We start from the raw sequence: 224189 nt of genomic DNA, 5'->3' as shown, positions 1-224189 counted from the left end.
ATGCGCGAAGGAGATGGCTGCGATGCCATTAAATAATCCTATAGGTGCTACTAAGAATCAATATTTTACTTGATAGCCTGCGCTGCGCAGAATCGGACCACCAGCCCTTGAGGAGCAAGACCATGACGCATTCCAACCTGCCTGATGTGCCCGATCTCCCGCTAGCCGGCCTGCGCGTGATCGATTTCTCGCGCGTGCTCGCCGGCCCGTATTGCACCGCGTTGCTCGGCGACCTCGGCGCCGAAGTCATCAAGGTAGAGCCGCCCGGCGGCGACGACTATCGCGCGGTCGGTCCCTTCTCCGACGGCAAGAGCGGCCTGTTCTCGGCGATGAACCGCAACAAGCAGAGCATCGTGATCGACCTGAAGACGGACGACGGCCTGGCTGTCGCCCGCGCGCTGTGCCGCGGTGCCGACGTGGTGGTGGAAAACTTCCGCCCCGGCGTGGCGGACAAGCTCGGCATCGGTTACGCCGCGCTGCGCGAACTGAACCCGCCGCTGGTCTATGCCAGCGTGTCGGGCTTTGGCCAGACCGGCCCGGAATCGCACCGCCCGGCCTACGACATCATCCTGCAGGCGATGTGCGGGCTGATGGACGCCACCGGTGCGCCCGACGGCGCGCCGACCATGCTCGGCGAGGCCGTGTCCGACGCCGTCAGCGGCCTGTTCGCCTCGTGGGGCGTGCTGGCCGCGCTGCTGGCGCGCGAGAAGACGGGGCGCGGCACGCATGTCGATGTGTCGATGTTCGATGCCACGCTCAGCCTCAGCGCCACGCTGGTCGCGCGCTACGCCGCCACCGGGCTGGCGCCGCGGCGCGTGGGCAACCGCCATCCGTCGTCGGCGCCGTTCGGTGCGTATCGCGCCGCGGATGGCTTCTACGTGGTGGCGGTGCTGAACAACAAGCTGTTCCAGGCGTTGGCCGACGCCATCGGCCAGCCCGCGATGGCGCACGACCCGCGCTTTGCCGATGACGAGACGCGGTGCCGCTTCGAGTCCGACCTGCGCGCCATGCTGGAGAGCTGGTCGGCGACGCGCACGGTGGCGGAGGTGAACGCCGTGCTCGGCGCCGCCGGCATCCCGGTCGCGCCGATCCGCAATGTCAAGCAAGCGCTGGAAAGCGAGCACGCGGCGCATCGCCGCCTGCTGACCGAGGTGCCCGGCACGGACGGCGGCACGGTGCGCCTGCCGTCGCAGCCGGTCAAGTTCTCTGCCTACGGCGCCAACCGCGTGACGCCCGCGCCGGCGCTGGGCCAGCACACTGGGGCCATCCTTGCCGCGCACGATTTCAGTAATTTCAATAAGGAGAAGCAACATGCATAAGCGAATGGGCGTCGAAGCGGAAGACCTGGAGATCGCCGACGCGATCGGCCGCTTCGCGCAGAGCGAGCTGGCCCCGAACGCCGCCGCGGTGGATCGCGACGAAACCTCCACCACGCGCTACGTGCCGCAGCTTGCCGAGCTCGGCCTGATGGGCATGAACCTGCCCGAACGCTGGGGCGGCACCGAGACCTCGCCGGTCGCGCTGATCCTGTCGCTGGCCGAAGTCGCGAAGGCCTGCGCGTCGACCTCGTCGATGATCGGCGCGCACTACCTGGCCACCGACTCCATCCTGATCGGCGGCGACGACAGCCTGCGCGCACGCTACCTGCCCGACGCCGCCGCCGGCCGCAAGCTTGGCGCGTTCGCGCTGACCGAGCCGCGCGCCGGTTCCAACCCCGCCGACATGGCCACGCGCGCCACCCCCGAAAGCGACGGCTACCGCCTGCGCGGCGTCAAGCACTTCATCTCCAACGCCGACGCCGCGGACTTTATCGTCGTCTACGCCAAGACCGATCCCGCGGCCGGCACGCGCGGCATCAGCGCCTTCGTGGTGGACCGGCACAGCGCCGGCGTGGAGGTCGCGCCCGCCGAGAAGCTGATGGGCATCCGCGGCGCGCCGGCGCACGAGGTGGCGCTGGACTGCTTCGTTCCCGCGGCAAACCGGCTGGGAGCGGAAGGCAGCGGCTTCCGCACGGCGATGAAAGTGCTCGACAACAGCCGCCTCGACGTGGCCGCCACCAGCCTCGGCATCAGCGAAGCGGCGCTGGCGTGCGCGGTCGACTGGGCCAGGCAGCGCCAGGTCGGCGGCGAGCCGCTGGCGCGCAAGCAGGGCCTGCAGTGGATGTTCGCGGACATGCGCACGCGGCTCGAAGCCGCCTGGCTGCTGACGCTGCAGGCCGCGGTGCGGCGCCGTGACGGCGAGCCCTTCACCGAGCATGCATCGATGGCCAAGCTCTATGCCTCGGAGACGGTCGCCTTCGTCACCGATACCGCCTTGCAGATCCACGGCGGCTACGGCTTCACGCGCGAGATGCCGCTGGAGCGGCTGGTGCGCGATGCGCGCATCCTGCGCATCTACGAAGGCTCGTCGGAGATCCAGCGCGCGGTGATTGCGCGCGCGGTGCTGGCGTAGGGCGTGCGCCGCAAGACGCCCCGACTGCATCCGTTGCTCTCGCCCATTCAGGAAAACGACAAGGGCGCAGCCGCCCGCCGCTGGCTATAGTCTGCGAGGGCCGGGGCTTGCCAGCGCGCCGATTGCGCAATTTATGCGCAATTGGCATGAATGCATGCGCGTCCCGAATCAATCCGAAGGACCGGAGTGGCAGGGCGGAGGGCTGCCTTGCAAAGGGGGAGGCATGGATGTCGAACTGCAGCGCGCCATATTGAACAACATCCCGGACCAGGCCTGGCTGAAGGATGCCGGCTCGCGCTACGTGCTGGTCAATGACGCGTTCATGGCCGCATGCGGACGGACCGAGGCCGAGATCGTGGGCAGCACGCCGGACCAGGTCTGGTCGGCGGAATGGGGCCAGGTCTACCTCGATACCGACAAGGCGGTGGTCGACAGCGGCGTGCGCCGCCGCTACGAAGAAAGCCGGCATGGCAAGGACGGCAGCGTGCGCTGGTTCGACACCATCAAGATGCCGATCCACAACCCGGGCGGCGAGGTCATCGGCACGGTGGGGATCTCGCGCGATATCACCGACCGCAAGCGCTCCGAGCAGGAACTGCTGGCCTCGCGCGCGCAGCTGCGCGAGCTGTCCGCGCACCTGCAATCCGTGCGCGAGGCGGAACGCACCCGCATCTCGCGCGAGCTGCACGATGAGCTGGGGCAGTCGCTGACGGCGCTGCGCCTGGGGCTTAGTTACATCGAGGCGCAGCAGGGCCCGGCTGCCGACGACGCGTACCGCAAGCATGTGCAGATGCTCAAGGAGATCGCCGATTCGACCGTGGAAGCCGTGCAGCGCATTGCGGCCGACCTGCGCCCGCCGGTGCTGGACGAACTGGGGCTGGCCTCGGCGATCGAGTGGCTGGTCGAGTCATTGTCGGAGCGCACTGGCATTGCCTGCGAGAAGGCGCTCCAGCCGGTGGCGGACCTCGGTGCGGAAGTCAGCACCGCGGTCTTCCGGATCGCGCAGGAAGCGCTGACCAATGCCTGCCGCCATGGCCAGGCCGATCGCGTGCGCGTCGAGCTGGCCGAGGCGGGCGGCATGCTGCGGCTGGTGGTCGCCGACAATGGCTGCGGCATCGATACTTCCGTCACCGGCCGCCGCCGCAGCCTGGGTTTGCTCGGCATGCGCGAGCGCGCGCTGATGCTGGGCGGCAAGCTAGTGGTGAGCAGCGAGAAAGGCCACGGCACACGCATCGAGGCTTTGGTTCCGCGCGATGCCGGTATTGCGAGCGGAGACAGCAGATGATCCGCATCCTGCTGGCCGATGACCACACCATCATCCGCGACGGGCTGAAGAAGATCCTGTCCACCGTGCCGGACATGCAGGTGGTGGCCGAGGCCGCCGACGGCAACGAACTGCTCGCGCTGCTGCGCGCCGGCCTGCCGGACGTGCTGCTGCTGGATATGTCGATGCCGGGCCGCAGCGGCATCGTGCTGATCCAGCAGTTGCAGGCCAGCTATCCGGCGCTGCCCGTGCTGGTACTGAGCATGTACCGCGAGTCGCAGTACGCGGTGCAGGCGATCCGCGCCGGCGCTGCCGGGTATCTCACCAAGAATGTCGAATCGGACCAGCTGATCAGTGCGATCCGCAAGGTGGCGCGCGGCGGCACCGCGGTCTCGGCCGCGATCGCCGACAAGCTGATCGGGCAGGCGCGCCAGCCGCTGGCGGCCTTGCCGCATGCCCGGCTGACCGCGCGCGAACTGCAGGTGTTCCAGATGCTGGCCGAAGGGCAGGGCATCAACGAGATCGCGCTGACGCTGTCGCTCAGCGGCAAGACGGTCAGTACGCACAAGGCCAACATCCTGGCCAAGCTGGAGCTTTCGTCGACCGCCGGGCTGGTGCACTACGCCATCCGGCACGGTCTGCTGGCGGAAGCGGGCGAGCCCGGGGAGGCGAGCGTTATCCCATAGCATTGCTGCGGCGCAGCTAGGCCGATCCTTAGGTCGAATTCAGCCGATCCTGATGCAGCCGGCGCGCGCCGGCACCTACGCTTCAGGTCACGGGGCAGCGGCTCCGGCAGAACGACAAGACCTGAGGAGACACGCCATGCAGCTGGACCTGCTGATCCGGGATGCGTGCGTCCGCGACGACGCGCCCCTGACCGACATCGCCATCCGCGACGGGCGCATTGCCGCCATCGAACCCGGCATCGACGCGCCGGCGCACGAAGTGATCGAAGCCGGCGGGCGCGCCGCCATCCCTGGCCTGGTGGAACCGCACCTGCACCTGGACAAGGCGCTGCTGCATCGCCGGCTGCCCGCCCGGCTGGGCACGCTGGACGAGGCCATCCGCGTCACCGGCATCCTGAAAAGCAAGCAGCAGCGGCACGACGTGCTCGACCGCTCGCGCCAGGTGCTGGACATGGCGGTCCGGCATGGCACCGTCGCGATCCGCGCCCACCCCGACGTCGACCTGATCCAGGGGCTGATCGGGGTGGAGACGCTGCTGGAGCTCAAGGCGGAGTACCACGACCTGCTCGACCTGCAGATCGTGGCCTTTCCGCAGGAGGGCATCCTGAAGTCGCAGGGCACGCGCGAGCTGATGATCGCGGCCATGGACATGGGCGCCGACGTGGTCGGCGGCTGCCCTTACAACGAGCTGAGCTGGGCCGATACCGTGCGCCATATCGACATGGTGTTCGAGCTGGCGCAACGCTATGACGCGCCGGTCGACATGCATGCCGACTTTGCCGACGATACCGCCGACCAGCGCTTTGCCGCGGTCGACTACATCGCGCGCAAGACCATCGAATGCGGCTACCAGGGCCGCGTCTCGCTTGGCCATGTGACCAGCCTGGGCGCGCTCGACACGGCGCAGCTGGAGCCGCTGGTGGCGCAATTGCGCGACGCCGGCATCAGCATCGTGACCCTGCCCGCGACCGACCTGTACCTGGGCGGGCGCAAGGACGCGCAGAACCAGCGCCGCGGGCTGACGCCGGTGAAGGCGCTGCATCACGGCGGGGTCAACGTCGCGTATTCGTCCAACAATATCCGCAATGCCTTCACGCCGTTCGGCAAGGCCGACATGCTGCAGATCGGCAATATGCTCGCGCACGTGGCGCAGTTCGGCGTGCCGGAGCACCAGCTCGCTGTGCTCGGCATGGGCACGCACAACGCCGCGCGCGCGATCGGGCTGCAGGACAGCTATGGCCTGGAAGTGGGCCGGCAGGCCGATATCGTGATCCTCGACACCTTCAAGGTGGCGGACGCGCTGATCGACATTCCGCCGCGCCTGTGGGTGGTCAAGCGCGGGCGGATCACGGTGGTGACGCAGCACCGCTGCGACATCCGCCGGCACCATTGCTGCGCGCACTGAACCGCCCCAACCCTTTCAAGGCTTTCCAGGAGACGATCATGAAGAAGCTGCCTGCCGAAGTCGTGGCCTCGCTGCTGGCCATCACCACCGTTCCCATTGCCGCGCATGCGTCGCACCTGCCGCCGTGGGCCATCTTTATCAGCTGGGCCGCCACCTTTGCCATGGGCGGGCCCACGCCGGAGAACCTGAAGAAGATCTGGCCGACCTTGCCGGTGGGGTCGCTGTTCGCGTTCGTGATCGTGCTGTGCTTCCGGCAGGCCGCCGAGCAGTACTCGGGGCCGGCGCTGATCGCGGCGGAGATGGTGATCCTGTTCATGCTCAACGCCGGCATGATGTTCCTGGCGCGCGTGTTCTACACGCTGCGTTTCATTCCCGGCATGTTCTTCGGCTTTGCCTCCTACTTCGCCACGCTGTTCGGGGGCTTCGGGCCCACGCCGGGCGATCCCGTCGCCGCGCTGGGTGCCGTCATTGCCATGAATGCAATGGGCCCGGCCTATGCCTGGATCAAGGCGCGCTACTCGGCGCCGGAAAGCCTGGTCGAGCGGTCGTGGCAGGCGCACAAGCGCGAAGCCTGAGCCGCCATCGCATCGTCATCATCGCGGCTGCCCGCGCGGCGACAGCACGGGGCAGCCGGTCTTTCCGGGGGAACGGGCATGGAACACAAGGGCATGGAACACAGCGGCATGGAAAACAGCGGCATGGAAAACAGCGGCATGGAAAACAGCGGCATGAAACATACGATTGAAGTCGACCCCTGCGGCGGCACCTCGCGCAGGGCTTTCCTGGCAAGTTCAGCAGCGCTGGCGGGCAGCACGATCCTGGCGCCCGCAAGCGCCGAGGCGGCGCAGGACGCCGCGCCCGCGGCGCGCGGCGTCCTGGCGCATTCGGATGCGGGCATGGTCACCAGCCCGCATGGGCTCGCCAGCCAGGCGGGACTGGAAGTGCTGAAGGCAGGCGGCAATGCGATCGAGGCAGCGATTGCGATCGGCGCGGTGCTGAGCGTGACCTATCCACATTTCACCGGTCTGGGCGGCGATGCCTTCCTGGTGACCAGCGACCGCGACGGCAACGTGCGCTCGTTCTCCGGGATCGGGCAGGCCGCCGCCGAAACGCCGGGCTACAGCGGCGCCATCCCGTTGCGCGGGCCGGGCGCCGCGCTGACCGCGGCCGCGACGGTCGCGATCTGGGACCGCGCCTATGCCTTCGGCAAGAGCCAGTGGGGCGGTACCCAGTCATGGTCGACGCTGCTGGGGCGCGCCACCGAGTACGCCGCCAACGGCTTCCCGGTCACGCCGTCGCAATGCTTCTGGCAGGAGTTCCGCGCCGCGGACCTGCCGGCCTGGGGCGGCTTCGGCCGCGTGTTCGCCCCCGACGGGCGCATGCCGAAGCCGGGCGAAATGTTCCGCCAGCCCGAACTGGCGCGCACGCTGGAGCGGCTGGCGACGCAGGGCGGGCGGGAGTTCTATGAGGGCGACATCGCCGGCCGGCTTGCGGCAGGGCTGGCGCAGGCCGGCTCGCCGTTGCGCGCCAATGACCTGGCGCGCTGCCAGGCACGCGAGGAAGTGCCGCTGCGCGTGGCCTACCGTGGCGGCGAACTGCTGGGCCTGCGTCCGCCCACGCAGGGCGTGACGACGCTGGAGATCATGGGGATCCTCGACCGCTTCGACCTGTCGGCCGTGCCCGAGGGCAGCGCCGACTACTACCACCTGCTGGTCGAAGCCGTGAAGCTGGCGTTCCTGGATCGCAATCGCTACGTCGCCGATCCCGATTTCGTCGACGTGCCGGTGGACCGGCTGCTGTCGCGCCGGCACCTCGATGCGCAGGCGCAACGCATCCGCATGGCACGGGCCATGCCGTGGCCGCATGTGTACCAGCCCGGCGATACGGTGTACATCGGCGCGGCCGACCGCGAGGGCCGCTGCGTCAGCATGCTGCAGACGGTGTATTTCGACTGGGGCAGCGGCGTGGTGGTGGGCGACACGGGCGTACTCTGGCACAACCGCGGCGCATCGTTCAGCCTCGATCCCGCCAGCCCCAACGTGTTGCAGGGCGGCAAGCGGCCCTTCCACACGCTGAACCCGGGCATCTACCTCAAGGACGGCCGCCCCCGGCTGCTATATGGCACGCAGGGCGCCGACGGACAGCCGCAGACGCTGGCGGCGGTGCTGACGCGGATGATCGACTACGGCATGGACCCGCTGACCGCGCTCGGCCGGCCGCGCTTCCTGCTGGGCAAGACCTTCTCCGACAGCCGCGACAGCCTCAAGCTGGAGCAGGACGCCGGCAGGCAGGTGTTCAGTGAGCTGGCGGCGCGCGGCCACCAGCTGAGCCCGATCCCGGCGCAGAGCCAGCTGGCCGGGCATCCGGGCGCGATCCGGATCGGACCGAAAGGGCAGCTTGCCGGCGCGCACGACCCGCGCAGCGACGGACGCGCGCTGGGGCTGTAGCCGGCGCGGTGCTAGCCGCGCCCGCGCAACGGCTTGAGCAGGTGCGACAGGCCGTTGTGGTCGAGCTCGTGCATCAGCGCCAGCAGCCCGCCAATCTCCCCTGGCGGGAAGCCTTCGCGGGCGAACCAGTTCAGGTAGTTGCCCGGCAGGTCGGCAATCACCGTGCCCTTGTGCTTGCCATAGGGCATGGCGACGCTGACCAGCCGCTTCAGTGCGTCGGAATCGAACGGAGTCATGGTGGCGTCAAATCGGCAGGGCGCTACGCTACCACAGCTTGCGCCCGCCGGTCCGCCACCGGTCCGCGCGTTAGCGCGCGGGGACTGGCGTCAGGCGCCGTCGAGGAAGCCGCTGCGCTGGCCCAGGCGGGTGCCGAGCGCATCGGGGGCCAGGCTCATGCTGGCGGGATCGACGGCGCCGGCAGGTGCGGCTGCCTGCATCGGGTCGACCGGGGCCGGCGCCATGCCCGGTTGCGCGGGCTGGCCTGCGGGTGCGTACGGGCTGGCTGCGCCCGGGGCCTGTGCGACCTGGGCGGATGGTGCGGACGGTGCGGGGGCCGGCATGGCTTGCATCGGTTGCGCGGACGGCGCCGGCTGGGTGGCTTGCATCGGTTGCGTGGCTTGCATCGGCTGGGCCGGTTGAAGGGGCTGGGCCTGCTGTGCGAACAGCGGGTAGGACGCGACCATCGCGCCAGCCATCAACAGGGATTTCGCCAGATGTTGCTTCATGCGTGTACCTCCAAATTAGCCTTCAGGCATGGGAAAGACCACTTTAGCGCCGAGGCACCTGACATTCTGTTTGTTTTTGCAACGGTGATTTACCAGCCTTGCCAGGCACGCGTGAGCGGGTTAATTACGCGCGCGATGCCAGCGCCACCGCTTGCCCCTCCACCCTGAGCCCGAAGTGCGCGTGCTGGCCGACGGGGAGTGCGACAGCGCGCCGGGGCGCCACCAGCGCCGCAAAAGCGCCGGTGCGGTTACACGTTGCTACGTGCCTAACCTTCTGCGAACACCTGCCGCCGCGGCGCACCGTTACATTGCCGGCCAGGAGGACATCACCATGCGAAGCATCCTGGCCGCCTGCGCTCTGGCAGGCATCGCAGTCATGGGCCCGGGCACCGCCCAGGCCCGCGTCAACGTCGATATCGGCATCGGCATTCCCGGCTATGCCGTGGCGCCGCCCCCGGTCTACTACGAGCCGGCGCCGGTCTACGTGGCGCCGCCGCCGCCGGTGGTCGTGGCGCCGGCCTATTACGACGACTGGCGCGAACAACGATGGCGGGAGCGCAAGTGGCGCGAGCGCGAATGGCGCGAACAAAGGCGGCGCGAGCGTGAATGGCGCCGCTGGCACGAAGACCACGACGACTGAGTGATGCTGGTGGCAGATGGCGCCTGCCGTCCGTTTCTTGTCGCTTTCCGTGCCGGCCGGATTAAGCGCGGGTTCCGGCCGCCTTGACTCGGGTCAAGGCCCAATCGGTCTTGCGGCCTAGACTGGATGCAAGCAAGACCGAAGCGAGGGCATCATGGCCTACGACAGCATCCTGGTCCACCTGGACGGCAATCCACAGTCCTCCCGCCGCCTGCACCTTGCCGGCCGCCTCGCCAGCGCCGCCGGCTGCCCGCTGATCGGCTTGCTGGCCGGGCGCGTGCCCGACCCCGGCTGGTCCTACCGCATGGACAATGCCCAGCGCTGTCTGGCCGAAGACCAGGAACGCCGCCGGCTGCAGCGCGAAGACATGCACTGCGCCTTCGAGGCCGCCACCCGCGAACTGGGGGTCGTGGCCGATTGGCGCGCGGTCGATCGCGACCCCGTCACGCTGGCGCTGCGCGAAGCGCGCGAGGCCGGGCTGATCGTGTCCGGCCAGTACGATGGCGACAACGTCGAAGGCCCGGTGGCCCGGCAGCTGCTGGAAGCGCTGCTGCTGGAATCCGGCCGGCCCACGCTGGTGGTCCCGTGCGCCGGCGAGTTCAGCACCATCGGCACGCGCGTGCTGCTGGCCTGGAACGGCGGCCGCGAGGCCGCGCGCGCCCTGCACGACGCGCTACCACTGCTGGCTGGCGCGCAAGTCCGCATGCTCGGCGCCCATACCCCCGCCAAGGAGCTGCGTGCCGATGCCACGCCGGTCAGCCACGCGCAGCGGGTGCTGGAGCGGCAGGGCGCCTCGGTCGAAATCGAGCACGGCCCCGGCGGCGCTGACCTGACCATTGGCGAGCTGATCCTGTCGCGCGCCGCGGACTTTGGCGCCGACCTGATCGTGATGGGCGCCTACGGCCATGGCCGGCTGCGTGAACTGGTCCTCGGCGGCGTGACCCGCGTGCTGCTGCAGTCGATGACCGTGCCGGTGCTGTTCTCGCACTGAAGCGCGCGCCGCCGCGCGCCTGCGGCAACCTCCTTGCCGGCTCACTTCAGCTGCGCAGCAAATTCTTCCAGCTGCGTGATGCAGGTATTCCAGCCCTCGTGGAAGCCCAGCTCTTCATGCTGCTTGCGCGTGGCTTCGTCCGGATGCATCACGCGCGCGGTGTAGCGCGTGCCATCGTCTTCGTGGCGACGGCGCGTCTGGCAAGGAGAAAAATGCAAACGCCCCGGCAATGGCCGGGGCGCGAGTTGGCAGGTGGAAATTTATTGCTGGCGCACGTATGCCGCCAGCGCGCGCACTTCTTCCGGCTTCAGGCTGGCAAACGGCGGCATCGGCACCGCACCCCACTTGCCGCTGCTGCCGCCGCGGATGCTGGTTTCGAGCTTCGCCTGGGCCTGCGCATCGTTCTTGTAGCGCACGGCGACCTCATGGTAGGCCGGTCCGACCACCTTCTGCGTCACGCTGTGGCAGCTCAGGCAGGCATTCTTTGCCAGCAGCCCCTGCACGTCGACGCTCGCGGCAGCGGCGCCGGGAGCAGGCGCCGCTGCAGCCGGCTTGCCGGCCTTCTGCGCGATCGCCACGATCTCGGGATCCTTCGCCTTGGCCGAGCCATAGGCCACGGCCAGGTAGGCGCCGAGCTGCTCGACTTCGGCATCGTCGATCGGCGCGCCGTAGGCCTGCTGCATCTTCTTCATCTCGGCGGTCCACTGCGCCAGGCTTAGCCCGGGCGGCTGGTAGGAGACGTAGTCGGCCGAATGGCAGATCGCGCATTTCTGCATGGCGATGCCGTAGCCCGGCAGCCTGGCGGGCTTGAGCTTGACGTTTTCCGCCGGCAGCTTGATGTCCTGCGGCGCGGCGCCGGCATGGCCGGCACCGAGCAAGGCGAGCGCCAGCAGCGCGGGGGCGATGGTTGCTTTCATGGCGCGTTCCTCAGGCGATGGTGACCGGCGTGGCTTCGATGACATTGCGGCGGTAGCCGGCGGGGTTCCAGTTGGCCTTGGCCGGCTGGGTCTCGCCCTTGTTGCTGGTGGCGCGCACCATCAGCACCGCGGGGCCCTTGCGGGCGAACTTCACCGGCAAGTGCCACGCGCGGAACGAGAAGCGGCCCAGGTCCTCGCCGAGCTTCGCCGCCTGCCAGTTCTGCCCGCCATCGACGGAAACCTCGACCGTGCGGATGCCCGAGCCGCCGTCGAAGGCAATGCCCTTCAGCTCGACGGTACGGCCGGCCGGCAGCCTGCCGCCGTTTTCGACGCTGGTGATAAAGCTGCGCACGGCCAGCGTCGAGATCGGCCGCGTCTTGGCGGCCGGCGTACCGGGGGCCACGCACTGGCAATCGTTGTCCGGCACGCGGTAGCCCTTGGTCATGAAGAACGCGTCATGGCCCTCGAACGGGTGGTCAAGGACTTCGATCTCGGACAGGTGCTTGATCCAGTAGGTGCCGAAATACCCCGGCACCACCAGCTTGAGCGGATAGCCGTTGAGCAGCGGCAGGTCTTCGCCGTTCATGCCCCAGGCCAGCAGCGGCTCGCCGTTCATCGCATGCGCGATATCGAGCGACTTGCGGAAGTCCGGCGTGCTCGGCAGCACCGGCGTATCCATGCCGTTGAAGGTCACCACCTTGGCGCCAGCCTTGATGCCCGCATGCTCCAGCACCTTGCGCAGCGGCACGCCGGTCCAGCGCGCATTGCCCATCGCGCCGTTGGCCAGCTGCGCGCCGAACACGCGCGGCTCGCCGAAGCCGCGGCTGTTGCCCGAGCACTGGTTCACCGCCACCACCTCGACGGGATCGGCCAGCTTCTTGAGCTCGTCCAGCGACAGCCGCAACGGCTTGCCGACATGGCCGCCCACGCTCAGCCGGTAAGTGTTCAGGTCTACCGACAGCGGGATGTTGGCCAGGTGATAGCGCACAAAGAAGGCGTCGTTGGCCGTGATCGGCCCCTCGTTGAACGTGGAGAAGGGCGTTTCCAGGTGCGGCGGGCGGGTGCTGACGCGCACCAGCGGGCGCTTGCCCGGATAGCGCACCAGCGGACGCGGGCCGTCGGCGAGCGTGACGCCGTCGGTCGCCTTTGCGGCAAGGGCGCCGAGCGGCGAGGCGAGCAGCGCGAGCCCGCCAGCATGGCGGACGAAGCGGCGGCGGGTGGGGCCAGGCTGGGGGGCGCCGGCAAGGCCGGCGGGCGTGTTCTTGTCTCGCATGGGGGCGTCTCCTTGGCGCTCGCGGGGGCGTGCGCGATGCGTTGTGGCGCTCACTTTGCGCCTGCGACGTTAGCTTGTGAAACGGGTTTTCCTGCTAGCTGTTATCGATTCAGTCGATATAGGGGCCGCCCGGCAATGGCCGGAGAAACCGCTTGCGTCGCAGTTTCCATTTCCCTACACTTACCAAAACGTTTTTGTTAGCGGAAATTCATAACATCTGAGGCGAACTGCGCACAGACGCAGCGGCTGGCCGCCGGCCACCGCACAACGCCCGTACACCAAACGAGGAGCCTATTCATGTCCCACGCCGCCCCCGCGCCGGTGGACGAACTGCTGCCATGGCGGCGCCTGTTCGTCTTCGGCCTCCAGCATGTCCTTGTCATGGCCGCGTCGCCGATCGCGTCCGTGTTCCTGATGAGCAAGGCGCTCAACTTCCCGCCGGCGCTGGCGGTGCAACTGCTCAGCGCCACCTTCGTGATCTGCGGCCTGGGCACGCTGCTGCAGTCGCTCGGCAAGCGCGGCATCGGCGCCAGGCTGCCGTTCGTGATGCTGCCCGGCGGCGCGCCGATCGTGCTGTTCATCCTGATCGCACAGCAGACCGACGTCCAGACCGCGGCCGGCGCGGTGATCCTGACCGGCGTCTTCTACTTCTGCGTGCTGCCGGTGTTCCGGCGCTGCCTGCGCTATTTCCCGCCGGTGGTGGTGGGAACGATGCTGCTGCTGGTGGCGATCAACCTGGCGCAGGTATCGGGACGGCTGATCGCGGGCCATCCGGCAGCGGGCACCACGGTCGATCCGCTCAACCTGCTGCTGGCGTTTGCCACCATCGCCTGCACGGTCGCCGCGTCGCGGCTGCTGACGGGCATGCTCGCGCAGCTGGCGATCCTGCTCGGATTGCTGGGCGGCGCGCTGGTGGCGGTGCTGACGGGTGCCTTCCAAGTCGGCCATGTGTCGATGACGCCGGTGATCGCGCTGCCCACGCCGTTCCCCTTCGGCATGCCGACCTTCGACGTGGTGGCTGCGATCCCGCTGATGGTGTTCGCGGTGATCTCGATGGTGGAGGCCACCGGCCAGACGCTGGCGATCAGCGACGCGGTCGGCAAGCCGGTGGACCAGCAGCGCGACGTGCCGCGCACCATCCGTGCGGATGCGCTGACCTCGCTGGTGGGCGGGATGTTCGGCACCTCGCTGATCATCACCAGCGGCGAGAACATCGGCATCGTGCGCGCCACCGGCGTGCGCTCGCGCTTCGTCACCGCGGTGTCGGGCGCGATCCTGGTGGTGTTCGGGCTGCTGGTGCCGGTGTCGTCGCTGATCAGCGCGATCCCCGAGGCGGTGGTGGGCGGCACCGGGCTGGTGGTGTTCTGCATCGTCGGCACCATGGGCATCGACATGCTGCGCAAGGTCGACCTGCGCCATCACGCCAACATGTATGTCGTCGCGGTGGCGCTGGCCGGGGGCCTGCTGCCGATCCTGGTGCCCGGCATCTACGGCGGGCTGCCGGCCAACCTGCGCATCCTGGTCGGCAACGGCGTGGCCATGGGCGCCATCACCGCAGCGCTGCTCAATTTCCTGTTTTTCCACACGGGCCTGCGTGCCACGGCCCCGGCCCCCGCGGTCGGCGACGATGCCGCCGCCACGCACTGATCCCGCTTCCTCGATTGCAATGACTCGATACGATGCAACCCTGCCGGCCTGGCCCGGCGAAAATGCGCCGGCCCTGCAGCCGGACCTGTTCAGGCAACCCCGCATCCTGCTGCCGGAATGGACGCTGCTGCGCGAGGGCGCAGTGCGCGGGCAAGCGGTGGTGGTGGAGGAGGGCCGCTTCACGGCCGTGGGCAGCGCCGATGAGGTCAAGGCGCGCTTCCCGGAACTGGAAACCCTGCCGCTGCCGCGCATGCTGCTGATGCCGGGCATGATCGACACGCACCATCACCTGACCCAGTCCTTTGGCAAGTCGCTGGTGTTCGGCGAGCCGTCGGAGATTTTCCGCCGGGTGTGGGTACCGCTGGAGGGCAGCCTGACGACGGAGCACCTGTACCTGTCGTCCAAGCTGGCCGCACTGGAATCGCTGCGCGGCGGCTTTACCACCGTGGTCGATGCCGGCACGCGCAGCGACGCGGGGCTGGATGCGATCGCGCGCGCGGTCACCGATGCCGGCGTGCGCTGCGTGCTGGGCCTGATCTGCAACGACAAGCCGGGCGCCGAAACGCTCGACGCCGCGCCGATCCTGCGCCGCGCCGCCGCGCACCTCGACAAGTACGCCGGCGACCCGCTGGTGGCGCCGTCGCTGGCAATCTCGATCCCCGAGGTGGCCTCCGACGCGATGCTGCACCACGTCTACCAGCTCTGCGCCGAGTCCGGCCGGATCTTCCAGACCCACGCCAACGAGCACCTGGTGGCGGTGGAGCGCTCGCTCAACGCCTGCGGCCGCCGGCCCATCGAACACCTGGCCGCGGTCGGCGCGCTGGGCCCGGCGGGGCTGCTGGCGCATGCCACGCTGGTGACGCCGCACGAGATCCGCCTGCTCGCCGATACCGGCGCGGCGGTGGCCTACAACCCCGTGGCCAGCGCCTGGAAGGGCAACGCGGTAGCGCCCGCCGAAACCATGGCGACCTTCGGCGTGCGCCTGGGCCTCGGCACCGACGGCACCCGCAGCGACGCTTTCCGCCTGCTCGACTACGCCGAAGCGGCGCAGCGCTTTGCCTTCGGCATCGGCGTGGGAGATTCGTCGTGCGGCGCCGGCTGGCGCTGGGTCGACATGGCCACGCACGATGCTGCCGAGGTCGCGGGACTGGGCGCGCTGACCGGCGAGATCGCCGCGGGCAAGCGCGCCGACTTCCTGCTGGTCGACCTGGACGTGCCCGAGCTGGCGCCGTCGTGGGACCTGACCTGGGAACTGGTGCGGCTGGCCAACCGCGACCAGATCCGCGCGGTCTTTGTCGATGGCAGCCTGCGCCTGTGGCAAGGCTGGCCCACCGACTGGGATGCGCGCGCGCTGATGCAGGCCATCCACGCAATCGCCGCGGATACCGTCGCCAACGCGCCGATCCGCAAGCTGCACGAAGCGGCCGACGTGCACCGCGCGCGCCATGCCGCCGGCGTCGCAACCGGCGAGGCAGCGTGACGATGGACATGACGTGGTTCAGCGTCGGCGTGGCGGTCTTCACCGGCGCGCTGATCCAGGGCGCGACCGGCATGGGTTTCGCGCTGATCGTGGTGCCGGTGCTGGCGCTGGCCGCGCCGGCGATGCTGCCCGGGGCATTGCTGCTGGCGATGCTGCCGCTCAACGCCTACGTGGCCTGGCGCGAGCGCCATGCCATCGACCTGCGCGGCGCGGGCTGGATCAGCGCCGGGCGGCTGGCGGGCACCTTCGGCGGCTTGTGGGTGCTGGTGGCGATGCCGATGGCGTGGCTCAACGCGCTGGTCGGCGGCAGCACCATCGCCGCCGCGCTGGCATCGCTGCTGGCGCCGGCCTTTACGCCTGGGCGGCTGACCTTTGCCTCGACCGGGCTGATCACCGGCGTGACCGAGACCGCAACCGGCGTGGGCGGGCCGCCGCTGGCGCTGGCCTACCAGCACGCGCCCGTGGCAACGCTGCGCGCGACCGTGGCGCTGTGCTTCCTGGTGGGGGAGGTGATTTCGCTGGTGGTGCTGGCGCTGAGCGGCAAGCTCGGCATGGAGCAGGTGTTCTACGCCGCTGGCCTGCTGCCGGTACTGGGCGTGGGCATGGTGGCCAGCCACCTGGTGCACCGGCGCATCAACCAGCGCATGCTGCGCATCGGCGTGCTGGTGTTCGCGCTGGTCTCGGGCGCGGTGGTGCTGCTGCGCGGCTAAGCGGCTAGGCGGCTGGCGTCGACGAGGCCCGCACCACCAGTTCCGGAGCGGGCCCGGCAATCACCGTGCGGCTGCGGTCGCCGGACAGGTGGGCAAACAACAGCTCCACCGCCAGCGACGCCACCCTTTCCAGGTGCAGGTTGACCGCGGTGAGCGGCGGCTGCGCGCCGCGGGCGCGGATGCCGTCGTAGCGCGTGACCACCAGCACGTCGTCGGGCACGCGCTTGCCCAGGCTTTGCAGGTGGGCCATCGCGCCCACCGCGAACGCATCCACCGGCGCGCACAGCGCATCGAGCTGCGGCATCTGCGCCAGCAGCTGCGCGCAGGCATCGGCACCGCCGGCTTCGCCGCGTTCCTCGGGCGCCTTGACGATATGGCAGGGCAGGCCGGCCGCCTGCGTGAACTCGCGATAGGCGCGCTCGGTTTCCACATATGACTGCCGCGGCGCGGCGCCGATCATCAGGCCGATATGGCGGCGGCCGCGGCCGTGCAGGTGTTCCAGCAGCAGGCGCGCGGTTTCGGCCGATTGCAGGTCGACGCAGGGCACCGGCGTCTCGGTCAGCGGCTCGCGCCCGATCGACACGATACTGACGCCGCGCTCGCGCAGCCGCGCGATATGCGGATCGGCGGCAATCGGCTCGATCACGATGGCGCCGTCGATATCGAGCGTGTCGAGCAATCCGCTGGCGCCTTCCAGCGGCGGCACCAGCACCACGCCAAGCCCGCGGCCCATCGCCGCTTCCGCCGCGATCGCCGCCACTTCCATCATGAAGCCCAGCCGCGACGTCCCGCCCGCCACCGCGAACGGCATCGACGACAGCAGCGCGATGCAGTTGGCGCGGCCCGACTGCAGCCGCTGCGCACGCACGCTGGGCCGGTAGCCCAGCTCCGCCGCGATGCGCTTGACGCGCGCGCGCGTGGCGGGATCCAGCACGCCGCGGTCGTTCAGCGCGTGCGAGACCGTGGTCAGCGACACGCCGGCGGCACGGGCGACGTCGTGAATGGTGAGGCGGCGGGGGCGGTCTGGCGTGGAATCGGTCATGCCGGGTTTGAGCTGGGAATCAGCGGGAGCATACATCAGCGGTGATGGGCAGGTCAGCGGCGCGCGCCCTGCCTGGCCGGCGCCGACGACAATTCCTTCCAGTGCTCGCGCGTGAAGGCGTAAAGCGTCTCCAGCGCCGGCGACAGCGAGCGCGCGGCCATGCGCGCGATGCCGTAGCGGCCGCAGCGGCGCGGGTCGGGGGGCATCGGCACTTCCGCCATCAGGCCCGCGGCGCGTTCCTGCCGCGTGATCGACAGCACGCCGAACAGCAGCGTATCGGTGGCCAGTGTCACGCTGCGCAGCATGTCGAGGTTGTCGCAGTGCAGGGTGAAGAGCTTGTCGGGCGCGGCCTCGGGCCCCCATAGCTCGGCCAGCTGGCGGCTGACGATGGTGCTGAGCGTGGTGGTCGCCACCGGGTAGGCCCGGATCGCCTCGATATCGATGCGGCGCTTGCGCAGGATCGGATGGCCGGCGCGGCACACGAGGCCGGCTGGCAACTCGCCCAGAGGTTCAATGTCGACATCGTCGGCGGCGCGCAGTACATAAGCGTCGCCGACGATGGCGTCGATGGTCTCGCGCCGCAGCGCGTCGAGCAGCGCGCTGGTGGCGCCGGTTTCGGTGCGCACCTTGATGCGCGGGTGCGCCTGCGCCATGTGTATCAGGAACGGCGTTAGCAGCAACGCGGCAGGCGCGGGCGCCACGCCGATCGTCAGCGAGCCTTCCTCGCCCCCGCGCAGCAACTCCAGGTCGCGGCGCAGCTGGCGTTCTTCCAGCCGCATCCGGCGCGCGCGGTCGGCCACCAGTTCGCCGAACACGGTCAGGCGCGCGCGCCGAGCGCCGCGGTCGAACAGCGGCGCCTTCAGCTCGTGCTCCAGCGCGCGGATGCTGCGGCTCAGCGCCGGCTGGGTCAGGTGGACCGCGCGCGCGGCCTCGGAGAAGGTGCCGTGCTCGACGATGGCGAGCAGGTGCAGAAGTTTCTGGGTGTCCATGCGGAATCCCATGCGTGTCAGTTATGGGAGCGGTTCGATATTTGCATTTGAATCATACATCGGCGCTCCCTATGATGACCGGAACACAAGAGCGGGCCGGTGACAGCACACACGGCGCCCGCCATCCACCGTCCATCGGAAACCGGAGACATCATGCTCAAGCTGTTTATCGGCCTCGGCCTGCCATTCATCGGCGTCATCGGGCTGCTGCCCTGGGTGGCGACCGTCGAGCGCTTCGTGCTCGGCGTGCCCTTTATCTATGCCTGGATCTTCGCCTGGTTCGTGCTGACGTCGGGCTGCATGCTAGCGTGCTGGCTGCTGTACGACCGCCATGCCGCCGACGCGGCCCATGAAGCGTGAGGGAGAGCAGCGATGACCACAGCGGTATTCCTCGGCTTTATAGTCTTCTCGCTCTATCTCGCCATCCGCTCGAAGCAGGGCCACGGCGCACAGAGCGTGCATGACTTCTTCGTCGCCTCGCGGCAGTTCGGCGCCTACCTGGTGTTCTTCCTGGCGGCCGGCGAGATCTACAGCATCGGCACCATGGTGGGCTTTCCCGGCGGCATCTATGCCAAGGGCCCGACGTATGGCGTCTGGTTCCTCGGGTACATCCTGCTGGCTTACCCGCTCGGCTATTTCCTCGGGCCGAAGATCTGGCAAGCCGGCGCGCGCTACAACGCGATCACGCTGCCTGACCTGTTCAAGGGCCACTACGGCAGCCGCGCGCTCGAGCTGATCGTCGCCGGATCTTCCATCCTGTTCCTGCTGCCGTGGGGCCAGCTGCAGTTCACCGGTCTGGTGGCGGCGCTCAAGGGGCTGGGCTGGGAGTTCGATCCCGTATACCTGGTGCTGATCTCGGCGGCGCTGGCCTTCACCTATATCGCCATCTCCGGCGTGCGTGCGTCGGCCTACATCGCCATCCTGAAAGACATCCTGATGGTGGTGGCGATCGTCGCCACCGGCGTTGCGGTCGGCTGGAAGGCCGGCGTGGGCGATGTCTTCCATGCCGCCAGCCTGCAGGTCAGCAACCAGATGAACGACACGCAGCTGCGTTTCTCGATGAGCACCATGCTGTTCCAGGCGCTGGGCTTCTACGTGATGCCGTTCGCGGTGCAGAACTTCTTCACCGCCAAGAGCGCCAACACCATCCGCCGCACGCAGGTGGCGATGCCGCTGTACATGCTGATGTACCCGTTCCTGGTGCTCGCGTCGTACTACGCGATCAGCCAGAACCTGCAGCTGGCCTCGCCCAATGAAGCCTTCTTCGCGGCGGCGGTGCGACTGCTGCCGGACTGGCTGCTCGGGCTGGTGACGGCCGGCGCCGCGCTGTCGGGGCTGCTGGTGCTGGCCGGCATCTGCCTGGCGATTGGCCCGATCGTTACGCGCAACCTGCTGCCGGGCATGCCCGAGCAGCGCCAGAAACAGGGCGCCAAAGTAGTGATCGTGGTGTACCTGGTGCTGTCGATCGCGATGACGCTGGCCACGCCCAACCTGATGCTGACGCTGATTAACACCACCTACTACGGCGTGACGCAGTTCTTCCCCGGCGTCATCGTGATCCTGTTCTCGCTGAAGGTGCGGCCGATGGCGATTGCGCTCGGGATCCTTAGCGGGCAGGGGCTGGCGATCGCGCTGTACGCGCAGCAGGCCGATTTCGGCGGCATCAACCTCGGCCTGGTCAGCCTTGCGGTCAACCTGCTGGTGACCGTGGTGGCGAACTATACGCCGCGCCTGGCGCGCGTGCAGCCGGCCTGATCCTTACGACTCATGCAACCAGTGATGACCCACAACGACACGGCGCGCACGCAGGTATTCGTCGCGCGCAAGATCCTCACGATGGAAGTGGCTCAGCCGGAAGCGACCCATGTCGCGGTACGCGACGGGCAGATCCTTGCGGTCGGCGGCGCGGCGGAGATGACGCCATGGCCTGACGCGGTGGTGCTCGACACTTTCCGCGACAAGGTACTGATGCCCGGCATGATCGAAGGCCACTGCCACCTGATGGAAGGCGCGATGTGGGACGCGGTCTATGTCGGCTACTTCGACCGCCGCGATCCCGATGGCAGGCTTTGGCGTGGGCTGCGCACGCTGGACGAAGTCATCGAACGCCTCGCCGATGCCGCCGGCAGGCTGCAAGACCCCGACACGCCGCTGCTGGCGTGGGGTTTCGATCCCATCTACTTCGGCACCGCGCGGCTGTCGGTGCGCGAGCTGGATCGCATATCGGCGACGCGGCCAGTCGTGGTGATGCATGCCAGCGTGCACCTGATGAATGTCAATTCGGCGATGCTGGCATTGGCCGGCATCGATGAAGACACCGACATCGACGGCGTGCACAAGGACGCGGGCGGCAAGCCCACCGGCGAGCTGCAGGAGTTCGCGGCGATGTTCCCGGTGCAGCGCGTGATCGGGCGCGGCCTGTCGCTGGCTGCGGCGGAGGACGCGGAGGCGGTGCGCCGCTTCGGGCGTGTGGCGCAACTGGCCGGCGTGACCACGGCGACAGACCTGGTCAACGAGCTCTCGGCCAGGGGCCTGGAAACGCTGCATGCGGTGACGTCGGATGACGGCTTTCCGCTGCGCATCGTGCCCGCGTTCGCGCCGCAGCGCGACGCGCGGGGCGGGCCGGCACGCGTTCAGCAGGCCGCCGCCGCCGGCTCCGACAAGCTCCACTTCGGCCCGGTCAAGTTCATCGTCGATGGCTCGATCCAGGGCTTTACCGCGCGGCTGCGCGCACCCGGCTACGCCGGCGGCCAGCCCAACGGCCTGTGGCTGATCCCGCCCGAGCAGCTGCTGGACGCGTTCGCGCCGTTCCACCTGGCCGGGCTGCCGCTGCACATCCATACCAACGGCGACGAAGCCACCGAGGTCGTGCTCGACACCTTGGAAGCGCTGCTGTCGCGCCATCCGCGCGCCGACCATCGCCATACGCTGCAGCACTGCCAGCTTGCCGATGCGGCGCAGCTGGCGCGGGCGAAGCGCCTGGGGCTGTGCATCAACTTCTTCGCCAACCACCTGTACTACTGGGGCGATGCCCATGCCACGCAGACCGTGGGCCCGGAGCGCGCTGCGCGCATGAACCCTGCGGGCACCGCGCGGCGCCTCGGCATTCCGTTCGCGATCCATTCCGATGCGCCGATCACGCCTTTGAACCCGCTCTTCACCGCCTGGTGCGCGGTGCAGCGCCATAGCGCCTCGGGCCGCGACATGGGCGAGGCCGAGCGGCTGACGGTGGCGGACGCACTCCATGCGGTCACAATGGGCGCGGCCTACACGCTCGGGCTCGACCATCGCATCGGCAGCATCGCGCCTGGCAAGCTGGCCGACTTTGCCGTGCTGGAGGACGATCCCGCCACTGTGGATCCTGCGCAACTCAAGGATGTGCGCGTGTGGGGCACGGTGCTGGGCGGCCGCGTGTTCCAGGCGCCTGCGCGATGAACGCCCGGCCTCCGATCCCGCTGGTCGTCGTCGGCGGCTACCTGGGCGCGGGCAAGACCACGCTGCTGAACCGGTTGCTGGCCAATGCGCAAGGGCTGCGCATTGCCGTGCTGGTGAACGACTTCGGCGAGATCAATATCGACGCCGCGCTGATCCGAACGCGCAGCGACGATGTGATCCAACTGGAGAATGGTTGCGTGTGCTGTTCCATCGGTGGCCGGCTGGCTGAGGCCTTGCTGGCAATCGCCGACCGCGACGTGCGGCCCGACCTGCTGGTGATCGAGGCCAGCGGTGTGTCGGACCCGCAGCGCATCGCACAGATCGGCCTGCTCGATCCGGCGTTCCGGCTCAACGCGGTGCTGGTGGCGGTGGATGCCGCCGCCGTGCATGACAGCCTGCGCGACCCGCTGGTCGGCGAGATGGTGCGGCAGCAGATCGCGGGCGCATCGGTGGTGGCGCTGACCAAGACCGACCTGTGCGCTGCCGGCAGTGCAGCGGCAACGGTCGGGACCATCAGTACGCTTGCGCCGCGCGCCACGGTGCTGGAAGCCAGCGATGGCGAGCTGCCTTTGTCAGTCTTTGTCGACGCAGCCATGACGACGCCGGCTAGCACCGGCGTGCTGCAGGCGCACGCCGGCTGGCCCCGGCCCGCGCCACATGCCGGCATCCGCAGCTTCGCCTACCAGACCGGCCGCAGCTTCGACAAGGCGCGGCTACGCCAGGCGCTGTTGAGTCTGCCCGTGCGCCTGCTGCGCGCGAAGGGCCTGGTCAGGCTGGCGGCCGATCCGCGGTTGCACGAGGTTCACGTGGTCGGGGGCAGGATGCGGATGCGGTCCATGCCGCACGGCGATGCTGGCGAATTCGGTGAATTCGCGCTGGTCTTCATCGGCGCCTTCGATGCCGCGGGAGCGGATGCCATTTCCGCCAGCATGGAGTCTGCACTGGCCTGAGACAGAAGGCGTCAGGCATGGAACTCACACTATCCAAACGTCTCCGCATAAAGAGCCACCAGCCAGTCGACGAACACACGCACGCGCGGAGACAGTTGCCTGTGATGCGGATACAGTGCCGACACCGGCAGGTCCGGGCTGGGCCAGTCGCTCAGGACCTCCACGAGCCGCCCTTCGCGCAAGGCGTCGTCGACGTGGAAACGCGGCACCTGGATCAGCCCGCAGCCGCGCAAGGCGGCTATGACATAGTTCTCGGCATCGTTGACGGACATCCATCCGGCCAGCGAATACGACTGGAGTTGCCCGTTGACGTGCAGCTCCACCGGATAGCCGGGCGCGCCGCTACGCGAGAAGAATTTCACGACTTCGTGCCGGGAGAGCTGGTCGGGATGTTGCGGGGTGCCAAACGCCTTCAGGTACGCCGGACTGGCGCACACGACCTGCGGCATGAGCGCCAGGCGCCGCGCAATCAGTGAAGAGTCTCGTGGCGTGCCCGCGCGGATGACGCAATCGACGCCTTCCCGTACAAGATCCACCAGACGGTCGCCGCCGGATACCACCAGATCGATGCGCGGATAGCGTGCGCGGAATTCGTCGATGCGCGCCAGCACGATCTGCGTGGCGTGGGTACCGTGCATGTCGACACGCAAGACGCCACGCGGATTCGCCGCCACATGCTGCAGAGCCGACTCGGCGTCGTCGAGTTCAGCCAGCAGGTGGACGCAGCGCTCGTAGAACGCCTGGCCGTCGAGCGTCGGCCTGACCTGCCGCGTCGTGCGTTCGAGCAACCGGACCCCGAGCCGCGTCTCGAGCGCCTTGATGGCATGGGTGGCGGTGGCGCGCGGCATATCGAGAGCCGCCGCAGCGTGGCTGAAACTGCCCAATTCGACAATGCGGGTGAACAGTTGCAGGGAATCGAAGCGGTCCACGGGAAGGCAATTGTTGAGGCTGGTTGAATTGATATGGCGATTCTGCACCATTTATCTAGCAGAGGCGAACAACCACAATTGGCTTCAACGGCATGTCGCCTTGTCCCTCCTGGAGCCCTTCCCATGAACACCCTGACTACGAACACCAACAAAGCGGCCATTGTCACCGGCGGATCGCGCGGCATAGGCCGGGCCGTGGCCCTGCGTCTCGCGGCCGACGGCTTTGCCGTTGCGGTCGGCTATGCCGGCAACGTGGCGCACGCCCGGGACACCGTCGCGGCGATCGAAGCGGCCGGTGGCCGGGCCATCGCGATCCGGGGCGATGTCGGAAGCCCCGATGATGTAGCCCGGCTTTTTGCGGAAACAAAGGCGGCATTCGGCGGCATCGACGTGGTCGCCAACTGCGCCGGCGTGATGCCGCTGGCACCGATCGCGCCCGGCAGCCTGGCCGACTTTGACAAGGTCATTGCGACCAACCTGCGCGGCACGTTCCTGGTACTGGCTCAGGCGGCCGAAAACGTCGGCGCGGGAGGACGGATCATTGCGGTGTCGACCAGCGTCATCGCGAAGTCATTCCCGAGCTATGGGCCGTACATTGCGTCCAAGGCCGGCGTGGAGGGGCTGGTCCGCGTACTGGCCAACGAGCTGCGCGGGCGCGGTATCACCGTCAATGCCGTGGCGCCGGGGCCGGTGGCCACCGAGCTGTTTCTCGATGGCAAGAGTGCGCAGCAGATCGACCAGATCGCGCGGCTCGCTCCGCTCGAACGGCTCGGTACGCCCGAGGATATCGGTCGCGTCGTATCGTTCCTTGCTGGCGAGGATGGTGGCTGGATCAACGGGCAGGTGCTGCGCGCAAATGGGGGATTCGCATAAGCCGCCGCGCCGCACCCCTGCAATCCTCGTGGCGCACGTCAGGTATGGAACTCGCCGGTGGGAGCGTTCGAAGCAGGCGGCCGCTCCCAGCCGCTGCGTTCGAATTCCGCGATCACCTGCGCGCCGAGCAACAGCAGCGTCGCCGCGATCTCCAGGCTCAGCAGCACCACGATTGCCGTGGTCAGCGAGCCGTAGACCCGCCCCACCTGCGACAGCGTGGTGAAGTACCACACCAGCGCATGGCGCGAGATCTCCCACAGCACCGCGGCAAGCACCGCGCCGCACAGCGCATGCCGCAAGGACAGCCGGCCGACCGGCATCACCATGTAGATCGAGGTCAGCATCAGGATCTCGCCCAGGAAACCGAGCAGGTAAAGGAGCGTGGTGGAAAGCCGGTCGAGCGACCATTCATGGCCCAGTACTTCCACATGCCGTTCGCCGATCGCAATCAGCCCGCCCGAGACCACTGTCACCAGCAGCAGCCCCAGGCTCAGCACCGCGATATAGCAGTAAGGCAGCACCGCCGAGATCAGGAAATGCCGGCGCCGGATCGCGACGCGATGGACGAAGATCACCGACATGGCGTTTTCCAGCACGGTGAACGCCAGCGAACTGAAGAACAGCATCGTGCCGAGCAAGACCCAGCCGACCGTGGCGCGGGTGCGCAGGAACGACGCCAGTTCGGGCACCAGCGCGCGGGACTGTCCGGGCACGACCCACTCGAGGTAGCGTGCCAGCGTCGACAGCAACAGCTGCGGGTCGATCACATGCGACAGCGCGATCACCATCAGGATCAGCACGATCGACAGCAGCGCGTAGTAGGCCACCGCCCCGGCCAGCAACAGGCCCTGGTTCGCGCGGAACTGGACCAGCGTGCGCCACATGAAGCGCCCCGGATGACGGAGCAGGTCGCGGACGCGGGCGTCGAGAAGCTGCATGGCGGGCACCGGAGAGTGCAGGTGCCGACATTATGCGTCGGCGAGCGCCCAAGTGCCCGGCCCGCGGTGCCGCGACGCCCGCGCCGCGTCGGCTTGCGCCGCGCGAAGTCAGACCTTGACGTCGATGGTCTGGCCCAGGTGCGGCGGGTTGCTGGCCGCGACCGGCTGGGGCATGGCCTGCAGCAGTGCAGCCACGCCTTGTGCCTGCATGTCCAGCGACTTGCGCAGCATCAGCAGGCTGACCGGATCGGCGCCCGGATCGCCAGCCAGGCCGGCGGTAACGTTGGAGATTTCCATGAAGAGGGTTTCCTTGGCGAAGGTGGGGAGAGACGGCGGGATGACCGCCAACACCCAATGACGGCCGCGGCCGCCCAACCTTGAGCGCCGCGGGCACGGGCGACATTCCTATGGGTTATCCATGGGTTATCGCCCCTACGCCAGCGGCGCCTCCGCCGGCACCTGCTGTGCCCCCGCCGCCCGCCGCAGGCAGTCCAGCATCGCCGCCACCGCCGCGCGCGACTCGCCATCCGCGCGCCAGTACATCGACACCGAGCCGAACCCCGCCAGCCGTAGCGGCACGATGCGCAGCGCGCCCAGTTCTTCCAGCCGGCGCGCGGTGCGGTGCGAAGCCAGCCCGACCATGTCGCTGTTGTTGAACAGGGTCAGGTTCAGCACGGTGGAATTGCTCTCGACGCAGTCCGCCGGCAGCGCGCGCCCGGCGCTGGCGAGCGCGCCTTCCAGCGCATTGCGGATCGGCGTGCCGCGCGGCCAGACCACCCAGCGGTGGCGGTACAGGTCTTCCCACGCCACCTTGCCGCCCTGCAGCAGGGGGTGCCGTGGCCGGGCGACGAAGTGGATGGGCTCCATGTAGAGCGATTCGGTCCGCATCTGCGCATCCTGCAACTCCGGCGCCGAACGGCCCACGACGATATCCAGCTCGCTGCGCGCGAGTTGCCCCATCAGCCGGTCCATGGTGGTTTCCAGCAGCCGCACGCTGGCGCGCGGCATCTGCTGCAGCAATTGCAGCGCGGCCAGCGGCACCGTGTCTGCCGCCGAGGCCCCGGACGTGCCCACCACCACCAGCCCGCTGCCGCCGTCGCGCATGGCCTGCAGGTCGTCGCGGGCGGTGTCGAGCTGGGCCTCGATCCGGCGCGCGTGCTCGATCAGCGACTCGCCGTAGGGCGTGGGCCGCAGGCCGCGCGCCTGGCGCTCGAACAGCGGCAGGCCGATATCGTCCTCGAGATCCTTCAGCCACTTGGAAAGCCCGGGCTGGGTGGTGTTCAGCATGGCGGCGGACTGGCTCATATTTCCGGTCTCGGCCAGGCTCAGCAGCATCTGCAGGTTGCGCAGGCGCAGTCTCTGGGTCCAATCCATGGGTGTGACCTATACGGTAAATCGTATCGATAAGATGAGAACTTCATTTCAAATCTTATAGGGCGCGGCGTATAACGACAACACACAGACGGTGCGCAGTGATACAGGCACCCACCTAAAGCGCTCTCAAAACGCCCTGTACGAAGTTACGGAGACAGCATGTCCGAGCACACCCCAGACCCGGCCCGCGTGGCCTACTACGAAGAAATCGGCCGCAGCCACATGACCCCGCTGTGGGAGTCGCTGCACGCCCTGGTGCCGCCGCAGCCGCGCCCGCAGATCGTCCCCGCCATCTGGAAGTACGCGCAGATCCGCCCGCTGGTAATGCAGGCCGGTGGCGTCATCAGCGCCGAGGAAGCGGTGCGCCGCGTGCTGGTGCTGGAGAACCCTGGCATCCCCGGCAAGTCCAGCATCACCTCCACGCTCTACGCGGGCCTGCAGCTGATCCTGCCGGGCGAGATTGCCCCCAGCCACCGCCATACGCAGTCGGCGCTTCGCTTTATCGTCGAAGGCAAGGGCGCCTGGACCGCCGTCAACGGCGAGCGCACCACCATGCATCCCGGCGATTTCATCATCACGCCGTCGTGGACCTGGCATGACCATGGCAACCCCAGCGTGGAAGACGGCGGCGAGCCGGTAGTGTGGCTCGATGGCCTGGACATTCCGCTGGTGCAGCAGTTCGACGCCGGCTTTGCCGAGAACTACCCCGAGTCGCAGCAGCCCGTGACCCGCGCCGAAGGCGACAGCTTTGCCCGCTTCGGCCACAACATGGTGCCGGTGCGGCACCGCGTGACCGATCCCACTTCGCCTGTCTTCAGCTACCCGTATGCCCGTTCGCGCGAAGCGCTGGACCAGCTCTACCGCAACGGCGAACTCGATCCCTGGGACGGCGTCAAGCTGCGCTATGTCAACCCGGCCACCGGCGGCTGGCCGATGCCGACCATCGCCACCTTCATGCAATACCTGCCCGCGGGCTTCCAGGGCAAGACCTACCGCAGCACCGACGCCACCGTGTACAGCGTGGTGGAAGGGCGCGGCACGGTGCGCATCGGCGATGCGCAGTTCCAGTTCGAGCCGCGCGACGTGTTCGTGGCGCCGTCGTGGGCGCCGGTGCAGCTCGGCGCGCTGGAAGACGCCGTGCTGTTCAGCTATTCCGACCGCCCGGTGCTGTCCGCGCTGAACCTGCTGCGCGAATCGCGCACCTGAACCCGACCACCCCGACTACCCTGACCAATGCCGCCGCGCGCGGTGCCGGCCGGCACCGCCGTGCCGGCGCTCACCCGACAGATCCCTGGAAGCCTTGAACATGTCCTACGTCTTCACGCCCCCCGCCACCGTTGCCATCCCCGTTGCCGGCAGCGATGACCAGTTCGCCGTGCGCCGCGTCTACTGCGTGGGCCGCAACTATGCCGCCCACGCCCGCGAAATGGGCTTCGATCCCGACCGCGAGCCGCCGTTCTTCTTCTGCAAGCCGGCCGACGCCATTGTCCCGGTGCAGGCCGGCACCACGCTCGACCTGCCGTACCCCGCGCAGACGCAGAACTATCACTACGAGGCCGAGCTGGTGGCCGTGATCGGCAAGGGCGGCTCGGATATCCCGGTCGAGCAGGCGCTCGATCACGTGTGGGGCTACGCCGTCGGCCTCGACATGACCCGCCGCGACCTGCAGATGAAGATGCGCGAGATGGGCCGCCCGTGGGAAATCGGCAAGGCCTTCGACGCCTCGGCGCCGGTCGGCCCGATCCACCGCGCCAGCGACATCGGCCACCCGCAGCAGGCCGGCCTGTGGCTGACGGTCAACGGCGAGACCAAACAGCGCAGCACCGTCGCCCACCTGATCTGGTCGGTGGCCGAGACCGTGGCCTACCTGTCGCAATTCTTCCGCCTGGAACCGGGCGACGTCATCTTCACCGGCACGCCCGAAGGCGTGGGCGCGGTTAAGGCCGGCGACACCATGGTCACCGGCGTCGACGGGCTGGGCGAATTGACCGTGCGCGTGGTCTGACTTCACGCCACGCACAGCACACAGGCAATCCGATCATGCAGCTCTACAGTTTCTTCAACAGCTCGACGTCCTATCGCGTACGCATCGCGCTGGCCCTCAAGGGCCTGCCGTACGACTACCTCGGCGTCAATATCCGCGCCGGCCAGCACTGTGAGGCGGAGTATGTCGATGGTATCAACCCGTCCGCTTCCGTGCCCGCGTTGGTCGATGGCGAATTCACGTTGGGCCAGTCGTTCGCGATCATCGACTACCTGGACGCGCGCCATCCCGAGCCGCGCCTGCTGCCTCAGGATCCTGGGCAACGCGCACGCGTGCTGGAGCTGTCGATGCTGATCGGCTGCGATATCCACCCGGTCAACAACCTGCGCGTGCTGCGCTACCTGCAGGACACGCTGAAGGTCACGCCCGGGCAGAAGGACGCCTGGTACCGCCACTGGATCGACGAAGGCATGGCCGGCGTCGAGCGGCTGCTTGCGCGCCACGGCCATGGCAAGTGGTGCTTCGGCAATGCGCCCACGCTGGCCGACGTCACGCTGGTGCCGCAGGTGGCCAACGCGCTGCGCATGGGCTGCGACCTTGGCCGCTACGAGCGCGCGATGGCCGTCTACGCACACGCCAGCGCCAATCCCGCTTTCGCCCAGGCCGCTCCCGCGCGCCAGCCCGACTACACCGCCTAAGCACCGCCTGACGCCAGCGGCGCAGGCCAGGAGACAGACATGAGCAGCACCCTCAACGCGACCAATAACGCGACCGGCAAGGTCCTCATCATCGGCGGCGGCATCGGCGGCCTGGCCGCGGCGCTGGCGCTGGCACGCCAGGGCATCCGCATCGAACTGCTGGAGCAGGCCGAGCAGATCGGCGAGATCGGCGCCGGCATCCAGCTGGCCGCCAACGCCTTCGCCGCGCTCGACGCGCTGGGCGTGGGCGAGGCCGCGCGCGGCCGCGCCGTCTTTACCGACTACCTCAGCCTGCGCGACGCCATCGACACCAGCGTCATCGCGCAGGTCGATGTCGGACAGGCGTACCGCGAGCGCTTCGGCAACCCGTATGCGGTCATCCATCGCGCCGACATCCACCTGTCGATCCTGGAAGCGGTGCAGGACCACCCGCTGATCACCTTCCGCACCAGCACGCGGGTCGAGCAACTGCTGCAGGACGATCACGGCGTCACCGTGATCGACCAGCATGGCGAGCACCACCGCGGCGACGCGGTGATCGGCTGCGACGGCGTCAAGTCCGCGATCCGCCAGGCACTGATCGGCGACGAGGCGCGCGTGACCGGGCACGTGGTCTACCGCGCGGTGGTCGACGTGGCCAACATGCCGCAGGACCTGCAGGTCAACGCCCCGGTGGTGTGGGCCGGCCCGCACTGCCACCTGGTGCACTACCCGCTGCGCGGCGGCCAGCAATACAACCTGGTGGTGACCTTCCACAGCCGCGAACAGGAAAGCTGGGGCGTGCGCGACGGCAGCAAGGAAGAAGTGCTGTCGTACTTCGAGGGCATCCACCCGCTGCCGCACCAGATGCTGGACCGCCCGACTTCATGGAAGCGCTGGGCCACCGCCGACCGCGACCCGGTCGAGCGCTGGAGCTTCGGCCGCGCCACCATCCTTGGCGATGCCGCGCATCCGATGACGCAGTACGTGGCGCAGGGCGCCTGCCAGGCGCTGGAAGATGCCGTGACGCTGGGCGCCGCGGTGAAAGCCGCGGATGGCGATTACGCCGGGGCCTTCAAGTTATACGAGCAGGCCCGCATCCCGCGCACCGCGCGCGTGCTCTATGCCGCGCGCGACATGGGCCGCGTCTACCACGCCAAGGGCGTCGACCGCCTGGTGCGCAACAGCCTGTGGACGGGCCGTACGCAGGCGCAGTTCTACGACGCGCTGCAATGGCTGCACGGCTGGCGCGCCGACAAATGCCTGAGCCCCACACCCTGGCTGTAAAGCACTGAACGCGGCCTTCTTTCCGCGCTGAAAACCCTGATAGCGAGCTGGCCGCCGACGAAGCCGCCGGCCCTCTCTCGCCCTGAATCTGGCAACAAGGAGGAGACACCATGCCTGCCAGCCAACCGCTCAACGTCACCGCGTTCATCGACCGCCAGCCGCTGTCGGCGTTCCAGGTGACCATCGTCGTACTGTGCTTCCTAATCGTTGCCGTCGACGGCTTCGATACCGCCGCGATCGGCTTTATCGCGCCCGCCATCCGCGCGGAATGGCAGCTGACGCCGGCACAGCTCGCGCCGCTGTTCGGCGCCGGGCTGGGCGGCCTGATGGCCGGCGCTTTCCTGTTCGGTCCGCTCGCCGATCGGTTCGGCCGCAAGGGCGTGCTGGTGCTGTCGGTGCTGTTCTTCGGCGCGGCCAGCCTGGCTTCGGCGTGGTCGCAAGACCTGTGGACGCTGGTGCTGCTGCGTTTCCTGACCGGGCTTGGCCTCGGTGGCGCCATGCCCAACGCGATCACGCTGACCTCCGAGTTCTGCCCGGACAAACGCCGCTCCTTCCTGGTCACCACCATGTTCTGCGGCTTCACGCTGGGCTCCGCCTTGGGCGGCCTGGCCTCGGCCGGGCTGATCGACGCCTTCGGCTGGCGCTCGGTGCTGGTCGCCGGCGGCGTGCTGCCGCTGCTGCTGGCGGTGGCGCTGGTCTGGATGCTGCCGGAATCGGTGCGCTACCTGGTGATGACCGGCAAGTCGCGCGAGCGCATCGTCGCCACGCTGCAGAAGATCGCCCCGCTTGAAGACCTGCGCAGCGCCACCTTCGCAATCAGCGAGCAGCGCGCCACCACCTCGCCGGTGCGGCACCTGTTCCGCCCCGAGCTGCTGCGCGGCACGCTGCTGTTCTGGCTGACGTTCTTCATGAGCCTGCTGGTGATCTACCTGCTGTCGAGCTGGCTGCCGACGCTGCTGCGCGGCACCGGGCATTCGCTGCGCACCGCGGCACTGGTCACTACCATGTTCCAGGTCGGCGGCACCGTGGGCGCGATCGCGCTGGGCTGGCTGATGGACCGGATCAATCCGCACTATGTGCTCGCTTCCAGCTATTCGCTGGCAGCGGTGTGCATCGCGGCGGTGGGCAGCTTTGCGTCCGAGCCGGTTGCCGCGGGCATTGCGGTGTTCCTGGCGGGGTTCTGCATCTCCGGGTCGCAGGTGGGTGCCAATGCGCTGTCGGCCAGTTTCTATCCGACGGATTGCCGCGCGACCGGTGTGAGCTGGGCCAACGGGGTCGGGCGCATTGGCTCCGTGGTGGGTTCCGTGGGCGGCGCGACGATGTTGTCTATGGGGCTGGGGATGCCGGCGCTGTTCGTGCTGGTCGGGGTGCCGGCGCTGGTGGCAGGGATGTCGATGTTCTCGCTGGGGGTGGTCAGGCGGGAAAGGGCGGCGGAGAGGAAGCTGGCGGTCTGACCTGGCTGCTGTCCTTAAATATAGTGCCGGGGCATGTCTGGCGGGACGGACTGTGGCATTGCAGACCTCGTCGCCGGCGAAAGGAAGCGTGCTTGTGCATGGTTAGTTCGTGCCGATGCCAATGACGGCAGGGGTTCCAGCCGCGCCAGCAGATGCTGGCAGACGCGCATTCAATTCCCGGACTTGCTGCTGGACTCCCGGCGCTCCTCCACATACTCCTGGCAGCCCTCAACAAAGGTTTGGGAGTCGCCGGTGCAGTCGTTGGGATCTGAGATATCGTTGTCCGCCGCCCAGTAGTAGCCGGCTTCATGCCCAGAGCAGTCCTGCGCGCAGCGGGAACCTGAGAAACTTTCACCGCCGGCTTCGGCCTGCGTCGGGCGGGGCACGTGAGTGTCGAACCGGCGTTTCATTTCAGCGACGGCCACGCCTTGGTCGGCCGCAATGGCTGGCAAGAACTGGTCTCGGTAAGTTTCCCAGATAAGAACTTGCTCTTCGGGAGTGGCCTTTTCAAATCCAGCCTTGGCTTTGAACTTATTCCAGTCAAGCACAGCAGGGGAACGTGCCTCGGCTGACGCTGCCGCCGCTGATGCTGCGGAGCCTGTTGCGCTGGATCGCGCTGGATCAGCGGGCCGGTGGTCACATGCAGCGAGGCAAATCAGACTCACGGCCAACAGCCAAGCGTTCATTTTTCCCCTCGTCCTCAATCTTCGATCCTGGCCGGGATCGCAGCGACCCAGCCGAAATAGCGATCCGCAGCAACAGTAGCGGAACTCAACGCCAAGACCGCAGACAACTTTTCGCATGCCGGCGGCAATGTTCCAGATAGGCGATCTGATGAATTGCCAGCAGCTCAATCACACTCTTCCACAGCCAGTTCGGAATATTCGTGGATCGCGACCGGGCGGAATGCATCGCTTTTCGCCACGCACGCCTGTCGTCTGCCCCTAGCTGGCGTGCGTGGGCCTTTCCAACGACCGCGCCCAGATAACGCGAGATTTCCATGGCCTCCCGGCGTGCGAGCTGCTCCATGTCGAGCTTCAGGTCCTGAGGCAATAGCTCCCGTACAACGACCGAACGTTCCAGGAGCCGTGCCGGGCACATGCGTGTACCAAGGAATGGCGAAAGATGAACGGCGCCGGCAACAACACGTTCAGCGTTGTCGCGAGGCATCTCTGCATTTCTGACCCGAGGCGCGGCGGCTGAAACGCCTTCCTTTATATCTATAAGGCACAGATCGTCCCCATCAAGCATCTCACCGTCGACGTCCAGCAATACGGCATATCGCAGCCGTCCAAGGGAACTGCAGCCTTTCACCCAGTAGGCGGCGTCCAGGACAGACACGTCGCATCCATTGAGACGACTTTTCAGGCACGTGGCCAGCGCGGCCAGCTTGCTTTGCTCAAACAACGCCTTCAGTGCCTTGCGCTCCGCACTGCCAAGGGGCCAGAATCGCCTGCCTAGCGGTATTGCCGGAGTGGTATCCCGGATTCGCTCCCGGGCAAGTTGCTGCGATGTCCGGTGCAAGGCTTTTCTTACCGTAACCTTGAGCGAAGGGGGCATTTCGCTAATGTCCTGGCGCTGCGCACCAGGGCCGAAGGCACTCTCATAGCCCTCGGCCAGCGCCTCCATCATCTGCAGTATGGTGATGCCCGGCAGATCGGAGCCGCGCGCCGCCGTGGCGAGAGACAAAGCCAGTCTCAGCACGTCATGGATGGGATTGCCAATGACAGTCTGGTCGAGATCGCGGATCTGGATCTCCACTTTGCCGTCAGCAGCGGCCACTGGGCCGAGATTTCCGGTGTGGCAATCTCCGCAAATCCAGACAGAAGGGCCCTCGGGCAGGTTGGAGGCAGCGGTTTCATTCACCCATTCATAGAAGCGTGCGGTGCTGCCACGGACATAGGCGTGCGCTGAGGCGGCCATCTTACGGTGACGCCTCGAAGTGAGAAGGGCTGTCCTTCTCCGAGCCGTCTTGGGCGGGACGAAAGTTGGCAATTTAGCCCCCATGAATATATGAGCGGTCTGTCGCGGCCCCAATTTGCCTTCGTTGCTTTCGTCCTCTGAGACCATCGTCGCCAACTGGCAGACCACCGGACAACGCTGGCTATGAATGGTGGCATCTCCTGATGCCTAAATGTGTTCTAGGCGAGCGTGGGTGATCTGTCTGTCGGACAACCTCTCACCTTCGCGTCGGCGCCTCGCTCAGCGAAAAGGCGCCACGCGTCTCGCCTGCCCAGCTCCCCGGAACTCTTAGCCATGGCGGCAGGAAACGCTGGTGCGTGGCAAGCCTGATTCGGTGTCAGCCCACGTCAATCACCCGCCCCGGGCACAGGATCAGGTTCGGATCCAGCGACCGCTTGAGCAGCCGCATCAACCCGAGCGCCTCAGGTGTGCGCGAATGCCCGAGGAATGGCTTCTTGTGCGTGCCGATGCCATGCTCGGCGGAAATGCTGCCGTCGAACTCGCGCACCGTGGGGTAGAGCACCTCGCTGATCTCATGCTCGGGAAAGTCCTCGGCCGTCGCGCCGGGAAGATAAACGCTGACATGCAGGTTGCTGTCGCCCACATGGCCGAAGTTGACCAGTTCGGCGTGCGGCCAGCGCGCCAGCACAGCCCCGCGCAGGCTCTCGGCGAAGCGGCCGATCTGGCCGATCGGCAGGCTCACGTCGTAGGCGGCATTGGGCGCCCACATCACCGGGAACTCGGCGACCGCGTCGCGCAGCTTCCAGAAGCTCTCGGCCTCCTTCTCGCTGGAGGCCACCGCGGCGTCGCTGATCAGGCCGGCTTCCATCGCCGTTTCCAGCATGGATTCGAAGGCCGCGCCATCCTGTTCGGCATCGTTGCCCTGCAGGTCCACGAGCACATAGAACGGCGAGCCTGCCGGCAGCGGCGCGCGCACGCCGGGCACGCGTGTCGTCACCAGTTCATAGAAATCGGCCCACATCGCCTCGAATGCCGAGACGCGGCCGGACAGGCGGCGTTGCGCATGGCGCAGCAGCGCCACCACGTCTTCGTAGCTGCGCAGCGCGCACACGGCGGTCTGCGTGCAGTTCGGTAGTGGTGCCAGGCGCAGCACGGCGCGCGTAATCACGCCAAGCGTGCCTTCGCTGCCGACAAATAGCTGGCGCAGGTCGTAGCCGGCGTTGTTCTTCTGCATCTTGTTGAGCGAGCTGACCACGGTGCCGTCGGCCAGCACCGCCTCCAGCCCGAGCACCTGCTCGCGCATCATGCCGTAGCGGATCACGCGGTTGCCGCCCGCATTGGTGGCGATATTGCCGCCGATCTGGCAGCTGCCGCGCGCGCCCAGGTCCACCGGAAAGAGCCAGTCCGCCGCGCGCGCGGCATCCTGCGCGGCCTGCAGCGTGGTGCCGGCCAGCACGGTCATGGTGCCGGCCTGCGCATCGATCTCTTCCACGCCGCGCATGCGCTCGAGCGACAGCACCAGTTCGCCGCCGGCAGGCGTGGCGGCGCCCGCCAGGCCGGTCAGCCCACCTTGCGGCACCACCGGCTGCCGGTGGCGGTTGCAGATGGCCAGCACCGCCGACACCTCGGCCGTGCTGCGCGGCCGCGCCACCGCGAGCGGCGGCTGCGGGTCCAGCGGCGCGTACCAGTCCTTGCGGAAGCGGGTTTCGATGGCATCGCCAATTTGGAGGCCGGCGGGATCGAGGACGCCGGCCAGTTCGGCCAGCAGGGCGGAGGGGTCTTGCACGGGTGCCATCGGGGTCTTTCCGGTTAAGGGAGTCGGTAGAGTTGCGAGAGCGGGGAAGAGGGCTCAGGGGCAGCGGAGAATGCTAGGGCAAGGCCGCGCACGATGATAAGAGCCAATCGGCGCCGGCACGGTGGCACCACGCCTCGCGCCCCGGCTTCACGTGCTTATCTTATGCACCGCTCCATGCTTCGTTGTTGATGCGCGCGCTGAACTCGCGCGGCGGCTGGCGCGTGCGGGCCAGGTGCTCCAGGGCAGGCTCGATGACTTCGGCAAGCTTGTGGAAGGCGGGGCCGATGTCACCCTCCGGCACGCAGGCGTAGCCCAGCAGCAGCCCCTGCCGTGCCCGCTGCTCGTCGCTGTAGTAGCGCGACAGCGGACGTGCCGACAGGCCCTGCGTGCGCGCCGCCATGCTGATGCCGAGATCGTCGGCGCCCGGCGGCAGGTGCATCACCAGGTGCAGCCCGGCCTCGTGCGTGGAAGTAGGCCAGTCCTGGCCGAAGCGCTTGGCGATGGCCTCGCGCAGCAGGCCCTGGCGCTGCGCATAGCGCTGGCGCATGCGGCGCAGGTGCGTGGCGTAATGGCCTTCCTCGATAAAGTCGGCGAGCACCGCCTGCTGCATCAGCTGCCCCTCGCGGAACAGTTCCGACAGGCCGGTGGCGAAGTGCGGCGCCAGCGGCTTGGGCAGCACCATGAAGCCCATGCGCAGCCCGGGAAAGAGTGTCTTGGAGAAGGTGCCCATGTAGATCACCCGGTCGTGCTCGTCCAGGCCCTGCAGCGAAGCCAGCGGCCGCCCCTCGAAGCGGAACTCGCTGTCATAGTCGTCTTCGACGATCCACGCGCCGCGCTGCCGCGCGTATTCCAGCAGCATGCGCCGCCGGGTCAGGCTCATCACGGTGCCGAGCGGGTACTGGTGCGAGGGCGTCGCAAAGATAAAGCGCGGCGGATCCTGCAGCGTGGCGGCGTCGGGCGCGATGCCCTCGTCATCCACCGGCACGGGAATCACGTCGACGCCCGCGTTGGTCAGCAGGCTGCGCGTGCCCCAGTAGCCCGGGTCCTCCATCCACGCCTTGTCGCCCGGATCCGCCAGCAGGCGCGCGATCAGGTCGATGGCCTGGTGGATGCCGGTGGTCAGGATGATCTGCTCGGGCTCGCAGCGCACCGCGCGCGCCAGCCGCAGGTGCTCGGCCAGCACGCGCCGCAGCGGCATATAGCCGCCGTGGTGGGCGTAAGTCAGCAATTCCGGACGCGGATTGCGCCAGTGCTTGTTCAGCAGCCGGGCCCAGGTCGCATGCGGAAACAGCGAAACATCGGGCACGCCCGCCATGAATGCGCCCCATTGCCGGTCCGACGCACCGGCATTGGACACGAGATGCATCCCGCGCCGCGACAGATCGAAGCGGTTCGAGTTTTGCTGCACTGCAGGCACAGTCGTGGTGCCAATCCCGGCACCGGCCTTGTGCAATGCACTATGGTCGGGAAAAGTCTGCGAGACAAAGGTGCCACGTCCGGTCGATGCGGTGACATAGCCTTCCGCCAGCAACTGCTCATACGCGTACAAAACGGTATTGCGGGAAACCCCAATCTCAGCCGCCAGCAGCCGCGACGCGGGCAGCTTGCTGCCCGCGGAGATAGAGCCAGCAAGGATTTCCTGACGAATCAGCTCATACAGCTGGCGGTTCATATGCGTCCCGTTGCGCTCCGCCTGCGTCCCCGCCGGACGTTCCAGCCGCTGCAGCAACAACTCGGACAGAATCGTTTCCTTCAAAGTGGCTCCAGCAAATATCGTGAATATGGACCTACCTATGGTACCAACGATCGTTTAATTTTCCATCCGTGGTCGGCGTCATCGCGAAGTTTTTGTCAGTGGCGCCCGATGCGTTGGCATTGCGTCCCCTTCATGCGTCCCCATCGCCAGGAGAGTTTTCATGTCAGGTCCCGATTCCCTCACGGTCAGTCCGGCCTCCGTACCGGCCGCGGTACCCACCACCGCTGAACTCTCGCAGGCCGTGCGCGAACTCCTGCCCTATATGGTCGAGACGCTGTCCGGCTTCGTGGCGGCCAAAAGCCCGTCTGGCGAAGAGCAGCCCGCGGCGGACTTCATCGAAGGCGCGCTGGCCGAACTGGGCCTGGCTTCCGAGCGCATCGCGCTGCGCACCGAGGACATCCGCCACCTGCCGATGTATTCGCCCGCTTGCTGCCCGGATGGCGGCCGCTACAACCTGCTGGCGACGCACCGGCCCAGCCGCAGGGGTGGGCGCTCGGTGCTGTTCAACGGCCATCTCGACGTGGTGCCGACCGGTCCGGAATCGATGTGGAGCCAGTCGCCGTTCGCGCCGGTGGTGAAGGACGGCTGGCTCTACGGCCGCGGCGCCGGCGACATGAAGGGCGGCATCGTGTGCGCGCTGGCCGCGTTCAAGGCGCTTGCCAGGCTGGGCCTGCAGCCGGCCGGCGCGGTCGGCTTCAATGCCGTGCTGGAAGAAGAGAACACCGGCAACGGCGCGCTGGCCACGGTAGCGGCGCTGCGCAGCGCGGTCGGTGCCGGCAAGCTGGCGTCCTTCGACACCGTGATCATTCCCGAGCCGCTGGGCGAAAGCCTGATGAGCGCGCAGGTCGGCGTGTTCTGGATGTTCATCGAGCTGACCGGCAAGCCGGCGCACGCGGCCTATATGACCAGTGGCGTGAACCCGGTCGAGGCCGGCATCGCGGTGATGGAAGACCTGCGCCAGCTGGAGGCGGAATGGAACCGCCCGGAACACCGGCCGGCCGCATATCGCGACCACGCCCACCCGATCAACTTCAATCTCGGCCAGATCCAGGGCGGCGAGTGGAACTCTTCGGTGCCGTGCACCTGCACGCTGGGCGTGCGCATCGGCTTCTTCCCGAATATGAATATCGACGAGGCCAAGGCCACGGTGGCAGCGCGCATCCGCGCCACGGTGGAACGCCTGGCCAGCAATCTCGAGCTGCGCATCCGCTATGAAGGCTTCCACGCCCCCGGCTGCGAATTCGATCTCGACGTGCCCAGCATGCAGGCGCTGGGCGAAGCGCACCGCAAGGTCAACGGCACGCCGATCCGCCGCGAGGCGACCACGGCGACCACCGATGCCCGGCATTTCCGCATCGGCCTGGAAACGCCGGTGACCTGCTACGGGCCCGAGGCCCGCAATATCCACGGCATCGACGAATCGGTGTCGCTGGAAAGCATGGTGCGAGTGACCACGACGCTGGCCCAGTTCCTGGTGGACTGGTGCGGCGTGGAACCGGCCGGCGACGCGGCCTGAAGAAGCCGCGCGCAAGCACAACCGGCGCTGCCATCCCGAAGCCATCACCAAAAACGAGCCAAACTGAGGAACTGCCCGATGAACCGATTCACGATGCGACTGACCAAGAGCGTGCTGTCGATGGCCTTTGCCGCCGCCGGCCTCTCGCTGCTGCCGCTGGCATTGCCTGCGGGCCATGCCATCGCCCAGACCAAGGGCGGCACGCTGTCCGGTATCGTCCAGCCCGAGCCGCCGATCCTGGTGAGCGCGATGAACTCGCAGGCGCCGACCCAGTACGTCGCCGGCAAGATCTACCAGGGCCTGCTGACCTACAGCCCCGACCTGAAGCCGCAGCCGGAACTGGCGAAGTCGTGGACCATCTCGCCGGACGGCCTGACCTACACCTTCGAGCTGCAGAAGGGCGTGAAGTGGCATGACGGCAAGCCCTTCACCTCGGCCGACGTGGTGTTCTCGATCGACAAGATGCTGCGCGACGTGCACGTGCGCACGCGCGCGGTCATCAACAAGTACATGGCCTCGATCCGCGCGGTGAACGACAGCACCGTCGAGATCAAGCTCAAGGAGCCGTTCCCGCCGTTTATCTCGATGTTCGAGACCGGCACCATGCCGATGATGCCCAGGCACATCTACGACGGCACCGACTACCGCAACAACCCGGCCAACCAGAAGCCGGTCGGCACCGGCCCCTTCATGTTCAAGGAGTGGAAGAAAGGCGCCTATATCAAGCTGGCGAAGAACCCCAACTACTGGAAGCCGGGCAAGCCTTACCTGGATGAGCTGGTGTTCTACGTGATCCCGGATTCCGCCTCGCGCGCCGTGGCCTTCGAGAAGGGCGACGTGCAGGTGCTGCGCGGCGGCGATATCGACAACGTCGACGTCAAGCGCCTGCGCGCACTGCCCAACGTGGAGTACACCACCAAGGGCTGGGAAATGTTCTCGCCGATGGCCAGCATGCTGCTCAACGAGCGCAAGCCGCCGTTCGACAACGTGAAGGTGCGCCAGGCGGTGATGCACGTGCTCAACCGCAAGATGATCGTCAACAACATCTTCTTCGGCATGGGCAAGCCGGCGGTCAGCCCGTTCTCGTCGACCACGCTGTTCTTCGACAAGAACATGCCCGAGTACGACTTCAACCTGAAGAAGGCGCGCGAGCTGGTCAAGGCATCGGGCGTGGACGTGGGCAAGTACCCGGTCAAGATCCTGTCGACCTCGTATGGCGCCAACTGGGACCGCCTGGACGAGTACGTCAAGCAGATGCTCGAGCAGCTCGGCTTCAAGGTCAGCATCGAGTCGGCCGATGCCGGCACCTGGTCGGCGCGCGTCAGCAACTGGGAGTTCGACCTGACCACCACCTACACCTACCAGTACGGCGACCCCGCGCTGGGCGTGGAGCGGCTCTACGTGACGCGCAATATTGTCAAGGGCACGCCGTTCGCCAACGTGCAGGGCTACAGCAATCCGAAGGCTGACGAATTGTGGGCCAAGGCCGGCTCGACCATGGACATCGCGGAGCGCCAGAAGCTGTACAGCGAGCTGCAGAAGATCCTGGTGACCGACGTGGCCAACGCCAACCTGTTCGAGGTGGAGTTCCCCACGCTGTACCGCAAGCACGTCAAGAACCTCGTGACCACCGCCATCGGCCTGAACGAGTCCTTCGACAACGTCTCGATCGAGAAGAACTGAGCGAGACCGGAGCCACTGCCCGCGCCTGAGGCGGCGCGGGCAGCCAGACCTGAAGCCTGAAATCCGTTGCCATCGCCGCGCCCCGCATGGGAACGGCGAGGGCCAGCTGCATCCCAGTGCCGCGGTGGTCAGCCCGGCCGCCAGCGTGGAGCAAGCCGTGAACTTTCTATCCTTTCTTGGCGCCCGTCTCGGAAAGGCCGTCGTGGTCGTCCTTGGCGTGGTCGTCATCAACTTCTTCCTGATCCGGATGGCGCCGGGCGACCCGGCCACCGTGATGGCGGGCGAAGCCGGCGCCGGCGACGCCGCCTTCGTCAACCAGCTGCGCGAGCAGTTCGGGCTGGACAAGCCCGTGCTGACCCAGCTCGGCATCTATCTGAAGGGCGTGGCGCAGCTCGACCTGGGCTACTCCTACCGCAACCACCTGCCGGTGCTGGACCTGATCCTCGACCGACTGCCCGCGACCTTCCTGCTGATGAGCGGGGCGTTTCTCTTTTCCATCGTGCTGGGCGTGCTGCTCGGCGTGATCGCGGCGCGCACCCGCTACGAAAACCGCCGCCGCTGGATCGACAGCGCGGTGATGTCAGGCGCGCTGCTGCTGTACGCGACGCCGCTGTTCTGGCTGTCGCTGATGGCCATCATCCTGTTCTCGGTGGTGCTGGGCTGGCTGCCGGCTTTCGGCATGGAGACCATCGGCGCCGGCTACACCGGCCTGGCCCGCGTCAAGGACGTGGCGCTGCACATGATCCTGCCGACGGTGTCGCTGGGCTGCTTTTTCATGGCCGTGTACGTGCGCCTGACGCGCGCTTCCATGCTGGAGGTGATGGGCATGGACTATGTGAAGACCGCGCGCGCCAAGGGCGTCCCGGCCGGCCGCGTGATCCGCGTGCATGTGCTGCGCAACGCGCTGCTGCCGGTGATCACGTTTGCAGGCATCCAGCTGGGCCAGATGGCCGGCGGCGCGGTGCTGACCGAAACCGTGTTCTCGTGGCCGGGCATCGGCCGGCTGATGTTCGATGCGCTGCTGCAGCGCGACTACCAGCTGCTGCTCGGCATTTTCTTCGTGACCTCGGCGATGGTGGTGTTCTTCAACCTGGTGACCGACGTGATCTACCGCTTTATCGACCCGCGCATCGCCGCGGGCGGCAAGGGAGCCACCGCATGAAAGCCTTCCTGCAACGTTATTGCCGCAACTATGGCGCGGTGATCGGCCTGCTGGTGCTGCTGTCAGTGCTGGCGCTGGCACTGCTCGCGCCCGTGTTCTACGAAGAGTCGCCGTGGCTGATGGTGGCCGAGCCGCTGGTGCAGCCGTTCACCGACCCGGCGCTTCCGTTCGGCACCGACATGCTGGGCCGCGACATCACCGCCGGCATGCTGTACGGCGCGCGGGTCTCGCTGCTGGTCGGCGTGATCTCCACCGCGGTGGCGCTCGCCGTCGGCATCGCCGTGGGCGCGGTCGCGGGCTATTGCGGCGGCCGTGTCGACGATGCGCTGATGCGCATCACCGAGTTCTTCCAGACCATTCCGCAGCTGGCGATGGCTGTCGTGATCGTCGCCATCTTCAATCCGTCGATCTATTCCATCGTTGCCGCCATCTCGGTGGTGTCGTGGCCGCCGGTGGCGCGCCTGGTGCGCGGCGAGTTCCTGTCGCTCAAGCAGCGCGAGTTCGTGCAGGCCGCGGTGGTGATCGGGCAGAAGCCGGTGCGCATCATCGCCACGCAGATCCTGCCCAATGCCATGTCGCCGATCATCGTGTCGGCCTCGTTCATGGTTGCCACCGCGATCCTGACCGAATCGGCGCTGGCCTTCCTGGGCCTGGGCGACCGCAACATGATGAGCTGGGGCTTCATGATCGGCGCGGCCCGCACCATGATCCGCGAAGCGTGGTGGATGAGCGTGTGGCCCGGCGTGGCGATCCTGCTGACGGTGCTGTCGATCAACCTGATCGGCGAGGGCCTGAACGACGCCATGAACCCGCAGCTGCGCCGCCGCGGCGAGTGAGCGCCCGCCTGGACTAGCAAAGGACAAAGTGATGAAGACCAGCGACCAAGCGCCCCTGCTGTCGATCCGCGATCTTTCGATCGCGCTGCCCGCGGGCGGCGACCGGCCCTACGCGGTGCGCGATATCTCCTATGACCTGCATGCCGGCGAGATCCTCTGCATCGTCGGCGAATCGGGCTCCGGCAAGTCGATGAGCGCCAACGCCATCATGGGCCTGCTACCTGCTTACCTGAAGCCGGAGCAGGGCCGGATCCTGTTCAAGGGCCGCGACCTGCTGACTCAGGACGAAGCCACGCTGCTCGGCATGCGTGGCAAGGACATGGCCATGGTGTTCCAGGAGCCGCTGTCTGCGCTGAACCCCGTGATGACCGTGGGCGACCAGATCGGCGAGGTCATGCGCGTGCACAACGCCTACCCGGGCGAGGCGCGTGCGCGCCGCGTGCTCGAACTGCTGGAGTTCGTCGGCCTGCCCGATCCGGCCACGCTGATGCATGCCTATCCGTTCCGCCTGTCTGGCGGCCAGCGCCAGCGTGTGGTGATCGCCATGGCGCTCGCGCTCGAACCGGCACTGCTGATCGCCGACGAGCCGACCACCGCGCTCGATGTCACAACGCAGGCGCAGATCCTGGACCTGATCCGCCGCATCCAGGCGGAGAAGGGCATGGGCGTGATGTTCGTCACCCATGACTTCGGCGTGGTCGCCGAGATCGCGGATCGCGTGGCGGTGATGGAGAAGGGCGTGCTGGTGGAGATGGGCAGCGCGGACCAGGTGTTGAACCGCCCGCAACATGCCTATACCAAGCGCCTGATCGGCGCGGTGCCGCATGGCCGTGCCGGCGAGCGCGGGCGCAATGAGAGCGAGACCGTGCTGGAAGTGCGTGACCTGCGCAAGACCTACGTGACCGGCGGCGGACTCTTCACCAGGAAGCGCGTGGTGCATGCGGTGGATGGCGTCAGCTTCACGGTACGCCGCGGCGAGACGCTGGGAATCGTCGGCGAGTCGGGCTCGGGCAAGTCGACCATCGGCAAATGCCTGCTGCGCCTGACGGATATCGATGGCGGCGCGCTGATGTTCGATGGGCAGGACATCGCCCGCCTTTCCGAGCGCCAGTTCCGTCCGCTGCGCCGCGACGTGCAGATGATTTTCCAGGATCCGTTTGCCTCGCTCAATCCGCGTCATACCGTCGGTCGCATCATCACCGATGGTCCGGTCGCCAACGGCGTGCCGCTGGCCGCCGCGCAGGCGCGCGCGCGCGAACTGCTGCAGTTGGTGGGGCTGGAGGCCTCCGCGTTCGACCGCTATCCCAACCAGTTCTCCGGCGGCCAGCGCCAGCGCATCGGCATCGCGCGGGCACTGGCGCTGGAACCCAAGCTGCTGGTGGCCGACGAATCGGTCTCCGCGCTCGATGTCTCGGTGCAGGCGCAGGTGCTGGAGCTGCTGGCCGACCTGCAGAAGCGCCTGAACATCGGCCTGATCTTCATTACCCATGACCTGCGCGTGGCCGCGCAGATCTGCCACCACGTGATCGTGATGCACAAGGGCCGCGTGGTCGAGTCCGGCCCGCCGGGGCAGATCTTCGACGCCCCGCAGCACGCCTATACCCAGCGCCTGATCGGCGCGATTCCCGGCAAGGCATGGGACCCGACACTAATCCGCGCCGCCGCCTGAGCGGCGCGGGCACCAACCACGTCGCAACCGCAAGAATAACTGGAGAGAAGTGATGAAGAACGCCGAACTGGTTCGCCGCAAGGACGCCGCCACCCCGCGCGGCGTGGGCGTGATGTGCAATTTCTACGCCGAGCGCGCGCTGAATTCGGAGATCTGGGATGTCGAGGGCAAGCGCTATATCGACTTCGCCGCAGGTATCGCCGTGCTCAACACGGGCCACCGCCATCCGCGCCTGGTCGAAGCCGTCGAGCAGCAGCTGGGGCGCTTCACTCATACCGCCTACCAGATCGTGCCCTACGCCAGCTATATCGAGCTGGCCGAGAAGATCAATCGCCGTGCGCCGGGCCGCTCGGCCAAGAAGACCGCCTTCTTCACCACCGGCGCCGAGGCGGTGGAGAACGCCATCAAGATCGCCCGCGCCGCCACCGGCCGGCCCGGCGTGATCGCGTTCTCCGGCGGCTTCCACGGCCGCACCATGATGGGCATGGCGCTGACCGGCAAGGTCGCGCCGTACAAGATCGGCTTCGGGCCGTTCCCGGGCGAGGTCTACCACGCGCCGTATCCGTGCGCGCTGCACGGCGTCACCACCGACGACTCGCTCAAGGCGCTGCAGCACCTGTTCAAGGCGGACATCGATCCCAAGCGCGTGGCGGCCATCATCTTCGAACCCGTGCAGGGCGAGGGCGGCTTCAACGTCGCGCCGACCGACTTCGTGCAGGCGCTGCGCGCGGTCTGCGACGAGCACGGCATCCTGCTCGTCGCCGATGAAGTGCAGACCGGCTTCGGCCGCACCGGCAAGCTGTTCGCGATGGAGCACTACGACGTGGCGCCGGACCTGACCACCATGGCCAAGAGCCTGGCCGGCGGCATGCCGCTGTCGGCGGTGTGCGGCCGCGCCGAGGTGATGGACGCGCCTGCGCCCGGCGGGCTGGGCGGCACGTATGCCGGCAACCCGCTGGCGGTGGCTTCTGCGCTGGCAGTACTGGACGTTCTCGAAAGCGAAAAGCTGATCGAACGCGGCGCCGAACTGGGCCAGCGCTTGATGGCGCGCCTGGAAAGCCTGCGTCCGCGTGTGCCGCAGATCGCCGAAGTGCGCGGTGTGGGCGCAATGGTGGCGGTGGAATTCCGCCAGGCCGACGGTAGCCCCGATCCCGACTTTACGCGCACGGTGCAGAACCGCGCGCTGGAGAAGGGCCTGCTGCTGCTGTCGTGCGGCGTGTACGGCAACGTCATCCGCTTCCTGTTCCCGCTGACGATCCAGGACGCGGTGATGAACGAAGGCCTGGACATCCTGGCCGAGGCACTGACCCGCTGACCTGTCCGCATCCATCGATACCGAAGAGACTAGCCATGCAACTCAAGGACTCCGGCCTGCTGCGCGCGCAGGCCTATATTGCCGGAAACTGGCAGGACGCCGACAGCGGCGCTACGTTTGCCGTTACCGATCCCGCCAGCGGCGCCCTGATCGGCACCGTGCCCAGCATGGGCGCGGCCGAAACGCGCCGCGCCATCGACGCCGCGCAGGCCGCGCAGGCCGGCTGGCGCCGCAAGACCGCGCGCGAGCGCGCCGCGGTGCTGCGCGCCTGGTACGAACTGATGCTGGCCAATGCCGACGACCTCGCGTTGCTGATGACCACCGAGCAAGGCAAGCCGCTGGCCGAAGCGAAGGGCGAAGTTATTTATGCCGCTTCCTTCCTCGAATGGTTCGCCGAGGAAGCCAAGCGCGTCAGCGGCGACGTGCTGGCCACGCCCGCCAACGACAAGCGACTGGTCGTGGTCAAGGAGCCTGTCGGCGTGTGCGCGGCGATTACGCCGTGGAATTTCCCGCTCGCGATGATCACCCGCAAGGCCGGCCCGGCGCTGGCGGCGGGCTGCGCCATGGTGCTCAAGCCGGCTGAAGACACGCCGCTGTCGGCGCTGGCGCTGGCTGTGCTGGCCGAGCGTGCCGGGGTGCCGGCGGGCCTGTTCAGCGTGATCACCGGCGACGCCATTGCCATCGGCGGCGAACTTACCGCCAACCCCGTGGTGCGAAAGCTCAGCTTCACCGGCTCGACCGAGGTCGGCCGCATCCTGATGCGGCAATCCGCCGACACCATCAAGAAGCTCTCGCTGGAACTCGGCGGCAACGCACCGTTCATCGTGTTCGACGATGCCGATCTCGATGCGGCGGTGGAGGGGGCCATCGCCTCCAAGTACCGAAACGCCGGCCAGACCTGCGTCTGCGCCAACCGACTCTATGTCCACGACAAGGTCTATGACGCCTTTGCCGAAAAGCTGGTGGCCGCGGTGGCAAAGCTGAAGGTCGGCTATGGCGTCGAGCCAGGCGTGCTGCAAGGCCCGCTGATCAACGAGGACGCGGTGGCCAAGGTCGAGTCGCATATCGCCGACGCGCTCGGCAAGGGCGCGCGGCTGCTCACCGGCGGCAAGCGCCATGCGCTGGGTGGCACCTTCTTCGAGCCGACGGTACTGGCTGACGTGACCCCCGCCATGCGCGTGGCCAAGGAGGAAACTTTTGGCCCGCTGGCGCCGCTGTTCCGCTTCTCCACCGACGAGGAAGCGATCGCGATGGCCAACGATACCGAATTCGGCCTGGCCTCCTATTTCTTCAGCCGCGATATCGGCCGCGTCTGGCGCGTGGCCGAGGCGCTGGAGTACGGCATGGTCGGCATCAACACCGGCCTGATCTCCAACGAGGTGGCGCCGTTCGGCGGCGTCAAGCAGTCGGGCCTGGGCCGCGAGGGCTCGAAGTACGGCCTCGACGAATACCTGGAGACTAAGTACCTGTGCATGGGCGGGGTGGACCGGTGAGCGCGCCGCAAGACCGGCCCAAGGCCGTCGGCACCGTGCAGGTCGACAACGAACGCGTGATCGTGACGGAGTGGCGCTTCGCGCCCGGCGCCGAGACCGGGCAGCATCGCCATGGCTACGACTACGTGGTGGTGCCGATGACCACCGGGGCGCTGCGCCTGCAGACGCCGGCTGGCGAGGCCACCAGCCAGCTCGTTGCCGGCCAGGCCTATTACCGCCCAGCCGGGGTCGAGCACAACGTCATCAATGCCCACGAAGGCGAATGCGTGTTCGTGGAAATCGAGATCAAGCCGGCGGCCGGCGCCGCGGGCGGAGGAGGTTGCCAATGAGCCAAGCCAACCCCACCCTGCGCGAGCGCAATGGCGGGCAGATCCTTGTCGAGCAGTTGCGCATCCAGGGCGTGCGGCGCGTGTTCCTGGTGCCGGGCGAAAGCTACCTGCCGTGCATCGATGCGCTGTACGACCACCAGGACGCGATCACGCCGATCGTCTGCCGCCAGGAAAGCGGTGCCGGTTACATGGCCGAAGCCCACGGCAAGCTGACGGGAGAGCCCGGCGTTTGCTTCGTCACGCGCGGCCCCGGCGCCACCAATGCGAGCATCGCCGTGCATACCGCGTTCCAGGACTCCACGCCGATGATCCTGTTCGTGGGGCAGGTGGGCAACGACTTCTACGAGCGCGAAGCCTTCCAGGAAATCGACTACCGCCGCATGTTCGGCCAGATGTCCAAGTGGGTCGCGCAGATCGACCGCACCGACCGCATTCCCGAGTTCATCGCACGTGCCTTCGCGGTAGCGACCAGCGGCCGGCCCGGCCCGGTGGTGCTGGCGCTGCCGGAGGACACGCTGTGGGGCAAGGCCACCGTGGCCGACATGCCGCGCTACGTGCGCAGCCACTCGGCTCCGGCGCCGCACGCGCTGGCGTCGCTGGCCGCGATGCTGGAACAGGCCGAGCGCCCCTTCCTGATGATCGGCGGCTCCGGCTGGACCCCCGAGGCGATGCGGCAGATGGAAGGCTTTGCCGAACGCTTCGGCCTGCCGGTGGGGCTGGCGTGGCGCCGGCTGGAGTGCTTCGACAACCACCATCCCAACTATGCCGGCCATGTCGGCTGGGGCATGGGCGAGGCACTGCGCGCGCGCATCCGCGGGTCGGACCTGCTGATCGCCGTCGGCACCCGCATGGGCGAGGCCACCACCGAGGGCTATACCGTGGTGGAAAGCCCGCTGCCGCGCCAGCGGCTGGTGCATGTGTATCCCGATCCGGAGGAGCTGGGCCGCGTGTTCCGCGCGGAGGTGCCTGTCGTTGCTGACGTCGTCTCGTTCGCGGCCGCGGTGGACGGCCTGCGCCCGGCGCGCGAACACAACCGCGCGGCATTGGTGGAGCGCGCGCGGCGCGACTACCTCGACAGCCAGAAGGCGCTGCCCGCGCCAGGTCCGCTGAATCTGAACCAGGCCGCCTGTCTTGTGCGCGAGCGCCTGCCCGAGGATGCCTGCATTACCGTCGGCGCCGGCAACTACGCGGTCTTTCCGCACACCTATTACCGCTACAAGGGCGTCGGCACCAGCCTGGCGCCGACTGTCGGCTCGATGGGCTATGGCCTGCCGGCGGCGATCTCGGCCAAGCTGGAGCATCCGGAACGCACCGTGGTCTGCTATGCGGGCGACGGCTGCTTCCAGATGAACCTGCAGGAGCTGGGCGTGGCCATGCAGTACCGCCTCGGCATCGTGGTGCTGGTGTTCAACAACGGCATCTGGGGCACGATCCGCGCCCACCAGGAACGCGAATTCCCCGGCCGGACCATCGCGCTGGGCTTCGAGAACCCGGAGTTCGCCGAACTGGCGCGCGCCTACCGCGGCTACGGTGAGGTGGTGTCGAGCGACGCCGAATTCGGCCCCGCGCTGGATCGCGCGCTCGACTTTGCCAGTACGCACAGCATGCCGGCGCTGCTGGAGCTGCGTTACGACCCCGACGGCATCGCCCCCGGCATGACCCTGTCCGGCATCCGCGCGGCGGCACTGGCGCGCCAGGCGGCAGGCTGAGCCGGCGCTTCCTTTTACAACCTACCTACACCATGCGTGCCTTCTTCTCGGATGATCAGTTGCTGCACGAACCCCGCCAGTTCATGCGCGCGGGGCGGTTGTGCGCGCCGACCGACGTGCCGGCCCGCGCGGCGGCACTGCAGCGCGCGCTCGCCGCGCGCGGCATCGAACTGGCGGCGCCACCCGATTGCGGGCGCGCGCCGCTGGAAGCGGTGCACAGTCCGGCCTATCTCGACTTCCTCGCCAGCGCCTGGGCGCGCTGGCAGGAACTGGCGCGACCCGGCTTCGAGCCCGGCATCGAAGTCCTGCCCAATCTATCGCCGTATCACAACGGCAAGGTCGGCGAGCCGCGCCGTCCCGTGTGTCCCAACGATTCGGTGATCGCCCAGGCCGGCTACTACCTGGGCGACCTCAGCAGCCCGCTCGGGCCGGACAGCTGGCGCGCGATCCTGCGCGGCGCGCACAGCGCGGTCGCGGCGGCCCGCCATGTGTGCGAGCGGCAGGACGGCGCCGGCATGGCCTATGCGCTGTGCCGCCCCTCCGGCCACCACGCCCACAGCGACCGCGCGGCCGGCTTCTGCTATGTCAACAACTCGGCCATCGCGGCGCAAACGCTGCTGGCCCGCTTCGGCAAGGTGGCGGTGCTCGACGTCGATGCGCATCACGGTGACGGCACCCAGCAGATTTTCTATCACCGCTCAGATGTGATGACGATTTCGCTGCATGCCGATCCGGCCGATTACTACCCGTTCTACACCGGCTATGCGAACGAGCGCGGCTATGGCGCGGGCTATGGCTACAACCTCAACTTCCCGCTGCCGCACGGCAGCGGCGACGCCGAGTTCCTGTCGGCACTGGACGGCGCACTGGACGCGCTGCGCGACTATCGCCCGCAGGCGGTGGTGCTGGCGCTGGGCTTCGATACCTACGAGAACGATCCCATCAGCGTCCTGAAGGTCAGCATGGATGGCTACCGCGGCATCGGCGAGCGCATCCATGCGCTGGGCCTGCCGACGGTGGTGGTGCAGGAGGGCGGCTACGAGGTCGAGGCGATCGGCCGCGGGCTGGATGCATTCCTGGCGGGTTTCGCACCTGCGACCGCATAAGGCTGAATGGTGCAATCACCAATACCAGGAGAACTGCAATGACTAGCAAGATCGCCATCAACGGCCAGCGCCTGTGGCAATCGCTGATGGACCTGTCGCAGATCGGCGCCACGCCGAAGGGCGGCAACGCGCGCCTGGCGCTGACCGCGCTCGACGGCCAGGGCCGCGACCTGGTGTGCGGCTGGATGCGCGACGCGGGCCTGACCGTGACGGTGGACCGCGTCGGCAATATCTTTGGCCGCCGCGCCGGGCGCAACGATGCGCTGCCGCCGGTGATGACCGGCAGCCATATCGATACGCAGCCGACCGGCGGCAAGTTCGACGGCTGCTTCGGCGTGCTGGCCGGGCTGGAAGTCATGCGCACGCTCAATGACTATGGCGTGACCACCGAAGCGCCGCTCGAACTGGCCATCTGGACCAATGAGGAAGGCACGCGCTTCGTGCCGGTGATGATGGGCTCGGGCGTGTTCGCCGGGATTTTCCCGCTGCAGACCGCGCTGGACGCCACCGATACCGAAGGCAAGCGCGTGGCCGACGAACTGCAGGCGATCGGCTACGCCGGTCCTGACGAGGTGGGCGGGCGGCCGGTGGGGGCGTATTTCGAGGCGCATATCGAACAGGGCCCGGTGCTGGAAGCGGCGGACAACGTAATCGGCGTGGTCACGGGATCGCTGGGGCTGCGCTGGTACGACGTGACCGTAACCGGCATGGAAGCGCACGCCGGCCCCACGCCGATGCCGCTGCGCCGCGACGCGCTCTATGGCGCCACCCACGTGATGCAGGAAGTGGTTCGCATCGCGCATGACTTCGCGCCGCACGGCCGCGGTACGGTGGGCGTGGTCGATCTCCACCCCGGCTCGCGCAACGTGATCCCCGGCGCGGTCAAATTCACGGTCGACCTGCGCCATGAAGACGCCGGCAAGCTGGCCGAGATGGACGCCCGCTTCCGCGCCGCATGCGAGGCGCTGGCGCAGGGCCAGACCACTGGTGCCACGTTCGACGTGAAGGTCGAAGACGTGCAGTACTTCCCGCCGACGCCGTTCGCGCCGGAACTGGTCGACCATGTGCGCCGCGAGGCCGTGGCGCGCGGCTACAGCCAGCAGAACATCGTCACCGGTGCTGGTCATGACGCGGTGTACATGGCCAGCGTCACCCCGACCGCGATGATCTTCGTGCCCTGCAAGGACGGCATCAGCCACAACGAAGTGGAAGATGCCCGGCCCGAGCACCTGGAAGCCGGCGCCAACGTGCTGCTCGGCGCGATGGTCGCGCAGGCGGGCGCATGACCGCCGCGGCGCACGGCGCGCCCGACTGGTGGCGTGGCGGGCTGCTGTTCCTGTGCGTGGTGACGCTGTTCGCTACCGTGGACGCAACCGCCAAGCACCTGGTCGGCCGCTATCCCGCGCCGTTCCTCAACGCGGTGCGCTACGGCGCCACGCTGGCGGTAGCAGTGGCCATGCTCGCTATGTCCGGCCAACTGCGCGGACAGATCCGCTTCTGGCGCACCCCGCACCGCGGCCTGCTGTTGCTGCGCGGGTTGATGCTCGCGGTGGTCGGCACCTGCTTCATGACCGCGCTGCTGTGGATGCCGCTGGCCGAAGCCACCGCCATCTATTTCATGGCGCCGCTGATGGTGGTGGGCCTGTCGTCGTGGATGCTGGGCGAGAAGGTCGGCCCGCGCCAGTGGCTGGCGGTAGGCGCAGGCTTCTGCGGGATGCTGCTGATCGTACGCCCCGGCGGCGCGGTGTCGTGGCTTGGTACCGTGCTGATGCTGGCCGCCACGCTGGCCTACGCCATGCTGCAACTGCTGACCCGGCGCATGGCGGGGCAGGTCGATGCGCGCGTGCAATACGGTTTTGCCGCGCTGATCTGCATGGTCGCCACCGGCGTGCCGGCACCGTTCTTCCCGCCCCCGGTTTGGCCCGACCTGGCCGATTGGCTGGCGATCCTGGCCATGGGCCTGATGAGCGCGGCGGCGCAGGTGCTGCTGATCCTGGCGCTGCAGCGCGCCCCGGCATCGCGGCTGGCGCCGCTGAACTATTTCCACCTGCTGCTGGCGCTGGTCTACAGCGCGCTGTGGTTCGGCCGTTGGCCCGACGCGCTGGCGCTGGCCGGCATCGCCCTGATCGTGGTCGCTGGCCTGACGCAGACGCTGCCGTCGCCCGCGGCCCTGTCAACCAAACGAGGAACCCCATGAGCGAAACACGCGACCTGTCTTACTGGCAGGCCCGGGCAGCCGCACTGCGCCCGCAAAGCCGTGCCTGCATCGGCGGCGCATGGACCGATGCCGCCGACGGTGCCACCTTCGACACCATCAACCCCGCCACCGGCGCGGTGCTGGCCAAGGTGGCGGCATGCGGCGCGGCCGACGTCGACCGTGCCGTCGCGGCGGCGCGCCAGGCCTTCGAACAAGGCGTCTGGTCCGGACTGTCACCGCGCGAGCGCAAGGCCGTGCTGCTGCGGCTGGCCGCGCTGATCGAAACCCACCACGAGGAACTGGCCCTGCTGGAAACGCTGGACATGGGCAAGCCCATCGGCGATACGCTGGCCTACGACATTCCGGAAGCGGCGCGCACCTTCGCGTGGTACGCCGAAGCCATCGACAAGATTTACGATGAGATCGCCCCCACCGGCGGCAACGTGCTCGCCACCATCACGCGCGAGCCGCTCGGCGTGGTGGCGGCCGTGGTGCCGTGGAACTATCCGTTGCTGATGGGGAGCTGGAAGGTCGCGCCTGCGCTGGCTGCGGGTAACAGCGTCATCCTCAAGCCTGCCGAACAGTCGCCACTTACCGCGCTGCGGCTCGCCGAGCTGGCCGCGGAAGCTGGCATTCCCCCCGGTGTCTTCAACGTCGTGCCCGGACTGGGCGCACAGGCCGGGCAGGCGCTCGGCCTGCATCCGGACGTGGATTGCATCGCCTTCACCGGCTCCACGGCCACCGGCAAGCGCTTCATGGAATATTCCGGCCAGTCCAACCTGAAGCGTGTCTGGCTCGAATGCGGCGGCAAGTCGCCGCACATTGTGTTTGACGACTGCCCCGACCTCGACCGTGCCGCGCAGGCGGCCGCCATCGGCATCTTCAACAACCAGGGTGAAATCTGCATTGCCGGCTCGCGGCTCTATGTCCAGCGCGCCATCTATGAGCCGTTCATGGAGAAGCTGGAGGCGTATGCCCGAGCAATGCAGCCAGGCGATCCACTCGACCCGGCATCCTCCATGGGTGCCATCGTCGATGCGCGCCAACTCGACCGCGTGATGTCCTACGTGGACGGCGGCCAACGCGAAGGCGCGCGGCTGCGCCTGGGCGGCGAACGCGTCCGCACGGACACCGGCGGCTACTTCCTGCAGCCCACCATCTTCGAATGCCCGAGCCAGTCGCTCAGCATCGTGCGCGAAGAAATCTTCGGTCCGGTGCTGGCCGTGACTGTGTTCGACACGGAGGACGAAGTCGTGCGCATGGCCAACGATTCGCCTTATGGGCTGGGCTCTGGGTTGTGGACCGCCAACCTGTCGCGTGCGCACCGGGTCTCGCGGCGGCTGCGGGCTGGACTGGTGTGGGTCAACTGCTATATGGATGGGGATATCACTGTGCCGTTCGGCGGGGTCAAGCAATCCGGGTCGGGGCGGGACAAGTCGCTGCATGCGCTGGACAAGTACACCGATTTGAAGACTACGTGGATAAGCCTGGAGTAGCTACGGACGGAGGGGCCCCATGGTCAGGAGGCTGCGGTCTTCTCTATCCTGCTGACGCTATGCTGGGCTTCCAGCTCGCGTCTCGTCTGATGCAGCTTCTCGGCAAGTAATCGTTCATCGGGTAGTACAGTCCGATACTCGGCGGCCAACACTGTGTTGGACAGACCTTCGAGTGAGTAGCGCGCTTCCGAGGCACCCAGTTCCGTGCACAGAATCAGACCAACCGGGGGATTCTCCCCCGGCTTCATCCAATTCTCGCGCGCATAGTTCAGGTAAAGGTGCATTTGGCCTGCGTCGGCATAGCTGAACTTACCAACCTTGAGATCCACAAGCCACAGCAGACGGAAGGCCTGCGCAGGACGGTAAGGTGAAGTGGCTTTTCGTGCACACATTTGCCAGACAGTGTCTGGCAAATCTTCTCTGCCGGCCAAAATTGGTAGAAGGTGCGCATCTGCTGCAGGTTTTGCCTACTGAAGCCTCGGCCGAACCGGGAGGAAAGGTCGGATGCCAGACGTCCGAGCAATGCGTCGCCATACCCGGCGCGTTCTTGTCCTGCCTGTTCGAACTCGGTGATGCGTCGGCCGATTTCCCAGTATGTAGCGGTCATGAGGGCGTTCACGCTTCTTGCGGCTGCACCTCGCGCGGATTCCAGCAATGCCACGACTTCTCGCTGGATGAGCGCGTATGCCTGGCTGTCGGGGAGTGCGCTGGTCGTGGTCATGTTGTTGTCGTCAAGCGTGAGGTTATGCGCTGGCGGATGCCGAAGCGCCGCCAACGCATGCGCCGCTACGCTGTGAGCGGGTCCGCGTCCATCAACTCGGCCAGCTTAGCCTGCACCATCCCCAGCAGGCATAGCGCGCTGAAGCACTCTTCGGAACGTACGCTCAGCTGTTCCAAAAGCGCGAGCACGCCTTCAATGCCGGCGCGGATTTGATGCAGGGAAACACTGGTTTCGACTGGTTCGATCGTCATGGATGACACCTCACTAAGTGGTTGCGCCACCCAAGTCAGTGAGGGCGGCGGGTCAAAAGCGAGGGTGGAAATACCGGAAGAACGCGAAAAACCGGCCCAGCCTTGCGGCTGCCCCGCTCGACCCGCCATGGAACCAATCGGTCCGTGCGAGTACACAGACGTTGCCCATTGGTGCGGCAACGTCTGTTCGCGTCAATTGCTCGGGTTTCCACGCCCGGTCACCGGCAATCCGATGACGCAACCAGTATTTCGTGGATGCGCCACGAAGGCGATAAGAGATGTCGCATTCCCATTGGGAAAGCGAAGCTTGCAGGAACGCGGCTCGCTAGGAAATCGCTGAGTCCTGAAACCGGTGCAGGCGATGGAGAAGGGCAGAAAGGCGATACTTGGCGCAGCAGGCGTGCTGGGATCACGCCGGCCAGCACCTCAGAAATCGCTCAAGATAGGGCAGGGCCGCTTAGCCGAGCGCCAGCGTCACCGCAGCCTGCGCATGCAGCGCCGTGGTATCAAACACCGGCAACGCCACGTCATCCTGCCTGAGCAGCAGCGTGATTTCCGTGCAGCCGAGGATCACGCCTTCGGCGCCCTGCGCCGCGAGCGCGGCGACGATGCGTTGGTATTCGGCCCTTGACTCATCTCGCACGATGCCGTGGCATAACTCTTCATAGATGACATCGTGCACGCGTTCGCGATCGGCCTGCTCCGGCACCAAGACGTCGATGCCATGCAGCTCGCGCATCCGCCCGCGGTAGAAATCCTGCTCCATCGTGAAGCGGGTTCCGAGCAAGCCGACGCGCCGGATGCCGGCCTGACGCAACGCGTGCGCCGTCGGGTCGACGATATGGATGAAGGGCACGTTTAGCACTGACTCGATTGCCGGCGCCACGCGATGCATGGTGTTGGTACACAACAGCACGAAGTCCGCGCCACCGGCCTCGACCTGCCGCGCGGCCTGCTGCATGAGCCGGCCAAGCTCATCCCATTGCTCCGCGTGCTGCAGTGCCTTGATTTCTTCGAAGCAGACGGTGGCCATGAGGCTGCGGGCATTGTTGTGCCCGCCCAGCCGCGTTTTCATGTCCTGGTTGATCAGCCGGTAGTACTCGGCGGACGACTCCCAGCTCATGCCGCCGATCAGTCCGATGGTCTTCATGCTCTGACTCCCCTTGGCACAATCGGCCCCTTTGACTTTGAGAAAAGTAGCAAGGAAGGGCAGTAGCGGACAGGGACAATTCTGCTGGTTTCCACCCGGCCAGTGCCGGCACGAATTGCGATGAAGGCGAGCTGTGAAAGGCGACGGCTATCTTGCTTCCCGCTACAGCTTGCCTTCAAGCGACTTGCGCTCCAGCCAGATCTCCTGCACGAACGGGTCAGTCACGCCATAGATCCCGTGCCCTTTGCGCATGATCAGGTTCGTCGCCATCATCTCGTTGACCACAGGCTGTGCTTCCTCGATTCGGACTTCACGTCCCAGGGCAGCGGAGTATGCCGCGGCGGACTCGGCCGAGAACAAGCCGCGGGCGTCACCATCTGCGCAGGCGATGCGATCGAAAATCGCGGTAGCCAGTCCACCCAGCTGTTCGAGCTTCATCAGTTCAAGGTCGGCAGCGGTCGAGCGGAGCGTGTTGGCGATGACCGGCAGGTGCTCGTCCGGATTGCTGCCTGGGGGCAAGTGGAAATGCAGTTGCCGCAAGGCTTTGATCATCTCTTCCGGCCGGTTGCCCAGTGCGCGGAACGCCTGGACGGCAACGTCCAGCGATGGACGCGCGCTGAATCCCTCTGCCGACAAGCGTTCCAGCAGATGTGCGATGTAGTCTTCACCAAGCACGGGGTAGGAGACCGAGGTAGCCCCTGCAAAGGCCTGGTTGCGGCGCGCTGTCAGTTCGCCAACCAGCGCCCGGTGCGAGCCAGTGCCTACAAAGATGAAGTAGCCAGGCGTATTGGGGCGTGGATTGACGGCATCGCGGGCTGCCTTGAGTGCCAGTAGCATACGATTGCCCTCGTCGGAGGTGATGGCGTGCTGGACCTCGTCCACGATCAGGACCAAGTTGGTCTTGGCCTTGTCGACGACTTCGGCAAGGGCGTGGGCCAGCGTGGCACCGCCGGGCTCGCCAACGCTTTCAAGCTTGAACGCGAATTTGAGGCCAAAGGCGCCAAGGTCGGCCCCCGACACGCGCTTGAGCTGCCTGAGGGCGGCGGAGCCCGGCTGCTCCAGTTCGGCAAGCGTCTTCTTTACCGCGGCAAGGATGAGGGACGCAGGGCTGCGTTGAGTGTCGCTCCAGAGGTCAACGTAGATAACGATCGCACCGTCGGCCTCGAGGGCTGGAACGAGGTCGTTGATAAGAAACGTCGTTTTTCCGGTGCGCCGTAAGCCCGACAGGAATAAGCCTGACCGCAGCCCTTCGTCCAGCACGCCGGGGTGGAGCAACTGCTTCGACATCTGGCTTGCAAGGGCCGGGCGACGATAGATGTTTGTCATGGCGCACTTATTGGAAATTATTGGATTCCAATAATTATAGCTGACCAATAATTCTCGCTAATCCGTTAGGGCTCAGCGCTTCGTATCGGTGTAAAGTGACGAAAAGAATTCTTTTGAGCCGTTTAGCGCGCCGTTCCCTTTCCGAGACCGGCCACAAAGTCGTCCCCCTCTGGCAACCCTAAGGAGAACCCGACCGGGAAGTTCACCGCAATCCCGTCTTCTCCTGCTGGGCGCCGCACCACCCCTCGCGCCCGTATGTGCGCATCCTCAAACAATTCCCCCGCCCCCAGCACCGGCGAGAACGGTATATCCAGCGGTCCGAAGAAAGCCTCCCAATCGTCAAGGTCGCGCGTCCGGAACACCGCCACAAGCAGGTCATTGACCGCCAGCTTGTGCCCATAGCGCCCGGCCCGCGTGGCATATCGCGGATCGCGCAGCGCAGGAAATTCCTCCCCAAGCGCCTCGCCCAGGTTGACCCAGAACTTGTTCTCCAGAATCCCCATCGCCAGATGCCTGCCGTCGCGCGTCTCGAACAGGTCGTTCTCCGGCATCACAGTCGGCGATTCCTGCGGCGCCGCCTCATGGCCGCGCGCTGCCCAGGCGCCGTGGGCGGTCCATGACAGGATGGCGTCGTGGATCGATACGTCCAGATGCTGCCCGCGTCCGTGCTGCCGCGCGCTCATGATGGCCACGGCCAGCGACAGCGCGGCATAGCCTGACGCGGCATAGTCCGACACGCGCACGCGCGGGCGCGAGACCTTGTCGTGCACCTGCACCGGCGTCGCCCAGTAGCCGGCCAGCGCCAGGTAGTTGAGGTCATGCCCCGCGTGGCTGGCGTACGGTCCGGTCTGGCCGAAGCCCGACACCGAGCACAGCACGATGGCCGGATTGACGGCGGCCAATGCCGCATAGTCGAGTCCCAGCCGCTTCATGACGCCGGGGCGGAAGCCTTCCACCACGGCGTCGGCATTGCGCGCCAGTTCAAGGAAGGCCTCGCGGCCGGCGTCGGTCTTCAGGTCCAGCGCGATGGACTTCTTGCCGCGGTTGAACTGCGCATACGCCGCCGGACCGAGCTGGCGGATGGAGTCGCCGCTGCCGGGCTGTTCCACCTTGATCACATCGGCGCCGAGTTGCCGCAGCAGGTTGCACGCATGCGGGCCGGGCAGCAGCTGGCTGGCGTCGATGATGGTGACGTCCTTCAGGCAGGACCATTCTGGTTTCATTTGCAATCCCGGTTTGAAAGCAGGGCGCTCAGCCCAGGTCGCCGACCATGCCGATCGACTTCATCAGCTCGCCATAGCGCGAGTTGTCCGCGGCCACGACCGTGCCGAACTGGGCCGGGGTTGCGCTGCGGCGCAGTTCGCCCGCGTTGGCCTTGAGCTGCGCGTCGAACACGCCGGCATTCTGCAGCGCGGCGACGGCGGCATGGAGCTTCTGGGTTAGCTCGGCCGGGAAGTTGGCTGGTGCAAACAGCCCGCTCCAGTTGTCGATGACAAAGCCGGGCGGCAGCGCTTCGGCCATGGTCGGCACGTCCGGGAAGAACGGCGAGCGCGCGGCGGCGGTGACGGCCAGCACGCGCACCTGCTGGTTGCGCACATACTGGGTCGCCGTGCCAAGCACCGGCATGCCGAACTGGGTCTGCCCGGTCAGCATGGCGGTGATGATTTCCGGCGCGCCCTTGTACGGGATGTGCACTGCGTCGCAGCCGGCTTGGTGGAGCATGGTTTCCACCGCCAGATGCGCGATGCTGCCCTTGCCGCCGGAGCCGTAGTTGAACTTGCCCGGCGCTTTCTTCATGGCGGCGACCAGCTCGGCCGCGGTCTTGTACGGCGACGATGTGGGCACGACGAGCGCGGTCGGCCCGCCGGAAAGCGCGGTGATCGGCGTGAAATCGCGCGCCGGGTCGTACGGCATCTTGCGGTACATATGCACGTTGATCACGTGCGTGTTGGCGAGGATGCCCAGCGTGTAGCCGTCGGGCACGGCACGCCGCAGCGCGGTGGCGCCGATGATGCCGCCGGCGCCGGGCATGTTCTCGACCACCAGCGGCTGGCCGAGCTTCTGGCCAAGCTCCGCCGACAGCGTGCGGGCAGTATTGTCCGGCGTGCTGCCGGCGATGAACGGGACGATCAGCCGGATCGGCCGGTTGGGATAGTTGGCAGGGGCCGCGGCGCGGGCGGGCAGAAAGACGCTTCCCAGTGCGGCGGCGCCAGCGGTGGCGAGCCATTCTCGGCGGTTCATGCTAGGTCTCCGTGGTCTTGTTGTAGTGTCCTGATGCCGGCGGCGACCGTGCCGCCGGCACGGTCATGCCTGTTGCTGTTTCGGCGGCTGCGCCTGCTGCTGCAGCGGCTCCAGTATCGCGCGCGCGATGGTGTTGCGCTGGATCTCGCTCGTGCCGGTGAAGATGCGGAACATGCGCAGCTTGCGGAAGGTCTGCTCGACCGGATGCCCGCGCGTGACGCCCACGTTGCCGTGGATCTGTACCGCCTTGTCGGCCACTTCGAAACAGCGTTCCGAGACAAAGAGCTTGCACGCCGCGGCTTTCATGCGCAGATCGGCGCCGGCGTCTGCCAGTGCCGCGGTGTGCGCGATCATGCTTTCGCAGGCCCACAGCGCCGCGGCCATATCGGCGAGCATGTGCTGGATTGCCTGGAAGCGCGCGATCGGGCCGCCGAACTGGCGCCGCTTGCCGGCGTATTCCACCGACGACTCATAGGCTCGCATGGCCAGCCCCAGCATCGACGGGCAGTGCAGCAAGCGGTTCACGTTGATGCGCGACATGCCGAGCTTGAAGCCGTTGCCCTCGCCGCCAAAGATATTGGCGCGCGGCACGCGCACGTTGTCGAAGCGGATATCGCCGTCGATATGCTGGCCCGACATCGGCACGTACTCGTTGGTCACGGTCACGCCCGGCAGGTTCAGGTCGACCAGGACCGCGCTGATCGCCGGCGGCGTCGTGGTGGCATCCGTCACGCACATGACGATGGCGAAGTCCGCGAACGGCGCGCCGCTGATGTAGTGCTTGCCGCCGTTGATCACCAGCTCGTCGCCGTCGGCGGCCGCGGTGGTCTTGATGCTTTGCGCGTCGGATCCGGAATGCGTTTCCGTCAGCGCGAAGCAGGTCGACTTCTCTCCGCGGATGACCGGCTCGAAGTACTGCTTCAGCTGCGCCGGCGTGGCGTACTTGAGCATGTTGCCCACGCGCGGCGGGCCGCCCAGGTCGCCCAGCACATGCGCGGCCAGCGTCGAGCCGCTGGCGGCAAGATCGGCCTTGAGCGCGCATTGCTCCTGGATATTCAGCCCTTTGCCGCCGAGCGATTCCGGCAGGCAGGCGGCATAGAAACCCAGTTCGTACGAGCGGCGCCAGACCTTGCGCAGCACTTCGCGCGGCCACGGGTCTTCGGAGCCGAGCCCCAGCTCCTGCTCCAGCGGGCGCAGTTCCTCGTCGATAAAGCGGCGGATGCCGGCGCGGGTTTCCACCAGCACGGGGTTGGTCAGGTGATCGAACATGACAGGCGGGCTCCTTAGTTGACGCGGCGCGCCACGCCTTGCCAGTAGCGTTCGCGCACGATCTTGCGGGCCAGCTTGCCGCTGGCGTTCTTGGGCAGTTCGGCGACAAAGTCGACCGAACGCGGCGATTTGTAGTCGGCGATGCGCTCGCGGCAGTGCGCGATCAGCTGCTGCGCGCTGGCCTCGCGGCCCGGGCGCAGCGTGACCACGGCCTTGACGCTCTCGCCCCAGGTGTCGTCGGGCACGCTGATGACGCAGGCTTCAAGCACGTCGGGGTGCTGGTACAGCGTGGCTTCGACCTCGGTCGGGTACACATTGAAGCCGCCGGAGATGATCATGTCCTTCTTGCGGTCGACCAGGTACAGGTAGCCGGCGTCGTCCACGCGTGCCATGTCGCCGGTGTGCAGCCAGCCGTCGACGATGGTCTCGGCGGTCAGCGCGGGCTCGCCCCAGTAGCCCTGGAACACGTCTTCGCCGCGGATCACCAGTTCGCCGATCTCGCCGGCCGCGACCTCGCGGCCATGTTCGTCGACCACGCGTACTTCGGTCTCGCCCAGCGCGCGGCCACACGAGGCCAGGCGCTCGGGGTGGTTCGCGATCGCGTCGGCGTGGTCGGCGGTCGACAGGCGCGTGACGCCGGAGGTCGATTCGCTGGCGCCATAGCCTTGCGACAGGACCGGGCCAATGCGCTCCCACGCCTCGCGGATACGCGCCGGCGCCATGGGCGCGGCGCCGTAGGCCAGCGTCTTCAGGCTGGACAGGTCGGCCTGCGCCAGCGAGGGCTCGGCCATCAGCATGTTGATCATCGCCGGCACCATGAACACGTGCGTGATGCGCAGCCGCGCCACTTCTGCCAGGAAGTGCGCGGGCTCGAACTTGTCGAACAGCACCAGCGTCGCGCCCAGGTACAGGTAGGGCTGCATCAGCATGCCGGAGGCGTGCGTGACCGGGCCGATCAGCGCCAGCCGGTCGCCGGGGCGAGCGGGGCGGTCCATGCCGGCCACCATCTTGCGTAGCGCCGCCATGCGGTTGCCGTAGGTCTGCATCGCCGCCTTGATTTTGCCGGTGGAGCCGGACGAGAAGTGCAGCACCGCGAGATCGCTGGCAGCGGGCGCGATGTCCGGCGGCGTGGTGCCGGCGTTGGCCAGCAGTGATTCGTAGCCGACATAGCCTGCTGGTGCTTCACCGATGGCGATAAACGTCTCCACGCTGCCAAAACCCGGCGTGGCGCGCGAGTAGCCGGTGTAGCCGGGGCCGGCGATCAGCACGCGCGGCGTGCAGTTTTCGACCACATCACTGGCTTCCGTGGCGGTAAAGCGCGGATTCAGCGCCGCCTTGACCAGGCCGGCTTTGTACAGCGCGCACTCCAGTTCCACCAGCTCGGGCCGGTTGCGCGCCTGCACCGCGACGCGGTCGCCGCGCTGCAGCCCGAGCGCCAGCAGCGCGTTGGCCAGGCGGCTGGAGCGCTCTTCCAGCTGGCGGTAGGTCACCACCTGGTCCTGGTAGAGGATGGCGGGCTGGTCGCCCCAATAGCGCGCGGCGCGGCGCAGGAAGTACGCGAAACTCATGCTGTCTCCGTGATGCGAATGGTGTTGTGCTACGGCTCTGCGCCTAAGTCTGTAAGATGACGCCCATCACCACAATGCGGCGCTGGATATAAAGCCATAACCATCAGGAATGTGAGGCAATGGAGACGCGGGACCTGGAATACATCCTCGCGGTGGCCACGCACGGCGGCATCGGCAGGGCGGCGGAGGCCCTCGGGATCAGCCAGCCGGCCCTGACCAAGGCGGTGCAGCGGGTGGAGGCGCAGGCCGGGCTGCCACTGTTCGAGCGGACCGCCAACGGCATGACCGCCACTTACGCCGGCGCGCGTTTCCTGGAGCGGGCGCAGCGCATCCGGCTGGAATACGAGGACGGCATCAAGGAAATGCTCGGCATCCGCACCGGCGAGCAGGGCGTGCTGCGGGTGGGCTATTCGCCGTCGATTCCGGGCGGCGTGATCCTGGGCGCGTGCCAGCAGCTGATGCGCGAGCGCCCGGTGGCGCGGCTGCGCCTGCGGCGCCGGCTGGCGCGGGACGTGCTGGACCTGCTGGCTGCGGGCGAACTCGATCTCGCGGTAGCGCCGGTGCAGGCTTCAACGGACTTTGCGGTGGAACCGCTGTTCGACGACCGGCTGGTGGTGGTAGCGGACCAGGGCCACGCGTTGTTGCGCCGGCGCAAGCTGCGGCTGGCGGACCTGGCCGACCAGGAATGGCTGCTGCCGGAGGGGCATATCACGCTGCGGCAGCAGGTCGACGCCGCCTTCCGCCAGCGCGGCCTGCCGGCGCCGCAGCCGCGCGTCGAGATCGATTTCGGCAGCCCCTCGCTGTTCGCGCTGATGCAGGGCACGCAGATGCTGAGCATCGCCAACGAGGGCGGCGACGCCATGCAGCACGGCCTGCGCCCGCTGCCGCTGGAAGTCGAAGAGCTGGACCTGCGCCGGCAAATCGGCGTGCTGACGCGAGGCGGCGCCTACCTGTCGCCGCTGGCGCAGCGCCTGACGACGCTGCTGCGCGAGCACAGCCGCTGAGCGCCCTGAAGTCATTGCAGCGGAATCTTGGCCACCGCCGCCAGCCGCTTCCAGCGCACGATCTCGTCCTTCTGGTACTGCAGCATTTCCGCCGGCGAAGACAGGATCAGCCTGGTCGACTGGCGCGTGTAGTACTCGCGCACGTCGGGCGCGTTGCCGGCCTGCGTGAACAGGTCCTGCAGGCGCTTCACCACCGCCGGCGGGGTTTTGGCGGAAATCGCGGCGGCCACCCAGTTGTAGGCCAGGAAATCGGGCAGGCCGGCCTCGACGATCGACGGCACGTCCGGCAACAGCGGCGAGCGCTGCGGCGCGGTATAGGCCAGCGCCCGGATCTTGCCGCCGCGCACCAGTTCGATCGCGCCGGTGGCATCGACCACGGCAAAGTCCACGTTGGCCGCCATCACGCCGTTGATCGCATCGCCAGCGCCCTTGTACGGCACCGGCGTGGTCTTGATCCTGGCCAGCTCGTTGAGCCATTCGCTGTACAGCGTGTACGAGATCGAGCCCGTGCCATAGTTGAGCGCGCCGGGCCGCTTGCGCGCGTCTTCCAGCAGTTCCGCCAGCGTGCGGTAGGGGGAACCGGCCGGCACGATGACCACGCACGGCCCGCGCGACAGCAGCGTGATCGGCGCGAAATCCGTCAGCGGGTCATACGGCAGCTTGCGGAACGTGGCGGCATTGGTCGACAGCGTGGAATTGCTGCCGATGAACACCGTGTAGCCGTCCGCCGGCGCGTTCAGCGCGGTCTGCACGCCGATAAAGCCGTTGCCGCCGGGCTTGTTCTCGACCACCACGCCCTGTCCGGTCAGCTCGCCGATCTTCCTGGCGAACAGGCGCGCGGTGGTGTCGGTGCCGCTGCCCGCCGGGAACGGCACGATAAAGCGCATCGCGCGCGAGGGAAAGGCATCGTCGGCAGCAAACGCCGGGAGCGGTGCGATGCCTGCCAGCGCTGCGGCGACGAGGCCCAGGAAGCGGCGGCGCGAACGGTAAGGCTGTTGCATGGTGTCTCCTTTCGGTCGAAAAAGCCCGGCGTGTTCCCGCCGGTGCAAAGTGGTCAGTAGATCAGCGGCGCAGGCCGAGCAGGTCGCGCGCGATCACCCAGCGGTGCACTTCGCTGGGCCCTTCGTAGATCCGCATCAGCCGGGTCTCGTTGGCCATCTGCTGCAGCGGCAGCTCCTTGGTCATGCCCATCGCGCCAAAGGTCTGCATCGCCTGGTCGATCACTTCCCACGCCATTTCGGTGGCGAAGACCTTGATCATCGAGACCTGCGTGCGCGCCTCTTCGCCGGCGTCGATGCGGCTGGCGGCTTCGTAGGTCATCAGGCGGCAGGCGTGGATGCGCGTGGCGGCGTCCGCCACCCACCACTGGATCGCCTGGCGCAGTGCCAGCGGCGCGCCGAACGTCTGCCGCTGCGGCGCGTATTCGCAGATCATGTCGAGGGCGCGCTGCGCCCGGCCGATGCACCATGCGGCCATCTGCACGCGGCGCGTGGACAGGCGTGCCTGCATCGGCGCAAAGCCCTGGCCTTCGGTGCCAAGCAGCTGCGTGGCGGGGACGCGGCAGTCTTCCAGAACGACTTCATAGGTGGAATGGCCGCCGATCATCGGGATGCGGCGCTCCACGCGCAGGCCGGGCGTGCCGCGCTCGACGATGAAGGCCGAAATGCCGCCGCGCGCGCCCGAGGCCTTGTCGGTCACGGCCATCACGATGGTCCAGTCGGCGCGCGCCGCGCGGCTGATCCAGATCTTGCGGCCGTTCAGCACCCAGTGGTCGCCGTCGCGTTCGGCGCGTGTGGTCATCATGGCCGGGTCGCCGCCGGCGCCGGGCTCGGAAATGGCGATGGCCGATACCGTTTCGCCGCGCGCATACGGGTCCAGGTAGCGCTCGCGCTGGGCGTCGTTCGCGGTCAGCATCAGCATGCGCAGGTTGGGCGAATCCGGCGGCAGGTCATAGGGCGTGATGGTCTTGCCGAGTTCCTCGTTGACGCCGACCATCGCTACCACGGGCAGGTCGGCGCCGCCCATCTCGGCGGGCGCGTCCAGTCCCCACAGGCCCAGCTCGCGCGACAGGCCATCGAGCCGCGCCTGTTCTTCCGGCAGCAGAGCGTGCTGCCCGCCCCCGGCCTCGCGGGCCAGCACCGCCGGCTCCAGCGGGATTAGCTGCTCGCGCACAAAGCGCGCGACCAGGTCCTTGAGCATGCGGTGTTCTTCGTCGAGCTGGAAATTCATGCGTGTCTCCTTGTTATTCCTGAGCGCCGGCGGGTGTGCCGGCATGCGCGGCGGGTAGGGTGATGCCGGCTTCCTGCAAGACCTCGGCGGTGTGTTCGCCCAGTGCCGGCGCATGCCGGCGCAACGACAGCGGCGTGGCCGAGAAGCGCGCGGCCGGGCGCACTTCGCGCAACGCGCCTTCGGTTGGGTGCTGCGTGGCCTGGAACAGGCCCACGGCTTGCAGGTGCGGATGGTCGACCAGCGCATCGAGCCCGTAGATCGGCGTGGCGGGGATGTCGAGCGACTCGAACAGCGCCATCCATTCGTCGGTGCTGCGCTCGGGCGTCAGTTCGGCCAGGTGGCCATACAGCGCGCGGATATTGGCATTGCGCTGCGCGCGGTCGCCGACTTCGTAGCGGTCGGCAAGATCGTTGCGGCCGACCGCACGGAAGAAGGCTTGCCAGTGGCGTTCGGTATAGGGCAGCGCGCAGATCCAGCCGTCGCGCGTCGGCGCGGGGCGGCGGCCGCCTTGCAGCAGCCGCGCATAGCCCGCGCCGGCGGGAGCGGGCTCGAAGGTCAGGCCGCCCAGGTGCTCGGTCATCACGAAGGCGGCCATGGTCTCCAGCATCGGCACTTCGACCGACTGGCCCACGCCATGGCGCTCGCGGTGCAGCAGCGCGGCCAGCACCGCGTTGGCCAGCGCCAGCCCGGTGGTCTTGTCGGCGATCAGGCTGGGCACGTATTCCGGACGCTCGCCATTGCCCGCGCCCAGCGCCACGAGTCCGCAGCCGGCCTGGATGATGTCGTCGAAGGCGGGCTTGTCGCGGTGCGGGCCGTCCTGGCCGAAGCCGGTTGCGACGCAGTACACGATGCGCGGGTTGATGCGGGCGACTGCCTCGTAGCCAAAGCCCAGCCGCTCGATCGCCGCCACGCGCATGTTGTGCACCAGCACGTCGGCACCGGCGATCAGCGCGCGCAGCGCTTCGGCGCCCTCGGGGGTCTTCAGGTCGAGCACGACCGAGCGCTTGTTGCGGTTCAGCGCCAGGTAGATCGAACTCATGCCGGCGTGCTGCGACACGCCGTTGGCGCGCATCAGGTCGCCTTCCGGCCCTTCGATCTTGATCACGTCGGCGCCAAAGTCGGCCAGCACCTGCGTGGCCAGCGGACCGAGCACGACCGCGGTCAGGTCCAGCACGCGGATGCCGTCGAGCGGGCCGGCGGGCGTGGCAGGGGTGTGTTGTCCAGGCACGGTTGGCTCCTTAGCGGCGGTGGAACACCGGCGTGCGGCGCTCGGCCATCGCGGCCACGCCTTCGCGGAAATCCTCGCTGCGGAACTGCCCGCGCTGGACGGCCAGTTCGCGCTGGTTGACCTCGGCGATGCGGTCGGCCAGGCCCTCGCGCAGCGTGGCGCGCGTGGTTTCCACCGCCAGCGGCGCCGAGGCGGCGATTTCCTGCGCCAGCGCCATGGCGCGGTCGTTGACTTCGGCCTTGGCCACCAGTTCGTCGGCCAGGCCGATGGCGACGGCGTCGGTGCCGGAGATGCGGCGGCCGGTGTAGAACAGCAGCGCGGCCTGCTGCTCGCCGACCAGCCGCGGCAGCGTCACGCTGAGGCCGAAGCCGGGATGGAAGCCCAGCCGGTTGAAGTTGGCGCTGAAGCGTGCCTCGGCGCAGGTTACGCGGAAGTCGGCCACCAGTGCCAGGCCCAGGCCGGCGCCGACGGCGGCGCCTTCCACCGCGGCGACGATGGGCTTGCGGTTGCGGTAGAGCTTCATCGCTTGTACATAGAAGCCGGCCGGGTCATTGGCGATCTCGCCCTGGCCGGCGCCGCTGAAGTCGGCGCCCGCGCAGAAGGCGCTGACGCCGGAGGCCAGCACGATGGCGCGGCAACTGGCGTCGTCGTCCAGTGCCAGCAGCGTGTCCGCGAGCCGGCGCATCACGTCGGCATCGACAAAATTGTGCGGCGGACGGGACAGAACGATGCGGGCGACGTGGCCGTCGCGGCTGAGCTGGATATCGGCGGCGGATGACATGCGGGGCGCTCCTCTGTGTTGTGGGCCGGTGCAAGAGCCGGCGGAGCCCACAGTATTCGCGCTGCGGCGCGTCGCCGCTATACTCGGATTTCGCTTACTGAAATTATGCGGAGATGGCCCGGACAGCACCCGAAGCACCCGAAGCGGTGTCGACGCGCCGCGTGACCCACCAGACCGGCCGCTTTACCCGCGATACCGCCGGCAGCCAGTCACTGGAACGGGGGCTGGTGCTGCTGCGCGCTTTCCGCGTCGGGACCACCAGCCTGACCAATGCGGAACTGGCGGCGCGCACCGGCCTGCCGCGGCCGACCGTCAGCCGGCTGACGCGCTCGCTGGTGGACGCCAGCTTCCTGCGCTACGACGTCAACGAACGCGCCTACCGGCTCGCGCCGGTGGTGCTGAGCCTGGCCGATGCCTTCCGCCATGCGAACCGCGCCGCGGAAATCGCGCTGCCGCTGATGCGCAAGGTGGCCGAGGCCGACAAGGTCAACGTGGGACTGGCGGTGGGCGACAAGCTCGACATGGTGTACCTGGCCTCGATCCGGCATAGCCTGGACAGCGTTTCGCGCACGCGGCGCGTGGTGCCGGGCACGCGCGTGCCGATGGAGCTGACATCGATCGGGCTGGCATGGCTGGGGGCACAGCCGGACGGCGTGCGCGAGGACATGCTTGAAGGCATCGCGGCGCGGCAGGGCGAGGCCTGGCCGGCCATGCGGGCGCGCGTGCTGCGGGCGATCGGGCAGTCGCAGCAACGCGGCTTTTGCACCGCCGCCTACCAGCAGGGGCATTTGCTGGCGGTGGGCGCGGCGTTCCGCGGCCCCGACCAGCAGCTCTATGGCCTGAACATCAGCTTCCCGTATTCAGCCAGCGAGCGCAGGCGCGACAACGCCCGCTATGCGGCAAAGCTGGCGCGGCTGATGGACGATATCCAGTCCGCGTGGCAGCGCGCCGGCGGCGGCTAGCGCCGGCTCAGTACACCGGCGCCATGCCGGCGGGCCGGTTCTTGAAACGGCGGTGGACCCAGTAGTACTGCTCGGGCATGGTCGCGATCTGCTTTTCCAGGAAGGCATTCATGCGGCGCGAATCCTCCTCCACGGAGCCGGACGGAAAGCCCTCCAGCGGGTCGAACACGCGCAGGCGATAGCCGCGGTAGTCGGGCAGCACTTCGGTAGTGAACGGGACCACGCGCGCGCCCGTCATGCTGGCCAGCCGCGAGGCCGACGTCAGCGTGCAGGCCGGCACGCCAAAGAACGGTACGAACACCGAATCGGTCAGGCCGAAGTCCATGTCAGCCGCCAGCATCACCGGGCAGCCGGCACGCAGCGTGCGCACCACCTGCTTGCCGCTGCCGCTGCGCGGAATCATCTCGGCGCCAAAGCGCCCGCGCTGCGCGCGCGCGATCTCTTCCAGCATCGGGCTCGACATCCTGGTGTACAGCGATGCGACCGGGTGGCGGATCGAATAGAACATGCAGCCGGCTTCGATGCCGACGAAGTGGAAACCCAGGAAGATGGTCGGTTGCCCGGTGCAGGTGGCCAGGTCGATGCGGCTGTCCAGTTCGATCAGCTTGTCCAGCTGCTGCGCATCGCCGAACCATTGCACGCCGCGCTCCAGGTAGCTGCGCATGACATGGCCGAAATGACGCCGTGCCAGCCGATGCCGGGCGGCTTCATCCATGTCCGGGAAACACAGCGCCAGGTTGGTCAGCACGATCCGGCGCCGGCGGCTGGGGATCTGGTACAGCAGCTTGCCGATGCCGTCTCCCAGGCGCGCGGTCACGCCGTAAGGCAGCGCGGCAAAGAATTTGAAGACAGCGACGACAAGTGCGGCCCGGAGCCGATGGGTCATGAGGATCCTGTGGAGCGATGGCGGCAGCGCGGCGTTCCGGCGCGCGGCTGCACAGCGATGATTGGGCGCCACGGCAGGTGGCGGACGAGGGCGGGCGGGGCGCGCGCGGTCGGCAAGAGCGAAGGCTGGCGGCCCGGCACGTCGATTGGGCAACGCCTGGCGCGCACGGTGTGCGCGCCGGAAATGTCGGAACGGGGACAAAGGCGCACAGTTGCGCTGGCCCGGTGCGAAGGGCGCACTGTAGCACGTTGCGCCAAGCTGGCTTGTACCGAGGTGTTACAACGTCGACAAAGTGTCCGCCACGCACCGGTGGCGGGGCATAGTCTTGGCGGCTGCGTTGTCGCACCGCTGAAGCGCTGCGCCCTCAGTGCTTCAGTTCGCCCAGGTAGTAGTTGATTTCAGCCAGCAGGGTGTCGTGGAATTCCGCCGGCAGGCCCCGGTCGTCGGTCAGCGCCAGCAACTGGTCGACGCGCACGCGGAAGCGCCGTTCCACCCCGGCCTGGGCTGCCGGCGGCAGCCCGGCGGCCAGGGCGGCGAGCAGTTCCCGTATCACCAGCAGGCGCGCGCCATACTGCACCATGGCATCGCCCTGGGTCTTGAGGTTGGTGGCCAGCAGGTCCGGGTTGGCCGGCGCCGCGGGCGCGGTGACGGCAGGCGCGGGCGGCACGGCAGGCGCTGGCGCCAGGTTGTGGGCATCGTTGGCGGCCTGGGAGGGCGCAGCGGCGCCGAGTATGCGGGACAGCAGGTTGATCCTGAACATCGGCGGGGCTCCCGAGGCAATCGTGAAGACCGCGTGCATGCGCGCGGCTGGCCGGTTTGGCTGGCTTGCCAATCTTGGGAGGGCGCGGCGGCGCTGACAGTGCGGCAGGAGACAATGCCTGCCACCGGCGCGCTCAGGCCACCGTGCTCGCGGCCGCCTTGCGGCCCTTGCCGGCCCGCGCGGGCGGCATGCACATGCCGCAAACGTAGTGCCGGCGCGGGCCATTCGCCTGGACCACGTAGTCGCCTGCGCAGCGCCGGCAGCGTGCCAGCTGCAGCATGCCGTTCTCGTGGAAGCGCACCAGCGTCCAGGCGCGCGTGAAGCTGAGTTCCGCGGTTTCCCCGGTGACGGAGAGCTGCTCCCGGTAGACGCGGTAGCCCGACAGTAGCGCGCGGATACCCGCCAGCCCGCCGGCGTCGCGCATGAAGCGGTAGGCATTGAGCAGCATCGACGCATGCGCATTGGGCCGCCACGTCACGAACCAGTCGGTCGAAAAGGGCAGCATGCCCTTTGGCGGCGATGTCCCGCGCAATTCCCTGTACAACCGGACCAGCCGCCCGCGCGGCAACGACAGCGCCGATTCCAGCACCTGCAGGCGCGCGCCCAGCCCGATCAGTTCGATGGCCAGCTGGGTCTGCTCCACGTCATGCAGCACGCTCCTGGCGGCGGACGGCGGGGTTGTGGCAGTGCGCAAATCCATCGTCTCCCAGGTTTGTTTTCGCTGAATTGCGATGGATTTTATGGACCTCCGTTTAGTTATGACTCTGATATGAATCAAGAGGCGCTTTCATGCCGGGCGTGTAGGAGGAGTGCCCACACGCTATAGGACGGACGCCGATTTTGCCGTGGCACCCATGCGCTACCCTTCAAGAACACGTAAACGACTCGGGAGCGACCCATGGCTGCGAACTTCCTCATCAGGCAGACGCCCCAAGGCTGGGAACTGACGGTCGAAAGTGCACGCAAGGGCCTGGTTCATTGCGAGGATCGGGACGTCGCCGTCAATATCGGCAAAGCCGCGGCAAAGCGGCGTGGCGTCGGGCTGATCATGCAGGAAGACCAGGACGGCAGCGGATCCGCGCTGGACTTTGCGGAGTCACTCGCCGCCTGAGGCGATGCATCATCGGGATCCAGGCCGGGTCCCTTGCAGGAACATCCGGGGTTTCTCCGGCATCGCAAGGATGCCTTACAAAGGCGGGCGCTTTTTACAGGGCGCCCGCCTTTGCGTTGGCTTGCGCCGGCGTGAACTGCAAGCCGCGCGCGGCCGCGCGACATGCCTGCCGCAGTGGAACGGAACTTGCGCCCTCAGGCAAGCGGTGCGGCGCCGCTGCATGCCGGCGCCGCAGTTTCCATTCCGCAGTTCCGATCGGCAGGAGACGAACCATGCATCCATTCCGGAATCAAGGCAGCAGCTCTTGGTGGCGCGACGAAGAGGCGCCGCACCGCGCAGGCGCGGACGACCCGCGCGGCTATGGCGAAGGCCGCTACGGGCAGTCTGGCGGGCCGGCCCGCGACTATGGCGAAGGGCGCTACGAAGGCCGCCAGCGCCATGGCGACGATGTGCGTGGGCAGGGCTATTACGGCAGCCGCCAGGGTGGCCGCGAAGACTGGCAGCGTTCCGGCCAGCGCGCGCCGTGGGACGAAGATGAAGCGTGGCGCGCCAGCGGCCCGGACCAGGGCGGAAACGTGCGCGACGAGTGGGGCGAAAGCCGCCGCGGCGGCCAGGCCATGACCGGGCGCCAGGGCGGCATGGCCTCGCACCGAAGCGAGTATGACCGGGGCGAAGGCAGATCTGGCCAGCCGTTGCGTGGGCGCGACCGCGTCGGCCCGAAGGGCTACCAGCGCAGCGACGAGCGTATTCGTGAAGAAATCTGCGAACGGCTGGCCCATGCGCGCCATGTCGACGTGCAGGACGTCGAGGTCGACGTGGAGGGCGGCGTGGTGCGGTTGAGCGGGAATGTCCGCGATCGCCACCAGAAATACTGCATCGAAGACATCGCCGACGACGTATTCGGCGTGCGCGAGGTCCATAACGGGATCCGGATGGGCGCGGCCGGGCCGTTCGGCGTCTCGGGGATTTCCGAGGGTGTCAGGGAGGCTGCAGGGGATATGCGCCGCACCGGATCCGCCGCAGGCGGGCGCGGCCATGTCAGCGGCGTCAGCAGTTCGGGCAGCGCGACCGGGTCGAGCGCCAGCAGCTATGGCGGCGGCATGGAGGCGGGCAGCGGCGGCCCGGGTGCCGGCCGGGACAGCACCGGCGGCACGACGCGCATCTGATCTGCCACGTTATCTGCGATATGCGATGAGAAGGGGCGCGCCGCTGGCGCGGCCCCTCTGCCGTCTGGCTCAAGCGTCGCGGCGCGCTCCTCCTGCTGCTCCTTTAAGTGGTTCCTCCGGCGGCAAGCGATCGTCTGCCTCGCTGCGCGGCTGCGCCATGCGGCGATGCCGCTCGGCCAGCACGTCGGCCGGCGTGACCATGGCAATCGCCGCACGCAGCTTGTTCTGCCACCCGGTGATGACCTCGCCTTCGCCGCGCATCATCGCATCGAAGCCGCTGCGTGCCACATCGGCCGGGTCGGCCTTCTTCTGCTGGGCGATCCTGGTGTCGAGCAGGTCGGCCCGCTCGAAGAACTCGGTCTCGGTCGCGCCGGGCATCAGGCAGGTCACGGTTACGCCGCTGCCCTGCAATTCGTGCCGCAGCGCGTATGAAAACGAATCCAGGAACGCCTTGGTGGCGTTGTACACCGCCTGGTAAGTGCCGGGCGTGAAGCCGGCGATCGATCCCGTGATCAGGATGCGTCCGCTGCGCTGCTCGCGCATGCGCTGGCCCATGCGGTGCAACAGGTGGACCGTGCCCGTCACATTGGTTTCCAGCACGCGCTGGATGTCGGCAAAGTCCTGGTCCAGGAACGCGTGGCCGAGGCCGCGGCCGGCATTGGCGCAGAGCACGTCGACCCGGCGGTTATCGACGGCCGCGCACAGCTGCTCCACGCCCGCCGGCGTGGAGAGGTCCGCCACCAGCGCCTCCACCTGGGCACCCTCGTCGCGCAGTTGCGCGGCGGCCACTTCGATTTGCGGCTCATCGGCGGCGATGACGAGGTCATAGCCGTGCTGCACGCAGCAGCGCGCCAGTTCGTAGCCGATGCCTGACGAGGCACCGGTGACCACGGCAAGCAGGCCGGCGCGGGCCGGGGATGGGGAATTAGAGGGAGTATCAGCCACGATGGCCTCCGGGGACGGGCAGCGGAGGGCATTCTTACCGCCGCGTTGTAAGGTTTAGCCACACGTGGCGCCAGCCTGCAGTTGCCTCAGCCCACGCGCCGCCAGGCATGTATGCCGAACCAGACGCCCAGCAGTGCCACGATCGTCGCCAGCAGCGCCAGCGCCGCGCATGCCGCCGGGGCGAGCGAGCCGAACCAGGCAAAGGCATCGGTACGCCGCCACAGCACCCAGGCGAGCGTGGCGGCCATCAATACCAGGGCGGTCTGCGTCAGCGCCTCGACCACGCGCATGGGGCCGCGGGCGGTGCTGTCCAGGGGATCGCGGCGGGCTTCGGCCGCAGTGACTTCGGGATCTTCCATGGCGCTGCGCGCAGGTGCGCCCAGGGGGCGGATGACATGGCGGTGCAAATCCCGTTCCCGGACGGGAGTCACGCTGGCCAAGGCTCCAGGCCGGTCAGAACACGCCCAGCGCCACCCCTGCCGCCAGGCCCTCGCCCAGCGCCGCGCAGCGCGCCAGGTCGTCCGCTTCGATCTGCTTGGGGGCCAGGATGCGCTCCGGCGTCTGCGCGTGCGTGCAGACGATCAGGCCGGGCGCAACGGGGTTGAGGCGCCAGCCGGTGGCAATGCGCTCGACCTGGCGCAGTGCGTTCTGGCCATCGCTGCCGGCGCAGATCATGGTGGCGTAGGGGCGGCCGTTGATGCGGTCCAGCGCGGGGTAATAACAGCGGTCGAAGAAGTCCTTCATCATCCCCGCGATGGCGGCGAGGTTTTCCGGCGTGGCGAACAGGTAGCCGTCGGCGGCCAGCACATCGTCCGGGCCGACTTCGGCCGCACGCTTGAGCACCACGGCGACGCCTTCCTGCGTGCGCGCGGCCGCGGCGGCGGCCTCGGCCATCTGGCGGGTGCCGCCGGTCATGGTGTGATAGACGATCAACAGCGTTTTCATGCTTGCGGGCAGGTCGGGGTGCGCGGATCACTGTAGCACGCCGGGCACCAGTGGCGACCTGGGAACTTTTACAACGCGCCGGCGGACTGACCGGCATGGGTGTCGGCGTTAAAATGTGGCGCCCGTGCAGTTTTTGCCCCCCGGTCCAGGAGTCTCCAAGATGCTTTCGCCGCGCTCGTCGCTTTCCCAGCGTTCCCTGTCCGCCGCGCTCGTGCTGTTGCTGTCGCTTGGCTGCGCGGCAACCGTGCAGGCCGCGCAGGCTGGGGATGAAGCGCCAAAGCCGCGCGGGCGCGACGAGGCCCCCGAAGCCCCGATCGCCTGCATGAAGGCCGTCAAGGCCGCGCTGCCCAACCCCGGCAGCTTCAAGTGGGTCGGCGCCAAGACCCGCAAGGTCGCGGAAGACGCGTACAGCGTAGTGGGCGACGTCGAGTACCTCGCGCAGGACGGCGCGGTGCGCAAGGCCAAGGTCCAGTGCGACGTCATGCGCGCGCCGGGCAACCAGTTTGTGGTGCCCAAGGTGCGGCTGCCGCAGTAAATCCGGCCGACAGCCCAGGCAGTGCCACCTTTCGCGGTGTGCCGCAAAGAAATGTGGATGCTGTCCATTTCCTTTGCTAGTCTATGTGTACGGCATCCACAAATGCCGGTGCCGGGGATGGTGGCCGCAAACGCTAGGAGACCCTGAATGAAGACCGAAGCACAGAAGGAACACCGCTGGCTGCAACGGCTGGCGGGCGAATGGATGGCCGAAGGCGAGGCCGTGATGGGACCGGACCAGCCTGCGCAGAAGTGGCAGATCCCCGAGAGCGTGACCGGTATCGGCGAGCTTTGGGTGCAGGGCACGGCGCAGGGCGACATGCCGGGCTGCGGCCCCGCCACTACCGTGATGACGCTGGGCTACGATCCGGCCCGCAAGCATTTCGTCGGCACCTTTATCGGCTCGATGATGACCCACCTTTGGGTCTACGAGGGCGACCTCGATGCGGGCGGCCAGCAACTGACGCTGCGTGCCGAGGGACCGGACTGCTCGGGCAATGGCCGCACGGTCCAGTACCGCGATGTAATTGCCTTCAAGGATGACAACGAACGGACGCTGACGTCGTTCATGCAGGGCGAGAACGGCGAGTGGACCGAGATCATGAAGGCGACTTACCGTCGCAAGCGCTAGCGCGGCGCCCGCTCCTGACGCTCAGGTGCGCTCACCCGCGGCGTGGGCGACGCGCGCCATCCGGCGCCCGGGACCGCCTGGCCCGCGATGCTGGTCGTCATGCTGGCTGTCCTGATCGCCGTCCTGCTGGCTGTTCTGCTGGTTGCCCGGTTGGCTGTCCTGCTGATTCACTGGCCGGTGCCGTTCCGCCTTGTTGCGTTCGGCATTGCGCCGCCGCCGGCGCCGCAGCACCAGCAGCAGCGATGCCGGCAGCAACAGCACCAGCGCCAGCAGGGCAAAAGTCGCCAGCCCCGGGTTGCGCGCCGCGGCGGCAACGCGGTCGACCAGGAAGGCCGAGATCACGATGCCGGGCAGCATCCCCAGCGCCGTGCCCACCAGGCAGTCGCGCAGGCCGATGCGCGAGGCGCCGACCACCAGGTTGACCAGCGAGAACGGTGCGATCGGCACCAGCCGCAGCACCACCATCGCCAGCACGCCATGCCTGCCCAACTGGTGGCTGACCCGGTTCAGCCGCCGGCCGCCGAAGCGCCGCACGGTATTGCGGCCGAGCAGGCGGCCCGCCAGGTAGCCCGCGCCGGTGCTCAGCATGGTGCCGCCCAGCGCCAGCGCGGCGCCGTAGAGCGGCCCGAACACCACCACGGTCACGAGGATCAGCAGCGTCACCGGCAGCATGGTCACGGCACCGGCGACGTATATCCCCATCATCGCCAGCGGCGCCATGGGCATATCGTCCAGGCGCTCGACCACGGCCAGCAGCGCGCGGAAATCCGCCCATTCGCGCAGCGGCGTATAGCGCCAGGCGAAGGCGAGTCCCGCCAGCACCAGCGCCAGCGCCACCATCACGCCGACCCGGCCCATCACGCGCGGGCGCGCTTCGTGGCTGACGAACTCCGCCAGCACCTGGTCGCTGTCGATGGGCTCGATCGGGTCGAGCAGGTGGTCGGCCGGCGACGCGGCATCGAGGTCGTCCGGCAGCGGCGGCGCATAGTCCTCGAGCGTGCGGCCATCTTTTTGCTGCAGCGCGCGGATGGCCGCCAGCAGGCTGCGCGTTTCGGCCACCTTGGCCTGGAATGCCTCGGGCGTGACGTCCAGGTGCTCGCCCAGCAGCCGCGCCCGCATCGCCGCGATGGCCTCGCGCACGCGCGGGTCGCCGCCCGAGGTCACCACCACATTGCACTCGGTGTCCAGTCCCAGCGAACGGTTGCTGAGGTTGGACGAGCCGATGGTCAGGAAATCATCGTCGATCACCGTGACCTTGCTGTGGATGTTGACGCATTCCGGCAGCAGCCCGGGGATCGTCGGGCAGTACAGGTGGAAGCGGTCCCAGCTGTCCGCCGCGCGCAGGCGCCGGTACAGGCGCGCGCGCAGCACGCCCATGCTGTGCGCCTCCAGCCAGCCGCTTTCGTTGCGCCGCGACACCAGCACGATATCCGGGCCGTCCTCGCGCCCCAGCCGTCCGGCCAGCGCCTTGGCGATCTCGCCAGAGCTGAAGTACTGGTTCTCCATGTAGATGCTGTGCCGGGCCGAGGCGATGGCATCGCGCATCAGCATGCGGATCTCGCTCACGCCTGGCTCGTCCTCGCACACCGGCATGGTGCGGGCGATGCCGACGCGCACATCGGTCAGTTCCGGCGCCAGGCTGGGCGGCCAGGGGTCCGAGGAGGTTGCCGCCGGCGGGCGCGGCCTGCGGCCCGTCGCGCGCAGCCAGCGCGCCGCGCACAGCATGGCGAGCGCGGCGGCGGCCTGGCCATCGAGCGCGCACTGGACGTCGTGGAAGGGCGGATAGGGCTTGCCTTCGGCAACGCGCAGCGGCGCGCCTGGCGCGTGGCTGTTGTCGTCCCAGCGGCGCAGCGTCAGGTCCAGCCCGCCGACGAAGGCGACCTTGCTGTCGATCACCACTACCTTCTGGTGGTGCGACGCGCCCGGGGGATGGTTGCCGTCGAGGCGGAACGACAGGTGCCGGTGCGCCTGCCAGTGCGCGCTGGCCGACGGCAGCCATTCGCGCTCCATCGCCATCACCATGGCGTAGTCCCAGCTCAGGATGTAGATGCGCAGTTCGGGACGGCGGTCGGCCAGCGCGCAGAGGAAGTCGCGCAGCCCGTCGGGCAGGCCGTCCTGCGCGCCTTCGGGCACGAGTTCCATGCGGCTGTCGATGTCCCAGCCGAGGATGAAGATGGTGTGCTCGGCGCGCGGCAACGCTTCGCGCAGCGCGCGGAAATAGGCATCCCCGTCGACGAGCATGGCAAAGCGCCGGCAAGGTTCGACGCACCAGCAGTTGCGTCCCGGTTCCAGCTTGAACGGGGGTGGTTCCTGCAATGCATGCGAAGTGTCCGGCGGTGGCTGCGTGGCCGTGCCAGGCGGATTCGGTGGCGACATTTCGAACGCTCAGGGGGATAAGCCTCAAGCGTCGCGCAAGTTCCATACCGGAGGGTGGGCCGGGGGACCGGGGAGCGTTGCCGCGATGGAAAACGGCGCACACCGCTACGGGAATGACGGTGAGGCGGGCGCGCTGCGTGGACGATGCATCCGCGACATGTGTGCGCCGATTGTTCAACGCTTGGCCGCAGGTGTCCGCTTTACCTGCTTTTGTAAGAAGCGCACTGCCGGCGCATGGGGCGCAGGCAATTCTTACGGTGCCTGGCGGCGCCCCGGGCGGGCAATGCCCCAGGCGTCAAGCAGCGGCTGGAAGTGCGGCGAGTTGTCGCGTGCGGCCGGCGTGACCTTGCGCGGCGGCGGCAGCGGCCTGCCGGTCAGTACCAGCAAGCTGTCGGCCTGCGCGGCCATGTCCGGCTCCCCCGCATAAGCGACGACGCCCATCTGGCGGGCCGATTTCAGGGCGCGGGTCAGTTCCGCGGCACTCAGGCGGCTGGCGGCGGCAAGCCGGTGCCGGGGCATGGGCCCCTTGGCACGCAGGCTGTTCATCAGCGCCAGCACGCATTCCCGGGTGGTTCGATCCATGTCGCTGCGTCAGAGGATTGGGCATCCGCCTGACCCGTTGGGGCCATAAGGATGCGGGAATCCATTCTTCCGCAAGGGTCATAGCTTTGCCAACCCGATATGACACTTGTTCACATTCTGTGGCGTGTCCAGGGAAGGCTTTCAAAGCATGGGGAGGCCTTCAGTGCCGGGTTTGCGGATTGCCATATGGAAGCCGGTGTTCCGCGCCGCCGGCCACCCCGGCGGCCGCGTTCTGGCGGCGCCATCGGCGGGCCTGCCTGGCATGCACATCGGTAGCCATTTCGTGTAATTCGGCGATCCTGGCCTCGAGCGGGTCGGGATAGATGTCGAGCGGGCGGAACCTGAGGATTCGGGACATGACGGGTCTCTGTAAGTGCCTGGTCTTAGTATTGGCACTGAACCCGTCAATTGCATGCTGCAATTTCTGCGCCGTTGATCTAATTCAATGTTGACCGCGCAATGAACTATTGCCGGCGATGGCGAGAAATGCCGGGAGCGAATGCCGGGAGCGGGCTGGGCGTTTCCAGCCCCACCGTACCGGATTCAATGCCCCAGGCGGGAGATGGCCCTGGGGTCGCGGCAGTAGATCTTGCGCTCGCGCACCAGGCCGTCGCGCCCATGGATGCACAGCGACACGCCCTCCTGGCGCGCCCGCATCCAGCCCGCGGCGATGGCGGCTTCCTGGGTCGGAAAATGCAGCGCCGTGGCTTCCTCGTCAGCGCCCATGCCATCCATGCCATCCATGCCTTCAATGGTCAGGGCCCATTCGCCGTCGCGGGCGGCATTGTCATTGTCGGTTGCGGCAGGAAGCACGTGGATGCTGCGTGACGTCATGGCGGTCTCCCGGGAAGTGGACAGGTGTGGACCTACATTTCTAAGCGAAGCCGCGGCGCGCGGGTATCGGTCGCTGTCCTACACCGCGTGGACATGTCGCGCCGTCGGCTGACATCGGGGTAGGACGAAAGCCGACTTTTCGCGCGGTTGGCGGTTGCTACGATCCAATTGCCGGTTGGGCATGAAGCTGCCCGGTCAAGCCATCCCGAGCTATTCCATCCTGGCGGCGCATGCCGCTTCCACACGAAGCAAGGAGATCGTCATGAGAAAGCTGTTCGCACTGTTTGCCCTCGCTGGCGTGATGCTGGTTACGGGCTGCAACACCATGGCCGGTGCAGGCAAGGATATCGAACGCGGCGGCGAGAAGGTGCAAGGCGCGGCGGAAAGCACCAAGCAGAAAATGTAATCGCCTGCCGATCGCAGGCGCAGAGGACAACGGCCCGTGCTCCAGGCACGGGCCGTTTTCGTTCGCGGGAATTTCCGAGCGCGGATCTAGTGCGCGGCCGTGACCGCCACGCGTTCTTCGTCGGTGCGGCTGCGGCGCCAGCTTGCCGGCGGCAGGCCGAACTCGCGCTTGAAGGCGCGGCTGAAAGCCGCCTCGGAGTCATAGCCGACCGCGCCGGCGATCTCGCCGATCGAGCGGTTGCCGCTGCGCAGTTCCGCCGCTGCGGTGCGCAGGCGCCAGTGCGCCAGGTACTGCATCGGCGGCTGTCCGAGCAGGTCGGTAAAGCGCTGCGCCAGCGCCGAGCGAGACAGGCCGACGTTGCCGGCCAGTTCGTCCACTGTCCACGGGTAGGCCGGGCGCGCATGCATGCGCGACAGCGCACGCCCCACGTAGCGGTCGCGCAGCGCGGCGAGCCAGCCGCTTTCGTTGTCCGGTAGCGTGTCGATGCAGCGCCGTACCGCTTGCACGAACAGCAGTTCCGACAGCTTGGCCAGCACCGTGGCGGTGCCCGCTCGCGGCTCGGCGGCTTCCGAGGTGGCGAAGGCCAGCGCGGTGGCAAGCCATGCCGATTCGATGCCGTTGTCGAGCCCCACTTTGAACAGGCGCGGCAGCGAGGTCAGCAGCGGGTTGCCCATGGTGTCGTCGAATCCGAGGAAGCCGCACACCATGCGCGTGGTCTCGCCACCGCCGCCGTACGACACGCGCATGACTTCGCCCGGGCTGTTGCGCAGCATGTCCGCGACCAGCGGCGCGGACTGCACCGGCTGCAGGTGCAGGTCGCTGCCCAGCACGTGCGGCTCGCCCTGCGGCACCACCAGCAGTTCGCCGCTCTCGACGCGCACGCCCGGCCCCGTGCTTCCGACCAGACGGGCCCAGCAGACGCCTTCGGTAATCAGGTGGTAGGAGACGACGCGATCGGTGCCGGGCAGGAAGGCGGCGCGCAATTCAGCATCCGCTTCAGACACCAGGCACCACGGCGACTTGAATTCGCCGTTGAGGAAGACCGCGCCGCTCAGTTGCACGGCGCGCAGCAGGTCGGACAAGGCATCCATGGTCACTTTCCTCCAGATCCGGTGTTTCGCGCAAGAAAGCCGGACGCCCGATCATACGGGCAAGGGGACCAGGCTCCGATACTAGCACCGTGCTACGGGCCGGACAACGGCAGCCGGGCACGGATCAGACAAGCCGGAGACAACACCATGGAAACAGTTACCGCCCCCGATGCCAGCGCAGGTGCGCAGGCCGACTGGCTCGCACTTGCCGCGGCGCTGGGCCGCACCTTCGACACCCGCGCCCCCGAGATCGACGCGAGCGGGCAGTTCGTCAGCGCGAACTACGACGACCTGCGCGCGCACCGGTTCTTTGCCGCCGCCGTGCCGCAGGAACTGGGCGGTGCCGGCCTGTCGCACCAGGAGCTGGGCAGCGTGCTGCGCGAGCTGGGCAAGTACTGCGGATCGACCGCGCTGGCTTTTGCCATGCACACGCACCCGGTAGCCACCGCGGCATGGCGCTGGCGCAACCAGAAGGCGCCGGTGGAAGGACTGCTCAAGCGCGTGGCGGGCGAGCAGATGGTGCTGCTGGGCAGCGGTGGCTCGGACTGGCTGCAGGGCAGCGGCAAGGCCACGCGCGTCGATGGCGGCTTCCGCGTGGACGGGCGCAAGATCTTCGCCAGCGGCGCGCCGGTAGCTGACCTGTTCATGACCTGCGCGGTGTATGACGATCCCGAATCCGGCCCAACCGTGCTGCATTTCGCATTGCCCATGAAGACCCCCGGTGTGAGCGTGATGTCGAACTGGCACACGCTCGGCATGCGCGGCACCGGCTCGCACGATGTGATGCTCGAAGGCGTGCTGGTGCCCGACACCGCCATCGCCGCGCGCCGCCCGCAAGGTGTTTGGCATCCGATGATGCATACGGTCTCGATGATCGCGTTGCCGCTGATCTATGCGGTCTACGTCGGCATTGCCGAGGCAGCGCGCGACATTGCGCTGCAACTGGCGCGGCAGCGGCGCCTGAACGCGCATGCGGTGGAAGCGGCCGGCCGCCTTTGCAACGAAGCGGAAGCCGCGCGCATGGCGCTGGATACGATGTTCGACGCCGCGGCGGGCCAGGCGCCGGGTGCGGTGACCACCAACCGCATCATGTGCGGGCGTACGCTGGCGGCGCGCGCGGTGCTGGCGACAGTGGAAGCGGCCATGGACCTGGCCGGCGGTGCCGGCTTCTATCGCGACGCCGGGCTGGAGCGCCGCTTCCGCGATGCGCAGGGCGCGCGCTTCCATCCGTTGCAGGCCGGTGCCCAGCAGGAGTATGCGGGGCGCATGGCGCTGGGCCTGGATATCGATGCGCCTCCCGGCGAGGTGCGGCAGGCCGCGCAATGATGCCCGCACCAGCCCCGCTGCCGTTTGCCACCGAGGCCTGCAACGACAGCGGCTGCGATGACCTGGGCGGGGCCTCCGGCGGCATGGGCCACGACGTCCGGGCACGGCGCGCGCTGCGCGACGCGCTCGGGCAGTTCGCCACCGGCGTGACGGTGGTGACCGCCGCGGATGCGCAGGGCCTGCCGGTGGGCGTGACGATCAACGCCTTCACTTCCGTATCGCTCGCGCCGCCGCTGCTGCTGTGGTGCCTGGCGCGCGCTTCCGGCAGCCTGCCGGCGCTGCGCGCCGCGCCCTGCCATGCGATCAACGTGCTCGGCAGCGGGCAACTGGCCTTGTGCCGGCGCTTTGCGGACCGTGATGTCGACCGCTTTGCCGGCGTCGACTGCCGCCCCGGGCCGTGCGGCACGGTACTGCTCGCCGGCGCGCTGGCGACGTTCATCTGCCGGCACCGCTCGGTACGCTCGCTCGGCGACCACGTGGTGTTCGTGGTCGAGGTGGTGGCCTATGGCACAGCGCCAGGTGCGCCGCTGGTGTTCCATGGCGGTGGTTTCGGCGAAGGGGTGGCGCGCATCGACGCCGGCGCGGCCTAGCGCAGCACCCGTGCTCCGCGGGCCTTGCCGGCGATCACCAGCGCAATGCCGCCGAGCACGGCTACCGCGCTGACGGCGAGCCGCAGCGTCAGCCTTTCACCCAGCAGCACGATGCCGCCCGCCGCGGCGATGACCGGCACGCTCAGCTGCACCGTCGCGGCGGTGGCCGCGCGCAGGCGCGGCACCACCGCATACCAGACCACGTAGCCAAGCCCGGACGTTACTGCGCCGGACAGCAGCGCGTACACCAGGCCCGCACGATCCAGCGAACGCTGCGCCTGCATCACCGCGGACAGCGCCAGCGCCAGCGGTACCGCGCGCAGGAAATTGCCGGCCGTGGTCGTTACCGGATCGGCATTGCGCCTGCCGTGCAGCGAATAGATGCCCCACGCGACGCCAGCCAGGATCATCTGCAGCGACGACAACAGCGGCGGCGTGGCCAGTCCCGGCAGCAGCAGCCATACCAGCCCGGCAAGCGCGAGCGCCAGGCCGATCCATTGCTGCATGCGCAGCGGCTCGCCGGCCGCCAGCCCGTAGCCCGTCATGGTGGCCTGCACGGCAGCGAACAGCAGCAGCGCGCCGGTGCCGGCGCCCAGGCGCAGGTAGGCAAACGAAAACGCCGCGGCGTAGCAGAACAGCGCCAGCGCCGAGACCCAGTTGCCGGCCAGCGGCGGAAACCTTGCTGCCGTGTCCGCTCGCAGCACGCGGTGCTGCACCACCACGATGACCCACAGCACCGCTGCCGCTGCGGCGACGCGCGCCAGCGTAAAGCTGGCCGCGTCGATGGTGGTGCCTTCCAGCGCCACCCGGCATAGCAGGGAATTGCCGGCGAAGGCCAGCATGGCCAGGGTGGTCAGCAGGATGGTGTTCGCACTCGGCATGCGGGCCAGGGGGTGTATGCACGCTAGACAGAGCGGCTTGGGCTTAGGCCGCGAGCGGCGTGTCGCCGATGGCGAACGACGACAGGTGCTCGATCGCCCGCACTAGCGCGGAATGGTCCCAGCCGCTACCGCCCAGGCCGCCGCAGACATTGAACAGCTGCTGGCACGAGGCAGTGTTCGGCAGTCCCACGCCCAGCTGGCGTGCGGTGGACAGCGCCAGTTCCAGGTCCTTCTGGTGCAAGGCGATGCGGAAGCCCGGGTCGAAGGTCCGCTTGATCATGCGTTCGCCATGGACCTCGAGGATGCGCGAACTGGCAAAGCCACCCATCAGTGCCTCGCGCACGCGCGCGGGATCGGCGCCGGCGCGCGCGGCCAGCACCAGCGCCTCGCCGACGGCCTCGATGGTCAGGGCCACGATCACCTGGTTGGCCACCTTGGCCACCTGGCCCGCGCCGACTTCGCCTACGCGCACGATGTTCTTGCCCATCAGCTGCAGCAGCGGCAGCACGCGGTCGAACACTTCCTGCTTGCCGCCAGCCATGATCGACAGCGTGCCGGCCTTGGCGCCGACCTCGCCGCCGGACACCGGCGCATCGACATAGTCAACGCCCAGCGCCTCGATGCAGCGCGCGAACTCGCGCGTGGCGATCGGCGAGATCGAGCTCATGTCGATCACCGTGACGCCGCCCGCGGTCTCGGCAAGGCCGTCGGCCACGCCTTCCTTGCCGAACAGCACCTGCTCCACATCCGGCGTGTCGGGCAGCATCAGGATGATGGTGTCCGATTGCCGCGCCAGATCCTCGGCGCTGCTGCAGGCCTGCACGCCAGCATCCAGCAGGTCCTGCGGCACGCCGCTGCGGGTATGGGCGAATACGGTATGCCCGCCGTCGACGATGTGCTGCGCCATGGGCTTGCCCATCACGCCAAGCCCGATAAAGCCGATCTTGCTCATGACAGTGTCCGGTGGTTGTGTCGGAGCGCCGCGCAAGGGCGGTCGCATAACTCTGATCATAGTCAGTCGCACGCCGGCAAGGCTGCGGATAGTGCGCTGGCCGGACCAAAAGAATAAGCCCCGCGCCACATTGGCAGCGGGGCTGGTCGCGCGCCGGCGAGACTTAGCGGCAAGCGGCATCCCTGGCCGAATCGCCCGGACGCTGGCCCAGGATCTCGCGGATGCGGGCCAGGTACTGGTCGCCAACGGTCCGGTGCATGCGCGCGGCCTCGGCGGCGAACTGGCGCCGGCCGGGCGGGCGGATGCCCAGGCTGCGGCAGACCGTCGACAGGTAGGGCTTGCGCTCGCGGCCCAGGCGCAGCGCCACGGTCTGCAGCGCGGCATCGCCGATGCGCCCGCGCAGCCAGGCGAGCACCTGGCGGTCGTAGTCGTTTTGCACGCGGATCAGGTGTTCCATGGCCAGACTCCTACTGTTCATCCATACAGTTACTGTAAATATATACAGTATCCGGACGGATGCAAGAAAAGTCTGCGTCGATTTAGCGCCGCGCCGGCGATCCTTGCGGCCAAGCCACCCCGGGCATGCGGAATACCGCGAGGCCCGTTACTCCCCTTGGTCGCAGGGAAGCCGATCCTCTAGCATTGATACGCCGGCCAGGCGAGCAACTGCCTGAAGTAGCGGCCACCAGTCAAGTGACGGTTACGAAGCTCCAGGAGGTATCGGATATGTCTGCCACAAGGATAGAGATGTGCGACCAGGATGGCGACGGGGTATTGACCATTCGGGACGACGGCGCCGAATTTTCAGGAGTCGCGCTTGAGCTTTCGAATCTCTTCGGTGAAGACGTAGTCGCGGATCTCGACAAGCACCAGTTGCTCAATTGGTGCGAGACGGTCGCCGCCCACCTTCGCAACCAAGGCGTTATGCCGAGCGAGTGCGCTCCGGAGGGCAGCGTCAACAAGACCAGTCAGAGCCGGACGAAAGAACAGCCTGGCGTCGACGAGCTTGTGCAGACGGCGGCATCCTGATTTGATTCAGTGGCCGGGCGCGGCAAAACTGCCGTAGGTGGCCTTGCGTGGCCTTAGTTTTGCGAGCGCCTCTGCCTGCACGGCGGCACAAGCGATGCCGTCCAGGAGCGGCACGTCTGCCTGCGCGGCAACCGCCGGGACATAGCCGCACAATGCGGCAGCCACGGTGACGACCACGTCCGCGCCGTCGTCCCGGCTGAGCGAAGTGATGGCATCGCGCATCATTGCGCCGACTTCTTGCGCAAGTCCGGCGCCGTATGGCGCTGCCGTTTCGATGCCGCGGATGCCGGCCACGCGTCCGGCATAGCCGTATGAGGCCGCAAGTTCTCCGTACAACGGCGTCAAGGCGCGGCCGACGGTCAACAGTCCGATCCTGCCGCCCATCATGCTTGCCGTTGCCAGGGCCGCTTCGGTCGTTCCGACAACAGGGACCTCAAGCATCTGCCGCAATGCATGAAGGGCAGTGTCCATCGAAACCCCCAGAATCACGGCCTCGACATTGGCATCCAGCGTCCGGGCCATTTTCAGCAAGCCATCGATTGCAGCGGCATTGTCCACGCGCGACCGGATAACCGCGGGACCTGCGGCGTTGGTCAGGCCGAAAATCTCGCACGCGTCGCCGGTGGCCCGCCTGGCTTCTGCAAGCATGCGGTCGGTGATGTGCTGGCTGGAATTGGGATTCAGGAGGGCGATACGCATGGGCCTGGACTTGTCAGTAGCCGTCGATGATGCCGGCAAGTTCAATGCTGTGTCTCGTGGGAGAGGAGGCGAGCCGCCAAACGACGGCGCCTGATCTTCGCCTTGGTACTAGGCCTGCGGCATGCCGCTGGCCGCGCCCGCCTGGATCAGCAGCACGGCATCGCGCTTGTCTAGCAGGTGCTGGCGCAGGATTGCGGCAAGCCGCTTGCCATCGCGGGCTTCCAGGGCCACCAGCATCTCTTCGTGGTCATGGATGGCGCTGTCCCATTTCGGCTTCTGGTAGTTTGAACGGAAGCGCAGTGCCTGCAGCTTCCGGTTCACTGACAGATAGGTCTGGCGCAGTGCCATATTGCGTGCCGCAAGGTTGATGCGGTCGTGGATCTGGTGATTCAGGTTGTAGTAGCCGGGCAGGTCTTCGTTTGCCCTGCACGCCAGCATCGCGTAGTGAAGCGCCTTGATTTCCGCCAGTTCGACAGCGGTGATGCGCGCGCAGGCCAGTTCGCCCGACAAGGCTTCCAACCCGCTCATCAGCTCGAAGGTATCCAGTATTTCGTCCGTCGACAGCCGGGATACGGTCGCGCCGCGATTGGGAGAGATATCGATCAGCCCTTCGGCGGCGAGCACCTTCAGTGCCTCTCTGAGCGGCGTGCGCGAGATGCCGAGGGTCTCGCACAATTCCCGTTCATTGAGCTTGCGGCCTGGCTCCAGCACCCCCTCGACGATAAATGTCCGCAGGTGCGCCACCACCATGTCATGAAGGCGCTGGCGTTCGAGCTTGGGCAGGACCGGGGCTGGCGAATCCAGGCCGCGGGCGTCTTCTTTTGGCATTCAAAATTCCTTACGCGCGTTTGCATGCGATTCTAGCAGACACATCACGGAAACTCAAAAATCCGCGTAATTCCCGCGTAAACCCTTGTACTACCGGGTTTATGGCGGGTAAACGCTAGCTCGGACAGGCCGATTTCTCACGATTTCCTCTGCTAAAGTATTTTGCATTCAAAACTCAATCGGAGGAGTCAAATGCTCAATCTCAACTTCCATCCCGCTGGCCGCCACTTCCTGCAGATCCCTGGGCCGAGCCCGGTGCCCGATCGCATCCTGCGCGCCATCAGCTACCCGACCATCGATCATCGTGGGCCGGAATTCGGCGCGCTAGGCCTGAAGGTGCTGGATGGCATCAAGAAGATCTTCAAGACCGAACATCCGGTGGTGATCTATCCGGCTTCGGGCACCGGGGCCTGGGAAGCGGCGTTGTCTAACACCCTGAGCCCCGGCGACACCGTGTTGATGTTCGAGACCGGCCATTTCGCCACGCTGTGGAAGAAGATGGCCGAGAACCTCGGCATCCGGCCCGAGTTCCTTGGCTTGCCAGGCGTGGAGGGCTGGCGCCATGGGGTGCAGGCCGACATGATCGAAGCCCGGCTGCGCGCCGATAGCGCGCATGCGATCAAGGCCGTGTGCGTGGTGCACAACGAAACCTCGACCGGCGTGACGTCGGATATCGCCGCCGTGCGCCGCGCCATCGACGCTGCCGGACATCCCGCGCTGCTGCTGGTCGACACCATCTCGGGGCTCGCGTCGGCCGACTACCGCCATGACGAGTGGGGCGTGGACGTGACCGTATCGGGCTCGCAGAAGGGCCTGATGCTGCCGCCGGGCATCAGCTTCAATGCGGTGTCGCCCAAGGCCATCGAAGCGTCTCGCACGGCCCGGCTGCCGCGCAGCTTCTGGGGCTGGGACGAGATCATCGAGATGAACCGCACCGGCTACTGGCCCTATACGCCCAGCACGAACCTGCACTATGGCCTGTCCGAAGCCCTCGACATGATCCTGGAAGAGGGGCTGGACAACGTCTTTGCCCGCCATCAGCGCCTGGCCGAAGCCTGCCGCCGCGCAGTCAAGGCTTGGGGCCTGCAGATCCAGTGCGCGGACCCCGCCGTCTACAGCCCGGTGCTGACCGGCGTGATGATGCCCGACGGCATCGATGCCGACGTGGTGCGCAGGAACATCTACGAGCGCTTCAACATGTCGCTCGGCGCCGGCCTGGGCAAGGTCAAGGGCCGCATGTTCCGCATCGGCCATCTGGGCGACTGCAACGACCTGACGCTGATGGCGACACTGGCCGGCTGCGAAATGGGCCTGAAGATCTCTGGTGTGCCGGTTGTCGCTAGCGGCACGGCTGCCGCCATGGACTATCTCGCCGCGCACACCACGCCGCTGTCGCTCCAGGCTGCTGCCTGACGCAGCCACCTCCATCCGGGGCGGGGGCGGGCGCAGCGCATGCGCAGCGCCCCCCCGCCAGGCTGATCGCAACGGATCAGCACAGCACTGCCGTACCTGACAAAAAAAGAGAGGAGACGCTGTGGATACAACCCTGCAGGCAGGAGAAAGGATCAGGTCGTTCGAGGACGCGACCTATCGCAAGGTGAGCTGGCGGCTGGTGCCATTCCTGATGGTCTGCTTCCTGATCGCTTATCTCGATCGTGTCAACGTAGGTTTTGCCAAGCTCCAGATGTCGCAGCAGCTGGGCTTCAGCGAAACCATCTACGGGCTGGGCGCCGGTATCTTCTTTATCGGCTACTTCCTGTTCGAGGTGCCCAGCAACCTGGCCCTGCACAAGTTCGGCGCCAAGGTTTGGATCGGCCGGATCATGATCACGTGGGGGATCCTTTCCGCGTGTTTCGCCTTCGTGCAGACGCCAGCCCAGTTCTACACGCTGCGATTCCTGCTGGGGTTGGCCGAAGCGGGCTTCACGCCAGGCATCGTGTACTACCTGTCCTGCTGGTACCCGTCGCACCGGCGCGCCAAGATCATGGCCATCTACTGCATGGGATCGCCGCTGTCAGGCATCATCGGCAACCCGCTCTCCGGCTACCTGATGGGAAGCATGGCCGGCGTGGCCGGCTGGGGCGGCTGGCAATGGATGTTCTTTATCGAGGCGGTGCCGGCGGTGTTGCTGGGATGCTTCTGCTTCTACTACCTGGACAACTCCATTGCCAAGGCCAAGTGGCTGACCGGCGAGGAGAAGCAGGTCCTCGAGCTGGCCAAGACCGAGGATGTCAAGGCGGCGGACCCGCAGGCACGCGTCGGCAAGGTCTTCACCGATCCGCGCGTCTGGCTGATCAGCCTGATCTGCTTCTGCTATGTCACGGGGCAGTATGGCATCACGCTCTGGTTGCCCACCTTCATCAAGTCCACCGGGGTCAGCGACCCGTTCCATATCGGCTTGCTGAGCGCGATTCCTTACATGGCGGCGATCGTCTCGATGTATTTCTTCGGGCGCAGTGCCGACAAGCATCGCGAGCGCCGCTGGCACCTGATCATCCCGTGCATGATGGGTGCGATCGGCTTCCTGGCCTTGCCCTGGGTGATGCACAACACCGCGCTGTCGCTGGTGTTCCTGTCGATCGCGGCAGCCGGCATCCTGACCTGCACGCCGCTGTTCTGGTCGCTGCCGACGGCCTTCCTCAGCGGCGCGGCGGCAGCCACGGCCATCGCCATGAGCAACTCGATCGGCAACCTCGCCGGCTTTACCAGCGGCTACATGATCGGCTACCTGCGCGACGTGATCCAGAGCGGCAACAGCGCGTACTACATGATCGCCGGGATGCTGCTGCTGGGCGCCTTCTGCATCTGGACAATACCCGCCCGGCTGGTCAACCGATAGCCAGGAAAAGCGGGGCGCCGGCACCGTGCCGCAGCCCCGCCTCTCGCTCACTTCGCCAACCTTTCGCGCCCTTGCCGGCGCATGGATCCCCTCATGACAAATTCATATGAACCGGTGCCGGACGGGCCGGGCCAGCACGCGCCGTTCAGCGTGGTGGAAGCCACCGTTGCCGATGCGCATGCCGCGATGCGCGACGGCAGGCTGACGGCGCGCCAGCTGGCCAGCGCATGCCTGGACCGCATCGCGGCCTATGACCAGCACGGTCCCGCCCTGCGCAGCATCCTGCAATGCAATCCGCACGCGCTGGACGAGGCCGGACGGATCGACGCCCAGGCCGGGCGCAATCCGGCGCAGGCGCTGGCGCCGCTGCACGGCATCCCGGTGCTGGTGAAGGACAACATCGAGTGTGCCGGCATGGCAACCACTGCCGGTGCCGCCTGCCTGCGCGACAATTTCTCTACCGACGATGCCTTTGTCATCCGCCGCCTGCGCGAAGCGGGCGCGATCGTACTGTGCAAGACCAACCTGCACGAGTTGGCGTCCGGTGGCGAGACCGTCAGCACCTTGTCCGGCCAGACCCTGAACCCCTATGACCTGACACGCACGCCCGGCGGCTCCAGCGGAGGCACCGCCGCCGGCATTGCCGCCAGCTTCGGCTTGCTCGGCATCGGCACCGACGGCGTCAACTCGATCCGCTCGCCGGCGTCGGCAAATGGCCTTGTCGGCCTGCGTCCGACCATGGGACTGATCAGCAGGGCGGGGCTGGTCCCGTGCGGGCTGACGCAGGACACCATTGGCCCGATCACCCGCACCGTCGCCGACACGGCGCGGCTGCTCGATGTCATTGCCGGCCATGACCCGGCCGACCCTGTCACCAGTGCCGGCGCGCCCCACATTCCGGCGAGCTATGCCGCCAGCCTTGACCGCGACGGACTCAAAGGCGCGCGGATCGGCGTATTGCGCCACTTCTTTGGCGACCAGGCGGTGCACCGTCCTGTCAACGCAGTCATGCAGGCGGCGCTTGCCGTTATCGCTGCCCAGGGGGCCGGGCTGGTCGCAATCGAAGACGCCATCAGCCCGGACGAGTTGCTGGCCACCACGCTGGTGCACCACTACGAAATGGAGCGCGATCTCGACGCTTACCTGCAGCGCATTTCATCAAGAGTGCCGGTTCGTTCCATGAAGGACATTATCGCCGCGGGCAATGTCCATCCGAGCGTGGCGGGCACGCTGGATACCGCTGCCGCGCTAAGCGGGCGGGAAGGGGAGTACCGCGAGCGCCTGCAGCGCCAGCAGGCATTGCGGGAGAGACTGCTGGACCTGATGGCGCGTCATCGGCTTGACGCGCTGGTGTTTCCGCACCAGCGCCGCCTGGTCGTGCCGGTTGGCGAGACCCAGGCAGAGCGCAATGGCGTGCTCGCGTCGGCCACCGGATTTCCGGCCATTGTCATTCCGGCCGGGTATTCGCCGCCGGACGGCAATGCACCCCAGGGGGTGCCGGTCGGGCTGGAATTCTTTGGCCGCCCCTACACGGAACCCGTGCTGATACGGCTCGCCTATGCCGCGGAGCAGGCCTTGCGCGCCCGCCGGCCGCCGCAATCGACACCCGCCCTGGAATAGCGGCACGCGTCGGAACGAAGTTTTATCGCTGCTCTGCAAACGCCGGCCAGACATGGCGTCGACCAGGTCGCGGGCACACCGCGACGACTACCTCGATACGAGGAGGAGACAAAGATGGGCGCAGAAACCGTAGTTCAATCGCCGAATTCCCCACAGCAGCACGAACTCGACCGGGCCATGGACGGCATCGGCGTAACGGCGTCGCACAAGAAGATCATTTTCCTGATCATGCTGGGGGTGATGTTCGACGTGTTTGAACAGAACGCCGTCGGCCTGATCGGGCCCATGTTGCGAGAGCAGTGGGGCATATCGGTCGCCGAAATCGGCTTCCTGAATACCCTGACCTTCAGTGCTGCCGCGCTCGGACGCATCGGCTCCGGCTATATCGCGGACCGCTACGGCAGGCGCACCATGCTCAGCGCCAACCTGCTTCTGTTCACGCTGGGCGCCATCATCTGCGCGCTGGCACCGAACTATGGCGTGCTGGCAGCGGGCCGCTTTATTGTCGGCATCGGCCTGGGCGGCGAGATATCCATTGCCGTGACCATGCTGGCCGAACTGTGCTCGACGCGATTCCGCGGCACCGCGGTGGGCATGGTCAGCGTTGGCAGCGGCGGGCTGGGCAATATGCTCGCACCGGCGTTCGGCCTGGCCGTATTCGCCATGTTCCCGGGGCCGGACAGCTGGCGCTGGCTGTTTGCCTGCCTGGTGCTGCCGGCGTTCTTCGTCGTGTTCTACCGGCGTTTTATCCCGGAAACGCCACGCTTCCTGCTGTCCAAGGGGCGCGTGGACGAAGCTAACCGGGTGCTCTCCGTCCTCGCATCCGGCCGCCTGGGCAAGCTGCGCGGCGAGCCGACATCCTATATCAAGGCTGCGGTGCACGATGACGCCCCGCGCACCAGGGTGGGCCTGAGCGATATCTTCAAGGGCCGGCTGGGGCGCCGCACGATCGCACTGGGCATCGCGGTATCGATGACCTATGGCGCGCAGATCTCGGTGCTGACGCTGATGCCGACCATCCTGATGTCGCAGGGCTACACCATCTCGAAGAGCTTTCTCTTTACGATGGTGATGCAGAGCGGCAGCCTGTTCGGGGCGCTGGCGGCGTCATACTGTGGCTACCATTTTCCGCGCAAGCGTGTGCTGACGTTCGGCGCAGGGCTGGCCTGCGCGGCGGGGCTGTGCTTCGGCTTCCTGACGTATAACGTAGCGCTGGTGCTGCTGTTCGGTGCTGCCTTTACGTTCTGCGTGGTGTTGCTGAATACCTCGATCTGGATTTTTGCGCCGGAGCAGTATCCGACCCACGTGCGTGCATTCGGCACTTCACTGATCCTGGCCCTCGGCACGCTGGCGGGAGCGCTGACGCCGCTGATCAGCGGCCGCGTGTTTGAAAGCTACGGCGTTGGCGGCATGTTCAGCATGCTCGCTGCGATGTATGCGGTGTTCGCGCTGAGCGTGCAGTTCGCGCCTGAGACTTTCGGGCGTGCGATGGGCGAGACGGCCGCCGATGATGAAATCGGCACGGCAGTCGGCGAGAGCGCAGCCAGTGCAAGCAGGTTGTAAGGGCGGTCCGTTCCCCCCAGCGTGCGCTGTGGGCACGCTGGGGCGAGCGGCTCCTCGTCCGATGTTTATCATTCTCAATGAGACCCTAAAAGGCATGAATTCATCCAACATTGACCGGGTTGCGCAGGCGCTGCTCTCCGCGCGACGCGAGGGCCGTTGCGCCGACGCGGAGCTTTTCGCCACCGCGCTTGAAAATGCGGACCAGGCCTATGCCGTTCAGGCGATCGTGGCGCGAGCGCTGGCCTGGGAAGACGCCGGCACCGCGTACTGGAAATCAGGAGGCGCCTCGCGTGACGCCACGCTGACGCATGCGCGGCTCCCGCCAGCCGGCGTCTGGGCCAGTCCCGCGCAGTCCGGCGACTGGCCATTCACATGGCGCGGCATCGAGGCCGAAATCGCGCTGCGGCTCGGGGCCAGTGTCGACGCGGCGCAAGCTGCCGGTCTTGACTACGCCGGCGCGGCGGCGCTGGTTGACGCAATGGCGGTGTCCATCGAGGTGGTCGATTCGCGCTGGCAGCAAGGCCTCGCGGCGCCGGCCCTGCTGAAGCTTGCCGACTTGCAGTCCCATGGCGCACTCGTGCTCGGGGAGTGGCAAGCCTATGCAGACCGGGACTGGGCAACGCAGCGTTGCCGGGTAAACATCGGCGCCGAAGCGATCGAGCGCCGCGGCACCCATTCAATGGGCGATCCGGCTTACGGACTGCTGGCGTGGCTGCGCCATGTCACGCGAGAGGGGCGGCGCGTGGAGGCTGGTACGGTTGTCACCACCGGCACGTGGGTCGGCATCCTTCCGGCGTCCGAGGGCGACCTCGTGACCGCCGAGTTCGAGGGCATCGGATACGCTTCGGTCCGACTCTGAAGAGGACTGGCTGTGGAATGCGCCTCCGGGCGGCAACAGACTGCCTGGCGGCCTCTGCGTGCGGGCAGGCTCTCGCTCGGGCGAGCCTTGGCTCTCCCGCTCGGGATCTGCCTGACGAAGCAAAGCAACTGCGCGCTTTGCCGCAAATAGCGACAGGTAGATATGAACTCGCGCATCCGCCCTGAGTTCCAGCAGTGCCGCGAGGTAGCACTTCTTCACAACTTCAACAGGGAAGCCCGTCTTGAGTGAAATGCTCGCGACAACCTGATCGTCGTCCTCTGCCCTCATAGTGCCCCCTCAGCCTCGTGACACTTGCTCACGCGGCTAGCGCTTGACCCGGCCCGTGTGGGCGTCCGCCTGGCGGAGCGCCTCGTGACTCTACCCGGTCGTTGCAGTGCAGCACCGTTCCAACAACAGTGAGCGGGCGGCCCGAGGCCGATGACACCCTTCTGGCAAGGCTGCATCGGGGACCCGACTTGCCTGGACGAAATATTAGGTTCGGCCAGAACAACTGTCCACCTGACATTCGTCCCTGGGCCAGGCAACTTGCGCGAACAGCTGTACGAGCACGAGCCGCGCCGCACCTTACTTCTTCGGGAGTGGCTCCCGCCAGGCCACAATATGCTAACGTTAAACCATACGATAGCCGCAGGGGGCAACGGGCAGCGACCGCTCTGGTCGCGCATGCCTGTTCGGGCGGCTCCCCCAGGTTATCGATCCGTTCAAGGAATCAATGCTGAGCCGGAGTCCGCCCCGCGTGCTGGCGGACTCTATTTGCGCCAGCAGGACAAGTCATGATGGAAAGCCACAGGCGCGCTGGCTACTATGAGTTCAAGGCTTATACCCAGCCACTAAGCAACGGCAAGCACCAGGGATTCGTGCTTGTCCGTCAACACACGATGGTGGGAATGCAGCAGTCAGTCTTTCGTGCGGGACGGCCGTCGATGGCGGAAGCGGATGCCTTTGCCCTGGCCGAAGCCCGCGTGGACGATCTTATCGTCCTGATCGGCAGTGGCCGGCTGCCAAAAGCAACGCTGGTTCCACCTGGCTGACGAACGCAGCCATCGAGCGCTTCGCGGTGCAATGCACAAATTGCGCAAGGAGCCAGTGCAACGAGGTACACGCCCGGCACAAATTCTTGCCTGATGCGACGTTCCCGGATGAATGTGAATAGAGCTGTCGTAAGCCAGGACAAATGACAGGGAGCCGTGAAGCCTATGTCCAAGACCATCAAGAAGCGGTATCTGAAAGCGCTCAACCGGCGCCTGAAAAAGGAGTCGGCAGGCAGGTTCGACACGGTTTTCGTCTTTTATCCACTGGGCGCGAAGCCCAAGAAGGCCACGGGCGTCACGGCCAGTGGTCCTGCCGATCCGCAGGTCCTGGCCGTCATGGACGCAGTCCAGGCCCGTGTGTTCGCCAAGTTTGAGAGTTCGGAAAAACTCGCGTAGGCGGAATGCCGGCCGTGAAACCGTCAATGTCGTCCGACTGGTCGGCCTGTGCTCCGGAAGCGCTTCCACAGCTTTCGCTGATTGTCCCGATCGTCGGCCACGCGTGCCGCCAGGAAACCGCGCGCGTAGCTCGCGCCGGCGGAGGCCTTGCGATGGTGCTGCTGCAGATGGCCTAACAGGCCATCTGCCACCGCCATATCGTTGCCCCATCCCAGGTCATCCTGCAGCTTCGCCAGCACGCGCCGATACGGATTCAGGCGCTTTTGCCTGAAGAGGTCGGCGAAGAATTCGGCAGCGTAGCGCAGCTTCTTTGCCGCGATCCTCGCGCGGTGGCGGCGATGGGCATCGAGCTTGTGAAGGCCTCGACCCCGGCGCGCGAGCTTGCGATGACGCTTGCGCAGGACGCGATCGGCGAGCACGGCAGCCGGCCTGCCAAGCTGTTTGCGTGTGTCGTCGGACGCATCGCGCCATGGGGTCGCCGTGATCCAGTGATCGAGCGCAAGGGCGACCCGTGCGTAGCGCGGCGACTGTACCGCGGCTGTCGCCTTGGCATGGCGGGCCTTCGCGATCTCGGCCGCCGCCGCTTTGGTTTCCGCCATCTGCTCGCGCTTGTCCTTGCCTGCGTCAACCTGCGGCAGCGTCGAATGCGCCAGCACATACCAATCCCGGGATTCACCGAGTTCGTCGGCGATCCACTTCACTTCATCGGCGAGCGCTGCCGGCAGCGTGATCACATCGTCGAACATGTCGAGCGCGGAACGGAAGCGGCGCAGTCCCACCCGCATCTGATGCACGCCTTCGGGTGAATGTCCCGTGGCTACCAGCGGGGCATTGGCATGTACCTGGTCCAGGCAGCTCTGCAGTATCTTGCAGATGGCCTCCTCTACCGTGTCATTCCTTTTCAGTGCGATCGGCCGTGCCTTGACCGCCGAGCGGTCGCCAGATACCAGCAAGTCGTAGCCGCGGTCGCTCTTGCTCTGCATGCTCAGGCTCATCGGTAGCTTGTCGATGAGTCGCAGCCCGAGTTCGCTAAGGCGCCGGGGCTCGCCCTGCTTGAGTTCCAGTTCAAGCTCGGAGAAGGTGCGGGCCTGCGCCGCCGCTGTGATTTTCCCGCTGTCCAGCGCGAGTTCTATCTCCTCGCCGCTTTCCAGCTTCAGCGTCCACAACTTCCGTGTGACCGTGCTTCGGAAAATCGGAACCAGCTGATCCGGCAGCGAGCCGTTCTTTAAGAGATGAGAGAGTGCTGAAGACTTCGGCACTGCAGCCCGCAAGGCCTTGAGATCGGGCTTCGTCTCTTTCAGCGCGGACTCGTACTCTTCGCGCTCGAAGAATCCGCCGCGCCGCTCGCCGGACGACTTGAGGGTCTGCGTGATCTGGTCGCCATTGCGGCGGACACGCAGATCGGCTCCGTTTCGCCGCAGGAGGAAGTCCGGAGTGTCGAAGTATTCGCTCTCCAGAGCCTGTTCCTGTTGCGAATCCGGTTCCACATCCAGGAGCGCAGGTAATTCGCGCATGGCAGCGCCCTGATTTGCCGCCAGTTCGAATTTCAGTTCCTTCTCCATGGTATTGCTCCTTGTACAGGACGCTTCCATTACTGAGTGGGCGGCCGTCCGGGTCCTGCATCGGATTGCCCGATCTGCGCGTTCTTGTCCGCGAAATGCCGGTTCCCTTGGCCTCGTGGCCGTACTGTGATCAGTTGGTCGGCGCAAAAATCGTGCCGTCAGGCGGCACGCGGCGCTTCGCAGCGAACCAGGACGAACTACGGCAAGTAAGCGGGAATCCAGCGGGCGATTGGCGGATGCCCGGCTACGCGGAAAGTTCGGCCAGTATCGCCTGCCGCACGTTCCTGACATGCGCCACCCCGGTGGCTTCGGCCTCGTCCGGCTCGCCTGCCAGCACGGCCGTCGCGATGCGCCGGTAGTCCGCCAGCCGCATCTGCTGGAGCGACGCGAGCCGATGCTGGGCGTGGACGATCGGCATCTGGATGGTGGGAAACAGGCGAATCAGCTCGCGGTTGCCGCCCATTTCCAGCAGCGTCCGGTAGAACTGCCGCCTCGCGCCCGCAAATGCCGCGGTAGCGTGCGCTTTTTCCGCGGCAGCCAACTGCTGAACCGTGGCGCGCAGAGCCTGGGCATGGTTGCGATCGGCACAACCGCGGGTTGCCGCGCGTGCCAGCAGTCCCATCATGCGCTCCGCCACGTCGAGAACATCCAGGGTGTCCTGCATGGTCAGCCGCCGGATGACCGCGCCGCGATGGCGGGGCAATTCGACGATGCCCTCGGCGGCAAGCCGCTGCAAGGCTTCCCGCACGGAATTGCGGCCAACGCCGAATTGCGTCACCAGATCGGTTTCGACCAGCCGTTGGCCGGGCACGAAGCTGCCGAGCTCCAGCCCGCCAATGATGCCGAAAAAGACGGTGGCGGAGGCGCTCCGGTCAGGCTCGCCGGTGTCGGCAGGCGGGGAAGAAGGAGGGAAAGATGTCGCAGGCGTCACGCGGGCATTCTAACAGCAAGCTGTCGGACGTTGACATGGGATGAAATCATCCTACAATCTGATCCTCATATCCAATGGATCGGGAGACAACCGTGCAGGACACATTGCTGGATCTTCGGGGCAAGCGCGCGCTGGTGACAGGCGCGTCGGGCGGATTGGGCGCGCATTGTGCGCAGGTCCTGGCATCGCGCGGTGCCGAGGTGGTGCTTGCCGCGCGCCGTACTGACGCGCTGAAAGCCGTCGCGGAAAAGATCGGAACGGATGCGCGCCTGCAGTGCGTGGCGCTCGACGTCACCGACGGCGCTTCGCGCGCGGCACTCGTGCGCGATATCGAGCCCGTTGACATCCTGATCAACAATGCCGGCCTGGTGCGCGAGGGCGCGGCGCTCGGGCACGCCGAGGACGATTGGGATGTGGTGATGGACACCAATCTCAAGGGGATGTTCTTTCTCGCGCAGGCGCTGGTCCCCGGCATGCGCGAACGCGGCGGTGGCAGCATCGTCAATATCGCCTCGATCCTGGGGCTGCGACAGGCGGGCGGCGTAGTGTCCTATGCTGTCTCCAAGGCCGGCGTGGTGCAGCTCACCAAGACGCTTGCGCTGGAATGGGCGCGCTACGGCATCCGCGTGAATGCCCTGGCCCCCGGCTATATCGACACCGACATCAACCGGGACTTCTGGCAGACCGATGCCGGCAAGGCGCTGATTCTGCGCATCCCGCAGCGCCGGCTCGGGCAACAGGAGGACCTCGACGGGCCGTTGCTGCTGCTGGCCTCGGATGCGTCCCGGTACATGACGGGCACCGTGATCGCCGTCGACGGCGGCCATCTGGTCAATACGCTGTAAGGAGACCGACATCTTGCTCACCGACTATCCCACCGAAAGAAGCCGCAGCATCGGCGAGCGCGTCGAGCGCTTTGTCCGCGATGTGGTCGTGCCCTACGAGCGTGACCCGCGTTGTGAATCCCATGGCCCATCGCCGGAACTGGTTGCCGAACTGCGTGACAAGGCGCGCGCCGCCGGCGTCATGACGCCGCATATCCTCCCCGACGGCTCGCACCTGAGCCAGCGGGAGACCGCCGCGGTGCTCATGCGCTCGGGCTTGTCGCCGCTCGGGCCGGTTGCCGTCAATACGATGGCGCCCGACGAAGGCAACATGTTCTTGCTGGGAAAGGTGGCCACCCCGGCGCAGCAGCAACGATTCCTGGCGCCGCTGGTCAGCGGCGAGGCGCGTTCCGCGTTCTTCATGACCGAGCCCGCGGAGGACGGCGGCGCCGGTTCGGACCCGTCGATGCTGCAGACCACGGCGGTGAGGGATGGCGACGAATGGGTGATTCGCGGCCGCAAGAAATTCATCACCGGTGCCGAAGGCGCAGCCGTGGGCATCGTGATGGCGCGTACGGGAGATGGCGAGCGTGCGCAGGCCACGATGTTCCTGGTCGATCTGCCACACCCGGCCATCCGCATCGAGCGCCTGATCGACACCATCGATAGTTCCATGCCCGGCGGACATGCGCTGGTCGTGATCGATGACCTGCGCGTGCCGCACAGCCAGGTGCTGGGCCAGGCGAACGAGGGCTTCCGCTATGCGCAGGTTCGCCTGTCGCCGGCGCGGCTTTCGCATTGCATGCGCTGGTTCGGCGGCGCCGCGCGGGCGGACGAGATCGCACGCGCGTACGCGACCACACGCAAGGCTTTCGGCAAGCTGCTGATCGACCATGAAGGCGTCGGCTTCATGCTGGCCGATAACCTGATCGACCTTCAGCAGGCCGCCCTGATGATCGACTGGTGCGCGGGCGTGCTCGACGGCGGTTCGTCGGGGACCGCGGAAAGCTCGATGGCCAAGGTGGCCGTCTCGGAAGCGCTGTTCCGTGTGGCGGACCGTTGCGTGCAGATCCTGGGGGGGATGGGCGTGTCACGCGACACTATCGTCGAGCAGATCTTCCGCGAAGTACGAGGGTTCCGGATCTACGACGGCCCGACCGAAGTCCACAAATGGTCGCTGGCCAGGAAGATCAAACGCGAAACCCTGGGTGCGTCGCAAGCTGGCTGACCGGCTACGCCGGCGGCGCGCGATGCGGTAGTCGTCGACCCAGGCAATCGACGCCCTGGTAGCGCGATATCCCGTAGCGCGCCGGCCGAGCCGAAAAAATCCTTCAATGAGGTGCCATCACCTTTTTCCCGCAGTGGGATGCTGCGAAAGAGATCGAGAAATGTGCCATTCGTTTGGCCGACGCAGCAACCTGAGGCGGCCAGGCGGGGAGTGTCGCCGATTATGTTCGCCGGCCTGTCGCGAACCGCGACACTGGAAATCCGGAACAGGGCCGGGACAATTGATCTGCCTGCGCGAAAGTCTATTTCAATTCGCATTGCATGCAGACTCCCGCTGGCATCCCCGGCGACGTCAGGGTATGCGAATTCCGTACACTGACGGGCAGGGAGGTCGTAGCGACGAGGGAAAAGCCGTAACGAGAAAAGAAGCCGGGGCACTTTGCGGTAGCAAGGACTGCGCGTTCGCAGCCCTCTGCACGTGCCCGCACCAGAACGGCAGACACCAGGTGCTTGGCAATACCGCGATCCCTATATCCGGGCAGTACCGCAACTGAACAGACGACTATGACTTTCGCGTGCCGCTCCGCTCCGGCGCAGGCGACAATGCGCCCGTCCATTAACGCAATGTGGAACATATCCGGAGACCACGATGCGTTCTGCGTCAATCCACATTTGTCTAGCACCGTGGTAATTCCAGGCAGGTCCGCAGTGGTGGCGGATCGGATCTGTAAGGCTCTAATCATTGCTGCACCAGCGCCCGTCGAAGCGTTTTCTTCGTAATGCGCTTACTTAATAGACATCGGTTCCACAATACCGTCGCGTAGCTGTTTTGCCTACGTGTCCGAAATTCGCCAACAAGAAAGCGAGGGTAATTCCCTAAAAGGGATACATTTAAGGCGATTTGTTCGCCTCTCGAAGCCTTGTTGGCAAGCCCGTGGCACCTCCGACTTTGGAGTCGAAATAAGCACACCATCGGCCGTGGTGTGCGGAAGGCCGCGCTCGGTGGCGATTAGGTCGCGCAGCGTCGGGCGTTCGGGCCTGGCTAGCGCACTATCCTTGCAAGGACGACGCCACCCCAGATCCGGGAGCTATTGGCCGGGAGCTGTTGTCCACGCTGATGGCGAGGACCCGGCCGACGCCGGACTGAAGATGTGGCTTTGCGGGCAGTTCTCGCCGGCAATCCGGCAAGGATCGAATTTCCAGTCTTTCGCTGCGCTCCGATGATGCCGGCCGCTTCCGATCACGATGGCCCCGAGGACAATAGCCGGACCCTGCTGTACTTCGGCTGGCTGACGTTGATTGTCCATCTGGCAACGCCGGCCGGCTACCTGATTGATATCCAGGCGTCGTACCTGCTCAAGAATGAGTTGCACGCGACGGCGACGGAGATCTCGACATTCCGGCTGGTTACCGGAATCCCCGTGTACATCGCATTTGCCTTTGGCCTCGCGCGCGATCACTGGAATCCGCTGGGTTTGCGCGACCGTGGCTTCTTCCTGATTTTCGCTCCCATCACCGCGGCGGCATTCGTCTGGATGGCGTTTGCGGGCATCTCATACACTGGACTGCTCGTCGGGATGCTGCTGGCAATGCTGTCGTCCCGGTTTACCGCCGCCGCCTACCAGGGGTTGATCGCGCTGGTGGGCCAGGAAAAGCTCATGTCCGGGCGCCTGAGTGCGCTGTCGAACGTGGTCAGCTCCGTTCCCGTCGTGGCGGGTGCGTTCGCTTCCGGGTACGTGTCCGATCATCTTGCGCCGCAAGAGGCCTTCTTGCTGGTGGCGATGGTCACTTTGCTGATTGCGGTGTTCGGGCTCTGGAATCCCGCCACCGTCTTCGGTAATACGTACGACAAGCCGCAAGCCAGGCGCGCGGATTTCGTCGGGAATGTCAGGCGGCTGGTGAAGCATAAGGCCGTCTATCCGGCGCTGCTTATCTGCTTTCTGTGGAACTTCGCGCCAGGGGCGGCCACACCGCTGCAGTTCTACCTGGCCAATGAACTGCATGCATCGGATTCCGTCTACTCGTACTACAACGGGATCTTCGCTGCCGCGTTTATCCCGACATTCCTGCTGTATGGCGTGCTATGCAAGAAGGTATCGCTGAACAAGCTGCTGTGGTGGGGGACGATCGTCGCGGTGCCGCAGATGATTCCGTTGGCATTTATTCGGTCAGCCGATCTCGCGCTGGTATTGGCGGCACCAATAGGGCTGATGGGCGGGCTAGCCACGGCGGCATACTTCGATCTTGCGATGCGGTCGTGTCCACCGGGCCTGCAAGGGACCCTGATGATGCTGGTCGATGGTGTTCTCGCGCTCTCGGCGCGCGCCGGCGACCTGTTGGGCTCATGGATCTATAACACCGGCGCAGCGCACGGCTTTACGTGGTGCGTGATCGCAACTACGGTCGTGTACGCACTGATCCTCCCCTTGATCCCGCTGGCGCCGAAGGCATTGATCGCTACCCGGGACGGCGAAGCCAATCCGGAGGCTGCGGCCGACGCCAATGGCTAGCCGCAACCGGCAGGGCTTTCTGACCGGGGCGTCAGTGTCCCGCCCCCCGGATCGAATCCGGGGAAAAATACGCTTCGCCAAACTGCGGGCTGCTGTTCAGGCGTACCGGCTTCCCTTCATTGGTCAGCCGATCCGCCAGATAGGAGCCGGCCGTAAGGTCATGGTAGAACGCCACCGCCGGGTAGTAGCGCCGCGCATCGTAGGCGTAAAGCGACGATTGCATATTGGTTCGCCACAGCTGGCCGCGGGCATCGTAGTTGTCGGCAAGCACTGCCATCCAGGTGTCTTCATCCAGGTACAGCACACGCTTTGCATACTGATGCCGGAAGCCTGGCTTCAGTCTGGCTTCGAGCACCCAGGCACGGTGCAGTTCGTAGCGGACCAGTTCCGGGGTCGCATGGTTGGGGCCCAGCAGTTCGGCGTACCTGACGCCAGGATCGACCAGCTTGTAGTTGTGGTACGGAATATAGATTTCCCGCTTGCCGATAATCTTCCACTCATAGCGCTCGCCGGAGCCGTTGAACAGGCGATCGTCGTCCACCGTACGGAAGCCGCCCGGCCCCAGCGGCTGGTCAAAGCCGAACTCGGGTGCCTGCCGCACCCGGCGCGTGCCGGGATTGTATTGCCAGGTCCTGGCCGTATCCGAGCCTTCGCGATCCCAGAAGTTGTGGGAGACGATGATATTGCCGCGCTCGCGCAAAGGCAGTTCGGTTTCCACGCGGGCGAAGGTCCGGTTGATCAGCGGCGAGCCTTTTTCAAACGCGGCGCCGTTGACGGGTGACCAGATGTCATATTTCCACTTGCCCCATGCGATCTTGCCGTCGCGATACACCACTGCCTGGTCGTAGACGGCTGATTCTTCGGCAATGGCGGAAGAGAAGCGGAGATTCCACATCAGCTCCAGCCCGCTCTTGGGCACAGGAAACGGCGCGGTGGGCGGATAGTCCTTGAGGCCGTTCGCGTCCGTCGTCAGCTGCGTCCTGGCGGCGTGGTGCTGGATCGCCTTGTAGACGGCATCGCCATAGCGGAAGTCACGATGGCTGGGGTAGATCGCCATCCTGAATGTCGTCGGGTACAGCCTGAACATGGCGAGCTGCCCGTCGCTCAGGTGAGCACGGTATTGCTCCACGTTCTGGGCCGTGATCACCGCCAGCGGTTGTTCCGACGCGTAGGGGTCAGGGTAGGTGTCGCCTGGCCGGAAAGTCAGGCCCGCGGGCGCGGCCTGCCATTTTCCGCTCCACGCGGGGATGCTGCCGTCCTTGTTGGCGGACCGTTCGGCACCCATCGGCGTGAGCGGGCCGTCCAGGCGCCTGACTTCGTCGGGCGTCATCGCGGCAAGGGAAGGTGCGTTCAACTGTGAGGCCGCTAGCACCGCACCGGCTATCGTGCACAGCACTAAGGTCTTGCTTTTCATTATCTCTCCTCCGATTTCAATGGCGTGATGGTCGTGCGCCGGCATCGGGCTGACGGGCTGGCGCGGGACGGCCTGCGATCAGGCATTGCTCAGCTCGGCGATACGCAGCACCAGCTTGCCTGGCGCCTTGCCCGACTGGACCAGGTCGAGTGCGCGTCCCGCCTGTCCCAGCGGCAGGCATGCGATGCGAGGCGGCCGCAAGCGCTCGCTTGAGATCAGCGACGCGATCTCGCGCAGCCGCGCGCCGCTTGGCATCTTGCTGTAGGCCACTGCGGTACGCATGCCGCGCCGAGCGGCGTCGGCCGGATCCGGGCCGTTGTCGCCATTGACCAGTGTCAGGATGGCGACAAGGATGCCGCCGGGCCTGAGCAAGTCCATGCCGTTCGGCAGGGTGCCGCAGCCAACGGTGTCCAGAACCAGGTCGACACCAGCGGGCGCCCATGCCTGCATGGCGGCAGCGATGTCGCCGCGATAGTCGATCGCCAGGTCGCAGCCGAGCGCTCTCAGTTCGTCGCGGCGAGCCGCACTGCAGGTGGCAGCGGCAGTGGCACCGGCTGCGGTTGCCAGTTGCACAGCAAACGTGCCGACCGCACCGGCACCGCCATGCACCAGCACCGTCTGGCCTGGCTTGAGTCCGCCTTCGTCGAAGAGTCCCGTCCAGGCCGCCAGCGCCGGTGTCGGGGCGGCGGCTGCTTCGGCAAATCCCAGGTTGTCGGGGATCGGGACCACGCAATCCCGAGAGACCGAAACGTACTCTGCATAGGAGCCCCATTTGCCTGCGCCAACCTCCGTTTGCGCGAACACGCGCTGGCCCGGGACGAAATCCTTGACGCCTGTTCCCACGGCCGCCACGACGCCGCTGGCATCGAAGCCGAGCACGAACGGGAAGCGGTATGGCATGAAGCGGCTCAGATAGCCTTCACGGCATTTCCAGTCGGCTGGATTCACGCCGGCGCAAGCGACGCGGATCAGGATTTCGCCGGCAGCGGGTTCCGGCCTCGGGACGTCTGCAAACCTGAGTACGTCGGGTCCGCCGGTACGGTCAATGACGACAGCGCGCATGCTTTTCTCCATCGCTTATCTTGCGGACAGGTCTTCGTGGTTCAAACCAGGGTGTGCCCACGGCGGGATCACGGGCGGTGGCAGCGTGCCCTGGCCATCAAGCGTGCGAACGTTCAACCCGTGCGCCAGGGGAAAGTGCAGGCTATGGGCGATGTGGCCGGTGCGCAGGCGGGCTGGAACGCTGCAGAGTGCAAGCGCTGTTTCCGCCAGGTACTCCACCGGTTCGGTTGGATAGCCGTCCGGGATATAGCGCGCGCTGCCAGGCGTGCGGATCGCCGTGCTTGGGGCTACGGCGTTGACGGCGATATTCTCGCCCTCCAGTTCCGCGGCAAGGCCCTCGGTGAACCGGTTGATGGCGGCCTTGACCGCGGCGTACACCGTTACGCCGCCGGCGCGGTCAAAGTCTGAATACGGGTGTGAGGGCGACAGGGCGGTGACCGAGCCGAGGTTGATGATCCACCCCGCGCCGCGCGTGCGCATCAGCGGGATCGCTGCACGGCTGAGCATGAAGGGAATGCGCAGGTAGTGCTCAACCGTCTTGTCGAATACTTCCAGCGGCATAGCTTCGACGCGGCTGTATTCCGCCATGCCAGCATTGTTGACCAGGATATCGAGGCCGCCCGCCGCGCTTGCTGCTCGTGCCACGAGGTTGTCGCGCTGCTCGGGGTCCTCCAGGTCTGCCGCCAGTGCCATGGCACGGCCCCCTTGCTGCCTGATCCGGCCAACTGTCTCGGCCAGCGTATCGGTTTCGTCCTCTGACTGGCCTGCGCGGCGGGCCGTGGCAACTACCAGCGCGCCCTCGGCCGCGAAGCGCTGCGCGATGGCGCGGCCGATGCCGCGGCTGGCGCCGGTCACCAGCGCAATCTTTCCTGTCAGTTTCCCGTGTCCGGTCATGGCGCGTATTCCTCTGTGCAGTTGTGGTTGGCAATCAGGCTGGTTTCGATTGGGCAGAAGGCATGGGAGATCGCCTGGACTGTCCATTCGGGAAACTCGGGGTCGAACCACCGGTCGACGCGGCCCCAATGGAAGGGGTGCATCAGGTATTCGCCCAGGAGGTCCTCTGCGCTGGCGAACTCCTGCTGCCAGACGTGGGTCCATGTGCCGGGCGACAGGACGCGGGCAAGCCGCCAGTTGAGGATGCCGGGCATGTACCCAGGCATGCGCAGCAGGTCCTGCTCAAGGCCGCGGACCTGCCAGTCAGGTGCTTCGGGCCTGACCCGGAACATCAGCGTGCGCCAGATCCCCTGGCGCAACAGGGGCGCCCGCAGTCCGTCCGAGATCGGGCTGTAGGCCACGCGATCCACCTCTGCCAGGCCGTCCAGCGCGGCAGCCAGGCCGGGGTCGTGGCCGGGCGGGCAGGACGCCACCGGGTCGAACTGCAGGTCGAGCGTGTAGTCGCCAGCGCCCCAGCTTCCCGCCAGGTTCCGGCCAATCGCAACCTGGCGCAGGCCTGGCAGGGTTTCGATCCTGGCAAGCAGTGCCTGCTCCTGTGTATTCGCCCCGGTGCAGATGCCGGGGTGAATTCTTATCTGCGCTGTCTCATGCCGCATCGCATGGCTCCTTGCGCTGGGGCAGGCCACATGCCGCATCGGCCATCACATGGCGGCGGCGGGTATCGCACAGCGTGCTGACTGTTGACCAGAAGGCGAGGGCCGGAGCGTCGATGCTGGCGCGCATGGCGTAATAGGCTGGCGCATCAGCCACTTGCCACAGCAGCCACAACGTATTGGGTGCATCTTCCAGCGCCACCGGTGGCGAAACCCAGCGCTGCAGCAGCGCCAGGCCCCTGGCGGCGCTGCCAGGCAGGTACTGGCTCTCCAGCAGGCTCAGCACAGTGGCCAGGTGCCGGGGCGCGAGCACGATTTCATCGAGTATGTGGATCATGGTTGTGTCTCGCGCGGCGCAGGCAGGGTGCAGCGAGGCTGCGATGTCGGCGCCGCAGACTTGCAGGCGGAATGCGCGGTCATGGGTTTCCCGTGGGTTGTCCCGTATGGGCATGGCGTTCATGGCGTGGCAACCTCCATGGCCCATGGCCGTGCGCAACCTGTCGCGCGGGTGGAAGTGCCGGGATGATTATGGAAGGCCCCGCCGCACGGGATCCCTACCCGGACGATCAACAACCGCTACCGAAGCAATCAGGACAAGCAACCATGAATGCCTACATACCGGGGAATCCCGTACCTGTTCCGGATGGCATGGTGCTGCGCTTGCTGGACGAGTTGAAGCGGCAGGGCGTCGAGGTGCCGCCTGCCGCCGGCGCATCGGCGCATGCGCCGCCCGCGCAGTTCACCGCGCTCTATCGCGCCGCGATCGAGCAGCTGGAAGCCCTGGTCGCCAAAGGCAACGGCCACCCTCCGATGCGCAAGCAGGAAGTGGACTTGCTGTGCCGTTGCGTGTTGAGCAGCCAGACGCTAAGGGAAGCGATCCGCTGCGCGGCCGACTTCTGCGTGATGCTGTACCCGCGCGCCGGTTCGCTCAGCCTCGGGCAAAGCGCGGGCCAGGCGGTGTTCCGCATGGATTCACTGCGGCGCGCAGAAAGCTCTGCGGCTTGCCTGGTGGACCTGACCGGGCTCTTCTTCTACATGCTCCTGTTCGGCTGGCTGATCGGCCAGCCGATACGTCCGACCCACGTTTACCTGGCGCATCCCCGGCGTGAGGACGCCATGCCGTTCCTTGGCCTGTTCCATGCCGCTGTGACCTCAGGCGCCCAGACCTACGGATTCGAGTTCGATGAAGCCTTGCTCGACCGGCCGGTCGTGCGCCAGGCAGCGGAGCTCGATGCCTTCCTGGAAGACTTTCCTTACCGGCTGATCGGTGCGCCGGTCGAGGTCGTATCACTGAGCCAGCAGGTGCGTGGCATCCTGCATGCAGCGCTGGTACATGGCGCGCGACTGCCCACGCTCGCTGAACTTGCCGTGCGCTTCGATGTGAGCGAACCGACGCTGCGCCGCCGCCTCGCAGCCGACGGCAGCAGTTACCGGATACTGCGCGAGCACAACCTGCAGGAGTACGCCGAACAATGCCTGTGCACGACCAACTGGCCGATCGGCAGGATTGCGGAGCAGCTTGGCTTTGCCAGCGAGGAGGCGTTTCGCCGGGCGTTTCAGCGCTGGACCGGGCATGCGCCGACGTGGTTCAGGCGCGAGGGGAGAAGGTGAGGCGCTGGGGGGACAGCGCTCCGGGAGGCGCCGCAAAAAGCCGGCCCCGGTGCCCGAGGCCTCAGAACATGGCCCCCGAGGCATAGAATGTTGGTTTTGCGATCAGTACAAGAGAATATGCACCGCACCGACGAATCACTTTCGGAGCAAGAACCGGCAGCCATCCACGAACCCCGACTGTGGCGAGACAAGGGCTGGACTGCCCGAGTGATCAAGAACGAGGATGGCGACGGCTGGGCCGTCGAAATGATCCGGGATGGCAGCGCAGAGCCGGCGCTTGTCGGTCCCTGGACCATGGGGCGCAACAAGGTCGATCCGAAGCCGCTCGATGCCACGGCTCACCAGACGCTGGTCAAGACCGCCGCCGAAGTCATTCGGCGGCATGAGCAGCAACTGCACGCCCAACTCAACAAGCAGACCAGCTTCGAGACCGAATCCGGAACCGTGACCGTCAAGCTCGTTGTTACGCCGGATGAGTTCGAGCCTTTCGGCACGCTTACGGCAGTGGATCCCTTCGGGGACGTGATCGCGACCGTCAAGGTGCCGCCAGATTTTCGCCTGACGCGGGATAGCGCCGCCCGCTGGGCGGCTGATGGCTTTTGCAAGATCCGCTGACGTCGCACGCGATAGAGACAAGGGCACCCGAGCCCAGAGCGCCCAGCCGATTGTTCGTGGTAGAGTCGATCATCATTCTTTGTCGCATAGCCCTATGTCGCCACCCGTTGAACGTGGGTCCGTCGATCCAGCATACCGCCAACAGGGCATGGAAAGCCCGGGGGATGCGCAAAGTCTGACCGTGCAGGTTCCGGCAATTGTTCCGGCGCAAACCGCTTTAGTGGTCATGCATTATCAGACCGACATACTGGAGTTATTTCCATCGGTTGCGCCCACTTTGCTCTCCAATACCCGCAAGCTGTGCGATGCTGCGCGAGCCAAGGGCATCAGTGTCTATTTCGCCAAGATCCACTTTCGCCCAGGCTATCCGGAAGTCAGTCCGTTGAACAGGAACGGGCAGGGCATCAAGCAACTCGGCCTTTTCGTCGACGACAAGATCTCGCCGGAGCTTGGGCAGCAGGCCACTGAACCGCTCATCATCGCGCATCGCGCCAGCGTGTTCTTTGGTACCGACCTGCAGGTGCGGCTGTCCGCGCAGGGTATCGATACCCTGGTCATGGTGGGCATTGCGTCGACCGGCGTGGTGCTGTCGTCGGTTGCGTACGCGAGCGATGCGGACTTCCGTTTATTTGCGGTCAAGGATTGCTGCTACGACCCGGATCAGGTCGTGCACGATCATCTCTTTTCAACGGCGTTCGATTCGCGCACAACGGTGCTGTCGCTCGCCGATGCCTTGCAGTTGCTTGCCTAAGGCTTATAAGCAACGGCCTCGATTTCCACTTTGGTGCCTGCCATATTCTTCCCCTGCAACGTCGACCGTGATGGCTTGTTTGCGCGGAAGAACTCTTCGTAAATGCGATTGAATGCATCGAAGTCGCCTGCGTCTTCAAGCCAGACTGTTGTCTTCACGACGTCCTCGAGGGTACAACCCGCGAGAGCGAGTACATTGGCGACGTTCTTCAGCGTCTGGCGTGTGTGAGCTTCTATCCCGCCAATGACGATGCTGCCGTCTTCATTCCTGGCTACCTGACCGGACACAAAGACAAAGTCGCCAGCCTTCACCGCCATGGAGCGTGGCAAGGTTCGTGTACCCGGATTGCTCTCTGCAAACTGCTCGATCGTCATTTGGGTCACCTCCCGGATTCCACTGTCCCGTCCTTGCTCCATCATGCGCGCGTTTTCGGGGCGAATACGCCACGGCCTCACTTTCCCGGCTCGCTCCCCTGGTTTCCCGTCATGCAGGAATAGAACGCGGCCCGCACAACGGACAGAGGCGCGGCCCCGAGAAGCGCGTCGGCCTCTGCCTGGCAGTCGCGCGGGGGGCCGGCGGGCATGCCAGGCCGCTCGCCCGCGGCCGTCTTGCCGGGCTGCCTGCCGTCGTTCGCGGCGCAGGCGCCCAGCAGGACCAGGGCGGCGAGTACTTGCACGGATCTGAGGCGCATATTGCAAGGCGCTCCATGGCAGGTCTGGGCATAGCCCGGCGCAAGCGGGGCTTCCGGTAGGCACTATACGCCGCCAACCAGCGATGTGACGCCCGCGCGGGCCGAAGCGAACGACTATGGTACGCGCCGATCAAGGCCTGATGGTCAGGGCCCGCAGCGGCATCCAGCAGAGGACTCCCCTTGCACATGGCATGAACTGCAAAGCAGTCGGCGGACCAGGCAAAGCGTGCCAGCCTCCGGTGGCCTACCTTGATTATGAGTTCGCGACGTCAACCCGAACGAAAATCGACATCAGGGACGCGCTGCAGGCATGGAATAAAGATGCGGCGCCTTGCTGATGATTACAGATCAATAGAAGAGGCTCCTTAACATGCACTACCATCCGGCTTTAGATCCCGTGGCGCTTGTCGCTTGCCTTGCCGGATTGGCCTTGGTTGGATGGGCGCTTGCCGTTTTCGTGCTGTGAGACATCAGTTCAAAAATACCAAAACGTCTCCCCGCGTCGTCCACTGACGAGAACGGCGCATGCTCCAATTCTGAATGACCCTTCTTACGTGATGGCATCGCCGCAACGCGATCTCTTCCGCGCAGGCCTCAGACCAGGAACGTCTCCGCCAGCCGGCACCAGAACGCTGCTCCCAAGGCCAGGTTCCTGTCATTGAAGTCGTAGCGGGGGTTATGCAAGCCACGCGCACCGTCCGACGGGCCGTTGCCGATACGGACGAGGGCGCCCGGGCATTCCTGCAGCATGTACGCGAAGTCTTCGCTGCCCATCATCCTGGGATAGTCGCGGTCTACGTCCTCATGGCCAACAAGCTCCGTGGCAACGTCGGCCGCCAGGGCCACCGCGTCGGCGGCGTTGTCGACGACCGGGTAGCCCTCCACATAGCGGATTTCCGCTTTCGCGCCGTACGATTCGGCGGTCATGTGGACCAGCGTTGTGATGCGGTCCTTCAGTAGTGCGCGCACTTCCGGACTGAACGAGCGCACGCTGATGCCGATTTCGGCATCGGCCGGAATGACGTTCAGTGCGTCCCCAGACCGTAGCCGGCCAACAGTGAGCACTGCCGACTCGTTGGGGGGGACGTTGCGCGAGACCACGGTCTGCAGCGCCATCACGATGGCAGCCGCTGCCACAAGCGGGTCAACCGCCAGGTGAGGGCGCGCGGCGTGGCCGCCCAGGCCCACGACCTTGATAAACACCCGGTCGCCCGCGGCGAGAAACGGTCCCGGACGCATCAGGAACCGGCCCTGGGGGGCACCGGGATGGTTGTGCATGGCAAATACCATGTCGCAAGGAAAGCGCTCGAACAGGCCGTCCGCCACCATGGACTTGGCGCCGCTGTCGAACCCGCGCTCCTCCGCTGGCTGAAAAACCAGGTTCAGCGTGCCGGAGAAGTTGCGCGTGGCAGCGAGGTGCTTTGCCGCGCCAAGGAGCATGGCAGTATGGCCGTCGTGCCCGCAGGCATGCATGAGGCCGGGCCGGCTGCTGGCGTATGGAAGCCCGGTCTCTTCCTGGATGGGCAGGGCATCCATGTCGGCGCGCAGGCCAAGCCGCTTGTCCCCCTTTCCTACGCGCAGCTGGCCGACCAGCCCCGTCTTTCCGATGCCGCGGGTCACCTGGTAGCCCCATTCCTGCAACTTGCCGGCAACCAGATCCGCGGTGTCGTGCTCCTCGAAAGCCAGTTCCGGGTGCCGGTGGATATGCTGCCGCAGGGCAGCAAGTTCGTCGTGTAGCGGGAGCAGGTCGGGAAGCGCTGTACCAGCCTTGGAATCGATGGTCATCGTCAGTCCAGGGTAATGCGATTGTCTTTGGCGATGCGCTGGTAGAACCTGATACGCTGCTCCGTTTCCCTGGTATAGGCCTCTGGCGTAATGTCTTCCGGCACGATCATGCCCTTCGCGACCCAGGTCGAGCGGGTCGCAGGTTCCGCGAGAATCTTGCGTACCGCCAGATAGAGTTGCTGCACGATCGCATGCGGTGTCCCGGCCGGGGCGGCAAGGCCGTTCCATGAAGTCTCATTCAGGTCAGGCAGCTTGAGTTCGGCAAAGGTCGGCACATCCGGCAGTTGCGGCACGCGCGCGGGTGCGGCTACCGCCAGCGCACGCAGCTTGCCCTGGAGGATGTGGTCCAGGTTGGAGGACAGGTTATTCCAGGTCAGGTGCACCTGTCCGCCCAGCAGGTCGGTCAGCGCCGCCCCGGCACCCCGATAGGGAACATGCGTCATCGGGATACCCGCCTGATTCTTGAGAAGTTCCATGCTGACGTGTGACACCGAACCCGTTCCGGCACTTGCATAATTCAGGGCGGTCGGATGGGCGCGCGCATACTTGACCAGCTCGGCGAAGTTGCGAACCGGCAGCGATGCATTGCACAGCAGCACGTTTGACAGCCGGCTGATGAGCGTGATATTCGAGAAGCCCTTCACCGCGTCATAGGGCAGCTTGGGGTTCATCGCGGGATTCACGACATGCGTGCTCTGCGAGGTGACAATGAGGGTGTAGCCGTCGGGCTGTGCTTTCGATACGTATGTGGAGCCGATAGCGCCCCCGGCGCCGGGCCGGTTGTCGACCACCACGGGCTGGCCAAGCGCCTTGCCCAACCTCTCGGCGATCAGGCGGCCGGACACGTCAACCGAGCCGCCCGGGGGAAACGGCACCACCAGCGAGATTGGACGGGCAGGATACTTGTCAGCGGCGAAGGCGGGCAGCTCCAGGCCGCTCAGGCTGCTGAGGGCGGCTGCTTTGAGAAAGGTGCGACGATTGATGGTCATTGCCGGCGTGCGAGTTAGAGTATGTCCCAAGGTTAAGCAGACGCAGACCCGCAGGCAAACGACAAAACCATTGATCACGATAACAAAATGTAATTGAGCATGAAGATTCGCTCTCCTTCACTGGTGGAACTGCACGCCTTCCTGGCGGTTTGTCGGCTGCGCAGCTTCCGCCTGGCGGCCGAGGAACTCTGCGTCACCCAGGCTGCTGTCAGCCGGGCGGTGCAACGCCTCGAGCAGCACCTGGGCGATTGCCTGTTGTTCGAACGGTCCTCGCAAGGCGTGGCACTGACCGAGCAAGGCCGCCAGTTGCGCAAGTTGACGGAGCGCCATGTGCTGGCACTGGAGGCGGCCGCGAACCGGCTGCAGGGGCCGCGCGCCGACGGGAAACTACGGCTGAGTGTGATTCCTACGCTTGGTACCCAATGGCTGCTTCCACGCCTCGCGCGCTTCAGGACGACGCATCCTGAAGTGGACGTCGAGATGCGGCAGTTTCGCCATGACGAGGACTTCAGCCGCGACGACGTAGACATCTGGATCGAGGTGAAGCGACCCAAGCGACGTTGGCCGGCCAGGATGCAGGTGCAATACCTGCTCGGCCGCGAGCTCGTTCCCGCCTGCGCGCCATCGCTGCTGCCGCGCCTGAAACGCCCCGGCGACTTGCTCAAAGAGGTGCTGCTGCACCATACGAACTTCCCGGAGAACTGGGCGCTCTGGGCCAAGGCGGCCGGACTCAGGGCCGCGCCGAAGCTGGGCCCTGGCTATGACCTGAGCATCAACCTGATCTTCGCGGCCAAGGCCGGACTGGGTATCGCGCTGACGCAATCCTGCCTGATCGAGCGCGAACTGGCAGCCGGTGAACTGGTGGAACCTTTTGACATGCCGGTAGACACCGGGCGCGGCTATTTCATCTGCGTGGACGCACAGCGGCCGCGCAGCGCGGCACAGAACGCATTTCTGGACTGGATCCTGGCCGAGGCGCATCGCATCGAGCCGGCTGACGCCGTCGTACCGGGGCAGCGGCGCTGACGCCGCGGCGCCTTCGTTGGTTGTTTGCCCCGTGCGGGCCGTGGGACGATCAGCCAAGCAACTGTCCCGATCTGCAAAACGGACGTGAGGGCCGGTTGGTACAATCGCGAGCCCTATGCAGCCCGGTCTCGCATGCCACCACGTACCCTCTCCGCCGTGATCGCGGACGATCACCCGGTGATTCAACTCGCCGTCAAGACCACCCTGAGCGAGATCCCGAATGTCCACGTATCCGCAATGTGTTCTTCCGGACGGGAGCTTTTCGCTGCGCTGGAGGCGCACCGGCCGGATCTCATTGTTACGGATTTCACAATGGGACATTCCGAAGAGAGCGATGACGGCCTTCGCCTGCTCCAGCGACTCAGGCAGGCCAGCCCCTGTACGCCGATCGTCGTCTTCACGATGCTGACCAACGGCGGCCTGCTCACGCGTATCCAGGAGACAGGTATCGCCGGCATCGTGGGGAAGAACGAGGATCCACGCATCCTGCGGCAGATCTGCATGGATGCGGTCTCCGGTCAGGGCCTGCGCCTGTCGCCGGGAGTATCGGCCAGGATGTCGAGCGCCGGCGCGCTGGCCGGCGCAAGCGCGAGCGCGCTGTCTCCGAAAGAGATCGAAGTCGTGCGGATGTTCGCCGCGGGCAGCACCGTCACCGAAATCGCCGGATACCTGCGCCGCACGCTGGCAACCGTGGCGACACAGAAGCGCTCGGCCATGCGCAAGCTGAACATCACCAGCAACGCGGATCTTGTCGCGTACGCGCGCGACAACGGCCTGACCTGATGGCGGGCACGTTCGAGCCGTCGCCCGACCTGCGCACCGTTGAACGGAACCTGAAGCGGGAACGCCGGGTTTTCTCGATGGTGATTGCGTTGCTGGGGCTGGTCGCCGTCGCGATCGCCGCCACGGGCGCGTGGGTCCGGCTCAATGGCTCGCTGCGCGCCCAGGAGCAGGTGGCCCGCCTGTATGAGCAGGGTGTCGTCGATGCCGTCCTCGAACGCCGGAGCACCCTGGCCGCCAGCAACCTGCTCCTGGAGTTGCGTGCCAATGGCACGCTTCCGCTCTCACCGGACCGTAGGGGCGGCCTCTGCACGCAGGTGTTTCCGTCCGCGCCCGCCGACGACGTTCTGCACCAGAGTTGCGACCAGTCGGTCCGCACGCTGATTGCCGCCAGCCAGCGGCCGTCGATCGAAATGATCTCGATCGCCAGCGGTGCGACGTATCGCTATGAATCGCCCGATGCGTCGGGATCGGGGGCGCGGCCGCTGCCGCCGCCAATGCCGCCGACGCTCATCACCAGCATGATCCTGGAGCGCTTCCGGAGTCGCGATATCGACGTCCTGCAGGCCGCGAGGGAGAAACGCGTCGAATGGCTCGGCGTCCCGGGCAGCGCCGCAGGCGCCGGTCCGGAGATGGTTGGCGCATCGCTGGTGGCAAAGGGCGACACGCTCTACGCGGTGGTGCTGACGCGCATCCCGCTATACGATCTGCTGCGGCCTGCCGGGCCAAACCTGTCGATCCCCGAACCGATCGTGTTCGACAGGCTCGGCACGCCGCTGCTCGCGGCCGGCGCACGGTCCAACGCGCAACGCCTGGATGCCAGGCTGGAAGCGCGGCAGGACGGGATGTTCCATTGGGTCCCGGACTATGGCTGGGCACTGCGCCGCCCGCCACTCGTGGCGGATTTCGGGCACCTGATTTTCGCGCTGCCGATCGGCCATCAGGGGCGGGCGATGATGGAGGACCTGGTTGTCATCGGCGCCATCACCGCGGTGCTGCTTGCTTTGCTGTTCGCGATGTACCGCTACTGGAACTATCGCTTCCTGACCGGCACCTATGCGGAAGCAGCGCGTGCGCAGCGGCTGCTGCACGAAGCCCGGCTCGCGACCGAAGCGGCCGCCAGGGCCCGGGTGGCGTTCTTCGCGTCGATGAGCCACGAGATACGCACGCCGCTTGCCTCGCTGCTGGGGAACATGGAGCTCGTGGCGATGGGGCCGCTGGATCCGGAGCAGCGGAGGAGGGTGGATGCGATGCAGGTGTCGGCCGGAGGGCTGCTGCAGATCGTCGATGAAGTGCTCGACTTCTCCAGGATCGATGTGGGCGCATTGCGCATCGAGGTGCAGCCCGTATCCGTCACGGAGCTGCTCGGCCGCATCGCGATCGCCCATGCGCCGCTTGCCGCGCAGCGCAGCCTGAGCTTCCACGCGGTGTACGGCAGCAATATTCCCTCGCAGCTCGAGCTTGATCCGGCGCGCCTGACCCAGATCGTCAACAACCTGCTTGGCAATGCGTTCAAGTTCACGCCGGCGGGCAAGATTGTGCTGCGCGCGCGATGGCTGGAAGGGAACCTGGAGATCGTCATTGCCGATACCGGCATCGGCATACCGGATGCGTACCGGGACCGGCTCTTCCAGCCGTTCTCGCAGGTCGCCGACAAGCGGATCGCCCAGGCGGGTGGCACCGGCCTTGGCCTGTCGATCTGCATGCGGCTGGTGGAACGGATGGGCGGCAGCATCATGCTGGACAGCACCCTGGACGTGGGAACGCGCGTCACGGTTCGTCTGCCGCTGGGCGTTTCCGACGCGCCGCCGCCGGTGCGCCCGCGCTTGCCGCGGAACCGGACGGTGGTGCTGTCCCGCGATCCCGAGTGCATCGAGGGAGTGCTGAACCATTTCGACTGGGGCGCGTGCCCGCCTTCGGCGCGCTCAGACCTGGACGAGCCCGTGGATGGGGACGGCCATGACTGCCTGCTGGTGACCGAGGCATTTGATCCTGCGCGCGTCCTGGCCTGGTGGCCAAAGCCGGCCTCGGTGGTCTGGCTGAAGCAGCTGGGGCCGCTGGTCGCGACTATCCGGCCGGATGGCGGTCGCGAGGTTTCCAGCTACAGCCTTGCCGGCATCCATGCGGCAGCGCTGGCGGTCATCACCGGGGCACAGCCGCCAAAGCGGAGCGAGGCAGGCCCTGCCGGGCGGCCCGCATCGCCGCTTGCGGGCCATGCCGTGCTGATCGCGGAAGACAACTTGCTGAACCGGAACCTGCTGCGCGACCAGCTGCGGGCGCTGGGCGCGGGCGTCATCGTCGCGGGTAATGGCAGCGAGGCCATGGCGGCGCTGGCGGAGCAGCGCGTGAACGCGGTGCTGACCGATATCGACATGCCCGTCATGAACGGCTTCGACCTGCTCCGGGAAATGAGGCACGCCGGCATCGACATCCCCGTCTATGCCGTGAGCGCCAGCGCGCGGCCCGAGGACGTCGCCGAGGGACGGGCGAGGGGATTCACGGGCTATCTGACCAAGCCGGTATCTCTCGCCGAACTGGCGTCGGTACTAGCACGCAGCGACGATGGCATGGGCCATGAGGATGAGCAGTCAGTCGCATCGTGCGGTGACGATGATCTCCCCGAACTGCCGCGGATCCCTGCCGCGTATGCCGAAGCCTTCCTTGCCCAGGCCGGGGCGGATCTCGATGAATACGACGCGATCCGGTCCGGACGGGACGTGACCTGGCTGGCGCGGTTGCTGCACCGCATCGCGGGCAGCCTCGCGGTCGTCGGGCCGTCGGAACTGGCCGAGCTGTGCGAAGACCTGCGCGAGTACGCCGCGGATGCGGATGGCTGGGACGACGAGATCGAAACGCAGTCAGCGTATATCGCGCGGAGTCTCAGGCAGTTGTGCGGGCGCCTGTCCGTGGCCTCTTGACGCCCTGCCGCCGCGAAACGCTATAGCACAGCGCAGGCTTCCGCGGTGGCGACGACGGTCAGGCTCGCTCGCGCGTCATTGCCCAGCAACACGCACAGGTAGCCGCCCGTCATGTCTTCGGGGCGGGGGTCTTCGTGCCATAGCGGCGGCGGCGGCACCATGGCGGCGTGTTCCCCGCCGACGCTTGCATCGCTCCAGGTGATCGGGATTGGCCCCTCGGGCCTGGTGCCGAGGAAGCAGTATGCCGGAGTGGATTGCGATTGCCGCAACGCGCTCCCGGTTACGCAATTGCCCGCGCGCACCGCCAGCACGTCGTGATCGGTGCGATTGACAGCGACGATCTTCGTCCATGGCCACGGTTCCTGGAATGGGCTGATGAATTCGGCGGTCGGGATTGCACACCCGGACAGGGCGCTTGCGGCGGCAACGGCAGCCAGGCTCGCGGGGATCGGAAAAACAACATTCATAGGGTTCTGCAGGCCGGGCAAGTCTGGACTACACCCGAGCGATATACGACGGCGGACAGGTTAGGCCGCTCACGCCGTCAGGGCTATCAATGGAATTCGAAAAGCGCCGCCGTACCGGGAGCGGATCGGTGCCGCGTTCCCGCACTTTCTAAGTTCTTTGATAGCCGCGACTGACGCATTGCCATAACGTGTGCGCTCCATCGGGATGTGGCGGCAGTGCCAACGCACGTCGACGACATCCGAATCCATTCGAAGGAACCTGCAGACATGACAAACAACCATCGCTCGGCCGTCCGGGCCCTTGGCGCTGCGCTGCTGATCGCGGGCGCTGGCCAGGCTTATGCGCAGCACTCACGGGGACTGGAATCGCAAACGACGCGAGATCAGCCGGATGCGTGCGCCGGAGCCGGACTTGCCGCGAAGCCCGCTGGCTGCCGCGCTGCCAGCGATACTGCCAACAGTAAATACAACCTTCTGTACGTCGAGGGTGCGGCAGCGGACGAACGCGAGGACAAGGCAGTATCCCGCCGGTCCGCAGGACGCGCGCGCGCGGACGCCTACCGGGGCGGCTCGCGCAGCGACCCCACCGGCTCCTGACCGGACAGTGCATTGTGTAACCGAGCGCCAACGCTCCATCTCAAGACAATTCGATGAAACTGCGCCCCTATCTGCTGGCGGGCATCGGCCTGCTGGCATCGAGCGAACCTGCCTTCGCATCCCTACTGAGCGGCAAGGCCCTTGAGACCGCGGCCAACGCCATTTCCTGGGTGGTCCTGATCTTCGTGCCGGTGGCAGGGGGCTACCTGTTCTGGATGCTCCATATCTGGCCCGAGAAGATCGCGCAGCGCAAGCGCCATCCGCAAAAGGAAGCCATCCACTCGCTATGCCTGCTGTCGCTTTTCTTCGGCGGCTTGCTGTGGCCCCTGGCCTGGCTCTGGGCCCACACGAAGCCCGTGTTCTACCGCGCCGCGTACGGCACCGACAAGGCCCCGGAGGACGATGACGCGCCCGACCATGGCACCCGGCAGCCAGCCGCGACGATGGAAATCGCCAGCAGCATGCGCGCCGGACAGGAGCGGATCTGAATGGATGCACTGCTGCTTGGTGTCTACGCGCTGGCCGTCTGGCTGATCTTCTTCAAGTTCAAGTGGCTGCCGTGGAACACGACGTCGATGGTCATCGTATTCACGATTCCCGTGGTTGCGCTGCTGCTGCTGATCCTGACGCTCAATGTGGTGGCGCCGTCCACCCATGACGTACGCGTGGTCGGCAAGGTCCTGCAGGTTGTGCCGCAGGTTCGCGGCCGCATCGTCGAGCTGCCGGCCGAAGGCAACCGGCGCTACAGCAAGGGCGATGTCCTGCTGCGGATCGATCCGACTCCCTATCAGGCCGCGGTCAGGCAACTCGAAGGCAGGCTGCGGGCCGACGATGCCGCGCTGGCGGAAGCCGAGGCCTCGGCGCGCCAGCTCGGCGAATCGGTTCGCGGCGCGGCCGGCCGGGTCGGCACCGTGCAGGCCAGGCTGTCGCTTGCCCGCCAGCGCGTCAAGGAGCATGAGGCGCTGCTCGCGGCAGGCGCCGGTTCAAAGTTCGACCGGGAAGACGCGCTGGCCCGCCAGCGTGAACTGGAAGGCGAACTGGTCAGCGCGCAGGCCGCCGAGGACGAGGCCCGGCAGAAGTTGTCGGCCAGGAGCCAGGGCGAATTTGCCGCCATTGCCACGGCGCGCGCGAAGCGGGCGGAAACCGAGGTCATGCTGGAGAACGCCCGCTGGGAACTTGAGCAGACCGTCTACCGGGCGCCCTCCGATGGCACCGTCGTGAACCTGCAGGTACGGGTGGGCACCATGCTCGTGCCGTTCCCGTTCTCGCCCGCGTTCAGCTTTGTCGAGGATCAGCAGGAAGTCATTGCCATTTACCGGCAGAACGAGCTTTACAACGTCAAGGCGGGCGACCTCGCCGAGCTCTATCTGCCGACACATCCGGGCGAGATCATCAAGGCGAAAGTCAACTCGGTCGTGTGGGCGCAATCGCAGGGCCAGATTGCTCAGGGCGGCATGATTCCCAACACCGGCGCCACCGATGCGGTGCCGAACCGCTTCGCGGTCAAGTTCGACCTGCGCGACGAATCCCGCGGGCGGATGCTGCCGGTCGGGGCAGTCGGGGCGGGCGCGATCTATACGAAGCATATGGAAGTGTTTCACATCATCCGCATGGTCTTCCTGCGCGTCAGTTCCAAGCTGAACTACCTGGTGTTCAAGCTTCACTAGGTTCACTGGATCCGAGGTTCGACAGAGATTCGATAGAAATTTGATAAAGGGAAGTCCGTGTCGTCGTTTCAACCAATGAAGACCTTGCTGCTGGCGTTTCCGCTCGCCATGCTTTGCGGCTGCGCCCTGCAGGCACCGCCCGAGGGCGCGGACCTTCGGCGCCAGGCCGTGCCCGCGCTCGAAGGACACGCCACGTGGGCGAACGCGGCCACAGCCGGTGACGCCGCCAACGGCTGGCTTGCCACCTTCGACGATGCCGGACTGCAACGGCTGGTGCACGAGGCCATTGCGCACAACGGCGATCTCCGGCTGGCCGTGGTGCGCGTGCAGCAGGCGCAGGCGCTGGTCGCCATCCAGCGCAGCGGCCTGCTGCCGGACGCGGGCGTGAAGGGCAGGGCAGGCAATTCGGAAACGCAGATCCTGTCGTTCGGCGCAAGCTGGGAAATCGACCTCTGGGGACGCATCCGCGCCCAGTCGCGCGCGGCGGAATCGCAGTACGCGGCCACCAGGGACGACTATCTCTGGGCCCAGCGCGTGGTGGCAGCGACCACTGCCAGGGCATGGTTCACGCTGATCCGGAACGCGCAGCTGGAGGACCGGCTGCGGCAGTCCGCCGCCATCCAGGAAGAGCTGGTGCGGATTACCGGCCAGCGTGTCGAGATCGGGGTAGCGCCGGACACCGAGCTGCTGGATGCGCGCAATGCACTCCGCGCGCAACGCGACGCAATCGGAAAGGCCGAACTGGCCCGAGGCCAGGCCGCGCAGGCGCTGGAGCTGCTGCTGGGCCGCTATCCCGCCGGAGAAATCGCGACGGCGCCGGAACTGCCCGCCATGCCACCGGCCCCGGCCGCGGGCTTGCCGGCGAACCTGCTCGGGCGTCGGCCTGACCTGACCGCGTCGGCGCACCGCGTCGCGGCGGCCTTCGATATGCGGCAGTCTGCGCAAGCGGCACGCCTGCCGCGGGTCTCCATCAGCGCAGCCATCACCGGCATCCGCAGCGACGTGTTCCTGCTCAACCAGGCCGGCACCCCGATCAAGGGGCTCAATGGTTCCTTCTTTGCGCCGCTCTTCACGGGCGGCGAGCTCAAGGCCAGGGCGGACTACTACAGCGCCGAAGAGAAGGCCGCCCTGATCGCCTATGGCAACACCGCGCTGCAGGCACTGGGCGAGGCCGAGGCAGGACTGCGGGCCGAATCCGGCTATGCCGGGCGCACCAGGCAACTGCGGGAGCGGGTGGATGAAAGCCGTGAACTGGTGCGGCGAACGGAGGCGCGCGCAGCCATCGGCGCCACGGATACGCGCAGCCTGCTAAAACAGCGGCAGGCACTCGTGGCCGCCGAGATGGATCTAGTCAACGTGCGGGCCGATCATCTCGACCAGCGCATTGCGCTATTGCTGGCGCTGGGTGGCGACTGGAGGGACGAGGCAGGCGCGGGCGGCTGACTTGTCTGCCGATGCCGACCGCCTGTGATCGATCAGCAGGACCGCCACCATGCCAATCACGGCGGGAATCGCAATCGCAATGAAGTTCTGCTGCAGCGGCAGGTTCATGGCGACGAGTACGCCAATGACGATTGGCGCCAGGATGGCCCCACAGCGGCCGACACCCAGCGCCCAGCCGAGTCCGGTGGAACGGATCGCGTTCGGGTAGAACTGCCCGGTGTAGGCGTTCGCTACGATCTGCGTGCCGATCGTAGAAGCGCCGGCAAGGCCCACCACGAGATACTGCAGTTCCGCGGGCAGCCTGAACCCGAGCAGCGTGATCGAGACCGCGGCCAGCGCATACATCGCGGCAAGCACGTACTTGATGTGATAGCGATCGGCCAGCCATCCGCCGCCGACGGCACCGATCATGGCGCCGATGTTGAGGACCAGCACGAACGTCAACGCGGAGCCCAGGCTGTAACCCGCGCTTGCCATCAGCCTGGTCAGCCATGAACTCAGGGCGTACACCATGAACAGGCACATGAAGAACGCGATCCAGAACATGAGGGTGCTGAAGCCGCGGCCGTCGTGGAACAGGTGCCGGATCGGCGCGCTGTCGGCCTTGTCCTGGGCAGGCACGGAGAACCGGTCGGTTGCGGACCAGCGGCGGCCTGGTGCGAGTCTGGCAACGATGCGGCGCAATGCCTCGTCGTCGCCCCTTGCCAGCAGGAAGGGCATCGATTCCGGCAGCGACCTGAGAATGGCGGGAACAAGCAGAACGGGAAGGCCGGCAGCTAGGAAGACCGATTGCCAGCCATACGTTTCGATCAGGCCCTTGCCGAGGATGGCGGCGAGCATCCCGCCGACGGCATAGCCGCTGAACATCAGGGTGACCAGCGTCGCCCGCATCCGCTTCGGTGCGTACTCTGTCATCTGCGCGACGACATTGGGCATGACGCCGCCGATGCCCAGCCCGGCGAGGAAGCGCGCAATGCCGAAGAGCAGCGGATCCTTGACCATGCCAGCCGCGGCGGTGAACACGCTGAACAGGATGACGCAGATCGCGATGGCCCAGCGCCGGCCGATCCTGTCGGCCAGGGTGCCGAGGAAGATCGCGCCGAATACCATGCCGAACAGGGCGGAGCTGACCATGAGACCGGCCTGCGCCGGTGCCACGCGGAGGTCCTTCATGATCGACGGCAGTGCGATGCCGACGACTGCCAGGTCATATCCGTCGAAGATGATGATGATCGCGCACCAGAACAGCACGCGCGCATGGAAGCGATTGAAGGAGGCCTCGTCGGCCAGCTTGTGGACGTCGATTTGCGACATGGGGGCTTGTCTCCGGTATTTTTTATCTAGTGGATTACTGCTTTGCCATCGGAACGTTCGGGTCGGCGAGGCGGGTGGGATCGACTTGCCTGCGCTGCTCGATCAGGCGGCGTGCGATGCGCAGGTCGCGCGCCGCGTTGGCACCGGCCGCGGCCTGGACGACATCGCCGTCGAGATAGCACAGCAGGAAGCTGTCCTCGCCAGGCGTGCCCCGTGCCACCATGCGATGCGACGGCAAGGGAATGCCGTAGATCTGCAGGTTCATCCCATACTGGTCCGACCAGAACCACGGCAGGGGCGCATAGTCGACCGGGAGGCCGAGCGCCGCTCGCGCCGCGGCGATACCCTGGTCCTGCGCGTTCTGCCAGGATTCCAGCCGCAAGCGCCGTCCGGCCCACGGATTCGGTGTCACCGCCACATCTCCCGCGGCGAAAATATCGGGGTCGGAAGTGCGGCAACCCTGGTCGACGATCACGCCGCCATCGCATGCCAGCCCGGCGTCACGCGCCAGCTCATCGTTGGGCACGAGACCCACACCAGCGACGATGGCGTGGCACGTCAGCGTGCTGCCATCGGCAAGAGTCACCACGGCCTGGCCGTCGGCGCCTGGCGCGATGCCGGCAATGCGGGCGCCGAGCATGACGCGGGTGCCGTGCGCACCATGCAGCCCGTGCAGGTGTTCGGAGATCTCCGGCGGCACGGTACGCTCGCACAGCCGTCCTTGCGCTTCGACCACGGTAACGTCCGCGCCTTTCAGCCGCGCGGTGGCGGCGACTTCCAGCCCGATCCAGCCGCCGCCCACGACGACGATGCTGCGGCCCGGCCGAAGCTCCGGCGCCAGCGACAAGGCATCGCCAATCGTGCGCAACGTATGGCTCGGGGTCGTATCCGCGCCCGGGACGGCAAGCGCGCGCGCCTTGCCGCCGGTACAGAGGATCAGCTTGTCATAGGACAGCATCTCTCCATCGGACATCTCCAGGCACTTCGCGGCCCGGTCTATGCGGGCCACGCGCGTGTCCACCCACCACTCCACCCTGAGCGCCTCGAACGCCTCCGGCTTGTGCAGCCACGTGCTGGCGGGCGCCGCTTCGCCGGCAAGCACGGCCTTGGATAACGGTGGCCGCTCGTACGGTGGATGGGCCTCGTCGCCGATAAGCACGAGCCGGCCGGCGAAACCTTCGCTGCGCAGCGTCTGGGCGGCCCAGCCGCCGGCCTGTCCCGCGCCGACGATGACGATGGTGGCGGCTGGCGCCATGGCCGTCGCTACGGCCGTCGCGCCCGGTGGTCGTTCGGAAGTCATGTGCGTCCCTTGTGGTTGCTGGCCGGCACTTCTCAGCCGAGGTCGAGGTAGACCTTGTCGCCTTCGATGCGGACCGGATAGGTGCGGATGCCTTCGGTCAGCGGGGCGCACATCGCCGCGCCGTTGCGGATGTCGAACCTGCCCTGGTGGAGCGGGCATTCGATCTCGTGTCCTTCAAGAAAGCCGTCGCACAGGCGCGCATGGCCATGCGTGCAAATGTTGTCGGTCGCATAGACGTCGCCGTCGACGCCATACAGGGCGATCTCCTTGCCCTCCACGGCCACGGCGATCACATCGTCCTGCGGGACGCTGGACAGCAGCGCTGCCTCGATCCAGGTTTCAGTCATGAATGGCTCCTGCTAGATGGGGTAGATCAGCGAGTTGGGGATCATCTCGCTATCGAACACGCAGATGCGCGACGCGAAGCGCCAGCCCTCGGGCGTGCGCACGATGGTGTCGAGGTAGCGGCCGGCGTTGTACACATCGGTCATCTGGTCCGGCTTGGTGCGCAGCACGGCATAGTTGGCCTCGGCCACGATCCTGTCGGCACCGGCCTCCCGGATCAGGGGCGCCCCGACGATGTGGCGCTGGTAGTAGGGATCGTGGAACAGCGTCTCCCGGATGCCGTAGATGCGGTCTTTCAGCATCCCCTTGCCCTCGAGCGACAGCGTGGCGAGCGGCAACCCGCGTTCGTGGTTCTCGCGCGGCTGAACCCGGTAGAGGCAGTCGTCGGTGAAGAACTCCGGCCAGCGGTCCCATTCGCCGTTGTCCACGGCGCTGGTGTAGTCGGCGTACAGCGCGAGCAGCGCGTAGTAGTCGGTAAAGTCCATGGCTTCAGACCTCCATCACCTTGCGCCAGTAGGCGTACATGCCGCGGATCAGGGTCTCGGTGACCATGTGTTCGGTGTTCTCGGCGGTCTTGCCGCCCAGTTCGGCAATCACGCGATGCCAGGGCTTCTGGGAGAAGCCTTCCTGCGAGCATTCGATGGCTTCGCCGTCGTCGGCTGACACAAAGCCGGCGGGCCCGAAGAGATTGGCCTGGCGCAGCCGGCGCCGCGTCATGTCCTCGGTGTCGTCCTCGAAGCCGAAGTGCGTCCAGACGAAGTCGAAGGAGTCTGGGCCGTTGGGCTGGATATGGCGCGTGGACACCGAATTGACTTGCTGCTGGAAGATCACGCTCGGGAAGACCGTCATCATCACCGCGGTTGGCTCGCCCCACCACGGCTCGTGGACGATGTCGAGGATGCGGTCGTCGTGCAGGGCCATCTGGTCCTTGAAGCTGGACACGCCGGAGGTCACGTCGCTCTTGCCGCCCTGGCCGCGGGTCGACACCATCGCGGCATGGCGGAAATCAGCATCCATCACCAGGCGGGCCTTGTTGTCCGCGCGCCAGAGCCCGAACGTGACAAACCACGTATGCAGCAGCCCGGGGTGGTAGGGGTCCTTGATGTTCTCCTGCATCAGCTTCCAGTTGCCCGGAATGCGCTGCTTGTTGTAGCCGAGGACCTTCAGCTTGCGGCCATTGAACAGCCGGTCGAAGTAGCCGAGGATGTCCGGCCCGAGGTAGTCCTCGAGCGAAGGGACGTCATGGTCGAACGAGGCGAACACCACCCCGCCGCGCGTGGCGACCTTCAGCTGCGTGAGCCCGTGCTCCTGCGGCCTGAAGTCGGCGGGCATGCCCCCGTTGACCTTGCCGTCCTGCTTGACGCCACGACGCAATGGCACCCCTTGCAGGCTGCCCTTCAGGTCATAGTTCCACTGGTGGTAGGGGCAGTGGAAATCCTTCCGGTTCCCGCTGCGCTCGCGGCAGAACTTCATGCCGCGATGGGCGCATACGTTCTCGATGACGTTGATGTCGCCGTCCTGGTCGCGCACCAGGATCACGGACCGCTCGCCAAGCGTGGTGCGCTTGAAGTCGCCGGGATGCGGGATCTCGGCCTCCAGGCCGACATAGTTCCAGTGACCCTGGTAGAAGCAGCGTTCGAGCTCGCGCTGGTAAAGCTGCGCGTCGGTATAGACGCGGAACGGGATGCGGCTGATGCTGTCGTCGGCCCACACTGGGCGGTCTTCATGGGAGGCTGTTGCCATGGCGGTTTCCATAGAGCGAACGGAGTCCGCGCGCGGGCCCGGTGGGCCTGTGCGGCGTCTGTGTGCTTGGGGTGACTTCAGGGGGGGATTCCCCGGGGCGGGCTATCGCCAGGGAAGGGCGGGATTCATGGGGCGTCTCCGTATGTGCCTATGTCTTTTCGTATGGGAAGGATCATCGGACATCGACCGCAATAAACCAATAGAATCCCGGCTATAGTTGATATTCACGGAATCAATAAAGGTGCGCGATGGAACTGAAGGACGTCGACCTGAACCTGCTCGTCGTGTTCGATCAGCTGTTGCGGCAGGGGACCGTTTCCGGCACGGCCAGGGCCATGAACCTGAGCCAGCCGGCAGTCAGCAACGCGTTGGCACGCCTGCGGACCCTGCTGGGCGACCAGCTCTTTGTACGAAGCAGCAGGGGAATGCTGCCGACACCACTTGCGCAGGAACTGGCCGAGCCGGTCGGCCATGCGCTGGAATCGCTGCAGGCAACGCTCAGCCGCAAGATGACTTTCGATCCTCTGCGCAGCGAGCGCGCATTCCGGATCGCCATGACGGATATCGGCGAGGTGCACTTCATTCCGCCGCTGATGGGTGCGCTCGGGCAACGGGCGCCGGGCGTGACCGTGACCACGGTGCGCAATACGGCGGTCGACCTGGCGGCCGAGATGAGCCAGGGCAAGATCGACCTTGCTGTCGGCCACCTGCCTGAACTCAGTACGGAATTTTTTCAGCGGCGCCTGTTCCGCCAGCGCTACGTCTGCCTGTTCCGTCCCGGCCACGCGATGGACAAGAAGAAGGTCAGCATGCGGGACTTCGAAGCCGCCGAGCATGTCGTGGTCACGGCGGCGGGAACGGGGCATGCGCGCGTCGACGAGCTGCTGGCCCAGGGCGGCGTAAAGCGCAGCATCCGGCTGCGCGTCCCGCATTTCGTGGCACTGGCGGACATCATTGCCACCACCGACCTGGTTGCCACCGTGACCTGGACGTTTGCGGAACGGTGTGCCAAGTATTTCGGGCTCAGGTATATCAATCATCCGTTCGCGCTGCCGGCCATCCAGATCAACCTGTTCTGGCATGCCCGATATCATCGCGACCCTGCGAATCAGTGGCTGCGCAACGAGTTTATTGAATTGTTTTCGGAATAGGGCCTCGGCTGAAAGCGAGTGCGATTCGCATCCTGCATTTAGTACTATGTCTGGCACTTACGCTTGAGTTTCGGGGCAATCGAGTAAATGGACAGCGCTTCCCGAAGTCGTGGAAATTGTCGTTGATTGGTATGCGCAGGCTTGTGCCTGGAATCTCGGGAGCGGCAGTCCGGAAGGCACAACGGTGCGGTGGCGAAGCCGACGCAACGTGCTCTCCAGTCTAGTTCAGCGAACCCGTCGGGCCAACCCGGAATCCCGTGCGGCAACGAACCGACGGACTGAACCGCGGCTCCGCGCCGAAGTAGATGTCGACTGATGCGTCGGCATTGCGCTGCAGCCCTCGCCGGGAAGGGCGCGGGGTGCCGCCACGCTGCGCTAACGTGGCACCCCTGCCACCTCGATCAGCGCATCGACCACCACCACGCCGTCGGCGCTCGCCATCACCGGGTTGAGATCGACCGAGCGGATCGTGCCGCCGGCCGCGTGGACCAGTTGGCCGACTTGCACCGCCAGCCGGCACAGCGCGGCGATGTCGGCCGCCGGCTCGTTGCGCACGCCGCGCAGCAGCGGCGCGATGCGCAGGCTGTCCACAGCGCGGGCGACATCGGCTTCGCTGCACGGCGCCAGCAGCACGGCGGTGTCGCGCAAGGTCTCGACATACTTGCCGCCGTCGCCGACCACCAGCACCGCGCCGAATACGGGATCCCAGTGCGCGCCGATCATGCATTCGCGCTGGCCGCGCACCATGCGCGCGATGACGATGCCTTCGCAATGCGCGTCCATGGCCTGCAGCGTGCGCATCTGGGCGCTGAACGCACGCGCTACTGCCTCCCGATCATTGCAGTGCAGGGCGACCAGCCCGTGCTCGCTCTTGTGCGGCACCTGGGGCGAGCTCGCCTTGACGGCAACCGGCGCGCCGATGCGCTGCCACGCGGCCACGGCGGCGTCGATGTCGTGGCAAAGATAGTGCTCGACCACCGGCACGCCTGCCGCGGCGAGACGCTCCAGGCTGGCGGCTTCGCTCAGCGTCGTACCTTTCACCGGTGACGCCGGCACGGCAGGTGCAGCGGGTAGCGGCGGCTCGCCCTCGGCCGCGATCTGCCGCAGCCGCTGCTGGTGCGAGACCAGTTGCGAGAACGCTGCCAGCGCTTGCGCCGCGCAGGCGTAGGTCGGCACGTTGGCCTGCCGGAAGGCATCGGCCACCGGCGCTTGCCATACGGCGACCGCGATGGGCTTGCCCGCGGTGTCGGCAAACGCGGCGGCGTCGCGGGCAAAGCGCGGCACGTCGTAGCCCATGCCGGAGACGGGGATATCGAGCAGGAACAGGTCGGCGGCGGGATCGCGCGCCACCACCGGCAGCACCTCGCCGAACAGCGCGCTGTTGGTGAGCAGTGCGGCGGTGACATCGACCGGGTTGGCGGTGGCGGCGAAACCGGGCAGGCGCTCCGCCAGCGCGGCCTGCGTGGCATCGGACAGCGGCGCCAGCGCCAGGCCGGACGACGGCGCTGCATCGGCGGCCATCACGCAGCTCGCGCCGGAGTTGCTGACGACCACCAGCCGCCTTCCCCCGGCTTGCCAGCCGCGCAGGTACATCGGCGCGCAGCGTGCCAGCGCATGCGCATCGTCGACGCGCCAGATGCCGTGGCGCTGCAGGAAGGCATCGACCGCGCGGTCCTCGTTGGCGATGGCGCCGGTGTGCGACGCGGCGGCGCGCTGCCCGTCCTGCGAGCGGCCGGCCTTGGCCGCCACCACCGGCACGTTGCGCGCCCGCGCCACGCGCGCCGCCTCGGCCAGCATCTCGGGGTCGGTCAGGCTTTCCAGGTACAGCAGCACCAGCCGCACGCCAGGATCGTGCGCCACCGCCAGTGCCAGCTCGCCGACGGTGATGTCGGCCTGGTTGCCGGTGGCATGCACGTGGCGCACGCCGATGCCCTGGCCGCGCAGCAGACCATAGACCATCGCCGCCACGCCGCCGCTCTGGCTGACCACGGCGACCGGGCCATCCTGCGGCGGCACCTCGATGAACATGGTCGAAAAGCTGGCGATGGCGCCGCTGCCGAAATTGGCCAGCCCCTGGCTGTTGGGACCAACCAGCCGCAGCCCGCTGGCGCGCGCGGCGCGCACCATCTCGTCCTGCTGGCGCCGGCCTTCGGCACCGCCCTCGCCGAAGCCCGATGCGATCACGATGGCCGCCGCCACGCCCAGCCGCGCGCAGTCCCGCACGGCCTGCACGGCGGCATCTCCGGCGACGATGATGATGGCGAGTTCGGGGACTTCGGGCAGCGCGTCCAGCGTGGGACAGGCGCGCAGGCCCTGGATGGTGTCGCGCTGCGGGTTGACCGGGTAGAGCGTGCCGGCGTAGCCGTGCGCCTTCATGTAGTGGATGGGGCGGCCGCCGATCTTGTGGATATTGTCGGAGGCGCCGATCACGGCGATGGAGCGGGGAGCGAGCAGTGACTGGAGGGGAGCGGTCATGACAGGGGCCGTAGGGTATGCGTGAGCTATGCGTAGGGGATCAGTCGATGGTGGCGCCGGATGCCTTGACGACCCGGGCCCATTTGTCGATTTCGTGTTCGAGGAACCGCGCGGTGGCCGGTGGCGAGGTCCATTCCGCGGCAAAGCCCTGCGTGGCGAAGCGCGCACGCACGTCCGCATCGTCGAGCACGGATTTCAGCGCCGTCCCGAGCGCAGCGAGCGCCGCGGGCGGCGTGCCGGCGGGCGCCAGCAGCGCGTTCCAGGCGCTGGCCTCGTAGCCCGGCAATCCTGACTGCGCGATGGTCGGGGTGTCCGGCGCGGCCGGCGAGCGCGCCGCGCCCGTGACCGCGAGCGCCTTGAGCTTGCCGTCGCGCACGAACGGCATGGCCGACAGCATGGTGTCGAACATCACCGTGGCCTGGCCGCCCATCACGTCGGTCAGCGCAGGCGCACTGCCTTTGTACGGTACGTGCGTCATGCGCACGCCGGCCATGCTGTTGAACAGTTCCGCGGCAAGGTGGGTGGACTGGCCATTGCCAGAGCTGGCAAAGGTGACCTGGCCGGGCCTGCTCCTGGCCAGCGCGATCAGATCGGCGACATTGCCCGCGGGCGTGGCGGGCGCGGTGACCAGCACCAGCGGGCCGCGCGTGAGCAGGCTTACCGGCGCGAAGTCCTTGCGCGTGTCGTAGCCGGGCTTGCGGAACAGCGTCATGTTGATGGCATGCGCGGTGGTGGCCACCAGCAGCGTGTAGCCGTCGGGCGCGGCCCGGGCCGCTGCCTCGGCGCCGATACTGCCGCCGGCGCCGGGGCGGTTCTCCACTACCAGCGGCTGGCCGAGCTTGTCCGAGAGCTTCTGGCCGACCACGCGCGCAACGATGTCGGTGGGGCCGCCGGGCGGGTAGGGCACCACCAGCCGGATCGGCTTGACGGGGAAGGACTGCGCCAGCGCTGGCGGCATAAATGCCGCGGACAAGGCGAGGCAGGAAAGCAGGGCGAGCGCGTGCCGCCGGGATCGATTCGGTGCCAAGGGGATTCTCCGGTTGTGGGTGCCGGCTGGGATGGAGGCGGACGCGCGCCGGCTGGCGCCGGAAGGCGCTATTCGCGCAGGAAACGCAGCAGCGTCCCTTCGCCGAAGCGCAGGAAGCCTGCGCGCACGCGCTCGCCGATCGCCACGCCGGGCTCGGCATGGCCCATCACCCGCGGGCCTTCGTCCAGCGTGGCCAGCACCAGCGTGTAGGGCGCCAGCGCGCGGAAGGCCCCGGCCGGGGCGCGGCTGATCTCGGTGACCGCATACACCGTGGCCAGCCCGCCGGCATCGCGCCAGCGCAACTGCAGGCTGCCGCAGGCGCGGCAGGCGTGCCGTTCCAGCGGCTGCCAGGCTCCGCAGTCGTCGCAACACTGGTAGCGCACCACGCCGGCATCGAGTCCGTCGGTATAGGGATGGCTCATGGCGCGGCCTCCAGCACCAGGCTGACATGCGACGACAGCACGCCACCGTCGGCATGGAACAGCGCGCGGCGGCGCTTGCTCAGTTGACGTTCCCCGGCGCGGCCCGCGAGCTGGCGCGCGGCTTCGGCAAGATGCATCAGGCCGCCTGCCGCGCCGGAATGGCCGAACGCAAGCAGCCCGCCATGCGTGTTGAGCGGCAGCGCGCCGGCGCGGCTGAAATCGCCGGCTTGCAGGCGCGCGTGCGCTTGCCCGCGCGGCGCCAGTCCGAGTTCTTCCAGCAGCATGACCAGCGTGATGGTGAACGAGTCGTAGATCGCGAGGCAGTCGATGCCGTCCACGCTGCCGCCCGCCTCGGCGAAGGCGCACTGCGCGGCCTCGGCGGCGCCGGTCTGCATCACGTCGTCGATGGCGCCCAGGTGCTGGTGCCGGTGTGCCTGCCCTGCGCCGGCGATGCGCACCGGCGTGCCCGCGCCGGGTTCCGCGGAAACGATCACCGCCACCGCGCCATCGGAAATCGGGCAGCAGTCGGACAGCCGCAGCGGCGTGGCGATCGGGCGGGCGGCGCGCGCCTGCGCGAGCGACAGCGGCTCGCGCAGGTGCGCATCCGGATGGCCGGCGGCATGCTCGCGCATCAGCACGGCAAAGCCGGACAGCGCATCGGCATCCATGCCGGTCTCATGCAGGTAGCGCGACGCCAGCAGCGCGTAGTAGGCCGGCACCGAGGCGCCGTTGGGCACCTCGGCATGCGGTTCGCCCACCTGCGCCAGCGTCTGGATCGACTGGTCACGGCTCTGGCCGCTGAGGCGGTTCTCGCCCGCCACCACCAGCACGTGGCGGCAGCGGCCGGCGCGCACCAGCTCATGCGCCAGCATGGCCATCACGCCGCCGGTGGCGCCGCCCGCGGCCACGCCGTGGGCGTAGGCGGGCGTGAGCGAGGCGTATTCGCAGAAGCGGTCGGCCAGCATCAGGTGCGGCAGCGTGGTGGCATAGCCGCACAGCACGCCGTCGATGCCGGCGCGCGCCAGCCCGGCGTCGGCCAGCGCGGCATCGGCGGCCTGTGCCATCAGCGCCAGCGGCGTGCTGCCCTCGATGCGGCCGAAGCGGGTGTTGCCGCTGCCGCGCAGGTAGGTGGCGAGCATGTCAGTGCTTGAGCAGAGGGCATTGCGACTTCGATGCCGGCATGAAGGCCTGCTCGCCGGGTACTGTCGCCACCACCTTGTAGTAGTCCCATGGATACCGGGATTCGGCCGGCGTCTTCACCTCGAACAGGTACATGTCGTGGATCATGCGGCCGTCCTCGCGAATGCGGCCGTTCCTTGCGAAGAAGTCGTTGATCGGCAGCGACTTCATCTTCTTCATCACCGCCGCGGTCTCGTCGGTGCCCGCCGCCTGCACCGCCTTCAGGTAGTGCATCACCGACGAATACGCGCCGGCCTGGCTCATGTTGGGCATCTTCTTCAGCTTCTCGAAATAGCGGCGCGACCACGCGCGCGTGGCATCGTTCATGTCCCAGTAGAAGGCTTCGGTGAGCACGAGGCCGCCCGCGGTCTTCAGCCCGATGGCGTGGATATCGTTGATGTAGAGCAGCAGTCCCGCCATGCGCTGCGCGCCGTTGCGCGTGAGGCCGAACTCCGACGCCGCCTTGATCGCATTGATGGTGTCGCCGCCCGCATTGGCCAGTCCCACGACTTGCGCCTTGCTGGCCTGCGCCTGCAGCAGGTACGAGGCAAAGTCGCTGGCGCCGATCGGGTGGCGCGCGGCGCCCACCACCTTGCCCCCGGTTTCGTTGATCACCGCGGTGGCGGAGTCCTGCAGCGTATGCCCGAAAGCGTAGTCGGCGGTCAGGAAGAACCAGGTCTTGCCGCCGCGCTGCACCGTGGCGCGCGCGGTGGTATTGGCAAGCGCATAGGTGTCGTAGGCGTAGTGCACCGACACCGGCGTGCACAGGTCGTTGGTGATGCGTTCGGTGCCGGGCCCCGAGAACACCACGATGCGGTTCTTCTGCTTCGCCACTTCCAGCACGGCCAGCGCCGGCGCCGAGGCGGCCACGTCGAGGCTGGCATCGACATTGCCGGTGTCGTACCACTCGCGCGCCTTGTTGGCCGCGATATCGGCCTTGTTCTGGTGATCGACCACCACCAGCTCGATCTTCCTGCCCAGCACCTTGCCGCCGAAATCGTCGATGGCCATCTGCGCCGCGGTGGCGCTGCCGCGGCCGGTGACATCGGCGTACAGGCCGCTCATGTCGAGCAGCATGCCGAGCTTGACCACGTCGTCGGAGATCGCAGTCTTGGGCTGTGCGTGCGCGGCGCCGCAGGCAAGCGCCGCGGCCAGGGCCAGGACGCCGGCGGCCCGGCGCTGGATCGAATGGCGAAGCTTCATGGTGTCTCCTCTGGCGTGTTGTGGTTCTTGTTTGGGCTAGACGGTAGCAATCGGCGTCACCGGCGACCCCACCGCCCCCGGCAGCCGCAGCGGCGGCGCGGTCAGCTGGAAGCGGGTGCGGCCATTGGCGCGCAGCCAGTCGGCCAGCTCGCGCAGGTACCACAGCTCGCCCAGCGGCAGGCCCAGCTTGAACAGGCAGTGGTGGTGCAGCGGCAGCAGCGGGTGGTGCCGGTCGCCATCGGGCGCGGGGCGGGCCGGGTAGCGCTCGACCGCGTAGTTGTCGGCGATCAGCGCGGCGATGCCGGCGTCGGTGATCCACTGCAGCAGGCGGTCGTCGCGGCCGTCTAGCGCGCAGCAGCTGTGGTGCAGCACGGCTTCGTCGGGCTCGCGCTGCATCGACAGCACCACCTCGGCAAAGCCGGTGCGCAGCAGCAGCATGTCGCCGGGCTCGACCTCGGCCTTGCCGGCGTCCATGGCGCGCATCAGCTCGTCATAGCCGATGTTGCGGAAGTCCTGGCCGTACACGTGCGCCAGGTCCACCAGCACGCCGCGGCCCTGCATGCCCTTGACCGCGAAGTTCTCGATGCCAAGCGCCTGCGCGGCGCTGTGGTCGTGGCCGCAAGGGTGGGCGGCGAAGTGGTCGTCTTCGGCGTAATCCACCGGACCGACGATATGCTCGTTGGCGCGGAAGCCGTTGTAGTAGACGCGCTCGGGCCGGCCGTCGCCGTCGGCATCGAACAGCGCGCCCACGTGCGCCAGCGCATCCCACTGCGTGCTGTACTGCAGGCACATCAGCACCTGGTCGTCGCTGATCACGTCGGTGGCGGCGGGATCGACCTTGGCGAGCGGGAAGTTGAGGTAGGGGCTGTCGTCGCGAAATGTCGGGCGCAACTGCGGCGGGTGCCGGCGCGGGTTGAGCTTGTTGCCGCCCGGGTAGTCCAGCGGCAGCGACAGGCAGAAGCTGATGCCGGCCCACACCTCGCGCGCGCCCTTGACGACCTGCTCGGGGCCGATCAGGTTGACGCGGCCGAGCTGGTCGTCGGGGCCGAAATCGCCCCAGTTGGAGCCTTGCGGACGTTGCTTCCAGCGCATGTCATGCCTCCTCTCGCGTACGTGGCCGGGTAGCCGGCCGTTGGATGTCGGGTTTGATATCTGGCTTCACGGCGGCGTGCGAGCGCCAGTGCTCGCAGATGGCGTCGGCCTCGCGCAGCAGTGCTCGCGCCATCGCGGCCTCGCGGCTGGTGATGCGCTCGTTGAGCGCCGCAATGCTGATCGCGCCCAGCGGGTAGCCGTCGGGGCCGGGCAGGGCGATGGCGATGCCGCCCATGCGCTCGACCACGACGTCCAGCAATACGGCGTAGCCGCGCTCGCGCGTGGCCTGCACATGGCCCAGCAGCATGTCGCGGCTGAAGCGCGGGTAGCGGCGCATGGCCGGGGCGATGCCGTCGAGCACAGCGTCGACCTCGGCATCAGGCAGCGCGGCCAGCAGCGCCAGGCTGCCGGCGCCGATGCCCAGCGGCCGGCGGCTGCCGATGTCCAGGTAGTTGGCGCGGATCGGGAAGGTGCCCAGCCGCAATTCGATGCAGACCGATTCGCAGCCGCTCGGCACGGACAGGATGGCGCTGTCCTCGAAGGCATTGGCCAGCCGGATCAGCGCGGGGCGTACCAGCGGGCGCAGGTCGGTGCGCGCCAGCGTGGCGGCATGCAGCGCCAGCCATTCGCGCCCCGGCGTGAAGGCCTTGGTGGCGGGATCGCGCTCAACCAGTCCCTCGGCCGCCAGCGTTTCAAGCAGGCGCAGCGCCGAAGCCTTGTCGACGCCGGCGGCCAGCGCCAGATCGGTCAGGCGGCTGTTGCGGGCATCGGTCAGCGCGCGCAGCAGGCGGCAGGCTTTCTGCAGCGAGGTGCTCGGGGTGGTCACGGCGGCGGTCTCCTGGTCCGGTTTTCGTCACGTGAAACCGGTTGAAGCCGTTATAAGCCATCCGTCGCCGCCCGTCATTCTGCGTTGCCAAAAAGTTTTGCCGGATGAAATCAATGGCTGTCGGCGACTGGATAAACCATGGTTGTCGTACAACAATCGATGGAAATCAACAGATGTCAACGAAAAATTCGCGTCTATGCGGCAATTTAATGCAGAATATGACGCATAGGCTACTCGAAATCAGGGTAAGCCCGGACACAAGCTTGCGCCATAGCCTCTACAATGTCGTCAGACAACGTAACACGTGACTGGCATAGTGCCGTCCCCTGAAGAAAGCCTGCAATCATGAGCGAAGCGACTCCAGCACCGGCATCGCGCCCCCTCTACATCACGATGCACCCCGACGACAACGTCGCCATCGTCGCCAACGACGGCGGGCTGCCGGCCGGCGCCACGTTCCCCTGCGGCCTGACGCTGGTCGAAGGCGTGCCGCAGGGTCACAAGGTCGCATTGACGGACTTGCGCGAAGGCGACGAGGTGATCCGCTACAACGTCGTGATCGGCTACGCGTTGAAGGAGCTGCCGCGCGGCAGCTGGATCAACGAGCGCGTGATCCGCATGCCGGCCGCGCCGGAGCTGCACGACCTGCCGGTCGGCACGCGCGTCAGGCCGCTGCCGCCGCTGGAGGGCTACACCTTCGAGGGCTACCGCAATGCGGACGGCTCGGTCGGTACGCGCAATATCCTCGGCATCACCACCACCGTGCAGTGCGTGGAGGGCGTGGTCGAGTTTGCCGTGCGGCGCATCAAGGAAGAGCTGCTGCCGAAGTACCCCAACGTCGACGACGTGGTGGGCCTGGAGCACACCTACGGCTGTGGCGTGGCGATCGATGCGCCGGATGCCGGCATCCCCATCCGCACGATCCGCAATATCGCGCTGAACCCCAACTTCGGCGGGGAAGTGATGATCGTCAGCCTGGGCTGCGAAAAGCTGCAGCCCGCGCGGCTGGTCAGCGCCGGCACCATCCCGATCCAGAAGGAAGGCGAGCCCGACGTGGTCTGCCTGCAGGACGAGCAGCACGTCGGCTTTGCCTCGATGATCGAGTCGATCATGGCTACGGCCGAGAAGCACCTGCAGCGCCTGGACGCGCGCCGGCGCGAGACCTGTCCCGCGTCCGACCTGGTGGTGGGCGTGCAGTGCGGCGGCAGCGATGCCTTCTCGGGCGTTACCGCCAATCCCGCGGTGGGTTTTGCCACCGACCTGCTGGTGCGCGCCGGTGGCACAGTGATGTTCTCCGAGGTCACCGAGGTCCGCGACGGCATCGACCAGCTCACCGCGCGCGCGGCCACGCCCGAAGTGGCCGAGGCGCTGATGAAGCAGATGGCCTGGTACGACGCCTACCTCGAGAAAGGCAAGGTCGACCGCAGCGCCAACACCACGCCGGGCAACAAGAAGGGCGGCCTGTCCAATATCGTGGAAAAGGCGATGGGCTCGATCGTCAAGTCCGGCACCGGGCCGATCCATGGCGTCAGCGGACCGGGCGAGAAGGTCACGCAGAAGGGTTTGATCTATGCCGCCACGCCGGCGGGCGATTTTGTCTGCGGCACGCTGCAGCTGGCCGCCGGCATGAACCTGCACGTTTTCACTACCGGCCGCGGCACGCCGTATGGGCTGGCCGAGGTGCCGGTGATCAAGGTCTCGACCCGCAACGACCTGGCACGCCGCTGGCACGACCTGATGGACGTCAACGCCGGCCGCATCGCCACCGGCGAAGCCACCATCGAAGAGGTGGGCTGGGAGCTGTTCCACACGCTGCTGGCGGTGGCCAGCGGCAAGAAGTCATGGGCGGAACACTGGAAGATCAGGAACGCGCTGGTGCTGTTCAATCCGGCGCCGGTTACTTGAGGTATCGGCTGTCGGGTCTGTGATGGCGGCGGCGGCTGCTATTCGCCACCGGGTGTAGCCGGCCAGCATATGTCATCCACCGTACCCCAGCCTGGAACACGATTGAGGCGCAAGGTGCCTCTCGAACCAGGCTATCGTGAGTGTTGCGACGTCTTCCAGGGCCTTGCGGTCTTCGAATCCTCGGCCATTCGTCGGGATGAGCCTCAACTGCCGCGGGCAATGCATTTGCTCAAACGCAAGATTGTTGATCTGAATGTTCTTTGGGTCGCCGCTTGCACATATCAGCAGCGCAGGGATATCGAGGCGCTGCAGGCTGGCGGCACCAGCGAGATCCGGTCGTCCTGCAACACAGGCCACCGCGCGAAGTTGTGCCTCGCCGTACGCGGCCGAGCGCAGGGCCGCAGCTGAGGCGGTGCCGGTACTAAGCAGGCCGACAGGGAGGTCTGCGCAGGGTGTTCCGCCATGCAGGAAGCCCAGCGTCTGGTTCAACCTTGCCACCAGCTCATCGACATCCGACTCGGGCGCGTCGTCGAAGCGGCTGTCAGGCTGCAGGTCCACAAGCACGGTGGCGAATCCTTTCGCGCGTAGCTTGCGTGCCAGGTAATGACTGCGGACGTCGCGGCGTTCCGCGCCACCGGCATGAATCATCACCGCGACCCCGATGGGATTCGCGGCGGTTTCGAACATGACTCGCAGGCAAGTCGTCCCATATGGAACCAGCATCGCTCTGCTGATTGCCGGCACGCGCGCCTCCACCCCTGGCCGGGCATGGCCTGGGGATTGCACTGGCAGCATGGCTGTCACCTGCCGGACGAAATCGTCGGTGACCAGACTGAACTCGTGATAGAAATGCGCGAGATTTTCGATGGACTCCGGGGTATCCAGGCAGATGACTTCATCCACCAGCGCCCGGATCCTGTCCAGTCCCGCTCTTGAGGCGATCGGAAGCGCGCATATGAGTCGAGCGGGCTGCCGCTTGCGCAGGCGCGAGAGGGCCGCATACATCGTCGCGCCGCTCACCAGGCCGTCATCCACGACAATCACCACGCGACCGCCCGGATCCGCCTGCTTGCGAACCGGCTTATAGACCGCGCGCTGCCTGCGAAGCTGGTCGAACTGGGCGTCACGCTGTCGGCTGGCGTCGCCATGCGCATTCGCTTCGCCCGTGCACCACGTCATGCCTGTGTCGTCCAGCGCCATCCCTGGGGTGATGCGGCGCGCCATCACGAGATCGAATTCGGCGTCCAGCGCGTCGGCGACGACGCGCCCGACCGGCACTCCGCCACGAGGGATCGCCAGAACCAGGGCGCCGGTTCCCCGATACGCATGCAAGGCCCGCGCCAGTTCCGTTCCGGCATGTTCACGGGTCTGAAAACGTGTTTGATATGGGCGCATTCTAGAACTGAAGGAGAATCAACGATGAATCTGCAAGACCGCGGCGCCGGAAAGGCGGCCGTCACGCAGATCGGCTAAAGCCTCATTGGCCTGCTCAAGCGGATACGCGGTGGTGTGTGTATGCAGCAAGGTGCGGGCGGCGATCTCCATCAGCGCAATCCCGTCGGCGCGCGTCAGGTTGGCGACGGAACACAGGCGCCTCTCTTCCCAAAGCAGTTCGTAAGGCATGCCTGGGATATCGCTCATGTGGATGCCGCCGCAGACAACGGTGCCACCTTTATCGACGGCGCGTAGCGCTTTGGGCACCAGTGCGCCCACCGGCGCGAAAATCAGCGCGGCGTCCAGAGGCACCGGAGGCGGGAGGTCGCTCGAGCCGGCCCAGCACGCTCCAGTCTGGTATGCCAGTTGCTGGGCGCCCGTGTCGCCAGTGCGGGTGAAAGCGTAGACTTCCCGGCCTTGTGCCACGGCAATTTGCGAAACCAGGTGGGCGGCTGCGCCGAAGCCATAGATGCCGATGCGGCGTGTATCGGCGGCAGGCCCTGCCATGCGCAGCGTCCGGTAGCCGATCAGGCCGGCACAGAGCAGCGGGGCAGCGTGTTCGTCATCGTAGGCAGGCGGAATCCGAAAGCAATACCTGCTGTCTGCGACAACATATTCAGCGTAGCCGCCATCGCGCGTATAGCCCGTAAATAGCGGTGCATCGCAGAGGTTTTCGTGATGACGCTGGCAGTAGCGACAGTGGCCGCAGGTATGGCCAAGCCATGGCACACCCACGCGGTCGCCCGGCCCGAAGGCGGTGACACCCGCTCCGCAAGCATCCACCCGTCCAACGATCTCGTGTCCGGGGATGAGCGCCGGTTTGGGATGGCGCAGGTCGCCGTCTACGATATGCAGGTCGGTCCGGCATACGCCGCAGGCAGAAACAGCGATGCGTACCTCATCCGGCCCGGGCTCGGGGACTGGCCCGTGTACCAGGACCAAAGGCTGCCCCGCGCCTGCAAATTGCATGGCTCGCATGGTCTCGGGCATGCAGGTGTCCTTGTCGGTGCCCCGGCGTGGGGCGTCAGCCTTCGATTTCGCTGCGGACCAGCAAGACCGGCTTGGTTGTCTGGGCCAGTACGCCTTCCGCCACGCTGCCCATCAGCAGCCGCCTGACGCCGCGCCGCCCGTGCGTGCCCATGACAATCATGTCGGCATTCCAATTGTCGGCTTCGGTGGCGATGGTCGTGGAGATCCGCCCGGGAGCCACCGGCTTTTCGTCCAATTGCGTATGGCATCGGATTCCCGCCTGGCTGAGGCGTGCCGTCGCGGCGTCCAGTGCCTTGCGGCCGTACGAGATCTGCTGGTTCGCCAGTTCGCGGGGATCGAAATAGCCTGCCTCAAAGTACACATCGCTGTCATCGACCACAAACAACGCCTTGACTTCGGCGCCGGTGGCCGCGGCGATTGCGATGGCCTGGCTGAGCGCCAGGTCGGAGGAGTGGCTGCCGTCCACGGCGAGCAAGAGGCGCTGGTACATGCGATGCTCCTGTGGGATGGGACTGCATAGTCCCTGGGTCTGATGCATTCAGCCTAGGCGGCAGTGTTGGATGGAACTTGATATTGGTCAAACCAAGGCGCGGCCCCCCGCATCGTGAGCAGGCCGGTGCAGCGGCCAAGCGCTTGCCAGTTCCCATTCCTGGAGGCGGCGCCTTGGGGCGGTGCCGCCTGCTGCACCCGACAAGAATCCATGCATTGTCAGTGACAAGAGCGGCACTTGTTCAACTCGGGTGACGCTGGGGCACAGGTGGCGCAGACGGCGGCGATGCCGAATCCCGGGACGGAAAGAGGGCCCTGCCGCTTGCCCACTGCATGACGAAGGCCTGCATTGCGAGGATGTCACGCGGCCTCTGCATTGCCAGGAACTGTCTGGTGCATGCATGGGTGCCGGGAACGGCGCCATGGAACCATTGAAGGTTCCATTCCATCAGCGTCTCGAACTGTGAAAATGCTTTCTCGGAAAAGCACAGTACATCTGCCATACCCCTGAGGACTTCAAGATTGGCTTGCTGAGCCGCTGAAAGCTGGGCAAAGGGCAATCGATTCATGATCACGCTCCCGCATGTGAGCGCCACAGTCATCGGTTCGCAGTATGGCGCTCCGAGTGGAGACACTCCGGCAGAACCGGCTGGAGCCCCGCTCGAAAAATATGAAGCCCGACCCGTGCCTGTCCCGACTTGAGAATGCACCCCGGCCACGATCAAATATCGCCATGGCTTCAAGAAGCAGGGGTACGCAATCCCGATGAGACAAACAACGGGGGGATGAGTCGCTATCCGAGGGGATATCCGGAGCCGCCAGGCGCGTTAGTGCGCCCTTGGCCGGCTCCGGACTAATAGAGGCAGGCGAGACCTACGCCTTGGAGTGGCCGCTCGCTGTCGAGCCGGCGCGGAATCGTCATTGCAGCGCCCATTTGCGAGGGTTTGGCCGCAACTTGGGAAAACGGCAGCGCATGCATGCTTCGTGAGCACAAATTATCGAAAGCGCGCGCCGTGATGTCCATCGCTCAGTTCCTCTGAAGAAGATTGAAAACGAGGTTCAGGGCATCATATCCACTTCGCAAGGAAAGGGCAAACCACTCCGGGCCGATGCCGTGCTGGTGGCGGCGATAATGCCGGGCGGGTGGTTCGGCTCGTCTGCGCTAATGCGGCGATGGCAGCTGGATGCCGCTGAATGCCAGCGCCAGCCCACCGACAAGCACCAGGCTGAGCGCCCACACCACGTCGAGGTTGAACCAGCTGCGCGACACGAATTTAAGCCCGACATAGCGATAGACCAGCCAGGCCACCACGCCCCCGGTGGCGATCAAGGCCGCGGCATGCACGACGGACACGAGCAGCGCCATCGAGACATTGGCGCCCATCAGCGCGGCGGCGGCCTTGTGGCCGGCATCCTCGTCGGCGCGGCACAGCCCGAGATAGATCGGCACCAGCATCAGCCCGGCGCCATGCGCGATTGCCACGGCGAAGGACCATAGCGCCAGGCGCCCCGGCCGAATGCGCGCCAGCGAGCGCGGATGGCGGCGCCAGGCCAGCAGCGCCAGCCCCCAGCCGATCACCAGCAGCCCCGCGGCAAACTGCAGCGGCGCCTGCCAGCGGGCCACCATGGCCAGCACGCCGAACGGCAGCATGACCGCGATCATCGCCAGCAGGTGGCCCAGCGCCAGCCATCCGAGCGCCGACACCACCGCGCGGTCCTGCCGCGCCAGCAACCCGTTCGACACGGCCAGCGGCCATCCCATCGCGGGATTCAGGCCGTGATAGATGCCGCTGGCCAGGACCGCCGACCACAGGCCGGCATGCTCCCAGGAGAACGCCGTCAAGACCGGACCGACGGATAGCAGAACGAGTCAGTCGAGCAGTCGCCGCCTTCCAGCCGCACCTGGTGCGCGCGGTAGCCGTCGGGGAATTCCAGCCAGTAGTCATCGGCCAGCGCCAATCCGCCCTCCGGCTCGGCGCGTCCCATCACCTGCACGCCGGGCACGCCGTCTGGATAGAACTGGTTGTCCCAGGTGGAGTAGAGCGAGTTGGTCCAGTAAACGCGCTTGCCGTCGCGGCTGATCTCGACCATCTGCGGGCCGCCGGCGAAGGTCTTGCCGTTCGGATGCGGCGTGCGCCGTGCAATGCCGCCGAGATGGACCGAGCCCGACAACCGTGGCTTGCGCGGGTCGGTGACGTCGTACTGGCGCATCTCGCCGGTGCCCCAGCACGACACGTACAGGAATTTGTCGTCGAGCGACAGGTCGATGTCGGTGATCAGCGGCGGCACCGCGCCGAAGCCCTGCAGCAACGGCGGCAGCAGGTCGGCCGAGGCCGGCTCGGGCGGGATGGTCGCGGTCTTTTCCGCGTGGAACTTGCCGCCTTCGCGCCACCAGGTCCAGATCGAGCCTTCCAGGTTGGTGGTGTCGACCACCACGCCGACAAAGCCGTATTCCCGCACCGGATCGTGCGCGGGCCTGACTTCCAGCGCCATCTGGTGGTTGGCGCCCAGGTCGATGGTCTGCACATTGCGCCGCGCGCGCAGGTCCCAGAAGTGCAGCTTGTGGCCGTACTTGTTGGAGAGCAGGTCTTCGGCCACCAGGCCGTTCTCGAACTGCGGCGGCAAGGCCCACTCGCTCGACACCATGTAGTCGCGCGGCAGGTTCCACCAGAAGTCGTAGTGCTTCTCCTGCTCGCCGCGGTCGATTTCCCAGCGGCCGAGCACCTCGAAGGTCTCGCAGTCCATGATGAAGATGCCGGGGAACCCGTCGGTGCCGTCCTGCCCCGCGCCGCCGAGCGTGCTGACGTAGATCCCTTCGGGGCCGCAATGCACGGTGTGCGGCCGCGAGTAGCCGGTCTTGCCGATGATCTCGTCCGGCTCGATGATCTTGTGGATGCGCGCCTGCGTGGGATGCGGCTTGGTGTCGACGATATAGATGCGCGACGAGCGCATGCCGGGAATGATCAGGTAGCGCCGCTCCAGGAACGCGTGGCCGGTCAGCGGCGACAGCGCGGAGGAACAGGCATTCCAGCCGAAGTGGTGCAGCTCGTCGCCCTTGTTGGTCATCGGCACGGTATGCACCACCGTGCTGTAGGTGGGCGAGCCGGGCTTGACGTCGATCACGGCCAGTGCGTCGGGGCGCGAGCCGTCGGGGCTCAGCAGCAGGGTGTAGGCGAATTCTTCCGGCGGTGCGCTCATCGCGAGCTGGGGCGACGGGTAAAACGTGGGATCCGGCCGCATGTTCATGGTTAGCCCTCCTTGTTCTACGCCGGTCACATGCCGCGAGATCGCGCAGGCCGGCATGGCAGCGTCCGCGCACGGAAGTGGACTTCAAGCGTACTTAGCCTAGGTCGTTCTCTATCCCTAGTCAAACGGGCCGGCACGCCGCCGCAGGGCCGTTCTCGTCACGCTGGAGATGCGTGGCGCGTGGGCATGCGCCGGCCGCACGCGACTCAATGCGACTTGGCGCGCTTTAGCGTGCCTTGGCGCGGCTTAACGCACCGGCCGGATGCCGGCATCAAAGCGCGCCGCCAGCCCGTGGTCGCGGAACGCCGCTACCACGAAGTCGATGAACACGCGCGTCTTCGGCGGCAGCAGCGTCTTGTTCGGGTAGTACAGCGAGATCGGCCCGTTGTCGGCATGCCATCCGGGCAGCAGGCGCACCAGCGCACCGCTTTCCAGCCATCGCGCCGCATGCGGCGTCGGCAGCAGGGCCACGCCGTAGCCGAGCATGGCCGCGTGCGCCATTGCCTCGGGGTCGTCGAAGATCATGCGCGTGCGCTGCGTGACCGGTGCTTCTTCGCCCGACTCGCTGCGCAGCGTCCAGGTGCGCAGCCGGCCGGTCGGGCCCGAGCGCCGCACGATGCCGTCCAGCGCGGCCAGCTCGCCGGGGTGGCCCGGCATGGGCCTGCCCGCCATATAGGCGGGCGATGCGGTCGCGACGATGCAGGTCCGCGCCAGTTCGCGCGCCACCACGCCGTCGGTCAGTTCGATGCCGCCGCCGATGGCCGCGTCAAAACCGTCCTGGATCAGCTCCGCGGGGCGGTTGTCGAAATGCCAGTCCGGCACGATCGCCGGATAGCGCTGCAGGAACTCGCCCAGCAGCGGCACCAGGTGTTCGCGGCCGAAGGCGAGGGCCATGCTGACCTTGAGCGTGCCCGCTGGCTTGCCGGCGTCCTGCGAGGCGCTGGCAAAGGCATCGCGCAAGGTCGAGAACGGGCCCGAGACCTGCCGCAGGAACTGCTCGCCGCTGGCGGTCAGCGTCAGCTGGCGCGTGCTGCGCTGGAACAGCCGCAAGCCCAGGTGCGACTCCAGCCGCGCCACGTTCTTGCTGACCGCCGCTGGCGTCATGCCGAGCTGGCGTGCCGCCGCCGAAAAGCTGCCGGCTTCGGCACTCCGGACAAAGGATTCGAGCAGGTTCAGGGCTTCCATGGCCTCAGCTTATACCAACGGTTGAAAAAGCTGATGCCGGCTTGTGGCTAGCGAAGGGGCAATCCGCGAACGATACTGGGTTTGCCAACCAACCATTTCCCGGAGCATTCCATGGCCACCCTGACAGGAAAAACTGCATTCGTTACCGGCGGCGCCCGCGGCATCGGCGCGGCAATCGTGCGCCGGCTGGCGCGCGAAGGCGCCGCCGTCGCCTTCACCTACCAGAGCTCCGCGGCCGGCGCCAACGCGCTGGCGGAGGAAGTGGAAGCCTCCGGCGGACGCGCGCTGGCGTTTCAGGCCGACGCCGCGGACGCCGCCGCGCTGACCCGCGCCATCGACGACGCTGCGCGCCAGTTCGGCAAGCTTGACATCCTGGTCAACAACGCCGGCGTGCTGCGGCTGGGATCGGTAGAGACCCTGTCGCTGGAAGACTTCGACGAGACCCTGGCCGTCAATGTGCGCGCGGTGTTCGTGGCGGCCAGGGCGGCGCTGACGCACATGGGCGAGGGCGGCCGCATCATCAACATCGGCAGCACCAATGCCGAACGCATGCCGTTCCCCGGCGGCAGCGCGTATGCAATGAGCAAGTCCGCGCTGCTGGGGCTGGTGCAGGGCATGGCACGCGACCTGGGGCCGCGCGGCATCACCGTGAACAACATCCAGCCGGGACCGACCAATACCGACATGAACCCGGAAGCGGGGGATTTCGGCGCGGCGCTGCATAGCCTGATGGCGTTGCAGCGGCATGCCACGCCGGAGGAGATTGCCGGCATGGTGGCTTATGTCGCGGGTCCTGAAGCGGGCTTTGTCACAGGCGCCAGCCTGATGATCGACGGCGGTTTCAGCGCCTGAGCGCCAGGCAAGTAAGCCTTACGCACGCCAGCCAGCACGCCGGCCCCACGCCGGCGTGCCTCAGTCTTTCGTCGCCTTGCGCAGTGCCGCGCTGACCTCGCCGTAGAAGCCCCGCAGCTTCTCCAGCTCCAGGTCCACCGGCTGCAGCGCCGGCCACAGCAGCGCCACCATGTCACGCGCGGTCTTCTCGATATCGACCTCGCGCTGCCGCGCGATCGCATCCCACAGGATGTGTTCCATCGGCCCCAGGATGGCCGAGCGCAGCAGGCTCAGCGGCAGGTCGCCACGGATCTCGCCATTGCTGCGCGCCCGCGCCAGCAGATCCATCAGCGGCGCCGTATAGCGGCGCTGCAGCGGCAGGAACACCTCGCCCAGCCCGGGCCCCTTGGCCCGGCCTTCCGACAGCACCAGCGCGCACAGCCCGGTCCCCTGGATCAGGAACAGGCGCAGGTGCGTCTTCACGTAGAACTCCAGCTGCGCCTTGGTGGGCTGGCCGTGCGGCATGCCCTGTTCCAGCGTGCTGATGATCTCGTCGTACCAGTCTTCGATCACGCGCACGCACAGCTCGCGCTTGCCGTGGAAATAGGTAAAGACCGTCCCCTCGGAGACGCCCAGGCGCTGGGCGATCTCGGTGGTGGTGGCGCGCTCGTAGCCAAGCTCGGCGAACACGTCGCGGCTCACGCGCAGGATGTCGCGGATGCGCTGCTCGGCCTTGGCTCCGGCGGGAACGCGGCGCCGGGAACTGGTGTCTTCCATGTTGTCGGGGGTGTGGACGTCGGTCTCGTGGCGAGGATTATAGTGCGCCGCTCGCCAAAACTTGAGTAAAGCTCAAAATTAATATTGCGTTCTGCCTCCCGAGCGTGTACTTTTCACTCGTCGGCGCCACAGGCCGCACCGGCGGGCGAGGGCAGGTGCCGAAGGATTTAAGGGATTTCCCTGATGTGATGTCCCGCCAGCCCATCAAAGACAATGACCACGGCGTGAATTGAGTGATACTCACAAAACGCCGGGCGCACGGAACGCCACCGAGCTTTGGAGACCAGTATGACGATGCAGGGCGAGTCCCAATCCACCATCCTGCCCCTGGGCGGGCTGTCGCATGTACGAGGCGAAACCAATATCCCTCTGTCCGAGCAGACGGTGCCGGAGCTGCTGGCGCAGACCGTCGCCCGCTTTGCGCAGCGTGACGCGGTCGCCTTCCGCGAGCAGGGCGTGCGCTGGACCTGGCAGCAGTTCGCCGAGGCCATCGATGCGCTGGCGGCGGGGCTGCACGCGCTCGGCCTGGTCCGTGGCGACCGCGTCGGCATCTGGTCGCCCAACCGCGTGGAATGGGTGGTGACGCAGTTTGCCACCGCGCGGCTCGGGCTGGTGCTGGTCAATATCAACCCGGCCTACCGGCTGTCCGAGCTGGAGTACGCGCTGAACAAGGTTGGCGTCAAGGCCATCGTCGCGGCCGAGGCGTTCAAGACCTCGCGCTACCTGGAGATGCTGCAGGCGCTGGCTCCGGAACTCGCTACCAGCGAGCCGGGAGCGCTGCAGGCCGCGCGGCTGCCGTCGCTGCGCTGGGTGATCCGCATGGGCGCGGGCGAGACCCCGGGCATGATCCGCTATGACGACGTGGTGGCGCGTGGCGCCGGCGTGGGCCGCGAATCGCTCGACGCCATCACCGCGCAGCTCGACCGCAACGACCCGATCAACGTGCAGTTCACCAGCGGCACCACTGGCGCGCCCAAGGGCGCCACGCTGACGCACCGGAACATCGTCAACAACGCGCGCTTTATCGCCATGGCGATGCGCTTTACCGAGCAGGACAAGCTGTGCATCCCGGTGCCGTTCTACCACTGCTTCGGCATGGTGCTCGCGGTGCTGGCGTGCGTCTCGACCGGCGCAGCGATGGTGTTCCCGGGCGAAGCCTTCGAGCCGGAAGCCACCATGCAGGCCGTCAGCGAGGAACGCTGCACCGCGCTGCACGGCGTGCCGACCATGTTTATCGCGCAGCTCGACCATCCGCGCTTCGGCGACTATGACTTCTCTTCGCTGCGCACCGGCATCATGGCCGGCTCGCCGTGCCCGATCGAGACCATGAAGCGCGTGGTATCGCAGATGCATATGTCCGAGGTGACGATTGCCTACGGCATGACCGAGACCAGCCCGGTCTCGTTCCAGAGCAGCACCACCGATCCGCTGGACAAGCGCACCACCACCGTCGGCCGCATCCAGCCACACCTGGAAGTCAAGGTGGTCGATGCCACCGGCGCCACGGTGCCGGTGGGCGAGAAGGGCGAGCTGTGCACGCGCGGCTACTCGGTGATGCTCGGCTACTGGGACGACGAAGCCCGCACCGCCGAAACCATCCGCGATGGCTGGATGCATACCGGCGATCTCGCCACCATCGATGAAGAGGGCTACTGCAATATCGTCGGCCGCGTGAAGGACATGCTGATCCGCGGCGGCGAGAACATCTACCCGCGCGAGATCGAGGAATTCCTGTTCCGCCATCCCAAGGTCCAGGCCGTGCAGGTGTTCGGCGTGCCGGACCAGAAGTACGGCGAGGAAGTGTGCGCGTGGATCGTGCTCAAGCCGGGCGAAAGCGCCACCGAGGAAGAGATCCGCGAGTTCTGCCGCAACCAGATCGCCCACTACAAGATCCCGCGCTACATCCGCTTCGTGAACGAGATGCCCCTGACGGTGACCGGCAAGGTGCAGAAGTTCGTGATGCGCGACCAGATGGTGCGCGACCTGAACCTCAGCGAATCCAAAACGGCCTGATCCCCACGCCGACATCGATTACCAGAACTTTCAAGACAACACTGCCATGACTACCTTGCCCGGCCTGAAATTCGACCTCGGCGAAGACATCGAGATGCTGCGCGATTCCGTGCGTACCTGGGCCCAGGCCGAACTGGCCCCGCGCGCGGGGGAGATCGACCGCACCGACCAGTTCCCGATGGACGCCTGGAAGAAGATGGGCGACCTCGGCGTGCTCGGCATCACCGTGGCCGAGGAATACGGCGGCGCCAACATGGGCTACCTGGCGCACATGATCGCGATGGAAGAGATCAGCCGCGCCTCGGCGTCGGTGGGCCTGTCGTACGGCGCGCACTCGAACCTGTGCGTGAACCAGATCCACCGCAACGGCACGGCCGCGCAGAAGGCGAAGTACCTGCCCAAGCTGGTGTCGGGCGAATGGATCGGCGCGCTGGCGATGAGCGAGCCCAACGCCGGCTCCGACGTGGTCAGCATGAAGCTGCGCGCGGAACTGAAAGGCGACCGCTACGTGCTCAACGGCACCAAGATGTGGATCACCAACGGCCCGGACTGCGACGTGCTGGTGGTTTACGCCAAGACCGAGCCCGAGCTGGGCGCGCGCGGCATGACCGCCTTTATCGTCGAGAAGGGCATGAAGGGCTTCTCCGTGGCGCAGAAGCTGGACAAGCTGGGTATGCGCGGCTCGCACACCGGCGAGCTGGTGTTCGAGGACGTGGAGGTGCCGGCCGAGAACATCCTCGGCGCCGAGAACAGCGGCGCCAGGGTGCTGATGAGCGGGCTGGACTACGAGCGCGCCGTGCTGTCGGGCGGCCCGGTCGGCATCATGCAGGCGTGCATGGACGTGGTGACGCCGTATATCCACGACCGCAAGCAGTTCGGCCAGAGCATCGGCGAATTCCAGCTGATCCAGGGCAAGGTGGCCGACATGTACACCACGCTGCAGGCGGCGCGCAGCTACCTGTACACGGTCGGCAAGAACCTGGACGCGCTCGGCAGCGACCACGTGCGCCAGGTGCGCAAGGACTGCGCCGCGGTGATCCTGTACACGGCCGAGAAGGCCACCTGGATGGCGGGCGAGACCGTGCAGATCCTGGGCGGCAACGGCTATATCAACGAATACCCGGCCGGGCGCCTGTGGCGCGACGCCAAGCTGTACGAGATCGGCGCCGGCACGTCTGAGATCCGCCGCATGCTGATCGGCCGCGAGCTGTTCGCGGAAACGATGTAAGCCCACCACGCGATGGCTGCACCCTACAACGAACCGACTGGCCGAGGCTGATATGGCGGCAATTGAGACAAAGCTGAACGCGCGTTCCGAAGCGTTCAAGACCAACGCGCAGGCAATGCAGGCACTGGTTGCCGACCTGGAAGCAAAGATCGCGAAGCTGGCGGAAGGCGGCGGCGAGGCCGCGCGCGACAAGCACCTGTCGCGCGGCAAGCTGCTGCCGCGCGACCGCGTGCAGCAACTGCTCGACCCGGGCACGCCGTTCCTGGAGCTGTCGCAGCTTGCCGCCTACGACATGTATGACGATGCCGCGCCGGGCGCGGGCATCATCACCGGTATCGGCCGCGTGGCCGGGCAGGAGTGCGTGATCGTCTGCAACGACGCCACCGTCAAGGGCGGCACGTATTATCCGATGACGGTCAAGAAGCATGTGCGCGCGCAGGAGATCGCCGAGCAGAACAACCTGCCGTGCATCTACCTGGTCGATTCCGGCGGCGCCAACCTGCCCAACCAGGACGACGTGTTCCCCGACCGCGACCACTTCGGCCGCATCTTCTACAACCAGGCCAACCTGTCCAAGCAGGGCATCCCGCAGATCGCGGTGGTGATGGGCTCGTGCACCGCCGGCGGCGCGTACGTGCCGGCGATGAGCGACGAGTCGATCATCGTCAAGAACCAGGGCACTATCTTCCTGGGCGGCCCGCCGCTGGTGAAGGCCGCCACCGGCGAGGAGGTGAGCGCCGAGGACCTGGGCGGCGCCGACGTGCATACGCGCCTGTCCGGCGTGGCCGACTACTTCGCGCAGAACGACCACCACGCGCTGAGCCTGGCGCGCAATATCGTGCAGCACCTGAACCGCCGCAAGCCGGACCAGATCCGCCTGCACGAGCCGGTCGAGCCGCTGTACCCGGTGGAAGAACTGTATGGCGTGATCCCCACCGACACGCGCAAGCCCTATGACGTGCGCGAGGTAATCGCGCGCATCGTCGACGGCTCCGAGTTCGACGAATTCAAGGCGCGCTACGGCACCACGCTGGTGTGCGGCTTTGCGCGCATCTGGGGCTACCCGGTCGGCATCGTCGCCAACAACGGCATCCTGTTCTCGGAGTCGGCGCTGAAGGGCGCGCACTTTATCGAGCTGTGCTGCCAGCGCAAGATCCCGCTGGTGTTCCTGCAGAACATCACCGGCTTCATGGTGGGGCGCAAGTACGAGAACGAAGGCATCGCCCGCAATGGCGCCAAGATGGTGACCGCGGTGGCGACGGCGCAGGTGCCCAAGTTCACGGTGATCATCGGCGGCTCGTTCGGGGCCGGCAACTACGGCATGTGCGGGCGTGCCTATTCGCCGCGCTTTTTATGGATGTGGCCGAACGCGCGCATCTCGGTGATGGGCGGCGAGCAGGCGGCGAGCGTGCTGGCGACGGTGCGCCGCGATGGTATCGAAGCGAAAGGCGGCAAGTGGAGCGCGGAGGAAGAGGATGCGTTCAAGCAGCCGATCCGCGACCAGTACGAGCACCAGGGCCACCCGTACTACGCCAGCGCGCGGCTGTGGGACGACGGCGTGATCGATCCCGCGCAGACGCGCACGGTGCTGGGGCTGGGCCTGTCGGCCAGCCTGAACGCGCCGATCGAGGACATGAAATTCGGCGTGTTCCGCATGTAATTCGGCATGTAATTCGGCATGTAAGCCTGCCCTCCAGGCATCCCAGAATCGTATTCAAGAACGCTCCCCGCGAGGAGCGAAAGGCGAAGTCATGTTCACCAAAGTCCTGATCGCAAACCGCGGCGAGATCGCCTGCCGCGTGGCCGCCACCTGCCGCCGGCTCGGCATCCGCACCGTCGCGGTGTACTCGGATGCCGACGCCGATGCCCGCCACGTCGCCTTCTGCGACGAGGCCGTCCATATCGGCGGCGCCGCCGCGCGCGACAGCTACCTGCGCGCCGACCACATCATCGAGATGGCGAAGGAGACCGGCGCCCAGGCGATCCACCCGGGCTACGGCTTCCTGTCCGAGAACGAAGCCTTCGCCGAGGCCTGCGCCGCGGCGGGGCTGGTCTTTATCGGCCCGCCGGCCTCCGCGATCCAGGCGATGGGCAGCAAGAGCGCGGCCAAGCAGCTGATGGAAAAGGCGTCGGTGCCGCTGGTGCCCGGCTACCACGGCGAAGACCAGGACCCGGTGCTGCTGCGCCGCGAGGCCGACCGCATCGGCTACCCGGTGCTGCTCAAGGCCAGCGCGGGCGGCGGCGGCAAGGGCATGCGCGTGGTCGAGTCGGGCGATGGCTTCGAGGCCGCGCTGGCGTCGGTCAAGCGCGAGGCCAGCGCCAGCTTCGGCGACGACAAGGTGCTGGTCGAGAAGTACCTGACCCGTCCGCGCCACATCGAGATCCAGGTGTTTGCCGACACCCACGGCAACTGCGTCTACCTGTTCGAGCGCGACTGTTCGGTGCAGCGCCGGCACCAGAAGGTGCTGGAAGAGGCGCCCGCGCCGGGCATGACCGAAGAACGCCGCCGCGCTATGGGCGAGGCCGCCGTGGCCGCCGCCAAGGCGGTGGGCTATGTCGGCGCCGGCACGGTAGAGTTCATCGCCAACCAGGACGGCTCCTTCTACTTCATGGAGATGAACACGCGCCTGCAGGTCGAGCATCCGGTCACCGAGATGATCACCGGACAGGACCTGGTCGAATGGCAACTGCGCGTCGCCGCCGGCGAGCCGCTGCCGCTGACGCAGCAGCAACTGCGCATCGACGGCCACGCGCTGGAGGCGCGCATCTACGCCGAGAACCCCGACAAGCAGTTCCTGCCCTCCACCGGCACGCTGCGCTTCCTGCGCACGCCGCCTGCGGTGCAGTTCATGCGTGGCGAGGACGCCCATGGCCCGGCCGGCATCCGCATCGATGCCGGCGTGCGCGAGGGCGACACCATCAGCCCGTACTACGACCCGATGATCGCCAAGCTGATCGTCTGGGGCAAGGACCGGGACGAGGCGCTGGCGCGGATGCGGCAGGCGCTGGCGGCGTATCACGTGGTCGGACTGTCGACCAACGTCGCCTTCCTGCAGCGGCTGGTGTCGTCGCAGGCGTTCCGCACGGCGGATCTCGACACCGGGCTGATCGAGCGCAACGAGAGCGAGCTGTTCCCGCAGCCCGAGCCGATCGGTATCGACACCGTCGCGCTGGCGGTCGCCGCGCTGCTGGACCGCGAGGCGCGCGAACTGCGCATCGACGCTGCCGACCGGCATTCGCCATGGACTCACGGCGGCGCCTGGCGGCTCAACAGCGGCGCGTCGCGGCAACTGCGCTTCGGCTATGGCGACCAGGTGCTCGACGTGACGCTGCAGGTCAATGCGCGCGGCAGCACGCTGGCCTACGCCGGACAGTCCGTGCCGTTCTCCGCGGTATGCAAGGCCGACGATATCCGAATCGACCTCGGCACGCGCCGCGTGCATGGACATGTTCATGCTGAGGCGGACGACTTCCACGTGTTCTCCGCGGGCCGCCAGGTGCTGCTGGGCTGGATCGATCCGCTGTCCCACGCCGGCGAGGCCGAAGGCGAGGGCGGCAAGCTGACCGCGCCGATGCCGGGCAAGGTCATCGCCGTGATGGTCGAGGCGGGCAGCACGGTCACGCGCGGCACGCCGCTGCTGGTGATGGAAGCAATGAAGATGGAACACACCATCAGCGCGCCGGCCGACGGCGTGGTCAGCGAAGTGCTCTACGGTGTTGGCGAGCAGGTCACCGAAGGCGCCCAGTTGCTGGCGTTCGGTACCTGATACTTTTACGGAGATCCGGCAGATGCATGCGGACAAGGTCAAGGTCGTTGAAGTCGGCCCGCGCGACGGCCTGCAGAACGAGAAGAATCTGATCCCCACCGAGACCAAGGTGGCGTTGATCGACCAGCTCACCGACGCGGGCTTTCCCAATATCGAAGTGGCATCGTTCGTCTCGCCGAAGTGGGTGCCGCAGATGGCTGACGGAGCGCAGGTCATGGCCGCGATCAGGCGGCGCCCCGGCACCATCTACTCCGCGCTGACGCCGAACATGAAGGGCCTGGAAGGCGCGCTTGCAGCAGGCGCCGACGAGGTCGTGATCTTCGGCGCGGCCAGCGAGGCGTTCTCGCAGAAGAACATCAACTGCTCGATCGCCGAGTCGATGGCGCGCTTCGAGCCCGTTGCCGCGGCCGCCAAGGCCAAGGGTGTGCGCCTGCGCGCCAGTGTGTCGTGCGCGCTCGGTTGCCCTTACCAGGGCGAGGTGCCGGTCGATGCCGTGGTCGACGTGGTGCGGCGCATGCGAGAGCTGGGCTGCGACGAGATCGATATCGCCGACACCATCGGCGTGGGCACGCCAGACAAGGTAAAGATCGTGATGCTGGCCGCGGCCACCGAATTCCCGCTGGCGCAGCTGTCCGGGCATTTCCACGACACGTATGGCCATGCCCTGGCCAACGTCGAGGCGAGCCTGGAAGCCGGCATCCGCATCTTCCATGCTTCCGTAGCCGGGCTTGGCGGGTGCCCGTATGCGAAGGGCGCGACCGGTAATGTGGCGACCGAGGCTTTGCTGCAGCGTCTGGCGAGCCTGGGGATGGAGACGGGGGTTGATCTGGATAAGGTCATTGCCGCTGCCGAACTGATTTCCAGGGCTATTGGCAAGCCAGTACTCTAGTAGCGCGGGCTTCCCTCGATGCCGGGCGCTTGTCTCATATTGAGACACCGCCTGCATCAACCTGAGACAGCCCTGGCCAAACCTGCCACGCAACGCTTGAATTCGCCCGGGGGCTCTCTTAAAGTACCTTTCCAGTTCGCGCCGCCACCACCGCAGCACAGTCCGGCGCGCATAGATGACCCGGCCGCAACGACGGCCAGGCGTGCCACGGCATCGCCGCAGACCGCCGCCTCGCGGCACCGCGCGACGCCGACCACTGGAGACAAGGCAATGCCCCCTGCACCGACAAGCCTGCTGTGCGATGCCAACGTCGCGCGGCGGGACTTCCTCGATGGCAAGGATGTCCCCGCCGGCTTGGTGTCCGACCTGATCGTGCGTTCGTGGCAGCGTGCCGCGCGTGCGGGCGTGCGTCCCGAGCAGCGCATGCTGTTTTCGGATGTCATCACGCACAGCGAAGTCCGCCGCAGCGAAGAAGAGAACCGGACCCTGATCGAACTGGCCGGCGCCGACATGGAAGTGCTGGCCGGCGCCTTTCCGTCGCAGCAGTGGATCGTGCTGTGTACCAATGCCGAAGGCGTGATCGTGTCCTCCCACGGGCGCCTGGGCGCTGGGCCTGGCGGGCCGTCGCCGCTGCAGCATGGCCGGCGCATCTGCGAGACCGGCATCGGCACCAACGCACCCGGCTGCTTGCTGGCGGAGGGCGGCAGTGCCGTCGAAATCCGTCGCGGCGAGCATTTCCTGCACGAACTGGTCGACGTGGTCTGCGCGGCCGCGCCGATCTATGACTGCCATGACCGCCTGATCGGCGTGCTCGATATCACCGGCTTCGGCGTCGACTTGCCGGCCTACGCGATCAACCATGTGCGCGCGGCGGCCACGTCGATCGGCAATCGCACCTTTGAGCGGCTGCCCGGTTGCTGCATCGTGCGCCTGCACCACGACCGCCGCATGCTGCATACGCCGGCGGAAGGCATCGTGGCGGTGTCCGCCGACGGCGTGATCGTGGCGGCAAACCATACCGCCCGCGATATGCTGCGGCTCGGCAGCGCCGAGATCGGCGCGATCGATCTCGGCAGCGTCTTTGCCGAAGGCATGCATGGCCCCGGAGGCGCGGTGCAAAGCGTCGTGCGCACGGTCGCCGGCGCGCGCCTGCATGTCTCGGCGAGCGAAACCCAACGTGCGCGTTCCCGTGGCGCCACGCCACGCGCCGAGGACGCCGGTCCGCTGGCCGGCCACCTCATTGCCGATGCCACGCTGGCGCGCGCCTTCGACAAGGCCAGCATGGCGGTCGGCGCGCAGGTGCCGGTGATCCTGCTGGGCGAGACCGGCACCGGCAAGACCATGCTGGCGCGCGCGCTGCATGAGGGCAGCCGGCCGGACGGCAACTTTGTCTCGATCAACTGCTCGGCTATTCCCGAAGGGCTGGCCGAAGCCGAGCTGTTTGGCTATGCCGACGGCGCCTTTACCGGCAGCCGCCGCGGCGGCTGCGCGGGCAAGATCGAGCAGGCCAACCATGGCACGCTGTTCCTCGACGAGATCGGCGACATGCCGCTGGCACTGCAGACCCGGCTGCTGAGCGTGCTGCAGGAGCGCTGCGTCACGCGCGTCGGCGCGGCCAAGCCGATCCCGGTCGACCTGTCGGTGATCTGCGCCACGCACCGCAGCCTGCCGGAACTGGTGCGGCAGGGCGCCTTCCGTGAAGACCTGTATTTCCGCATCAACGGCATGGCGATCCGCGTTCCGGCGTTGCGCGACCGCACCGACCTGCCCGAGCTGATCGCGGCGATGCTGCAGACGCTGGCGCGCGGCCGGCGCAAGGCGCTCGATGCCGATGTGATGGCGCTGCTGATGTCGCATGCCTGGCCCGGCAATGTGCGCGAGCTGCACCAGGTGCTGCGCACTGCGGTGGCGCTGTCTGGCCTCAGCGAGGAAATCCGGCGCGAGCACCTGGACGAAAGCTGGCTGGATGCTGCAACGCGCGTGGCAGTGACTGACATCCTGCCCGCGGCGGGCCAGCCGATGCTGCTGGCGCAGGCGCAGGACGCGCTGATCCAGCGCACCCTCGACGAGCTCAGCGGTAACCGCTCCGAAGCCGCGCGCGCGCTCGGCATCTCGCGCGCAACGCTGTACCGCAAGATGGCGCGCGCCAAGATCCGCTAGACCGGTCCGCCGATCCCTCATGACCCCCGCCCGCCACGCCGTGGCGGCGGGGGTTTTTCCTTGATGGCGTGTCTTGCCTGTATCGAGACATTGGATCAGATTGCGACACACAGGGGCAGCGTCGCAACCACGCTGCCATGCGCAACTGGCGCAAAGACAAGCGCAGGTGCGCGATTTGTGCGCCAGGCACGCCGCTTGCGTTGCAGGGCATCGCATTCCAACCAGGGAACAACATGAGGAGACAAGCGATGCACGGCAATGCAGGACTGCTGATCAACGGAAAAATCGTGCAGGGCAGCGCCACGCTCGACGTGGTCAACCCCGCCACCGGCAAGGTGTTCACCACGGTGTCGCGCGCCACCGAGCGCGAGGCTGCTGCGGCGGTCGCCGCCGCCAAGGCCGCGCAGCCGGGCTGGGCCGCGCTGGAACTGCCGCAGCGGCGCGCGCTGCTGCTGCGCTTCGCCGACGCGCTGCACGGCAACGCGGAGGACCTGGCCGCCACGCTGGTGCTGGAGCAGGGCAAGCCGCTGGCCGAGGCGCGTCAGGAACTGCAGTTCGCCGAAGCCTTCGTGCGCCATATCGCCGGGCTGGAGCTGCCGGTATCGCTGGTGCAGGACGACGCCACCCACCGCATCGAGCTGCACCACAAGCCGCTGGGTGTGGTGGCCGCCATCGCGGCATGGAATTTCCCGGTGCTGATCGCTGCCTACAAGCTCGCGCCGGCGCTGCTGATGGGCAATACCGTGGTGCTCAAGCCCGCGCCGACCACACCTGTGGCAACGCTGCAGCTTGGGGCGATCCTGTCCGACCTGCTGCCGCCGGGCGTGGTCAACATCATCACCGATGCCAATGACCTGGGCAGCTACCTGACTTCGCACCCCGACGTGGCCAAGGTCTCGTTCACGGGCTCGACCGCGACCGGCAAGAAGGTGATGGCAAGCGCCGGCCCGGGGCTGAAGCGCATCACGCTGGAACTGGGCGGCAACGACGCGGCCATCGTGCTCGACGATGCCGACGTGGCGGAAATCGCGCCGAAGATCTTCGGCAGCGCTTTCTACAACTGCGGGCAGGTATGCCTGGCGCTGAAGCGGCTGTACGTGCATGCGTCGGTCCATGACGCGCTGTGCGACGCGCTGGCCGACCTGGCCGGGCGCACGGTGGTAGGCAATGGCGCGGAAGCAGGCGTCACGATGGGCCCGCTGCAGAACGCCATGCAGTACGACAAGGCCGGCCGCTTCCTGGCCAGCGCGCGCCGCGACGGCAAGATCCTGGCGGGTGGCGCCTTGCTCAAGGGCGATGGCTACTTCGTCGCCCCGACCATCGTGCGCGACCTGACCGACCAGAGCGAGCTGGTGACCGAGGAGCAGTTCGCGCCGATCCTGCCGGTGCTGAAGTTCGACAGCATCGACGAGGCCGTGGCGCGCGCCAACGGTACGCCGTATGGGCTGGGTGGCTCGGTGTGGTCCAGCGACGAAGAGCGCGCCTATGGGGTGGCGTGGCGTCTCGACGTGGGTACGGCATGGGTCAACCACCACCTGCATTTCGGCCCGCACATCCCGCTGGTGGGCGCCAAGGAGTCCGGCGTCGGCGTGGAATTCGGGCCGGAAGGGCTGGCCGAGTATGCGCAACTGAGCGTGATCAATATCGCGCGCGCGCAGGCCTGCTGACGCGGCCACGCCCGCTGCGCGGCGGGCGACACAGGCAAGAAGAAAACCGGAAGTCGCGCAGCGCGACCGCGTCTATGCGGGTGGCAACGGCGTCGCCGGCGGCAACCTGGATTCGGACGTAGGCATTATTCGCTATGGGCGCTTCATGGAGGTCGGTGTTCTGACACGCCAAATCAATTAAGAAGACAGAGGAGACCAAGATGCATAGCAACAAGCAACGCCTGCTGGTGAGCATGGTGGCCGCGGCCAGCGTGGCGCTGCCGGCGCCGATGGCATTCGGCGCCGAAGGCAACGCCGCTCCCCGCCCGGCAAAAAAGGCGCACAAGCCGGCGAACGCCGCCGCGCGCGTGGACGGCGCCGCAATCCGCGCCAACGAGGCCGGCACGCCGAACTGGCCCAGCTACGGCCTGGATTACGCCGAGACCCGCTTCAGCAAGCTCGAGCAGGTCAACGCGGGCAACGTCAAGGACCTGGGGCTGGCCTGGTCCTACGACCTGGAATCGACGCGCGGCGTGGAGGCGACGCCGCTGGTGGTCGATGGGGTGATGTACGTCTCCGCACCGTGGAGCGTGGTGCATGCCATCGACGCGCGCACCGGCAAGCGCCTGTGGACCTACGACCCGCAGGTACCGCGCGACCAGGCCTACAAGGGCTGCTGCGACGTGGTCAATCGCGGCGTGGCGCTGTACCAGGACAAGGTCTTCGTCGGCGCGTTCGACGGCCGGCTGGTGGCGATTGATGCCGCCACCGGCAAGAAGGTGTGGGAGCAGGACACCATCGTCGATCGCAGCAAGTCCTATACGATCACCGGCGCGCCGCGCGTCTACAAGGGCAAGGTGATCATCGGCAACGGCGGCGCAGAGTACGGCGTGCGCGGCTACATCACCGCCTACGATGCCGAGACCGGCAAGCAGCAATGGCGCTGGTACACGGTTCCGGGCGACCCCGCCAGGCCCTTCGAGAACGAAGCCATGGCAAAGGCCGCGGCCACCTGGGACCCCAGCGGCAAGTACTGGGTCAACGGTGGCGGCGGCACGGTCTGGAACACCATGGCGTTCGACCCCGGCCTGAACCTGATGTACATCGGCACCGGCAACGCCGGCCCGTGGAGCCGCAAGCTGCGCAGCCCGAAGGGCGGCGACAACCTCTACGCGGCCTCCGTGGTGGCGCTGAACCCGGACACTGGCGAATACGTCTGGCACTACCAGGAAACCCCGGGCGACAACTGGGACTACACCTCGACGCAGGACATCATCCTGGCCGACCTGAAGATCGACGGCCAGCCGCGCAAGGTGATCCTGCACGCGCCCAAGAACGGCTTCTTCTTCGTGATCGACCGGACCAATGGCAAGTTCATCTCGGCCAAGAACTTCGTCGACGTCAACTGGGCCTCGGGCTATGACAAGGACGGCCGGCCGATCGAGACGCCGCAGTCGGACACTTCGGGCAAGCCGGCGGATATCGTGCCGGGGCCGTTCGGCGCGCACAACTGGCATTCGATGTCGTTCCACCCGAAGCTGGGGCTGGCCTTTATCCCGGCGCAGCACGTGCCGCTGACGCTGGCCGACAACAAGGAGTGGGCCCACAACCAGAAGGACTCTCCCGAGGCGCATCGCGGCGTGGGCTGGAACTTGGGCATGCTGGTCAATGCCGAGCCTCCCAGGAGCAAGCCGATGGGGCGGCTGATCGCGTGGGACCCGCTGGCGCAGAAGGCGGTATGGCACCAGGACCATGCCGGCCCGTGGAACGGCGGCACGCTCGCGACCGCCGGCAACCTGGTGTTCCAGGGCACGGCGGACGGGCGGCTGGTGGCGTATCACGCCGGCACCGGCGAGAAGCTGTGGCAGGCGCCGACCGGCTCCGGCGTGGTGGCGGCGCCGGTGACCTACCTGCTCGACGGCAAGCAGTATGTGTCGGTGGCGGTGGGCTGGGGCGGCGTGTATGGCCTGAGCCAGCGCGGCAGCGACAGGCAGGCGCCGGGACGGGTCTACACCTTTGTGCTCAACGGCAAGAAGCCGATGCCCGAGTCGGCGCCCTACGCGATGGCGCCGCTGCTGAGCGGGGTGAAATACGACCCGGCCAAGGTCGCCGACGGGCAGAAGCTCTACGTCAACAACTGCGTCTTCTGCCATGGCGTGCCGGGTGTCGACAAGGGCGGCAATATTCCCAACCTGGCCTATGTCGGCGCGCCGATGATCGAGCACCTGGACAAGATCCTGTTCAACGGGCCGTTGGTGCAGAAGGGCATGCCGGATTTCACCGGCAAGCTGACGGCGGAGGACGTGGTCAAGATCCAGGCATTTATCCAGGGCACCGCCGACGCGGTGCGGCCGAAGAAGCCCTGACGGAAGTGCGCGCGCGGGCCGGCACTGGCCCGCGCGCTTCGTGCACGCCAAAGTGGCTGTTCGCCAAATCGGAATTGTTTGGGGCCGCGAATCGCGAGGAAATACCGCCTGGACAAATTTAGCCGTGGTGAGCAGTGAAATGAAAATCCAAGCAACGGAAATCGTGATGGAGGGTGGCGCCGGCGGCGGTTTCTCTCTCGACAATCCCGCCCTCGAAAGCATCGGTGTCCGCATCACGCAGTGGCGCCCCGATTACGTGGAGCTTGAACTGCCGGTCACGTCCAGCATGCTGAACCGCAGCCGCGTGGTCCATGGCGGCACGATCTGCACGCTGCTGGACGCCGCCACCGGCTATGCCGGCCTATTCTCGGCGCCGGGCGAGGCGGCGCGGCATGCGGTGACGCTGTCGCTGACTTCCAACTTCCTGAGCAACGGCACGGGCAGTGTGTTGACGGCCAAGGGCACCGTCGATCGGCGCGGGCGCTCGATTTTCTTTTCGCGTGCCGAGGTCTGGCTTGACCAGGAGTTGCTGGTGGCGACCGGCGTTGCCACGATGAAATACCTGAAGTAGGCCCACGGGGCGTTCGCGCCCCTTTCTCTTCTTCGGAGGCGGAGCCCGTCCGCCCGATCCGTTCCTCCGGTGCTCCGCGCACCACCCTGGCATCCTTCGCGCGTCTACCCCTTGCGCTTGCCTCGATACTGTATAAATATACAGTTATCGTAAATATCCTATTTCCTCGCTTCCCGCGAGCGACACCGACTTCACATGCCTGCGCAATCGTACGCAGCCCCGCCCATGGCGGCGGAGGGCGTTCTTTTCCCTGCGCCGACGCCGGCCAGGTCCGCAGCCCCGGCAGCCCCGGCAGCCCACGCTACCCGGCAGCAGGCGCTGTCGGCGCTCGAGCAGCGCTATCCCGGCCTGTGGCGCGCCGGCCAGCTTGGCCGTGCCGGCAGCGCCGCGGTGTGCCCGACCGGGTATGACGCGCTCTCGGCCGAACTGCCGGGCGGCGGCTGGCCGGCGGGCGGACTGACCGAACTGCTGACCACGCAGGGCGGCGCGGGCGAACTGCGCCTGCTGCTGCCGGCGCTGCGCGTGCTGGCCGGGGCAGGGCGCCGCATCGCGCTGGTGGCGCCGCCTTGCTTGCCCAATGCCATGGGCCTGGCCGCGGCCGGCCTGCCGGCGCGCCAGCTGTACTGGCTGCGCCCGCCAGCCGGCGCGGCCAAGGCTGCGCAACAGGCCGACATGCTGTGGGCGGCCGAGCAGGTGCTGCGCAGCCAGGCCTTCGGCGGCGTGCTGGTGTGGCTGCCCGCGGCCCGGCCCGAGGCGCTGCGCCGGCTGCAGGTGCTGGCCCAAGCCGGCGACGCGGTGGTGTGGGCGCTGCGCCCGGCCGCGGCGCTGCGCGAGTCGTCGCCGGCGGTGCTGCGCCTGCTGCTGGCGCCGCAGCCTGGCAATGTGCTGTCGATCACCTTCCACAAGCGACGCGGGCCGGTGCGCGATACGCCGTTGCTGCTGCGCCTGGGCGGGATGGAGGCAGCCATGCGCACGGCCGCCTGGCCCGTGCCCGCCGGCGCCCCGGCCGCCGCGCCTTCCGTTGTGTCTTCGTCTTCTCAGTCTTCTACCGATGCCGTACTGGATCGCGGTGCACCTGCCGCGCCTGCCCCTGGACGCACTGCAGCCCAACTGGCCTGAGCCGGCTGCCTCCAGCCCATCCTCCGTCACCGGCACGCTGCACCATGCGCTGCCGGTGGCGGTGATGGCGCAGGAGCAGGTGGTGCTGGCCAACGGTCCCGCGATGCAGCTGGGCGTGCGCTACGGCATGCGCCGCGGCGGCGTGCAGGCGCTGTCGGCGGACATCGTGCAGCTGGAACGCGACCTGGTTGCGGAAGAGGCGCTAATGGAAACGGTGGCGCTGGCGCTGCTGCGCTTCACGCCGGCCGTGACCTTCGACGAGGAACCGGAAGCGGCCACCGTGATGCTCGACGTCACCGCCAGCCTGCGCCTCTTTGGCGGCCACCGCGCGCTGTGCCGCGCGGTGCGCGCCTGCGTGCGCCAGCTCGGCACCATTGCCCAGGTGGGCAGCGGCCCGACCGCGCACGGCGCCGCCTGGCTGGCGCGCCAGCCGCTGCGGCGCACCCGCCGCGGCGTGGTGCGGCCCGCGCGCCGGGCGGTGGGCATGGCGCGGCTGCACCGGCTGCTCGACCGCCTGCCGGTCGAGGCGCTGCACACGCTGGCCGACCCGGCCTGGCTCGACGGCATCGGCTGCCGCACGCTGGGCGAGGTGCGGCGCCTGCCGCGCGCCGGCCTGACCCGGCGGCTGGGCCCGGCGCTGCTGGCGCGGCTGGACCAGGCCTATGGCGAGGCCCCGGCGCGCTTTGCCTGGTACGCGGCGCCGCCCACGTTCGCGCAGCGCATGGACCTGCCCGGGCGCATCGAATCCGCCGAAGGCGTGCTGGCCGGCGCGCAGCGCCTGCTGCTGGCGCTGGCCGGCTGGCTGGCGCTGCTGCAGGCCGGCGTCACGCGCTGCGCGCTGGTGCTGGAGCATGAGCGCTACCGGCGCGGCGTCGATACCGAAGGGACGCCGGTCGCGCTCGGCCTCGCCCAGCCCAGCCGCGATCCCGCGCACCTGTCGCGGCTGCTGCGCGAAAAGCTCGACAAGCTCAACTTCCACGCCCCGGTCACCGGCCTGGCGCTGCGCGTGGAAGCGATGCAGGCCTGCGTGCCGCAGAGCGACGCGCTGTTCCCAGAGCCCGGCGGCTCGCCGGAAGACCTGGGCCGCCTGCTCGATACGCTGATGGCGCGGCTGGGCCGTGACAACGTGCTGCAGCCGCGGCCCTTGGCCGACCACCGTCCCGAGCGCGCCAACCGCTGGGTGCCGGTCGACGAACCGCAGCCCGGTGGCAAGGCTGGCGGCATGCCCGGCCCGCTGCCGGAGCGCCCGCTGTGGCTGCTGCCGCAACCGCTGCCGCTGCCGGTGCAGCAGCACCGCCCCAGCCACGGCGGGCCGCTGGCGCTGCTGAGCCGGCCCGAGCGCATCGAGGCCGGCTGGTGGGACGGTGCATTAGCCACGCGCGATTACTTCATCGCCGAGCGCGCCGACGGCCTGCGCTGCTGGATCTATCGCGAGCGCCCCGGCCACGGCGCGGACGAGGGCAGCGAGTACCGCTGGTTCCTGCACGGGCTGTTCGCATGACGCCGGTGATCCCTTCGCTGCCCGGCCTGCTGCCGGCGCTGCCGGACTACGTGGAGCTGCACTGCATCTCCAACTTCACCTTCCTCACCGGCGCCTCGCACCCGGGCGAGCTGATCGAACGCGCCTTCGGCCTGGGCTACCGCGGGCTGGCACTGACGGATGAATGCTCGGTGGCCGGCACCGCGCGCGCGCACGATGCGATCCAGACGCTGCGCAAGCGCCTGCACGACGCGGTGGCACGCAGCGCGGCGCGCGGCGCGGAGGCGGACATCGACGAGCCGCTGCTCGATCCCGAAGGCGACGCCGATACCGGCGAGGACGACCCTGCCGCGCACGCCAGCCGCCACCAGCGGCTGCAGGCGCTGGCCGCCGCCGCCGACGGCTTCGCGCTGCTGATTGGCAGCCGCTTCAGCCTGCCGCCTGCGGATCGCTCCGACCGCCCCGACCGCCCCCCGCTGCGGCTGGTGCTGATCGCCCGGCACCGCGACGGCTTCGGCAACCTGTCCGAGCTGATCACGCTGGGCCGCCGCCGCGCGCAGAAGGGCAGCTACCGGCTGCACCCCGAGGACATCGCCGCGCCGACCGGCGACGAAGCCCACCTGCGCGGCATGCCGGGCTGCCTGGCGCTGCTGCTGCCCGACTATTGCGCCGATCCCGAGCTGCTGCGCGAACAGGCGCAGTGGTGCCGCGACGTCTTCGGCGAGCGCGCATGGATCGCACTGGAACTGCTGCAAGGCCATGCCGACGGCTTGCACCGCGCGCGCCTGGAAGCCGTGTCGGCGCAGACCGGCGTGCCGCTGGCCGCCGCCGGCGCGGTCACCATGCACGTGCGCTCGCGCAAGCCGCTGTCGGACGTGATGACCGCGATCCGGCTCGGCCAGCCGCTGGCCGAATGCGGCATGGCGCTGGCGCCCAATGCCGAGCAGCACCTGCGCATGCGCCAGGTGCTGTCGCGCCTGTACCCGCGCGATGCGCTGGCGCAGACGCTGAAGATTGCCGCGCAGTGTGATTTCTCGCTGGGCATGCTGCGTTATGAATATCCCGAGGAGCTGGTGCCGCCGGGCTTCACGCCGATCTCTTACCTGCGCGAGGAAGTGAAGCGCGGCAAGGCCGAACGTTTTCCCAATGGCTTGAAGCCGGAATGGGAAAAGCAACTGGAGGAAGAGCTGCAGCTGATCGAGGAAAAACAGTACGAGCCCTTCTTTCTCACCGTGCACGACATCGTGCGCTTTGCCCGCGCCAACGGCATCCTGTGCCAGGGCCGCGGTTCGGCCGCCAACTCGCTGGTGTGCTTCTGCCTGTATGTGACCGAGGTCAGTCCCGAGCAGGCCAATCTGCTGTTCGGCCGCTTCCTGTCGCGCGAGCGCGATGAGCCGCCCGATATCGACGTCGACTTCGAGCACCAGCGGCGGGAGGAGGTGATCCAGTACATCTACCAGAAGTACGGCCGCCACCGTGCTGCGCTGGCGGCGTCGCTGATCACTTACCGTTCGCGCAGCGCGCTGCGCGACGTTGGCCGCGCGCTGGGCATCGACGCCAGCGTGGTCGAGCAGGTGGTCAAGGGCCAGGCCTGGTGGGACGGCCCCGGCTTCGTGGAGAAGATCGCGCGCTACGGGCTCGATCCCGACTCGCCGGCAGTGCAGCAGTGGGCCAGCCTGACCGCGCAGCTGCGCGGCTTTCCGCGCCATCTGTCGCAGCACGTGGGTGGCTTCGTGATTGCGCGCCACAAGCTGTCGCGGCTGGTGCCGATCGAGAATGCGGCCATGGCGGACCGCAGCGTGATCCAGTGGGACAAGGATGATCTGGAATCGCTGGGCCTGCTCAAGGTCGATGTGCTGGCGCTGGGCATGCTGTCGGCGATCCGGCGTGCGCTGGAGATGATCCCCAACCCTGACAAGACGCGTGCGGGCTTGCCGGCGCGCATGGAAGACATCCCCAAGGAAGACCCGGAAACCTACGACATGATCTGCAAGGCCGACACCATCGGCGTGTTCCAGATCGAATCGCGCGCGCAGCAGTCGATGCTGCCACGATTGCAGCCACGCGCGTATTACGACCTGGTGGTGGAAGTGGCGATCGTGCGCCCCGGCCCGATCCAGGGCGGCATGGTCCACCCTTACCTGAAGCGGCGCGAGGCGTTCCGCTTGACGAAGAAGCCGCCGGTCTACTTCAACGCCGTGATCGAGAAGGTGCTGGGCCGCACGCTGGGCGTGCCGATCTTCCAGGAGCAGGTGATGCAGCTGGCCATCGACGCAGCCGGTTTCTCGCCGGGACAGGCCGACCAGCTGCGGCGCTCGATGGCCGCGTGGCGCAGGCGCGGCGACCTGCGCCAGCACCAGGACGCGCTGGTGCGCGCGCTGACCGGCAATGGCTATCCGGAATCGTTTGCGCTGGCGATCTGCAAGCAGATCGAGGGGTTTGGCGAATACGGCTTCCCGGAGAGCCATGCGGCCAGTTTTGCCAAGCTGGTGTATGTCAGCTCGTGGCTCAAATGCCACCATCCGGCGGCTTTCCTGTGCGCGCTGCTGAACAGCCAGCCGATGGGATTCTATTCGCCGTCGCAGCTGGTGCAGGATGCGCAGCGGCATGATGTGGTGGTCTTGCCGGTGGACGTCACGTCGAGCCGGTGGGAAAGCACGCTGGAGCCGGTGGAGGCCGATGCCGCGCAAACGCATCCGCGCGTGCGCCTCGGCCTGAGCCGCGCCAAGGGCATGCGCGAGGAGGCCGCGCGGCGGATCGAGGATGCGCGTGCGCAGCGTGCGTTCGACAGTGTGGAAGACCTGGCGCTGCGTGCCGCGCTGGATCGGCATGATATCGACGTGCTGGCCGCTTCAGACGCGTTGGCGCCGCTTGCGGGTCATCGTCGGCAGGCGCGGTGGCAGGCACGCGCGGCGGCCGAGCATGCGGCGCACCGCGATCTGCTGTACGAGGCGCCGCCGGCGGAAGATGCGCTCGTGCTGCCCGCGCCGCGGCTGGGAGAGGATGTGACGGCGGACTACGCCAGCCTCGGGCTCTCGCTCAAGTCGCATCCGCTGGCGTTGTTGCGGGACAGGTTGAAGGCGATGCGGTTTGCTACCGCGAGTCAGCTGCAGCGCTGTGGCAATGGGCGGCGGGTGAGGGCTTGCGGGATTGTCACGGTGCGGCAGCGGCCTGCTACGGCCAGTGGAACTATTTTTGCGACGATCGAGGATGAGACTGGTACGGTCAATCTGATCTTATGGCCGGATCTGGTGGAAAGGCAGCGGAAGGAGGTGTTGGGGGCTACGTTGCTGGGGGTAGTGGGGACCTGGCAGCGGCAGGGGGACGTGCGGCACCTTGTGGCTAAGGAACTGGTGGATCTTAGTCCTTTGCTGGGGAGGTTGATGGTGGGGAGTCGGGATTTTCATTGAGGTCTTTGTTTTTTTGTTTTTTGTCCTGCGGCCTGCATCTGGTAGATATTTGATATGCCCTGGTTTCGCCCCTTTAGGCCGCCGAGGCTGCGGCGCGCGTCGATGCGCAGCACCAGCGGGAATTCCCTGGACACGGCGTATTCCGCAAACAGCTTGCCTTCCGGCGCGGGATTGATATTGCCCATGCCATCCGGGTGCGGCGATTCGTTTTGCCCGCGCCGGCCAAAGTTGTACGACAGCGCAATGCCGGCGCGCCAGTTCTTGCCGCGCAGCACGTTGACACCAATCCCTTCGCCGATCATTGCAAAGGCCAGGTCACGGTAGCAGATATCAATGCTGGGACCGCCCACGAAGATATATTCGGACGACCCGTCATAGCGCGGCCGTACCATGGCCGCGGCGCCCAGTCGAACCTGCCAGTCCGGGATGTCGTCCTCGAACAGTTTCTGCAGCGGGACGCCGGCGGAGAATTGCCATTCAGCCAGAGGCGCCGGGGTCTGGGGGCACGCCGCGGCGGGAAAGAGCGCTGCGCAAGAAGCCGCCAGCAGGGCGGCGAGGCACGGGGACGGACGCTTCAGGGTGGGGACGTTCACGGCAGCCTCCAGGCCCGCGGCGCGGACAGACAGGTCGCGGGCACTGCCCCGTGGCGACATCTCTCCATCGGAAGGCCGCTTGCGCAACCACCGGCGTGCCGTCCGGCCGTCAGTCCAGCAGCTTGTCGGGCGTCAGCGGCAGGTCGCGCACGCGCCGTCCGGTCGCGTGGTACACGGCATTGGCAATGGCGGCGGCGACCCCCACGATGCCGATCTCGCCGATGCCCTTGGTGCCCAGCGCATTGATATGCGGGTCGTGCCCGTCCAGCATGTCGACGTCGATCTCGCCCACGTCGGCGCTGACCGGTACATGGTATTCGGCGAGGTTGGCATTGGCCACGCGGCCGGTGGCGAGGTCCAGTTCGCTTTTCTCATGCAGCGCCATGCCGATGCCCCAGACGATGCCGCCCACCAGCTGGCTATGCGCTGTCTTGCGGTTCAGCACGCGGCCCACGTCGTAGCAGCCGGCCACGCGATGCACGCGGACCTCGCCCAGGTCGGGATCGACATGCACTTCGGCAAAGACCGCGCCGAAGGCGTGCATCGAGTACTGCTTGCGCTCATCGCCCGGCCTGGCGCTGGCGTGGGCCTCGACAGGCTGGCCGCCGGCGCGCGTGACGGCGGCGCCGACCGGCTCGCGGCGCGACGGGTCGCTGCGCAGCCGCAGCCAGCCGTCCACGACCTCCACGTCATCCGGGCGAGCGCCGTAGAACGGCGAGGCGGGATCGGCCACGGCCAGCGCCACCAGCTTGCCGCGCGCAGCGGCGCAGGCCTGCTGCACCGCCGGCGCGACGCTGGCTGCCGACTGCGATCCGCCCGAGACCGGCGCCTCCGGAAAATCCGTATCGCCCAGTTCAAAGCGCACGCGCTCCAGCGGCAGGCCGAGCGCGTCGGCCGCCACCTGCGTCATCACGGTATAGGTGCCGGTGCCAAGGTCCTGCGAGCCGCTGCGCACCAGCGCGGTCCCGTCCGGCAGGATGCGCGCCAGCGCGCTCGCGGCCGAACGGTTGGCAGGGTAGGTGGCGGTGGCCATTCCCAGGCCCACCAGCTTGCCGCCGGCCTGCATCGAACGCGGCTTCGGATTGCGGCGCGACCAATCAAAGCGCTCGGCCGCCACGCGATAGCATTCGCGCAGCGATTTGCTGGAGAAGGGCATCTGCTTGTGCGGATCGGTATCGGCGTGGTTGCGCAGGCGCAACTCAAGCGGATCGATGCCGAGCCGATCGGCCAGCTCATCCAGCGCGCACTCCAATGCGAAGCTCCCCGGAGCCTCGCCCGGCGCGCGCATGAAGGTCATGGTGCCGACCTGCAGCCGTACCACCCGGTGGCTGGTCTGCAGGTTGGGGCATGCGTAGAGCGATCGCGTCAGCACGGCGCAAGTCTCGAGCCATTCCTCGAGCTGCGCGCTGCCGATGACGACGTCGTGGCGCATCGCCTGCAGGCGGCCATCGCCGCCGGCAGCGGCGAGTACGCGCTGTTCGGTGACGGGCCGCGCGCCCACCGGCCCGAACATCTGCACGCGCTCGATTACCAGCTTGACCGGCCTGGCGGCCGCGCGCGCCGCCATGGCCGCCAGCACCACGTGCGACCACATCGAACCCTTGCAGCCGAAGCCGCCGCCGACGAAGGGGCAGCGCACGCGCACCTTGCCGGCCGGGATGCCGAACGTGGCCGCTACCGCCTTGCGCACGCCGCTGACGTACTGGGTGGAGTCGTACAGCGTCAGGTTGTCGTCGTCCCAGGCGGCGATGGTGGCATGCGGTTCCATCGGGTTGTGGTGCTCCATCGGCGTGGTGTAAACCGCGTCGACCGTCGCGCTCGCTGAATGCAGCGCGGCGTCGACATCGCCGCGATGGCTGTCGGCCTCGCCAGCGTCTTCGCCCCGCGGCCTGGCGGCGTGCAGGCGCGCCTGCGCGAAATCCAGCACGGCCGGCTGCTCGCGGTAGCGGACCACCAGCCGCGCCGCCGCATCGCGCGCCTGGTCCAGCGTATCGGCCACGACCACGGCGATGGGCTGGTTGTTGTAGTGGACCGCGGTGTCCTGCAGCAGCGTCATTACGTGTCCGGCGGTCGGCGTATCTGCCCCGGCCTTGCCGCCCCTGGGCAGCTTCGGCGCGTTGAAGGGCGTCATGACCAGCCGGACGCCGGGCAACTGCTGGCACGCGGCGCTGTCGATCGATTCCACCTTGCCATGCGGGATAGTGCTGGTCACCATCACCGCGTGGACCAGTCCCGGCAGGACATGGTCGGCCGTGTAGCGTGCGCGGCCGGTGACCTTGAGCACGCCGTCGGTGCGGTCGATGGGAGCGCCGGTAACGCTCATTGCAATGCTCCTTCAGGCGCCTTGCGGGCGGGCTGCCACCTGCAGCGCGCGCACCACGGCGCGTTGCGCCAGCCCGACCTTGAAGGCGTTGTGCTCATACGACCGGGCGCCGTCGAGCAACAGGCGGGCGGCTTCTGCCGCGCTGTGCGCGCTCAGCGGCCGGCCGGTCAGCGCCTGCTCGGCTCCGGGCACGCGCCAGGGCTTGTGTGCCACGCCGCCCAGCGCAATCCGCGCGCTGCGCACGGTATGGCCGGAAAATTCCAGCGCCGCGGCCACCGAGACCAGCGCGAAGGCGAAACTGGACCGGTCGCGCACCTTCAGGTAGTGCGCATGCGCGGCGTAGGGCGAGGGCGGCAGTTCCAGCGCCACGACCAGTTCGCCGGGCGCCAGCGTCGTGTCGATCTCGGGCTTGTCTTCCGGCAAGCGATGGAAGTCGGCGATCCTGATGCGGCGCTCGCCGCCGGGCGCGCGCACGACAATGACGGCCTCCAGCGCGGCCAGCGCCACGCACATGTCGGACGGATGCACGGCGATGCAATGCTCGCTCGCGCCAAGGATCGCGTGCATGCGGTTGATGCCGTCGAGCGCACCGCAGCCCGAGCCTGGCTTGCGCTTGTTGCAGGCCGGGAATCCCGTGTCGTAGAAATAGTGGCAGCGCGTGCGTTGCAGCAGGTTGCCGCCGACGGTGGCCATATTGCGCAGCTGCCCGGACGCGCCGGACAAGAGCGCCTGCGCCAGCAGCGGGTACTGCTCGCGCACCAACCGCAGGTTGGCCGCGTCGGTGTTGGTAAGCGTCGCGCCGATGCGCAGGCCGCCGTCTGGCAGCGCCTCGACCCGCGCCAGCGGCAGGCGGCTCACGTCGACCAGCTGTCGCGGCGTTTCGACACCAGCCTTGACCAGGTCGATCAGATTGGTGCCGCCGCCGATATAGCGCGCGCCCGGCTGGCTGCCCAGCCGCAGCGCTTCGTCGATGGTGTCGGGCCGCGCGTAGGAGAATGGCTGCATGCCGCGGCCTCAGTGCGCGCCTGGCTTGCCGCCGGCCTCGCGGATCGCGGCGACGATCTTGGGATAGGCGCCGCAGCGGCACAGGTTGCCGCTCATGCGCTCGCGGATCTCGTCGTCGCCAAGCGGCAGCGTGGGCGCTGCCAGCGGCCGCACCGCGCTGGCCTCGCCGGCGCGCGCCTCGGCCAGCATGCCGACGGCCGAGCAGATCTGCCCCGGCGTGCAGAAGCCGCACTGCAGTGCGTCATGCGCGACAAAGGCTGCCTGCACCGGGTGCAGCGCGTTGCCGCCGGACAGGCCTTCGATGGTGGTAAGGTCGCGGCCCTCCTGCATCACCGCCAGCGTCAGGCAGGCCTGGATGCGGCGCCCGTCGCTGAGCACCGTGCAGGCGCCGCACTGGCCGCGGTCGCAGCCTTTCTTGGTGCCGGTCAGGTGCATCACTTCGCGCAGCGTGTCGAGCAATGTGGCGCGTGGCTCGAGTTGCAGGGTGTGGGACTGGCCGTTGATCCTGAGCGTGACGGGTCGCGCGGCACTGCCTGCGGGCGCGGTGGCATCGCGCCGGGAGGGCTCCTTGTGTTCGGACATCGTGCTGGCCTCTTGTGGACTGGGCGGCACCACGGGGATGGCGTCGCGCCAGATAGTGCAGCAAGAAGGACAGCAAATTCGGTGCCCGTCGGCGGGGCAGGCTTGTACCAGCAGTGGCAGGGAAGCGGGGCCGCCGCGTGCGTCATAACTCCACGTGGGCTTGTAGAAATTACGCTCGCGCCAGCCGGCCAGCAAAAAGAAAAGCGGCGCACAATGGCGCCGCCCCTGGCATTGTTTGCGAAACCGGAAAGGCTTAGCCCTTCAGCACGCTGCCGATGGCCTTCGCCACGATGCCCACGTTGCGCTCGTTGAGGCCGGCCACGCACATGCGGCCGGAGCGCAGCAGGTAGACACCGTGCTGCTCGCGCAGGCGCTCGGCCTGGTCGGCGCTCAGGCCGGTGTAGGTGAACATGCCGCGCTGCGTCAGGTAGCGCGACAGCGCCTCGCCGCTGACATGGTCGCGCAGGTTGTGGTGGATCGCTTCACGCATGCGCGCGATGCGGCCGCACATCTGGGCCAGTTCTTCTTCCCACAGCTGGCGCAGCTCGGGCGTGGTGAGCACCTTGGCCACCACGCGCGCGCCGTGCGTCGGCGGGTTGCTGTAGTTGGCACGCACCGCGCCGGTCAGCTGGCCGAGCACGTTGGCGGCTTCGCCGGCGGTGTTGCAGAACACGCTCAGGCCGCCGCAGCGCTCGCCATACAGCGAAAAGTTCTTCGAGAACGAATTGGCCACCAGGCACGGCACGTCCTGCGCCACCAGTTCGCGGATCGCAAAGGCGTCGTCCTCCAGGCCGGCGCCGAAGCCCTGGTAGGCCATGTCGACGAAGGGCAGCAGGTTGTTGGCCTTGACCAGCGCGATCAGCTGGCGCCACTGGTCCTGGTTCAGGTCCACGCCGGTCGGGTTGTGGCAGCAGGCGTGCAGCAGCACGATGCTCTGCGCGGGGATGGCGCGCAGCGCGTCCATCATCGCGTCGAACTTCAGGCCGCCGGTGGCGTCGTCGTAGTACGGGTAGGTGTTGACCGTGAACCCCGCGCGCTCGAACACCACGCGATGGTTTTCCCAGCTCGGGTCGCTGATCCAGACCTGCGACTGCGGGTAGTAGCGCTTGAGGAAGTCCGCGCCCACGCGCAGCGCGCCGGAGCCGCCCAGCGTCTGCAGCGTGGCGATGCGGCCGGCGGCGCGCGCCGGCGAGTCTTCGCCGAACACCAGCGCCTGCACCGCGCTGCGGTAGCCCGCCAGGCCCGACATCGGCAGGTAGGGGCGCGGGCCCATGTCGGCCAGCAGCGCGGCCTCGGCCTTGGCAACCGCCTGCATCACCGGCAGGCGGCCGTCATCGTCAAAGTAGATGCCGATGCTCAGGTTGACCTTGTCGGTGCGGGGATCTTTCTGGAAGTCCTCGTTGAGCGAGAGGATGGGGTCGCCGGGGAAGGCTTCGATGTGTGCGAACATGGGATGCGATGGAATCAGGTCGGAGGGGGCTGCTGCGTGGCGTAGGCAGGCGCCGGGCACCGCGCAGCAAGGATTCTAACCGGCGGCGCCCGCGGTTTGCAGGCGCCGCACTGGCCGTTCAGCGCAACTGCTGGGCGGCGACGCCGTCCTGCAGCAAGGCGGCTGCTTTCTTCTGGCGCACCAGGTAGCTGACGCCGAGCACCACCAGCCACACCGGGATCAGGTAGACGGAAAGGCGCAGGCCTTCGGTCAGGTACATCACCACCAGGATGCCGCCCAGGAACACCAGGCACAGGTAGTTGGTCAGCGGGTAGCCCCAGCTCTGGAACTTCGTGGCCTGGCCGGCGCGGCGCTTGTCGGCCCGGAACTTCAGGTGGATCAGGCTGATCATGGCCCAGTTGATGATCAGGGCCGACACCACCAGGCCCATCAGCAGCTCAAAGGCCTTGCCCGGCATGAAGTAGTTGATCACCACGCACACCGCGGTGGCCAGCGCCGAGAAGGCCAGCGCCGTCAGCGGGATGCCGCGCTTGTTGACCTTCAGCAGCGCCTTGGGCGCATTGCCCTGCTGGGCCAGGCCGTACAGCATGCGGCTGTTGCAGTACACGCCGCTGTTGTAGACCGACAGCGCCGCGGTCAGCACCACCACGTTCAGCACGTTGGCAACCCAGTTGCTGTTCAGCGCATGGAAGATCAGCACGAACGGGCTGCCCCCGGTGACTACGTTCTCCCACGGGTACAGCGACAGCAGCACTGCCAGCGCGCCCACATAGAAGATCAGGATGCGGTAGATCACCTGGTTGGTGGCCTTGGGAATGGTCTTCTCGGGCGAATCCGCTTCCGCTGCGGTAATGCCCACCAGCTCGAGCCCGCCGAACGAGAACATGATCACCGCCATGGCCATCACCAGGCCGCCCATGCCGTTGGGGAAGAAGCCGCCGTGCTGCCACAGGTTGGCCACGCTGGCCTGCGGGCCGGCATTGCCCGACATCAGCAGGTAGCCGCCGAAGCCGATCATGCCGATGATGGCCGCGACCTTGATGATCGAGAACCAGAATTCCATCTCGCCGAAGGACTTCACGCTCGACAGGTTGATCGCGTTGATCACCAGGAAGAACACCAGCGCCGAGACCCAGGTCGGGATTTCCGGCCACCAGTACTGCACGTAGATGCCGACGGCGGACAGTTCGGCCATGCTCACCAGGATGTACAGCACCCAGTAGTTCCAGCCGGAGAGAAAGCCGGCGAAGTGGCCGCAGTACTTGTCGGCGAAGTAGCTGAAGGAGCCGGCGACCGGCTCGTCCACCACCATCTCGCCGAGCTGGCGCATGATGAAGAACGCCACGATGCCGGCGATCGCGTAGCCCAGCAGGACCGAGGGTCCCGCCATCTTGATGGTCTGGGCGATGCCCAGGAAAAGGCCGGTGCCGATGGCGCCGCCCAGCGCGATCAGCTGGATATGCCGGTTCTTCAGGCCACGCTTGAGCGTGCCGTCATTGCTGCTTGCATGCATTCAGTTGTTTCCTCTACCCATTCTCATGGAATGCGGGCCCGCGCCTCTGGCTGTTTGGAGTCGGACGCTTGGGCCGGGGGGACGCAACCACCCGCGCGGCAGGGTGACTGCCGCGTGAGTGGTTCGCTTACCGGAACCGGCTGGTGCCTGGCACAGGCGGCCGGTCAGTGAAGGCCGATCCGGTCAGGCCTCGACCTTGAGCGTGCCGCGCTCGATCTGGTCGCGTTCCAGCGACTCGAACAGCGCCTTGAAGTTGCCTTCGCCGAAGCCTTCGTCGCCGCGGCGCTGGATGAACTCGAAGAACACCGGACCCAGCGCGGTCTTGGAGAAGATCTGCAGCAGCAGGCGGGGCTTGCCGCCTTCCGTGGTGCCGTCCAGCAGGATGCCGCGCGACTTCAGTTGCTCGACGGGCTGGCCGTGGCCGGGCAGGCGCGTGTCCAGCGCTTCGTAGTAGTAGTCGTTCGGCGCGGTCATCAGCGGCACGCCCGCGAGCTGCAGATTGTCGATGACCTCGATCAGGTTGTCGGTCAGGAAGGCGATGTGCTGGATGCCCTCGCCGTTGAAGGCCATCAGGAACTCTTCGATCTGGCCGGCGCCCTTGGACGATTCCTCGTTCAGCGGAATGCGGATTTTACCATCCGGCGCGGTCATGGCCTTGGAGGTCAGGCCGGTGTACTCGCCCTGGATGTCGAAGTAGCGGATTTCACGGAAGTTGAACAGCTTTTCATAGAAGTTGGCCCAATAAGCCATGCGGCCACGGTAGACGTTGTGCGTCAGGTGGTCGATCAGCTTGAGGCCGTGGCCGACCGGGTGGCGGTCGACACCCTCGATGAACTCGAAGTCGATGTCATAGATCGACTTGCCTTCCTCGAAGCGGTCGATCAGGTAGAGCGGCGCGCCGCCGATGCCCTTGATCGCGGGCAGGCGCAGTTCCATCGGGCCGGTCGGGATTTCCACCGGTTGCGCGCCCAGTTCCAGTGCGCGGGCATAGGCCTTGTGCGAATCCTTGACGCGGAAGGCCATGCCGCAGGCGCTCGGGCCGTGCTCGGCGGCAAAGTAGGCGGCGTGGCTGTGCGGCTCGCGGTTGACGATGAAGTTCACCTCGCCCTGGCGGTACAGCACCACGTCCTTGGAGCGGTGCTTTGCCACCAGCGTGAAGCCCATCTGCTCGAACAGCGGCTCGAGCACATTAGGGGTGGGCGAGGCGAATTCCACGAATTCGAAGCCCATCAGTTGCATCGGGTTGTCAAACAGGTCGGCCATGGCTTTCTCACTAAGGGGAAACTAAGGGGAGGTTAATGATTGGATCGGTGCGGCGCCCGCAGAGTGCCGTCGGGCAGGACGGGCGCGCGCCGAAGATCGGGATTCCGGTTCAGCGCTCCGCGCCGTTGGCGCTGGCGCCTGGCGTGCCAGGCTGGGAAGGCAGGTTCATGGTCATGGGGGCGTTCAGAACCGGTCAGTCGGGAAATATTATTGCAGTGGCGACGCTGCCAGGATCGGGTGGCGCCGCCGCCAGTCATGCCGGCGTACCTGGTCTTGGCGCTGGCTTTATGTCGCTGGCTTGGGATGCAGTGTATATTCTGCCCAGCAAAATTGGATTTCGTTAGCCACGCAGGGAAACCCTAGCTTATGAAATCAAATTGCTTGAATCTCTGAAGTGAGGAAATCAAAGTGCAAACGATCGAGCTGGACCGTACCGATCGCCGCCTGCTCGCGGTCTTGCAGGAGCGCGCGCGCGCCTCGAACCTGGAGCTGGCCGAGGCAATTGCGCTGTCTCCGGCACAAACGCTGCGGCGCCACCGCCGCCTGGAAGAGGCCGGACTGGTCAAGCGCTACGAAGCGCGGCTGGATGCCGCTGCCCTCGGCCTGGGCGTCGTTGCCTTTATCCACGTGACGATGGAGCGCGGGCATATCCGCGAGCTGTCCAACTTCAAGCGGCTGGTGGCGGAACTGGCGCAGATCCAGGAGTGCTTTTCCGTGACCGGCGATATCGACTATGTGCTGAAGGTGGTCGCGAAGGACCTGAAGGCGTTGTCTGACTTCCTGCTCGATACGCTGATGCGGATCCCGGGCGTCAGCGCGGTCAAGTCCAGCGTCTGCCTGGACGAGATCAAGTGCACCAGCGCCGTGCCGGTGGAAGCCTGAAACCGCGCGGGTTCCCGTTACTCCGGGACCGTGTCGATCCGGTCGCACGCCACGTTCATTGCGCGGCAAACGGCACACCAGGCCGCACAGGAGCCGGGCTTGCCGGCGTTCGGCGCATCTTCGGCGGGCGGCTCGGATCGCACCGCATGCACCGTCATCGACGGCCGCGGCGGCGGAAGGCGGCCGCTGCAGGCGCGTGCCACCGCTTCGTCCAGATCCTGCAGGCCCACCGGCTTGACGATCACCGCATTCATGCCGGCAGCCAGCGCGGCGGCGTGGTCTTCCGCCACGGCACTGGCGGTGCAGCCGACGATGGGCACGTCGCGGACCGCGTCATCACGGCCCCGCACCGCACGCGCGAACGCCAGGCCGTCCATCACCGGCATCGCGCAGTCGCAGACCACGACGTCGAACACTGCGCCATCGAGCCTGGCCAGCCCGTCACGGCCGTCCTTCGCGGTAGCCACATGGTGGCCCAGGTACTCCAGCTGGCGCTGCAGCAGCAGGCGGTTGGGCGCGTGGTCGTCGATCACCAGGATGCGGGCATGGCAGCGCGCGCAGCCCGGCATTGGCACCGGCTGCGCCGGCTCGGCAGCGACGGCGTCGGCCAGCGCCAGCGGCAACGACACCGTCACGCGCGTGCCCTGGCCCGGCTGGCTGGCCAGCGCAATCTGTCCGCCCATCGCGCTCGCCAGGCGCCGGCAGATCGCCAGGCCGAGCCCGGTGCCGCCTGCGTGCGCGCGCGACTGGTCGTGTACCTGCGCGAACGGCTCGAACAGCCGCGCTTGCGCCGCCGGTGGTATGCCGATGCCCGTATCGGTAACAGTCAGCGTCACGCCTTGCTTGCCGTCCTCGGCCGGCTCGGCTTCGAGCTGGATATGGATCGTCCCGCGGTCGGTAAAGCGCACGGCGTTGGACACCAGGTTGCCCAGGATTTGCCGGAAGCGCAGGCCGTCGACCTGGTGCAGCGGCGCGACGCCGGCGCCGGTTTCGCCGGTCAGCGTCAATCCCTTCTGCTCGGCCACGGGACCGAATATCAGCAGGGTGTCGTTGACCAGCGCCGGCAGCGATGCCGGCGCCGGGTGGACGCTGAACTTGCCGGCCTCCATCTTTGACAAGTCCAGGATGTCGTCGATCAGCGCCAGCAGGCCGAGCGCCGACTGATGCGCGGTCACCAGCTGCAGGCGGTCGCGGTCAGGCAGCTGGCATTGCGCCAGTGTCAGCTCCAGCATGCCGGTGATCGCGTTCATCGGCGTGCGGATCTCATGGCTGACCGAAGCCAGGAAGGTGGATTTGGCGCGGTTGGCGGCTTCCGCCTCGGCCTTGGCGAGTGCCAGTTCGGCCAGCATGTCGTGGCGTTCGGTCAGGTCGACGCAGCCGCCCGCGAGGCCCTTGACCTTGCCGTCGGCGCCGCGCAGCGGCGTAATCCAGTTGAGCACATGATGGCTGCGCCCGTCGAGTTGCAGGCAACGGTCCTTTCGCAGCGGCGCGCCATCGTCGAGGACCTTGCGGTAGTCGCGCGCCAGCTCGGCCATGTCGGTGACGATGGGATGCGCATGGCCCGGCGCATCGAGCGGCTGGCCGCGCAGCAGCTCGCGCGTGACGCCGACGAGTTCCTCGTAGCTGCGGTTGCAGGTGATGAGCCGCAGCGAGGCATCGCGCAGGTAGACCGGCTGCGGAATGCCGTCAAGCAGCGCCGACTGGATCGCTATATGGTCGTTCAGCGCGCTCTCGGCCGCGCGGCGCCGGCGAACCTCGCGATGGAGCACGGCGATCCATGCCAGCAAGCATGCACTGAGGCCGCAGAACAGCATCGCGGCCCAGCCGTACAGGCGTTCATGGGCAGGCGACGCGGCGCGCAGCGGCGCCATGGTCTGGCCCACGGCGCCGGTCGAGAAAGCGAACAGGACCATCGCGGCCCAACGATGCAACACGGCAATGGCGTGGCGGGGTGGCGATGGGGCGCGGCATGCCGTGCTGGGGGATTTCGAACGGACCGGCAAGCAGGAAAGGAGGGAAAGGCAGGACAGGCGGGGCAAGGCGAACCAGGAAAATGCGGCTGGTATTCACTCTATGAGCCAAGCTGCACCACCTCATTCAGACAATGCCGAAAATGCCTGTGGAAATTTCCGATTCGAGTGCCGACAGTGCCTAACGCGCTGCCAAGGGCGGGCCTGCAGCGGGGATTTAGTGTGCGCCCACGCCGAAGTTATGCATGTCCGGCGACGCTCTCTGCACATTGCGAGTGTGATTGCGGCGCTATGATTCGCCCTGCCAACCGCAATGCCTGCGCGCTCCATCCATGCGGCATCGCTCGCGACCGAAACACGGGCCGGCATAGGACAATCAGCACAACCCGCTTGCCCGCTCACGAAGATAGGAAGATTCCTTTCACGCCTCGGAATCTTCAGGTGTATTCGTGGGCAAATGCTGCGCACAATTCTGCAACGCCTGACTTCTTCGCGCCCTTCGCGAAGGCACAGAAAAGTTTGCAATGGAGTAAATGCAGTGGCCACTATCCTGATCGTCGACGATCATCCGCCCGTGCGAGTCGTCCTCAAGACCCACTTGTCCCAGGTGCTGGGCGTCACGCATGTACTGGAAGCAGACAATGGCCAGGCCGCCGTGGAAATCGTGCGGCAGTGTGCGCCCGACGTGGTGATCCTCGACCTGGACATACCGAAGATCAACGGCCTTGACGTGATTCCCCGCCTCAAGGCCGTGCATCCGGGCGTGCGCATCCTGGTGATCTCGGGGCAGGACCAGAATACCTTTGCCCCGCGCGCGCGCCAGGCGGGCGCGCATGGCTTCGTGAGCAAGACCCAGGAGATTTCGGAAATCGTGCGCTGCGCCGAATCGGTGCTGGCGGGCTACACGGTAATGCCCGAACTCGAGGGCGGAAAATCCGAGTTCGGCGATGAGGCATTGCGCCTGGCCAGCCTGTCGGACAAGGAGCTGATTATCATGCAAATGCTGGCGAAAGGGATGAGCAACAAGGAGATTGGGGAAGTCCTGTTTATTTCCAATAAGACTGTCAGCACCCACAAGACGCGGATCATGGAAAAGCTGGGGGCGCGCTCGATCGTGGATGTCATCGATTTTGCGCGGCGCCACCATATTGCGATCGGCTAGCATGGCGGGCTTGGTTTCATTCGCATTGCCCAGGGAGTTGCCATGAACTGCGCGCTGCTGATTGCCGCCCTGCACGACGGACAGTGGGCCGCCAGCGTGGCGTCGCTGCTGCAGCGGCTGGGGTTTGCACCGCACCTCGCCGCGCCGGGTTCGGCACTTGCGCAGGCATCGGCCGGCAAGGCCGGGCTGGTCATCGCGGGGCCGGGCGCGCCCGTGCCGCCCACGCTGCTGGAAGGCTGGCATGCCGCCGGCGCGCTGTGCGCGGTCGCGGTACCGCCCGGGAAACCGGCGGACCATGGTGCCTTCGTGGCCCGATTGCCGGTGCCTACAACCGAAGCGGCGATTCTTGCCATGCTGGCCGAGCGCCATTACATTGCGCTCCCTGCGCACGAGGCGGCTGCGATCCCGGCTGCGATTGCCGCGCAGACCCTCGGCGACAAGGGGTTCGCAGCCGAATTGCTGCAGGCGCTGGTGACGTCGGCGCAGGACGACCTGGCACAATTGCGCGCCGCCGGCACCGAACTGGAAACGTGCGGCAGCATCGCACATCGGATGAAATCGTCTGCGCACTATGTCGGTTGCGACTCGCTGCGCGGGCTGGCGCAACGCATGGAAGACGCCGCCCGCGGTGGCGATGCCGGCACGGTGATGGCACTCCGCGCGGTTTTCGAACCGACCTGCGCGCGCCTGGTTGAGTTGCTGGCGGCTCTGGCGGCCAGGACATAAGGCCAGGCCAGTTGATGTGATTATCAGGCACGGTGATTTACCGGATTGGCGCAGGCGCGCCGCTTGATTATGCTGGATTGACGGTGGCTGGTTATTCTGGATATCCGGTAATGAATGCCGCCGATTCATTCCGGGTGGGTATGGAAGGATTTTGGCGCGGCAATTCCAGCCAGATTTTCCCTGGCTGGTCGCCGGCATTTTCCGGGGACGGGTCATGAACCATGCGTTGGCGGCATTGCCGGAATCGGCCTTCTATTTCCACCTGGCTGCGGTGGCCCTGCTGCTGCTGTCGTTCTTTTCCGGCCGCGCCATCTTGCAGGTGCTGGCCACACGCGAGGGACGCCGCGAACGGGCGCAGCGCCTGGCCCGCGTTGCCATTGGCCGGCTGGCCGCGCTCGGCGCCATCTGGACGGCGATTGTCTATGGGCACGGCGCATGGGAGCGCGCCGGTGCCCACAACTGCCGGCACCTGCCGGCGGTGGATGCGGCTGTGCGCTACGCCGCGGAATATTGTTACCTGCGCCATGACCGGTTGCTGTTGCGCGTGTATGGCGGAGGGCGGGGCGATGGGCGTAGGGACGGGCGCGAGCACTTGCTGGCGCACCGCACCATCACCAGCGTCGGTCCGGTCCACGTGAGCTGGGATGGCCAGGCGCTGGTTTACGCGTCCCCGGCCGCGGGAACGCAAGGACGGCTGGCGCTGCCACCCACTTGGCGCGACCGGTTGCTGGCGCGGCTGCCCTGAAGCCCTCGCATAGCCTTGCTCGATCAGCAAGGCTGCGGCGGCTTCGATCAGGGCCCCTGGCGGGTACTCGCGCTGCGCTCGGTCTGGGACGGCATGCCGGCCATTGTAGCAACGTGCCGGAGCCTGCCCCCAGGGGGCGCCGTCAGTGCGGAGCGGCCGCCGGGATATCGGTGCTGCAGCTGGGCGACGCGTCGTCGTGCGAATGCACGTGCAGCGCGCCCGGGACATGTCGGCTCTCCAGGCCCTTGGCCTGCAGCCACCGGGCGGTGGTGGCGGCGGCGCGGTCGATCAGTTCGCCGCAGCGCGTGTAGTCGTAGGGCGAGATATCGAGCGGGCACAGCGGGGGCACCACGCTGATATGCGCCCGGTCGGCAAAGTGCTGCAGGTCGTTCACCAGTTGGCGCGCCACCAGCAGCGACAGCGCATTGAAGGCATGTTCCAGCGCGCCGCGCGGCGCCCGGCGCTCGGCGCAGGTGAAGCCCGCGGGCAGCACGATCACTCGGGTGGCGCCGAGGGCGACCGCGGTGGATACGGGGGTATTGTTGGCCACGCCGCCGTCGATCAGCGTGCGGCCTTCGAACTGCACCGGCGGGAACACGCCGGGAATGGCGGCACTGGCCAGCACCGCATCCACGATGTTGCCGCGCGAGAGCAGCACCTCATCGCCGCTGTTCATGTCGGTCGCGACCACGTGGAGGGGCAGCTCGGCCGCTTCCAGCCGGCGCGGCCCGAAATGCCGCGCCAGCAGCGCACGCAGGCCCGCCGACTCGACCAGGTGTCCGCGGCTGCGCCCGACCATGCCGAGCACGCTGCGCCAGCCCCACGGCATGATGTCGGCGCGGCGGATGCCGCGCCACAGCTGGTCCAGCTGGCCGGCGCCGGCAACGCCTGGGTTGCAGGCGAAATAGGCCCCGTTGATCGCGCCTGCCGAGGCGCCAATGACGATGTCGGGCGTCACGCCCCATGCCACCAGCTCGCGCAGCATGCCGACCTGGATTGCGCCGAGGCTGCCGCCGCCGGCAAATACGAAGGCTGTCTTGTCCATGGCTGTCGTGATGGCGCGGTGCGTCCGCGCTGTCTCCCCTTGCATGTCGGCTCGCGTGTCGCGACCCTGGCAAAAGCATAACCGACACCGGACCGGCTCGGCATGATGGTGTCCCCGAAGCGCCGGTCCGTCACGTCGGCGTTCTGTGCCTGAATAATGCAATTAACCGCCAGGCGCAAATTTTCCACAACTTCAGGCACGGCTGGCCTCAGGAGGATCCTCGCTGGCAGTACCCGGGGCCCCGGCAGAGCATGCCGGGACGCGGAAAGTTCTGGTTGCGCTATTCCAGGAATTCGTCGGGAGCAATCCCGAGCTGGCCGGCCATATGGTCGACGAGGGCCTGCAAGCGCGCGACCTTCTCCGAGAGCGCCTGGTGTTCCGCGCGCAGTTGGGCAAGTTCGCCGGTAGTCCCGGCGCCCGCGTCGGCACTACCTTGGCCGCCGCCGTAAGCCGCCTCCTGCGCGGCTTCCAGCCCCGCATCGCCGCCCAGCAGGTGCATCCAGCGGTGCTCGCGCGCGCCGGGCGCACGCGCCAGCCGGACCACGAAGGGCGGCTCGCGCTCGGCCAGTTCATCCAGGAACCCCTCCACCGCCGAAATATCGGCAAACGCGTGCAGGCGCGCCGTGTTCAGGCGCAATTCCGCCGCGGTCTGCGGCCCGCGCAGCAATAGCATTGCAAGCAGCGCGACTGACTGGCTCGGCACGGCCAGCGCGCGCTGCATATTGTGTTCGAAGCGCGGCACGCGGCTGCTGCTGCCCTCGAAGACCAGGCTCAGGTGCTTGAGCCCGTCGATGGCGTCGAGGATCTCGGGCTCGCTCACGTTCATGACGGGCGCGCGGGCGGTCTTCTGGTTGCAGCCGGAGGCGAGGGCATTGAGCGACAGCGGATAGGTGTCGGGGACGGTGTGCTGTTTTTCCACCAGCACGCCGAGCACGCGGCCTTCCACGGCTGACAGGGGCCGCGGCGCGGGGCGGGCGGGGCGTTCGCCAGGCTGGCTGGCGTCGGAGACGGAATCGGGTTGCATCAAGACTCTGGGTTGGACTCGGGCGGCGCCTGCCGGCCTGGCGGCGCGCTCCCATTCAAGCGCAAGGCAGCGCCAGGCGCAACTATGCCATGCCGGCGCTGCCGCGCCGCGGTTTGCGCCTGGTTCGTCCCTCGCATTCTGCGGCGTGCCGTCTAATATCGATAGGCCGCGCTGCCACCGGCTGCGCGCGTACCGACTACTGGGGGGCCAACATGGCGATTTCACAGGCGGAAGCGATGGCAACGGGTGCCACCGATGGCGAGGCTGGCGGAGCGGGCGCAACGTCCGACGGCGCCGGCCTGGAAGCGCCGTACTCCACTCTGGAGTCGCGCTGGCACCAGATGTTCCCGCAGCTTGGCGCCGAAGACATGGCACGGGTGAAGCGCTTCGGCACGCCGCAGCGCTGGCGCGCCGGCGAGAAGCTGTTCTCGATCGGCCAGACCGGGCGTGGCATGTACCTCGTCACCAGCGGCTGCGTGCGCATCGTGCGCCGCGACGGGCTGGGACGCGAGCACACGATCACTGAACAGGGACCTGGCCACTTCCTGGCCGAGGTCGGCACGCTCAGCGGCCGGCCGGCCCTGGTCGACGGCGTCGCCTTGAGCGACACCGACGGCTACGCAATCACGCCCGAGCGCCTGCGCGCGCTGCTGGTGGCCGAGGCCGAGCTGGGCGAGCGCATCATGCGCGCGCTGATCCTGCGCCGCGTCGGCCTGATCGAGTTCGGCAGCGGACCGGTCCTGGTCGGCCACGGCACCGAGCCGCTGCTGCTGGCGCTGCAGGCGTTCCTGCGGCGCAACGGCTACCCGCATACCGTGATCGACATGGACGTGGACGGCGACTGCTCGCTGCTGCTCGAGTACGCCCACGCGCCCGCGAGCGACTTCCCGCTGGTGATCTGCCCCGACGGCCGCGTGCTGCGCGCGCCGGACGAGGGCCAGCTGGCGTCATGCCTGGGGTTGTTGCCGGAGTTCGACCCGCACCATGTCTATGACGTGGTCGTGGTGGGCGCGGGGCCGGCTGGCCTGGCCACAGCGGTGTATGCGGCATCCGAAGGGCTGTCGGTCGCGGTGATCGACTGCCGCTCGCCTGGCGGCCAGGCTGGCGCCAGCGCGCGCATCGAGAACTATCTGGGCTTTCCCACCGGCATCTCCGGGCAGGCGCTGGCCGGACGCGCCTTCGTGCAGGCGCTGAAGTTCGGCGCGCATATCGCCATCCCGCTGGAAGTGAAGGCCCTGCATTGCGGCACCGACCCGATCCGGCTGGAGCTGGTCGACGGACGCATGATCCCGACCCATACGGTGGTGATCGCCACCGGCGCGCAATACCGCCGGCCCGGCATCGAGTCACTGGAGCGTTTCGAAGGGCGCGGTGTTTACTACTGGGCCTCGCCGGTGGAGGCCAAGCTGTGCCGCAACGAACCCGCGATGCTGGTCGGCGGCGGCAACTCGGCCGGGCAGGCCGCGGTCTACCTGGCGTCGAATGCCGCGCACGTGCATATGCTGGTGCGCGGCCCCGGGCTCGCAGCGACCATGTCGCGCTACCTGATCGACCGCATCGGTTCGCTGCCCAATGTCACGCTGCATACCCATGCGCATATCACCGCGCTGATGGGCAATGGCTGGTTGTCTCGGGTGCGCTACGACGCGCCGGGCGAAAGCCCCACGCCGGTGGAAATGGACGTGCGCCACCTGTTCCTGTTCATCGGCGCGGACCCTAACGCGAGCTGGCTGCGCACCTGCCATGTCGAGGTCGACGACAAGGGCTTTGTGCGCACCGGAGGCGGCGAACTTGGCTGCGCGGCGGCGGTGCCCTATCCGCTGCAGACCAGCGTGCCGGGTGTCTTCGCCATCGGCGATGTGCGCTCGGGCTCGACCAAGCGCGTCGCGGCCGCGGTGGGCGAGGGCGCCGCGGTGGTGGCGCAGATCCACGACTACCTGGCCAAGGTCCAGCTGGCGGCGGCCCGATAGCGCAAGCTTCAGCCTTTTGCTTCGCGCGCAAGCAAATCGCGCTTGCGCGCAACGCCCCAGCGGTAGCCTGACAGGCCGCCGTCGCTGCGCACGACGCGATGGCAAGGAATCGCCACCGCCAGGTGGTTGGCCGCGCAGGCCTGCGCCACCGCGCGTACCGCCCGCGGCGCGCCGATGCGGGCCGCGATCTCGGCATAGCTGGCGGTGCTGCCCGGCGGGATTTCTTGCAGCGCTTGCCAGACGCGCTGCTGGAAGGCGGTGCCGCGCACGTCCAGCGGCAGCGCCAGGCCGGTCGCTGGCGCCTCGACAAAGCCCACCACCTGCGCCACCAGTTGCTCGAACCGCGCGTCGCCGCCGATCAGGTTGGCGCGCGGAAACTGGTCCTGCAGATCCTGCAGCAGCGCCTGCGGATCGTCGCCCAGCAGGATCGCGCAGACGCCGCGCTTGCTCTGCGCGACCAGGATCGCTCCCAGCGCGGACTGGCCGATGGCGAAGCGGATATCCGTGCCGGCGCCGCCAGCGCGGTAGCGCGACGGCGTCATGCCGAGTACCGCGTCCGCGGTCTCGTAGAAGCGGCTGTTGGAGCCGAAGCCGGCGTCGTAGATGGCCTCCGTCACCGATTCGCTGCTGCCCAGTTGCGTGCGCAGCTTGCTGGCGCGGTGCGCGGCCGCGTAGGCGCGCGGGGTCAGGCCGGTCGCGGCCTTGAAGAGCCGGTGGAAATGGTAGGGGCTGACGCCGGCGGCGCGCGCCAGTTCGGGCAGCGCGGGCAAGGTATCGGCCGCTTCGATGCGGCGGCATGCGTCGGCCACCATGGCGGCGTGCTGTGCGGCCAGCGCGGGCGGCGCGGCGCGGCGGCTTGGCCGGTAGCCTGCGGCTTCGGCCGCCGAGGCGTTGTCGAAGAACTCGACATTGGCCGGATGCGGCAGCCGCGACGGGCTGCTGGGCAGGCAATAGACGCCGGTGGTCTTGACCGCGTAGACAAAGCTGCCGTCGGCGGCGGGATCGTGCGCCAGCACGCGCGCCCAGCGCGGGTCGTTCTCGATGGCGGATTTGTTGTCGGTGCTGCCGGCGTTGTGGCGCGGCCCTGGCATGGATGCAGGCATGTCGATCCTCAGCTGGCGTCGTGAAAGATGATGCCGAGCGTGTAGCGCTGGCCCGCATGCAGCCGGCTGACGCCATGCCGCAGGTTGACCCGGTAGCTGCCGCGGCTGCCTTGCACGGGCCGCTGGCTGACGGCGAACACCACTGCATCGCCCTGGCGCAGCGACACCACTTCGGCGCGCGACTGCATGCGCGGGCGCTGCTCGGTCATCACGAACTCGCCGCCGGTGAAATCGCGTCCGGGCTCGGACAGCAGCACCGCCACCTGCAACGGAAACACATGTTCGCCGTACAGGTCCTGGTGCAGGCAGTTGTAGTCCCCCGGGCCGTAACGCAGCAGCAGCGGCGTGGGACGCGACTGGCCGGCCTGGTGGCAACGCGCCAGGTAGTCCGCGTGCACGGCGGGAAAGCGCGTGTCGACGCCCATCGCGGCGTTCCAGCGGTTGGCGACGGGCACCAGGCGCGGGTACAGCGCCATGCGCAAGGCGCCGACGATGTCGGGCAAGGGATAGGCGAAGTACTTGTACTCGCCCTGGCCGAAGCCGTGCCGCGCCATCACGATGCGCGAGCGGTACAGCCCGTCCTGCTGGTAGCGCGCGGCGAGCGCCCGGCATTCCGCTTCGGCGAGCAGGCCCCGGATGGCGGCGCAGCCGTACGCGTCGAGCTCGCGTTCCAGCGTGGCCCAGTCGATGCCATCGACGCGCGCGCCGATGGGCGCTCGCACTGGCGGCTGGCGCCCGATTTCCTGCGGGGCCGGCACGGGGCGGCGTGGCCCGCCTACCGCCATCGCGCGTGGCTGCGGGTGCTGTGCCTGCTTGGTCGTCACTGCCGTTCTCCGGTGTTGGCTTGCATGGTGCCCACTTTAGGCCGGGTAGCCGGCGGTGGCACTCGGGGTCTTGCTTTTGAATTCTGCACGAGAAATCGCCTTGACAAGACAGATCTGTCTACAAATAATGAGACAGGTCTGTATCATTGCAACTCGTTTCGAGCGCCGATCCAGGCCGCCAACCCGTCCACCTTTTGCTTTGCAGGAGAACGCCGATGTCCGCCCAACCCGAAATCCGCCCGCCACTGCCTCCTTTCACCCACGATTCCGCCGTCGCCAAGGTCCGCGCCGCCGAAGATGGCTGGAACAGCCGCGACCCCGAGCGCGTGGCGCTCGCCTATACCGTCGACAGTGCCTGGCGCAACCGTGCCGAGTTTGTTAAGGGCCGCGCGGATATCGTCGCCTTCCTGCAGCGCAAGTGGCAGAAGGAACTGGACTACCGCTTGATCAAGGAGCTATGGGCGCACGACGGCAACCGCATCGCGGTGCGTTTTGCCTATGAATGGCACGACGATTCCGGCAACTGGTACCGGTCGTATGGCAACGAGAACTGGGAATTCGATGAGGCGGGACTGATGCGGCGCCGGTTCGCCTGCATCAACGATGCGCCGATCCGGGAGGCGGATCGCAAGTTCCACTGGCCGCTGGGGCGGCGCCCGGACGGGCATCCTGGGTTGAGCGAACTGGGCCTGTAAGCGAAGAACTGCTGTTGTTTGCTTCCCAACTGCTGTTGTTTGCTTCCCTCTCCCTGTGGGAGAGGAGAGCAAACAAGCGGCTTGCGGGTCAGCCCAGCGCTACTGCATCTTGTCCAGGTTGCCGATCCGCACCAGCATTTCCGTGAACATCTGCATGTCGAGGTTCAGGTCGGGCACTTCCTTGTACTCGCGCGCATTGTGCGCGGTGTACTTCTTGCCCGGCATCGCCGGCCCAAAGTTGATCGCATTGGGCATCAGCTTGGCGGTGGTGCTGCCCGCGGTCGCGACCGGCTTCGCTTCCAGTCCGGTCGTGTCGCCGAAGATATTGAGCAGCGTCGACAGCCAGGCGCCCTTGGGGTCGCGCGCCATCCAGTTGCCCTGGTCGTACTTGATCTCCACCGGCCCGTGCGTCGCGGCCCAGCCGAAGATGCGCTTGGTGATGCGGGCGCCCAGTTCATCAGGCGTGCGTCCGCGCGGCATGCGCACGTTGGTGACCACGTCGACATACTCGCCGCGCTCGCGCACCAGCGTGGGCGACATCGTCAGTGGCCCCATGAAGGCGTCGCGATATGCCAGCTCCATCTTGTTGCCGAGGTAGTCAAGCCCGTACAGGTCGTTCAGGTAGCGCACCGCGTTCAGGTAGTGGTTGTCGGCAAAGCGCACGCCGCTGGCCTGCAGGAACAGCGCCAGCCGCGGCAGCGGGTTGACGCCTTCTTCCGGACGCGAGCCGTGCGCGGAGGCGCCGGTGACCTTGACTTCGACTTCATCGCCCTCGCGCTTCACATCGATCGAGAACTTGCCGCGCGGCGCGTTGCGGCGCACGAAGTCCGCCTTCGCCTGTTCGAGCGCTGCGGCCACCGCGGCGGCATCGCCGCCGGCAATGCGCGCGGTGGCGGTCTCGGGAATGGCATTGGCCGAGGCGGCGCCGCGCATGGCCACGATGGCGGGGCCCTTGCTGTCTGCCTTGCCGCGCTCGGCCTTGCCGTCGGCCGACTTGATGCCGAACGAGACCGTCAGGGTGCCGGCGCCTTTCTCCGCGACCACGGCGGGGTACTTGCTGTCGAGCACGATGTTGTACTCCGGCAGCGTGGTGTGCTGGCGGTAGTACTTCATGCCGTCGCCGCCGGTCTCCTCGGTGGTCTCGATCATCAGGCGGATGGTGCGTTCCAGCGGCACGCCGCTTTCCTTGACGGTCTTCATCGCATACAGCACGGCTGCGATCGAGCCCTTGTCGTCGATGGTGCCGCGCCCGTAGAGCTTGTCGCCCACGCGCGTGAGCCGGAACGGATCTAGGCGGGTGCCGTCGTCCAGCACCCATTCCTCGGCCACGGCGGGAATCACGTCGGCGTGCGTCAGGATGCCGAAGGTGTCCTTGCCGCCGCCAGGCAGCGTGACTTCGAACACGCGGTTGTCCACGTTGCGGTAGGCCAGCCCGAAGTCGCGCGCCATGCCTTCCACCAGCTTGCCGAACTCCACGATGGCGGGGTTGTCGTGCTGGGCGATCTTTTCATCGCGCACGGTGCGCAGCGCCACCATCTTGCCGATGGTGTCGATCACCGCCGTCTCGTTATGGACGCGGTTGTAGACGCCCAGCAGGCGGCCGATATTGACCAGGTTGTCGCCAGCCAGCGGCGCCCTGGCCTGCCAGGCGGCGACGGCCGGGGCGACCGCCGGCTCGGCCTTGGCGGCGGATGCCATGAAGGCCTGCAGGTCGGGCGGCGTGGCGGCGCGGGTGCTGCTCACCAGCGCGTCCAGCGCCGGCTTCTTCAGGGTTTGCGCCTGCCCCGGGTGCGCGATCAGCAGCGATAGCGCAAGCAGGGCAGCCCACCGGCGTGGCGTCGGCCGGTGGTGCGGGCGGCAAGTTGAGGTCATTGCGAAGCAGGGTGTCAGGTTGGATGCCGCATGATAGGGCACTCGCCGGGGTTTGCTGAAGAAATATGGCGTCGAATGCGCGCGCGCGGTGTGCCCCGGGCCGCAATAACCGATTCCAATGCTGTATCAATAGCCAAAGACAATCAGTTCATTTGAAATGATGAATTGTACAAATCACATCCATGTCGACAGAATGAGGCCTTCGCTGCAACACGCAGCCGAACAACCGAATGAACCCAGACCAAGGAGTGATTCCGATGCTGCAATCCCGTGAAGGCCAACGCGTTCCCAATGTTTCTTTCCGCGTCCGTGACGACAACGAGTGGAAGACCATCACCACCGGCGAGCTGTTCAGCGGCAAGACCGTGGTCGTGTTCTCGCTGCCGGGCGCCTTCACGCCCACGTGTTCGTCCACCCACCTGCCGCGCTACAACGAGCTGGCGCCGGTGTTCGCCAAGCACGGCGTCGACGACATCCTGTGCGTATCGGTCAACGACACCTTCGTGATGAACGAATGGGCCAAGGACCAGGAGTCCGGCAACATCACCATGATTCCCGACGGCAACGGCGAATTCACCGAGGGCATGGGCATGCTGGTGGACAAGGCCGACCTGGGTTTCGGCAAGCGCAGCTGGCGCTATTCGATGCTGGTGCGCGACGGCGTGGTCGAAAAGATGTTCATCGAGCCGGAAGAGCCGGGCGACCCGTTCAAGGTTTCCGACGCCGACACCATGCTGAACCACATCGCGCCGGGTGCGCGCAAGCCTGACCAGGTGGTGGTGTTCTCGAAGGTGGGCTGCTCGTTCTGCGCCAAGGCCAGGCAGCTGCTGGACGACAACGGCTTCGACTACATCGACGTGCCGCTGGACAACAAGGTGCGCGGCAAGGTGCTGGGCGCCGTGTCGGGCGAGATGACCGCGCCGCAGGTCTTCATCAACGGCAAGCTGGTCGGCGGCGCCGAGGCGCTGCAGCGGTACCTGGCCAGCTAAGTGGCTAACTAAGTGGCCAACCAAGTGGCCAACCAAGTGGCCAACTAAGCCGCTCAGATCCCTTCCTTTCCGCTTGCGCGGACCGGCAGTCGCCGGACCCGATGGCACCGTCTTGCCCGCGTTCGCCGGCAAAGGGCGGGGCGGTGCCATCCAGCCCGTTGATTGACCCCTGAATCACGCCATGACAACCAAGGAACCGTACGCCATGACTACCATCCAGACCGACGTCGCCGTGATCGGCGCGGGCACCGCCGGCCTTGCCGCCTACCGCGCCGCGATTGCCGCCGGCAAGCGCGCCGTGATCATCGAAGGCGGCCCGTATGGCACCACCTGCGCCCGCGTTGGCTGCATGCCTTCGAAGCTGCTCATCGCCGCCGCCGAGGCCGCGCACGAACTGCGCCACACCGCGCCGTTCGGCGTGCACGTGGATGGCCAGGTCCGCATCGACGGCCGCGAGGTCATGGCGCGCGTGCGCGGCGAACGCGACCGCTTTGTCGGCTTTGTCGTGCGCGGCGTGGAGAATATCCCGGAAGCCGACCGGATCCGCGGCTACGCCCGCTTTATCGACAACACCACGCTGGAAGTGGACGGCCACACGACCGTGCGCGCCAGCCGCGTGGTCATTGCCACCGGCTCCAGGCCTGCGCTGCCGGCACCGTTCAAGGCCTTTGGCGACCGCCTCATCGTCAATGACGATGTGTTCGCATGGGAAGACCTGCCGGGCAGCGTGGTGGTGTTCGGGCCGGGCGTGATCGGGCTGGAGCTTGGGCAGGCGCTGTCGCGCCTCGGCGTGCGGGTGCGCGTGCTTGGCGTCAGCGGTTCGCTCGGGCCGCTGACCGATCCGGCGATTCGCGCCTATGCCGCCAAGGCCTTCAACGATGAGTTCTACCTCGACCCGGAGGCCAGGGTCAGCGAAATGGGCCGCGATGGCGACCAGGTGGTGGTGACCTATGCCGACCGCGAAGGCCGCAGCGCGACCGAGCGCTTCGACTACGCGCTGGCGGCCACCGGCCGCGAGCCGAACGTGCGCGGCCTGGGCCTGGAAAACACCGGTCTGGCGCTGGACCAGCGCGGCGTGCCGGTGTTCGATCCCGAAACGCTCCAGTGCGGCAATGCGCCGGTGTTTATCGCCGGCGACGCCAACAACATCCTGCCGCTGCTGCACGAAGCTGCGGACGAGGGCAAGGCCGCCGGCGAGAACGCCGCCAGCTATCCGCAGGTAAGGCGGCTGTCGCGCCGGGCGCCGCTGGCAGTGGTGTTCTCCGACCCGCAGATTGCGATGGTCGGCCAGCGCTATGCCGACCTGGCCGAGGGCAGCTTCGTCACCGGCGAAGTCAGCTTTGAAGACCAGGGCCGCAGCCGGGTAATGCTGAAGAACCGCGGGCTGATGCATGTCTACGCGGACAAGGCGAGCGGTCGTTTCCTGGGCGCGGAATGGATCGGCCCGCGTGCGGAAAACATTGCGCACTTGCTGGCGTGGTCGTACCAGCAGGGCCTGACCATCGAGCAGATGCTGGGCATGCCGTTCTACCACCCGGTGGTGGAAGAAGGCTTGCGCACGGCGCTGCGCGACGCGGCGGCCAGGCTTGCGGCGTGACCGGCGCGCACGATTGCTAGACAGGTCTGTCTGTCATAGTATTGACGTAGCGAGGCCGGCTGGCGTTTCCTCGCCGCCGGCCTGTTTGCCGATTCCCCTCACAGACCTTTCGCCGTGCCACCATGGCCAACCCCTCCGCCCGCGACCGCATCCTCGACACCGCCGCCCGCCTGTTCTACCAGGAGGGTTATCGCGCCACCGGCATCGACCGGATCATTGCGGAATCGGGCGTGGCCAAGATGTCGCTGTACCGGCATTTCGCTTCCAAGAACGACCTGATCTCGGCGTTCCTTGAGCGGCGCCATGACGAGTGGATGGCCTGGTTCCGCGGCAACGTCGAGGCCCGCCTGGCCGCGCGCCCGCATCTGGACGTGATTGCCGACGCGCTGGCCGACTGGTTCGCCGCGGACTTCCGCGGCTGCGCCTTCATCAACGTGGTCGCCGAGGCCGGCGGCGATGCCCGCGCGGCCGAGCAGGCTGCCGCACACAAGCAAGAACTGGCGTCATTCGTTGCCGATATCGCCACGCGACTCGGGCTGAGCGAGCCAGCACAGGTGGCGCAGGAAGCCATGCTGTGCATCGAAGGCATGATCGTGCGCTACCAGATGCACCGCGACCCGGCTGTGATCGAGGCCGGGCGGCGGTTGCTGGGCAGGTTGCAGGGCGACTGAAAACAGGCTGGCGCCGCGGCGGCATGCGATGCCGCTTGCCTTTCGGTCTGGCCGGGTAGCGCCGGCGTGCCACAAATGCCTTCGCTTTTTCCTGAGGCATCCCTGGAAAAAATGTATCGCCTCTGACACATTCAGGCTACAATCGAAATTTAATTGCGAATTGTTCGTATTCGCAATTAAGAATTTCCAATGGCAAGCCACCGGCGTCTGTGTGCACGCCACGCTACATTTCCGTTCCTGAGTGATGTCCTTCAATCCGATCTCCCGGGCCAGGCCAACCCTTGCCCCTACCCGGCTGGCGCCTCCCCGCGGCCTTTCGCTGACCACCCTGGCCCTGAGCCTGCATGCCGGCGGCGTGTTTGCCCAGTCGGCGGCCACACCGCAGGCTGCCTCCGGCGCGGCCGCCGAATTGCCAGCCGTGACCGTGCGTGCGTCTGCCGCGGATGAAACCGCAACCGGCCCTGTGCACGGCTTCGTTGCCAGGCGCAGCGCCACCGCGACCAAGACCGATACGCCGGTGATGGAGACGCCGCAGTCGATCACGGTGATCACGCGCGACCGGATGGAAGCGCAGGGTGCGCAGTCGGTGCAGCAGGCTATCGGCTATACCGCCGGCGTCTATGCCGGGCCGTACGGCAATGACGCGCGCGGGGACTGGGGCAAGTTCCGCGGCACGGACTTCACGCAGTACCGCGACGGGCTGCTCAACCAGGTCGGCTTCTACAACAACGTGCGCGCCGACGTTTACGGGCTGGAGCGCATCGACGTGCTGCGCGGCCCGTCGTCGATGCTGTTCGGGCAGGGCGCGGTGGGCGGCATCCTGAACCTCGTCAGCAAGCGTCCGCAGGCCGAGGCCGTGCGCGAGGTCGGCGTGCAGTTCGGCAACTACAACCGCAAACAGGTGCAGGCTGACCTGACCGGCCCGCTCGATGCCGAGGGCAAGTGGATGTACCGGCTGGTGGCGCTGGCGCGCGACAGCGACACGCAGGTGGACTACGTGCCCGACAACCGCTACCTGATCGCGCCGTCGCTGACGTACCGTCCCAATGCCGATACCTCGTTCACGCTGCTGACCAATTTCCAGCGCGACGAAAGCGGGACCTCGGTCGGCTTCTTCCCGTGGCGCGGCACGCTCTATCCGAACCCGGGCGGGCAGATTCCCGATCACCTGTTCATCAGCGAGCCGGGCTACGACCGCTACAACGCCGAGCAGACCTCGGTCGGCTACGAGTTCCAGCACAAGGTCAACGATGCGCTGACGGTCCGCCAGAACCTGCGCTACTCGCACAGCACCGTGGATTACCGCAGCATCTACGCCGCCGGTTTCACCGGCGCGACGCACGGCTGGGTGCCCGGCAGCAGCACGCTGATGCGCCGCACGGTCTACCTGAACCAGCCGACGCTGAATGCCTTCGTGGTCGACACGCAGGCACAAGGCAACTTCCGCACGGGCCCGGTCGACCATACGCTGCTGGCCGGCATGGACTACCAGCATGCCGAGATCACCGGCCGTTCGGGCGTAGGCGGCACCGCTGCGCCGCTGGATGTATTCAACCCGGTCTACGGCAATTTCACGCTGCCTGGCACGCGCGACCTGAACCCCAGCAAGCAGATCCAGACCGGCGTGTATGTGCAGGACCAGCTGTCGTGGAACAAGTGGCTGCTGATGCTGGGCCTGCGCTATGACTGGTCGCGCGCGGCGCAGGACAACACGCCTGCGGCCAGCCGCGAAGACAACGAACTGACCAAGCGCGCCGGCCTGATGTACCGCTCGGACATCGGCCTGAACCCGTACGTCAGCTACACCGAGTCGTTCCAGGGCCTGCCCGGTTTCAACCGCTCCAACCAGGCCTTCAAGCCGCTGCGCGGTTCGCAGTGGGAGGCGGGGATCAAGTACCAGCCGCCGGGCAAGAATGCTTCGCTGACCGTGGCGGCGTTCGACATGCGCGAGAAAAACCGGAAGGCGGCCGGGGTGGTCAACGGCATTCCTGACCAGGTGCAGGTGGGCGAGGCCCGCACCCGCGGCATCGAGGTCGAGGCACTGGCCTCGCTGACCAATCGCCTTGACCTGATCGCGACCTATACCTACCTGGATGCGCGCGTGATCGAAGGCAGCGCCGCCGAGGTCGGCAAGCGCCTGGCCAGCACGCCGTCGAACATGGCGTCGCTGTGGGCCAATTACCGCTTCAAGCTGTTCGGGCTGCCGGGCTTCGTGGCCGGCGGCGGCGTGCGCTATGTCGGCCCGAGCTATGACGGCACCGACCAGAACCGCGTCGGCGGCGTTACGCTGTACGACGCCATGATCGCCTACGACCACGGCCCGCTGCGCGTCGCGCTGAATGCCAACAACCTGTTCGACAAGCAGTTCCTGACCACCTGCCTGGCACGCGGCGATTGCTACTTCGGCGCGCGCCGTACCGTGGTCGGCAGCGTGACGTACCGCTTCTGACGCGGCCGGCTAGGCTGCCAGCGCGGTATCGATGGCCCGCTGCAGCCGCTCCATGCCGAAGGTCACATCCTGCACCGTGCCGTTGACGAAGAACGCGGGCGTGCCCCGCACCCGGCAGCGCGTGCCGCCGTGCTGGTCGGCGCGGATGTGCGGCAGGTGCCGGTGTGTGGACATGTCGTTGTCGTAGCGATCGAGATCCAGGCCGGCCATGCCGGCGTAATGGCGCAGGGCGTCGGGCTTCAGCCCCTGCGGGTGCTCGTAGAGCATGCGGTACATCTGCCAGAAGCGATCCTGTGCCGCCGCGGCCTCGGCGCACTCGGCCGCCGGCTCGGCGGAAGGGTGCCAGTTGGCCATCGGGTAGTGCCGGTAGACAAAGCGCACCTGCGGGCCATAGTGCTCCAGCAGGATCTTCATGGCGCCGTAGGCGATGCGGCAGTAGGAGCATTCGAAGTCGCCGTATTCGACGACGGTGACCCTGGCGGTATCGGGGCCGACGGCATGGTCGGCGGCGGTGACGGCGACTTCCAGCATTGGCGTTCTCCGGTGCGTGCGCGGCAAGGCATGCGCGGATTCGCGGTGGGAGGTTCCAGTGTAGACGCCGCAGACGCCAGGCCAAGGGCCCGGCGCCGGCTACGGCACGATCGACAAGAACAGGTAGGCCGCCAGGATCACCAGGTGCACGGCGCCCTGCAGGATTAGATTGGTCAGCCGGGCCCTGGCGGATCGTCCTTGGCAGCGCAAGGCGGCCGGGTGGGCGGGCGCTCGCGTAGCGCCGGATGGTTACGCAGGATCCAGCGCGCGGCAAACAGTAATGCGACAAGGAACCCGAAAAAATACGCGCACAACGCGATGACGTTTTGCATGATGGACTGACCCGGGGATGTCGGCTCTTGTGGCCGGTGTGCGCGGCAGTATGCGCAGCATTCGCAACGTCCGACACCCTCTTGAGGGAGGGCTCGCGGCGTTTGGTGCCGGCCTTGAACCGGATTTGAACCGGATTTGAACCGGACTTACATCGGCCTGGCACCGTCTGCAGGCGGGTCAGTCGGCGTCCGGGATCGGCGCGCCGGTGATCTTGGGCGCCGGTTCTGCCTCCATGGCCGCGGCGGGAAGCAACTTGAGGAAGGTGCGGGCGACTTCGGGGTCGCGACAGGCAAGCCACTCGTCCCATTGCTCGCGCGGGATGACGACCACTGAACGTTTCTCATCGCCTGGCTTGTGGAAGCGCTCCATCACCGGATGCTGCCCGGAGTTCACCGTCAGCATAGTGAAGGACAGGCTCGCATCGGGCCAGCCGCGCCACAGGCCGGCGATGCCGAAGGCGGGCTCGCCGGGCAGCCAGACGCGCCAGCGCACCGGCTTGCCGGGCGGGCCACCCGGCATCGCGACCTCGGGGTAGGCGTACTCGTAGAACGCCGTAGCCGGCACCAGGCACAGCTGCCCCTGGCGCCAGTAGCGGGCGAAGGCAGGGCGCTCGCCGACGGTTTCGCTGCGCGCGTTGGTGGTGTCGTAGCGGCGCGTGCCGGGCGGGATGCGCTGCCGCGGCACCATGCCGAACGACGCCAGCCCGGCATGCCGCACGCCGTCGTCCGTAGCGCGCACGATCGGCGCCAGGTAATCGGGATAGGTCTCGGCCTTGAAGACGCCCGGCGGCGGCTCCACGCCAAAGATGTCGCGCAGGATCTGGCGCTGGACCGGGGCGTAGTTGGTGCACATGCGCTGCCCTCCTTGCCGTGATGCACGTATCGTCGGCGCCGGGCCGCATGGCGTCAAGCGCACCGCGCGTTGCGTCCGGGGCATGGCAAAAACCGTCAGGCGCGCTGGCGGAATCGGTTATTGCCCGCCGGCCCGGCAGTGCCGCACACTGCTGCGGCAGCCGCGCCACGCGGCACCGATGATCACAGACCATCACAGACGATAACAGGCACCATGTCCCGGGCAGCGTCCGAGGCAGGAGCCGGACAAACTGGAGACACCATGCGCGACTACGCCCAGGCCTACGACGGCTTTTCCTATGACGAGGCGGTGGCCCGGCAACTGCACGGCAGCCTCGATGCGATCAACGCCTGCGTGGAATGCTGCGACCGCCATGCCGAGGCTGGCCGCATCGCGCTGTACTGGGAAGGCCGCGACGGCAGCGCGCGCAGCTGGACGTTTGCCGAACTGCAGGCGCTGTCGGCGCAGTTTGCCGGCTTTTTGAGGGCGCAGGGCGTGCAGCCGGGAGATCGCGTGGCGGGGCTGCTGCCGCGCACGGCCGAGCTGCTCGTGACCATCCTGGGTACCTGGCGCGCCGGTGCGGTGTACCAGCCGCTGTTCACGGCGTTCGGTCCCAAGGCCATCGAGCACCGGCTCAACAGCTCGGGCGCGAAAGTGGTGGTCACGGATACCGTCAACCGTCCCAAGCTCGATGAAGTGGAGGGCGCGCCGCCGGTCGTCACCGTGGCCGGCACCAGCGAGGCGCCCGGGGACGCAGCTTCCGGCGATTTCAGCTTCTGGGCCGAGCTGGCGCGCCAGCCTGCCAGCTTCGAGCCGGTCATGCGCGGCGGCGACGATCCCTTCCTGATGATGTTCACCTCGGGCACCACCGGGCCGGCCAAGCCGCTGCTGGTGCCGCTGAACGCCATTGCCGCGTTTGCCGGGTACATGCGCGACGCGGTCGACCTGCGCGACGAAGACGCCTTCTGGAACCTGGCCGACCCGGGCTGGGCCTACGGCCTCTACTATGCGGTGACGGGGCCGCTGTCGCTGGGGCACGCCACCACCTTCTACGATGGCCCGTTCACCGTGGAAAGCACCTGCCGCGTGATCCGCAAGTACGGCATCACCAACCTGGCGGGATCGCCCACCGCCTACCGGCTGCTGATCGCCGCCGGGCAGGCCGTGTCGGAACAACTGCGCGGGCAGCTGCGCGCGGTCAGCAGCGCCGGCGAGCCGCTGAACCCCGAAGTGATCCGCTGGTTCGCCAGCGAGCTGGACGCGCCCATCCACGACCACTATGGCCAGACCGAACTCGGCATGGTGCTGTGCAACCATCATGCGCTGTCGCACCCGGTGCGCATGGGCGCCGCGGGCTTTGCCAGCCCGGGCCACCGGGTGGTCGTGGTCGACGACGAGCAGCGCGAACTGCCCGCCGGGCAGCCCGGCACGCTGGCGCTGGACCTGGAGCGCTCGCCGATGTGCTGGTTCGGCGGCTACCATGGCACGCCGACCAGTGCGTTCGCCGGCCACTATTACCTGACCGGCGACTCGGCCGAACTCAACGACGATGGCAGCATCAGCTTTATCGGCCGCGCCGACGATGTCATTACCACCTCGGGCTACCGCGTCGGCCCGTTCGACGTGGAAAGCGCGCTGATCGAGCATCCGGCCGTGGTCGAGGCCGCGGTGATCGGCAAGCCGGACCCCGAGCGCACCGAGCTGATCAAGGCCTTCGTCGTGCTCGACCGGCAGCACGCGGCCACGCCCGAGCTGGCCGAGGCGCTGCGCCAGCATGTGCGCAAGCGCCTGGCCGCCCATTCCTATCCGCGCGAGATCGAGTTCGTCGCCGAGCTGCCCAAGACCCCAAGCGGCAAGGTCCAGCGTTTCATCCTGCGCAACCAGGAGGTGGCGCGCGCCCGCGAGGCGGCCGCGGCCTGAGCCCGGACGCCCCTGGACCGCTTCCTATAATGAGGAAGCGGTTGCCAGGTCCCCGGCGGTGATGGAGGCCGCGGCGCCGCGCCAGGCGCGCCCGCAGGCCGGGCGCACGTCTTCTCATCTCCAGACCATTCGGGCGAGGCGATCAAAATGCAGACTAGCGAAGCGGTGCTGACGCAGGCGCGCGCAGCCTTGGCGCATGTGCCTTATCAGGGGCATGTTCTCCATCCCACCATCCAGTTGCGGCTGTCGGACGGCGCGCTGATCCTGGAGGGCGAGGTAGCCGATATCGTCGACAAGACCCGCGCGGCCACCGCGCTGCGGCGCGTGGACGGCGTGACCAGCGTGATCGACCACCTGCGCGTGATGAACGGCAGCGTCACCGTCGGCGACGGCGAACTGCGCGATGCGGTATGCGAGCGCCTGCTCAATGCCATCGAATTCCGTAGCTGCAGGATCTGCGCGCGCGTCAAGGGCCAGCACGAGACCGTGCGGGAGCCCGTGGGCGAACGCAGCGGCTGGATCGAGGTCGAGGCGCATGACGGCGTGGTGACGCTGTGGGGCCAGGTGATCAGCCTGTCGCACATGCGCCTGGCCGGCGTGCTGGCCTGGTGGTCGCGCGGCTGCCGCTGCGTGGTCAATGAGCTGGTGGTGGCACCCGCCGAAGCCGACCGCGACGATGAGATCACCGAGGCGCTGATGCTGGTGCTGGAGACCGATCCCTTTGTCGACGCGGCCCAGGTCAGCGTGCGTACCGAAAATCGCGTGGTCACGCTGGAAGGCTGCGTCGCCAGCGAGAATACGCGCCGGCAGGTCGAGCGCGACGCGTGGTACGTGCAGGGCGTGGAGGACGTGGTCAACCACATCTCGCTGCGCGCCTGACCTTGCCCCTTGCCGCCGCCTAGCCCGGCATGCCGCGCCGGGCCGCCGCATCCTCCATGCGCCAGTAGCGCCGCCGCGCGCGCAGCGCGAAGCGCGCGCGATAGTCCGACATCGACATCGCCGCGATGCGCTGGAACAGCCGCCTGAACGCGGCCGCGTCGCTGTAGCCGCAGGCTTCGGCGATCGCCTGCGTGCCGTGCAGCGTCACCTCCAGCAGCATGCGCGCGCGCTCCACGCGCAGCGTGTGCAGGTAGTCCAGCGGCGTCATGCCGGTGACCTGCCGGAAATGCCGCAGCAGGGTCCGCTCGCTGACCGCCGCGGCCTGCGCCACCGCAGCCAGCTGGTAGGGCTCGGCCACATGTTCCTGCAGCCACTGGACAGCCCGGTAGACCGGGCTGTCCGCCGTGCGGCTGAGCCAGCGCTGCGACACCAGCGCCGGCACGCTGCGCTGGCGTTCGGGCTGGTACAGCATCAGCTGCGCGGCGGCCTGCGCCAGGTCGGGGTCGTGCAGGTGGCCCAGCACGCGCAGCATGAATTCCACCTGCAGCGCGGGCGCCACGCATGAGAACACCTGCCCGTGCACGCTCATGGCCTGGTCCCCGCCCAGGTCCGCGCGCGGGAACTGGTGCGTCATCCAGCTCTGGTACATCCACGGCGCGCCGCTGCGGGCGCCGTCCAGCAGGCCGAGCTGCAGCGGCAACAGCATCCCCGACGAACACGCGGCAAGCCAGCCGCCGGCTGCCACATGGCGCTCGACCATGCGCAGCGCGGCGGTATCGCCGCGGACGATGTCGCCGAGCTGGTGCGCATTGCTGGCCAGCAGGGCCGGGATCACCAGCAGCGAGCGGCTGCCCGCGGCGCGGATGCGGCGCGTGGAGGCTTCCAGGCCCGGCAGGTCGGCCGACAGCATGCGGCCGTTGGCGCCGCACAACTGCCAGCTCAACGTCGGCGCGGCATCGGGGCGCTGCAGGCTGGCCACGCCGGCGACGGTGCGCAGCACGTCGAGCGTGGTGAAGAGGGTGCCGGGCATCGCATGGGGCAGCCATAGCAGGCGGACATGCAAGGGTGTTGCGGACGCGGCGGGGGTGTCGGGGACCAGTGGATCAGTGGGGGCGCGCATGTCAGGGGCAATTGGTGCAGGGTCGATCGCGGGCCAGGCGTGGCGGGATCGGCATTGTGATTGGCGATATTGATCCTCCCCATGCCCGCTGGCAAGGGCTAGCATCTTGCACGTTGTGCCGTGCATGCCGGCGTTGCGACACGGCATGGCCCCAACAAGCTTCCAAGATCCCAACAAGACCAACCCGAGGAGATTCCATGCCGTTTTCCGTTCGACACGTTGCCGTTGCCGCCGCCCTGGCACTTGCCGGCGCAGGCCACCTGGCCGCTGCCGCCCAGCCTGATGCTGCGCTGCTGGCCGCTGCCCGCACCGCCCAGCCGGCGGTGGTGCAGTCGCTCAAGGAGATGGTGTCGATCGAATCCGGCAGCGCCAACGCGCAGGGCCTGGCCCAGATGGCCAGCTACACCGAGAAGCGGCTGCAGGCGCTGGGCGCCAGGGTGGAGCGCGTGCCGGTCGCCAAGGGCCCGGGCACCATGGTCAAGGGCACGTTTATCGGCAACGGCAAGCGCCGCATCATGCTGATCGCCCACATGGACACGGTCTATCCGGAAAACACGCTGGCGACGCAGCCGATCCGCGAGGAGGGCAACCGGCTCTACGGCCCCGGCATTGCCGACGACAAGGGCGGCATTGCGGTCATCCTGCATTCGCTGGAGATCCTGAAGAACAAGGGCTGGCGCGACTACGCGCAGATCACCGTGCTGTTCAACCCCGACGAGGAAGTGGGTTCGGTCGGCTCCGGCGAAACCATTGCCACGCTGGCCGCGCAGCATGACGTGGTGCTGTCGTGCGAGCCCACTGCCGCCAAGGACGTGGTCAAGGCCGAGTCGCTGCTGCTGGGCGCGTCCGGCACCGCCACCGCCACCATGCAGGTCAAGGGCCGCGCCGCGCATGCCGGCGCCGCGCCCGAGCGCGGCCGCAATGCGCTGGTCGAGCTGGCCTACCAGCTGCAGCAGACCCGCGACGTCGGCGCGCAGGTGCCCGGCTCGCAGCTGAACTGGACCCAGGCGCAGGCCGGCACGGTGCGCAACCAGATCCCCGAAAGCGCGGTGGCCTATGGCGACGTGCGCACCACGGCCAGCGGCGCCGCCGAGAGGCTGAAAGTCGCGCTGCAGGACAAGGTCAGATCGGGCCAGCTGGTGCCCGACACGCAGACCACGGTGACGATGGAAGAAGGCCGCCCGCCGTTCATCGCCGACGCCCGCGGCCGCGCGCTGGCCAGGCGCGCGCAGGAGATCTACGCGGAGCTGGACGGCCGCACCCTGGCACTGGCCGAAAGCACCGGCGGCGCCACCGACGCCAGCTACGCCGCGCGCTCGGGCAAGCCGGCGGTGGTGGAGAGCTTCGGCCTGGCGGGATACGGCTACCACGCGCGCGACGAGTACATCGAGCTGGATTCGATCGTGCCGCGGCTGTACCTGATGACGCGGATCCTGGAGGATATTGGACGCAACTGAGCGGGGGCAACTAAGCGGGCGCAACTGAGCGGGGCGCGCCACCGAGGCCCGGGCCGGTGTGCGTAGGATGGCACCCGCGGGCGCCGAGGTGGCGCGTCAGGTATGAGCCATGCGCCGCCGGCGGCCACAGGCCCCGGCATCCTGCTACAGTGTCAACGCCGCCCGCAAGTGGCGGCCATGACAAGACATAGTGGGGAGACCGCAGCATGAACCGCAAAGGCCTGGTCGATGCCGCCTCGGCATTGGAAGACCTGGCGGCCGGCAATGTGCCGGCTGCCGCGCAAGTCGCGACAGGCGCCGCCGCGCTGGAGAAGATCCATGCCGATTACCCGGGCTGGCGCGACGTCGGCGATGCCCTGTTCGGCCTCAAGGCCCTTGCCAGCGGCAGTGCCATGGACCTGGACGCCAATGGCCGCCAGCGCGCCGGCCGCCTGGCCGACGTCGTGCGCAGCCTGATCGACCAGATCTGAACGGCCCGGCTACAGCATCGACTCGATCGGCAGGATCGACAGGAACCAGATGCCGAGCCGCCGCCACCAGCTGGTGTTGGGTTCGGTGTCGTAGCGCACCACCTCGTTGCCGCGCCGCTCCAGCCAGTACAGCTTGCCCTGCTCGTCGAGCTTGACCTGGTAGGCCGCTTCCGGCACCACCGTGGCGAAGGTCGATTCGATGCGGCCGGCCAGAGCCGGGCTGTCGATGACGAAGCCCAGCTCGGTATTGAGGTGGGCCGAGCGCGGGTCGAAATTGAACGAGCCGACGAACACGCGGCTGGCATCCACGCCAAAAGTCTTGGCATGGAGGCTCGAGCCGGAACTGCCGAACGGGCCGGCGCGGTTCTCTTTCTTGTCCGGTGTCGCCGACCGCCGCAGCTCATACAGGTCCACGCCTGCCTCCAGCAGCGCCTTGCGGCGCTTGGCATAGCCCGAATGGACGGCGGCGACATCGGTGGCCTCCAGCGCGTTGGTCAGCACGCGCACGGCAACGCCCTTTTCGGCCAGCTGCGAGAAATACGCGGTGCCCGCGGTGGAGGGGACGAAGTAGGGCGAGACCAGGTCCAGCTCGCGCTGGGGCTCCCCCAGGATCTCGCGCAGCTGGTGCGCGACCAGCGTGTCGCGTTCCGCCTCGCCAAGGGCCTTGGCGGGATCGTCGCTGACGATGCGCGCCCTGGCCCACTCGAACTCCAGCGTGCCGTCGAGCATGTGCCGCACGTCGGGCACCTCGCGCAGCGCCGCCACGTAGGCCGCAGCGGCCGGGTTCTGCTCCACCGCGCGGGCGTTGCCGGCCAGTTCGTCCAGGCGCTCCATGCTGACCGGCGGCACCAGCCGGTCCACCGGGTATGCCGAAGCGCTCGCCCAGTAGCGGTCGAAGTCGTGCGCGACGTCGGCGGCGGCGGGGCCGATCGCAATCACGTCGAGGTCGGCGAACAGCACGCCGTCCGTGGCCCCGAAGTATTCGTCGCCGACATTGCGCCCGCCGATGATCGTGGCGACGCCGTCGGCGGTGAACGACTTGTTGTGCATGCGCCGGTTCAGGCGCCGGAAATCGGTCAGGAAATTGAGCGCCTTGGGCTGGCGCAGCACGAACGGGTTGAAGATCCGCACTTCGGCCTGCGGGTGCGCGTCCATGGCCGCGAGCAGCTCGTCCATGCCCGACAGCCCGTTGTCATCGAGCAGCAGGCGCACGCGCACGCCGCGGTCGGCGGCCTCGTGCAGCGCCTCCAGCAGCAACGTGCCGGTCAGGTCGTTGCGCCAGATGTAATACTGCACGTCGAGCGTGCGCTGCGCCGTGCGTGCCAGGTGGATGCGCGCGGCGAAGGCGGCCTGGGCGTTGTTCAGCGGGTGGATGCCGCTGAGCCCGGGGTGGCCGGCCAGCGCGGCCGCGATCGCGCGGCCCAGCGGCGTGGCCGCGGCCTCGGCGGGCGTGATGGCGGTGGATTCGGTGCGGTTGTCCAGCGGCGGCAGCGCGCAGCCGCCCAGCAGGGCGGCGCAGCACAGCACGAGCGAACTGGCGTGCAGGCGGTGGTGGGGCACGAACGCAGCGTCTGTGGGCAATGGCATGGCGATGGTCGGCGCGTCCCGCGGGCGGGGCCGCGCGTGTCGGCAATGTCCGCCATGTTGCCATGCCCTGACCCTCTCCCGCGAGCGGAGATACTCAGGTGCGAAACACCTGCGACTTACGAAGCCGCCACTACCCCACAGGCAATGCGTCCGCCCGCATTGCCGGTCGGCTGCGTCTTGTAGTCGTCCGGATCCTTGTGCACCACCACTGCGCGCCCGATCACGCTGTTGGCTCCGGTACCCACCGACAGGTCCGGCAGCAGCATGCTGACCCTGGCATTGCCGCTCGAGTCGGCAGTGATGTTGTTCATGTCGCCGGCGTGGTGATCAGGCATGGTCATCTGGCCGTGCGGCTTGCCACCCGGATTGAAATGGCCGCCGGCGCTCATCGCGTCGGGCGCGGAACAGTCGCCCTTTTCATGGACGTGGAAGCCATGGACGGTATTCGGCGGCAGTCCGGTGATCGAGGCGGTCATCAGCACGCCGCCCGGCTGCTGCTGGAAAGTCACGGTGCCGGCGGTATTGGTGCCGCTCTTGGGCTGCAGCGCGGCCGCGGCGCGAGCACCGCTCGTGGTCGACGACGATGCGGCGGCAGCGCTGGCGCTGGCGCCGGTGGCGCTGGATGAGGCCGAGGCGCTCTTGCCGGAACCGGCGCAGCCGGCCAGCACCACGGTGGCGGCAACGCAGGCGGCCAGGGGGATAAGCACTTGTTTCATCGGAATCCTCTTCTCGTCGTGATTTCGGATGAAACAGTATAGGACGGGCAACGCGCTCGCGGCTTCCGGTTTTGTCCTGCCAGGCACGTTTCGGAGGCTCCGGCGCTTGCAACCTGCGCCAGGGCGCGCTCAGGCCGCCACCGCGAGGCGCTGCTGGACCGCACCAAAATGCGGGTGGCGCGAGAACAGGTCCGCCGCCCAGTTGACAAATACCCGCACCTTGGCCGACAGGTGCCGGTTCTGCGGATACATCGCCGAGATCGGCAACTCGTCGGTCTGCCAGTCGGCCAGGATCTCGACCAGCCGGCCGCTGGCCACGTAAGGCTCGGCCATGGCGCGCGAGATGCGGGCGATGCCATGGCCTTCCAGCGTGCAGCCCACGTAGACCTCGGGATCGTTGGTCGAGATCGCCGAGGGCAGCAGTACCTCGCCGCGCTCCGTGCCGCGCGCCATCGGCCACGGCATCTCGCGTCCGGTGCGGTTGGACAGGTAGTTCACCGCCTTGTGCTGCGCCAGTTCGGCCAGGTCGCCCGGCGTGCCGGCGCGGTTCAGGTAGATCGGCGAGGCGTAGAACGCCAGCTTTACATGGCCGATGCGTCGGGCCACCATCGATTCGTCCAGCGGGATCCCCACGCGCAACACCACGTCGACGCCTTCCTGCAGCAGGTCGATGGGCTTGCCGTTGATGGTCAGTTCGAGCTTCAGGTCGGGGTAGGCCTGCAGGAAGTCATTCAGTGCAGGCACGAGAACCAGATTGGCCAGCGGCGCGGTGGTGTCGACCGACAAGGTGCCGCGCGGCGAATTGTTCTGCCGAGTCAGCGACTGCTCGGCTTCTTCCACGTCCGCCAGGATGCGCACGCAGCGTTCGTAGTAGGCCGCGCCGTCGTTGGTCACGCTGATGCGGCGCGTGGTCCGGTGCAGCAGCTTGACGCCGAGGTGCGTCTCCAGGTTCTGGATCAGGCGGGTCAGCGTGGCCTTGGGCAGGTCCAGCGATTCGGCGGCGCGCGCAAAGCTGCCGACGTCCACGACCCGTGTGAATGCCTGCATTGATACGAGACGGTCCATGATGAGGTTCCGACGAGAGATCCGAACGGCGTGCCGCGCGCGCTCGTGACGCGCACGGCGTGGCTTGTGGTTGTGATTGGGGGAGTGCTGCCGGCTGGCTGGCGCCGGATGCGCGGGGGCGCGGGCCGGCGTGGGTTTGTCAGGGCGAGCAGCGCCCGCAACGAAGGCAGGGTTGCGGGTCGCCATGCGTGCCAGGAACTGGAGTGAATCACATTTTCGATGACCTTGTCACGCGTGGGGTTTCGGTCATCGGGAGTGGTTCGATTATTCCAATCCCGGAACAGTGCATTGGCGATCTCTCGCTTTATCCCATCCTCGTCAATCACCATAATCCGTTGCATCGCAACACTCAAGCGCATTGTTTTTCCCGTGCGCCGGACGCCATGCCAAACAAGCCAGGCCAACGCCAGAACGCCGCTCCCGCCGCCACCGGCCAGGGCGAGCCGCGCGTGGTCGAGCACACGGTAACGAGCGACGGCCGCGAGATCGCGGTGTGCGTGTGCTACCCGCCGGGCTATCCCGCGCCGGGCGCCGAGGCGGCCACGTGGCTGCCCTGGCTGGTGTACCTGCATGCCGGCGGCTTTGTCGATGGCGGCCTGGAGCGGGCGCGCAAGCTGGTGCAGGACCTGGCCAGGGCGGTGCCGGCCGTGGTGGTGACGCCGGCCTATTCGCTGGCGCCCGAAAACCCGTTCCCGGCCGCGCCTGAAGACGCGCACAGCACGGTGCAATGGGTGCTGCGCAACGCCCGGCGCCTGAAGCTGGACAAGACCCGCTTCGCGCTGGTGGGTGAGGAAGCCGGCGGTAACCTTGCGATCGCGCTGGCGCAGATGCTGCGCGACCGCGGCACCGCGCAGCCGCGCGGCCAGTGGCTGATCCGGCCGGTGACCGACCCCTGCCTGCAGCACGCATCGTGCGCGGGCTTCGGCAGCGGGCAGGTGCTGATGGAAACGTTGCGGCGCATGGCCTGCAACTATCGCGATTACTTGCCGACGCCGGCGGACAGCGTGCATCCCTATGCCGCGCCGGCGATGGCTTCGCGCCTGGCCGGGCTGCCGCCCACGCTGGTCCAGGTCGCGGAACAGGATACGCTGCGCGCTGAAGGCGAGGCCTTCGCGCAGCGGCTGGGCAAGGCCGGTGTGCCGGCCCAGGCCATGATCATGCCCGGCGCCTGTGGCGACGGCGTGGAAGAGACCCATGACGCGTGTCAGGCATGGGTCGACGAAGGTGCGCGGTTCCTGCAGCGATGTCTGGCTGCGGCCGACGATACCTCACCCTGACCGAACGCCAGGCTGGCGCAAGCGCCAGCCGGCCTGGAGCCAAGCCCGCCGGCTGAGCCGCTCCAGCCAATCGCCAGCCGGCTCTGTATCGGCCAGAGCCAGGTCCGCCGGTTTGCACGGGCGGCCCTAAGTCCGACTATCCAATCTGAATCGGTTCCGATCCGCCCTGCGCGGACCGGCAGGCGGCGTTCGGCCATTTGCTTTTCCGGTTGAAGAAAACCCGAACAGGAGTTTGAGAAATGCAGCAGCATAAGCGACGTACCCTGATTGCCCTTGCCATCGTCGTGGTGCTCGGTGCCGGCGTGGCCGGCGCGGTCCTGCGCCCGTGGCACAGCGGCGAGGCCCATGCCAACACCCCGCCGCCGGCCCCGTCGATCGAAGTGGCCGCCGCGGTGGGCCAGACCATAACGGAGTGGGACGAGTTCTCCGGCCGACTGGAGGCGGTCGACCGCGTGGAGATCCGCCCGCGCGTGGGCGGCACCATCGATGCGGTCCACTTCCGCGAGGGCGCGCTGGTGAAGAAGGGCGATCCGCTCTTTACCATCGACCCGCGCCCCTACGCCGCCGAAGTGGCACGCGCCGAGGCCGCGCTGGCCGCCGCGCAAGTCCGCGCGGGGCACGCCAGGAGCGAGGGCGAACGCGCGCAGCGGCTGCTGGACGACAACGCCATCTCGCGCCGCGAGTTCGACGAGCGCATCCACGCCGCGCGCGAAACCAGCGCCAACGTGCGCGCCGCGCAGGCACAACTCGAAGCCGCGCGCCTGAACCTGACCTATACGCGCATCATCGCGCCGGTGTCCGGGCGCGTGTCGCGTGCCGAGATCACCGTGGGCAACCTGGTGGCGCCGGGCACGGCCACGCCGGCGCTGACCACGGTGGTGTCGGTGTCGCCGATCTACGCGAGCTTTGAGATCGACGAGCAGAGCTACCTGCGCTACACCGCGCCGGGCGCCGGCGGCGGGCAGGCCAACCTGCCGGTCTACCTCGGCCTGGCCAACGAAGACGGCCACCCGCACCAGGGCAAGATCCAGTCGGTCGACAACCGGCTCGATACCCGCAGCGGCACCATCCGCGTGCGCGCGGTGTTCGACAACGACGACGGCCGCCTGCTGCCGGGCCTGTACGCCAAGGTCAAGATGGGCGGCGGCGCGCCGCATGCGGCGGTGCTGGTCAACGACCGCGCCGTCGGCACCGACCAGGGCAAGAAGTTCGTGCTGGTGCTCGACAAGGCCAACAAGCTGGTCTACCGCGAAGTCGAGCTCGGACCCAACTACGAAGGCCTGCGCGTGATCCGCAAGGGGCTGAAGCCGGGCGAGAGCATCGTCGTCAACGGGCTGCAGCGGGTGCGGCCGGGCGACACGGTTCAGCCCAAGGCGGTGGCCATGGCATTCCGCAGCGAGCTGGAGCCGCGCCAGGCAACGCCTGACCGCAAGCAGGCCGCCGCCGGAAAAGGCGATGCGGACGCCAAGCCGGTGAGCTGATCCGCCTACCGACAGCAGAAAACCCCTAGCGCCCCCCTGCAGATGTGGATGGCGCCCGCCACGGCGGGCCGCCAGGGGGACCGCTACGCCAACGCAGGCAGAGACCAAGATGAACCTCTCCAAATTCTTTATCGACCGCCCCATCTTCGCCGGGGTGCTGTCGGTGCTGATCTTCCTGATTGGCGCCATCTCGATGTTCAAGTTGCCGATCTCGGAGTACCCGGAAGTGGTGCCGCCGTCGGTGGTGGTGCGCGCGCAGTATCCGGGCGCCAACCCCAAGGTGATCGCCGAAACCGTGGCTTCGCCGCTGGAAGAGCAGATCAACGGCGTCGAGGACATGCTGTACATGTCGTCGCAGTCCAACAGCGACGGCCTGCTCACGCTGACCGTGACCTTCAAGCTGGGCACCGACCCGGACAAGGCGCAGCAGCTGGTGCAGAACCGCGTGTCGCAGGCCGAGCCGCGCCTGCCGGAAGACGTGCGCCGGCTGGGCATCACCACGGTCAAGAGCTCGCCGGACCTGACCATGGTGGTCCACCTGGTCTCGCCCAACGACCGCTACGACATGACGTACCTGCGCAACTACGCGGTAATCAACGTCAAGGACCGCCTGGCGCGGATCCAGGGCGTGGGCCAGGTGCAGCTGTTCGGCTCGGGCGACTACGCCATGCGCGTGTGGCTCAACCCCGAGAAGATGGCCGAGCGCCAGCTCGCCACCAGCGATGTCATCAAGGCCATCCGCGAGCAGAACGTGCAGGTGGCGGCCGGCGTGATCGGCCAGTCGCCGTCGCTGCCGGGCGCCGACCTGCAGCTGTCGGTCAATGCGCAGGGCCGCCTGGGCACGGTGGAAGAGTTCGGCGATATCGTCGTGCGCACCTCCGCCGACGGCGCGGTGACCTACCTGAAGGACGTTGCCCGCATCGAGCTGGGCGCGTCCGAGTACGCGCTGCGCTCGCTGCTGGACAACAAGCCGGCAGTGGCCATCCCCATCTTCCAGGCGCCGGGCTCCAACGCCATCCAGATCTCGGATGACGTGCGCAAGACCATGGAAGAGCTGAAGCAGAACTTCCCGGACGGCATCGACTACAGCATCGTCTATGACCCCACGCAGTTCGTGCGCCACTCGATCGAGGCGGTGACGCATACGCTGTTCGAGGCCATCGCGCTGGTGGTGCTGGTGGTGATCCTGTTCCTGCAGACGTGGCGCGCATCGATCATTCCGCTGCTGGCGGTGCCGGTGTCGATCGTCGGTACCTTCGGCCTGATGCATGCGTTCGGCTTCTCGATCAACGCGCTGTCGCTGTTCGGGCTGGTGCTGGCCATCGGTATCGTGGTCGACGACGCGATCGTGGTGGTGGAAAACGTCGAGCGCAACATCGAGGAAGGGCTGACGCCGAAGGAGGCCACCTACAAGGCCATGCGCGAAGTCAGCGGCCCCATCATCGCCATCGCGCTGACGCTGATCGCCGTGTTCGTGCCGCTGGCCTTCATGACCGGCCTGACCGGCCAGTTCTACAAGCAGTTCGCGCTGACGATCTCGATCTCGACCATCATCTCCGCGTTCAACTCGCTGACGCTGTCGCCGGCGCTGTCGGCCCTGCTGCTGAAGAGCCATGACGCGCCCAAGGACTGGCTGTCGCGCGGCATGGACCGCGTGTTCGGCGGCTTCTTCAAGCGCTTCAACAACTTCTTCGGCCGCAGCGCGGAAAGCTATGGCCGCGGGGTGAAGGGCGTGATCCGCCGCAAGGGTTCGGTGTTCGGCGTCTATGCGGTGATGCTGGCGCTGACCTGGGGCGTGTTCCAGCTGGTGCCCAAGGGCTTCGTGCCGGCGCAGGACAAGCAGTACCTGGTGAGCTTCGCCAAGCTGCCCGACGGCGCCACGCTGGACCGCACCGAGGACGTGATCCGCAAGATGAGCGAGATCGCGCTGAAGCATCCGGGCGTGGAATCGGCGGTGGCCTTCCCGGGCCTGTCGATCAACGGCTTCACCAACAGCCCGAGCGCCGGCATCGTGTTCGCCACGCTCAAGCCGTTTGAAGAGCGAAAGAGCGCAGAGCTGTCGGGCGCGGCCATTGCCGCCGACCTCAACCAGAAGTATGGGGCGATCCAGGATGCCTTTATCGCGGTGTTCCCGCCGCCGCCCGTGCAGGGCCTCGGCACCATCGGCGGCTTCAAGCTGATGATCGAGGACCGTGCGGCGCTGGGCTATGACGCGCTGTTCGAGGCAACCAATGCCTTCGCCACCAAGGCGCGCGCCACGCCCGAGCTGACCGGCATCTTCAGCAACTACCAGGTCAACGTGCCGCAGCTCGACGTCAAGCTGGACCGCGTCAAGGCCAAGCAGCTGGGCGTGCCGGTGACGGAGGTGTTCGACACGCTGCAGACCTACCTGGGCTCGGCGTACGTCAACGACTTCAACAAGTTCGGCCGCACCTATCAGGTCAAGGTGCAGGCGGATGCGCCGTTCCGCGCCCATGCCGAGGACATCCTGCAGCTGAAGACGCGCAACGCCGCCGGCGACATGGTGCCGCTGTCATCGCTGGTGCAGGTGAAGCAGGGCTTCGGTCCGGACAGCGTGGTGCGCTACAACGGCTTCACGGCTGCCGACATGAACGGCGGGCCCGCGCCGGGGTTCTCGTCAGGGCAGGCGCAGGCCGCCGCCGAGCGCATCGCCGCGGAAACGCTGCCGAAGGGCATGAAGTTCGAATGGACCGAGCTGACCTACCAGGACATCCTGGCCGGCAATGCGGGCGTCTGGATCTTCCCGCTGTGCGTGCTGCTGGTGTTCCTGGTGCTGGCTGCGCAGTATGAAAGCCTGACGCTGCCGCTGGCGGTGATCCTGATCGTGCCGATGAGCCTGCTGGCGGCGATGACGGGGGTGTGGCTGACGCAAGGCGACAACAACATCTTCACGCAGATCGGTTTCATCGTGCTGGTGGGGCTATCCGCGAAGAACGCGATCCTGATCGTGGAGTTTGCGCGCGAGCTCGAGCATAACGGCCGTACCGTGGTGCAGGCCGCGATCGAAGCGAGCCGCTTGCGCCTGCGTCCGATCCTGATGACGTCGTTCGCTTTCATCATGGGCGTGGTGCCGCTGGTGGTGTCCAGCGGTGCCGGCTCGGAGATGCGCCATGCGATGGGCGTGGCGGTGTTCGCGGGCATGCTCGGCGTGACTTTCTTCGGGCTGTTCCTGACGCCGGTGTTCTACGTGGCGCTGCGTTTGCTGGCCACCCGGGGCCAGCGCCGCGCGGCGGCGCAGGAGCAGGGCGCCGCCCGCCTGACCGCATCGGCTGAATAATGGTGATCAACATGAATGCTGCTGCAATGTCGACAACAAACTACTGGTTGCCGAAGCTGGCTACGCTGGCCGCCGCGCTGATCCTGGCCGGCTGCTCGCTGGCGCCGACCTACAAGGTGCCGGAGACCGCCACGGTGCCGGCCTACAAGGAAGCCGAGGCCGCGCAGGCCGAAGGCGCGCAATGGAAGACCGCGACACCGGCCGAAGGCCAGCATCGCGGCGAATGGTGGAAGATCTTCGGCGACGGCGAGCTGGACCGCCTGATGGCCGCGGCCGGCGAATCCAACCAGGATCTCGCCATCGCCGCGGCGCGCCTGAAGCAGGCGCGTGCCTTCACCGGCGCGACCGAGGCGGATCTCTACCCGCAGCTCAGTGTGGGGCTCGATCCGACCCGATCCCAGCCGTCGGCCGCGTCGCAAGGCCTGCCTGATGGCACGCGGGTCTCGCCGCAGACCGTGCTGAAGGCCCGCGCCTTCGCCAGCTATGAGTTGGACCTGTTCGGCCGCGTCGCGTCCAGCGTCAATGCCGCGCGCGCCGATGGCGAGGCGGCCGAGGACCTGTACCGCTCGGTGCAGCTCGCGCTGCAGGCCGACGTGGCGCAGGCGTATTTTGCGCTGCGCACGCTCGACAGCGAACGCGACCTGCTGAATGCGACCATCCGGCTGCGTGAAGACGCGCTGAAGCTGCTGAAGAAGCGCTACGACGCCGGCGAGACCACCGACCTTGACCCGGCCCGCGCCGAGGCCGAGCTTGGCACCGCGCGCGCCGACCTGGCCGGCATCGAGCGCCGCCGCGCAAACCAGGAGCATGCGCTGGCGGTGCTGACCGGCGTGCCGCCCGCGGCGTTCTCGCTGCCGGCGCGGCCGTTCGATGCCGCGCCGATCGCGATCCCGGCCGGGCTGCCGTCCGAGCTGCTGGAGCGGCGCCCGGACATCGCCGCGGCGGAGCGGCAGATGGCTGCGGCCAACGCCCGCATCGGCGTGGCCAAGGCGGCGTTCTTCCCGCGCATCACGCTGACCGGGCTGTTCGGCTTTGAATCGGCCGACCTGTCCAACCTGTTCAAATGGTCGTCGCGCACCTGGATGCTGGGGCCACTGATCGGCTCGACCATCGCGCAGACGGTGTTCGACGGCGGCCGCAACAGTTCCAACCTGGCCGGCGCGCGTGCCGCGCACGAGGAAAGCGTGGCCGCGTACCGGCAGACCGTGCTGGTGGCCTTCCGGGAAGTCGAGGACAGCCTGGCCGATGTGCGCTGGCTGAGCCAGCAGGCAGGCGCGCTGGACAGCGCGCTGGGCGGCGCGCGCCGCGCGGCGCGGATCTCGCGCAGCCGCTACGATGCCGGCGCCGTCGACTACCTGACCGTGATCGATGCCGACCGCACCGTGCTGCAGTCCCAGCGCGAGGCCAATGCGGTGGCGGGCTTGCGCGCTGCCGCAACGGTGTCGCTGATCCGCCGGCTGGGCGGCGGCTGGGGGCCGGTGCCGGAGACGGTGGCGGCAACGCAGCCGGTGACGGCCACCGTGCCCGCGCAATGACGCGCCGCAGCGGCACGCCATGACGCGGTGCAACCGCGCGCCGCAAGGGCGTCGATAAGCGCGACAATAAGCGCACCAACAAGCGCACCAACAAGCGACGCCGATGCTGGCGCGATGCCCCGGAATCACTACACTGGAAGCATCGCGCCACGCGTCAGATTTGCGGGCGCCTGGGTTGCGCCGTCATGCTTCGCTTCAGGAAACCGGTCTGGGGATTGATCTTTGCCGCGCTCACGGTGGCGCTGCTGCTGGTGCCATTGCCGTGGGCGGACCGCACCAGCATCCACGACGAAGTGGTGATCGCCCGGACTCCGGCCGAGGTGTTCGACTACATTGCCACGCCGCAGCACTGGCCGGCGTGGTATCCCGCCTCGGGCGCGGTAGCGGGGGCCACGGACCATCCGCTGGCGCTCGGTGAGCGCGTGGCCGAAAGCTTCGTGGCGGGCGAGCGCAGCGCCGTGGTGATCTGGACCGTCACCATCAACCAGCGCCCGCGCGTCTGGGCGATTGCGGGCGAGGTGCCGGGCGGGCGCCGGGCCGGTACCATCACCTACAAGCTCACTCCGGCCATGACGCCGTCGCTGACGCCATCAGCGGAAAGCACGCGTTTCGAACGGGAATTCAGCTACCAGTCGCCCACGCTGCTCTTTGCGCTGCTCAATCGCCTGATGCTGCGCTCGCGCCTGCAGTCCGAGTCCGCCGAGGCCGTCAGGCGCCTGAAGGCGAGGCTGGAAGCACCGCAGGCGCCATAGCCTTGCACGGCGGGGCGATCGGCACTAAGTTGGAAACAGCGGCCCATGCCGCTGCAGGAGCTTTGCCATCACCATGACGTCCCGTACCCTTGGCCTTGATACCGCAGCCTGGATGTGGCGGCTGGCATTGGGCGCCGCGCTGGCACTGGCGTTGCAGTTCGGCGCGGCACCGCTGCGCGCCCAGCCGCATGAGTCGGGTCCGATCACGATCGGCGGATCGGCGCAAGTGCAGGGGCCGGTGCGGGTCCATGGCACCCTGACCGTCGCCGGCCACGTCTATGCCAGCGGCCCGCTGACCGCAGCATTCTTCACCGGCCCGGTCAGCGCCCGCTCTGTGCCGTATCGCGGCGGCTACCTGAAGGTGTTCAAGGGACCGTTGACCGTGCATGGCGACATGGTGGTCAATGGCGACCTGAACGTTGCCGGACCGCTGACCGTCGATGGCCCGCTTGCCGCCAGCGGCGGCATCGATGCCGACGGGCCGATGCGCGAGCGGGACTACAGCGACTACCGCGACTACCTCCGCTGACTACCGCCGCTGCGTGGCGTTTCCCTGTTGCACAATACCGGCTTTGCAGTCACTGCAATCCGGACGGGGAACACGCATGGCAAAGCAGGGTGAGGGCGCTCTGGGCCTGAAGGGCATTGCAATGTTCGAGGCGGCCAAGGGCCTGCTGGTGATCGTCGCCGGCCTGGGGCTGGCCGCGCTGCTGCACCGCGATGCGCAGGCGCTGGCCGAAGCCATCATCCAGCGCCTGCACGTCAACCCCGCCAGCCGCTATCCCACCATCTTCCTGTCGCTGCTTGCGCATCCCGATAACGCGCGCCTGTGGGCGATCGGCGGCTCGGCGGCGGTCTATGCGCTGATGCGCTTCGCCGAGGCCTACGGACTTTGGCGCGGGCTCGCCTGGGGCAACTGGATCGGCATCTGGTCCGGCGGCATCTATATCCCGCTGGAGTTGTACGAAGCCTTTGTCCATCCGGGCTGGCTGCATGGCGGGCTGGCGGCGGCCAACCTGCTGGTGGTGCTGTACCTTGCGCAGGGATTGCTGCTGCGGCGCATGTCGGCCGGCTAGGGCGATCCGGCGGCCAGGGCGAGGTCGATCAGCAAGGGGTCGTGGTCGGAGGACCGGTATGCATCGGGGGCGTAGTAGGCCGGCACCGAAGGCGCGCCCGGGGCCGGCGCATAAGAGAACGCCGCCGGCTCGTCGGCATTGATATGCCACGGCTGCACGGCTACGACATGCCTCGCGGCCGCGGCATCCGCCAGCACATGGTCGAGGTAGCCGGCCTGTCCGTTGTAGACGTAGCTGTAGGCCTGCGGCCCCGCCAGCTTCGCCACCATGTCCGCATAGCCGCGCCGTGCCAGCAGCCGCACCGGATCTTCCATTGCATAGCTGTTCAGGTCGCCGATCACCAGCACGCCCGCGCCGGGGGCGCCGGTCGGCACCATGGCAATCCAGTCGGCCAGGGCGCCGGCGGCCTGCACGCGCGAGGGACTCCAGCATCCTTGCCCATCGCCCTGGTCGGCTTGCGCGCCAGCGGCTTCCGCGCAGTTCTTTGACTTGAGGTGGTTGACCACGACCGTCACTGGCGCGCCGCCGGCCTTTGCCCGGAAGCTGGCGGCAAGCGGCTGGCGGCTGCGGGCGCCCAGCCAGGTGGTGGCGGCACGGCCTACGATCTCCGTGGCGCGGGCGTTGTACAGCAGGCCCACCGCGATGGCATCGCCGCCGAGCGCGGGCGTTCCGGGATCGACGACGCGCCAGTCGGGCCCGAGCCGCGCCGCCAGTTGCCGCACGGCGCTGTCCGGGCCAAAGCCGTTGTTCTGCAACTCCATCAGGCCGATCACGTCGGCATCCAGCGCACGCAGTGCGGCGGCCAGCTTGGCCTCCTGCCGGGCCAGCGCCGCGGCGGTCCGCGCGCCGCGGTTGTCGCCCGAAGCGAGGCCACCACTGCCGCCACCGCCGTTAAAGTAGTTCTGCAGGTTGAATGCCGCCACCCGCAGCGTTGCGGCGGGATGGCGCGCCGGCGCGCCCGGGCGCGGATTGGCGGCCTGGAACGCCGGCGCCCGCGCGCCGCGTACCGGCTGCAGGCGCCACTGCCCGTGGCGCTTCTCCAGCACGCCGGCCACGCCGCTGACGGTATCGCCGGTACGCAACGGATGGCTGGCGGCAAGCTGCGGCGGCGGGTACGGCACCACTTCCGGGTACTGGCGCGTCGAGCCATCGTCGAGCAGCAACCGGTTGCGCAAATTGGCCGCCGCGGCTTGCGCTGCGCCCGCGCCTGGCAAGGCGACCTGCGTGGGCGCGAACGGGCGCCCCACGCTCAGCGCCAGCGTGCCATAGCGCGCCAGTTCATGGGTTTCGCTGACCGTCAGCGTCTGCGGCATCCTGACCAGCATGCCGGCGCGGGCACGCAGGTCGGCATCGCTGGCCGGCAACACCAGCGTTGCCGGCGTGACCGGAATGCCGCTGGCGCAGACCGCCGGCGCATCGGACAAGGTCAGCTGTGTTTGTCCGAATTTTTCCTCGACCCTTCCGGACAGGCGCACGAGGTCGCCCGTGCGCGCCACTGCCCGCGGGGCATAGACGAACAGCCCTTCGGAAATGCCCGGCCGCTGCTGGCGCTGGGCGTCGGCCTGCTGCACGAAGAAGCCGCGCAGGCCGCGATCGCCGCTGAAATCCGCGGTGACCACCGCTTCGACCTCGACCATCCGGCCGGACCATGCGCCGCCGTCCTGGACCTGGGCAATGGCCGTCGCCGGCGCGCCGCATGGCTGCACGGCGCCAAACGCCGGCGCGGCACCGGGCAGGCAGAGAAGAATGGTGAGGGCAGGGATGCAAAAACTTCCGGGCAGCGGTCGCAAGCGGGTCGGCATGGCAGCTCTGGCAACGAAGTGGCAAGGTCCACGATGCTAGCCGAGCGGTGTAACGGAATGCTTTCCGCGGCATGCGGCGCCGTCGATCGTGATAAGGTAGTAAGAACCCGCCGGCGTGCGCCGGCCTCCTACCCAAAGGTAATAGAACCGCCATGATCAAGGAAATCGCTCAACTCACCATCAAGCCCGGCATGGAGCAGCAGCTCGAACAGGGCGTCAGCCAGGCCAAGCCGCTCTTCCTGCGCTCGCGCGGCTGCCATGGCGTGCAGCTGTTCCGCTCGATCGAGCAGCCCGAGCAGTACACGCTGGTGGTCGACTGGGAGACCGTGGAGGACCACATGGTCCACTTCCGCGAATCGCCGGAATTCCAGCAATGGCGTGCGCTGGTGGGCGATACCTTCGCTGCACCGCCGAGCGTGCACCACGTATCGCAGGCCCTGTAAGCGCGCGATGAACACACGGCCGGAGCGTCCCCGCCATTTCTCGATGCTGCGCGAACTGCAGCTTGCCGACGTGTTCACGCTCGGCAATGCAGCCTGTGGCATGGGGTCGGTTTTCTTCGCCATGTTCTACGTGGCGGACCAGCAGCTGTCGCACTTCTACACGGCCGCGGCGCTGGCGCCGCTGGCCTTTATCTTCGACGTGCTCGACGGCCGCATCGCGCGCTGGCGCCATGCCCATTCGGCGCTGGGGCGCGAGCTCGATTCGCTGGCCGACGTGATCTCGTTCGGCGTGGGGCCGGCCACGCTGGCGTTTGCCGCCGGCATGCGCGGCGGCTGGGACCTGGCCATCCTGATCTACTTCGTCTGCTGCGGCGTGAGCCGGCTGGCGCGCTTCAACGTCACCGCCGAAACGCTGGCCGCCGGCAGCGACAGCGGCAAGGTGGCGTATTTCGAAGGCACGCCGATCCCGACCAGCGTGCTGCTCACCGCCGTGCTGGCATGGTGTGCCTGGCAAGGACAGCTGGGTGGCGACCTGCCTGGCGGCGCCTGGGTGCTGGGCCCTGCCGTGCTGCATCCGCTGGCGCTGCTGTTCGCGCTGTCGGGCACGCTGATGGTCAGCAAGACGCTGCGCATCCCCAAGTTCTGAAGAATGACCCGGTGCGTGCGGGAACCCGCGCGCACTGCGTGGGCTCACGCGCGAACGGGCTCCGCCATGCTTGCCGCACGCTTGCGGCTGGCCATCAGCGCCAGCAGCGCCGCCACCAGGCAGGCCGCGCCGGCGGCATACAGCGCCGGCGTATAGGTCAGCAGCAGCGTGCGGGTCATCCCCGCGCCGAACGCCGCCACGGCCGCGCCGATCTGGTGGGCCGCGAAGATCCAGCCGAACACGACCGGCGCGCGCTCGCGCCCGAACGCGGTGGCGGCCAGCTTGACCGTCGGCGGCACGGTGGCGATCCAGTCCAGCCCGTAGAACATGGCAAAGATCGACAGGCCGTACAGCGTGAAGGTCGAATGCGGCAGCCAGAACAGCGACAGGCCGCGCAGCGCGTAGTACCAGAACAGCAGCTTGCGGCTGTCATAGCGGTCCGACAGCCAGCCCGACAGGATCGTGCCGACGAAGTCGAAGGCGCCCATCATCGCCAGTGCCGACGCCGCCGGCACCGGGCCCATGCCGAAGTCGCCGCAGAGCGCGATGAAATGCGTCTGGATCAGGCCATTGGTGCTCAGGCCGCAGATAAAAAAGGTGCCGGCCAGGACCCAGAACGCCTGCGTGCGCGCCGCATCGCGCAGCACCGCGAACGGCGCGCGCAGCGTCAGCGGCGCCGGGGGGGCGGACGGCTGCACCGGCGCCGCGGCCGGGACTTCGCCGAACGCCGCCAGGCCCACGTCGGCGGGACGGTTGCGCATCAGGCCTAGCACCAGCACGGCCAGCAGCGCGCACGCGGCCAGCACGGGCAGCACGGCGACGCGCCAGCCCATATGCTCGATCAGCCAGGCGGCCACCGGCAGGAACGCGAGCTGGCCGGTGGCCGAACTGGCGGTCAGCAGGCCGATGACCAGCCCGCGCCGCGCGCTGAACCAGCGGTTGGCGACCACGGCAGCCAGCACCAGCGCGGTCAGCCCGGAGCCGACGCCCAGCATCAGCCCCCACGCCACGAAGAGCTGCCACAGCTCGGTCGACACCGTTGCCAGCGCCATGCCGCCCGCGATCAGCGCCAGCGCCGCGCAGACCACGTTGCGCACGCCGAAGCGCTCCATCAGGATGGCCGAGAACGGCGCCATCAGCCCGAATAGCGCAAAGCGGAAGGCAAGGATCGACGAGATCTCGTCGGTGTTCCAGCCCATCTCGCGCGCCAGCGGCGACAGGAACGCCCCGGGCAGGCCGAGCGCGGCCGAGGTGGTAAGCATCACCAGGAAGGTAAGGGCGGCGACCAGCCACGCGTAGTGGATGCCGCGCCGGTCGAGCCGGCGGGAAAGGGCTTGCGCGAACATTGGGTTTCTCTGACCTCGGAGTTGGGGTGGCGACAGGCGAAAGGGGCCCAGCCCGCCAGCCCGTAGGTGGCAGGGGGAAGGGCCCGGCACGTGGTTAAGGGGGGCGCTAGGCGGAACTGCCCAGCAAACGGTTGCGGACGGCGTAGAGCATGGCCTCGGAAAGCGGATCGCCCGCGGTTGCGCGCGCCAGCGTCAGCGCGCCGACCAGCATGGCCATGCGGATCAGGGCTTCTTCCTCGCGCACCCGCGGGTCATCGCTGGCTACGGTCGTGGCCATCTCATCGACCAGTACCTTGAAGCCGTCCAGGTAAGCCTGCCGCACCGGCTTGTCGGCGGGCTCGCGCGCAACGTCCACCGCCAGCGATGAGGCAGCGCAGCCGGCGCCAGGGTTGGCGCAGTGCGCAGCCGTCAGGTACGGCTCGACCAGGTTGGCCAGCATGGTGTGCCGGTCGCCGTTGGCGCGCGCCAGCCGGCGTTCCCAGCGCGCGGCGGATTCTTCAAAGGCGCGCTTGCAGGCCTGCGCGGCGAGCGCGTCCTTGGAAGCAAAGTGGCCATAGAAGCCGCCGTGGGTCAGGCCGGCGCCGGCCATCAGCTCGGCGACGCTGACGCCGTTCAATCCGCGCTCGCGGAACAGCCGCGACGACGCTTGCTCGATCGCCTCGCGGTTCTTGTCGGCTTGTTCGCGTGATGCGCGTGCCATGTGAAGGACTCCTCGGAATTCTGCCTTGACTGCAGTTTAGATGATGGCCATACTTTATTCAATAGATGTCAGTCATCATCTATAGAGCCGGAAAAACAGCAGCCATCCCCATTCAGGAGTTATTCACCATGCACAACCTTTTCGATCTGAGCGGCCGCGTTGCCGTCATCACCGGATCCACCCGCGGCATGGGCCTCGCCATGGCGCGGGCGCTCGGCAACGCCGGCGCCGCCGTGGTGGTATCGGGACGTGACGGCGAAGCCGCGCGCACCGTCGCCGCGCAGCTGGAAGCGGACGGCATCCGGGCCACCGGCATCGCCTGTGACATTGCCGACGTCGACAGCGTGCGCGCCTTCGCCGAGCAGGCTCTGGCCGCGTACGGCCGGGTCGATGCGCTGGTCCTCAACGCGGCGGCCGGCGCCACGCCGGGTTCCATGCTGACGCAAGGCCCCGAGCTGTTCGATGCGGCCATGGCCGGCAATGTGCGCGGCAACCTGATGCTGGTGAACGCGCTGGCGCCGCAGATGGCCGAGCGCCGCGATGGCTCGATCACTTTCATGTCGAGCATCGCGGCGAAGCGCGGCTCGGCGTTCCTTGGCCTGTACAGCGTGACCAAGGCAGCGATCGACCAGGCCATGCGCAGCCTTGCGCTGGAGCTCGGCCCGTCCGGCATCAACGTCAATGCCATTAACCCGGGCCCGGTGCGCACGGAATTCTCGCGCGATGCCTTGTGGGGCGACCCGGAGCGCGAAGCGCGGCTGGCCGCGGGCGTGCCGATGCGCCGCATCGGCGAGGCGGAGGACGTGGCGGGGCTGGCGGTGCTGCTGGCCGCGCCGGCCGGACGCTATATCCATGGCCAGAGCATCGGCGTGGATGGGGGCTTGTCGGCGCAGTAAGGCGATGCGCGGCCAGGCGCAGCGGCGCGATTGAACGGCCATCGGCAAATCACTATGATGAATTTCCCGATGGCCGATAAGGCCTGGAAATGCCGGCGTGGCGCCCCTGGCGAGCCGAGAGAGCGGAGCATTGCATCATGCAGACAACGAGCGCGAGCATTCCGTCGACCCTGGTGGCGGTGCGCCCGGACCGGGAAATCGCCACCAGCCAGAAGCTGCCGTATTTCGTTGGCATTTCCGGCACGACGGCAGGCGCGAGGGCATTGTCGATGCACCTTGTCGTGGTCCCACCCGGCGCGCACGCGGAAGCCCATGTCCATTGCGAGCACGAGACCGCCATCTACGTGCTGGAGGGCAGGGTGGAAACCCGCTACGGCCCCGGCTTGCGAGATTCCGTGGTCACCGGGGCGGGCGAGTTCCTGTTTATCCCGCCCGGTGTTCCGCACCAGCCATTTAATCTCAGCGCCACCGAGCCGGCCCGCGCCATCGTTGCCCGCAACAGCCCGGAGGAGCAGGAGCGGGTACTGCCGTACGATCCTGCCGCGGATACGACTACTCGGTCGCCGTAAAGCCGGAAGCCATGACTACAGGCTTCCACCGCCCCCGCTGGTCCTGGATGGTCTGACGCAGTGCCGCGGCCGGCTGGCCGTTCAGTTCCATGCCCAGCGTCGCCATCCTGTCGCGGAGGTCGCGCGCGCGGACAGCCTCCAGCAGCGCCTTCTCCAACCTGGCAACGGCGGCGGGCGGGGTGCCCGCCGGCACGAACGCAGAGTACCAACCGGAGGCCGTCTCGAAGCCGGGGGCGCCGGCTTCTGCCAGCGTCGGCACGTCAGGCAGCAGCGATGAACGCCTGGTGCCGGTAACGCCGAGGAAGCGGATCTTGCCGGCGCGGTACAGCTCCATCTGCCCGGCAATGGCGTCGATGCCGATGGGCAGCGTGCCGCCGATCTCATCGGTCAGCATCATCACCACGCCGCGGTACGCCGTGGGCGTCAGCGGCACGCCGATTTCCTTGCCGAGGGTGACGACGCCGAAATGAATGCTGCCGCCGAGGGTCACCAGTCCGACGCCGCCTTTCGAGGGATCGCGCTTCACCCACGCCAGGTATTCCTGCATGGTCCGGTACGGCTGGCCGACGCTGGTCGATGCCACCAGCGGCACATCTGCCAGGTACGCGACAGGGACCAGGTCCTTGTCCGGGTCGTAGGGCAGCTGTTTGTAGGTCAGTGGAAAGATCGTGAACGGCGGCGCCGGTGAAATCAGCAACGTCTTGCCGTCGCCGGGTGAGCGCCGGACATTGTCCAGCGCCAGCCGGGCTGAAGCGCCCGGACGATTTTCCACCAGGACCGGCGTGTCGAGGGAGGCGCGCA

General features: G+C 67.3%; 204 protein-coding genes and 2 pseudogenes (2 of these 206 running past the window's edge). 105 read left to right on the top strand and 101 right to left on the bottom strand.

Annotated features, from left to right (window positions below):
• Positions 1–29 carry the start of a LysR substrate-binding domain-containing protein gene (locus tag AC5WJ1_RS18650; protein ID WP_135703767.1) on the bottom strand. The gene continues 934 nt to the left of window position 1, outside the view, so only the first 29 of its 963 coding nucleotides appear in the window; it begins with the start codon at positions 27–29; the stop codon falls past the left edge of the window.
• Positions 30–122: 93 nt separating this feature from the next.
• Here AC5WJ1_RS18650 and AC5WJ1_RS18645 point away from each other — a divergent pair, with 93 nt between their 5' ends.
• From AC5WJ1_RS18645 to ggt, 7 genes are all read left to right on the top strand, one after another.
• Positions 123–1319: a CaiB/BaiF CoA transferase family protein gene (locus AC5WJ1_RS18645; RefSeq protein WP_494476871.1), complete on the top strand. Its 1197-nt coding sequence runs from the start codon at positions 123–125 to the stop codon at positions 1317–1319.
• The gene (locus tag AC5WJ1_RS18640) at positions 1312–2451 is read left to right on the top strand and encodes an acyl-CoA dehydrogenase family protein (RefSeq protein WP_195431520.1); all 1140 of its coding nucleotides are present in this window, start codon (positions 1312–1314) and stop codon (positions 2449–2451) included. The genes AC5WJ1_RS18645 and AC5WJ1_RS18640 overlap by 8 nt, the downstream gene beginning before the upstream one ends.
• 223 nt (positions 2452–2674) lie before the next feature.
• The gene (locus AC5WJ1_RS18635; RefSeq protein ID WP_135703770.1) at positions 2675–3736 is read left to right on the top strand and encodes a PAS domain-containing sensor histidine kinase; all 1062 of its coding nucleotides are present in this window, start codon (positions 2675–2677) and stop codon (positions 3734–3736) included.
• Positions 3733–4401, top strand: a complete 669-nt coding sequence (locus AC5WJ1_RS18630; RefSeq protein WP_133095248.1) for a response regulator — start codon at positions 3733–3735, stop codon at positions 4399–4401. Before AC5WJ1_RS18635 ends, AC5WJ1_RS18630 begins: the two co-directional genes overlap by 4 nt.
• 136 nt (positions 4402–4537) lie before the next feature.
• On the top strand, positions 4538–5806 hold the full coding sequence (locus AC5WJ1_RS18625) for an amidohydrolase family protein (RefSeq protein WP_133095247.1): 1269 nt from the start codon (positions 4538–4540) through the stop codon (positions 5804–5806).
• A 38-nt stretch (positions 5807–5844) separates the two neighbouring features.
• Positions 5845–6381, top strand: a complete 537-nt coding sequence (locus AC5WJ1_RS18620) for a DUF1097 domain-containing protein (protein WP_135703772.1) — start codon at positions 5845–5847, stop codon at positions 6379–6381.
• A gap of 153 nt (positions 6382–6534) precedes the next feature.
• Positions 6535–8253 carry a gamma-glutamyltransferase gene (ggt, locus tag AC5WJ1_RS18615; protein WP_494476994.1) on the top strand — a complete coding sequence of 573 codons (1719 nt, stop codon included), beginning with the start codon at positions 6535–6537 and terminating at the stop codon, positions 8251–8253.
• Positions 8254–8264: 11 nt separating this feature from the next.
• Here ggt and AC5WJ1_RS18610 read toward each other — a convergent pair whose 3' ends face one another.
• Both AC5WJ1_RS18610 and AC5WJ1_RS18605 read right to left on the bottom strand, forming a co-directional pair.
• Entirely contained in the window at positions 8265–8489 is a 225-nt protein-coding gene (locus AC5WJ1_RS18610; RefSeq protein ID WP_133095245.1) for a DUF3820 family protein, read from the bottom strand.
• 90 nt (positions 8490–8579) lie between these two features.
• Positions 8580–8978, bottom strand: a complete 399-nt coding sequence (locus AC5WJ1_RS18605; protein ID WP_135703773.1) for a hypothetical protein — start codon at positions 8976–8978, stop codon at positions 8580–8582.
• A gap of 331 nt (positions 8979–9309) precedes the next feature.
• Here AC5WJ1_RS18605 and AC5WJ1_RS18600 point away from each other — a divergent pair, with 331 nt between their 5' ends.
• Together AC5WJ1_RS18600 and AC5WJ1_RS18595 are read left to right on the top strand one after the other, a co-directional pair.
• Positions 9310–9618 carry a hypothetical protein gene (locus tag AC5WJ1_RS18600; protein ID WP_195431527.1) on the top strand — a complete coding sequence of 103 codons (309 nt, stop codon included), beginning with the start codon at positions 9310–9312 and terminating at the stop codon, positions 9616–9618.
• Positions 9619–9772: 154 nt separating this feature from the next.
• Entirely contained in the window at positions 9773–10609 is an 837-nt protein-coding gene (locus tag AC5WJ1_RS18595) for a universal stress protein (protein WP_494476870.1), read from the top strand.
• A 41-nt stretch (positions 10610–10650) separates the two neighbouring features.
• Here AC5WJ1_RS18595 and AC5WJ1_RS18590 read toward each other — a convergent pair.
• From AC5WJ1_RS18590 to sorA, 3 genes and pseudogenes are all read right to left on the bottom strand, one after another.
• A pseudogene (locus AC5WJ1_RS18590) lies at positions 10651–10791 on the bottom strand (SRPBCC domain-containing protein); the annotation flags it as partial.
• Between the two features lie 78 nt (positions 10792–10869).
• Positions 10870–11526 carry a SorB family sulfite dehydrogenase c-type cytochrome subunit gene (gene sorB, locus AC5WJ1_RS18585; RefSeq protein WP_133095241.1) on the bottom strand — a complete coding sequence of 219 codons (657 nt, stop codon included), beginning with the start codon at positions 11524–11526 and terminating at the stop codon, positions 10870–10872.
• A gap of 10 nt (positions 11527–11536) precedes the next feature.
• Positions 11537–12799, bottom strand: a complete 1263-nt coding sequence (sorA, locus tag AC5WJ1_RS18580) for a SorA family sulfite dehydrogenase catalytic subunit (RefSeq protein ID WP_494476869.1) — start codon at positions 12797–12799, stop codon at positions 11537–11539.
• Between the two features lie 297 nt (positions 12800–13096).
• Here sorA and AC5WJ1_RS18575 point away from each other — a divergent pair, with 297 nt between their 5' ends.
• From AC5WJ1_RS18575 to AC5WJ1_RS18565, 3 genes are read left to right on the top strand one after another with little or no spacing between them, the layout of a single operon-like run.
• Positions 13097–14446, top strand: coding sequence for a uracil-xanthine permease family protein (locus AC5WJ1_RS18575; protein WP_494476868.1), 1350 nt, complete (start codon positions 13097–13099; stop codon positions 14444–14446).
• Positions 14447–14465: 19 nt separating this feature from the next.
• Entirely contained in the window at positions 14466–15926 is a 1461-nt protein-coding gene (locus AC5WJ1_RS18570; protein ID WP_494476867.1) for an amidohydrolase family protein, read from the top strand.
• Positions 15927–15928: 2 nt separating this feature from the next.
• Positions 15929–16636, top strand: a complete 708-nt coding sequence (locus AC5WJ1_RS18565; protein WP_116319688.1) for a sulfite exporter TauE/SafE family protein — start codon at positions 15929–15931, stop codon at positions 16634–16636.
• A gap of 4 nt (positions 16637–16640) precedes the next feature.
• Here AC5WJ1_RS18565 and AC5WJ1_RS18560 read toward each other — a convergent pair whose 3' ends face one another.
• Together AC5WJ1_RS18560 and AC5WJ1_RS18555 are read right to left on the bottom strand one after the other, a co-directional pair.
• Positions 16641–17678 (bottom strand): LacI family DNA-binding transcriptional regulator, encoded by a 1038-nt coding sequence (locus AC5WJ1_RS18560; RefSeq protein WP_494476866.1) that lies wholly within the window; start codon positions 17676–17678, stop codon positions 16641–16643.
• Between the two features lie 53 nt (positions 17679–17731).
• A complete protein-coding gene (locus AC5WJ1_RS18555; protein WP_195431543.1) occupies positions 17732–18667 on the bottom strand; it encodes a LysR family transcriptional regulator in 936 nt (311 codons plus the stop codon).
• Positions 18668–18820: 153 nt separating this feature from the next.
• Here AC5WJ1_RS18555 and AC5WJ1_RS18550 point away from each other — a divergent pair, with 153 nt between their 5' ends.
• Genes AC5WJ1_RS18550 through AC5WJ1_RS18535 form a run of 4 tightly spaced genes read left to right on the top strand, consistent with a single transcriptional unit; the run spans position 18821 to position 23052 of the window.
• On the top strand, positions 18821–19027 hold the full coding sequence (locus AC5WJ1_RS18550; RefSeq protein ID WP_133095235.1) for a DUF3311 domain-containing protein: 207 nt from the start codon (positions 18821–18823) through the stop codon (positions 19025–19027).
• A 12-nt stretch (positions 19028–19039) separates the two neighbouring features.
• Entirely contained in the window at positions 19040–20422 is a 1383-nt protein-coding gene (locus AC5WJ1_RS18545; RefSeq protein WP_434034174.1) for a sodium:solute symporter family protein, read from the top strand.
• Between the two features lie 24 nt (positions 20423–20446).
• Positions 20447–22102, top strand: a complete 1656-nt coding sequence (locus AC5WJ1_RS18540; protein ID WP_343657277.1) for an amidohydrolase — start codon at positions 20447–20449, stop codon at positions 22100–22102.
• On the top strand, positions 22099–23052 hold the full coding sequence (locus AC5WJ1_RS18535; RefSeq protein WP_434034173.1) for a CobW family GTP-binding protein: 954 nt from the start codon (positions 22099–22101) through the stop codon (positions 23050–23052). The genes AC5WJ1_RS18540 and AC5WJ1_RS18535 overlap by 4 nt, the downstream gene beginning before the upstream one ends.
• Before the next feature lie 29 nt (positions 23053–23081).
• Here the strand turns inward: AC5WJ1_RS18535 and AC5WJ1_RS18530 are convergent, their stop codons facing one another.
• On the bottom strand, positions 23082–23981 hold the full coding sequence (locus AC5WJ1_RS18530) for a LysR family transcriptional regulator (RefSeq protein ID WP_494476993.1): 900 nt from the start codon (positions 23979–23981) through the stop codon (positions 23082–23084).
• A gap of 123 nt (positions 23982–24104) precedes the next feature.
• Here AC5WJ1_RS18530 and AC5WJ1_RS18525 point away from each other — a divergent pair, with 123 nt between their 5' ends.
• Complete coding sequence (locus tag AC5WJ1_RS18525; RefSeq protein ID WP_494476865.1) at positions 24105–24854, top strand: SDR family oxidoreductase; 750 nt, start codon at positions 24105–24107, stop codon at positions 24852–24854.
• Positions 24855–24892: 38 nt separating this feature from the next.
• Here AC5WJ1_RS18525 and AC5WJ1_RS18520 read toward each other — a convergent pair whose 3' ends face one another.
• The 3 genes from AC5WJ1_RS18520 to AC5WJ1_RS18510 all read right to left on the bottom strand — a co-directional run bounded on the left by AC5WJ1_RS18520 (position 24893) and on the right by AC5WJ1_RS18510 (position 27166).
• The gene (locus AC5WJ1_RS18520; RefSeq protein WP_494476864.1) at positions 24893–25792 is read right to left on the bottom strand and encodes a YihY/virulence factor BrkB family protein; all 900 of its coding nucleotides are present in this window, start codon (positions 25790–25792) and stop codon (positions 24893–24895) included.
• A 108-nt stretch (positions 25793–25900) separates the two neighbouring features.
• A complete protein-coding gene (locus AC5WJ1_RS18515) occupies positions 25901–26089 on the bottom strand; it encodes a YjfB family protein (RefSeq protein WP_115712842.1) in 189 nt (62 codons plus the stop codon).
• A gap of 135 nt (positions 26090–26224) precedes the next feature.
• Positions 26225–27166, bottom strand: a complete 942-nt coding sequence (locus AC5WJ1_RS18510; RefSeq protein ID WP_133095228.1) for a LysR family transcriptional regulator — start codon at positions 27164–27166, stop codon at positions 26225–26227.
• A gap of 159 nt (positions 27167–27325) precedes the next feature.
• Between AC5WJ1_RS18510 and gtdA the strand changes: the two genes are divergently transcribed.
• The 5 genes from gtdA (at position 27326) to AC5WJ1_RS18485 (ending at position 32568) form a co-directional block, all read left to right on the top strand.
• The gene (gene gtdA / locus AC5WJ1_RS18505) at positions 27326–28372 is read left to right on the top strand and encodes a gentisate 1,2-dioxygenase (RefSeq protein WP_494476863.1); all 1047 of its coding nucleotides are present in this window, start codon (positions 27326–27328) and stop codon (positions 28370–28372) included.
• 100 nt (positions 28373–28472) lie between these two features.
• A complete protein-coding gene (locus AC5WJ1_RS18500; RefSeq protein WP_133095226.1) occupies positions 28473–29171 on the top strand; it encodes a fumarylacetoacetate hydrolase family protein in 699 nt (232 codons plus the stop codon).
• Between the two features lie 35 nt (positions 29172–29206).
• Positions 29207–29848: a maleylacetoacetate isomerase gene (maiA, locus tag AC5WJ1_RS18495; RefSeq protein ID WP_494476862.1), complete on the top strand. Its 642-nt coding sequence runs from the start codon at positions 29207–29209 to the stop codon at positions 29846–29848.
• Between the two features lie 39 nt (positions 29849–29887).
• Positions 29888–31114 carry a 3-hydroxybenzoate 6-monooxygenase gene (locus tag AC5WJ1_RS18490; RefSeq protein WP_135703782.1) on the top strand — a complete coding sequence of 409 codons (1227 nt, stop codon included), beginning with the start codon at positions 29888–29890 and terminating at the stop codon, positions 31112–31114.
• Between the two features lie 110 nt (positions 31115–31224).
• Entirely contained in the window at positions 31225–32568 is a 1344-nt protein-coding gene (locus tag AC5WJ1_RS18485) for an MFS transporter (RefSeq protein WP_133095223.1), read from the top strand.
• A 170-nt stretch (positions 32569–32738) separates the two neighbouring features.
• On the opposite strand, the gene AC5WJ1_RS18480 is transcribed toward AC5WJ1_RS18485, so the two are convergent.
• The 4 genes from AC5WJ1_RS18480 to pdxR all read right to left on the bottom strand — a co-directional run bounded on the left by AC5WJ1_RS18480 (position 32739) and on the right by pdxR (position 38042).
• Entirely contained in the window at positions 32739–33116 is a 378-nt protein-coding gene (locus tag AC5WJ1_RS18480) for a hypothetical protein (RefSeq protein WP_205751607.1), read from the bottom strand.
• Positions 33117–33339: 223 nt separating this feature from the next.
• Entirely contained in the window at positions 33340–34575 is a 1236-nt protein-coding gene (locus AC5WJ1_RS18475; RefSeq protein ID WP_494476992.1) for a DUF2252 family protein, read from the bottom strand.
• A gap of 292 nt (positions 34576–34867) precedes the next feature.
• Positions 34868–36286: an FAD-binding oxidoreductase gene (locus AC5WJ1_RS18470; RefSeq protein ID WP_133095222.1), complete on the bottom strand. Its 1419-nt coding sequence runs from the start codon at positions 36284–36286 to the stop codon at positions 34868–34870.
• 160 nt (positions 36287–36446) lie between these two features.
• Positions 36447–38042 carry a MocR-like pyridoxine biosynthesis transcription factor PdxR gene (gene pdxR / locus AC5WJ1_RS18465; protein ID WP_207951222.1) on the bottom strand — a complete coding sequence of 532 codons (1596 nt, stop codon included), beginning with the start codon at positions 38040–38042 and terminating at the stop codon, positions 36447–36449.
• A gap of 160 nt (positions 38043–38202) precedes the next feature.
• Here pdxR and AC5WJ1_RS18460 point away from each other — a divergent pair, with 160 nt between their 5' ends.
• From AC5WJ1_RS18460 to AC5WJ1_RS18400, 13 genes are all read left to right on the top strand, one after another.
• Positions 38203–39558, top strand: coding sequence for an ArgE/DapE family deacylase (locus tag AC5WJ1_RS18460; protein WP_133095221.1), 1356 nt, complete (start codon positions 38203–38205; stop codon positions 39556–39558).
• A gap of 78 nt (positions 39559–39636) precedes the next feature.
• Positions 39637–41241: an ABC transporter substrate-binding protein gene (locus AC5WJ1_RS18455; protein ID WP_434034169.1), complete on the top strand. Its 1605-nt coding sequence runs from the start codon at positions 39637–39639 to the stop codon at positions 41239–41241.
• A 157-nt stretch (positions 41242–41398) separates the two neighbouring features.
• The gene (locus tag AC5WJ1_RS18450; RefSeq protein WP_135703785.1) at positions 41399–42403 is read left to right on the top strand and encodes an ABC transporter permease; all 1005 of its coding nucleotides are present in this window, start codon (positions 41399–41401) and stop codon (positions 42401–42403) included.
• The gene (locus AC5WJ1_RS18445; RefSeq protein WP_116345782.1) at positions 42400–43239 is read left to right on the top strand and encodes an ABC transporter permease; all 840 of its coding nucleotides are present in this window, start codon (positions 42400–42402) and stop codon (positions 43237–43239) included. Before AC5WJ1_RS18450 ends, AC5WJ1_RS18445 begins: the two co-directional genes overlap by 4 nt.
• Before the next feature lie 31 nt (positions 43240–43270).
• On the top strand, positions 43271–44908 hold the full coding sequence (locus tag AC5WJ1_RS18440; protein WP_133095219.1) for an ABC transporter ATP-binding protein: 1638 nt from the start codon (positions 43271–43273) through the stop codon (positions 44906–44908).
• A 52-nt stretch (positions 44909–44960) separates the two neighbouring features.
• Positions 44961–46223: a 4-aminobutyrate--2-oxoglutarate transaminase gene (gabT, locus tag AC5WJ1_RS18435; protein WP_494476861.1), complete on the top strand. Its 1263-nt coding sequence runs from the start codon at positions 44961–44963 to the stop codon at positions 46221–46223.
• A gap of 35 nt (positions 46224–46258) precedes the next feature.
• Positions 46259–47716 carry an NADP-dependent succinate-semialdehyde dehydrogenase gene (gene gabD / locus AC5WJ1_RS18430; RefSeq protein ID WP_494476860.1) on the top strand — a complete coding sequence of 486 codons (1458 nt, stop codon included), beginning with the start codon at positions 46259–46261 and terminating at the stop codon, positions 47714–47716.
• Positions 47713–48045, top strand: a complete 333-nt coding sequence (locus tag AC5WJ1_RS18425; RefSeq protein ID WP_135703789.1) for a cupin domain-containing protein — start codon at positions 47713–47715, stop codon at positions 48043–48045. Before gabD ends, AC5WJ1_RS18425 begins: the two co-directional genes overlap by 4 nt.
• Positions 48042–49754 (top strand): thiamine pyrophosphate-binding protein, encoded by a 1713-nt coding sequence (locus tag AC5WJ1_RS18420; protein WP_135703790.1) that lies wholly within the window; start codon positions 48042–48044, stop codon positions 49752–49754. Before AC5WJ1_RS18425 ends, AC5WJ1_RS18420 begins: the two co-directional genes overlap by 4 nt.
• Before the next feature lie 32 nt (positions 49755–49786).
• Positions 49787–50860, top strand: coding sequence for a histone deacetylase family protein (locus AC5WJ1_RS18415; protein WP_494476859.1), 1074 nt, complete (start codon positions 49787–49789; stop codon positions 50858–50860).
• Between the two features lie 38 nt (positions 50861–50898).
• Positions 50899–52146 carry a Zn-dependent hydrolase gene (locus AC5WJ1_RS18410; protein WP_135703792.1) on the top strand — a complete coding sequence of 416 codons (1248 nt, stop codon included), beginning with the start codon at positions 50899–50901 and terminating at the stop codon, positions 52144–52146.
• Positions 52143–53057 (top strand): DMT family transporter, encoded by a 915-nt coding sequence (locus AC5WJ1_RS18405; protein WP_434034165.1) that lies wholly within the window; start codon positions 52143–52145, stop codon positions 53055–53057. The genes AC5WJ1_RS18410 and AC5WJ1_RS18405 overlap by 4 nt, the downstream gene beginning before the upstream one ends.
• The gene (locus AC5WJ1_RS18400) at positions 53054–54553 is read left to right on the top strand and encodes an aldehyde dehydrogenase (RefSeq protein ID WP_135703794.1); all 1500 of its coding nucleotides are present in this window, start codon (positions 53054–53056) and stop codon (positions 54551–54553) included. The genes AC5WJ1_RS18405 and AC5WJ1_RS18400 overlap by 4 nt, the downstream gene beginning before the upstream one ends.
• 23 nt (positions 54554–54576) lie before the next feature.
• Here AC5WJ1_RS18400 and AC5WJ1_RS18395 read toward each other — a convergent pair whose 3' ends face one another.
• The 9 genes from AC5WJ1_RS18395 to AC5WJ1_RS18355 form a co-directional block, all read right to left on the bottom strand.
• Entirely contained in the window at positions 54577–54837 is a 261-nt protein-coding gene (locus AC5WJ1_RS18395) for a PDDEXK nuclease domain-containing protein (protein ID WP_494476858.1), read from the bottom strand.
• Positions 54822–55274, bottom strand: a complete 453-nt coding sequence (locus tag AC5WJ1_RS18390; protein ID WP_494476857.1) for a DUF1016 N-terminal domain-containing protein — start codon at positions 55272–55274, stop codon at positions 54822–54824. The genes AC5WJ1_RS18395 and AC5WJ1_RS18390 overlap by 16 nt, the downstream gene beginning before the upstream one ends.
• A 65-nt stretch (positions 55275–55339) precedes the next feature.
• Positions 55340–55525 (bottom strand): hypothetical protein, encoded by a 186-nt coding sequence (locus AC5WJ1_RS18385; RefSeq protein WP_116319659.1) that lies wholly within the window; start codon positions 55523–55525, stop codon positions 55340–55342.
• Positions 55526–55982: 457 nt separating this feature from the next.
• Entirely contained in the window at positions 55983–56675 is a 693-nt protein-coding gene (locus AC5WJ1_RS18380; RefSeq protein ID WP_135703795.1) for an aspartate/glutamate racemase family protein, read from the bottom strand.
• Between the two features lie 162 nt (positions 56676–56837).
• On the bottom strand, positions 56838–58001 hold the full coding sequence (locus tag AC5WJ1_RS18375; protein ID WP_494476856.1) for an AAA family ATPase: 1164 nt from the start codon (positions 57999–58001) through the stop codon (positions 56838–56840).
• A 122-nt stretch (positions 58002–58123) separates the two neighbouring features.
• Positions 58124–59224 carry a CaiB/BaiF CoA transferase family protein gene (locus AC5WJ1_RS18370; protein WP_494476855.1) on the bottom strand — a complete coding sequence of 367 codons (1101 nt, stop codon included), beginning with the start codon at positions 59222–59224 and terminating at the stop codon, positions 58124–58126.
• 28 nt (positions 59225–59252) lie between these two features.
• Positions 59253–60242 carry a tripartite tricarboxylate transporter substrate binding protein gene (locus AC5WJ1_RS18365; RefSeq protein WP_133095207.1) on the bottom strand — a complete coding sequence of 330 codons (990 nt, stop codon included), beginning with the start codon at positions 60240–60242 and terminating at the stop codon, positions 59253–59255.
• Between the two features lie 63 nt (positions 60243–60305).
• Positions 60306–61511 carry an acyl-CoA dehydrogenase family protein gene (locus AC5WJ1_RS18360; protein ID WP_135703798.1) on the bottom strand — a complete coding sequence of 402 codons (1206 nt, stop codon included), beginning with the start codon at positions 61509–61511 and terminating at the stop codon, positions 60306–60308.
• A gap of 14 nt (positions 61512–61525) precedes the next feature.
• Complete coding sequence (locus AC5WJ1_RS18355; RefSeq protein ID WP_133095205.1) at positions 61526–63079, bottom strand: AMP-binding protein; 1554 nt, start codon at positions 63077–63079, stop codon at positions 61526–61528.
• A gap of 119 nt (positions 63080–63198) precedes the next feature.
• Between AC5WJ1_RS18355 and AC5WJ1_RS18350 the strand changes: the two genes are divergently transcribed.
• Positions 63199–64083: a LysR family transcriptional regulator gene (locus tag AC5WJ1_RS18350; protein ID WP_494476854.1), complete on the top strand. Its 885-nt coding sequence runs from the start codon at positions 63199–63201 to the stop codon at positions 64081–64083.
• Between the two features lie 11 nt (positions 64084–64094).
• On the opposite strand, the gene AC5WJ1_RS18345 is transcribed toward AC5WJ1_RS18350, so the two are convergent.
• From AC5WJ1_RS18345 to AC5WJ1_RS18330, 4 genes are all read right to left on the bottom strand, one after another.
• On the bottom strand, positions 64095–65084 hold the full coding sequence (locus tag AC5WJ1_RS18345; protein ID WP_135703801.1) for a Bug family tripartite tricarboxylate transporter substrate binding protein: 990 nt from the start codon (positions 65082–65084) through the stop codon (positions 64095–64097).
• Between the two features lie 61 nt (positions 65085–65145).
• A complete protein-coding gene (locus tag AC5WJ1_RS18340; protein WP_494476853.1) occupies positions 65146–66312 on the bottom strand; it encodes an acyl-CoA dehydrogenase family protein in 1167 nt (388 codons plus the stop codon).
• Positions 66313–66325: 13 nt separating this feature from the next.
• Positions 66326–67540, bottom strand: a complete 1215-nt coding sequence (locus AC5WJ1_RS18335; protein ID WP_195431583.1) for a CaiB/BaiF CoA transferase family protein — start codon at positions 67538–67540, stop codon at positions 66326–66328.
• Between the two features lie 10 nt (positions 67541–67550).
• A complete protein-coding gene (locus tag AC5WJ1_RS18330) occupies positions 67551–68321 on the bottom strand; it encodes an enoyl-CoA hydratase/isomerase family protein (protein WP_133095200.1) in 771 nt (256 codons plus the stop codon).
• A 113-nt stretch (positions 68322–68434) separates the two neighbouring features.
• On the opposite strand from AC5WJ1_RS18330, the gene AC5WJ1_RS18325 reads away from it, so the two are divergent.
• Positions 68435–69283: an IclR family transcriptional regulator gene (locus AC5WJ1_RS18325; RefSeq protein WP_133095199.1), complete on the top strand. Its 849-nt coding sequence runs from the start codon at positions 68435–68437 to the stop codon at positions 69281–69283.
• A gap of 7 nt (positions 69284–69290) precedes the next feature.
• Here AC5WJ1_RS18325 and AC5WJ1_RS18320 read toward each other — a convergent pair whose 3' ends face one another.
• From AC5WJ1_RS18320 to flhC, 3 genes are all read right to left on the bottom strand, one after another.
• Entirely contained in the window at positions 69291–70169 is an 879-nt protein-coding gene (locus AC5WJ1_RS18320) for a lipid A biosynthesis lauroyl acyltransferase (RefSeq protein ID WP_133095198.1), read from the bottom strand.
• A 364-nt stretch (positions 70170–70533) separates the two neighbouring features.
• Entirely contained in the window at positions 70534–70929 is a 396-nt protein-coding gene (locus tag AC5WJ1_RS18315; protein ID WP_135703805.1) for a hypothetical protein, read from the bottom strand.
• Positions 70930–71062: 133 nt separating this feature from the next.
• On the bottom strand, positions 71063–71629 hold the full coding sequence (gene flhC, locus AC5WJ1_RS18310) for a flagellar transcriptional regulator FlhC (protein ID WP_133095196.1): 567 nt from the start codon (positions 71627–71629) through the stop codon (positions 71063–71065).
• A 198-nt stretch (positions 71630–71827) separates the two neighbouring features.
• Between flhC and AC5WJ1_RS18305 the strand changes: the two genes are divergently transcribed.
• Both AC5WJ1_RS18305 and AC5WJ1_RS18300 read left to right on the top strand, forming a co-directional pair.
• Complete coding sequence (locus AC5WJ1_RS18305) at positions 71828–72040, top strand: hypothetical protein (protein WP_135703806.1); 213 nt, start codon at positions 71828–71830, stop codon at positions 72038–72040.
• 272 nt (positions 72041–72312) lie between these two features.
• Positions 72313–73206 (top strand): BON domain-containing protein, encoded by an 894-nt coding sequence (locus tag AC5WJ1_RS18300; protein WP_494476852.1) that lies wholly within the window; start codon positions 72313–72315, stop codon positions 73204–73206.
• Between the two features lie 69 nt (positions 73207–73275).
• Here the strand turns inward: AC5WJ1_RS18300 and AC5WJ1_RS18295 are convergent, their stop codons facing one another.
• The 3 genes from AC5WJ1_RS18295 to AC5WJ1_RS18285 form a co-directional block, all read right to left on the bottom strand.
• A complete protein-coding gene (locus AC5WJ1_RS18295; protein WP_240745771.1) occupies positions 73276–74151 on the bottom strand; it encodes an SDR family NAD(P)-dependent oxidoreductase in 876 nt (291 codons plus the stop codon).
• Between the two features lie 86 nt (positions 74152–74237).
• The gene (locus AC5WJ1_RS18290; protein ID WP_063240779.1) at positions 74238–74510 is read right to left on the bottom strand and encodes a hypothetical protein; all 273 of its coding nucleotides are present in this window, start codon (positions 74508–74510) and stop codon (positions 74238–74240) included.
• A 94-nt stretch (positions 74511–74604) separates the two neighbouring features.
• Positions 74605–75096, bottom strand: coding sequence for a flavodoxin family protein (locus AC5WJ1_RS18285; protein WP_135703808.1), 492 nt, complete (start codon positions 75094–75096; stop codon positions 74605–74607).
• Positions 75097–75256: 160 nt separating this feature from the next.
• On the opposite strand from AC5WJ1_RS18285, the gene AC5WJ1_RS18280 reads away from it, so the two are divergent.
• Both AC5WJ1_RS18280 and AC5WJ1_RS18275 read left to right on the top strand, forming a co-directional pair.
• The gene (locus AC5WJ1_RS18280) at positions 75257–75631 is read left to right on the top strand and encodes a DUF2880 domain-containing protein (protein WP_135703809.1); all 375 of its coding nucleotides are present in this window, start codon (positions 75257–75259) and stop codon (positions 75629–75631) included.
• A gap of 147 nt (positions 75632–75778) precedes the next feature.
• Entirely contained in the window at positions 75779–76261 is a 483-nt protein-coding gene (locus AC5WJ1_RS18275; RefSeq protein ID WP_135703810.1) for a DUF1579 domain-containing protein, read from the top strand.
• A 21-nt stretch (positions 76262–76282) separates the two neighbouring features.
• On the opposite strand, the gene AC5WJ1_RS18270 is transcribed toward AC5WJ1_RS18275, so the two are convergent.
• The 4 genes from AC5WJ1_RS18270 to AC5WJ1_RS18255 all read right to left on the bottom strand — a co-directional run bounded on the left by AC5WJ1_RS18270 (position 76283) and on the right by AC5WJ1_RS18255 (position 80053).
• Entirely contained in the window at positions 76283–78637 is a 2355-nt protein-coding gene (locus tag AC5WJ1_RS18270) for a VTT domain-containing protein (protein ID WP_494476851.1), read from the bottom strand.
• A gap of 252 nt (positions 78638–78889) precedes the next feature.
• Positions 78890–79219 (bottom strand): hypothetical protein, encoded by a 330-nt coding sequence (locus AC5WJ1_RS18265; RefSeq protein WP_371704286.1) that lies wholly within the window; start codon positions 79217–79219, stop codon positions 78890–78892.
• A 160-nt stretch (positions 79220–79379) separates the two neighbouring features.
• Positions 79380–79577 (bottom strand): hypothetical protein, encoded by a 198-nt coding sequence (locus AC5WJ1_RS18260; RefSeq protein WP_133095189.1) that lies wholly within the window; start codon positions 79575–79577, stop codon positions 79380–79382.
• 185 nt (positions 79578–79762) lie between these two features.
• On the bottom strand, positions 79763–80053 hold the full coding sequence (locus tag AC5WJ1_RS18255; RefSeq protein ID WP_135703812.1) for a DUF2188 domain-containing protein: 291 nt from the start codon (positions 80051–80053) through the stop codon (positions 79763–79765).
• A 262-nt stretch (positions 80054–80315) separates the two neighbouring features.
• Between AC5WJ1_RS18255 and AC5WJ1_RS18250 the strand changes: the two genes are divergently transcribed.
• Positions 80316–80459 (top strand): entericidin A/B family lipoprotein, encoded by a 144-nt coding sequence (locus tag AC5WJ1_RS18250; protein ID WP_010809655.1) that lies wholly within the window; start codon positions 80316–80318, stop codon positions 80457–80459.
• Positions 80460–80545: 86 nt separating this feature from the next.
• Here the strand turns inward: AC5WJ1_RS18250 and AC5WJ1_RS18245 are convergent, their stop codons facing one another.
• The gene (locus AC5WJ1_RS18245) at positions 80546–81550 is read right to left on the bottom strand and encodes an AraC family transcriptional regulator (protein ID WP_133095187.1); all 1005 of its coding nucleotides are present in this window, start codon (positions 81548–81550) and stop codon (positions 80546–80548) included.
• A 147-nt stretch (positions 81551–81697) separates the two neighbouring features.
• On the opposite strand from AC5WJ1_RS18245, the gene AC5WJ1_RS18240 reads away from it, so the two are divergent.
• Together AC5WJ1_RS18240 and AC5WJ1_RS18235 are read left to right on the top strand one after the other, a co-directional pair.
• Positions 81698–82876, top strand: a complete 1179-nt coding sequence (locus tag AC5WJ1_RS18240; protein WP_135703813.1) for an acyl-CoA dehydrogenase family protein — start codon at positions 81698–81700, stop codon at positions 82874–82876.
• Positions 82873–83466 (top strand): flavin reductase family protein, encoded by a 594-nt coding sequence (locus AC5WJ1_RS18235; RefSeq protein WP_133095185.1) that lies wholly within the window; start codon positions 82873–82875, stop codon positions 83464–83466. The genes AC5WJ1_RS18240 and AC5WJ1_RS18235 overlap by 4 nt, the downstream gene beginning before the upstream one ends.
• Here the strand turns inward: AC5WJ1_RS18235 and AC5WJ1_RS18230 are convergent.
• From AC5WJ1_RS18230 to AC5WJ1_RS18220, 3 genes are all read right to left on the bottom strand, one after another.
• Entirely contained in the window at positions 83463–84347 is an 885-nt protein-coding gene (locus AC5WJ1_RS18230; protein WP_133095184.1) for a DMT family transporter, read from the bottom strand. The genes AC5WJ1_RS18235 and AC5WJ1_RS18230 overlap by 4 nt on opposite strands.
• Positions 84348–84390: 43 nt before the next feature.
• Positions 84391–85299 carry a 2-hydroxy-3-oxopropionate reductase gene (locus tag AC5WJ1_RS18225; protein WP_494476850.1) on the bottom strand — a complete coding sequence of 303 codons (909 nt, stop codon included), beginning with the start codon at positions 85297–85299 and terminating at the stop codon, positions 84391–84393.
• Positions 85300–85462: 163 nt separating this feature from the next.
• Complete coding sequence (locus AC5WJ1_RS18220; protein ID WP_133095182.1) at positions 85463–85756, bottom strand: CppA family protein; 294 nt, start codon at positions 85754–85756, stop codon at positions 85463–85465.
• A 290-nt stretch (positions 85757–86046) separates the two neighbouring features.
• Here AC5WJ1_RS18220 and AC5WJ1_RS18215 point away from each other — a divergent pair, with 290 nt between their 5' ends.
• Positions 86047–86328, top strand: a complete 282-nt coding sequence (locus AC5WJ1_RS18215) for a hypothetical protein (protein ID WP_133095181.1) — start codon at positions 86047–86049, stop codon at positions 86326–86328.
• Between the two features lie 6 nt (positions 86329–86334).
• Here AC5WJ1_RS18215 and AC5WJ1_RS18210 read toward each other — a convergent pair whose 3' ends face one another.
• Positions 86335–87027, bottom strand: a complete 693-nt coding sequence (locus AC5WJ1_RS18210; protein ID WP_133095180.1) for an aspartate/glutamate racemase family protein — start codon at positions 87025–87027, stop codon at positions 86335–86337.
• A 108-nt stretch (positions 87028–87135) separates the two neighbouring features.
• Positions 87136–87855, bottom strand: a complete 720-nt coding sequence (locus AC5WJ1_RS18205) for a GntR family transcriptional regulator (protein WP_133095179.1) — start codon at positions 87853–87855, stop codon at positions 87136–87138.
• A 192-nt stretch (positions 87856–88047) separates the two neighbouring features.
• Between AC5WJ1_RS18205 and AC5WJ1_RS18200 the strand changes: the two genes are divergently transcribed.
• The 5 genes from AC5WJ1_RS18200 (at position 88048) to AC5WJ1_RS18180 (ending at position 94736) form a co-directional block, all read left to right on the top strand.
• Positions 88048–89268: a pyridoxal-phosphate-dependent aminotransferase family protein gene (locus tag AC5WJ1_RS18200; protein ID WP_494476849.1), complete on the top strand. Its 1221-nt coding sequence runs from the start codon at positions 88048–88050 to the stop codon at positions 89266–89268.
• Between the two features lie 121 nt (positions 89269–89389).
• Positions 89390–90694: an MFS transporter gene (locus tag AC5WJ1_RS18195; RefSeq protein WP_494476848.1), complete on the top strand. Its 1305-nt coding sequence runs from the start codon at positions 89390–89392 to the stop codon at positions 90692–90694.
• A gap of 93 nt (positions 90695–90787) precedes the next feature.
• Positions 90788–92314, top strand: a complete 1527-nt coding sequence (locus tag AC5WJ1_RS18190) for an amidase family protein (protein ID WP_195431594.1) — start codon at positions 90788–90790, stop codon at positions 92312–92314.
• A gap of 114 nt (positions 92315–92428) precedes the next feature.
• Positions 92429–93877, top strand: coding sequence for an MFS transporter (locus AC5WJ1_RS18185; protein WP_494476847.1), 1449 nt, complete (start codon positions 92429–92431; stop codon positions 93875–93877).
• 94 nt (positions 93878–93971) lie between these two features.
• Complete coding sequence (locus tag AC5WJ1_RS18180) at positions 93972–94736, top strand: fumarylacetoacetate hydrolase family protein (RefSeq protein WP_494476991.1); 765 nt, start codon at positions 93972–93974, stop codon at positions 94734–94736.
• A gap of 126 nt (positions 94737–94862) precedes the next feature.
• Here the strand turns inward: AC5WJ1_RS18180 and AC5WJ1_RS18175 are convergent.
• Positions 94863–95024: pseudogene (locus AC5WJ1_RS18175) on the bottom strand (DUF3562 domain-containing protein); the annotation flags it as partial.
• Between the two features lie 506 nt (positions 95025–95530).
• Here AC5WJ1_RS18175 and AC5WJ1_RS18170 point away from each other — a divergent pair.
• Together AC5WJ1_RS18170 and AC5WJ1_RS18165 are read left to right on the top strand one after the other, a co-directional pair.
• Positions 95531–95788: a hypothetical protein gene (locus AC5WJ1_RS18170; RefSeq protein ID WP_133095173.1), complete on the top strand. Its 258-nt coding sequence runs from the start codon at positions 95531–95533 to the stop codon at positions 95786–95788.
• A gap of 165 nt (positions 95789–95953) precedes the next feature.
• Entirely contained in the window at positions 95954–96184 is a 231-nt protein-coding gene (locus tag AC5WJ1_RS18165; protein WP_133095172.1) for a hypothetical protein, read from the top strand.
• Positions 96185–96207: 23 nt separating this feature from the next.
• Here AC5WJ1_RS18165 and AC5WJ1_RS18160 read toward each other — a convergent pair whose 3' ends face one another.
• Complete coding sequence (locus AC5WJ1_RS18160) at positions 96208–97746, bottom strand: CYTH and CHAD domain-containing protein (RefSeq protein ID WP_167884565.1); 1539 nt, start codon at positions 97744–97746, stop codon at positions 96208–96210.
• Between the two features lie 244 nt (positions 97747–97990).
• Entirely contained in the window at positions 97991–98677 is a 687-nt protein-coding gene (locus AC5WJ1_RS18155) for a GntR family transcriptional regulator (protein ID WP_135703818.1), read from the bottom strand.
• A gap of 92 nt (positions 98678–98769) precedes the next feature.
• Here AC5WJ1_RS18155 and AC5WJ1_RS18150 point away from each other — a divergent pair, with 92 nt between their 5' ends.
• Entirely contained in the window at positions 98770–99522 is a 753-nt protein-coding gene (locus tag AC5WJ1_RS18150) for an SDR family NAD(P)-dependent oxidoreductase (protein WP_133095169.1), read from the top strand.
• Between the two features lie 13 nt (positions 99523–99535).
• A complete protein-coding gene (locus tag AC5WJ1_RS18145; RefSeq protein WP_135703819.1) occupies positions 99536–100729 on the top strand; it encodes an acyl-CoA dehydrogenase family protein in 1194 nt (397 codons plus the stop codon).
• Between the two features lie 301 nt (positions 100730–101030).
• Here AC5WJ1_RS18145 and AC5WJ1_RS18140 read toward each other — a convergent pair whose 3' ends face one another.
• The gene (locus AC5WJ1_RS18140) at positions 101031–101471 is read right to left on the bottom strand and encodes a GNAT family N-acetyltransferase (RefSeq protein ID WP_135703820.1); all 441 of its coding nucleotides are present in this window, start codon (positions 101469–101471) and stop codon (positions 101031–101033) included.
• A 480-nt stretch (positions 101472–101951) separates the two neighbouring features.
• Here AC5WJ1_RS18140 and AC5WJ1_RS18135 point away from each other — a divergent pair, with 480 nt between their 5' ends.
• The gene (locus AC5WJ1_RS18135) at positions 101952–103238 is read left to right on the top strand and encodes an MFS transporter (RefSeq protein WP_135704028.1); all 1287 of its coding nucleotides are present in this window, start codon (positions 101952–101954) and stop codon (positions 103236–103238) included.
• Positions 103239–103269: 31 nt separating this feature from the next.
• Here the strand turns inward: AC5WJ1_RS18135 and AC5WJ1_RS18130 are convergent, their stop codons facing one another.
• The 5 genes from AC5WJ1_RS18130 to AC5WJ1_RS18110 form a co-directional block, all read right to left on the bottom strand.
• The gene (locus AC5WJ1_RS18130) at positions 103270–104652 is read right to left on the bottom strand and encodes a DUF1329 domain-containing protein (RefSeq protein WP_434034668.1); all 1383 of its coding nucleotides are present in this window, start codon (positions 104650–104652) and stop codon (positions 103270–103272) included.
• 78 nt (positions 104653–104730) lie between these two features.
• The gene (locus AC5WJ1_RS18125; RefSeq protein WP_494476846.1) at positions 104731–105714 is read right to left on the bottom strand and encodes an NADP-dependent oxidoreductase; all 984 of its coding nucleotides are present in this window, start codon (positions 105712–105714) and stop codon (positions 104731–104733) included.
• Positions 105715–105729: 15 nt separating this feature from the next.
• On the bottom strand, positions 105730–106608 hold the full coding sequence (locus tag AC5WJ1_RS18120) for an SDR family NAD(P)-dependent oxidoreductase (protein ID WP_135703822.1): 879 nt from the start codon (positions 106606–106608) through the stop codon (positions 105730–105732).
• On the bottom strand, positions 106605–107264 hold the full coding sequence (locus AC5WJ1_RS18115) for a Dabb family protein (RefSeq protein ID WP_494476845.1): 660 nt from the start codon (positions 107262–107264) through the stop codon (positions 106605–106607). The genes AC5WJ1_RS18120 and AC5WJ1_RS18115 overlap by 4 nt, the downstream gene beginning before the upstream one ends.
• Positions 107254–107598: a hypothetical protein gene (locus tag AC5WJ1_RS18110; protein WP_133095387.1), complete on the bottom strand. Its 345-nt coding sequence runs from the start codon at positions 107596–107598 to the stop codon at positions 107254–107256. The genes AC5WJ1_RS18115 and AC5WJ1_RS18110 overlap by 11 nt, the downstream gene beginning before the upstream one ends.
• Before the next feature lie 311 nt (positions 107599–107909).
• On the opposite strand from AC5WJ1_RS18110, the gene AC5WJ1_RS18105 reads away from it, so the two are divergent.
• From AC5WJ1_RS18105 to AC5WJ1_RS18095, 3 genes are all read left to right on the top strand, one after another.
• Positions 107910–108872: an AraC family transcriptional regulator gene (locus AC5WJ1_RS18105; protein WP_135704030.1), complete on the top strand. Its 963-nt coding sequence runs from the start codon at positions 107910–107912 to the stop codon at positions 108870–108872.
• Positions 108873–108989: 117 nt separating this feature from the next.
• A complete protein-coding gene (locus AC5WJ1_RS18100) occupies positions 108990–109487 on the top strand; it encodes a hypothetical protein (protein ID WP_133095163.1) in 498 nt (165 codons plus the stop codon).
• Positions 109488–109635: 148 nt separating this feature from the next.
• A complete protein-coding gene (locus AC5WJ1_RS18095) occupies positions 109636–110238 on the top strand; it encodes a cysteine hydrolase family protein (RefSeq protein ID WP_195431647.1) in 603 nt (200 codons plus the stop codon).
• Here AC5WJ1_RS18095 and AC5WJ1_RS18090 read toward each other — a convergent pair.
• The 3 genes from AC5WJ1_RS18090 to AC5WJ1_RS18080 all read right to left on the bottom strand — a co-directional run bounded on the left by AC5WJ1_RS18090 (position 110235) and on the right by AC5WJ1_RS18080 (position 113703).
• A complete protein-coding gene (locus AC5WJ1_RS18090) occupies positions 110235–110612 on the bottom strand; it encodes a RidA family protein (protein WP_195431601.1) in 378 nt (125 codons plus the stop codon). The genes AC5WJ1_RS18095 and AC5WJ1_RS18090 overlap by 4 nt on opposite strands.
• 911 nt (positions 110613–111523) lie before the next feature.
• A complete protein-coding gene (locus AC5WJ1_RS18085; RefSeq protein WP_434034150.1) occupies positions 111524–112714 on the bottom strand; it encodes a M20 aminoacylase family protein in 1191 nt (396 codons plus the stop codon).
• A gap of 2 nt (positions 112715–112716) precedes the next feature.
• Positions 112717–113703 (bottom strand): Bug family tripartite tricarboxylate transporter substrate binding protein, encoded by a 987-nt coding sequence (locus tag AC5WJ1_RS18080; protein WP_135703825.1) that lies wholly within the window; start codon positions 113701–113703, stop codon positions 112717–112719.
• A gap of 99 nt (positions 113704–113802) precedes the next feature.
• Between AC5WJ1_RS18080 and AC5WJ1_RS18075 the strand changes: the two genes are divergently transcribed.
• From AC5WJ1_RS18075 to AC5WJ1_RS18065, 3 genes are all read left to right on the top strand, one after another.
• Entirely contained in the window at positions 113803–114729 is a 927-nt protein-coding gene (locus AC5WJ1_RS18075; protein WP_434034667.1) for a LysR substrate-binding domain-containing protein, read from the top strand.
• A 132-nt stretch (positions 114730–114861) separates the two neighbouring features.
• Positions 114862–115512, top strand: a complete 651-nt coding sequence (locus AC5WJ1_RS18070; protein WP_133095159.1) for a response regulator — start codon at positions 114862–114864, stop codon at positions 115510–115512.
• On the top strand, positions 115512–118427 hold the full coding sequence (locus AC5WJ1_RS18065) for an ATP-binding protein (RefSeq protein WP_434034149.1): 2916 nt from the start codon (positions 115512–115514) through the stop codon (positions 118425–118427). The genes AC5WJ1_RS18070 and AC5WJ1_RS18065 overlap by 1 nt, the downstream gene beginning before the upstream one ends.
• Positions 118428–118447: 20 nt before the next feature.
• Here AC5WJ1_RS18065 and AC5WJ1_RS18060 read toward each other — a convergent pair whose 3' ends face one another.
• A complete protein-coding gene (locus tag AC5WJ1_RS18060) occupies positions 118448–118894 on the bottom strand; it encodes a hypothetical protein (protein ID WP_494476844.1) in 447 nt (148 codons plus the stop codon).
• Positions 118895–119161: 267 nt separating this feature from the next.
• Here AC5WJ1_RS18060 and AC5WJ1_RS18055 point away from each other — a divergent pair, with 267 nt between their 5' ends.
• From AC5WJ1_RS18055 to AC5WJ1_RS18040, 4 genes are all read left to right on the top strand, one after another.
• Positions 119162–119491 carry a hypothetical protein gene (locus AC5WJ1_RS18055; protein WP_135703828.1) on the top strand — a complete coding sequence of 110 codons (330 nt, stop codon included), beginning with the start codon at positions 119162–119164 and terminating at the stop codon, positions 119489–119491.
• 53 nt (positions 119492–119544) lie between these two features.
• Positions 119545–119979, top strand: a complete 435-nt coding sequence (locus AC5WJ1_RS18050; RefSeq protein WP_434034147.1) for a DUF3302 domain-containing protein — start codon at positions 119545–119547, stop codon at positions 119977–119979.
• Positions 119980–121158 carry an HlyD family secretion protein gene (locus AC5WJ1_RS18045; protein WP_494476843.1) on the top strand — a complete coding sequence of 393 codons (1179 nt, stop codon included), beginning with the start codon at positions 119980–119982 and terminating at the stop codon, positions 121156–121158.
• Between the two features lie 75 nt (positions 121159–121233).
• The gene (locus AC5WJ1_RS18040) at positions 121234–122601 is read left to right on the top strand and encodes a TolC family protein (RefSeq protein WP_494476842.1); all 1368 of its coding nucleotides are present in this window, start codon (positions 121234–121236) and stop codon (positions 122599–122601) included.
• Here the strand turns inward: AC5WJ1_RS18040 and AC5WJ1_RS18035 are convergent.
• The 5 genes from AC5WJ1_RS18035 to AC5WJ1_RS18015 are packed head-to-tail and all read right to left on the bottom strand — an operon-like array spanning position 122548 to position 127303.
• Complete coding sequence (locus tag AC5WJ1_RS18035) at positions 122548–123915, bottom strand: MFS transporter (protein ID WP_494476841.1); 1368 nt, start codon at positions 123913–123915, stop codon at positions 122548–122550. The genes AC5WJ1_RS18040 and AC5WJ1_RS18035 overlap by 54 nt on opposite strands.
• A gap of 34 nt (positions 123916–123949) precedes the next feature.
• Positions 123950–125215, bottom strand: a complete 1266-nt coding sequence (locus tag AC5WJ1_RS18030) for an NAD(P)/FAD-dependent oxidoreductase (RefSeq protein WP_494476840.1) — start codon at positions 125213–125215, stop codon at positions 123950–123952.
• Between the two features lie 32 nt (positions 125216–125247).
• Positions 125248–125562 (bottom strand): non-heme iron oxygenase ferredoxin subunit, encoded by a 315-nt coding sequence (locus AC5WJ1_RS18025; protein ID WP_133095151.1) that lies wholly within the window; start codon positions 125560–125562, stop codon positions 125248–125250.
• A gap of 12 nt (positions 125563–125574) precedes the next feature.
• Positions 125575–126045, bottom strand: a complete 471-nt coding sequence (locus AC5WJ1_RS18020) for an aromatic-ring-hydroxylating dioxygenase subunit beta (RefSeq protein WP_133095150.1) — start codon at positions 126043–126045, stop codon at positions 125575–125577.
• Positions 126046–126049: 4 nt separating this feature from the next.
• Positions 126050–127303, bottom strand: a complete 1254-nt coding sequence (locus AC5WJ1_RS18015) for an aromatic ring-hydroxylating dioxygenase subunit alpha (RefSeq protein WP_494476839.1) — start codon at positions 127301–127303, stop codon at positions 126050–126052.
• 248 nt (positions 127304–127551) lie between these two features.
• Here AC5WJ1_RS18015 and AC5WJ1_RS18010 point away from each other — a divergent pair, with 248 nt between their 5' ends.
• Positions 127552–128454: a LysR family transcriptional regulator gene (locus AC5WJ1_RS18010; RefSeq protein WP_135703835.1), complete on the top strand. Its 903-nt coding sequence runs from the start codon at positions 127552–127554 to the stop codon at positions 128452–128454.
• A gap of 375 nt (positions 128455–128829) precedes the next feature.
• Here the strand turns inward: AC5WJ1_RS18010 and AC5WJ1_RS18005 are convergent, their stop codons facing one another.
• The 7 genes from AC5WJ1_RS18005 to AC5WJ1_RS17975 all read right to left on the bottom strand — a co-directional run bounded on the left by AC5WJ1_RS18005 (position 128830) and on the right by AC5WJ1_RS17975 (position 136678).
• On the bottom strand, positions 128830–130929 hold the full coding sequence (locus AC5WJ1_RS18005) for an acetate--CoA ligase family protein (protein ID WP_494476838.1): 2100 nt from the start codon (positions 130927–130929) through the stop codon (positions 128830–128832).
• A gap of 40 nt (positions 130930–130969) precedes the next feature.
• A complete protein-coding gene (locus tag AC5WJ1_RS18000) occupies positions 130970–131956 on the bottom strand; it encodes a tripartite tricarboxylate transporter substrate binding protein (protein WP_195431618.1) in 987 nt (328 codons plus the stop codon).
• A 68-nt stretch (positions 131957–132024) separates the two neighbouring features.
• Complete coding sequence (locus tag AC5WJ1_RS17995; protein ID WP_135703837.1) at positions 132025–132378, bottom strand: Zn-ribbon domain-containing OB-fold protein; 354 nt, start codon at positions 132376–132378, stop codon at positions 132025–132027.
• Positions 132375–133517 (bottom strand): thiolase family protein, encoded by a 1143-nt coding sequence (locus AC5WJ1_RS17990; RefSeq protein ID WP_135703838.1) that lies wholly within the window; start codon positions 133515–133517, stop codon positions 132375–132377. Before AC5WJ1_RS17990 ends, AC5WJ1_RS17995 begins: the two co-directional genes overlap by 4 nt.
• A gap of 1 nt (position 133518) precedes the next feature.
• On the bottom strand, positions 133519–134760 hold the full coding sequence (locus AC5WJ1_RS17985) for an ABC transporter substrate-binding protein (RefSeq protein WP_494476837.1): 1242 nt from the start codon (positions 134758–134760) through the stop codon (positions 133519–133521).
• Positions 134761–134796: 36 nt separating this feature from the next.
• On the bottom strand, positions 134797–135852 hold the full coding sequence (locus AC5WJ1_RS17980; RefSeq protein ID WP_494476836.1) for a cyclase family protein: 1056 nt from the start codon (positions 135850–135852) through the stop codon (positions 134797–134799).
• 1 nt (position 135853) lies between these two features.
• Entirely contained in the window at positions 135854–136678 is an 825-nt protein-coding gene (locus AC5WJ1_RS17975) for an IclR family transcriptional regulator (protein WP_494476835.1), read from the bottom strand.
• Positions 136679–137023: 345 nt separating this feature from the next.
• Here AC5WJ1_RS17975 and garD point away from each other — a divergent pair, with 345 nt between their 5' ends.
• The gene (gene garD, locus AC5WJ1_RS17970; RefSeq protein ID WP_133095141.1) at positions 137024–138583 is read left to right on the top strand and encodes a galactarate dehydratase; all 1560 of its coding nucleotides are present in this window, start codon (positions 137024–137026) and stop codon (positions 138581–138583) included.
• 72 nt (positions 138584–138655) lie between these two features.
• Here the strand turns inward: garD and AC5WJ1_RS17965 are convergent, their stop codons facing one another.
• The 7 genes from AC5WJ1_RS17965 to AC5WJ1_RS17935 all read right to left on the bottom strand — a co-directional run bounded on the left by AC5WJ1_RS17965 (position 138656) and on the right by AC5WJ1_RS17935 (position 145927).
• Positions 138656–139978, bottom strand: coding sequence for a phosphoribosyltransferase family protein (locus AC5WJ1_RS17965; protein ID WP_133095140.1), 1323 nt, complete (start codon positions 139976–139978; stop codon positions 138656–138658).
• An 18-nt stretch (positions 139979–139996) separates the two neighbouring features.
• On the bottom strand, positions 139997–141007 hold the full coding sequence (locus AC5WJ1_RS17960; protein WP_133095139.1) for a zinc-dependent alcohol dehydrogenase family protein: 1011 nt from the start codon (positions 141005–141007) through the stop codon (positions 139997–139999).
• Between the two features lie 34 nt (positions 141008–141041).
• On the bottom strand, positions 141042–141497 hold the full coding sequence (locus AC5WJ1_RS17955) for a universal stress protein (protein ID WP_135703844.1): 456 nt from the start codon (positions 141495–141497) through the stop codon (positions 141042–141044).
• Between the two features lie 241 nt (positions 141498–141738).
• Entirely contained in the window at positions 141739–142065 is a 327-nt protein-coding gene (locus AC5WJ1_RS17950) for a hypothetical protein (protein ID WP_195431629.1), read from the bottom strand.
• Positions 142066–142658: 593 nt separating this feature from the next.
• On the bottom strand, positions 142659–143339 hold the full coding sequence (locus AC5WJ1_RS17945) for a hypothetical protein (RefSeq protein ID WP_135703845.1): 681 nt from the start codon (positions 143337–143339) through the stop codon (positions 142659–142661).
• Complete coding sequence (locus AC5WJ1_RS17940) at positions 143336–144742, bottom strand: selenium-binding protein SBP56-related protein (RefSeq protein ID WP_133095136.1); 1407 nt, start codon at positions 144740–144742, stop codon at positions 143336–143338. Before AC5WJ1_RS17940 ends, AC5WJ1_RS17945 begins: the two co-directional genes overlap by 4 nt.
• Positions 144743–144988: 246 nt before the next feature.
• Positions 144989–145927 (bottom strand): LysR family transcriptional regulator, encoded by a 939-nt coding sequence (locus tag AC5WJ1_RS17935; RefSeq protein WP_135703846.1) that lies wholly within the window; start codon positions 145925–145927, stop codon positions 144989–144991.
• A gap of 111 nt (positions 145928–146038) precedes the next feature.
• Between AC5WJ1_RS17935 and AC5WJ1_RS17930 the strand changes: the two genes are divergently transcribed.
• Positions 146039–146779 (top strand): SDR family oxidoreductase, encoded by a 741-nt coding sequence (locus AC5WJ1_RS17930; RefSeq protein WP_135703847.1) that lies wholly within the window; start codon positions 146039–146041, stop codon positions 146777–146779.
• A gap of 60 nt (positions 146780–146839) precedes the next feature.
• Here the strand turns inward: AC5WJ1_RS17930 and AC5WJ1_RS17925 are convergent, their stop codons facing one another.
• Positions 146840–147535 carry a TetR/AcrR family transcriptional regulator gene (locus AC5WJ1_RS17925; RefSeq protein ID WP_135703848.1) on the bottom strand — a complete coding sequence of 232 codons (696 nt, stop codon included), beginning with the start codon at positions 147533–147535 and terminating at the stop codon, positions 146840–146842.
• A gap of 288 nt (positions 147536–147823) precedes the next feature.
• Between AC5WJ1_RS17925 and AC5WJ1_RS17920 the strand changes: the two genes are divergently transcribed.
• From AC5WJ1_RS17920 to AC5WJ1_RS17865, 12 genes are all read left to right on the top strand, one after another.
• Positions 147824–149548, top strand: a complete 1725-nt coding sequence (locus AC5WJ1_RS17920) for an AMP-binding protein (RefSeq protein ID WP_195431631.1) — start codon at positions 147824–147826, stop codon at positions 149546–149548.
• A 46-nt stretch (positions 149549–149594) separates the two neighbouring features.
• The gene (locus AC5WJ1_RS17915) at positions 149595–150776 is read left to right on the top strand and encodes an isovaleryl-CoA dehydrogenase (protein WP_135703850.1); all 1182 of its coding nucleotides are present in this window, start codon (positions 149595–149597) and stop codon (positions 150774–150776) included.
• Positions 150777–150828: 52 nt separating this feature from the next.
• A complete protein-coding gene (locus tag AC5WJ1_RS17910; protein WP_135703851.1) occupies positions 150829–152436 on the top strand; it encodes a carboxyl transferase domain-containing protein in 1608 nt (535 codons plus the stop codon).
• 91 nt (positions 152437–152527) lie between these two features.
• On the top strand, positions 152528–154543 hold the full coding sequence (locus AC5WJ1_RS17905) for an acetyl/propionyl/methylcrotonyl-CoA carboxylase subunit alpha (protein WP_494476834.1): 2016 nt from the start codon (positions 152528–152530) through the stop codon (positions 154541–154543).
• A gap of 22 nt (positions 154544–154565) precedes the next feature.
• Positions 154566–155432, top strand: a complete 867-nt coding sequence (locus tag AC5WJ1_RS17900; RefSeq protein ID WP_494476833.1) for a hydroxymethylglutaryl-CoA lyase — start codon at positions 154566–154568, stop codon at positions 155430–155432.
• Positions 155433–155702: 270 nt separating this feature from the next.
• Positions 155703–157592: a sigma-54-dependent Fis family transcriptional regulator gene (locus AC5WJ1_RS17895; protein ID WP_135703854.1), complete on the top strand. Its 1890-nt coding sequence runs from the start codon at positions 155703–155705 to the stop codon at positions 157590–157592.
• 248 nt (positions 157593–157840) lie between these two features.
• Entirely contained in the window at positions 157841–159259 is a 1419-nt protein-coding gene (locus AC5WJ1_RS17890) for an aldehyde dehydrogenase family protein (RefSeq protein ID WP_133098122.1), read from the top strand.
• 200 nt (positions 159260–159459) lie between these two features.
• A complete protein-coding gene (locus tag AC5WJ1_RS17885; RefSeq protein WP_494476832.1) occupies positions 159460–161604 on the top strand; it encodes a PQQ-dependent dehydrogenase, methanol/ethanol family in 2145 nt (714 codons plus the stop codon).
• A gap of 166 nt (positions 161605–161770) precedes the next feature.
• On the top strand, positions 161771–162175 hold the full coding sequence (locus AC5WJ1_RS17880; RefSeq protein ID WP_133098200.1) for a PaaI family thioesterase: 405 nt from the start codon (positions 161771–161773) through the stop codon (positions 162173–162175).
• 195 nt (positions 162176–162370) lie between these two features.
• Entirely contained in the window at positions 162371–163294 is a 924-nt protein-coding gene (imuA, locus tag AC5WJ1_RS17875) for a translesion DNA synthesis-associated protein ImuA (RefSeq protein WP_494476831.1), read from the top strand.
• Positions 163227–164795 carry a Y-family DNA polymerase gene (locus AC5WJ1_RS17870; RefSeq protein ID WP_195427459.1) on the top strand — a complete coding sequence of 523 codons (1569 nt, stop codon included), beginning with the start codon at positions 163227–163229 and terminating at the stop codon, positions 164793–164795. Before imuA ends, AC5WJ1_RS17870 begins: the two co-directional genes overlap by 68 nt.
• On the top strand, positions 164792–168184 hold the full coding sequence (locus AC5WJ1_RS17865) for an error-prone DNA polymerase (protein WP_195427458.1): 3393 nt from the start codon (positions 164792–164794) through the stop codon (positions 168182–168184). The genes AC5WJ1_RS17870 and AC5WJ1_RS17865 overlap by 4 nt, the downstream gene beginning before the upstream one ends.
• Here AC5WJ1_RS17865 and AC5WJ1_RS17860 read toward each other — a convergent pair.
• The 7 genes from AC5WJ1_RS17860 to hppD all read right to left on the bottom strand — a co-directional run bounded on the left by AC5WJ1_RS17860 (position 168178) and on the right by hppD (position 176913).
• On the bottom strand, positions 168178–168777 hold the full coding sequence (locus AC5WJ1_RS17860) for a MipA/OmpV family protein (RefSeq protein WP_368671116.1): 600 nt from the start codon (positions 168775–168777) through the stop codon (positions 168178–168180). The two genes, AC5WJ1_RS17865 and AC5WJ1_RS17860, sit on opposite strands and share 7 nt — an antisense overlap.
• A gap of 109 nt (positions 168778–168886) precedes the next feature.
• A complete protein-coding gene (locus AC5WJ1_RS17855; protein WP_195427457.1) occupies positions 168887–171100 on the bottom strand; it encodes a xanthine dehydrogenase family protein molybdopterin-binding subunit in 2214 nt (737 codons plus the stop codon).
• A 12-nt stretch (positions 171101–171112) separates the two neighbouring features.
• On the bottom strand, positions 171113–172105 hold the full coding sequence (locus AC5WJ1_RS17850) for an FAD binding domain-containing protein (protein ID WP_135703859.1): 993 nt from the start codon (positions 172103–172105) through the stop codon (positions 171113–171115).
• A 9-nt stretch (positions 172106–172114) separates the two neighbouring features.
• Positions 172115–172687, bottom strand: a complete 573-nt coding sequence (locus tag AC5WJ1_RS17845; RefSeq protein ID WP_135703860.1) for a (2Fe-2S)-binding protein — start codon at positions 172685–172687, stop codon at positions 172115–172117.
• A gap of 253 nt (positions 172688–172940) precedes the next feature.
• On the bottom strand, positions 172941–174137 hold the full coding sequence (locus AC5WJ1_RS17840) for an amino acid aminotransferase (RefSeq protein WP_135703861.1): 1197 nt from the start codon (positions 174135–174137) through the stop codon (positions 172941–172943).
• A 118-nt stretch (positions 174138–174255) separates the two neighbouring features.
• Positions 174256–175650 carry an amino acid permease gene (locus AC5WJ1_RS17835; protein WP_133093323.1) on the bottom strand — a complete coding sequence of 465 codons (1395 nt, stop codon included), beginning with the start codon at positions 175648–175650 and terminating at the stop codon, positions 174256–174258.
• Positions 175651–175833: 183 nt separating this feature from the next.
• Positions 175834–176913 (bottom strand): 4-hydroxyphenylpyruvate dioxygenase, encoded by a 1080-nt coding sequence (gene hppD, locus AC5WJ1_RS17830; RefSeq protein ID WP_133093322.1) that lies wholly within the window; start codon positions 176911–176913, stop codon positions 175834–175836.
• A 408-nt stretch (positions 176914–177321) separates the two neighbouring features.
• Between hppD and AC5WJ1_RS17825 the strand changes: the two genes are divergently transcribed.
• Positions 177322–177795 carry an Lrp/AsnC family transcriptional regulator gene (locus tag AC5WJ1_RS17825; protein WP_063240375.1) on the top strand — a complete coding sequence of 158 codons (474 nt, stop codon included), beginning with the start codon at positions 177322–177324 and terminating at the stop codon, positions 177793–177795.
• A 17-nt stretch (positions 177796–177812) separates the two neighbouring features.
• On the opposite strand, the gene AC5WJ1_RS17820 is transcribed toward AC5WJ1_RS17825, so the two are convergent.
• Entirely contained in the window at positions 177813–179729 is a 1917-nt protein-coding gene (locus AC5WJ1_RS17820) for a PAS domain-containing sensor histidine kinase (RefSeq protein ID WP_240745775.1), read from the bottom strand.
• Positions 179730–180303: 574 nt separating this feature from the next.
• Here AC5WJ1_RS17820 and AC5WJ1_RS17815 point away from each other — a divergent pair.
• From AC5WJ1_RS17815 to AC5WJ1_RS17805, 3 genes are all read left to right on the top strand, one after another.
• Positions 180304–180927 carry a response regulator transcription factor gene (locus AC5WJ1_RS17815; RefSeq protein WP_133093342.1) on the top strand — a complete coding sequence of 208 codons (624 nt, stop codon included), beginning with the start codon at positions 180304–180306 and terminating at the stop codon, positions 180925–180927.
• A 42-nt stretch (positions 180928–180969) separates the two neighbouring features.
• The gene (locus AC5WJ1_RS17810) at positions 180970–181653 is read left to right on the top strand and encodes an Hpt domain-containing protein (protein WP_135703862.1); all 684 of its coding nucleotides are present in this window, start codon (positions 180970–180972) and stop codon (positions 181651–181653) included.
• Positions 181654–181867: 214 nt separating this feature from the next.
• A complete protein-coding gene (locus AC5WJ1_RS17805; protein WP_494476830.1) occupies positions 181868–182398 on the top strand; it encodes a hypothetical protein in 531 nt (176 codons plus the stop codon).
• Positions 182399–182540: 142 nt separating this feature from the next.
• Here the strand turns inward: AC5WJ1_RS17805 and AC5WJ1_RS17800 are convergent, their stop codons facing one another.
• Complete coding sequence (locus AC5WJ1_RS17800) at positions 182541–183443, bottom strand: patatin-like phospholipase family protein (protein WP_135703864.1); 903 nt, start codon at positions 183441–183443, stop codon at positions 182541–182543.
• 280 nt (positions 183444–183723) lie between these two features.
• On the bottom strand, positions 183724–184467 hold the full coding sequence (locus AC5WJ1_RS17795) for a YceH family protein (RefSeq protein ID WP_135703865.1): 744 nt from the start codon (positions 184465–184467) through the stop codon (positions 183724–183726).
• Between the two features lie 212 nt (positions 184468–184679).
• On the opposite strand from AC5WJ1_RS17795, the gene AC5WJ1_RS17790 reads away from it, so the two are divergent.
• Positions 184680–186437 carry an FAD-dependent oxidoreductase gene (locus AC5WJ1_RS17790; RefSeq protein WP_195427455.1) on the top strand — a complete coding sequence of 586 codons (1758 nt, stop codon included), beginning with the start codon at positions 184680–184682 and terminating at the stop codon, positions 186435–186437.
• Between the two features lie 8 nt (positions 186438–186445).
• Here AC5WJ1_RS17790 and ada read toward each other — a convergent pair whose 3' ends face one another.
• Positions 186446–187540 carry a bifunctional DNA-binding transcriptional regulator/O6-methylguanine-DNA methyltransferase Ada gene (gene ada, locus AC5WJ1_RS17785; protein WP_494476829.1) on the bottom strand — a complete coding sequence of 365 codons (1095 nt, stop codon included), beginning with the start codon at positions 187538–187540 and terminating at the stop codon, positions 186446–186448.
• A gap of 8 nt (positions 187541–187548) precedes the next feature.
• The gene (locus tag AC5WJ1_RS17780) at positions 187549–188325 is read right to left on the bottom strand and encodes a 2OG-Fe(II) oxygenase (RefSeq protein ID WP_135704036.1); all 777 of its coding nucleotides are present in this window, start codon (positions 188323–188325) and stop codon (positions 187549–187551) included.
• Between the two features lie 254 nt (positions 188326–188579).
• On the opposite strand from AC5WJ1_RS17780, the gene AC5WJ1_RS17775 reads away from it, so the two are divergent.
• Positions 188580–189059, top strand: coding sequence for a nuclear transport factor 2 family protein (locus tag AC5WJ1_RS17775; protein WP_133093316.1), 480 nt, complete (start codon positions 188580–188582; stop codon positions 189057–189059).
• Positions 189060–189158: 99 nt separating this feature from the next.
• On the opposite strand, the gene AC5WJ1_RS17770 is transcribed toward AC5WJ1_RS17775, so the two are convergent.
• On the bottom strand, positions 189159–190931 hold the full coding sequence (locus AC5WJ1_RS17770) for a dipeptidase (RefSeq protein WP_494476828.1): 1773 nt from the start codon (positions 190929–190931) through the stop codon (positions 189159–189161).
• 257 nt (positions 190932–191188) lie between these two features.
• Between AC5WJ1_RS17770 and AC5WJ1_RS17765 the strand changes: the two genes are divergently transcribed.
• From AC5WJ1_RS17765 to AC5WJ1_RS17750, 4 genes are all read left to right on the top strand, one after another.
• On the top strand, positions 191189–191920 hold the full coding sequence (locus tag AC5WJ1_RS17765) for a glutathione peroxidase (RefSeq protein ID WP_494476827.1): 732 nt from the start codon (positions 191189–191191) through the stop codon (positions 191918–191920).
• A 205-nt stretch (positions 191921–192125) separates the two neighbouring features.
• Complete coding sequence (locus AC5WJ1_RS17760; RefSeq protein WP_135703869.1) at positions 192126–193517, top strand: dihydrolipoyl dehydrogenase; 1392 nt, start codon at positions 192126–192128, stop codon at positions 193515–193517.
• A gap of 122 nt (positions 193518–193639) precedes the next feature.
• Positions 193640–194188 carry a TetR/AcrR family transcriptional regulator gene (locus AC5WJ1_RS17755; protein WP_135703870.1) on the top strand — a complete coding sequence of 183 codons (549 nt, stop codon included), beginning with the start codon at positions 193640–193642 and terminating at the stop codon, positions 194186–194188.
• A 244-nt stretch (positions 194189–194432) separates the two neighbouring features.
• Positions 194433–196637, top strand: coding sequence for a TonB-dependent siderophore receptor (locus tag AC5WJ1_RS17750; RefSeq protein ID WP_494476826.1), 2205 nt, complete (start codon positions 194433–194435; stop codon positions 196635–196637).
• Positions 196638–196646: 9 nt separating this feature from the next.
• Here the strand turns inward: AC5WJ1_RS17750 and AC5WJ1_RS17745 are convergent, their stop codons facing one another.
• Both AC5WJ1_RS17745 and AC5WJ1_RS17740 read right to left on the bottom strand, forming a co-directional pair.
• On the bottom strand, positions 196647–197168 hold the full coding sequence (locus tag AC5WJ1_RS17745) for a DsbA family protein (protein ID WP_135703872.1): 522 nt from the start codon (positions 197166–197168) through the stop codon (positions 196647–196649).
• A 510-nt stretch (positions 197169–197678) separates the two neighbouring features.
• The gene (locus AC5WJ1_RS17740; RefSeq protein ID WP_195427452.1) at positions 197679–198353 is read right to left on the bottom strand and encodes an SOS response-associated peptidase; all 675 of its coding nucleotides are present in this window, start codon (positions 198351–198353) and stop codon (positions 197679–197681) included.
• Positions 198354–198614: 261 nt separating this feature from the next.
• Between AC5WJ1_RS17740 and AC5WJ1_RS17735 the strand changes: the two genes are divergently transcribed.
• Both AC5WJ1_RS17735 and AC5WJ1_RS17730 read left to right on the top strand, forming a co-directional pair.
• The gene (locus AC5WJ1_RS17735; protein ID WP_434034112.1) at positions 198615–200273 is read left to right on the top strand and encodes an AMP-binding protein; all 1659 of its coding nucleotides are present in this window, start codon (positions 198615–198617) and stop codon (positions 200271–200273) included.
• Between the two features lie 147 nt (positions 200274–200420).
• Positions 200421–201152, top strand: coding sequence for a BON domain-containing protein (locus tag AC5WJ1_RS17730; protein WP_133093307.1), 732 nt, complete (start codon positions 200421–200423; stop codon positions 201150–201152).
• Between the two features lie 19 nt (positions 201153–201171).
• On the opposite strand, the gene AC5WJ1_RS17725 is transcribed toward AC5WJ1_RS17730, so the two are convergent.
• On the bottom strand, positions 201172–202272 hold the full coding sequence (locus tag AC5WJ1_RS17725; protein ID WP_243736804.1) for a helix-turn-helix domain-containing protein: 1101 nt from the start codon (positions 202270–202272) through the stop codon (positions 201172–201174).
• A 197-nt stretch (positions 202273–202469) separates the two neighbouring features.
• Between AC5WJ1_RS17725 and AC5WJ1_RS17720 the strand changes: the two genes are divergently transcribed.
• Together AC5WJ1_RS17720 and AC5WJ1_RS17715 are read left to right on the top strand one after the other, a co-directional pair.
• The gene (locus AC5WJ1_RS17720; protein WP_195427450.1) at positions 202470–203729 is read left to right on the top strand and encodes a M20/M25/M40 family metallo-hydrolase; all 1260 of its coding nucleotides are present in this window, start codon (positions 202470–202472) and stop codon (positions 203727–203729) included.
• 206 nt (positions 203730–203935) lie between these two features.
• A complete protein-coding gene (locus AC5WJ1_RS17715; RefSeq protein ID WP_195427449.1) occupies positions 203936–204199 on the top strand; it encodes a hypothetical protein in 264 nt (87 codons plus the stop codon).
• Between the two features lie 9 nt (positions 204200–204208).
• On the opposite strand, the gene AC5WJ1_RS17710 is transcribed toward AC5WJ1_RS17715, so the two are convergent.
• The 3 genes from AC5WJ1_RS17710 to AC5WJ1_RS17700 all read right to left on the bottom strand — a co-directional run bounded on the left by AC5WJ1_RS17710 (position 204209) and on the right by AC5WJ1_RS17700 (position 207567).
• The gene (locus tag AC5WJ1_RS17710; RefSeq protein WP_434034109.1) at positions 204209–205786 is read right to left on the bottom strand and encodes a phospholipase D family protein; all 1578 of its coding nucleotides are present in this window, start codon (positions 205784–205786) and stop codon (positions 204209–204211) included.
• Between the two features lie 116 nt (positions 205787–205902).
• A complete protein-coding gene (locus AC5WJ1_RS17705) occupies positions 205903–206502 on the bottom strand; it encodes a superoxide dismutase family protein (RefSeq protein WP_133093302.1) in 600 nt (199 codons plus the stop codon).
• 129 nt (positions 206503–206631) lie between these two features.
• Positions 206632–207567, bottom strand: a complete 936-nt coding sequence (locus tag AC5WJ1_RS17700; RefSeq protein WP_133093301.1) for a LysR family transcriptional regulator — start codon at positions 207565–207567, stop codon at positions 206632–206634.
• Between the two features lie 383 nt (positions 207568–207950).
• Between AC5WJ1_RS17700 and AC5WJ1_RS17695 the strand changes: the two genes are divergently transcribed.
• From AC5WJ1_RS17695 to AC5WJ1_RS17665, 7 genes are all read left to right on the top strand, one after another.
• Positions 207951–208844, top strand: a complete 894-nt coding sequence (locus tag AC5WJ1_RS17695) for an alpha/beta hydrolase (RefSeq protein ID WP_135703878.1) — start codon at positions 207951–207953, stop codon at positions 208842–208844.
• A gap of 239 nt (positions 208845–209083) precedes the next feature.
• On the top strand, positions 209084–210325 hold the full coding sequence (locus tag AC5WJ1_RS17690) for an efflux RND transporter periplasmic adaptor subunit (protein WP_195427448.1): 1242 nt from the start codon (positions 209084–209086) through the stop codon (positions 210323–210325).
• Between the two features lie 109 nt (positions 210326–210434).
• On the top strand, positions 210435–213623 hold the full coding sequence (locus tag AC5WJ1_RS17685) for an efflux RND transporter permease subunit (protein WP_135703880.1): 3189 nt from the start codon (positions 210435–210437) through the stop codon (positions 213621–213623).
• Between the two features lie 11 nt (positions 213624–213634).
• The gene (locus AC5WJ1_RS17680; protein ID WP_243736803.1) at positions 213635–215158 is read left to right on the top strand and encodes an efflux transporter outer membrane subunit; all 1524 of its coding nucleotides are present in this window, start codon (positions 213635–213637) and stop codon (positions 215156–215158) included.
• Positions 215159–215343: 185 nt separating this feature from the next.
• A complete protein-coding gene (locus tag AC5WJ1_RS17675) occupies positions 215344–215910 on the top strand; it encodes an SRPBCC family protein (protein ID WP_135703882.1) in 567 nt (188 codons plus the stop codon).
• A 73-nt stretch (positions 215911–215983) separates the two neighbouring features.
• Positions 215984–216439 carry a hypothetical protein gene (locus AC5WJ1_RS17670; RefSeq protein WP_135703883.1) on the top strand — a complete coding sequence of 152 codons (456 nt, stop codon included), beginning with the start codon at positions 215984–215986 and terminating at the stop codon, positions 216437–216439.
• A gap of 76 nt (positions 216440–216515) precedes the next feature.
• Entirely contained in the window at positions 216516–216986 is a 471-nt protein-coding gene (locus AC5WJ1_RS17665) for a DUF2127 domain-containing protein (RefSeq protein WP_135703884.1), read from the top strand.
• On the opposite strand, the gene AC5WJ1_RS17660 is transcribed toward AC5WJ1_RS17665, so the two are convergent.
• Complete coding sequence (locus tag AC5WJ1_RS17660) at positions 216983–218788, bottom strand: ExeM/NucH family extracellular endonuclease (RefSeq protein ID WP_494476825.1); 1806 nt, start codon at positions 218786–218788, stop codon at positions 216983–216985. The genes AC5WJ1_RS17665 and AC5WJ1_RS17660 overlap by 4 nt on opposite strands.
• 152 nt (positions 218789–218940) lie before the next feature.
• Between AC5WJ1_RS17660 and AC5WJ1_RS17655 the strand changes: the two genes are divergently transcribed.
• Both AC5WJ1_RS17655 and AC5WJ1_RS17650 read left to right on the top strand, forming a co-directional pair.
• Positions 218941–219231, top strand: a complete 291-nt coding sequence (locus AC5WJ1_RS17655; RefSeq protein ID WP_135703886.1) for an antibiotic biosynthesis monooxygenase family protein — start codon at positions 218941–218943, stop codon at positions 219229–219231.
• A gap of 7 nt (positions 219232–219238) precedes the next feature.
• Entirely contained in the window at positions 219239–219877 is a 639-nt protein-coding gene (locus AC5WJ1_RS17650; protein ID WP_135703887.1) for a CDP-alcohol phosphatidyltransferase family protein, read from the top strand.
• Between the two features lie 44 nt (positions 219878–219921).
• Here the strand turns inward: AC5WJ1_RS17650 and AC5WJ1_RS17645 are convergent, their stop codons facing one another.
• The gene (locus AC5WJ1_RS17645) at positions 219922–221223 is read right to left on the bottom strand and encodes an MFS transporter (protein ID WP_135703888.1); all 1302 of its coding nucleotides are present in this window, start codon (positions 221221–221223) and stop codon (positions 219922–219924) included.
• Positions 221224–221329: 106 nt separating this feature from the next.
• Entirely contained in the window at positions 221330–221923 is a 594-nt protein-coding gene (locus AC5WJ1_RS17640) for a TetR/AcrR family transcriptional regulator (RefSeq protein WP_494476824.1), read from the bottom strand.
• Positions 221924–222051: 128 nt separating this feature from the next.
• On the opposite strand from AC5WJ1_RS17640, the gene AC5WJ1_RS17635 reads away from it, so the two are divergent.
• Together AC5WJ1_RS17635 and AC5WJ1_RS17630 are read left to right on the top strand one after the other, a co-directional pair.
• Entirely contained in the window at positions 222052–222819 is a 768-nt protein-coding gene (locus AC5WJ1_RS17635; protein WP_135703890.1) for an SDR family NAD(P)-dependent oxidoreductase, read from the top strand.
• A gap of 137 nt (positions 222820–222956) precedes the next feature.
• Positions 222957–223388 carry a cupin domain-containing protein gene (locus AC5WJ1_RS17630; RefSeq protein ID WP_133093288.1) on the top strand — a complete coding sequence of 144 codons (432 nt, stop codon included), beginning with the start codon at positions 222957–222959 and terminating at the stop codon, positions 223386–223388.
• On the opposite strand, the gene AC5WJ1_RS17625 is transcribed toward AC5WJ1_RS17630, so the two are convergent.
• A protein-coding gene (locus AC5WJ1_RS17625) for a tripartite tricarboxylate transporter substrate-binding protein (RefSeq protein ID WP_135703891.1) crosses the window boundary here: on the bottom strand, positions 223372–224189 show its 3' portion. The gene runs 175 nt beyond the window's last position; 818 of the gene's 993 nt are visible here — the last part of the coding sequence; its start codon lies off the right edge, out of view; its stop codon occupies positions 223372–223374. The two genes, AC5WJ1_RS17630 and AC5WJ1_RS17625, sit on opposite strands and share 17 nt — an antisense overlap.

Source organism: Cupriavidus sp. MEYA8 (genome assembly GCF_059278825.1).
This window is presented reverse-complemented; position numbering and strand designations above follow the sequence as displayed.

Excerpts from the sequence above, each read along its gene's own strand:
- AC5WJ1_RS18645 (WP_494476871.1), top strand. The coding sequence starts at position 123 with ATGACGCATTCCAACCTGCCTGATGTGCCCGATCTCCCGCTAGCCGGC.
- AC5WJ1_RS18640 (WP_195431520.1), top strand. The coding sequence starts at position 1,312 with ATGCATAAGCGAATGGGCGTCGAAGCGGAAGACCTGGAGATCGCCGAC.
- AC5WJ1_RS18635 (WP_135703770.1), top strand. The coding sequence starts at position 2,675 with ATGGATGTCGAACTGCAGCGCGCCATATTGAACAACATCCCGGACCAG.
- AC5WJ1_RS18630 (WP_133095248.1), top strand. The coding sequence starts at position 3,733 with ATGATCCGCATCCTGCTGGCCGATGACCACACCATCATCCGCGACGGG.
- AC5WJ1_RS18625 (WP_133095247.1), top strand. The coding sequence starts at position 4,538 with ATGCAGCTGGACCTGCTGATCCGGGATGCGTGCGTCCGCGACGACGCG.
- AC5WJ1_RS18620 (WP_135703772.1), top strand. The coding sequence starts at position 5,845 with ATGAAGAAGCTGCCTGCCGAAGTCGTGGCCTCGCTGCTGGCCATCACC.
- ggt (WP_494476994.1), top strand. The coding sequence starts at position 6,535 with ATGAAACATACGATTGAAGTCGACCCCTGCGGCGGCACCTCGCGCAGG.
- AC5WJ1_RS18610 (WP_133095245.1), bottom strand. The coding sequence starts at position 8,489 with ATGACTCCGTTCGATTCCGACGCACTGAAGCGGCTGGTCAGCGTCGCC.
- AC5WJ1_RS18605 (WP_135703773.1), bottom strand. The coding sequence starts at position 8,978 with ATGAAGCAACATCTGGCGAAATCCCTGTTGATGGCTGGCGCGATGGTC.
- AC5WJ1_RS18600 (WP_195431527.1), top strand. The coding sequence starts at position 9,310 with ATGCGAAGCATCCTGGCCGCCTGCGCTCTGGCAGGCATCGCAGTCATG.
- AC5WJ1_RS18595 (WP_494476870.1), top strand. The coding sequence starts at position 9,773 with ATGGCCTACGACAGCATCCTGGTCCACCTGGACGGCAATCCACAGTCC.
- sorB (WP_133095241.1), bottom strand. The coding sequence starts at position 11,526 with ATGAAAGCAACCATCGCCCCCGCGCTGCTGGCGCTCGCCTTGCTCGGT.
- sorA (WP_494476869.1), bottom strand. The coding sequence starts at position 12,799 with ATGCGAGACAAGAACACGCCCGCCGGCCTTGCCGGCGCCCCCCAGCCT.
- AC5WJ1_RS18575 (WP_494476868.1), top strand. The coding sequence starts at position 13,097 with ATGTCCCACGCCGCCCCCGCGCCGGTGGACGAACTGCTGCCATGGCGG.
- AC5WJ1_RS18570 (WP_494476867.1), top strand. The coding sequence starts at position 14,466 with ATGACTCGATACGATGCAACCCTGCCGGCCTGGCCCGGCGAAAATGCG.
- AC5WJ1_RS18565 (WP_116319688.1), top strand. The coding sequence starts at position 15,929 with ATGGACATGACGTGGTTCAGCGTCGGCGTGGCGGTCTTCACCGGCGCG.
- AC5WJ1_RS18560 (WP_494476866.1), bottom strand. The coding sequence starts at position 17,678 with ATGACCGATTCCACGCCAGACCGCCCCCGCCGCCTCACCATTCACGAC.
- AC5WJ1_RS18555 (WP_195431543.1), bottom strand. The coding sequence starts at position 18,667 with ATGGACACCCAGAAACTTCTGCACCTGCTCGCCATCGTCGAGCACGGC.
- AC5WJ1_RS18550 (WP_133095235.1), top strand. The coding sequence starts at position 18,821 with ATGCTCAAGCTGTTTATCGGCCTCGGCCTGCCATTCATCGGCGTCATC.
- AC5WJ1_RS18545 (WP_434034174.1), top strand. The coding sequence starts at position 19,040 with ATGACCACAGCGGTATTCCTCGGCTTTATAGTCTTCTCGCTCTATCTC.
- AC5WJ1_RS18540 (WP_343657277.1), top strand. The coding sequence starts at position 20,447 with ATGACCCACAACGACACGGCGCGCACGCAGGTATTCGTCGCGCGCAAG.
- AC5WJ1_RS18535 (WP_434034173.1), top strand. The coding sequence starts at position 22,099 with ATGAACGCCCGGCCTCCGATCCCGCTGGTCGTCGTCGGCGGCTACCTG.
- AC5WJ1_RS18525 (WP_494476865.1), top strand. The coding sequence starts at position 24,105 with ATGAACACCCTGACTACGAACACCAACAAAGCGGCCATTGTCACCGGC.
- AC5WJ1_RS18520 (WP_494476864.1), bottom strand. The coding sequence starts at position 25,792 with ATGCAGCTTCTCGACGCCCGCGTCCGCGACCTGCTCCGTCATCCGGGG.
- AC5WJ1_RS18515 (WP_115712842.1), bottom strand. The coding sequence starts at position 26,089 with ATGGAAATCTCCAACGTTACCGCCGGCCTGGCTGGCGATCCGGGCGCC.
- AC5WJ1_RS18510 (WP_133095228.1), bottom strand. The coding sequence starts at position 27,166 with ATGGATTGGACCCAGAGACTGCGCCTGCGCAACCTGCAGATGCTGCTG.
- gtdA (WP_494476863.1), top strand. The coding sequence starts at position 27,326 with ATGTCCGAGCACACCCCAGACCCGGCCCGCGTGGCCTACTACGAAGAA.
- AC5WJ1_RS18500 (WP_133095226.1), top strand. The coding sequence starts at position 28,473 with ATGTCCTACGTCTTCACGCCCCCCGCCACCGTTGCCATCCCCGTTGCC.
- maiA (WP_494476862.1), top strand. The coding sequence starts at position 29,207 with ATGCAGCTCTACAGTTTCTTCAACAGCTCGACGTCCTATCGCGTACGC.
- AC5WJ1_RS18490 (WP_135703782.1), top strand. The coding sequence starts at position 29,888 with ATGAGCAGCACCCTCAACGCGACCAATAACGCGACCGGCAAGGTCCTC.
- AC5WJ1_RS18485 (WP_133095223.1), top strand. The coding sequence starts at position 31,225 with ATGCCTGCCAGCCAACCGCTCAACGTCACCGCGTTCATCGACCGCCAG.
- AC5WJ1_RS18475 (WP_494476992.1), bottom strand. The coding sequence starts at position 34,575 with ATGGGGGCTAAATTGCCAACTTTCGTCCCGCCCAAGACGGCTCGGAGA.
- AC5WJ1_RS18470 (WP_133095222.1), bottom strand. The coding sequence starts at position 36,286 with ATGGCACCCGTGCAAGACCCCTCCGCCCTGCTGGCCGAACTGGCCGGC.
- AC5WJ1_RS18460 (WP_133095221.1), top strand. The coding sequence starts at position 38,203 with ATGTCAGGTCCCGATTCCCTCACGGTCAGTCCGGCCTCCGTACCGGCC.
- AC5WJ1_RS18455 (WP_434034169.1), top strand. The coding sequence starts at position 39,637 with ATGAACCGATTCACGATGCGACTGACCAAGAGCGTGCTGTCGATGGCC.
- AC5WJ1_RS18445 (WP_116345782.1), top strand. The coding sequence starts at position 42,400 with ATGAAAGCCTTCCTGCAACGTTATTGCCGCAACTATGGCGCGGTGATC.
- AC5WJ1_RS18440 (WP_133095219.1), top strand. The coding sequence starts at position 43,271 with ATGAAGACCAGCGACCAAGCGCCCCTGCTGTCGATCCGCGATCTTTCG.
- gabT (WP_494476861.1), top strand. The coding sequence starts at position 44,961 with ATGAAGAACGCCGAACTGGTTCGCCGCAAGGACGCCGCCACCCCGCGC.
- gabD (WP_494476860.1), top strand. The coding sequence starts at position 46,259 with ATGCAACTCAAGGACTCCGGCCTGCTGCGCGCGCAGGCCTATATTGCC.
- AC5WJ1_RS18420 (WP_135703790.1), top strand. The coding sequence starts at position 48,042 with ATGAGCCAAGCCAACCCCACCCTGCGCGAGCGCAATGGCGGGCAGATC.
- AC5WJ1_RS18415 (WP_494476859.1), top strand. The coding sequence starts at position 49,787 with ATGCGTGCCTTCTTCTCGGATGATCAGTTGCTGCACGAACCCCGCCAG.
- AC5WJ1_RS18410 (WP_135703792.1), top strand. The coding sequence starts at position 50,899 with ATGACTAGCAAGATCGCCATCAACGGCCAGCGCCTGTGGCAATCGCTG.
- AC5WJ1_RS18405 (WP_434034165.1), top strand. The coding sequence starts at position 52,143 with ATGACCGCCGCGGCGCACGGCGCGCCCGACTGGTGGCGTGGCGGGCTG.
- AC5WJ1_RS18400 (WP_135703794.1), top strand. The coding sequence starts at position 53,054 with ATGAGCGAAACACGCGACCTGTCTTACTGGCAGGCCCGGGCAGCCGCA.
- AC5WJ1_RS18395 (WP_494476858.1), bottom strand. The coding sequence starts at position 54,837 with ATGCACCTTTACCTGAACTATGCGCGCGAGAATTGGATGAAGCCGGGG.
- AC5WJ1_RS18390 (WP_494476857.1), bottom strand. The coding sequence starts at position 55,274 with ATGACCACGACCAGCGCACTCCCCGACAGCCAGGCATACGCGCTCATC.
- AC5WJ1_RS18385 (WP_116319659.1), bottom strand. The coding sequence starts at position 55,525 with ATGACGATCGAACCAGTCGAAACCAGTGTTTCCCTGCATCAAATCCGC.
- AC5WJ1_RS18380 (WP_135703795.1), bottom strand. The coding sequence starts at position 56,675 with ATGAAGACCATCGGACTGATCGGCGGCATGAGCTGGGAGTCGTCCGCC.
- AC5WJ1_RS18375 (WP_494476856.1), bottom strand. The coding sequence starts at position 58,001 with ATGACAAACATCTATCGTCGCCCGGCCCTTGCAAGCCAGATGTCGAAG.
- AC5WJ1_RS18370 (WP_494476855.1), bottom strand. The coding sequence starts at position 59,224 with ATGAAACCAGAATGGTCCTGCCTGAAGGACGTCACCATCATCGACGCC.
- AC5WJ1_RS18365 (WP_133095207.1), bottom strand. The coding sequence starts at position 60,242 with ATGAACCGCCGAGAATGGCTCGCCACCGCTGGCGCCGCCGCACTGGGA.
- AC5WJ1_RS18360 (WP_135703798.1), bottom strand. The coding sequence starts at position 61,511 with ATGTTCGATCACCTGACCAACCCCGTGCTGGTGGAAACCCGCGCCGGC.
- AC5WJ1_RS18355 (WP_133095205.1), bottom strand. The coding sequence starts at position 63,079 with ATGAGTTTCGCGTACTTCCTGCGCCGCGCCGCGCGCTATTGGGGCGAC.
- AC5WJ1_RS18350 (WP_494476854.1), top strand. The coding sequence starts at position 63,199 with ATGGAGACGCGGGACCTGGAATACATCCTCGCGGTGGCCACGCACGGC.
- AC5WJ1_RS18345 (WP_135703801.1), bottom strand. The coding sequence starts at position 65,084 with ATGCAACAGCCTTACCGTTCGCGCCGCCGCTTCCTGGGCCTCGTCGCC.
- AC5WJ1_RS18340 (WP_494476853.1), bottom strand. The coding sequence starts at position 66,312 with ATGAATTTCCAGCTCGACGAAGAACACCGCATGCTCAAGGACCTGGTC.
- AC5WJ1_RS18330 (WP_133095200.1), bottom strand. The coding sequence starts at position 68,321 with ATGTCATCCGCCGCCGATATCCAGCTCAGCCGCGACGGCCACGTCGCC.
- AC5WJ1_RS18325 (WP_133095199.1), top strand. The coding sequence starts at position 68,435 with ATGGCCCGGACAGCACCCGAAGCACCCGAAGCGGTGTCGACGCGCCGC.
- AC5WJ1_RS18320 (WP_133095198.1), bottom strand. The coding sequence starts at position 70,169 with ATGACCCATCGGCTCCGGGCCGCACTTGTCGTCGCTGTCTTCAAATTC.
- AC5WJ1_RS18315 (WP_135703805.1), bottom strand. The coding sequence starts at position 70,929 with ATGTTCAGGATCAACCTGCTGTCCCGCATACTCGGCGCCGCTGCGCCC.
- flhC (WP_133095196.1), bottom strand. The coding sequence starts at position 71,629 with ATGGATTTGCGCACTGCCACAACCCCGCCGTCCGCCGCCAGGAGCGTG.
- AC5WJ1_RS18305 (WP_135703806.1), top strand. The coding sequence starts at position 71,828 with ATGGCTGCGAACTTCCTCATCAGGCAGACGCCCCAAGGCTGGGAACTG.
- AC5WJ1_RS18300 (WP_494476852.1), top strand. The coding sequence starts at position 72,313 with ATGCATCCATTCCGGAATCAAGGCAGCAGCTCTTGGTGGCGCGACGAA.
- AC5WJ1_RS18290 (WP_063240779.1), bottom strand. The coding sequence starts at position 74,510 with ATGGAAGATCCCGAAGTCACTGCGGCCGAAGCCCGCCGCGATCCCCTG.
- AC5WJ1_RS18285 (WP_135703808.1), bottom strand. The coding sequence starts at position 75,096 with ATGAAAACGCTGTTGATCGTCTATCACACCATGACCGGCGGCACCCGC.
- AC5WJ1_RS18280 (WP_135703809.1), top strand. The coding sequence starts at position 75,257 with ATGCTTTCGCCGCGCTCGTCGCTTTCCCAGCGTTCCCTGTCCGCCGCG.
- AC5WJ1_RS18275 (WP_135703810.1), top strand. The coding sequence starts at position 75,779 with ATGAAGACCGAAGCACAGAAGGAACACCGCTGGCTGCAACGGCTGGCG.
- AC5WJ1_RS18270 (WP_494476851.1), bottom strand. The coding sequence starts at position 78,637 with ATGTCGCCACCGAATCCGCCTGGCACGGCCACGCAGCCACCGCCGGAC.
- AC5WJ1_RS18265 (WP_371704286.1), bottom strand. The coding sequence starts at position 79,219 with ATGGATCGAACCACCCGGGAATGCGTGCTGGCGCTGATGAACAGCCTG.
- AC5WJ1_RS18260 (WP_133095189.1), bottom strand. The coding sequence starts at position 79,577 with ATGTCCCGAATCCTCAGGTTCCGCCCGCTCGACATCTATCCCGACCCG.
- AC5WJ1_RS18255 (WP_135703812.1), bottom strand. The coding sequence starts at position 80,053 with ATGACGTCACGCAGCATCCACGTGCTTCCTGCCGCAACCGACAATGAC.
- AC5WJ1_RS18250 (WP_010809655.1), top strand. The coding sequence starts at position 80,316 with ATGAGAAAGCTGTTCGCACTGTTTGCCCTCGCTGGCGTGATGCTGGTT.
- AC5WJ1_RS18245 (WP_133095187.1), bottom strand. The coding sequence starts at position 81,550 with ATGGATGCCTTGTCCGACCTGCTGCGCGCCGTGCAACTGAGCGGCGCG.
- AC5WJ1_RS18240 (WP_135703813.1), top strand. The coding sequence starts at position 81,698 with ATGGAAACAGTTACCGCCCCCGATGCCAGCGCAGGTGCGCAGGCCGAC.
- AC5WJ1_RS18235 (WP_133095185.1), top strand. The coding sequence starts at position 82,873 with ATGATGCCCGCACCAGCCCCGCTGCCGTTTGCCACCGAGGCCTGCAAC.
- AC5WJ1_RS18230 (WP_133095184.1), bottom strand. The coding sequence starts at position 84,347 with ATGCCGAGTGCGAACACCATCCTGCTGACCACCCTGGCCATGCTGGCC.
- AC5WJ1_RS18225 (WP_494476850.1), bottom strand. The coding sequence starts at position 85,299 with ATGAGCAAGATCGGCTTTATCGGGCTTGGCGTGATGGGCAAGCCCATG.
- AC5WJ1_RS18220 (WP_133095182.1), bottom strand. The coding sequence starts at position 85,756 with ATGGAACACCTGATCCGCGTGCAAAACGACTACGACCGCCAGGTGCTC.
- AC5WJ1_RS18215 (WP_133095181.1), top strand. The coding sequence starts at position 86,047 with ATGTGCGACCAGGATGGCGACGGGGTATTGACCATTCGGGACGACGGC.
- AC5WJ1_RS18210 (WP_133095180.1), bottom strand. The coding sequence starts at position 87,027 with ATGCGTATCGCCCTCCTGAATCCCAATTCCAGCCAGCACATCACCGAC.
- AC5WJ1_RS18205 (WP_133095179.1), bottom strand. The coding sequence starts at position 87,855 with ATGCCAAAAGAAGACGCCCGCGGCCTGGATTCGCCAGCCCCGGTCCTG.
- AC5WJ1_RS18200 (WP_494476849.1), top strand. The coding sequence starts at position 88,048 with ATGCTCAATCTCAACTTCCATCCCGCTGGCCGCCACTTCCTGCAGATC.
- AC5WJ1_RS18190 (WP_195431594.1), top strand. The coding sequence starts at position 90,788 with ATGACAAATTCATATGAACCGGTGCCGGACGGGCCGGGCCAGCACGCG.
- AC5WJ1_RS18185 (WP_494476847.1), top strand. The coding sequence starts at position 92,429 with ATGGGCGCAGAAACCGTAGTTCAATCGCCGAATTCCCCACAGCAGCAC.
- AC5WJ1_RS18180 (WP_494476991.1), top strand. The coding sequence starts at position 93,972 with ATGAATTCATCCAACATTGACCGGGTTGCGCAGGCGCTGCTCTCCGCG.
- AC5WJ1_RS18170 (WP_133095173.1), top strand. The coding sequence starts at position 95,531 with ATGATGGAAAGCCACAGGCGCGCTGGCTACTATGAGTTCAAGGCTTAT.
- AC5WJ1_RS18165 (WP_133095172.1), top strand. The coding sequence starts at position 95,954 with ATGTCCAAGACCATCAAGAAGCGGTATCTGAAAGCGCTCAACCGGCGC.
- AC5WJ1_RS18160 (WP_167884565.1), bottom strand. The coding sequence starts at position 97,746 with ATGGAGAAGGAACTGAAATTCGAACTGGCGGCAAATCAGGGCGCTGCC.
- AC5WJ1_RS18140 (WP_135703820.1), bottom strand. The coding sequence starts at position 101,471 with ATGATTAGAGCCTTACAGATCCGATCCGCCACCACTGCGGACCTGCCT.
- AC5WJ1_RS18135 (WP_135704028.1), top strand. The coding sequence starts at position 101,952 with ATGCCGGCCGCTTCCGATCACGATGGCCCCGAGGACAATAGCCGGACC.
- AC5WJ1_RS18130 (WP_434034668.1), bottom strand. The coding sequence starts at position 104,652 with ATGAAAAGCAAGACCTTAGTGCTGTGCACGATAGCCGGTGCGGTGCTA.
- AC5WJ1_RS18125 (WP_494476846.1), bottom strand. The coding sequence starts at position 105,714 with ATGCGCGCTGTCGTCATTGACCGTACCGGCGGACCCGACGTACTCAGG.
- AC5WJ1_RS18120 (WP_135703822.1), bottom strand. The coding sequence starts at position 106,608 with ATGACCGGACACGGGAAACTGACAGGAAAGATTGCGCTGGTGACCGGC.
- AC5WJ1_RS18115 (WP_494476845.1), bottom strand. The coding sequence starts at position 107,264 with ATGCGGCATGAGACAGCGCAGATAAGAATTCACCCCGGCATCTGCACC.
- AC5WJ1_RS18110 (WP_133095387.1), bottom strand. The coding sequence starts at position 107,598 with ATGATCCACATACTCGATGAAATCGTGCTCGCGCCCCGGCACCTGGCC.
- AC5WJ1_RS18105 (WP_135704030.1), top strand. The coding sequence starts at position 107,910 with ATGGTGCTGCGCTTGCTGGACGAGTTGAAGCGGCAGGGCGTCGAGGTG.
- AC5WJ1_RS18100 (WP_133095163.1), top strand. The coding sequence starts at position 108,990 with ATGCACCGCACCGACGAATCACTTTCGGAGCAAGAACCGGCAGCCATC.
- AC5WJ1_RS18095 (WP_195431647.1), top strand. The coding sequence starts at position 109,636 with ATGGAAAGCCCGGGGGATGCGCAAAGTCTGACCGTGCAGGTTCCGGCA.
- AC5WJ1_RS18090 (WP_195431601.1), bottom strand. The coding sequence starts at position 110,612 with ATGACGATCGAGCAGTTTGCAGAGAGCAATCCGGGTACACGAACCTTG.
- AC5WJ1_RS18085 (WP_434034150.1), bottom strand. The coding sequence starts at position 112,714 with ATGACCATCGATTCCAAGGCTGGTACAGCGCTTCCCGACCTGCTCCCG.
- AC5WJ1_RS18080 (WP_135703825.1), bottom strand. The coding sequence starts at position 113,703 with ATGACCATCAATCGTCGCACCTTTCTCAAAGCAGCCGCCCTCAGCAGC.
- AC5WJ1_RS18075 (WP_434034667.1), top strand. The coding sequence starts at position 113,803 with ATGAAGATTCGCTCTCCTTCACTGGTGGAACTGCACGCCTTCCTGGCG.
- AC5WJ1_RS18070 (WP_133095159.1), top strand. The coding sequence starts at position 114,862 with ATGCCACCACGTACCCTCTCCGCCGTGATCGCGGACGATCACCCGGTG.
- AC5WJ1_RS18065 (WP_434034149.1), top strand. The coding sequence starts at position 115,512 with ATGGCGGGCACGTTCGAGCCGTCGCCCGACCTGCGCACCGTTGAACGG.
- AC5WJ1_RS18060 (WP_494476844.1), bottom strand. The coding sequence starts at position 118,894 with ATGAATGTTGTTTTTCCGATCCCCGCGAGCCTGGCTGCCGTTGCCGCC.
- AC5WJ1_RS18055 (WP_135703828.1), top strand. The coding sequence starts at position 119,162 with ATGACAAACAACCATCGCTCGGCCGTCCGGGCCCTTGGCGCTGCGCTG.
- AC5WJ1_RS18050 (WP_434034147.1), top strand. The coding sequence starts at position 119,545 with ATGAAACTGCGCCCCTATCTGCTGGCGGGCATCGGCCTGCTGGCATCG.
- AC5WJ1_RS18045 (WP_494476843.1), top strand. The coding sequence starts at position 119,980 with ATGGATGCACTGCTGCTTGGTGTCTACGCGCTGGCCGTCTGGCTGATC.
- AC5WJ1_RS18040 (WP_494476842.1), top strand. The coding sequence starts at position 121,234 with ATGAAGACCTTGCTGCTGGCGTTTCCGCTCGCCATGCTTTGCGGCTGC.
- AC5WJ1_RS18035 (WP_494476841.1), bottom strand. The coding sequence starts at position 123,915 with ATGTCGCAAATCGACGTCCACAAGCTGGCCGACGAGGCCTCCTTCAAT.
- AC5WJ1_RS18030 (WP_494476840.1), bottom strand. The coding sequence starts at position 125,215 with ATGACTTCCGAACGACCACCGGGCGCGACGGCCGTAGCGACGGCCATG.
- AC5WJ1_RS18025 (WP_133095151.1), bottom strand. The coding sequence starts at position 125,562 with ATGACTGAAACCTGGATCGAGGCAGCGCTGCTGTCCAGCGTCCCGCAG.
- AC5WJ1_RS18020 (WP_133095150.1), bottom strand. The coding sequence starts at position 126,045 with ATGGACTTTACCGACTACTACGCGCTGCTCGCGCTGTACGCCGACTAC.
- AC5WJ1_RS18015 (WP_494476839.1), bottom strand. The coding sequence starts at position 127,303 with ATGGCAACAGCCTCCCATGAAGACCGCCCAGTGTGGGCCGACGACAGC.
- AC5WJ1_RS18010 (WP_135703835.1), top strand. The coding sequence starts at position 127,552 with ATGGAACTGAAGGACGTCGACCTGAACCTGCTCGTCGTGTTCGATCAG.
- AC5WJ1_RS18005 (WP_494476838.1), bottom strand. The coding sequence starts at position 130,929 with ATGACCGCTCCCCTCCAGTCACTGCTCGCTCCCCGCTCCATCGCCGTG.
- AC5WJ1_RS17995 (WP_135703837.1), bottom strand. The coding sequence starts at position 132,378 with ATGAGCCATCCCTATACCGACGGACTCGATGCCGGCGTGGTGCGCTAC.
- AC5WJ1_RS17990 (WP_135703838.1), bottom strand. The coding sequence starts at position 133,517 with ATGCTCGCCACCTACCTGCGCGGCAGCGGCAACACCCGCTTCGGCCGC.
- AC5WJ1_RS17985 (WP_494476837.1), bottom strand. The coding sequence starts at position 134,760 with ATGAAGCTTCGCCATTCGATCCAGCGCCGGGCCGCCGGCGTCCTGGCC.
- AC5WJ1_RS17980 (WP_494476836.1), bottom strand. The coding sequence starts at position 135,852 with ATGCGCTGGAAGCAACGTCCGCAAGGCTCCAACTGGGGCGATTTCGGC.
- garD (WP_133095141.1), top strand. The coding sequence starts at position 137,024 with ATGAGCGAAGCGACTCCAGCACCGGCATCGCGCCCCCTCTACATCACG.
- AC5WJ1_RS17965 (WP_133095140.1), bottom strand. The coding sequence starts at position 139,978 with ATGCGCCCATATCAAACACGTTTTCAGACCCGTGAACATGCCGGAACG.
- AC5WJ1_RS17960 (WP_133095139.1), bottom strand. The coding sequence starts at position 141,007 with ATGCCCGAGACCATGCGAGCCATGCAATTTGCAGGCGCGGGGCAGCCT.
- AC5WJ1_RS17955 (WP_135703844.1), bottom strand. The coding sequence starts at position 141,497 with ATGTACCAGCGCCTCTTGCTCGCCGTGGACGGCAGCCACTCCTCCGAC.
- AC5WJ1_RS17950 (WP_195431629.1), bottom strand. The coding sequence starts at position 142,065 with ATGAATCGATTGCCCTTTGCCCAGCTTTCAGCGGCTCAGCAAGCCAAT.
- AC5WJ1_RS17940 (WP_133095136.1), bottom strand. The coding sequence starts at position 144,742 with ATGAACATGCGGCCGGATCCCACGTTTTACCCGTCGCCCCAGCTCGCG.
- AC5WJ1_RS17935 (WP_135703846.1), bottom strand. The coding sequence starts at position 145,927 with ATGGAAGCCCTGAACCTGCTCGAATCCTTTGTCCGGAGTGCCGAAGCC.
- AC5WJ1_RS17930 (WP_135703847.1), top strand. The coding sequence starts at position 146,039 with ATGGCCACCCTGACAGGAAAAACTGCATTCGTTACCGGCGGCGCCCGC.
- AC5WJ1_RS17925 (WP_135703848.1), bottom strand. The coding sequence starts at position 147,535 with ATGGAAGACACCAGTTCCCGGCGCCGCGTTCCCGCCGGAGCCAAGGCC.
- AC5WJ1_RS17920 (WP_195431631.1), top strand. The coding sequence starts at position 147,824 with ATGACGATGCAGGGCGAGTCCCAATCCACCATCCTGCCCCTGGGCGGG.
- AC5WJ1_RS17915 (WP_135703850.1), top strand. The coding sequence starts at position 149,595 with ATGACTACCTTGCCCGGCCTGAAATTCGACCTCGGCGAAGACATCGAG.
- AC5WJ1_RS17910 (WP_135703851.1), top strand. The coding sequence starts at position 150,829 with ATGGCGGCAATTGAGACAAAGCTGAACGCGCGTTCCGAAGCGTTCAAG.
- AC5WJ1_RS17905 (WP_494476834.1), top strand. The coding sequence starts at position 152,528 with ATGTTCACCAAAGTCCTGATCGCAAACCGCGGCGAGATCGCCTGCCGC.
- AC5WJ1_RS17900 (WP_494476833.1), top strand. The coding sequence starts at position 154,566 with ATGCATGCGGACAAGGTCAAGGTCGTTGAAGTCGGCCCGCGCGACGGC.
- AC5WJ1_RS17895 (WP_135703854.1), top strand. The coding sequence starts at position 155,703 with ATGCCCCCTGCACCGACAAGCCTGCTGTGCGATGCCAACGTCGCGCGG.
- AC5WJ1_RS17890 (WP_133098122.1), top strand. The coding sequence starts at position 157,841 with ATGCACGGCAATGCAGGACTGCTGATCAACGGAAAAATCGTGCAGGGC.
- AC5WJ1_RS17885 (WP_494476832.1), top strand. The coding sequence starts at position 159,460 with ATGCATAGCAACAAGCAACGCCTGCTGGTGAGCATGGTGGCCGCGGCC.
- AC5WJ1_RS17880 (WP_133098200.1), top strand. The coding sequence starts at position 161,771 with ATGGAGGGTGGCGCCGGCGGCGGTTTCTCTCTCGACAATCCCGCCCTC.
- imuA (WP_494476831.1), top strand. The coding sequence starts at position 162,371 with ATGCCTGCGCAATCGTACGCAGCCCCGCCCATGGCGGCGGAGGGCGTT.
- AC5WJ1_RS17870 (WP_195427459.1), top strand. The coding sequence starts at position 163,227 with ATGCCGTACTGGATCGCGGTGCACCTGCCGCGCCTGCCCCTGGACGCA.
- AC5WJ1_RS17865 (WP_195427458.1), top strand. The coding sequence starts at position 164,792 with ATGACGCCGGTGATCCCTTCGCTGCCCGGCCTGCTGCCGGCGCTGCCG.
- AC5WJ1_RS17855 (WP_195427457.1), bottom strand. The coding sequence starts at position 171,100 with ATGAGCGTTACCGGCGCTCCCATCGACCGCACCGACGGCGTGCTCAAG.
- AC5WJ1_RS17850 (WP_135703859.1), bottom strand. The coding sequence starts at position 172,105 with ATGCAGCCATTCTCCTACGCGCGGCCCGACACCATCGACGAAGCGCTG.
- AC5WJ1_RS17845 (WP_135703860.1), bottom strand. The coding sequence starts at position 172,687 with ATGTCCGAACACAAGGAGCCCTCCCGGCGCGATGCCACCGCGCCCGCA.
- AC5WJ1_RS17840 (WP_135703861.1), bottom strand. The coding sequence starts at position 174,137 with ATGTTCGCACACATCGAAGCCTTCCCCGGCGACCCCATCCTCTCGCTC.
- AC5WJ1_RS17835 (WP_133093323.1), bottom strand. The coding sequence starts at position 175,650 with ATGCATGCAAGCAGCAATGACGGCACGCTCAAGCGTGGCCTGAAGAAC.
- hppD (WP_133093322.1), bottom strand. The coding sequence starts at position 176,913 with ATGGCCGACCTGTTTGACAACCCGATGCAACTGATGGGCTTCGAATTC.
- AC5WJ1_RS17810 (WP_135703862.1), top strand. The coding sequence starts at position 180,970 with ATGAACTGCGCGCTGCTGATTGCCGCCCTGCACGACGGACAGTGGGCC.
- AC5WJ1_RS17805 (WP_494476830.1), top strand. The coding sequence starts at position 181,868 with ATGAACCATGCGTTGGCGGCATTGCCGGAATCGGCCTTCTATTTCCAC.
- AC5WJ1_RS17800 (WP_135703864.1), bottom strand. The coding sequence starts at position 183,443 with ATGGACAAGACAGCCTTCGTATTTGCCGGCGGCGGCAGCCTCGGCGCA.
- AC5WJ1_RS17795 (WP_135703865.1), bottom strand. The coding sequence starts at position 184,467 with ATGCAACCCGATTCCGTCTCCGACGCCAGCCAGCCTGGCGAACGCCCC.
- AC5WJ1_RS17790 (WP_195427455.1), top strand. The coding sequence starts at position 184,680 with ATGGCGATTTCACAGGCGGAAGCGATGGCAACGGGTGCCACCGATGGC.
- ada (WP_494476829.1), bottom strand. The coding sequence starts at position 187,540 with ATGCCTGCATCCATGCCAGGGCCGCGCCACAACGCCGGCAGCACCGAC.
- AC5WJ1_RS17780 (WP_135704036.1), bottom strand. The coding sequence starts at position 188,325 with ATGGCGGTAGGCGGGCCACGCCGCCCCGTGCCGGCCCCGCAGGAAATC.
- AC5WJ1_RS17775 (WP_133093316.1), top strand. The coding sequence starts at position 188,580 with ATGTCCGCCCAACCCGAAATCCGCCCGCCACTGCCTCCTTTCACCCAC.
- AC5WJ1_RS17770 (WP_494476828.1), bottom strand. The coding sequence starts at position 190,931 with ATGACCTCAACTTGCCGCCCGCACCACCGGCCGACGCCACGCCGGTGG.
- AC5WJ1_RS17765 (WP_494476827.1), top strand. The coding sequence starts at position 191,189 with ATGCTGCAATCCCGTGAAGGCCAACGCGTTCCCAATGTTTCTTTCCGC.
- AC5WJ1_RS17760 (WP_135703869.1), top strand. The coding sequence starts at position 192,126 with ATGACTACCATCCAGACCGACGTCGCCGTGATCGGCGCGGGCACCGCC.
- AC5WJ1_RS17755 (WP_135703870.1), top strand. The coding sequence starts at position 193,640 with ATGGCCAACCCCTCCGCCCGCGACCGCATCCTCGACACCGCCGCCCGC.
- AC5WJ1_RS17750 (WP_494476826.1), top strand. The coding sequence starts at position 194,433 with ATGTCCTTCAATCCGATCTCCCGGGCCAGGCCAACCCTTGCCCCTACC.
- AC5WJ1_RS17745 (WP_135703872.1), bottom strand. The coding sequence starts at position 197,168 with ATGCTGGAAGTCGCCGTCACCGCCGCCGACCATGCCGTCGGCCCCGAT.
- AC5WJ1_RS17740 (WP_195427452.1), bottom strand. The coding sequence starts at position 198,353 with ATGTGCACCAACTACGCCCCGGTCCAGCGCCAGATCCTGCGCGACATC.
- AC5WJ1_RS17735 (WP_434034112.1), top strand. The coding sequence starts at position 198,615 with ATGCGCGACTACGCCCAGGCCTACGACGGCTTTTCCTATGACGAGGCG.
- AC5WJ1_RS17730 (WP_133093307.1), top strand. The coding sequence starts at position 200,421 with ATGCAGACTAGCGAAGCGGTGCTGACGCAGGCGCGCGCAGCCTTGGCG.
- AC5WJ1_RS17725 (WP_243736804.1), bottom strand. The coding sequence starts at position 202,272 with ATGCGCGCCCCCACTGATCCACTGGTCCCCGACACCCCCGCCGCGTCC.
- AC5WJ1_RS17720 (WP_195427450.1), top strand. The coding sequence starts at position 202,470 with ATGCCGTTTTCCGTTCGACACGTTGCCGTTGCCGCCGCCCTGGCACTT.
- AC5WJ1_RS17715 (WP_195427449.1), top strand. The coding sequence starts at position 203,936 with ATGAACCGCAAAGGCCTGGTCGATGCCGCCTCGGCATTGGAAGACCTG.
- AC5WJ1_RS17710 (WP_434034109.1), bottom strand. The coding sequence starts at position 205,786 with ATGCCATTGCCCACAGACGCTGCGTTCGTGCCCCACCACCGCCTGCAC.
- AC5WJ1_RS17705 (WP_133093302.1), bottom strand. The coding sequence starts at position 206,502 with ATGAAACAAGTGCTTATCCCCCTGGCCGCCTGCGTTGCCGCCACCGTG.
- AC5WJ1_RS17700 (WP_133093301.1), bottom strand. The coding sequence starts at position 207,567 with ATGGACCGTCTCGTATCAATGCAGGCATTCACACGGGTCGTGGACGTC.
- AC5WJ1_RS17695 (WP_135703878.1), top strand. The coding sequence starts at position 207,951 with ATGCCAAACAAGCCAGGCCAACGCCAGAACGCCGCTCCCGCCGCCACC.
- AC5WJ1_RS17690 (WP_195427448.1), top strand. The coding sequence starts at position 209,084 with ATGCAGCAGCATAAGCGACGTACCCTGATTGCCCTTGCCATCGTCGTG.
- AC5WJ1_RS17685 (WP_135703880.1), top strand. The coding sequence starts at position 210,435 with ATGAACCTCTCCAAATTCTTTATCGACCGCCCCATCTTCGCCGGGGTG.
- AC5WJ1_RS17680 (WP_243736803.1), top strand. The coding sequence starts at position 213,635 with ATGAATGCTGCTGCAATGTCGACAACAAACTACTGGTTGCCGAAGCTG.
- AC5WJ1_RS17675 (WP_135703882.1), top strand. The coding sequence starts at position 215,344 with ATGCTTCGCTTCAGGAAACCGGTCTGGGGATTGATCTTTGCCGCGCTC.
- AC5WJ1_RS17670 (WP_135703883.1), top strand. The coding sequence starts at position 215,984 with ATGACGTCCCGTACCCTTGGCCTTGATACCGCAGCCTGGATGTGGCGG.
- AC5WJ1_RS17665 (WP_135703884.1), top strand. The coding sequence starts at position 216,516 with ATGGCAAAGCAGGGTGAGGGCGCTCTGGGCCTGAAGGGCATTGCAATG.
- AC5WJ1_RS17660 (WP_494476825.1), bottom strand. The coding sequence starts at position 218,788 with ATGCCGACCCGCTTGCGACCGCTGCCCGGAAGTTTTTGCATCCCTGCC.
- AC5WJ1_RS17655 (WP_135703886.1), top strand. The coding sequence starts at position 218,941 with ATGATCAAGGAAATCGCTCAACTCACCATCAAGCCCGGCATGGAGCAG.
- AC5WJ1_RS17650 (WP_135703887.1), top strand. The coding sequence starts at position 219,239 with ATGAACACACGGCCGGAGCGTCCCCGCCATTTCTCGATGCTGCGCGAA.
- AC5WJ1_RS17645 (WP_135703888.1), bottom strand. The coding sequence starts at position 221,223 with ATGTTCGCGCAAGCCCTTTCCCGCCGGCTCGACCGGCGCGGCATCCAC.
- AC5WJ1_RS17640 (WP_494476824.1), bottom strand. The coding sequence starts at position 221,923 with ATGGCACGCGCATCACGCGAACAAGCCGACAAGAACCGCGAGGCGATC.
- AC5WJ1_RS17635 (WP_135703890.1), top strand. The coding sequence starts at position 222,052 with ATGCACAACCTTTTCGATCTGAGCGGCCGCGTTGCCGTCATCACCGGA.
- AC5WJ1_RS17630 (WP_133093288.1), top strand. The coding sequence starts at position 222,957 with ATGCAGACAACGAGCGCGAGCATTCCGTCGACCCTGGTGGCGGTGCGC.